The sequence below is a fragment of the Paraprevotella xylaniphila YIT 11841 genome (genome assembly GCF_900683745.1).
Lineage (GTDB): Bacteria > Bacteroidota > Bacteroidia > Bacteroidales > Bacteroidaceae > Paraprevotella > Paraprevotella xylaniphila.
Genome location: NZ_LR215980.1, coordinates 401,740 through 632,425, shown reverse-complemented (window position 1 = coordinate 632,425; position 230,686 = coordinate 401,740). Strand labels below are relative to the sequence as shown.

Annotated in this window: 183 protein-coding genes, 5 tRNA genes and 4 pseudogenes (2 of these 192 running past the window's edge); 75 read left to right on the top strand and 117 right to left on the bottom strand. The window is 47.2% G+C overall.

Annotation, left to right across the window (positions count from 1 at the left end; translation table 11 throughout):
* From E0E47_RS02550 to E0E47_RS02435, 24 genes are all read right to left on the bottom strand, one after another.
* A protein-coding gene (locus E0E47_RS02550) for a LamG-like jellyroll fold domain-containing protein (protein WP_232038306.1) crosses the window boundary here: on the bottom strand, positions 1 to 5,704 show its 5' portion. It extends 1,049 nt beyond the left edge of the window; the window shows 5,704 of its 6,753 coding nt (coding positions 1–5,704); it begins with the start codon at positions 5,702 to 5,704; its stop codon lies off the left edge, out of view.
* Positions 5,705 to 5,949: 245 nt separating this feature from the next.
* Positions 5,950 to 6,120, bottom strand: a complete 171-nt coding sequence (locus E0E47_RS02545; protein WP_232038305.1) for a hypothetical protein — start codon at positions 6,118 to 6,120, stop codon at positions 5,950 to 5,952.
* Positions 6,121 to 6,505: 385 nt separating this feature from the next.
* Positions 6,506 to 7,195 (bottom strand): phosphatase PAP2 family protein, encoded by a 690-nt coding sequence (locus E0E47_RS02540; RefSeq protein WP_008624004.1) that lies wholly within the window; start codon positions 7,193 to 7,195, stop codon positions 6,506 to 6,508.
* A 1-nt stretch (position 7,196) separates the two neighbouring features.
* Positions 7,197 to 7,949, bottom strand: coding sequence for a tetratricopeptide repeat protein (locus E0E47_RS02535; protein ID WP_008624005.1), 753 nt, complete (start codon positions 7,947 to 7,949; stop codon positions 7,197 to 7,199).
* A 3-nt stretch (positions 7,950 to 7,952) separates the two neighbouring features.
* On the bottom strand, positions 7,953 to 9,779 hold the full coding sequence (locus E0E47_RS02530; protein ID WP_130892782.1) for a BatD family protein: 1,827 nt from the start codon (positions 9,777 to 9,779) through the stop codon (positions 7,953 to 7,955).
* Positions 9,780 to 9,804: 25 nt separating this feature from the next.
* Positions 9,805 to 10,539, bottom strand: a complete 735-nt coding sequence (locus E0E47_RS02525; protein WP_008624007.1) for a tetratricopeptide repeat protein — start codon at positions 10,537 to 10,539, stop codon at positions 9,805 to 9,807.
* Positions 10,540 to 10,550: 11 nt separating this feature from the next.
* Entirely contained in the window at positions 10,551 to 11,573 is a 1,023-nt protein-coding gene (locus E0E47_RS02520) for a VWA domain-containing protein (protein WP_008624008.1), read from the bottom strand.
* Positions 11,574 to 11,585: 12 nt separating this feature from the next.
* Complete coding sequence (locus E0E47_RS02515; RefSeq protein ID WP_130892781.1) at positions 11,586 to 12,584, bottom strand: vWA domain-containing protein; 999 nt, start codon at positions 12,582 to 12,584, stop codon at positions 11,586 to 11,588.
* Between the two features lie 15 nt (positions 12,585 to 12,599).
* Entirely contained in the window at positions 12,600 to 13,703 is a 1,104-nt protein-coding gene (locus tag E0E47_RS02510) for a BatD family protein (protein ID WP_008624010.1), read from the bottom strand.
* Positions 13,704 to 13,705: 2 nt separating this feature from the next.
* Positions 13,706 to 14,575 (bottom strand): DUF58 domain-containing protein, encoded by an 870-nt coding sequence (locus E0E47_RS02505; protein WP_008621651.1) that lies wholly within the window; start codon positions 14,573 to 14,575, stop codon positions 13,706 to 13,708.
* A gap of 12 nt (positions 14,576 to 14,587) precedes the next feature.
* Positions 14,588 to 15,583, bottom strand: coding sequence for an AAA family ATPase (locus tag E0E47_RS02500; protein WP_008624013.1), 996 nt, complete (start codon positions 15,581 to 15,583; stop codon positions 14,588 to 14,590).
* A gap of 132 nt (positions 15,584 to 15,715) precedes the next feature.
* Positions 15,716 to 17,203, bottom strand: a complete 1,488-nt coding sequence (locus E0E47_RS02495) for an HU family DNA-binding protein (RefSeq protein ID WP_008624015.1) — start codon at positions 17,201 to 17,203, stop codon at positions 15,716 to 15,718.
* Positions 17,204 to 17,215: 12 nt separating this feature from the next.
* The gene (locus tag E0E47_RS02490; protein ID WP_130892780.1) at positions 17,216 to 17,488 is read right to left on the bottom strand and encodes an HU family DNA-binding protein; all 273 of its coding nucleotides are present in this window, start codon (positions 17,486 to 17,488) and stop codon (positions 17,216 to 17,218) included.
* Between the two features lie 14 nt (positions 17,489 to 17,502).
* On the bottom strand, positions 17,503 to 18,804 hold the full coding sequence (rimO, locus tag E0E47_RS02485) for a 30S ribosomal protein S12 methylthiotransferase RimO (RefSeq protein ID WP_130892779.1): 1,302 nt from the start codon (positions 18,802 to 18,804) through the stop codon (positions 17,503 to 17,505).
* 39 nt (positions 18,805 to 18,843) lie between these two features.
* Positions 18,844 to 19,800 (bottom strand): signal recognition particle-docking protein FtsY, encoded by a 957-nt coding sequence (ftsY, locus tag E0E47_RS02480; RefSeq protein ID WP_008624022.1) that lies wholly within the window; start codon positions 19,798 to 19,800, stop codon positions 18,844 to 18,846.
* A 219-nt stretch (positions 19,801 to 20,019) separates the two neighbouring features.
* Complete coding sequence (locus E0E47_RS02475) at positions 20,020 to 20,178, bottom strand: DUF4295 domain-containing protein (RefSeq protein WP_008624026.1); 159 nt, start codon at positions 20,176 to 20,178, stop codon at positions 20,020 to 20,022.
* A gap of 13 nt (positions 20,179 to 20,191) precedes the next feature.
* Complete coding sequence (rpmG, locus tag E0E47_RS02470; protein ID WP_008621659.1) at positions 20,192 to 20,380, bottom strand: 50S ribosomal protein L33; 189 nt, start codon at positions 20,378 to 20,380, stop codon at positions 20,192 to 20,194.
* 19 nt (positions 20,381 to 20,399) lie between these two features.
* Positions 20,400 to 20,660: a 50S ribosomal protein L28 gene (gene rpmB, locus E0E47_RS02465; protein WP_008624028.1), complete on the bottom strand. Its 261-nt coding sequence runs from the start codon at positions 20,658 to 20,660 to the stop codon at positions 20,400 to 20,402.
* A gap of 97 nt (positions 20,661 to 20,757) precedes the next feature.
* Positions 20,758 to 21,264, bottom strand: a complete 507-nt coding sequence (locus tag E0E47_RS02460; RefSeq protein WP_008624029.1) for a CinA family protein — start codon at positions 21,262 to 21,264, stop codon at positions 20,758 to 20,760.
* A gap of 9 nt (positions 21,265 to 21,273) precedes the next feature.
* Positions 21,274 to 22,305, bottom strand: a complete 1,032-nt coding sequence (gene tsaD, locus E0E47_RS02455) for a tRNA (adenosine(37)-N6)-threonylcarbamoyltransferase complex transferase subunit TsaD (RefSeq protein ID WP_008624030.1) — start codon at positions 22,303 to 22,305, stop codon at positions 21,274 to 21,276.
* A gap of 29 nt (positions 22,306 to 22,334) precedes the next feature.
* On the bottom strand, positions 22,335 to 23,192 hold the full coding sequence (gene map, locus E0E47_RS02450) for a type I methionyl aminopeptidase (RefSeq protein ID WP_130892778.1): 858 nt from the start codon (positions 23,190 to 23,192) through the stop codon (positions 22,335 to 22,337).
* 116 nt (positions 23,193 to 23,308) lie between these two features.
* On the bottom strand, positions 23,309 to 23,674 hold the full coding sequence (locus E0E47_RS02445; protein WP_130892777.1) for a hypothetical protein: 366 nt from the start codon (positions 23,672 to 23,674) through the stop codon (positions 23,309 to 23,311).
* 367 nt (positions 23,675 to 24,041) lie between these two features.
* Positions 24,042 to 24,767: a hypothetical protein gene (locus tag E0E47_RS02440; RefSeq protein WP_130892776.1), complete on the bottom strand. Its 726-nt coding sequence runs from the start codon at positions 24,765 to 24,767 to the stop codon at positions 24,042 to 24,044.
* A gap of 15 nt (positions 24,768 to 24,782) precedes the next feature.
* On the bottom strand, positions 24,783 to 25,703 hold the full coding sequence (locus E0E47_RS02435) for a glucosaminidase domain-containing protein (protein ID WP_130892775.1): 921 nt from the start codon (positions 25,701 to 25,703) through the stop codon (positions 24,783 to 24,785).
* A 251-nt stretch (positions 25,704 to 25,954) separates the two neighbouring features.
* Here E0E47_RS02435 and E0E47_RS17425 point away from each other — a divergent pair, with 251 nt between their 5' ends.
* The 19 genes from E0E47_RS17425 to E0E47_RS02325 all read left to right on the top strand — a co-directional run bounded on the left by E0E47_RS17425 (position 25,955) and on the right by E0E47_RS02325 (position 55,029).
* Positions 25,955 to 31,801 (top strand): glycoside hydrolase family 88 protein, encoded by a 5,847-nt coding sequence (locus E0E47_RS17425; RefSeq protein WP_197730271.1) that lies wholly within the window; start codon positions 25,955 to 25,957, stop codon positions 31,799 to 31,801.
* A 111-nt stretch (positions 31,802 to 31,912) separates the two neighbouring features.
* Entirely contained in the window at positions 31,913 to 32,395 is a 483-nt protein-coding gene (locus E0E47_RS02410) for a cytidine deaminase (RefSeq protein WP_130892774.1), read from the top strand.
* A 63-nt stretch (positions 32,396 to 32,458) separates the two neighbouring features.
* Positions 32,459 to 34,075 carry an ABC-F family ATP-binding cassette domain-containing protein gene (locus tag E0E47_RS02405; RefSeq protein WP_008624038.1) on the top strand — a complete coding sequence of 539 codons (1,617 nt, stop codon included), beginning with the start codon at positions 32,459 to 32,461 and terminating at the stop codon, positions 34,073 to 34,075.
* Positions 34,076 to 34,158: 83 nt separating this feature from the next.
* Entirely contained in the window at positions 34,159 to 34,743 is a 585-nt protein-coding gene (locus E0E47_RS02400; protein WP_008624041.1) for a nucleotide exchange factor GrpE, read from the top strand.
* Positions 34,744 to 34,756: 13 nt separating this feature from the next.
* Positions 34,757 to 35,902 (top strand): molecular chaperone DnaJ, encoded by a 1,146-nt coding sequence (gene dnaJ, locus E0E47_RS02395; RefSeq protein ID WP_130892773.1) that lies wholly within the window; start codon positions 34,757 to 34,759, stop codon positions 35,900 to 35,902.
* A gap of 17 nt (positions 35,903 to 35,919) precedes the next feature.
* Positions 35,920 to 37,215: a bifunctional folylpolyglutamate synthase/dihydrofolate synthase gene (locus tag E0E47_RS02390; RefSeq protein ID WP_130892772.1), complete on the top strand. Its 1,296-nt coding sequence runs from the start codon at positions 35,920 to 35,922 to the stop codon at positions 37,213 to 37,215.
* A gap of 110 nt (positions 37,216 to 37,325) precedes the next feature.
* Entirely contained in the window at positions 37,326 to 38,405 is a 1,080-nt protein-coding gene (locus tag E0E47_RS02385; protein WP_130892771.1) for an aldose epimerase family protein, read from the top strand.
* A 46-nt stretch (positions 38,406 to 38,451) separates the two neighbouring features.
* Entirely contained in the window at positions 38,452 to 39,681 is a 1,230-nt protein-coding gene (gene gluP / locus E0E47_RS02380; RefSeq protein ID WP_008624051.1) for a glucose/galactose MFS transporter, read from the top strand.
* Between the two features lie 46 nt (positions 39,682 to 39,727).
* Positions 39,728 to 40,882: a galactokinase gene (galK, locus tag E0E47_RS02375; RefSeq protein WP_172604745.1), complete on the top strand. Its 1,155-nt coding sequence runs from the start codon at positions 39,728 to 39,730 to the stop codon at positions 40,880 to 40,882.
* 276 nt (positions 40,883 to 41,158) lie between these two features.
* Positions 41,159 to 42,307, top strand: a complete 1,149-nt coding sequence (locus tag E0E47_RS02370; RefSeq protein WP_130892769.1) for an aldose epimerase family protein — start codon at positions 41,159 to 41,161, stop codon at positions 42,305 to 42,307.
* Between the two features lie 36 nt (positions 42,308 to 42,343).
* Positions 42,344 to 44,089: a sodium:solute symporter gene (locus E0E47_RS02365; protein ID WP_008624059.1), complete on the top strand. Its 1,746-nt coding sequence runs from the start codon at positions 42,344 to 42,346 to the stop codon at positions 44,087 to 44,089.
* A gap of 14 nt (positions 44,090 to 44,103) precedes the next feature.
* Complete coding sequence (locus E0E47_RS02360) at positions 44,104 to 44,781, top strand: NUDIX hydrolase (protein WP_008624061.1); 678 nt, start codon at positions 44,104 to 44,106, stop codon at positions 44,779 to 44,781.
* 3 nt (positions 44,782 to 44,784) lie between these two features.
* Complete coding sequence (locus tag E0E47_RS02355) at positions 44,785 to 45,480, top strand: L-ribulose-5-phosphate 4-epimerase (protein ID WP_008624062.1); 696 nt, start codon at positions 44,785 to 44,787, stop codon at positions 45,478 to 45,480.
* 47 nt (positions 45,481 to 45,527) lie between these two features.
* The gene (araA, locus tag E0E47_RS02350; protein ID WP_130892768.1) at positions 45,528 to 47,054 is read left to right on the top strand and encodes an L-arabinose isomerase; all 1,527 of its coding nucleotides are present in this window, start codon (positions 45,528 to 45,530) and stop codon (positions 47,052 to 47,054) included.
* A gap of 109 nt (positions 47,055 to 47,163) precedes the next feature.
* On the top strand, positions 47,164 to 48,762 hold the full coding sequence (locus tag E0E47_RS02345) for a xylulokinase (protein WP_130892767.1): 1,599 nt from the start codon (positions 47,164 to 47,166) through the stop codon (positions 48,760 to 48,762).
* A gap of 96 nt (positions 48,763 to 48,858) precedes the next feature.
* Positions 48,859 to 50,874 (top strand): transketolase family protein, encoded by a 2,016-nt coding sequence (locus E0E47_RS02340; RefSeq protein ID WP_008624065.1) that lies wholly within the window; start codon positions 48,859 to 48,861, stop codon positions 50,872 to 50,874.
* Positions 50,875 to 50,882: 8 nt separating this feature from the next.
* Positions 50,883 to 51,317 (top strand): ribose 5-phosphate isomerase B, encoded by a 435-nt coding sequence (rpiB, locus tag E0E47_RS02335; RefSeq protein ID WP_172604744.1) that lies wholly within the window; start codon positions 50,883 to 50,885, stop codon positions 51,315 to 51,317.
* 189 nt (positions 51,318 to 51,506) lie between these two features.
* Positions 51,507 to 54,239: a hypothetical protein gene (locus E0E47_RS02330; RefSeq protein ID WP_232038303.1), complete on the top strand. Its 2,733-nt coding sequence runs from the start codon at positions 51,507 to 51,509 to the stop codon at positions 54,237 to 54,239.
* Between the two features lie 94 nt (positions 54,240 to 54,333).
* On the top strand, positions 54,334 to 55,029 hold the full coding sequence (locus tag E0E47_RS02325; protein ID WP_130892764.1) for a CDP-alcohol phosphatidyltransferase family protein: 696 nt from the start codon (positions 54,334 to 54,336) through the stop codon (positions 55,027 to 55,029).
* Between the two features lie 94 nt (positions 55,030 to 55,123).
* On the opposite strand, the gene E0E47_RS02320 is transcribed toward E0E47_RS02325, so the two are convergent.
* Genes E0E47_RS02320 through E0E47_RS02275 form a run of 10 tightly spaced genes read right to left on the bottom strand, consistent with a single transcriptional unit; the run spans position 55,124 to position 64,917 of the window.
* Complete coding sequence (locus E0E47_RS02320) at positions 55,124 to 57,682, bottom strand: DUF5686 family protein (protein WP_130892763.1); 2,559 nt, start codon at positions 57,680 to 57,682, stop codon at positions 55,124 to 55,126.
* 55 nt (positions 57,683 to 57,737) lie between these two features.
* The gene (locus E0E47_RS02315) at positions 57,738 to 58,799 is read right to left on the bottom strand and encodes a lysylphosphatidylglycerol synthase transmembrane domain-containing protein (protein WP_130892762.1); all 1,062 of its coding nucleotides are present in this window, start codon (positions 58,797 to 58,799) and stop codon (positions 57,738 to 57,740) included.
* Between the two features lie 18 nt (positions 58,800 to 58,817).
* Complete coding sequence (locus tag E0E47_RS02310) at positions 58,818 to 59,261, bottom strand: acyl-CoA thioesterase (RefSeq protein WP_130892761.1); 444 nt, start codon at positions 59,259 to 59,261, stop codon at positions 58,818 to 58,820.
* Positions 59,262 to 59,279: 18 nt separating this feature from the next.
* On the bottom strand, positions 59,280 to 60,008 hold the full coding sequence (gene flxB, locus E0E47_RS02305) for a flexirubin biosynthesis SDR family reductase FlxB (protein ID WP_008624081.1): 729 nt from the start codon (positions 60,006 to 60,008) through the stop codon (positions 59,280 to 59,282).
* The gene (locus E0E47_RS02300; protein ID WP_130892760.1) at positions 60,005 to 61,498 is read right to left on the bottom strand and encodes a phytoene desaturase family protein; all 1,494 of its coding nucleotides are present in this window, start codon (positions 61,496 to 61,498) and stop codon (positions 60,005 to 60,007) included. The genes flxB and E0E47_RS02300 overlap by 4 nt, the downstream gene beginning before the upstream one ends.
* Positions 61,499 to 61,505: 7 nt before the next feature.
* Positions 61,506 to 61,874 carry an ApeI family dehydratase gene (locus E0E47_RS02295; RefSeq protein ID WP_130892759.1) on the bottom strand — a complete coding sequence of 123 codons (369 nt, stop codon included), beginning with the start codon at positions 61,872 to 61,874 and terminating at the stop codon, positions 61,506 to 61,508.
* Positions 61,858 to 62,280 carry a hotdog family protein gene (locus tag E0E47_RS02290; protein ID WP_130892758.1) on the bottom strand — a complete coding sequence of 141 codons (423 nt, stop codon included), beginning with the start codon at positions 62,278 to 62,280 and terminating at the stop codon, positions 61,858 to 61,860. Before E0E47_RS02290 ends, E0E47_RS02295 begins: the two co-directional genes overlap by 17 nt.
* Positions 62,277 to 62,525, bottom strand: coding sequence for an acyl carrier protein (locus tag E0E47_RS02285; protein ID WP_008624090.1), 249 nt, complete (start codon positions 62,523 to 62,525; stop codon positions 62,277 to 62,279). Before E0E47_RS02285 ends, E0E47_RS02290 begins: the two co-directional genes overlap by 4 nt.
* 24 nt (positions 62,526 to 62,549) lie before the next feature.
* A complete protein-coding gene (locus E0E47_RS02280; protein ID WP_008624091.1) occupies positions 62,550 to 63,770 on the bottom strand; it encodes a beta-ketoacyl-[acyl-carrier-protein] synthase family protein in 1,221 nt (406 codons plus the stop codon).
* Positions 63,771 to 63,780: 10 nt separating this feature from the next.
* Positions 63,781 to 64,917 carry a hypothetical protein gene (locus E0E47_RS02275; RefSeq protein ID WP_008624094.1) on the bottom strand — a complete coding sequence of 379 codons (1,137 nt, stop codon included), beginning with the start codon at positions 64,915 to 64,917 and terminating at the stop codon, positions 63,781 to 63,783.
* Between the two features lie 780 nt (positions 64,918 to 65,697).
* On the opposite strand from E0E47_RS02275, the gene E0E47_RS02270 reads away from it, so the two are divergent.
* The gene (locus E0E47_RS02270; protein WP_008624103.1) at positions 65,698 to 65,964 is read left to right on the top strand and encodes a hypothetical protein; all 267 of its coding nucleotides are present in this window, start codon (positions 65,698 to 65,700) and stop codon (positions 65,962 to 65,964) included.
* Positions 65,965 to 66,008: 44 nt separating this feature from the next.
* Here the strand turns inward: E0E47_RS02270 and E0E47_RS02265 are convergent, their stop codons facing one another.
* The 3 genes from E0E47_RS02265 to E0E47_RS02255 are packed head-to-tail and all read right to left on the bottom strand — an operon-like array spanning position 66,009 to position 68,460.
* On the bottom strand, positions 66,009 to 66,707 hold the full coding sequence (locus E0E47_RS02265) for a hypothetical protein (RefSeq protein ID WP_130892757.1): 699 nt from the start codon (positions 66,705 to 66,707) through the stop codon (positions 66,009 to 66,011).
* A gap of 14 nt (positions 66,708 to 66,721) precedes the next feature.
* On the bottom strand, positions 66,722 to 67,150 hold the full coding sequence (locus E0E47_RS02260; protein ID WP_172604634.1) for an amino acid-binding protein: 429 nt from the start codon (positions 67,148 to 67,150) through the stop codon (positions 66,722 to 66,724).
* A gap of 11 nt (positions 67,151 to 67,161) precedes the next feature.
* Positions 67,162 to 68,460: a phenylacetate--CoA ligase family protein gene (locus E0E47_RS02255; RefSeq protein WP_172604743.1), complete on the bottom strand. Its 1,299-nt coding sequence runs from the start codon at positions 68,458 to 68,460 to the stop codon at positions 67,162 to 67,164.
* Positions 68,461 to 68,804: 344 nt separating this feature from the next.
* Here E0E47_RS02255 and E0E47_RS02245 point away from each other — a divergent pair, with 344 nt between their 5' ends.
* Positions 68,805 to 70,820: a DUF2264 domain-containing protein gene (locus E0E47_RS02245; protein WP_008624107.1), complete on the top strand. Its 2,016-nt coding sequence runs from the start codon at positions 68,805 to 68,807 to the stop codon at positions 70,818 to 70,820.
* An 82-nt stretch (positions 70,821 to 70,902) separates the two neighbouring features.
* Here the strand turns inward: E0E47_RS02245 and E0E47_RS02240 are convergent, their stop codons facing one another.
* Positions 70,903 to 71,640, bottom strand: a complete 738-nt coding sequence (locus E0E47_RS02240; protein WP_008624108.1) for an SDR family NAD(P)-dependent oxidoreductase — start codon at positions 71,638 to 71,640, stop codon at positions 70,903 to 70,905.
* A gap of 177 nt (positions 71,641 to 71,817) precedes the next feature.
* Here E0E47_RS02240 and E0E47_RS02235 point away from each other — a divergent pair, with 177 nt between their 5' ends.
* Positions 71,818 to 72,687, top strand: coding sequence for a DUF3298 and DUF4163 domain-containing protein (locus tag E0E47_RS02235; protein ID WP_008624109.1), 870 nt, complete (start codon positions 71,818 to 71,820; stop codon positions 72,685 to 72,687).
* Positions 72,688 to 72,765: 78 nt separating this feature from the next.
* On the opposite strand, the gene E0E47_RS02230 is transcribed toward E0E47_RS02235, so the two are convergent.
* The 16 genes and pseudogenes from E0E47_RS02230 to E0E47_RS17205 all read right to left on the bottom strand — a co-directional run bounded on the left by E0E47_RS02230 (position 72,766) and on the right by E0E47_RS17205 (position 90,857).
* Complete coding sequence (locus E0E47_RS02230) at positions 72,766 to 74,346, bottom strand: glycoside hydrolase family 43 protein (RefSeq protein ID WP_040602407.1); 1,581 nt, start codon at positions 74,344 to 74,346, stop codon at positions 72,766 to 72,768.
* Positions 74,347 to 74,357: 11 nt separating this feature from the next.
* Positions 74,358 to 75,743 carry a family 43 glycosylhydrolase gene (locus tag E0E47_RS02225; protein WP_130892755.1) on the bottom strand — a complete coding sequence of 462 codons (1,386 nt, stop codon included), beginning with the start codon at positions 75,741 to 75,743 and terminating at the stop codon, positions 74,358 to 74,360.
* Between the two features lie 236 nt (positions 75,744 to 75,979).
* Positions 75,980 to 77,344, bottom strand: coding sequence for a PFL family protein (locus tag E0E47_RS02220; protein ID WP_130892754.1), 1,365 nt, complete (start codon positions 77,342 to 77,344; stop codon positions 75,980 to 75,982).
* Between the two features lie 15 nt (positions 77,345 to 77,359).
* Positions 77,360 to 77,632, bottom strand: coding sequence for an ACT domain-containing protein (locus E0E47_RS02215; protein WP_008621773.1), 273 nt, complete (start codon positions 77,630 to 77,632; stop codon positions 77,360 to 77,362).
* Between the two features lie 119 nt (positions 77,633 to 77,751).
* Entirely contained in the window at positions 77,752 to 78,612 is an 861-nt protein-coding gene (locus E0E47_RS02210; RefSeq protein WP_008624116.1) for an enoyl-ACP reductase FabI, read from the bottom strand.
* Between the two features lie 145 nt (positions 78,613 to 78,757).
* Positions 78,758 to 79,597 (bottom strand): annotated as a pseudogene (locus tag E0E47_RS02205) (IS3 family transposase); the annotation flags it as partial.
* Entirely contained in the window at positions 79,582 to 80,100 is a 519-nt protein-coding gene (locus E0E47_RS02200) for a helix-turn-helix domain-containing protein (RefSeq protein ID WP_130892752.1), read from the bottom strand. The gene E0E47_RS02200 and the pseudogene E0E47_RS02205, both read right to left, overlap by 16 nt.
* A 63-nt stretch (positions 80,101 to 80,163) precedes the next feature.
* A complete protein-coding gene (locus tag E0E47_RS02195) occupies positions 80,164 to 81,399 on the bottom strand; it encodes a clostripain-related cysteine peptidase (RefSeq protein ID WP_232038302.1) in 1,236 nt (411 codons plus the stop codon).
* A 171-nt stretch (positions 81,400 to 81,570) separates the two neighbouring features.
* Complete coding sequence (locus E0E47_RS02190; RefSeq protein ID WP_130892751.1) at positions 81,571 to 82,578, bottom strand: family 43 glycosylhydrolase; 1,008 nt, start codon at positions 82,576 to 82,578, stop codon at positions 81,571 to 81,573.
* Positions 82,579 to 82,608: 30 nt separating this feature from the next.
* On the bottom strand, positions 82,609 to 83,550 hold the full coding sequence (locus tag E0E47_RS02185; protein ID WP_130892750.1) for a tRNA-dihydrouridine synthase family protein: 942 nt from the start codon (positions 83,548 to 83,550) through the stop codon (positions 82,609 to 82,611).
* A 2-nt stretch (positions 83,551 to 83,552) separates the two neighbouring features.
* On the bottom strand, positions 83,553 to 84,830 hold the full coding sequence (locus E0E47_RS02180; RefSeq protein WP_232038301.1) for a tetratricopeptide repeat protein: 1,278 nt from the start codon (positions 84,828 to 84,830) through the stop codon (positions 83,553 to 83,555).
* A gap of 84 nt (positions 84,831 to 84,914) precedes the next feature.
* Positions 84,915 to 86,105 (bottom strand): tetratricopeptide repeat protein, encoded by a 1,191-nt coding sequence (locus E0E47_RS02175; protein ID WP_232038300.1) that lies wholly within the window; start codon positions 86,103 to 86,105, stop codon positions 84,915 to 84,917.
* A gap of 26 nt (positions 86,106 to 86,131) precedes the next feature.
* Complete coding sequence (gyrA, locus tag E0E47_RS02170; protein WP_008625036.1) at positions 86,132 to 88,699, bottom strand: DNA gyrase subunit A; 2,568 nt, start codon at positions 88,697 to 88,699, stop codon at positions 86,132 to 86,134.
* Between the two features lie 196 nt (positions 88,700 to 88,895).
* Entirely contained in the window at positions 88,896 to 89,855 is a 960-nt protein-coding gene (locus E0E47_RS02165) for a hypothetical protein (RefSeq protein ID WP_130892749.1), read from the bottom strand.
* A 22-nt stretch (positions 89,856 to 89,877) separates the two neighbouring features.
* On the bottom strand, positions 89,878 to 90,354 hold the full coding sequence (locus E0E47_RS02160) for a hypothetical protein (RefSeq protein WP_130892748.1): 477 nt from the start codon (positions 90,352 to 90,354) through the stop codon (positions 89,878 to 89,880).
* Between the two features lie 308 nt (positions 90,355 to 90,662).
* On the bottom strand, positions 90,663 to 90,857 hold the full coding sequence (locus E0E47_RS17205) for a hypothetical protein (RefSeq protein ID WP_172604633.1): 195 nt from the start codon (positions 90,855 to 90,857) through the stop codon (positions 90,663 to 90,665).
* Positions 90,858 to 90,996: 139 nt separating this feature from the next.
* On the opposite strand from E0E47_RS17205, the gene E0E47_RS17200 reads away from it, so the two are divergent.
* From E0E47_RS17200 to E0E47_RS02135, 6 genes are all read left to right on the top strand, one after another.
* On the top strand, positions 90,997 to 91,218 hold the full coding sequence (locus E0E47_RS17200; RefSeq protein WP_008625045.1) for a hypothetical protein: 222 nt from the start codon (positions 90,997 to 90,999) through the stop codon (positions 91,216 to 91,218).
* 106 nt (positions 91,219 to 91,324) lie between these two features.
* Positions 91,325 to 92,545 carry an MFS transporter gene (locus tag E0E47_RS02155; protein WP_172604632.1) on the top strand — a complete coding sequence of 407 codons (1,221 nt, stop codon included), beginning with the start codon at positions 91,325 to 91,327 and terminating at the stop codon, positions 92,543 to 92,545.
* A 7-nt stretch (positions 92,546 to 92,552) separates the two neighbouring features.
* Positions 92,553 to 93,098: a methylated-DNA--[protein]-cysteine S-methyltransferase gene (locus E0E47_RS02150; protein ID WP_040602529.1), complete on the top strand. Its 546-nt coding sequence runs from the start codon at positions 92,553 to 92,555 to the stop codon at positions 93,096 to 93,098.
* Positions 93,099 to 93,239: 141 nt separating this feature from the next.
* The gene (locus E0E47_RS02145) at positions 93,240 to 95,792 is read left to right on the top strand and encodes an ATP-dependent Clp protease ATP-binding subunit (protein ID WP_130892747.1); all 2,553 of its coding nucleotides are present in this window, start codon (positions 93,240 to 93,242) and stop codon (positions 95,790 to 95,792) included.
* Between the two features lie 121 nt (positions 95,793 to 95,913).
* Positions 95,914 to 97,968, top strand: coding sequence for a molecular chaperone HtpG (htpG, locus tag E0E47_RS02140; RefSeq protein WP_008625049.1), 2,055 nt, complete (start codon positions 95,914 to 95,916; stop codon positions 97,966 to 97,968).
* Between the two features lie 144 nt (positions 97,969 to 98,112).
* Positions 98,113 to 98,186 (top strand) — tRNA-Arg (locus E0E47_RS02135).
* Between the two features lie 69 nt (positions 98,187 to 98,255).
* On the opposite strand, the gene E0E47_RS02130 is transcribed toward E0E47_RS02135, so the two are convergent.
* The 9 genes from E0E47_RS02130 to E0E47_RS02090 form a co-directional block, all read right to left on the bottom strand.
* The gene (locus E0E47_RS02130) at positions 98,256 to 100,034 is read right to left on the bottom strand and encodes a sensor histidine kinase (RefSeq protein ID WP_130892746.1); all 1,779 of its coding nucleotides are present in this window, start codon (positions 100,032 to 100,034) and stop codon (positions 98,256 to 98,258) included.
* 1 nt (position 100,035) lies between these two features.
* A complete protein-coding gene (locus tag E0E47_RS02125) occupies positions 100,036 to 100,734 on the bottom strand; it encodes a response regulator transcription factor (RefSeq protein ID WP_008625051.1) in 699 nt (232 codons plus the stop codon).
* 76 nt (positions 100,735 to 100,810) lie between these two features.
* Positions 100,811 to 103,072: an inorganic phosphate transporter gene (locus E0E47_RS02120; RefSeq protein ID WP_130892745.1), complete on the bottom strand. Its 2,262-nt coding sequence runs from the start codon at positions 103,070 to 103,072 to the stop codon at positions 100,811 to 100,813.
* 120 nt (positions 103,073 to 103,192) lie between these two features.
* On the bottom strand, positions 103,193 to 104,437 hold the full coding sequence (locus E0E47_RS02115; RefSeq protein ID WP_130892744.1) for an ABC transporter permease: 1,245 nt from the start codon (positions 104,435 to 104,437) through the stop codon (positions 103,193 to 103,195).
* Positions 104,438 to 104,450: 13 nt separating this feature from the next.
* Positions 104,451 to 105,653, bottom strand: a complete 1,203-nt coding sequence (locus tag E0E47_RS02110) for a pyridoxal phosphate-dependent aminotransferase (RefSeq protein WP_008625064.1) — start codon at positions 105,651 to 105,653, stop codon at positions 104,451 to 104,453.
* Between the two features lie 139 nt (positions 105,654 to 105,792).
* Positions 105,793 to 105,865 (bottom strand) — tRNA-Lys (locus E0E47_RS02105).
* A gap of 15 nt (positions 105,866 to 105,880) precedes the next feature.
* Positions 105,881 to 105,953, bottom strand: a tRNA-Lys gene (locus E0E47_RS02100).
* Between the two features lie 72 nt (positions 105,954 to 106,025).
* Positions 106,026 to 106,835, bottom strand: coding sequence for an MBL fold metallo-hydrolase (locus tag E0E47_RS02095; protein ID WP_172604631.1), 810 nt, complete (start codon positions 106,833 to 106,835; stop codon positions 106,026 to 106,028).
* Positions 106,836 to 106,909: 74 nt separating this feature from the next.
* Positions 106,910 to 109,780, bottom strand: coding sequence for a glycoside hydrolase family 38 N-terminal domain-containing protein (locus E0E47_RS02090; protein ID WP_338045607.1), 2,871 nt, complete (start codon positions 109,778 to 109,780; stop codon positions 106,910 to 106,912).
* Between the two features lie 183 nt (positions 109,781 to 109,963).
* Here E0E47_RS02090 and E0E47_RS02085 point away from each other — a divergent pair, with 183 nt between their 5' ends.
* The gene (locus E0E47_RS02085; RefSeq protein ID WP_130892742.1) at positions 109,964 to 110,413 is read left to right on the top strand and encodes a hypothetical protein; all 450 of its coding nucleotides are present in this window, start codon (positions 109,964 to 109,966) and stop codon (positions 110,411 to 110,413) included.
* On the opposite strand, the gene tamL is transcribed toward E0E47_RS02085, so the two are convergent.
* Positions 110,379 to 112,703 (bottom strand): translocation and assembly module lipoprotein TamL, encoded by a 2,325-nt coding sequence (gene tamL / locus E0E47_RS02080; RefSeq protein WP_130892741.1) that lies wholly within the window; start codon positions 112,701 to 112,703, stop codon positions 110,379 to 110,381. The two genes, E0E47_RS02085 and tamL, sit on opposite strands and share 35 nt — an antisense overlap.
* Positions 112,704 to 112,822: 119 nt before the next feature.
* On the opposite strand from tamL, the gene E0E47_RS02075 reads away from it, so the two are divergent.
* Positions 112,823 to 113,614: a TrmH family RNA methyltransferase gene (locus E0E47_RS02075; protein WP_130892740.1), complete on the top strand. Its 792-nt coding sequence runs from the start codon at positions 112,823 to 112,825 to the stop codon at positions 113,612 to 113,614.
* On the opposite strand, the gene E0E47_RS02070 is transcribed toward E0E47_RS02075, so the two are convergent.
* The 15 genes from E0E47_RS02070 to E0E47_RS01995 form a co-directional block, all read right to left on the bottom strand.
* A complete protein-coding gene (locus tag E0E47_RS02070) occupies positions 113,580 to 113,900 on the bottom strand; it encodes a hypothetical protein (protein WP_130892739.1) in 321 nt (106 codons plus the stop codon). The genes E0E47_RS02075 and E0E47_RS02070 overlap by 35 nt on opposite strands.
* A gap of 22 nt (positions 113,901 to 113,922) precedes the next feature.
* A complete protein-coding gene (locus E0E47_RS02065; RefSeq protein WP_130892738.1) occupies positions 113,923 to 114,918 on the bottom strand; it encodes a DUF4296 domain-containing protein in 996 nt (331 codons plus the stop codon).
* A 14-nt stretch (positions 114,919 to 114,932) separates the two neighbouring features.
* On the bottom strand, positions 114,933 to 115,559 hold the full coding sequence (locus tag E0E47_RS02060) for a lipoprotein signal peptidase (RefSeq protein WP_130892737.1): 627 nt from the start codon (positions 115,557 to 115,559) through the stop codon (positions 114,933 to 114,935).
* Complete coding sequence (locus tag E0E47_RS02055; RefSeq protein WP_039865307.1) at positions 115,559 to 115,936, bottom strand: TraR/DksA family transcriptional regulator; 378 nt, start codon at positions 115,934 to 115,936, stop codon at positions 115,559 to 115,561. Before E0E47_RS02055 ends, E0E47_RS02060 begins: the two co-directional genes overlap by 1 nt.
* 33 nt (positions 115,937 to 115,969) lie before the next feature.
* On the bottom strand, positions 115,970 to 119,392 hold the full coding sequence (ileS, locus tag E0E47_RS02050) for an isoleucine--tRNA ligase (RefSeq protein ID WP_130892736.1): 3,423 nt from the start codon (positions 119,390 to 119,392) through the stop codon (positions 115,970 to 115,972).
* 310 nt (positions 119,393 to 119,702) lie between these two features.
* Complete coding sequence (locus E0E47_RS02045) at positions 119,703 to 121,631, bottom strand: RagB/SusD family nutrient uptake outer membrane protein (RefSeq protein ID WP_130892735.1); 1,929 nt, start codon at positions 121,629 to 121,631, stop codon at positions 119,703 to 119,705.
* 11 nt (positions 121,632 to 121,642) lie between these two features.
* Positions 121,643 to 124,858: a SusC/RagA family TonB-linked outer membrane protein gene (locus tag E0E47_RS02040; RefSeq protein WP_130894305.1), complete on the bottom strand. Its 3,216-nt coding sequence runs from the start codon at positions 124,856 to 124,858 to the stop codon at positions 121,643 to 121,645.
* Between the two features lie 63 nt (positions 124,859 to 124,921).
* A complete protein-coding gene (locus E0E47_RS02035) occupies positions 124,922 to 126,622 on the bottom strand; it encodes a fasciclin domain-containing protein (RefSeq protein WP_130892734.1) in 1,701 nt (566 codons plus the stop codon).
* Positions 126,623 to 126,649: 27 nt separating this feature from the next.
* The gene (locus E0E47_RS02030) at positions 126,650 to 128,851 is read right to left on the bottom strand and encodes a fasciclin (RefSeq protein ID WP_130892733.1); all 2,202 of its coding nucleotides are present in this window, start codon (positions 128,849 to 128,851) and stop codon (positions 126,650 to 126,652) included.
* 3 nt (positions 128,852 to 128,854) lie between these two features.
* Positions 128,855 to 130,573 carry a RagB/SusD family nutrient uptake outer membrane protein gene (locus E0E47_RS02025; RefSeq protein WP_130892732.1) on the bottom strand — a complete coding sequence of 573 codons (1,719 nt, stop codon included), beginning with the start codon at positions 130,571 to 130,573 and terminating at the stop codon, positions 128,855 to 128,857.
* Positions 130,574 to 130,584: 11 nt separating this feature from the next.
* Positions 130,585 to 133,947, bottom strand: coding sequence for a SusC/RagA family TonB-linked outer membrane protein (locus E0E47_RS02020; protein WP_130892731.1), 3,363 nt, complete (start codon positions 133,945 to 133,947; stop codon positions 130,585 to 130,587).
* Positions 133,948 to 133,952: 5 nt separating this feature from the next.
* Positions 133,953 to 136,769 carry a hypothetical protein gene (locus E0E47_RS02015; protein ID WP_232038297.1) on the bottom strand — a complete coding sequence of 939 codons (2,817 nt, stop codon included), beginning with the start codon at positions 136,767 to 136,769 and terminating at the stop codon, positions 133,953 to 133,955.
* Positions 136,770 to 137,137: 368 nt separating this feature from the next.
* Entirely contained in the window at positions 137,138 to 138,292 is a 1,155-nt protein-coding gene (locus tag E0E47_RS02005) for an MFS transporter (RefSeq protein ID WP_232038296.1), read from the bottom strand.
* A gap of 3 nt (positions 138,293 to 138,295) precedes the next feature.
* A complete protein-coding gene (panB, locus tag E0E47_RS02000; RefSeq protein WP_130892729.1) occupies positions 138,296 to 139,117 on the bottom strand; it encodes a 3-methyl-2-oxobutanoate hydroxymethyltransferase in 822 nt (273 codons plus the stop codon).
* 34 nt (positions 139,118 to 139,151) lie between these two features.
* A complete protein-coding gene (locus E0E47_RS01995) occupies positions 139,152 to 139,829 on the bottom strand; it encodes an HAD family hydrolase (protein WP_130892728.1) in 678 nt (225 codons plus the stop codon).
* Between the two features lie 109 nt (positions 139,830 to 139,938).
* On the opposite strand from E0E47_RS01995, the gene E0E47_RS01990 reads away from it, so the two are divergent.
* The 8 genes from E0E47_RS01990 to E0E47_RS01955 all read left to right on the top strand — a co-directional run bounded on the left by E0E47_RS01990 (position 139,939) and on the right by E0E47_RS01955 (position 150,210).
* On the top strand, positions 139,939 to 141,600 hold the full coding sequence (locus tag E0E47_RS01990; RefSeq protein ID WP_130892727.1) for an AMP-binding protein: 1,662 nt from the start codon (positions 139,939 to 139,941) through the stop codon (positions 141,598 to 141,600).
* A gap of 5 nt (positions 141,601 to 141,605) precedes the next feature.
* On the top strand, positions 141,606 to 144,854 hold the full coding sequence (locus E0E47_RS01985; RefSeq protein WP_130892726.1) for a UvrD-helicase domain-containing protein: 3,249 nt from the start codon (positions 141,606 to 141,608) through the stop codon (positions 144,852 to 144,854).
* Positions 144,855 to 144,867: 13 nt separating this feature from the next.
* Positions 144,868 to 147,681: a PD-(D/E)XK nuclease family protein gene (locus E0E47_RS01980; protein ID WP_130892725.1), complete on the top strand. Its 2,814-nt coding sequence runs from the start codon at positions 144,868 to 144,870 to the stop codon at positions 147,679 to 147,681.
* 74 nt (positions 147,682 to 147,755) lie between these two features.
* Positions 147,756 to 147,830, top strand: a tRNA-Arg gene (locus tag E0E47_RS01975).
* Between the two features lie 121 nt (positions 147,831 to 147,951).
* Entirely contained in the window at positions 147,952 to 148,434 is a 483-nt protein-coding gene (locus E0E47_RS01970; protein WP_008625127.1) for an RNA polymerase sigma factor, read from the top strand.
* Positions 148,427 to 149,014, top strand: coding sequence for a hypothetical protein (locus E0E47_RS01965; RefSeq protein ID WP_008625129.1), 588 nt, complete (start codon positions 148,427 to 148,429; stop codon positions 149,012 to 149,014). Before E0E47_RS01970 ends, E0E47_RS01965 begins: the two co-directional genes overlap by 8 nt.
* 21 nt (positions 149,015 to 149,035) lie before the next feature.
* Positions 149,036 to 149,422 carry a DUF5024 domain-containing protein gene (locus E0E47_RS01960; protein WP_008625131.1) on the top strand — a complete coding sequence of 129 codons (387 nt, stop codon included), beginning with the start codon at positions 149,036 to 149,038 and terminating at the stop codon, positions 149,420 to 149,422.
* A 17-nt stretch (positions 149,423 to 149,439) separates the two neighbouring features.
* The gene (locus tag E0E47_RS01955; protein WP_130892724.1) at positions 149,440 to 150,210 is read left to right on the top strand and encodes a GIN domain-containing protein; all 771 of its coding nucleotides are present in this window, start codon (positions 149,440 to 149,442) and stop codon (positions 150,208 to 150,210) included.
* A gap of 263 nt (positions 150,211 to 150,473) precedes the next feature.
* On the opposite strand, the gene E0E47_RS01950 is transcribed toward E0E47_RS01955, so the two are convergent.
* The 7 genes from E0E47_RS01950 to E0E47_RS01920 form a co-directional block, all read right to left on the bottom strand.
* Positions 150,474 to 151,883 carry a vWA domain-containing protein gene (locus E0E47_RS01950; protein WP_130892723.1) on the bottom strand — a complete coding sequence of 470 codons (1,410 nt, stop codon included), beginning with the start codon at positions 151,881 to 151,883 and terminating at the stop codon, positions 150,474 to 150,476.
* A complete protein-coding gene (locus E0E47_RS01945; RefSeq protein WP_130892722.1) occupies positions 151,858 to 153,426 on the bottom strand; it encodes an AAA family ATPase in 1,569 nt (522 codons plus the stop codon). Before E0E47_RS01945 ends, E0E47_RS01950 begins: the two co-directional genes overlap by 26 nt.
* 18 nt (positions 153,427 to 153,444) lie before the next feature.
* Positions 153,445 to 153,852: a hypothetical protein gene (locus E0E47_RS01940; RefSeq protein WP_008625152.1), complete on the bottom strand. Its 408-nt coding sequence runs from the start codon at positions 153,850 to 153,852 to the stop codon at positions 153,445 to 153,447.
* An 18-nt stretch (positions 153,853 to 153,870) separates the two neighbouring features.
* Positions 153,871 to 155,280 carry a sodium:proton antiporter NhaD gene (nhaD, locus tag E0E47_RS01935; protein WP_008625153.1) on the bottom strand — a complete coding sequence of 470 codons (1,410 nt, stop codon included), beginning with the start codon at positions 155,278 to 155,280 and terminating at the stop codon, positions 153,871 to 153,873.
* Between the two features lie 21 nt (positions 155,281 to 155,301).
* Positions 155,302 to 155,374 (bottom strand) — tRNA-Gly (locus tag E0E47_RS01930).
* A gap of 67 nt (positions 155,375 to 155,441) precedes the next feature.
* Positions 155,442 to 156,611 carry a formate-dependent phosphoribosylglycinamide formyltransferase gene (purT, locus tag E0E47_RS01925; protein WP_130892721.1) on the bottom strand — a complete coding sequence of 390 codons (1,170 nt, stop codon included), beginning with the start codon at positions 156,609 to 156,611 and terminating at the stop codon, positions 155,442 to 155,444.
* A 39-nt stretch (positions 156,612 to 156,650) separates the two neighbouring features.
* The gene (locus tag E0E47_RS01920; RefSeq protein WP_172604630.1) at positions 156,651 to 158,165 is read right to left on the bottom strand and encodes a DUF4301 family protein; all 1,515 of its coding nucleotides are present in this window, start codon (positions 158,163 to 158,165) and stop codon (positions 156,651 to 156,653) included.
* 113 nt (positions 158,166 to 158,278) lie between these two features.
* On the opposite strand from E0E47_RS01920, the gene E0E47_RS01915 reads away from it, so the two are divergent.
* Complete coding sequence (locus E0E47_RS01915) at positions 158,279 to 160,492, top strand: RelA/SpoT family protein (RefSeq protein ID WP_008625157.1); 2,214 nt, start codon at positions 158,279 to 158,281, stop codon at positions 160,490 to 160,492.
* Between the two features lie 27 nt (positions 160,493 to 160,519).
* Here the strand turns inward: E0E47_RS01915 and E0E47_RS17825 are convergent.
* Positions 160,520 to 160,738: pseudogene (locus E0E47_RS17825) on the bottom strand (ABC transporter C-terminal domain-containing protein); the annotation flags it as partial.
* A gap of 101 nt (positions 160,739 to 160,839) precedes the next feature.
* Positions 160,840 to 162,424, bottom strand: a pseudogene (locus E0E47_RS01910) (ABC-F family ATP-binding cassette domain-containing protein); the annotation flags it as partial.
* A 283-nt stretch (positions 162,425 to 162,707) separates the two neighbouring features.
* Here E0E47_RS01910 and rho point away from each other — a divergent pair.
* The gene (gene rho, locus E0E47_RS01905) at positions 162,708 to 164,726 is read left to right on the top strand and encodes a transcription termination factor Rho (protein ID WP_008625160.1); all 2,019 of its coding nucleotides are present in this window, start codon (positions 162,708 to 162,710) and stop codon (positions 164,724 to 164,726) included.
* Positions 164,727 to 164,856: 130 nt separating this feature from the next.
* Here the strand turns inward: rho and E0E47_RS01900 are convergent, their stop codons facing one another.
* Positions 164,857 to 165,696, bottom strand: coding sequence for a helix-turn-helix domain-containing protein (locus E0E47_RS01900; protein WP_008625161.1), 840 nt, complete (start codon positions 165,694 to 165,696; stop codon positions 164,857 to 164,859).
* Between the two features lie 165 nt (positions 165,697 to 165,861).
* Here E0E47_RS01900 and E0E47_RS01895 point away from each other — a divergent pair, with 165 nt between their 5' ends.
* Genes E0E47_RS01895 through E0E47_RS01885 form a run of 3 tightly spaced genes read left to right on the top strand, consistent with a single transcriptional unit; the run spans position 165,862 to position 171,604 of the window.
* On the top strand, positions 165,862 to 167,007 hold the full coding sequence (locus tag E0E47_RS01895) for an efflux RND transporter periplasmic adaptor subunit (RefSeq protein WP_130892718.1): 1,146 nt from the start codon (positions 165,862 to 165,864) through the stop codon (positions 167,005 to 167,007).
* Positions 167,008 to 167,033: 26 nt separating this feature from the next.
* Positions 167,034 to 170,237, top strand: a complete 3,204-nt coding sequence (locus E0E47_RS01890; protein ID WP_130892717.1) for an efflux RND transporter permease subunit — start codon at positions 167,034 to 167,036, stop codon at positions 170,235 to 170,237.
* Complete coding sequence (locus E0E47_RS01885; RefSeq protein WP_008625165.1) at positions 170,234 to 171,604, top strand: TolC family protein; 1,371 nt, start codon at positions 170,234 to 170,236, stop codon at positions 171,602 to 171,604. Before E0E47_RS01890 ends, E0E47_RS01885 begins: the two co-directional genes overlap by 4 nt.
* Positions 171,605 to 171,803: 199 nt before the next feature.
* On the opposite strand, the gene E0E47_RS01880 is transcribed toward E0E47_RS01885, so the two are convergent.
* Complete coding sequence (locus tag E0E47_RS01880) at positions 171,804 to 172,181, bottom strand: DUF3127 domain-containing protein (protein WP_008625166.1); 378 nt, start codon at positions 172,179 to 172,181, stop codon at positions 171,804 to 171,806.
* A gap of 133 nt (positions 172,182 to 172,314) precedes the next feature.
* On the opposite strand from E0E47_RS01880, the gene dnaN reads away from it, so the two are divergent.
* From dnaN to E0E47_RS01850, 6 genes are read left to right on the top strand one after another with little or no spacing between them, the layout of a single operon-like run.
* On the top strand, positions 172,315 to 173,439 hold the full coding sequence (gene dnaN / locus E0E47_RS01875; protein WP_008625167.1) for a DNA polymerase III subunit beta: 1,125 nt from the start codon (positions 172,315 to 172,317) through the stop codon (positions 173,437 to 173,439).
* A 10-nt stretch (positions 173,440 to 173,449) separates the two neighbouring features.
* Positions 173,450 to 174,220, top strand: a complete 771-nt coding sequence (locus tag E0E47_RS01870) for a 3'-5' exonuclease (protein ID WP_008625168.1) — start codon at positions 173,450 to 173,452, stop codon at positions 174,218 to 174,220.
* 6 nt (positions 174,221 to 174,226) lie between these two features.
* Positions 174,227 to 175,426: a bifunctional phosphopantothenoylcysteine decarboxylase/phosphopantothenate--cysteine ligase CoaBC gene (gene coaBC, locus E0E47_RS01865; RefSeq protein WP_130892716.1), complete on the top strand. Its 1,200-nt coding sequence runs from the start codon at positions 174,227 to 174,229 to the stop codon at positions 175,424 to 175,426.
* A gap of 6 nt (positions 175,427 to 175,432) precedes the next feature.
* Positions 175,433 to 176,368, top strand: a complete 936-nt coding sequence (gene porD, locus E0E47_RS01860) for a type IX secretion system protein PorD (RefSeq protein ID WP_456094721.1) — start codon at positions 175,433 to 175,435, stop codon at positions 176,366 to 176,368.
* Between the two features lie 4 nt (positions 176,369 to 176,372).
* Positions 176,373 to 178,046: a DNA repair protein RecN gene (gene recN, locus E0E47_RS01855; RefSeq protein ID WP_130892715.1), complete on the top strand. Its 1,674-nt coding sequence runs from the start codon at positions 176,373 to 176,375 to the stop codon at positions 178,044 to 178,046.
* Positions 178,043 to 179,731, top strand: coding sequence for a serine protease (locus E0E47_RS01850; protein WP_130892714.1), 1,689 nt, complete (start codon positions 178,043 to 178,045; stop codon positions 179,729 to 179,731). Before recN ends, E0E47_RS01850 begins: the two co-directional genes overlap by 4 nt.
* Before the next feature lie 132 nt (positions 179,732 to 179,863).
* Here E0E47_RS01850 and E0E47_RS01845 read toward each other — a convergent pair whose 3' ends face one another.
* Positions 179,864 to 180,100 (bottom strand): winged helix-turn-helix domain-containing protein, encoded by a 237-nt coding sequence (locus E0E47_RS01845; protein ID WP_008625173.1) that lies wholly within the window; start codon positions 180,098 to 180,100, stop codon positions 179,864 to 179,866.
* 262 nt (positions 180,101 to 180,362) lie between these two features.
* Between E0E47_RS01845 and E0E47_RS01840 the strand changes: the two genes are divergently transcribed.
* Genes E0E47_RS01840 through E0E47_RS01830 form a run of 3 tightly spaced genes read left to right on the top strand, consistent with a single transcriptional unit; the run spans position 180,363 to position 185,041 of the window.
* Positions 180,363 to 181,877, top strand: a complete 1,515-nt coding sequence (locus E0E47_RS01840; protein ID WP_008625174.1) for a GDSL-type esterase/lipase family protein — start codon at positions 180,363 to 180,365, stop codon at positions 181,875 to 181,877.
* A 28-nt stretch (positions 181,878 to 181,905) separates the two neighbouring features.
* Positions 181,906 to 183,183, top strand: coding sequence for a GDSL-type esterase/lipase family protein (locus E0E47_RS01835; protein ID WP_008625175.1), 1,278 nt, complete (start codon positions 181,906 to 181,908; stop codon positions 183,181 to 183,183).
* Complete coding sequence (locus E0E47_RS01830) at positions 183,173 to 185,041, top strand: MBOAT family O-acyltransferase (RefSeq protein WP_130892713.1); 1,869 nt, start codon at positions 183,173 to 183,175, stop codon at positions 185,039 to 185,041. Before E0E47_RS01835 ends, E0E47_RS01830 begins: the two co-directional genes overlap by 11 nt.
* Positions 185,042 to 185,787: 746 nt before the next feature.
* Here E0E47_RS01830 and nqrF read toward each other — a convergent pair.
* The 6 genes from nqrF to E0E47_RS01790 are packed head-to-tail and all read right to left on the bottom strand — an operon-like array spanning position 185,788 to position 191,806.
* Positions 185,788 to 187,056 carry an NADH:ubiquinone reductase (Na(+)-transporting) subunit F gene (nqrF, locus tag E0E47_RS01815; protein ID WP_008625179.1) on the bottom strand — a complete coding sequence of 423 codons (1,269 nt, stop codon included), beginning with the start codon at positions 187,054 to 187,056 and terminating at the stop codon, positions 185,788 to 185,790.
* Between the two features lie 18 nt (positions 187,057 to 187,074).
* Positions 187,075 to 187,701, bottom strand: a complete 627-nt coding sequence (gene nqrE, locus E0E47_RS01810) for an NADH:ubiquinone reductase (Na(+)-transporting) subunit E (RefSeq protein WP_008625183.1) — start codon at positions 187,699 to 187,701, stop codon at positions 187,075 to 187,077.
* A gap of 36 nt (positions 187,702 to 187,737) precedes the next feature.
* Positions 187,738 to 188,370 carry an NADH:ubiquinone reductase (Na(+)-transporting) subunit D gene (locus E0E47_RS01805; protein WP_008625185.1) on the bottom strand — a complete coding sequence of 211 codons (633 nt, stop codon included), beginning with the start codon at positions 188,368 to 188,370 and terminating at the stop codon, positions 187,738 to 187,740.
* 12 nt (positions 188,371 to 188,382) lie between these two features.
* A complete protein-coding gene (nqrC, locus tag E0E47_RS01800; protein WP_008625186.1) occupies positions 188,383 to 189,273 on the bottom strand; it encodes an NADH:ubiquinone reductase (Na(+)-transporting) subunit C in 891 nt (296 codons plus the stop codon).
* Positions 189,257 to 190,423, bottom strand: a complete 1,167-nt coding sequence (locus E0E47_RS01795) for an NADH:ubiquinone reductase (Na(+)-transporting) subunit B (protein WP_008625188.1) — start codon at positions 190,421 to 190,423, stop codon at positions 189,257 to 189,259. The genes nqrC and E0E47_RS01795 overlap by 17 nt, the downstream gene beginning before the upstream one ends.
* A 33-nt stretch (positions 190,424 to 190,456) precedes the next feature.
* On the bottom strand, positions 190,457 to 191,806 hold the full coding sequence (locus E0E47_RS01790; protein WP_130892711.1) for a Na(+)-translocating NADH-quinone reductase subunit A: 1,350 nt from the start codon (positions 191,804 to 191,806) through the stop codon (positions 190,457 to 190,459).
* Between the two features lie 244 nt (positions 191,807 to 192,050).
* Between E0E47_RS01790 and E0E47_RS01785 the strand changes: the two genes are divergently transcribed.
* The 11 genes from E0E47_RS01785 (at position 192,051) to E0E47_RS01730 (ending at position 207,637) form a co-directional block, all read left to right on the top strand.
* Complete coding sequence (locus E0E47_RS01785; protein ID WP_232038295.1) at positions 192,051 to 196,379, top strand: translocation/assembly module TamB domain-containing protein; 4,329 nt, start codon at positions 192,051 to 192,053, stop codon at positions 196,377 to 196,379.
* A gap of 47 nt (positions 196,380 to 196,426) precedes the next feature.
* Positions 196,427 to 196,894: a nucleoside deaminase gene (locus E0E47_RS01780; protein ID WP_130892709.1), complete on the top strand. Its 468-nt coding sequence runs from the start codon at positions 196,427 to 196,429 to the stop codon at positions 196,892 to 196,894.
* A 480-nt stretch (positions 196,895 to 197,374) separates the two neighbouring features.
* Positions 197,375 to 198,658 carry a leucine-rich repeat domain-containing protein gene (locus E0E47_RS01775; protein WP_172604629.1) on the top strand — a complete coding sequence of 428 codons (1,284 nt, stop codon included), beginning with the start codon at positions 197,375 to 197,377 and terminating at the stop codon, positions 198,656 to 198,658.
* 598 nt (positions 198,659 to 199,256) lie between these two features.
* On the top strand, positions 199,257 to 200,318 hold the full coding sequence (locus tag E0E47_RS01765; RefSeq protein ID WP_130892707.1) for a DUF1573 domain-containing protein: 1,062 nt from the start codon (positions 199,257 to 199,259) through the stop codon (positions 200,316 to 200,318).
* A gap of 54 nt (positions 200,319 to 200,372) precedes the next feature.
* Positions 200,373 to 200,894, top strand: a complete 522-nt coding sequence (locus E0E47_RS01760; RefSeq protein WP_130892706.1) for a hypothetical protein — start codon at positions 200,373 to 200,375, stop codon at positions 200,892 to 200,894.
* An 8-nt stretch (positions 200,895 to 200,902) separates the two neighbouring features.
* Complete coding sequence (locus E0E47_RS01755) at positions 200,903 to 201,421, top strand: hypothetical protein (protein ID WP_130892705.1); 519 nt, start codon at positions 200,903 to 200,905, stop codon at positions 201,419 to 201,421.
* 89 nt (positions 201,422 to 201,510) lie between these two features.
* Positions 201,511 to 202,203, top strand: a complete 693-nt coding sequence (locus E0E47_RS01750) for a TlpA family protein disulfide reductase (RefSeq protein ID WP_172604628.1) — start codon at positions 201,511 to 201,513, stop codon at positions 202,201 to 202,203.
* An 88-nt stretch (positions 202,204 to 202,291) separates the two neighbouring features.
* On the top strand, positions 202,292 to 202,960 hold the full coding sequence (gene nth, locus E0E47_RS01745; protein ID WP_008625199.1) for an endonuclease III: 669 nt from the start codon (positions 202,292 to 202,294) through the stop codon (positions 202,958 to 202,960).
* 173 nt (positions 202,961 to 203,133) lie between these two features.
* Entirely contained in the window at positions 203,134 to 204,381 is a 1,248-nt protein-coding gene (locus E0E47_RS01740) for a phosphoglycerate kinase (protein ID WP_130892703.1), read from the top strand.
* Positions 204,382 to 204,456: 75 nt separating this feature from the next.
* Positions 204,457 to 205,419, top strand: a complete 963-nt coding sequence (locus tag E0E47_RS01735) for an ABC transporter substrate-binding protein (RefSeq protein WP_130892702.1) — start codon at positions 204,457 to 204,459, stop codon at positions 205,417 to 205,419.
* Positions 205,420 to 205,423: 4 nt separating this feature from the next.
* A complete protein-coding gene (locus tag E0E47_RS01730; protein WP_008625209.1) occupies positions 205,424 to 207,637 on the top strand; it encodes a tetratricopeptide repeat protein in 2,214 nt (737 codons plus the stop codon).
* A gap of 9 nt (positions 207,638 to 207,646) precedes the next feature.
* Here E0E47_RS01730 and E0E47_RS01725 read toward each other — a convergent pair whose 3' ends face one another.
* The 3 genes from E0E47_RS01725 to kdsA all read right to left on the bottom strand — a co-directional run bounded on the left by E0E47_RS01725 (position 207,647) and on the right by kdsA (position 210,696).
* Entirely contained in the window at positions 207,647 to 208,924 is a 1,278-nt protein-coding gene (locus E0E47_RS01725; protein ID WP_130892701.1) for a phospholipase D-like domain-containing protein, read from the bottom strand.
* 72 nt (positions 208,925 to 208,996) lie between these two features.
* Positions 208,997 to 209,947 carry a KpsF/GutQ family sugar-phosphate isomerase gene (locus tag E0E47_RS01720; protein WP_008625211.1) on the bottom strand — a complete coding sequence of 317 codons (951 nt, stop codon included), beginning with the start codon at positions 209,945 to 209,947 and terminating at the stop codon, positions 208,997 to 208,999.
* Entirely contained in the window at positions 209,944 to 210,696 is a 753-nt protein-coding gene (gene kdsA, locus E0E47_RS01715; protein ID WP_130892700.1) for a 3-deoxy-8-phosphooctulonate synthase, read from the bottom strand. Before kdsA ends, E0E47_RS01720 begins: the two co-directional genes overlap by 4 nt.
* 209 nt (positions 210,697 to 210,905) lie before the next feature.
* On the opposite strand from kdsA, the gene E0E47_RS01710 reads away from it, so the two are divergent.
* Positions 210,906 to 211,082, top strand: a complete 177-nt coding sequence (locus E0E47_RS01710) for a restriction endonuclease subunit S domain-containing protein (protein WP_232038294.1) — start codon at positions 210,906 to 210,908, stop codon at positions 211,080 to 211,082.
* A gap of 40 nt (positions 211,083 to 211,122) precedes the next feature.
* On the opposite strand, the gene E0E47_RS01705 is transcribed toward E0E47_RS01710, so the two are convergent.
* Together E0E47_RS01705 and E0E47_RS01700 are read right to left on the bottom strand one after the other, a co-directional pair.
* Positions 211,123 to 211,476 (bottom strand): WG repeat-containing protein, encoded by a 354-nt coding sequence (locus E0E47_RS01705; protein WP_130892699.1) that lies wholly within the window; start codon positions 211,474 to 211,476, stop codon positions 211,123 to 211,125.
* Between the two features lie 51 nt (positions 211,477 to 211,527).
* Positions 211,528 to 211,917 (bottom strand): hypothetical protein, encoded by a 390-nt coding sequence (locus E0E47_RS01700; RefSeq protein WP_130892698.1) that lies wholly within the window; start codon positions 211,915 to 211,917, stop codon positions 211,528 to 211,530.
* 137 nt (positions 211,918 to 212,054) lie between these two features.
* On the opposite strand from E0E47_RS01700, the gene E0E47_RS01695 reads away from it, so the two are divergent.
* Together E0E47_RS01695 and E0E47_RS01690 are read left to right on the top strand one after the other, a co-directional pair.
* Positions 212,055 to 212,336: an Imm17 family immunity protein gene (locus E0E47_RS01695; protein ID WP_008625215.1), complete on the top strand. Its 282-nt coding sequence runs from the start codon at positions 212,055 to 212,057 to the stop codon at positions 212,334 to 212,336.
* 4 nt (positions 212,337 to 212,340) lie between these two features.
* Complete coding sequence (locus E0E47_RS01690; protein ID WP_008625216.1) at positions 212,341 to 212,736, top strand: hypothetical protein; 396 nt, start codon at positions 212,341 to 212,343, stop codon at positions 212,734 to 212,736.
* Here E0E47_RS01690 and E0E47_RS01685 read toward each other — a convergent pair.
* From E0E47_RS01685 to E0E47_RS01675, 3 genes are all read right to left on the bottom strand, one after another.
* Positions 212,720 to 213,052 carry a hypothetical protein gene (locus tag E0E47_RS01685; protein WP_232038293.1) on the bottom strand — a complete coding sequence of 111 codons (333 nt, stop codon included), beginning with the start codon at positions 213,050 to 213,052 and terminating at the stop codon, positions 212,720 to 212,722. The genes E0E47_RS01690 and E0E47_RS01685 overlap by 17 nt on opposite strands.
* Before the next feature lie 80 nt (positions 213,053 to 213,132).
* A complete protein-coding gene (locus E0E47_RS01680) occupies positions 213,133 to 213,546 on the bottom strand; it encodes a hypothetical protein (RefSeq protein WP_130892696.1) in 414 nt (137 codons plus the stop codon).
* Positions 213,547 to 213,879: 333 nt separating this feature from the next.
* Positions 213,880 to 214,179, bottom strand: a complete 300-nt coding sequence (locus tag E0E47_RS01675; protein WP_130892690.1) for a hypothetical protein — start codon at positions 214,177 to 214,179, stop codon at positions 213,880 to 213,882.
* Between the two features lie 141 nt (positions 214,180 to 214,320).
* Here E0E47_RS01675 and E0E47_RS01670 point away from each other — a divergent pair, with 141 nt between their 5' ends.
* From E0E47_RS01670 to E0E47_RS01645, 6 genes are all read left to right on the top strand, one after another.
* On the top strand, positions 214,321 to 215,253 hold the full coding sequence (locus E0E47_RS01670) for an IS1595 family transposase (protein WP_130892691.1): 933 nt from the start codon (positions 214,321 to 214,323) through the stop codon (positions 215,251 to 215,253).
* Positions 215,254 to 215,688: 435 nt separating this feature from the next.
* Entirely contained in the window at positions 215,689 to 216,558 is an 870-nt protein-coding gene (locus E0E47_RS01665; RefSeq protein ID WP_130892692.1) for an AbaSI family restriction endonuclease, read from the top strand.
* Positions 216,551 to 216,793 carry a hypothetical protein gene (locus tag E0E47_RS01660; RefSeq protein WP_130892693.1) on the top strand — a complete coding sequence of 81 codons (243 nt, stop codon included), beginning with the start codon at positions 216,551 to 216,553 and terminating at the stop codon, positions 216,791 to 216,793. The genes E0E47_RS01665 and E0E47_RS01660 overlap by 8 nt, the downstream gene beginning before the upstream one ends.
* A 68-nt stretch (positions 216,794 to 216,861) precedes the next feature.
* On the top strand, positions 216,862 to 217,674 hold the full coding sequence (locus tag E0E47_RS17420; RefSeq protein ID WP_197730270.1) for a hypothetical protein: 813 nt from the start codon (positions 216,862 to 216,864) through the stop codon (positions 217,672 to 217,674).
* A gap of 52 nt (positions 217,675 to 217,726) precedes the next feature.
* Positions 217,727 to 217,963 carry a hypothetical protein gene (locus E0E47_RS01650; RefSeq protein ID WP_232038292.1) on the top strand — a complete coding sequence of 79 codons (237 nt, stop codon included), beginning with the start codon at positions 217,727 to 217,729 and terminating at the stop codon, positions 217,961 to 217,963.
* 117 nt (positions 217,964 to 218,080) lie between these two features.
* Positions 218,081 to 218,704: a hypothetical protein gene (locus tag E0E47_RS01645; RefSeq protein ID WP_130892694.1), complete on the top strand. Its 624-nt coding sequence runs from the start codon at positions 218,081 to 218,083 to the stop codon at positions 218,702 to 218,704.
* A 230-nt stretch (positions 218,705 to 218,934) separates the two neighbouring features.
* Here E0E47_RS01645 and E0E47_RS01640 read toward each other — a convergent pair whose 3' ends face one another.
* From E0E47_RS01640 to E0E47_RS01610, 7 genes are all read right to left on the bottom strand, one after another.
* A complete protein-coding gene (locus E0E47_RS01640) occupies positions 218,935 to 219,675 on the bottom strand; it encodes a toxin-antitoxin system YwqK family antitoxin (RefSeq protein WP_130892695.1) in 741 nt (246 codons plus the stop codon).
* 199 nt (positions 219,676 to 219,874) lie between these two features.
* Positions 219,875 to 220,498: a hypothetical protein gene (locus E0E47_RS01635; RefSeq protein ID WP_130892694.1), complete on the bottom strand. Its 624-nt coding sequence runs from the start codon at positions 220,496 to 220,498 to the stop codon at positions 219,875 to 219,877.
* Positions 220,499 to 220,615: 117 nt separating this feature from the next.
* Complete coding sequence (locus E0E47_RS01630) at positions 220,616 to 220,852, bottom strand: hypothetical protein (RefSeq protein WP_232038292.1); 237 nt, start codon at positions 220,850 to 220,852, stop codon at positions 220,616 to 220,618.
* A gap of 52 nt (positions 220,853 to 220,904) precedes the next feature.
* The gene (locus tag E0E47_RS17415) at positions 220,905 to 221,717 is read right to left on the bottom strand and encodes a hypothetical protein (RefSeq protein ID WP_197730270.1); all 813 of its coding nucleotides are present in this window, start codon (positions 221,715 to 221,717) and stop codon (positions 220,905 to 220,907) included.
* A gap of 68 nt (positions 221,718 to 221,785) precedes the next feature.
* Positions 221,786 to 222,028 carry a hypothetical protein gene (locus E0E47_RS01620; RefSeq protein ID WP_130892693.1) on the bottom strand — a complete coding sequence of 81 codons (243 nt, stop codon included), beginning with the start codon at positions 222,026 to 222,028 and terminating at the stop codon, positions 221,786 to 221,788.
* Positions 222,021 to 222,890, bottom strand: coding sequence for an AbaSI family restriction endonuclease (locus E0E47_RS01615; RefSeq protein ID WP_130892692.1), 870 nt, complete (start codon positions 222,888 to 222,890; stop codon positions 222,021 to 222,023). Before E0E47_RS01615 ends, E0E47_RS01620 begins: the two co-directional genes overlap by 8 nt.
* A gap of 435 nt (positions 222,891 to 223,325) precedes the next feature.
* Positions 223,326 to 224,258, bottom strand: coding sequence for an IS1595 family transposase (locus E0E47_RS01610; RefSeq protein WP_130892691.1), 933 nt, complete (start codon positions 224,256 to 224,258; stop codon positions 223,326 to 223,328).
* Positions 224,259 to 224,399: 141 nt separating this feature from the next.
* Here E0E47_RS01610 and E0E47_RS01605 point away from each other — a divergent pair, with 141 nt between their 5' ends.
* A complete protein-coding gene (locus E0E47_RS01605; protein WP_130892690.1) occupies positions 224,400 to 224,699 on the top strand; it encodes a hypothetical protein in 300 nt (99 codons plus the stop codon).
* 363 nt (positions 224,700 to 225,062) lie between these two features.
* Here E0E47_RS01605 and E0E47_RS01600 read toward each other — a convergent pair whose 3' ends face one another.
* The 4 genes and pseudogenes from E0E47_RS01600 to E0E47_RS01585 form a co-directional block, all read right to left on the bottom strand.
* Positions 225,063 to 225,455, bottom strand: a complete 393-nt coding sequence (locus E0E47_RS01600; RefSeq protein WP_008620118.1) for an Imm51 family immunity protein — start codon at positions 225,453 to 225,455, stop codon at positions 225,063 to 225,065.
* Positions 225,456 to 225,548: 93 nt separating this feature from the next.
* The gene (locus E0E47_RS01595; protein WP_130892689.1) at positions 225,549 to 226,250 is read right to left on the bottom strand and encodes a DUF1963 domain-containing protein; all 702 of its coding nucleotides are present in this window, start codon (positions 226,248 to 226,250) and stop codon (positions 225,549 to 225,551) included.
* 279 nt (positions 226,251 to 226,529) lie between these two features.
* Positions 226,530 to 227,750 (bottom strand): IS91 family transposase, encoded by a 1,221-nt coding sequence (locus E0E47_RS01590; RefSeq protein WP_008620106.1) that lies wholly within the window; start codon positions 227,748 to 227,750, stop codon positions 226,530 to 226,532.
* 116 nt (positions 227,751 to 227,866) lie between these two features.
* A pseudogene (locus tag E0E47_RS01585) lies at positions 227,867 to 228,985 on the bottom strand (tyrosine-type recombinase/integrase).
* 298 nt (positions 228,986 to 229,283) lie between these two features.
* On the opposite strand from E0E47_RS01585, the gene E0E47_RS17490 reads away from it, so the two are divergent.
* Positions 229,284 to 230,000, top strand: a complete 717-nt coding sequence (locus E0E47_RS17490; RefSeq protein WP_232038291.1) for an AlbA family DNA-binding domain-containing protein — start codon at positions 229,284 to 229,286, stop codon at positions 229,998 to 230,000.
* Between the two features lie 160 nt (positions 230,001 to 230,160).
* The gene (locus E0E47_RS17485) at positions 230,161 to 230,331 is read left to right on the top strand and encodes a hypothetical protein (RefSeq protein ID WP_232038290.1); all 171 of its coding nucleotides are present in this window, start codon (positions 230,161 to 230,163) and stop codon (positions 230,329 to 230,331) included.
* A gap of 162 nt (positions 230,332 to 230,493) precedes the next feature.
* On the opposite strand, the gene E0E47_RS01575 is transcribed toward E0E47_RS17485, so the two are convergent.
* Positions 230,494 to 230,686 carry the final stretch of a VapE domain-containing protein gene (locus tag E0E47_RS01575; protein ID WP_130892688.1) on the bottom strand. The gene runs 1,127 nt beyond the window's last position, so only the last 193 of its 1,320 coding nucleotides appear in the window; the start codon falls outside the window, past its right edge; its stop codon occupies positions 230,494 to 230,496.

The window sequence follows — 230,686 nt, the reverse complement described above, 5'->3', positions numbered from 1 at the left end:
TGTCTACGTCAGCAATCGTTGCCAACTGAACTTCTTCTTCCAAGTAGCCTTGAAGCAGTTCGGCTTCCACTTCTAAGTCCGCCGTAGATGCAGTAGCTACAAAAGTATGTTCGTCCTTACCGTTTTTTAGTTTCAGCTCAACTTTAGGCTCAAGATAAACCTTGAACTCCAATGGAGCAGATTCCGCACCGACAGCCTGAACAGTTATCGGATTCAAAGCCATTTTATCCAACTTCGATTGGTCTATCATAATCGTAAAGCGATTATCAGCATTACGCATGTCTACGCTGTCTTTGTCCAAAGAGGCATAAGCCGTTTCTTTTACTTCCAACATCACCACATCATCAGCATTTCCACTTAGTACCTTCACTTGCAAAGGTACCCCCTGGGCGGTTTCCTCCAACATGATGTTTCTGTGCCCGGACATCCCATTGGCCAAAGCCAGTTCCACTTTTACCGGACGTTTACCGGATTCGGGAGATACAAAGAACATCACTTCAGAAGCACGGTTCAGCAACGTTCCCTCGACAACGAACTCTGCTTTGCCGTTTTCTACAGCCTGTGCTTCCACAAAATGTTCAAACGGACTTTCCGAACCCAAAGCGCGAATGGCCATCACCAAATGATCCTGTTCCATAATGCCAACATGACGGTAGCGCAAAGTAATCCGATCGGTTGCTGTCAACTGTGGATCGTTTGCATAAACCAACGTGTAGTGTGTTTTGCTCAGAGGTAAATCGTATTGTCTTCTTCCGGCTGCCACATAGTTATAAGAGGTTCCGTCGAATGTACTCCATTCTCCCTGTACGTTCTTTCCTTCCGGATAAATCAACTGTACGGCCGAAGTTTCGGACATTTGGTTCAGATGCAGGCGGCTTTCCGGATTAAATGGCACAGTAGAACGATAGTTTTGTGTCAAAGTACCGTAGTGCTTCAGCGACATGTTCTGTACGCTTTCACACAAATCTCCGTTTTCATCTCTTACATCCATCGTCAAATAAGCCACCAATGCCGAATCATTCAGCAACACCCTTTCCTGCATATATCTTAAGACTTCTTCCTGGGTCAGTGAACGGTTCCATACAGCAACCTGATCGAATGCTCCTGTAAACCAAGTATTCCCCATTTGGTTCTGTCCTAACATTAACATGGAATGTACGCGTCCTTTATTTATATTACGTTTTATAGAATATTTCATTCCGTTCAAATAATAGTCCATACCATCGGGACGGGCTACCAATGCCAAATGAATCCATTGCCCTACCTGTTCTTTCGTCACGTTGAGGGAAGTAGATTGGTTCCAACTCCAGGATTCTTCATTCCAATGACAGCGTACATTGCCGTTTTGCAAGTGTAGTCCTGTTGCTACAGAGGGATTTGAAGAGCGAAAAAACAAGAGTGGTTTGGTTCCGGACAATATGTCTACGTCACCAAGATATACCCACCCCATTATGGTCACGGTATTGGATTCATGCAAAGCAACATAGTTATCTGCCGAACCCACCAAAATTCCACCTTTCTCTACCCACATCGAGTTACCCAAATCTTTCGAGGTAATCCGGTTGACAAGCTCAATCGGCATTGGAATCATCTTTTCATCGTTCTTGCCTTTTAAGGTCACCAGATTTCGATCATTGAAGGCCCCCAAATTCTGTCTTATTTTAAGCTCGGAGGAAGCTTCACCCTTCGTAAAATAGAATCCAGTTTGAGGTTGCAACACGTCATTATCCGATACGATTTCATACTCACCATTCGGTTCTGCCAGGCCTTCCACAATAGAAGCATGAGCTTTGACTGTGTGTTGATCTTCGGAATATACGATAAGCTCTCCTCTGTTTGAAACTCCCTCAACGGTCATTTCGATAGCCGGCTTCAAAGACACGACCAACATTTTTTTGCCTTGTAGTTCCTGCATCGATAAATTCGTTGCCTGCAAAGTCTGTGTAGCTGCATTATAGGTCAAATCTCCCACCTGATTCCAATAATTCTTACGGCCGTCCTCCGAATAATACAGACGATAACGCTTGTTCGGATTAAACGGTTTACCTTCGACTGCATAGAAATCCAACGCCAAAGTATCTGCTTCGGCAACAGTAAAGTTTCGGAAAATATATCCAGTCGGTTCTACCTCGTAATACCGGGCATCCAAATTGGATTTATCTTCTAACCAATGTTCCGCTTTATAAGCATATACACCGATCTGATAATCCGATGTCGTATTTTTAACGGCTATCTTCAACAGATTGACTCCACGGTCTTCAAAGAGTTTCTCTCCATTGGTCAATACACCGTAAACAGCTCGTTGAGCACTAATGGGAAGCGACATTTTTTCGTGAGTAACCTCCGCACGCGTCATCACGCGTGGCTGATATCCAACAAATGTTTCCAAGTCTCCGGACAGATTATCCCCATTGAAAGCATAGTAAGCTACCAACCCGTCACGATTGTCAGTGTTTACGGAATACATTTCACGACGGATTTCCTCTTCATTCAATTCGTAGTTCCATATCTTCAATTCATCTACGGCAGCCTCAATAGGCGCATACTCAAAAGCATCTGCAAACAGCGACAGGTAAGTGGAATTGTTCAGCGTATGCTCTCTACGGTAACGCTCTCCCTCACCGGTCAAAATACCATTTACATACAGACGTATCGAACCGTCACGTTTCTCGGTTACCGCCACATGAGCCCACTCACCCATATTCAAATTACCCCCTTCGATAGTTTTCTGCTCGTCAGAAGCCGGTTCATAGGTCGGCTTGTTAAACTGGTTGCTTGGAGAATATCTGAATTTCAAAGTTCCGTTTTCTACAAAAAGCAACCAACCTTTTGCACCTTTATCATATTCCTTCTGACGGTTGGCCAACAAGACTCCGTTGCCCATCGGTTTTACCCAAAGGTCTACAGTAAAGTCATTGAAGAAATAATCTACATATCCTAAATCTATTCTACCCTTTCCATTTGAATACAACGCATTTCCGGCTTTCTTTTCCAGTTTTACATCCGATGTTTCCTTCACAATGTATTCAGCCGAGAAGGTAGACACATCGGGAGATTCTCTAAGCGTGAGTTTCAACCGTACTTTATCTCCAGGACGTAAGGCCCGAGTAAGATACTGATAGGGATTATCTACCTTCACTCCATTTACCGTCCATTCATAATAGTAATACAACGGAATGGTCCATTTCGTATCAATACCGATAGTACGGCGGCCGTCCACATGGGTGATTTCTTTTAAGGCAAATCCGTTTTTAAAGAAACGGTCGGAAGGATGCTCCAAATCGGCTACCCATACGCCACGACCATAATCAGCCAGTACCATCTCCTGTGTGGTATAATTCATGACTATATCACTGAATTTTCCACTATTATATCCCTTGGTCCAAAAACGCCAGGTATCTGAACCGTTTTCCAGAATATAGATTCCGGCACTAGCACGATTCACAAAATATAGATCGCCACTACCTTCGTGGAAAAATAAGTGATCGCAAGTTATATTGGGAAGCCCTTCTCCTACTTTTTCCCAACGACTTTCGTTGACATACAATCGCATAACCTGTCCTGTCTGTCCCAAATACAAGATGTCGCTGTTATCGGGATCTGCCGCTAATCTGGTATTGCTAAACTTTGCCGGCTCACCGTTATACAATATGTACTGAAAAGAATTTCCGCTGTCTATGGATTTCTTTAAGATATTGTCAGTCGTACGTACAAAAATAGTAGTGTATCCTTTATCGCGTGCAAATGTTACATCCGCAACATCAGCCCCGACATTATCGAAAAGATTGGTCAGGCTTCGGCCGATATCATCAATACGGTAAAATGTGTTTCCGGCTCCCGTCCCCGTACGCCTCATATACCAAGAACCGGTATGTACATCAGCGTAATTAGTGGTTGTACTCCATGAACTCAAAGGCATGTTTTCAATACCTCCACCACCACCTCCAGAAAAATAGCATGTGCTAGTATAAGGATTGGCACTGGATTCGGAACCTTCATAACCACGCCAGTTTCCCCATCGACCGTAGCGGTATGTCTGCACGTCGATATCCTGTGTATTACCCACCATCAACTGGTCACCGAATTCATTGACACGTATATTGTAATACAACATCTGTCCCATATTTCCTCCTATATTAGTCCATTGGTTATTGTTCACATCCAAATCTTTCATCAACATACCACCATCCGAGCCTCTGAATACCCGGCCACTCTTGTGAGAAAGAATGAAATGATTGTCCGCATTGTGACGCGAATTAGTTACCGCATAATATTTGCCGTCATCTTGCAATGACGTCAAACGGATTGACCATGCAAACTGATTGAAATTTTTTCCTCCATCAGAACTAATAGCAGAACTCATCGTACATCCGTATACCCAATTCGGTTCACGAAGGTTTACACCGAAACCTCCCAACCAGTTCCAAGGAGCCTCATTACCAAAAACAGTACCCCCACCGATACCAACACTGGGTTCCTGAAGCGTTATCCAAGTTTTTCCCTTGTCTTCGGTATAATAGAGTGCCGTAGCATTTCCGTTACGGATTGCTGCTGCAAACCACATCTGATTCGGATTTATGGTACTGATTACCATGTTGCCCGGCGAAGTGGCTCTTAAAGGAAATATGGTCTTGTTGTCTGGGTCGGAAGGATCATTACGCAGTTCCGTCCGGTTTTCATTATACACATCAAAACTCATCTTCTTGATGTTATATTTTCTCTTTCCATTTTCCATTGTACTTTTCGCCCCATCGTCAAAATAGAAAATAGACCGAGACCCCGGAATGTAAATCATATCCCGATTGGAGGGATCAAACTCCACAGATTGAAACCATACACCCTTTCCTACCCCATTGGGATGAACATCCTTTAATTCATCCGGAACAATTACTTCTGTCCAAGTTTTACAAGTATCTTCACTGATCCACAATTTGCTAGCCCAATGCTCAACACCACCTTGCTGCTGTGCGCCAATGAATTTCAGGTTTCCGGCCTTGTCACGGAATGCATAGCCACGTTTATACCCTTTATGGGTAGCACCTTCTATGCGATGCCAAGTCTCTCCTCCGTCCGTTGTTTCATACACCGTACTGTTATCGGAAAAAGCAAACAAGTGATTCCAATCATCAGGATCGACAGGAATAGCTGAGTGACGGACCGTACTGCGATGAGCCCTTACTGGAATATTATCTGTGATACACGACCAACTAAGTCCACCGTCATCGGTCTTAAATATACCGGCTCCGTCTGGGATGACATATAGTTTGTCATGGTCTTCGGGATGTACCACACCCCAATGCATACGTCCGGATGACGGTTTATGCTCCACTGTACGGAAATAAGCCGCATTACGAATGCCCTTTTTCCGGTCTTCCGGTGTATACACGATTTTGGGCCAAGTATGATTCAGTACATCAGTTGGAACAGTACGGGCTATACTGGCCTGCATCGCCTCGTTATAGGTTGTATCCACGAATTGGTAGAGCGTATCTCCTCCTGGCATGATACCGTAAGTAGGTAGCCATTGCTTGGCATACCATCCGTAACCGAATTTGTTTTTGGCAGCCTTACGGTCCTTTAAGGCCGTCTTCATGATAGTTACGATCTCTTGAGGACTCCATCCATCATGTGCCAACTTTATATACACCTCATCATCCAACAAGTCTTCCATCTTCACATACTCAAACACAGAATCCGGAAGCATAGCAGCCTCTTTTACCATTTTATTGCGTCGTTTCAGGTCCCTATCGGAATCCGAAACATACACACTTTTTGCATAGCTATGCAAAACAAAACAGCAAAATAAAAGTTGAGTGGTTAAAAAAAGTTTCTTTATCATCTAACTTCTGTTTTAAATTTAATACTGTATCCCAAAAACAACCTAATCTTAAAAAGTATATTGGAATTTATTTGTGCTTTTCCGCTATCCTTTCTAATCAACTGAAAACATCATCGCCACGCGTCCCAAAAATCATCCGGATTATGTCCCGAGTTATATCCCGGATTTGGAGGTTCCGGATTCATATCACTTCCGGCAATCATCATCTCTGTTTCGAATGACATGACCCGGACTTCAGGACTCACATAATTTTTACGCCCATAGTTAAGTGTTGTTCTCATCTCGGTTTCCGCTAATAGCATCATTTGATTCATTTTCGTTTAATTTTTAATTGATAGAATTAGTGCAAGCCAAGTCTATTCGGACTCTTCCGATAAATTGGGACACAAAGGTAATGGCAGTTCTGTGGTTTTACAAGAGGAATTTAGTTAAAGAAAAAAGATAAACAATAAAAATAGAGGCTTATATAAACGGAGTATTTACGGTCAAAAAGCCCTCTAAAACCAAACAGTCATAACCAAGAATAAATACAAAGGCTCCGATATTCACACTTTGCAATATAAAAGTCATCCAAACAACAATATTGTAACTACTACAAATCAGCCTATATTGTTAAAAATCATATATTCCATGAAAATGAGAAAAGGACATCAGACCATTCTAGCATCATAAAACCACCGCCCGTATGGCCAATACCAGATAAGTGAGGTAAAGCACACTTTGGAAAATATCCAAATCTTCCACGGCATAACCCGTGGAAGTATATTGAGTAGAAATGAAATTCCTATCCGGTGACATCTTACGTAAAATATAAGCACATACCGTATAAGTAGAAAAACCTACCAATACCCCCCAAAGCATTCCAAACAGAATATCTCCCGGATAATGTACCCCCAGATAAATACGGGAATAAGAACAGAGCGCAGCCCATAAAACCAAAGAAAAGGTCATCCAAACATTACGAACCAACAAAGCCAAAAAGATACATACGGCAAAAGTATTGGCGGCATGACTGGATATAAAGCCGTAGCGTCCACCCCGGTAGCCATCCACCACATCAACTAGATACATTAGCATGGGATCCTGAGCGGGGCGGAAACGGGCAAAGTAGGGCTTACAGAAAGAAGAAGAAAACTGATCGGCCAACAAGATGGACAAGGCTAGAAACAACACAATAAGCCCTACCTCACGCATGGAATTGTTCTTGACCAACACATAAAACAGTATGACAGCCACTGGTATCCAAGCTACTGTACTGGTAATTCCGCCCATCAGATGGTCGAAGAACAATGAATCACTCCCGTTCAGCAACAACAGCAACCGTTGGTCCAAGCCAAGCCAATCTTCCAACGCCATATCAAATCACCTCCATTGCTTCTGCCGGCATCCAACCTACCTTACCGTCTGCCAACCGTATTTCTTTCCATTCTTTCATTGAATCGTCTATGATTTCCACACGCGTACCTTCATGCAGTACAAAGAGATCTGTACCCGATTCGTTCGGGGTACTCTTCACGACTACCGAACTACTCATCACCACGGCCCCGCTACGAACATTCAGTTCCTGATGTTGCGTCCAGGCAAACACATTGGCCATCACGACGACCGCCAACATGACCAAAGCACCAAAGAAACCCAATTTCTTCCACACGACCTTATTGCCTAAGAAAAACACCAGAATCAGCACGCAGGCTAGCACAAAAGCCACAATCCCCGTACGCGCCCATCCGTCCATACTCATCATGTCAATGACGTTCTTATACCATGTCACAAAGAACATCTCGCTTTCGGGCGTGATTTTATCTATCGTTTTTGAACGGGCCAACTCCAGATTGAAACGGACATCCGAATTTCCGGGATCCAACAAAGCAGCACGCTCATAATTCAAAATGGCAAGGGCCAGACGGTCTGTCTTATAATAGCAGTTTCCTAAATTATAATATATGTCCGCATGCTCCCCTTTCTTCAGCAAAGCTGTGTATATAGGTATGGCTTCTTTGTACTTTTCCGCAGCGTACGCACTGTCAGCCTGCACCTTGTCTTGGGCGTGAAGCGAAAACATGCACATCACACCTACGCATATCAAAATCAACTTTCTCATCAGCTTCATCCTTTACTTACGTTTAATAGAACTTTCCATCTTGTTAATGGCCTCCGTAGCCGCTGCATATATCTTATCCATCGTTTGCGACGGGTCACCCGGTGCATAACGGGCAAATTCACAGTCGTTCATCGTCTCAACCAATTGCTGCACGATGGAGGTGTCCGCTCCCTTGGCCTGCAACTTTTCGCTGACATTCTCTTTGTTCAGCTCAGCAGCCGGAAGGTTCAGTTTGTCTCCCACATAACCCCACAATGCCTTTAAGACTTCATCATAAAACTCGGCCGGCTTGTTGGCTTTCAGCAATGCCGCCGCCTGTTTCAGACGCTTGGCTGCCGCCTTGTTCGCTTTCTTGTTGCGCATTTTGGCCACATTGGCATTCTCCATGGCTTGTTTGCGGAAGACCACCACAAGAACAATGAATGCCAACAAAGGAATGGCATAACTCCACCAATAGGCTGCCGTCGCAAAATAAGACTCGCCCTTTTGTTGCAAACGCACCTCCCCCCGATGGATGTACCGGATATCTGAAGCCAACAACTCCACATCCTCCTTGTTCGTATAGTTCCCTCCGCTGCTTCCACCTTTGCCTTTCGCCACGCTTAGGTCAAAACTTTCCGTTTTCACGGTCTTGTAAGCCTTCGCGTCCGTATCAAAATAACAGAATTCCACAGGTGGGACCGTATACTTCCCCGGATGGCGGGGCACAGCCAAATAATCAAATATTTTATTACCGGAAACCCCTCCACGACCTACTTTGGTCTGGTCTGTAATCTTGGCATCATACGTCTCGAAATCTTTCGGGAATTTCACCACAGGAGTTTTCATCAGCTTCATGTTGCCACTCCCGGAAACCGTGACCCTTAACGTCAAAGCATCATTCGTCTTCAATTCACTTGGAGTAAGGGAGGCACTGATATTGAATTTTCCCACCGCACCGGAGAAATTAGCAGGCCGTGGTGAAGGCAAAGGATCTACCTGTAAGGTCAAAGAAGGAGCCACAATGGTTTTCTTCACCTCGACCATGGTACTTCCCCCATTGAAAAACGCATCAATCGGGTCAATATTACGGTTTTGCTGCACCACTATCCCCTCAAACTTGATGGAAGGAATCGTCATTTTTCCGCTACGTTGGGGAAAAAGCACATATTGCCGCCACACCACCGTACCGTACCTTCGCCCGTTGTGCTCTTCCATTTTCAGGCTCTTCTGTTGAGGTAACTCTATTTCTTGTGTATGAAAGCCCTCCAAATCCGGCATGCCACCGGCCAACTGCGACAAGTTGACCAAGGAGTAGACTTTATAAGTCAACACTACCGCCTCTTGTTCATACAAGCGCTGCTTATCGGCTGTAACCGTAATGAAGAGGTCTTTTCCGGTAATCTTAGCCCCGGCATCTTGCATCTGCATCCTTCCATGCTGTCCACTCCCTTGTTGGCGAGACTGTGCTCCCCCGCCACTGCCGGGAACAACCTCTATGCTCACGGTATTAGAACGGTATTGCTTTCCGTTTACAGTGGCCGTAGCGGCCGGGATAGTATAAGTACCGGCCTTCAATGCACTTAATATATAAGTATAAGTCACCGAACTGCTTTGCGAAGTCTTTCCATTAATCATTTGGAAACTGGACTGTGAGGAACGGCTCGGTCCCATGTCCACACTAAACCCTTTCAGAGTAGGCAAATGGAAATTGCTGACATCCTGTGTGTTCACGGTGAAACTCAACCTAAACTGCTCACCTTCCTCCACCACATCTGGTGCTGCGGCCTTTATCTGTACGGCCGCCCGTATCCCAACCGTCAGACAACATAACCAAAGTAATGCGATATATTTCTTCATTCCTATTTCTTTTATTGTTTAGTCATTACCATTGTTTTTCCAATTTTCTCTGTCGCGGTTTGGCCATTGCCTTCCTGATGCGCTCCTGTGTATCTTTCTCATCTTGCATGGCTGCATTCAACAGTTGCTCGGCATTCTCCTTCGACATGTTCTCTTCATTCTGCTGTGCCTGCTTTTGCTGCTGCTTCTGTTGGTCTTCTTTTTTGTCTTTATTCTCCTGTTTGTCCTTTTTACTACTATTTTTGTCTTCTTCTTTGTTCTTGTCCTTTCCGTTCTTATTCTCTTTATTGTCGTTTTGCTGGTCCTGCTGCGGATTGTTTTTCAACTGATGTTGGCATAACACCAAATTGTAACGGCTTTCGTTGTCCGCAGGATTCCGTCGCAAGGCGTTCTTATAGCACTCGATGGCAGGTCCGAACTGCTTCTGGCTTTGCAAAATCACTCCCATGTTATGATATATGGAAGCCAACCGTCCCTTGTTCGTCTCTACTTTCACGGCCTGTTCGTATGCCTGCATGGCTTCCTTAGGCTTTTGCTGTCTCAACAGCGCATTTCCCAAATTGAAATATGCCTGAGGGAAACGACTATTGGCTTCAATGGCTTTACGGTAGTCCACCTCGGCTTTTGTGTACATACTGTCGCGATACAACCGGTTTCCGCTCCTCAAATAGTCGCGGTCCGTTTTCTTCTGCGCCCATAAAAGAGACACCGTCAGACACAAGCACAAAGCCAATCCATATTTATATATCCCACGTAACATGTCTTTCTTCCTTATTTACGAAACAATTTTATATTCTTAAACAACGGATTCTTGCGTTCCACAATCAACACATCCAGAACGAGTACAAGCAAAACCAACAAAGCTACGGCTTGGAACTGCTCATCGTATTCCGAATAGACCGCACTTTCCATCTCCTTCTTAGCCAACTTATCCACATAGCCCGATAATTGTTCCTGCGCGGATGAACTGTTATCCACATAAATATAGGCTCCTTGGCCGGCAGCCGCAATTTCCCGGCACATCGCCTCGTTCAACTTGGAAACCACCACATTCCCCGTATTGTCCGTGATGTACTGCGAACTTCCGGGCATGGGTATGGGTGCGCCTTGCGGAGAACCTACCCCCAAAACATAGACTTTTATACCCTTCTCTGCCGCAGCCTTGGCCATCTCCACAACCCCTCCTTCATTGTCCTCTCCATCGGTAATCACAAAAATAGCCTTGCTCACGTCCTGATTGGGCGTGAAACTTTTCATGGCCAAATCAATAGCCTGCTTGATATCCGTTCCTTGCGTGGTAATCATGGATGGATTTATCGTTTCCAGAAACATCTTGGCCGACACGTAATCACTTGTTATAGGCAACTGGGTATAGGCCTCTCCGGCATACACGATCAATCCAATCTTATCATCCGTCATTTTATCCACAATATTGCTTACCAACATTTTGGATTTTTCCAAACGGCTCGGCGTCACGTCTTCGGCCATCATCGAATTGGATATGTCCATGGCTATAATGGCCTCTATTCCCTGACGCTTACGGGTATCCATTTTCGTCCCGAACTGCGGACGGGCCAAAGTGAAAATCAACAACGCCAAAGCCGCAAGCATCAGCCACGTCTTCACCTCACGCCGGACTGTCGAAACATCCGGCATCAAGCCATTCAGGAGTTCGATATCGCCATAACGAAGCAGACGCTTCTTGCGGTAATAGTTTGTGGCATAATGCAGACCTGCCAATAAGGGTATCAGCAGAAGCAAGTACAAATATAATGGTTCTTCAAAACGAAACATAATCAGAATGAATTAAGGTATTTTCTTCAATATGGTCATACGTAACAGGATTTCAAGTAAAAGCGCAGCAGCTGCGAACCAGGCAAATAAGGCGTATGCTTCATAACGCTTGCTGTATTGTTTGACATTCAGCTTCGTTTTCTCTAACTTATCAATATCCTTATACACGTCCTCCAACTTCTTATTATCCGTAGCCCGATAAAACTCACCATCTGTCTTCCCGGCTATGGCTGCCAAAGTCTTGGTATCGATTTCTACCGGCACATTCAGATATTGTACACCGCCTGCTACCGGCATGGGATAAGGTGCTAAACCATTGGTACCCACACCAATCGTGTACACCCGTATTCCGAAACTCTTGGCAATCTCAGCCGCAGTCAACGGCGAAATATCTCCGGCATTATTCGTTCCGTCCGTCAACAAGATAATCACCTTGCTTTTGGCCTTACTGTCTTTCAAGCGGGAAACGGCATTGGCGATTCCCATTCCTACGGCTGTTCCGTCTTGAATCATGCCTCGCTGAGCCATATCAGTCTTGATGCCATGAAAGAGGTTCAGCAATACGGCGTGATCCGTGGTCATCGGACATTGGGTAAACGCCTCGGCCGCAAAAATAGTCAGACCGATATTGTCATTCGGCCTGCCCGCTATAAATTCGGAAGCCACCTGTTTGGCTGCCTCCAAACGGTTCGGCTTCAGGTCTTCGGCCAACATACTGGTCGAAACGTCGACTGCCAACATGATGTCTATACCCTCAACCTGAGTGTTTTTCCAACTGTTACTAGTCTGGGGACGAGCCAGTATGATAACAACCATCACAAACGTAAACAAACGCAGTATGAAAGGCGCATGAATCAGATGGTTCTTATAACTCTTAGGCGCATAACGGTATGCCGTCGTATCCGACACCAACAACGTAGGTTCTTTCTTCTTGTTCTTCAGCACATACCATAATATATAAGGAATTAGCAGAAGCAAGAGAAAAAAATATTCAATATTCGCAAACGTCATAATCACTTATAATTTTTAAACGACCAAGTCATACACCATCCAAAGAATCCAAGCCAACAAAGCTAATGCGGCCACCGTAAGCAATATCAATGCCAAACGCATACTTACCAATGTCCGGCGGGTACGTTTCTGTTCAATCGTTACTTTATCCGTCTCCGCTACGTCATTTTCATCTGCTTCTACCTTTGTCTGGTTGATAAATTCAATGGCATTCACCAGATTTGCATCGTTCTCATTAATCAATGTATTATATTTGGCAAATTTGACCAAATCGGCAGTCTGGAACAGCATGCGCAATTCGTCCAAACTTTCAGAAGTTTGCTCTTTCAGCAATCGGTCGATAATCTCGGTCGAGGTCATCTCCATGGCATTGAAACCATAACGCTTCTCAATATAAGTACGCAGAATAGCGGTCAGCCGGGTATAATATTCCTTAGAATCTTCTTTCGCCCAAACTTTCTCTGCCTTGATTTGGTCAATTTCCTCCATGGCCTTCGTATGCGGCAAAACCTTGGGAGCCAACTTGATTATCTTGATGATAGGCTTATTATCTCGATAACGTATATAAAAATAAGCCAAGCCGAGAACCCATACAAGCAAAAGTACGGACAAAGCGAATATCAAAGACCAATCCGTCCATGAAAAAGGTACGGCCATAATTTCTTTAGGGCCATAAAACCGGTCGACATGAACCGTATCGACAGGTATAGACAACACTCTCAATGCCAAGCTCTTCGATTGGTATTTTTTTCCATCTACTTTCACCACGAAGGGGGGCAAATAATACAAAGCCGAATCAAAAGAAGTCACGATATAGCTTTGGGAAACCAAACGACGGGCTCCTTCGTTTAATTGCTGTGTGTCTGCCTTGGCAACTTCTACCACCTCCACTCCTGGAGTCAGCATATCTCCGGCTTTCAACTGGGGCATTATCAGCTTGGACTTAGTATCCGTACTGACATCCAAAGTTATACGAGTCTGCTCCCCCACCCAAAGCTCCAATGAATCAATCCTGACATCCACCGTCACCTGGGCCTCTACAAGGCTTGACATCAGGAAAAACGGCAAAAGCAACCACTGCCGAAGGGGTATTCTCTTTTTATTATGGTAACTTTTCATCTTTAATTTCGTTTGGCAAATAAAGTCATCAACGAAGACACATAATCTTGATCCGTACGAATAGAAACCGAATCCACATTGCTCTTCGTAAACGTATCCTGCAACAAATTCTGCCTGTTCTTCCACCAATCATGATGGGCTTTCCGCACCTTGCGACTAGACGTATCGATATATTGTTCATGTCCGGTTTCCGCATCGCAAACCTTCATCAATCCGACATCCGGTAAGTCTGCCATCCGGCGGTCGAAAACCTGAATGGCCACCACATCATGCTTCCGGTTAGCAACGGTTAAAGCCGTACGATAGTCTTTTCTATCTATGAAATCGCTCAACAAGAATGCCGTACAACGCCGCTTAATGGCCTGAGTAAGATACTCTATCGCCTGACCGATATCCGTAGACTTGCTTTGAGGAGTAAAATCCAACAGTTCTCGTATGATGCGCAAAATGTGCTTGCGTCCCTTCTTCGGAGGAATGAACTTTTCTATCCTGTCCGAAAAAAAAATCACTCCGATTTTATCGTTGTTTTGTATGGCGGAAAAAGCCAACGTCGCAGCTATCTCCGCCACCATCTCTCGCTTGGTCTGAGAAACAGTTCCGAAACTCAAACTGCCCGAAACATCAATCACAAGCATGACCGTCAGCTCACGTTCCTCCTCGAACACTTTGACGAAAGGCCGGTTAAAACGTGCTGTCACATTCCAATCTATGTCGCGAATATCGTCTCCGTACTGGTATTCTCTCACTTCAGAGAAAGCCATACCACGCCCTTTGAAGGCCGAATGATATTCACCGGCAAAAATATTGTTGGACAGTCCTCTCGTTTTAATTTCGATTTGACGGACTCGCTTTAAAATCTCACTTGTATCCATTCACAACGATGATTAGGGTACTTCTACCTTATTCAATATCTGACTGATGATTTCTTCGCTGCTGACATTATTGGCTTCCGCCTCGTATGAAAGCCCGATACGGTGGCGCAAAACATCATGGGCAATAGCGCGTACATCTTCTGGTATCACATATCCCCGACGTTTAATAAAAGCATAGGCACGGGCAGCCAAAGCCAAATTAATAGAAGCACGCGGGGAACCGCCGAATTCCATATAATTTTTCAAGTCTTTCAAACCGTATTGCTCAGGATAACGCGTAGCAAAAACAATGTCGGCAATATATTGCTCTATCTTCTCGTCCAAATACACTTCCCTGACTACATTACGTGCTTCGATGATTTCATCAGTGGACAAAATAGGGCGCACGACGGCCCTTTCCCCTTTGATTTGCTGACGGATAATTTTCTTTTCCTCTTCCAATTTTGGATAATCAATTATCACCTTCAACATAAAACGGTCCACTTGGGCTTCCGGTAAAGGATAAGTTCCTTCCTGCTCTATCGGATTCTGCGTGGCCAATACCAAAAAAGGCTCCGGTAATTTATATGTTTCTTTACTGATGGTAACCTGACGCTCTTGCATCGCTTCCAACAGGGCACTCTGCACCTTGGCCGGAGCACGGTTAATTTCATCTGCCAACACGAAATTGGCAAAAATAGGACCACGTTGGGCAATGAACGTCTCGTCTTTTTGGCTATACATCATCGTGCCTATTACATCGGCAGGAAGCAAGTCCGGAGTAAACTGGACTCGACTGAATTTTCCATCTATCAACGATGCCAATGTCTTTATGGCCAACGTCTTCGCTAAACCGGGCACACCTTCCAACAATACATGCCCGTCACTCAACAATCCTATTAAAAGTGATTCCACCAAATGCTTCTGCCCTACAATCACCTGATCCATACCGGTTATTAAATTCGTTACAAAAGCACTTTGTTTCTCTATTCGCTCATTCAACTCGCGAATATCTATCGCTTCAGCCATATCTGTTTTATTTGTTTTAAATTATACTCTCGTTTTTCGTGACCCAAAATTAAGCTTTTTAGTACGCACTGACAATATTATATTATTAAAAAAAGTTTCCCAAATATCTATTTAAGAAACTTTTCATGGCAGTTAACGGCGTTTTAATCTTAACTTAGGTATTTTCAGCAACATGCCCTCAGGCACGAGGTCTGGATTAGCGATTTTATTATATGCCACCAGATAAACTGTAAAATCTTTCGAGCCGTAATACCTCAATGCCAAACCTCGCAAAGTCTCTCCGCCCCTCATACGGTGTTCTTCTTGTGTACCTATAATTTCATACGCCCCGTTTTTCACCTGAGGGTACTCTACGGATATTTTTCGCGTATCTTTCGGTTGTACTTCCACCTTATTTGTTTTTTCCGGCATACCTTCCGGCACTTGTACTTGCCGTATAGAATCGGTATCCCCCCCCAAAGAATCTTGCTCTTTCGAAATCTGAACCGTATCTTGTTTAAAAGGAACAGGATGCACTACAACCGGCTGCTTCACGACTTTTGTTTGATTTCCAGAAAAAAGATGATGATAACCGATATAATAACTGATAGCCATCAATAATAATACCAGTAGGACTACAAAAAACATCATCCAAGGCGTCAAATAGACTCGTCTACGACCATGATGTTCGGGTGCCATTTGAACAATATGCTGATTCTCCACAGTTTGATGTTCGACTTTCTGCACCTCTATTTGTTGAGTTGCCACATGCACCTTTTCCACATGGTGAACATCAGCATTGGTATTATTCTTATTGTGCGCCCCTTCTTCCTTTCCTTCCGGTAACACTCCCTCCTGAACGGCTGAAATCGATTCTGCCTTTATTTCGTCTTCCGTGTTTTGCCGCAGCAAAGAAGAAACTCTTTCATCCTCCGTCTCATCATCAACCGACGTATCTGATTTCTCATCTACATTTTCGGAGACAATCTCAGTCTTATTCCCAACCTCTTCCACTACATCGGAATATTCCTCTATAGAATTCACGGTAGTTTCAGTATCAGTATTTTCATTTTCACCATCTTGGATCTCTACCGCTCCGGTTTCGTCTATAGCCGCTGTTTCTATTGAGACTTCATCTATACCATGACGCCCTTTCGCCTGCATATCCTTCTCTCCAACCGAAAGGACATCTTCTGATTCGGACAACGCCACTTCATCTGCTTCATCCGGCCCTCCATTCGCATCATATACATTTTCCGCTTCATTATCTTCAGATAAGTCCGGAATATCCATCCGCTCCATATCGGCAATATCCGTACCTTCATACAAAACCACGGTTTCAAACTGTGCAAAAGGCTTATTGACAGCGTCTCGCAGAACGGGATCCGGTGTAAAATTAACCTTCGTATATTCTTTGATTACGATTCTCTCGCCGGTGTTCACATCCACACTCTCCCGGCTATCCACTGTCACTAATTTAAAGGTTCCAAGCCCCTTTACTTTAACAATCTTATCCGTTTGCAGATATTCTCCTATAATTTCAAAAACCGAACGCACAAAAACATCGGCATCCTTTTTAGGCAGCCCTCTCCGCAACACTAACCCGTCAGCTAAATCTTGTATCAAAACCTTTTTATCCATTACGACCGACGTTTATTGCATCCTCTCTTTAAAAGAAGTGCTAGGTTTGAAATTAATGACTAATTTGGGAGGCACCAACATGCGTTGCTGGGTAGCGGGATTCACGACCACCCGTTCTTGTTTTTTCCTCACCTCAAACGAGCCTATATTCTGAATGGCTATGACGTTTTCATCCTCCAATTCTTCCGTCATTTCAGCAACCAAGGTAACCATCAATGAAGACGTGTCCTTCACCGTATAACCTAAACGACGGGATAATTCCGCTATAAACTCCTTATTATTCATACATATACAGCTCCTTAAAACATTCGAGTACCATACAAATCAAAGTCATCAGCGTCTGTAATCTTCACCTCATAAAACGCTCCGAAAGACAAAGTCCCTTCGCATGCAGGAATCAGGACTTCCGGATCCACCTCAGGCGAATCAAACTCCGTACGTCCTATATAATATTCTCCTTCGCTACGGTCTATAATCACCTTGAAAACCTTTCCTATTTTCCGAGTTGCCAAATCCGCCGAAACCTCCTGCTGCAAAGCCATCAATTTATCCAACCGGGCCTGCTTGACCTCAAAAGGAATCTCATCTTCATAATGCTCTGCCGAATAAGTCCCTTCTTCCTCCGAATAAGAAAAAGCTCCCATACGGTCGAATTTAACCTTGCGGACGAAATCCAACAACTCATTGAAATCTTCTTCCGTTTCCCCAGGATGCCCTACCATCAAGGTCGTACGCAAATGAATCCCCGGTACTTCCTCCCTGAAACGTTCTATCAAATCATAGGTTTCCTTACGGGTCACATGTCGATGCATCCTCTGTAACATATTGTCACTAATATGCTGTAAAGCGATGTCCATGTATTTGCAAACATTCTTTTTCTCACGCATCACCCGGAATAAATCTACTGGAAAATTCGCGGGATAAGCATAATGGAGCCTAATCCACTCCACACCTGGAATATCAGCCATCCGTTCTATAAGTTCCGGCAACACCTGACGATGATAAAGGTCCAAACCATAGTAGGTCAACTCCTGGGCAATGACCTGAAATTCCTTCACGCCACGTGACACCAACATCCGTACTTCCTCCAAAATATCCTCTATCGGACGCGACACGTGCTTCCCCGTGATAATAGGTATGGCACAATAGGAGCACCTACGGTCGCATCCTTCTGAAATTTTCAGATAAGCATAATGGGAAGGAGTAGTCAACTCACGTTCCAAACTCAACTCCTGATGATATGCCTTTCCCAAATCGGCCAACAATTCATTCCAATCGAACTTACCATAAAACTTATCGACCTGTGGAATTTCTTCACCTAATTCTTTCAGATACCGCTCCGAGAGGCACCCCATGACAAATAGTTTCTTCAAACGCCCCTCTTCCTTAGCCTGGCAAAATTCCAATATCATATTGATGCTTTCCTCCTTGGCATCTCCGATAAATCCACAAGTATTAATCACAGCGATTTCCCCCAGGGGACGGTCTGCATCATGCGTTACTTTATACCCGTTGGCTTCCAACTGACGCATCAATTTTTCCGAATCGACCAGATTCTTTGAACACCCCAACGTTATGACATCAATCGTATTCTTTCGCAAAACAATATTCTTTTTTAATGAACCAATCAAAATCCTTCCTTACTCATTCCCAAAAAGAGACTTTACAAACTCTTTCCGGTTAAAAGGCTGTAAATCCTCGACACCTTCTCCCAAACCGATATAACGTACCGGAATCTTAAACTGGTCGGAAATACCGATAACGACTCCACCCTTTGCTGTTCCGTCGAGCTTTGTGATAGCCATGCTGGTCACTTCCGTAGCTAACGTGAATTGCTTGGCTTGTTCAAAGGCGTTCTGCCCCGTACTCCCGTCAAGCACCAACATGACATCGTGAGGGGCATCCGGCACCACTTTCTGCATGACACGTTTTATTTTGGATAATTCGTCCATCAACCCCTTTTTGTTATGCAAACGTCCGGCCGTATCAATCAAGACGACATCCGCACCATTCGCCGTCGCAGAACTCAACGTATCGAAGGCCACAGATGCCGGGTCACTTCCCATTTGCTGTTTCACAATAGGAACACCGACTCGCTCAGACCATATTTCCAACTGCTCCACTGCAGCCGCACGGAATGTATCCGACGCTCCGAGATACACTTTTTTTCCGGCTTTCTTAAACTGGTAGGCCAACTTGCCTATGGTAGTGGTCTTACCGACCCCGTTCACACCCACAACCATAATCACATACGGTTTTTTCCCTTCGGGTAAAACGAAACCCTCGGTATCTGCCGTATTGTTTTCAGTGAGCAGAGACGCTATCTCATCCCTTAATATATCATTCAGCTCATTTACCGTTACATATTTATCCCGGGCCACACGTTTTTCAATCCGGTCGATAATGTTTAACGTTGTATCTACTCCTACATCCGACGTTACCAAAACCTCCTCCAGACGATCCAGTACATCATCGTCCACTTTCGACTTACCGGCTACCGCCCGGGTCAGTTTCCCGAAAAAACTCTCTTTCGTCTTTTCCAGTCCTTTATCAAGTGTCTCTTTTTTTTCTTTTGAAAAAAAGCTGAAAATTCCCATACGCCTTTTATTTAATGTACATTACAAGCACAAAGATAGTGAAAGGTGAGCGCAGAAACAAACGAAAAACAAAGTTTTTCAAACTTGGCTATGTCGAACCGCGCCCTATATTTCATAAAGACAAAGACGGCACAAGTTTTCTAACGCCTGCCATGCCTACAAAAAATCCCCTCCACGATTTGTGGAAGGGACTATATTGAATCGTATTAAAATACGAGGTTAGTTCTTGAAGAAATCCTTCACGGCTTCATTCAGAACCATTTGCTCGTCAAAAACATAAGCACCGGTCTTAGGGCTCTTCACCATTTTGATTACCTTCGTATAAGAACGGCCATCTGTCTTTCCAGTACGGAGGGTGGCCACTACTTTTTTTGCCATAGTATCCTAAATATTATTTTATTTCTTTATGAACTGTCATTCTCCGCAAAATGGGATTGTATTTTTTCAATTCCAATCTTTCGGGAGTATTCTTACGATTCTTCGTCGTCACATAACGGGATGTTCCGGGAAGACCACTCTCTTTCATCTCAGTGCATTCCAAAATGACCTGCACTCTGTTACCTTTAGCCTTCTTTGCCATAAGTCCTACTCTCCTTTAATTAAGCAATTACTTTAATGGTTTTCCAATCACAATAGCCTTTCTCAACCGCATTGGCCAACGCTGCGTCGAGTCCAACTTTATTAATATATCGCAGACCAGCAGCACTAATTTTCAGGCTAATCCAACAATCCTGTTCTACATAGTAGAATTTCTTCGTAAACAAGTTCACATCAAACCGTCTCTTTGTACGACGCTTAGAATGAGAAACATTGTTGCCAACCATGGCTTTCTTCCCGGTAATTTGACAAATCTTAGACATTTCTATCTTCCTTTTTGTTTATTTCTATTAGCTTCTTTCAAACAGAGTGCAAAATTAGTGCTTAAAAACCGAATATACAAGTATTTTCGCAAAAAAATCACTCTTCTTCCTGCGGATGACGCTTTTTAAGCAAGTCGAGCAGAAGTTGGAGGGCCACCAGTGTCGCTTTGGCCAAATTCATGTCCCGGCCGTCATCACCTTCAAGTTTTTCCACCGCCACTTCGTTTTTATCGCCTACGGCAATCCAAATCGTACCGACCGGAGCTTCTTCACCTCCACCGGGACCGGCATAACCGGTAATAGCTATTGCGTACGTGGTTTCCATAGCTTTCAATGCCCCCTCGAACATGGCACGCACCACTTCCTCGCTTACAGCTCCTTTTTCTTCCAACAACTCTTGCGGAACACCAAGGAAACGAGTTTTTATCTCATTGGTGTAACAAACGATGCCTCCTTTGAAATAAGTAGAACTTCCCGGCACGCTGGTTATGGCTGCCGAAATCTGCCCCGAAGTACAACTTTCTGCCGTGCACACCGTCTCCCCTGCTTTCCATAACAGCGGGCTGATTTCACGACTTATGATTTTAGATTCTACATTCATCATATATCTTGATTATTTTAATGTTACTCTTGAATAAGCAGGCATATCTATCGTACAAAAATCCTTATCCTGGTACTTGAAATGCCCGGTAATGGCTATCATGGCTGCATTGTCGGTCGTATAACTGAATTTCGGAATAAAGATTCTCCAACCGTACCTGTCCGCATGTTCCCGGAACGCATTACGCAACCCATTATTGGCCGAAACCCCGCCTGCCACGGCTACCTGCCTGATTCCTGTGTCTTTTGCCGCCTGGCGTAGCTTCTTCATCAGGATATCCACTATCGTATGTTCTAAGGAGGCGGCCAAATCTTCTTTGTGATGCTCGACAAAATCCGGATCTTCCTTCATCCAATCCCGTAAAGAATAAAGAAATGAGGTCTTCAAGCCGCTAAAACTATAATCATATCCTCCGATGTGAGGTTTGGCAAAAGAATACGCCTGCGGATTCCCCTGGCGCGCCAACCTGTCTATTATCGGTCCTCCGGGATAGCCCAACCCCATCACTTTGGAACACTTGTCAATGGCTTCGCCTGCCGCGTCGTCTATCGTCTGCCCCAACACTTCCATGTCATTATAGGCTTTCACCAGAATGATTTGGGAATTGCCGCCGCTTACCAGCAAGCACAAGAACGGAAATTCCGGTTGGTCCCGGTCGCCCTCATCTTCTTTAATAAAATGCGCCAATACATGTCCTTGCAAATGATTGACCTCTATCATGGGAATATCGAGCGCACGTGCAAACCCTTTGGCAAAAGACACCCCCACCAACAAAGAACCCATCAGCCCGGGACCTCGTGTGAAAGCCACAGCCGAAAGTTCCTCCTTGGCCACCCCGGCACGTTTCAACGCTTGGTCCACTACCGGGACCACATTTTGCTGATGGGCACGGGAAGCCAGTTCCGGCACAACTCCACCATACGCCTCGTGCACAGCCTGGCTTGCCGTCACGTTACTTAACAACACTCCATTGCGAACCACCGCAGCCGAAGTATCATCGCAACTCGACTCTATACCTAATATAATGATATCTTTCTTTTCCATTTCCTTACGTCCTAATAAATTATGGCGTCTCAATAAGTAAGAATCTCCAAACCGTTTTCTGTCATCAGGAACGTGTGTTCCCATTGCGCACTGGGCAGTTCATCCTCCGTCACGACAGTCCATCCGTCTTCTTCATCCACAAACACACTCCAATCGCCCATGTTCACCATAGGTTCTATCGTAAACACCATGCCGGGCACCAAGAGCATCCCTGTTCCCTTCCGGCCGAAATGCTCCACATCCGGCTCTTCATGAAACTCCAGTCCCACCCCATGTCCGCACAAATCGCGCACGATGCTGAAACCGTTCTTCCTGGCATGCTTTTCGATGGCATTTCCTATATCCCCCACAAAGCCGAACGGACGGGCAGCTTTCATGCCTATCTCCAGGCATTCGCGCGCGACGTCTACCAATTTCTGCTTCTCGGGTGTGGTCTGCCCGATGACAAACATACGTGAAGCATCGCTGTAATACCCGTCCAATATGGTGGAAACGTCTACATTGACAATATCTCCTTCCTCCAATACATCGAATTCATTAGGAATGCCGTGACAGACCACCTCGTTGATAGAAGTACACACACTCTTAGGAAATCCTTCATAGTTCAGCGGAGCGGGAATGGCCCCATGGCTTACCGTATAATCATATACCATCTCGTCAATCTCAAGCGTAGTCATTCCGGCATGTATCTCTTGGGCCACGAGATCCAACACTCCGGTATTTACCACACCGCTCCTGCGAATCCCCTCTATTTGTTCAGGCGTCTTAATCAATTTACGCGAAGGCACCAAACAGCCTTCTTCCTGAAAAGCCAAAACCTTACGGTCCAAATCCGTCAGTTCGGCTCCTTCTGGGACAATCCAATTCCGTCTTATCTTTCTTCGCATTCTTTCTTTCACAGATTTATCATACAAAAGTACGATAAAAAAATCACTTTTCGACTGTAAAACCTTATAAATATCCCTATACCTTTATATTATTTAGACCAATCCTACGAAAGCCGTCAACACTCCCGCACTTGACATGCCAAGTCCCGAATGGCACCTGTCGATATTCCAAGTGTCAATATGACAATCCCACCCCCTCGCGGTTCGCTCATTTGCGCCCTTTCCCCGCTGCCGCCGCAAATACGCGATTCTCGCGCATCGGGGAAAGTACAGAATGCCAACCTGTCCCGCATTCCCGCTTCCATAATGCCGTATGAAAGTCCACGCCCGGCGCAAGGCGATACGGAACCCGTAAGCATCCGGGGCGTTCCGCCTCGCAAGAAGGCATTCCGGATCTGCGTCCCTTTCCGCCCCAAATAGCTTAAAAAAGGGGCATTTGCCGACCGCCGCGCCTCCGTCTGCGTAGAACTTTCCGACAACATGCAGACACCTCTCCCACGACATGCGGAGAAAAAAAATGTTTTTTCAGCCGAACGAAAAATCGTTCGGCTGAAAGTGTTTCCTAATTTTGCTTTAGATACGTAAAAAACAAGCCCCGAAACATAAAAAAATGTATCCAAAAACACCGTCAAGCCCCCTTAACAAAGCCTTTTCGTGAAAGGCAGGCGTAACAGGAACATCCTTTTTGCTTTCATTTTAATACTCCAAAACGGGATTCAAACAACATTTTGTCCAAACAAAACATCCGGACGCTCTCCTTAGCAGAAACCGCACGGATGTGTATGTTTTTCAGAAACCGGCAACACGTCCGACCGCCAAGCCCCATGGCTTCCTATCGACTTTTGCCCATCAACGTTTCCAACTGGTCTCTTCCACACTGAGCGAAACAGACACAGCATCGGAGACCTTGAAATGCACCATTCCTCCAAACCGACTGCTGAAATTGTTCATCCACGGCATCGGAGGAATCCACGGCTGACGACCTTGCATCGGGAAAAAAGCTTTGCTGCCGTATGCGTACAAACTCACCCTGTCGGTCAACTGGTAACCGGCCAACAAATTGATTCCGAAACGGTTCTCATTCAAGCCGTTCCAAGACAAGCGGTCGTAAAAGCCTCCCACAGACAGCACCAACCGGTCGGTAAGGCTACGCACATACATGGCAGAGATTCCGGTCCCGAATCCCACCCCGGGAAAACGGTTCTTGCCGAACGAGGCCGACACGCTCATGTCCAGGCAGGCATTGAAACCTTCATGCAGTTCCCATAAGCCCCAATATCCGCCATAATAACTTGTCGGGAAATATGCCACGGTACCGTCCCGGTACAATGGAGGCAGAGAAGGGCGAAAAGTCAATCGCGCCGTATCAGCCACCAACGTGTCCGACAAGGCCAACCGCGCACCGACTTTCTTCGGTGTCACATCCGATGCCGACGGCTGTACCTTCAGGCTCACCTTTCCGGCATCCATACCCGTCAGCGAATCCGAACGCAAGACCTCCTGCGCCTGCCCTGCAACCGTACAGGTTACAAACAAAATGAGCAATAAAGCCCGATAAAGACCTTTCTGTTTCATTCTGACCTCCTTATTTTAACGTACACGCAAACGGTCATTTACTTGAATGGCATAATCTGCCGGCAAATTATTCATGTCATACAGGCTCTCCAAACGTATCCCGTAGCGTTGCGCAATATCATACATCGACTCACCGGCCTTCACCACGTGAGGCACGTCCTTGTATTTTTTAGCCGCCTTTTTCCGCTTCCGTTCCAAATACAACACATCACCGGCTTGGATTCGATATCCCTTCGGCAATTCATTGAACTTCCGGATGTCGCGCGCCGACACACCGGTTTCTTCCGCCAACAAATCAAACGTATCCCCGGCACGCGCAATAATATAATAATTCTCATTATTGCGATAAACCAGATGGGACGGCAGCGACTCGCTGTTCAGCTGACGGTCTATGCTGCTGTAATCAAAATGAAGACGAGACGACTTATACTTATCATACTGGTCGAGGTCATACCGTTCTATCAAATCTATCAGCAAGGAAGCGTAACGGGGGTTCGTGGCATAACCACAGCGTTTCAAACCACGCGCCCAACCTTTATAATCTTTCGGGGAAAGTTCAAACAACGAAGAATAACGCGCTTGTTGCAGAAAACGCGAATGGTCTTCGTACGACTCTTCCACGCTGCGGTATTTACGGAACTTCTCATTCCGCGCATCATCGTCCTGCAAGATGTAGGGTCCCTTCCATGCACGCCCGCATTTAATGCCGAAATGATTGTTGGCCTTCCGGGCCAATGTGCTTGTCCCGGATCCACTTTCCAATAATCCTTGTGCCAACGTGATGCTAGCCGGAATTTTATAACGCAGCATCTGGTCCACGGCCATCCCCTTGTAACGTTCTATATAATTAAGGTATTGCTGGCTGACACCTTGTGCCTGTAGCAAAAAGCTCGTCACGCCGAACAATACGGATAAGAAAACGGTTTTCAATCGCATATCTCAAATATCATGAAGGATTTCTCACACACAAAGTTACCTCTTTTTTCTTCGTTAGTTTTCCCTTTACAAACAAAAAATGTATATTTGTGCATTATTAACCTATTTATTTTTATCACATGAAAAAAACAATTCTTCATTTTGCTGAAAGAATCCTGCCATTCATTTTCGCTTGGGTCACACTCCCGGCAAGTGCAGACAGTTACTCTTTCCGGTTAAAAAACCCTTCCGGATTCAAAAGGCATGAACTTGTGGAAATCCAGATGCCTCAAAGCTTTGAGCTAAACCGCAGTTCCTTAAAAGACGAAAAGGGCACCCCTGTCCCTTACGAGTCCTGTGGTAACAACCATATCCGTTTCTTGGCAGAAATAGACGTATGTTCCACCTTAGGCTACACCCTTTCCGAAGGCAACCCCACACAACCCCGGAAGTTGGCTTTTGTAGCCCAAATGCTCCCCGAAAGCCGGAATGACATCGCTTGGGAAAACAATTACAGTGCATACCGGATGTACAGCCATAAACTGCAGTCTTCGGAACCCGAGACTGCCAATGGCGTGGACTTATGGGGGAAAAAGACGGACGCGCCCATCATTGAGTCCATGTATTCACTTTCCAACTACCACAGCGAAAGCCAATTCGGGGTGGACGCTTATTCCGTGAACGGCAAGACATTGGGCGCAGGAGGGGTCGCAGCCTATGCAGATGGGAAACTTTGGCTCCACGATGCTTATGACGAATGTGAAATCATAGAAGACGGGCGACTTAAGTCTGAGTTCTTGCTCACATACAACCATGTGGAAGTCAACGGGAGGAGTTATAAAAAGACCCTGCGAATTACGACCTCGGCCAACGGTTTGCTCAACAAAGCCGTTGTCAAGTATGAAGGTGCCCCACAGGTTATGAAGTTGGCCGTAGGGATATTCACCCACCAAAACATGACGGGAGTAACCTCTGAAGGAAAGCGATTCACATCAATCCCCGGTGTAATCGGTTATGCTGAAAACCCGTCGGAAGGCACCGTGACATCTCCCAACGCACGCTTTTATGAAGGTGCCTATATACCCGGCACAACAGACCCGGCCTTCGAAACGGACGGCCACTTGGTGCAAACCATAGACTATACACCCGGTGATGAAGTCACCTTCTATTTCGGCGGAGGATGGAACATCTTCCCTGAAAACCTTTGGCCTACGGACGAAGATTGGTTCGAAGCCCTTGAGGAATTCAAGCAAAGCATCGAAAACCCGATAGTGGAAACCAGTATCACGCAACTGCCCCGCAAGGACGACGTGGCCGACATCATACACAAAGTGAACCAATACTGGATGACCACCAATCCCACACACGGCAATTATTTTTGGAACCGTGCCGTCTACCATATCGGCAACATGGAGGCCTACCGTACCACAGGAGAGCCGACCTATCTGGATTTCTCCACGGCATGGGCCGAACACAACAATTGGAGCGGGCCGACGGGGGATGACCCAAGCAAATGGACCTACACGTACGGTGAAAACAATGTGCTTTTCGGCGACTGCCAAGCATGCTTCCAAGTGTATTCCGAACTATACGGTCTCACTCCGGATGAAAAACGCATCGCACGGGCCAAACAAGTATTCGAATACCAAATGGGCACTGCTGCCAACGACTACCTATACTGGGTAGATGGCCTGTTCATGGTCATGCCGGCCATGAGCCACCTCTACCGCATCACCCAAGACGGGAAATACCTGGAAAAGATGCACGACTATTGGAGCTATGCCAACAGCATCATGTATGACGAAGAAACCGGTTTGTATTACCGGGATGCCAAATACGTCTATCCCGCGCATCAAACAAACTCCGGGAAAAAAGACTTCTGGGCACGGGGAGACGGATGGATATTCGCGGCCTTCGCCCGCGTTTTGGCCGACCTCCCCGAAAACCACCCACATAGGAACGAATACCTGTCTTATTATCAAAAGATGGCACGCACCTTGGCCCTATGCCAGGAAAAAGAAGGCTATTGGACCCGCAGCCTGCTCGACCCTGCTTTTGCGCCCGGATATGAAACAAGCGGCACATCGCTCATCCTATATGGATTTCTGTGGGGCATAAATAGCGGCAACCTGAACGAAAAGGAATATGGATTGACCATTGAAAAAGCCTGGAATTACCTGAGCAAGACCGCGCTACAAGCAAACGGGAGGGTAGGTTATGTCCAACCCATCGGTGAAAAGGCCGACCCCGACCAAACCGTAAGCGAAAACTCCACCGGAGATTTCGGCGTAGGTGCCTACCTGATGGCCGCCTGCGAAATGTACCGTTATGCAACGGACAACCCAAGCCCGCGACCTTTACGTCTGGCCAACGCCCACATCACATCGCCCATACAGATAATCCTCACATTCAACGAAGAAGTAGATGTGCAAATGGGAGCTTCCACCCAACATTACACCATCAACGGGAAACCGGCAGAAGCCTCTGTCAAAGTCAAAGGCAAAGAAGTCATCCTTTCGTTCACTACTCCCATACCATACGGACATCCGGAATTGAAAGTTTCCGGACTTCGCGGAACAAACGGAGGAGTAATGGAAGAAGATGCCACACGCATATTGGTTCTCCCCGTCCCCCTCTACCCCAACCAATATATCGTATCGGTATCGGCTAGCGGAAGCCAAACCGGCAACCCCCATACGCAAGCCGTGGATAACGACCTCTCCACCCGGTGGAGCCAGGACGGCATCGGGGAATGGATTTGTTTCGACTTGGGAAGCCAGATTAACGTTTCGGGTATAGACCTGGCTTATTACCAAGGAAATACCAGATACAACTTTTTCGACATACAAGCCTCTACGGACGGCATTACATTCCAAAATGTAATGGAGGACGTGCAAACAAGCGGACAAACCAACGAATTGGAACGCTATACGTTTACTCCCGTCAAAGCCCGGTACATACGCATTTGGTGCAAAGGGAACTCTGCCGGAGGAGACCAATGGAACAGTATCACGGAAGCCCGCGTCATATCGGAAGAGGCACCGACGCAAACATTCTACGAAGGAGATGAGATTACACCGGAAGGGGCATGGTGTTGGTTTGCCGACCCACGGGCTTTGCACTATGAAAACGCTGACGGCAGCATCAACGCCACTTACGTAGGATACATCGACGTACATGGAAACATCAAAGCCATGCAATACGACTTCATCCGGAATGAACGCAAAGAAATACTCATCCGTTCCTGCTTCCAACCGGACGACCATGACAACCCCACATTCCTTGTCCTTCCGGACGAAAGAATCATGGTGTTCTACTCGCGGCATACGGACGAACCGTGCTTCTATTACCGCGTGTCACAAAAGAAAGGCGACCTGGCTACGTTGGGAGAGGAAAAAACCATAGCGACAGAAGCCAACACGACTTACCCCTCCCCGTTCTTCCTCAGCGAAGACCCGGAGCATTTCTATTTGTGCTGGCGAGGCATTAACTGGCATCCCACTATAGCACGCCTGTCACTTCCGGACAAGAATGACAATGTAAAGACAGACTGGGGACCCTACCAGATTGTCCAGTCCACGGGAGCACGCCCCTATGCCAAATACCATTCAAATGGCAAGGATAGAATCATGTTGGCTTACACCACAGGACATCCGGATAACGAGTATCCAAACTTTGTCTATTTCAACACCATCAACATCCACACGCTGCAACTCGAAGACGCGGCAGGCAACGTACTATCGACCATCCAAGACGGCCCTTTCCATGTGGACAAGACAAAGCAATACATAGAAAAATACTCGTCCACACTTGTAGATTACCCTACTGACAAACGAGATTGGCTGTGGCAAATTTCAGAAACGGAGAATGGAATGCCCGCCATCCTCCTGACACAAATCAGTAACGACAAATCCTCACACGATTATTATCATGCCGAATGGAACGGAACGAAGTGGGCCAAGACATTACTCGCCAATGGCGGCGGAAAATTCCACCAGACCCCCAATCTGGAATTGTGCTACAGCGCGGGAATGACCATGAATCCCGAAAATCCGCATGAAATTTATGCCTCCCTACCCATCAATGGCATGAACGGACGTAAATATGAAATAGTCAAAATGGAAATCAGCAAGGACGGAAGCATATCCAAAGAACAGGTAACATCCAACTCGGGCTATAACAACGTTCGCCCCTACTTCATACCGGGTTCGGAGAAATCACCTTTGCAACTGGCTTGGATGCACGGCAACTACTACGACTGGATTGTCAGTGCCTCCCAACCAGAAGGATATGCCACGGCCATCCACTGCGACTTCAAATGGGAATATGCCCAAACGGATTTGTCAGATGGTCTTGTCACCTATGAGACATTCGATGAGGTGGCAGACGGGAATACCTATAACGGGCAAAGCACGGCAATCGTAAAGTCCGGTGTCTTGCTTACCCATAAAGGAGAATACGCCAACATCCCCATGCCTACTCGGGATTTCACCCTGTCGCTCTCCCTCCAAATCTCACAATACCAGTATTACGGAGACATCGTGGCTTTTGGAAACCTGAGATACGGATTGGACAGCCTTACCATGAAACCTTACTTACGCATAGGAACAGAAAGGTTCGACAGTCCAAACAAGTTAGCCACATCGGACGTATGGAGGGAACAAGGCAGAAGCACAAACGGAGTTTGGTATACCCCGTCAAAATTAGGTTTCTTCAACCTGACGCTCACTTATTCCGACGGTATCATCACCTCGTTCATCAACGGCCTGTTAGACCAACAGGTAGAAACTAACATCATTCCCACAGAGGAAATGCTCGTTGGAGGATTTGAAGGTTGGGTGGAAGACTACCATTATTACTCCCATGCCCTCAACTCGGACGAAATAAAATTACTGTCCGCCAACAGTCGCCAGTATACCCTTTCGGATGAAGCACAAGCCGAGGAAGCACTAAACCAACTTACAGTCTCCCAAAAAGTCCACACCGATATACCACTGGCCACCCAAACAAAGGAAGGACAAGGCATCCAATGGACTTCGAGTAACGAGGAGCTATTGTCATCCACCGGAATCGTGACACTACCGTCCGAACCCACAGAAGTGGCCCTGACGGCCAGAATCGGAAACTTAAACAAGGAATTCATCCTCACGGTTTATCCGCGCGACATCCTTGAAAACCTCATCCTGCATTACACATTTGCCCCACAGGACGTATACGAGGAAAACGGCACGAAGTTCCTAAAAGACCAAAGCGGGCGTTTACACGATGCAGAAATAAAAGGATCCGCCGTCATCAACGGAACGTTGGACTTGACCCGCAACACTCCAAAGGGATTCTCTTCCAACGGTTACCTGATAGTACCGTCAAACATATTGGGAAATATGCGTAGCTACACATTCTTCTTGCGTGCCATTCCGAAGACCCTGAATAGCCAACCACGTTTCTACGATTTTGGTTCGGATTCAGGTAACAGTATATTCGGACGCGCCAACAAACTTTCTGCCGGAGTCAAATACAATAACGGAACCACTGCAATGGTTAACGCAAACAAGCAATTACAAACGGGAACAGAAGCATACGTAGCCTTTACTTACGATGCAGGAACACGAACGACCCGGATTTATTGGAACGGTGAAATTGTCGGTAACGGAACCAACATCATCCGTGAGCCCTATGAAGTGGCCACCGTCGCATCCGATTTACGCAATTACATAGGACGTACGCAATGGTGGGATTCTTCTGTCGCAGCCGACAACGCTGACTTTTGCGGCCAAATAGACGATTTTTATACCTTTGACATCGCCCTGAATCCTGATGAGATTACAAAATTATACGAAAAAGTCACTTCTGTAGAAAGCATTTCCACAGAAGGACAGGACGTAAAGGCATGGAGACTATCCCAAAACGTATGCGACCCAGGGACGGCCTTGAATATTTATTCCACGAATACCTCTAAAATCCATCTGGAAATATTCAACAGTAACGGGCAACTCATCCGACATATCCCGAACCTGACATCCGGCTCTTATTTCAATGCCCCTATGGAAAAAGGTATGTATTTCGTCCATATTACTCCAAGTCCGGACAAGAAACAGACAGAAAAACTCATTATCAAATAACGTTATCTAAGAGGATGTGTAAAAGGCACATCCTCTTTTTTTCGCTTTAACCACCTCTTTCCATATAAAAAGCTTATATTTGTATGTTACTAACCAAAAGAGGAAAGTCCCATGAAAGAAAAAGAAATCATCAGCAAAGTCCGAATATACGACTACGAGGAACTAACGGATGCGGACCGAGAGTTAATAGACAAAGCCAAAAATGCCACACAAACTAGCTATGCACCTTTTTCAAAATTCTGTGTAGGAGCTGCGGCCCGGTTGTCCGATGGCACCATAGTCACAGGAAGCAACCAAGAAAACGCCGCCTTCCCATCAAGCCTGTGCGCGGAACGTACCGCACTATTCTACGCCAACGCACGCTACCCGGAGAAAAGCGTGGAAGAACTGGCCATTGCGGCATACGCCCACGGGACTTTCCTGAAATCCCCCATCCCTCCTTGCGGAGCTTGCCGGCAAGTCATCCTTGGAGTGGAAGAACGGTACGGTCGCCCCATACGCATCCTGCTGTTCGGAGAAGAGGGCACTTACGTGGTCGACTCCATCAAAGCCCTGCTCCCGTTGCAGTTTACGGGAGAAACCATGAACGAATAAAATATTTTTCGTACCTTTGCGCCGTATTACAAACCAAGACATATATAATAAGGTATATAGAGTATGATTAGCGTATCGAATCTTGCCATCCAGTTCGGGAAAAGAGTCCTGTACAAGGATGTAAACATGAAGTTCACCAATGGAAACATTTACGGGGTCATCGGGGCTAACGGAGCCGGAAAGTCCACGTTGCTGAAAGCCATCTCCGGAGAATTGGAACCGACAAAAGGCAGCGTGGAACTAGGACCGGGCGAAAGGCTCTCCGTACTTAGCCAGGACCACTTCCAATATGACGAATGTACCGTACTGAACACCGTGCTGATGGGACACACCATATTGTGGGACATCATGCAACAACGCGATGCGCTTTATTCCAAAGCTGATTTTTCGGACGAAGACGGCATCAAAGTGGCCGAACTGGAAGAAAAGTTCGCGGAAATGGGCGGATACAATGCCGAAAGCGATGCTGCGGCCTTGTTGAGCGGACTGGGTATCAAAGAAGACAAGCATTACGCACTGATGGGCGAACTGAGCGGTAAGGAAAAGGTACGTGTCATGTTGGCAAAAGCCCTCTTCGGCGAACCGGACAACCTGCTGTTGGACGAGCCGACCAACGACCTCGACCTCGACACGGTGCAATGGCTTGAATCCTATCTTTCCGATTTCGAACATACGGTATTGGTTGTAAGCCACGACCGCCATTTTCTGGATGCAGTTTGTACACATACAGTGGATATTGATTTCGGCAAAGTAACGATGTTTGCAGGCAATTATAGTTTCTGGTACGAATCCAGTCAGTTAGCTCTGCGGCAAGCTCAAAACCAAAAAGCCAAGGCCGAAGAAAAGAAACGGGAATTGGAAGAATTCATCCGGCGTTTTTCAGCCAACGTAGCTAAAAGCAAGCAGACCACCAGTCGGAAAAAGATGTTGGAAAAACTAAATGTAGAGGAAATCCGCCCCTCTACCCGCAAATACCCGGGCATCATTTTCCAGATGGAACGCGAGCCAGGCAACCAAATCCTTGAGGTGAAAGGGTTACGCGCCACGACGGATGACGGAACCGTGCTTTTCAACGACGTGAACTTTACCGTAGAGAAAGGAGATAAAATTGTCTTTCTGAGCCGTGACCCTCGTGCCATGACAGCTTTTTTTGAAATCATCAACGGTAACCGTAAAGCACAAGGAGGCGACTACAAGTGGGGAGTAACCATCACTACGGCATATTTGCCTCTCGACAACACCCGCTTCTTCGAAAGCGACTTGAACCTTGTGGATTGGCTGAGCCAGTTCGGTGAAGGCAACGAAGTTTATTTCAAGAGCTTCCTCGGAAGAATGCTGTTCTCGGGAGAGGAGGTCCTGAAGAAAGTCAACGTGCTTTCAGGAGGAGAGAAGATGCGCTGCATGATAGCCCGCATGCAGCTGAAAAACGCCAACTGCCTCGTTTTGGACACTCCGACAAACCATCTGGATTTGGAGAGCATCCAGGCTTTCAACAACAACCTGAAACTGTTCAAAGGCAACATCTTGTTCTCCAGCCATGACCACGAGTTCATCGAAACCGTAGCCAACCGCATCATCGAGCTCACCCCCAACGGCATTATCGACAAGATGATGGAATACGACGAGTACATTGCCAGCGACCACATCAAGGAGCTTAAAACAAGAATGTACGGGGATTAAAAATATTTTTGAGAAACAAAAGCCGAATGGCAAACTATTTGTAGGGTATTTAGCGACTAAATACCCTTTTAAAATATTGCATCATGGAAAAAAATAAAGATATGAACGAAGAAGAGCTGAAAGCCCAACAAGAGGAAACTTTGGATAATGTAGCAACCACACAACAAGACGAAGGCGACAAAACTGAAGAACAACCTGCAAAGGAAATGTCTGTGGAAGATAAATTGGCTGCTGCAGAAACCAAAGTGGCAGAACTGCAAGACAAATACCTGCGTCAGGTTGCCGAATTTGACAATTACCGCAAACGTACCATCAAAGAAAAAGCTGAATTGATTTTAAACGGGGCGGAAAAAACAATTACGGCCATACTGCCTGTATTGGACGACATGGAACGTGCATTGAAGAATATGGACAAGATGGAAGACGTGGCTGCCGTAAAAGAAGGGGTTGACCTGATATTCCAAAAATTCGTAAAAGTCTTAGGCGAACAAGGGGTCAAGAAAATAGAGACCGAAAATGCCGATTTCAACACGGATTTGCATGAGGCTATCGCCCAAGTACCGGCTCCTTCGGATGAAATGAAAGGTAAAATCATCGACTGTGTCAAAACAGGCTATACTTTAAATGAAAAGGTGATTCGCCACTCTCAAGTGGCCGTAGGACTTTAAACCTCAATAAAATATGGCGAAACGTGACTATTATGAAGTGCTAGGCGTTTCAAAAAACGCCTCGGACGACGAGATAAAAAGGGCTTATAAGAAAATGGCTATCAAATATCATCCCGATCGTAATCCGGATGATAAGGAAGCCGAAGCTAAATTTAAAGAAGCTGCAGAAGCATACGACGTGCTCCGCGACCCGCAAAAACGTGCCCGTTACGACCAGTTCGGGCCAGAAGGCGTAAATGGTGCCGGCGGATTTGGCGGTGGTGGTATGAACATGGATGATATCTTCTCTATGTTTGGTGACATATTCGGAGGCCATGGCGGATTTGGTGGCTTCGGTGGAGGCGGCAGAACCCGGAAACCCCAATACAGAGGAGGGGATCTTCGCCTCAAAGTAAGAATGACGCTCCAGGAAATATCCACAGGAGTAACCAAAAAATTCAAGGTCAAAAAGAAAGTGGCCTGCCCTCATTGCCACGGAAGCGGAGCCGAGGGTAGCGGCGCGACCGAGACATGCCCGACATGCCATGGTAACGGCTTTGTCGTGAAAACCCAACAAAGCATTTTCGGCATGATGCAAACACAAGCTGTTTGCCCTACATGTGGAGGAGAAGGAACTATTATAAAGAATAAATGCAAAGAATGTGGAGGGGAAGGCATCGTCAACGGCGAAGAAGTCATTGAAGTGAAAATTCCCGCAGGCGTAGGAGACGGCATGGTCGTCACCGTCACGGGAAAAGGCCATGCAGCCCGACGTAACGGAGTCCCGGGAGACATTCAGGTCTATATCGAAGAAGAGCCGCACAAGGAACTCTTGCGGGAAGACAATAATCTGATATACAATTTGCTTTTGGATGTCCCCACTGCGGCATTGGGCGGCGATGCGGAAATCCCTACCATCGACGGAAAGGTAAAAATCAAAATAGAACCGGGCACACAACCGGGCAAGGTGGTACGCTTGAGAGGCAAGGGGTTACCTGCCGTACAAGGTTACGGATACGGCACAGGAGACCTTATCGTAAATATCAGTGTGTATATTCCGGAAGCTTTGAGCAAAGACGAAAAGAAGACGTTGGAAGAGATGAAGAAGAGTGATAACTTCGCTCCGAATCCATCCATTAAAGAAAAGATATTCAGAAAGTTCAAAAGCTATTTTGAATAAAAGCTATAAATAAGGAGATGACGTATAAAGAAGCCACGACATATTTGTTTAACAGTGTACCCATGTTCCAAAATGTAGGAGGAACTGCTTACAAAGAAGGTCTAAGCAACACCTTGTTGCTAGATGAGCATTTTGGTCATCCCCACCGTAAATTCAAAACCATCCACGTGGGGGGCACTAACGGCAAGGGGTCGTGCAGCCATACATTGGCAGCCATACTCCAAACCGCAGGTTACAAAGTGGGGCTTTATACGTCACCTCACCTGACCGATTTCAGAGAGCGCATACGGGTAAACGGACAAATGATACCGGAATGCGAAGTGGTTTCTTTTGTCGAAGACGAACGCTCTTTCTTCGAACCTCTGCACCCTTCTTTCTTTGAATTGACAACGGCTTTGGCTTTTAAATATTTTGCAAAAGCCGAAGTGGATGTCGCCGTTATCGAAGTGGGCATGGGAGGACGCTTGGATTGCACCAACATCATAACTCCGGATTTGTCCGTCATTACCAATATCAGCTTTGACCATGTACAATTTTTGGGAAACACCCTTGCGAAAATTGCCGGGGAGAAAGCAGGAATCATCAAGCCCGGAGTTCCAGTGGTCATCGGAGAGACTACCGAGGAAACGAAAAAGGTTTTCAAGGATAAATCATTGGAGATGAATGCACCAATAAGATTTGCAGAAGAAGAGCATGAAATCATCTCCTCCCGTCCGGAAGGCAATACACGTGTTTACGAGACTCTTCATTACGGAAGTTTTATAGGCGAACTGGGAGGACTCTGCCAAGAAAAGAACACGGCAACCATACTTGCAGCTATTGACGAACTACGAAAAACCGGTTATATTATCGCGCAAGAACACATTGAACTCGGCTTCGGACACGTCTGCAAACTTACCGGTTTACGAGGTCGTTGGCAGCAACTCGGAACGCACCCCACTGTAATCTGTGACACTGGACATAATACAGGGGGGATAAGTTATATCGCCGAACAACTGGAATGCGTCCAAGCCGATAAACTCCACATTATAATAGGTATGGTGAATGACAAAGATATTCATTCTGTCCTACAACAACTTCCCAAATGTGCCATCTATTATTTCACAAAAGCAAGCGTCAAACGGGCACTTAACGAACACACACTCCAAACACTCGCCCAAGAAGCCGGATTAAGGGGAACTTCCTGGCCCGACGTACGGTCTGCCTTTCAGGCGGCACGGCAATCTTCTACGGAAAAGGATTTGATTTTCGTAGGAGGCAGCACGTTCGTTGTTGCCGACTTTTTAGCCTTTTATCACCCCGAACAAGCATAATCTGCAAATCTTCTCATTTCTGCATCATCTTTTTCCCCGAAATCTTTTGCAATAAGAAAGTTTTTTTCTTATTTTGCATAACGATAATTTAACTTTAAATCATTAGTCTGATGAGTTTAAAAAATATTAGTGGTCTTAAAAGAGAAGATTTTCAAGCAGAAGTTCAGGGCAAACAAACAGATTTGTTTATCCTGAGAAACAATAAGGGTTGTGAAGTAGCCATTACAAACTACGGAGGAGCATTGGTTGCCATCATGGTTCCTGACCGCGACGGAAAAATGGCAAATGTCATTCAAGGGCATGACAACATCCAGGAGGTTATCAGTAGCCCGGAGCCATTCCTCAGTACGCTGATAGGCCGTTATGGTAATCGTATCTGTAAGGGTAAATTCACGTTAGAAGGGAAAGAGTATTCATTGACGGTTAATAACGGGCCGAATAGCCTTCACGGCGGTCCGACCGGATGCCATGCCCGGGTTTGGGATGCCCGACAGGCGGACGAGCGTACCTTACTTTTACATTATACATTCGCAGATAATGAAGAAGGCTTTCCTGGAAAATTAGACATGGATGTCACTTATTCGTTCACCAACGACAATGAATTGATCATCGAATACAAAGGGACAACCGACAAAACAACCATCGTCAATATGACTAATCACGGGTTCTTCAGTTTGGCCGGTATTGCCAACCCCACTCCAACTATTGAAAAACTGCAATGTCAGATTAATGCTGATTATTTCATTCCTATTGACAACACCTCTATTCCTACGGGAGAAATCAAACCTGTAAAAGGCACTCCTTTTGATTTTACGACCTCGCGTGAAATCGGCGAACGCATAGATGCCGATGACGAACAGACGCAGAATGGCGCCGGTTACGACCATTGCTTCGTCCTCAACAAGAGAGAAGTAGGCGAACTGAGTTTTGCAGCTAAAATATACGAGCCTGTTTCCGGCCGTACAATGGAAGTTTATACCACCGAACCTGGAGTTCAAGTATACACGGATAATTGGGCTGACGGATACAAGGGACAATTGGGAGCAACATTCCCGCGTCGAAGCGCAATTTGCTTTGAAGCCCAACATTTCCCCGATTCTCCCAATCGCCCCTACTTTCCGTCTGTAGTTCTAAAACAGGGAGAAACTTATACCCAAACCACAATCTATAAATTCGGTACTGAAAAATAAGTGAAACTATAATAGAAAAACAAATCTTAAAAAAACAAATTATCAAATGACTCAAAAAACGCAACCGAACTACACGTTCGCCCTCACGGTGGTCATTATCGTTTGCTTCCTTATCGGTTTCGTAACGACAATGAACAATTCTATGATTGGATTCTGCAAGACCGTATTCAACCTGACAGAAGCACAGGGACAACTCGTTAATTCCGCATTTTATGGAGCTTATGCCTTGTCAATTCCCTTTGCTCTTATGATGAACAAGATTGGTTATAAGATGACATTGGTTCTTGGTTTGGCCGTTGTCGGATTGGGATTCGTAATCAATTACTTTGGTATCTCAACGAATTTGGATGCCGCCCAGACGACCATCTATAATATTTTCTTGGCTAGCATGTGTTGTGTGGCATTGGGTATCGTCATGTTGCAACTCGTTGCGAATCCGTACGTCATGGTGTTAGGCGCACCCGAGAAAGGGGCATTCCGCATGACGTTAAGCCAGGCCCTAAATTCTGTAGCCACGACATTGGCTCCGATGTTTATTACCTACTTTATTATTGCAGGCAAATCGGAAGATCAATTAAGCGGAAATGACGTGACCGTTCCGTTCTTGGGATTGGGTATTTTTACTTTCCTGCTTTGCATCATTCTTTACTTCTTGAAACTTCCGGAAATCAAAGAAGAAGAGCAAGCTGCCGACAATGGTGACACACGAGAATACAAATCGAGCGTGTTCAAGTACCCCCACGTATGGTTTGGTGCTTTTGCCATCTTTATGTATATGGGATTGGAAATCGGTATTCCCTCCATGTTGTCTGCTTATTTCGACAGCAAGCCTGATTTGGGCGGCAAAGCCGAAGATTTCCTGCCCTTGTACTGGGGTGGTATGATGGTTGGACGTTTCATCGGTGCCGGTGTGTTAAGCAAATACCAACCACGCCATTTGTTGACGGTTTGCCTTCTCGGAGGTGCGGCATGCGTCGGCATTTCATTCGTTCTTCCGGGGATGGCGGCCGTATACGCCATGTTGGCAGCCGGCTTGTTCCACTCTGTAATGTGGCCGCTCATCTTCAACCTCGGTTTGCAGGAATTGGGACCACATACAAAAGCAGCTAGCGGTATCATTAACATGGGTGTAATAGGTGCGGCCACACTGCCGTTGTTGATGGGTGTCGTAGTGGACCATACAGGTGTAGGAATGGCAATCTGCATGATGTTTATCTACTACCTCTATGTTATTTGGTTCTGTTGGAAAGGTTCTAAGGTAGGACTTAAAGGATAAGAAAAATCTCTTTTTATTAACCTCATAAAATAAATGGATTATGAAATTGACAATAGATGATGTAAGAAGCCGTTTCATTGAACATTTTGATGGAACAACCGGTTCTGTATATGCTTCTCCGGGTCGTATCAACCTCATCGGTGAACACACTGATTATAATGACGGATTTGTATTCCCCGGTGCTGTTCAACAAGGTATGATAGCTGAAATAAAAGTAAACGGGACAAGAAATGTACGTGCCTACTCTATCGACTTGAAAGATTACGTGGAGTTTTCTTTAGACGATGAAAAGGGACCAAAAGCAAGTTGGGCTCGCTACATTTTCGGCGTGTGCCGGGAAATGATGGCATTGGGTGTTCCTGTGGAAGGTTTTAACACAGCATTCGCTGGTGATGTTCCTCTCGGCGCAGGAATGTCTTCTTCTGCTGCATTGGAAAGCGTATATGCTTTTGCACTCAACGATATGTTCGGCGAAAACAAAATAGACAAAATGACATTGGCTAAAGTAGGACAGGCTACAGAACATAAATATTTGGGATGCAATTGCGGTATCATGGACCAATTCGCTTCTGTTCACGGTAAAGCAGGTAGTTTGATGCGTTTGGATTGCCGTAGCGGTGAGTTTGAATACTTCCCGTTCGACCCGAAAGGCTATAAATTGGTATTGGTAAACTCTTGCGTAAAGCACGAACTTGTAGGTTCCCCCTATAATGACCGCCGCAGAAGTTGCGAAAACGTAGCTGCCACCATCAACAAGCATCACCCAGAGGTAAAAAGTTTACGCGATGCAGACTATGCCATGTTGGACGAAGTGAAGAACGAAGTATCAGCTGAAGATTTCATGCGAGCTAAATATGTCATTGGCGAGAAAGAACGTGTCTTGGCTGTTTGTGACGCTTTGGAGAAAGGCGACTACGAAACCGTAGGACAGAAAATGTACGAAACCCATTACGGCCTGAGCAAAGAATACGAAGTTTCCTGCCCGGAATTGGACTTTCTGAATGATATAGCAAAAGAAGAAGGGGTAACTGGTTCTCGTATTATGGGAGGAGGGTTCGGAGGTTGTACTATCAACCTTGTAAGTGATGAACTTTATGACAACTTCGTAAAAGTAGCCAAATCGAAATTCAAAGAAAAATTCGGCAAAGAACCGGTCATTATTGATGTAGTCATCGGAGACGGATCCAGAAAACTCTGCTAAAAACAAAATCTTAGCATCTTATTTATGTAGAAAAAGGGAATCATTATAATGTAGTGGTTCCCTTTTTATTAACGCAACCCACAACTGAATAAAATGGTGTCTTATCTATCTTATTTTTCTACAGTTGTACGGTTTTTAATAAACTATAACATAGAAAAAAGAATAAAAAGAAGTGTAAGGCATACACCTTATGCCCAAAAACATCTATATTTGCAATAGAAATACGAGATAAAGTCGTAACTTTACATTCAATTTAAATCTTTTAATTCATTCACCATGAAAAAAGAAAGAAATGCAATCTTAGGTGTAGGACTTATCACAGTTCTTTTGGCTTCATGCAGCCAACAACCTCAAAGTAATTTAACCGTTTCAGGACTTGATCCGCAGAATTTCGTAGCCGACGTAAAAGGCAAACCGACAAGTTTGTACACTCTTAAAAATTCCAATGGAATGGAAGTTTGTATCACAAACTTTGGCGGGCGGATCGTATCTATTATGGTACCAGACAAAAATGATTCTTTACGCGATGTCGTGTTAGGTTTCGACAGTATAGCCGATTACATTAACAAGCCCAGTGATTTCGGGGCCGCAATAGGTCGCTATGCCAATCGAATAAACAAAGGCAGAATCGTTATTGATGGGGATTCTATTCAATTGCCCACCAATAATTTTGGCCATTGTCTGCATGGAGGGCCTCAAGGATGGCAATATCAAGTGTATGAGGGAAAGCAATTGAACGATACGACACTGGCTATGACGATGTATTCTCCTGACGGAGACCAAAACTTCCCAGGAGCTGTAACTGCAACGGTGACCTATACCCTAAGCGGTGATAATGCCTTGGACATTAAATACGATGCAACCACAGATAAGAAGACCGTCATCAATATGACCAACCATTCTTATTTCAACTTATCAGGCAATCCGTCTCAACTAGCTACCGATCATATTTTATATATCAATGCGGACAACTATACTCCTGTAGACAGTACATATATGACTACGGGCGAAATCGTTACGGTAAAAGAAACTCCAATGGATTTTACTACTCCGAAAGCCGTAGGACAGGATATAGACAAATTTGATTTTATCCAACTGAAAAACGGCAACGGTTATGACCATAATTGGGTATTGAACACCCAAGGAGATATCAACCAATTAGCAGCAAAACTAACTTCGCCGACAAGCGGCATCTCATTAGAAGTTTATACGAATGAACCAGGCATTCAAGTCTACAGCGGAAACTTCTTGGATGGTACATTAAGCGGAAAGAAAGGAATCGTATACAACCAGCGTGCTTCCGTTTGCCTCGAAACCCAGCACTACCCCGATAGCCCGAATAAACCGGAATGGCCTTCGGTAATATTGGAGCCGGGACAGGCTTATCACAGCGAATGTATTTTCAAATTCACCGTGGAGAAATAATCATCATTAACTATATCATCAAACAAAAACAAAGACATGAATTGGAATTCAAATGAATTTATATGGCTTGACTGGTTGGTTCTCGCCATCGGAGTCATAGCGATTGTATGGGCTGTCTACCGTTCCATCAAAAAAGACAAAGAGAAAATGCAAGGGGCCGACAGCCAAGATTACCTTTTCGGAAAGGGCGAACCTTGGTACATCATCGGTGCGGCTATTTTTGCAGCCAATATAGGTTCCGAACACCTTGTCGGTCTGGCCGGCACAGGAGCCAAAGACGGTGTAGGCATGGCCCATTGGGAAATGCAAGGATGGATGATTCTGATATTAGGTTGGTTGTTCGTTCCATTCTATCAATTGTTGAATAACAAAATGGGCAAGATTATCACGATGCCGGACTTCCTGAAATTCCGCTATACCCAACGTACAGGTTCGTGGCTGTCCATCATCACACTGATTGCCTACGTGTTGACCAAAGTCTCCGTCACTGCGTTTACCGGTGGTATCTTCTTTGAGTACCTCCTCGGCCTTCCGTTCTGGTACGGTGCCATTGGCCTTATCGCAATCACTGCCGTATTCACGGTATTTGGCGGAATGAAAGGAGTAATGACTTTATCCGCCATCCAGACGCCGATTCTCATTATCGGTTCTTTCTTGGTTCTGTTCCTCGGTTTGAACATGTTGGGTGACGGTAGCATCACTGAAGGATGGTCTCAAATGATGGCCGTATGCAATGCAGCCCATGATGGGTTCGGAACAACCCACATGTTCCACACCGATCCCGCTGACCCCATGTATCCGCAATTCCCCGGTTATGTGGTCTTCCTCGGTGCGTCAATCATCGGTTTTTGGTATTGGTGTACAGACCAGCATATTGTACAACGTGTACTCGGACAAACCAAAGGTGAAGATAACGGCAAAGTCATGGCACGTGCGCGCCGTGGTACAATTGCGGCCGGTTATTTCAAACTCCTTCCGGTTTTCATGTTCCTCATTCCCGGCATGGTGGCTTTTGCACTTTCCCAAAAAGCCGGCAGTGGTATTGTCATGGATATCACTAACACCCATGACACCGATGGTGCTTTTGCCATGATGGTAAAAAACATTCTCCCGGCTGGAATTAAAGGTATTGTGACTATCGGTTTTATCTGTGCACTCGTAGCTTCCTTGGCCGCATTCTTCAATAGCTGTGCCACTTTGTTTACAGAGGATTTCTACAAGCCTATGAAAAAAGGAAAGAGTGAAAGTCATTATGTATTGGTAGGACGTGTGGCTACAGTTGTGGTCGTATTGCTCGGATTGGCATGGATGCCCATCATGATGAACATGGGTAACTTATACTCATACCTTCAAGATATCCAATCCTTGATTGCCCCAGCCATGGTTGCCGTATTCACCCTTGGTATATTCTCCAAGAGAATCACTCCGAAAGCGGGTGAATGGGGTCTGATTGGCGGTTTCCTGATTGGTATGGTACGTTTGCTCACCAACGTCATTACCGACTCTGGAAAAGCTGTCATGGACGGCGCATTTTGGGAATATACCAGTTGGTTCTGGCAGACCAATTGGCTCATCTTCGAGGTCTGGCTGCTCGTATTCATCATCATTCTGATGTACATTGTATCAATGTTCACAGCGAAACCATCTGCCGAGCAGATTGCTGCAATCACCTTTACAGGCAATTATAAGAAGACCATCCGTGAAAGTTGGAACGTTTGGGATGTCATAGCCTCTTTAGGTGTCATCATACTCTGTGCCTTATTCTATGCATATTTCTGGTAACACAAATATAGATAATGACCACCTATTATAATATAAACCCTCGATTCTACGTTTCCGTAGATTGCATCATATTCGGCTTTGACAAGGGCAGTTTAAAACTGCTCTTGCTCAAGCGGAATTTCGAACCGGCAAAGGGTAGTTGGTCCTTAATGGGTGGATTCGTGCAAGACGGAGAAAGCGTAGACGATGCAGCCAAAAGAGTCTTGGCAGAACTGACAGGACTTGAAAACGTATATATGGAACAGGTCGGAACTTTTGGAGAAGTAGACCGTGACCCGGGAGAAAGAGTAATATCCGTGGCATATTATGCATTAATCAACATCAATGAATATGACCGGAATCTGGTACAGCAGCATAATGCGCATTGGGCGGAAATCAACGAAATTCCACCACTAGTTTTCGACCATTCCCAAATGGTAAATCAAGCCAGAATCATGTTGCAAAAGAAAGCCTCTTCCGAACCTATCGGTTTCAACCTTTTGCCAAGTATGTTCACTCTGTTCCAATTGCAAAGTTTGTACGAAGCTATCTATGGGGAGCCTTTTGATAAACGGAATTTCCGCAAACGGGTTGCAGACTTGAACTATATCGAAAAAACAGATAAAATTGATAAAACAGGGTCGAAACGGGGAGCTGCTTTATATAAGTTCAACGAAAACGCTTACCGTAAAGCCCCTAAATTTAAATTATGAACTATGTTAGAAGAACTCAAAGAAAAGGTATATCAAGCCAATCTTGATTTAGTAAAACAAGGTTTGGTTATCTTCACATGGGGAAATGTATCAGGCATCGACCGTGAAAAGGGACTCGTAGTCATCAAACCGAGCGGCGTGGACTACGATACAATGAAGGCCTCGGACATGGTTGTGGTAGATTTGGAAAGCGGCAAGGTGGTAGAAGGAGAATTGAATCCTTCATCCGACACACCGACACATCTTGTCCTCTACAAAGCTTTCCCGAACATTCAAGGAGTAGTCCACACCCACTCCACTTATGCTACCGCATGGGCTCAGGCCGGCAAAGACATTCCTAATATCGGGACGACACATGCCGACTATTTCCACGAAGCTATCCCCTGCACCTCCGACATGACAAAGGCAGAAGTAGAAGGACAATACGAATTGGAAACCGGCAATGTTATCGTTAAACGGTTTGAAGGAATCAACCCCGACCACACACCAGGTGTATTGGTAAAGAATCACGGTCCGTTCAGTTGGGGTACGAGTCCGGCCAATGCCGTTTACAATGCCAAGGTGATGGAGCAGTGTGCCAAAATGGCTTTCGTATCCTTTATGGTAAACCCCGAAACCACAATGAATCCACTGCTCATCGAGAAGCATTATAACCGTAAACACGGACCGAACGCCTACTACGGACAGAAAAAGAAATAAACAAAGTATATTAACTAACAAATCTCTAACAATTTAAAATTTTTATCATGAACGCATTTGATCAATATGAAGTATGGTTTGTTACGGGAGCACAGCTTCTGTACGGTGGTGACGCAGTAGTGGCAGTCGACGGTCACTCCACTCAAATGGTTAACGGTTTGAATGCCTCCGGCAAACTTCCCGTTAAAGTAGTCTATAAAGGAACGGCCAATTCTTCCAAAGAAGTGGAAGCCGTATTCAAAGCAGCCAACAATGACGAGAAGTGCATTGGCGTAATCACCTGGATGCACACATTCTCACCGGCTAAGATGTGGATACACGGTTTGCAGCAGTTAAAGAAACCGTTGCTCCATCTCCACACGCAGTTCAACAAAGAGATACCTTGGGATACCATGGATATGGACTTTATGAACCTGAACCAATCTGCCCACGGTGACCGCGAATTCGGGCATATCTGTACCCGTATGCGTATCCGCCGTAAAGTAGTCGTAGGTTATTGGCAAGACGAGGATACCCAACACAAGATTGCCGTATGGATGCGTGTTTGTGCCGCATGGGCTGATGCACAAGACATGTTGATTATCCGTTTCGGCGACCAGATGAACAATGTAGCCGTAACAGACGGGGATAAAGTCGAGGCAGAACAACGCATGGGCTATCATGTAGACTACTGTCCGGTTAGCGAACTGATGCAATACCATGCTGAAGTAAAAGATGCCGATGTGGAAGCTTTAGTGAAAACCTATTTTAATGAATACGATCACGATGCCACATTGGAAGACAAGACCACTGAAGCTTATCAAAAGGTGTGGAACTCAGCTAAGGCTGAACTCGCACTGCGTGCCATCCTGAAAGCCAAAGGAGCCAAAGGTTTCACAACAAACTTCGATGACTTGGGACAAACAGACGGCAGTCATTTCGACCAGATTCCCGGCTTGGCTTCACAACGTTTGATGGCCGATGGTTATGGTTTCGGTGCCGAAGGCGACTGGAAATCTGCCGCCCTCTACCGTACGGTATGGGTAATGAACCAAGGTCTACCTACAGGTTGCTCATTCTTGGAAGACTACACATTGAATTTCGATGGGGAAAACAGTTCCATCCTGCAAGCTCACATGTTGGAAGTTTGCCCGCTCATCGCAGCAAAGAAACCGCGTCTGGAAGTACATTTCCTTGGTATCGGTATCCGTAAGAGCCAGACAGCCCGTTTGGTCTTCACTTCAAAAGTAGGCAAAGGCTGCACTGCCACGGTCGTTGATTTGGGCAACCGTTTCCGCCTCATTGTAAACGACGTAGAATGTATCGAACCGAAACCTCTGCCCAAACTTCCTGTAGCTTCCGCATTGTGGAAACCCATGCCGAACTTCGAAATCGGTGCAGGTGCCTGGATTTTGGCCGGTGGTACACACCATTCTTGCTTCTCATACGACTTGACAGCCGAATATTGGGAAGACTATGCCGAAATTTCCGGTATCGAAATGGTACACATCAACAAAGACACGACTATCAGCGAGTTCAAGAAGGAGCTCCGCATGAACGAAGTGTATTATATGCTGAACAAAGCACTTTGCTAATAGCATACCGGCAAAGGATTTAAAATTAAAAGTGCTCGGCGAGCAATCGTTTGCAGCACTTTTAATTTATTCATTTATTATTGTTATACTTTAATTTATAGGGTTAAATATGAAAACAGATGCTAAGTCAACCATCGAAAGCGGAAAAGCTATCTTGGGGATAGAATTCGGTTCTACGCGAATCAAGGCGGTCCTGATCGACCCTGAGAACCACCCCATCGCCCAAGGAAGTCATACTTGGGAAAACCAGTTGGTAGATGGCCTTTGGACATACAGTATAGAAGAAATATGGTATGGACTGCAAGATTGTTATGCCGATCTCCGTGCCAATGTAAAAAAGCAATATGACACAGAGATTGAGACCTTGGCAGCCATTGGTGTCAGCGCTATGATGCACGGCTACATGGCATTTGATAAGAATGAAGAGATTCTGGTTCCTTTCCGTACTTGGAGAAACACCAACACCGGACAAGCCGCTGCAGCTCTATCCGAGCTTTTTGTCTACAACATCCCTCTCAGATGGAGCATCTCTCATTTATATCAGGCCATACTGAACAACGAAAAACATGTCAACGAGATAGATTTCCTGACTACACTTGCAGGTTACGTACACTGGCAACTTACGGGTGAAAAGGTATTGGGTATTGGCGATGCATCCGGCATGCTTCCCATCGACCCGGCCACCAAGAACTATTCGGCTGAAATGGTAGCCAAATTCGACAAACTGGTTGCCCCCAAAGGATATTCATGGAAACTGGAAGACATTCTTCCAAAAGTATTGAATGCCGGAGAAAATGCAGGTTGCCTTACTCCTGAAGGGGTCAAAAGACTGGACGTATCCGGCAATTTGAAAGCAGGCATACCGCTTTGTCCCCCAGAGGGTGACGCGGGAACCGGTATGGTGGCCACTAATGCCGTCAAACAACGTACCGGAAATGTTTCGGCCGGAACTTCTTCGTTCTCCATGATCGTATTGGAAAAGGAATTGTCCAAACCTTACGAGATGATAGACATGGTCACCACGCCGGACGGAAGCCTCGTCGCCATGGTACACTGCAACAACTGTACTTCCGACCTCAACGCATGGGTCAACCTTTTCAAGGAGTTCCAAGAACTTCAGGGCCAGCCCGTCGATATGGACGACATATACGGCAAGCTTTACAACCACGCACTTACTGGTCATGCGGATTGCGGAGGACTCGTATCATACAATTATTTCTCCGGAGAACCCGTCACTGGACTTGCCGAAGGCAGACCTTTGTTCGTGCGTTCAGCCAATGACAAGTTCAATCTGGCCAACTTCATGAGAGCACATTTGTATGCTTCTGTCGGTGTTCTTAAAATAGGTAACGATATTCTTTTCAACGAAGAAAAAATCAGAGTGGACCGGATTACCGGCCACGGGGGCTTGTTCCGTACCAAGGGAGTAGGCCAACGGGTTTTGGCAGCAGCCATAAATTCTCCGATATCTGTCATGGAAACAGCCGGAGAAGGCGGTGCATGGGGTATCGCCCTATTGGGTTCCTACCTTGTAAACAACGAAAAGAAACAATCACTGGCTGACTTCTTGGACGAACATGTCTTTGCCGGTGATGCAGGCATAGAGGTTTCACCCACAGCAGAGGACGTGGAAGGCTTCAACAAATATATTGAAAACTATAAGGCCGGACTGCCCATTGAAGAAGCAGCCGTCCGGTTCAAAAGATAAATATTCGGAAGAAAACCATTATCTTTGTCCTTATAAAATACAAAAGACAGGCTTTAAGACTGTTTAAGTATGGATTCAATTTAAAATTTAGTGAATATGAATAGCAAACAAGTAATGAACCACGCAGCCGACAACATCCGTATCTTGGCTGCGTCCATGGTTGAAAAAGCCAAATCCGGTCACCCGGGCGGTGCAATGGGTGGTGCCGATTTCATCAATGTATTGTACTCTGAATTTTTGCAATACGACCCGGCTAATCCGAAATGGGAAGGACGAGACCGTTTCTTCCTCGACCCCGGCCACATGGCTCCCATGCTCTATTCCCAGTTGGCGCTTATCGGTAAGTTCACATTGGACGAGCTGAAACAGTTGCGCCAGTGGGGCTCCCCCACCCCGGGCCATCCCGAAGTAGACGTAATGCGTGGCATCGAAAACACTTCCGGCCCGTTGGGACAGGGGCACGTGTTTGCCGTAGGTGCCGCCATCGCTGCCAAGTTCTTGGCCGCACGTACCGGCAATCCGACTTTTGCCAAAGAGACCATCTACGCATATATTTCCGACGGGGGCATCCAGGAAGAAATCTCCCAAGGTGCCGGACGTATTGCAGGCTGCCTCGGCCTGGACAACCTGATCATGTTCTACGACTCCAACGACATCCAACTTTCTACCGAGACCAAGGATGTAACAACCGAGGACACAGCCATGAAATACCGTGCATGGAACTGGAACGTCATTGAAATCAACGGTAATGACTGCGAACAGATTCGCGAGGCGTTAAACGCTGCAAAAGCAGAAAACCAACGTCCTACATTGATTATCGGTAAGTGTATCATGGGCAAGGGTGCCCGTAAGGATGACAACTCTTCCTACGAACATAACTGCAAGACGCACGGTGCCCCTCTCGGTGGAGACGCTTATAAGAACACCATGGTGAACCTCGGTGCAGACCCGGAAAATCCGTTCGTGATTTTCGACGACGTGAAGGAACTTTATGCCAAACGTGCCGAAGAACTGAAAGGTATCGTAGCCGCTCGCGTGGAAGAAGAAAAAGCATGGGCTTCTGCCAATCCCGAAAAGGCCGCACAACAGGCCGAATGGTTCAGCGGAGCAGCACCCAAGGTGGACTGGACTGCCATCAAACAGAAAGCAGGTGACGCCACCCGTAACGCCTCTGCTGCCGTACTGGGCGCATTGGCAGAACAAGTGCCCAACATGATTTGCGCTTCAGCCGACCTTTCCAATTCCGATAAGACCGACGGCTTCCTGAAGAAGACCCACGCTTTCACCTCCGGTGATTTCAGCGGTGCGTTCTTCCAAGCCGGCGTAGCCGAGTTGACCATGGCTTGCTGCTGCATCGGTATGATGCTCCACGGCGGTGTCATCGCTGCGTGCGGTACGTTCTTCGTATTCTCCGATTACATGAAACCGGCCGTACGTATGGCAGCCTTGATGCAGGTACCAGTGAAGTTCATTTGGACACACGACGCATTCCGTGTAGGCGAAGACGGCCCGACCCATGAACCGGTTGAACAAGAGGCGCAAATCCGCCTGATGGAAAAGCTGAAGAACCATCATGGCCAGAATTCTTTGCTCGTGCTCCGTCCTGCTGACGCAGAAGAGACTACAGCATGTTGGAAACTCGCCATGGAGAATACCGACACGCCGTCCGCGCTTATCCTTTCCCGCCAAAACATTGAGATGTTGCCGGAAGGAAATGATTACAGCCAAGCCGCCAAGGGTGCTTATATCGTAGCCGGTTCCGATGAGAATCCGGATGTCATCCTCGTGGCTTCCGGTTCCGAAGTATCTACGCTCGTGGCGGGTGCAGCCTTGTTACGGGCAGACGGTGTGAAAGTACGCATCGTGAGCTGCCCCTCAGAAGGCTTGTTCCGCAGCCAGTGCCCGTGCTATCAGGAAGAGATTCTGCCTGCCGGTGCCAAGATATTCGGCCTCACCGCCGGTCTGCCCGTCAACCTCCAAGGTCTGGTAGGTGCCAACGGCAAGGTGTTCGGCCTGGAAAGCTTCGGTTTCTCGGCTCCCTACAAGGTGCTCGATGAGAAACTTGGCTTCACGGCACTGAACGTGTACAACCAAGTCAAAGAAATGCTCTGATGATGGAAGTGAAGACTGTCGGTCTGGCCTCAGACCACGCAGGGTATGCACTCAAGCAATTCGTGAAGGAATACCTGGCCGAAAAAGGCTATGCCTACAAGGACTTTGGTACGGATTCCGAAGCCAGTTGCGACTACGCCGATTATGCCCATCCTTTGGCACGAGCCGTAGAAGACGGCGAATGCTATCCGGGCATAGCTATATGCGGCAGTGGCGAAGGTATCAGCATGACGCTGAACAAGCACCAAGGCATACGCGCAGGCTTGAGTTGGATTCCGGAAATCGCCCATTTGTGCCGTCAGCACAACGATGCCAATGTGTTGGTCATGCCGGGACGTTTCATCGATACGGAAATGGCACGCAAAATCATGGACGAATTCTTCGCCACGGATTTCGAGGGCGGTCGTCATCAAAAACGGATAGACAAAATGCCGGTAAAATAATCCGCGTCTTTCCTTTTTTCATATCATACAGCCGCAATCCTTCATAAAGGATTGCGGCTGTATTTCTAATATGGGGGATTTACTCGGGAAAATCCCTGTTCTATCTTTCTTAATCACCGGAAAATCATTACATTTGCACATAAGCTTGAACCAAGGGGTTTGCAAGATAAAATCCAAAAAGAATACATCATGAAAAAAATTCTACTTTGGCTGAATGCCATCTTCATTCTGTGCTCATCCACCTCGGCACAAAACCCAACTGATGTACCGGGCATAGACACCCTAGCCTCCCATGTAAAACTTTTCGGAGAAACCCTGCCACAAGAGAAAGTGTACCTGCACATAGACAATACTTGCTATTTCGTGGGCGACACCATTTGGTACAAAGGTTACGTAACCCGCAGCGACAAAGGAACCCTCACGGATTTGAGCCGTATCCTATACGTGGAGTTACTCACGCCGGACGGTTATCTGGTGGAACGCCAGCAACTGGAAATGCCGGACGGCACGGCACACGGTGCTTTCCTGCTTACCGATTCCCTGTACGCCGGGTATTACGAACTACGCGCCTATACACGTTGGATGCTGAACTTCGGCCGTTATGAACATCCTCACTCCCCCTACACAGAAGAGATGTTTTACAACAAACAGATGGCAAAAGATTACTTCCGCGACTACGACAAGCTCTACTCACGTGTGTTTCCCGTATTCGATCGTCCGTCCTCTCCCGGCACTTACCCAAAAGACATGACGCTTCGCCCTCTGCGACGATACTTCCGCACACGGAAAGGGAAACCGGACATGGACTTGAAATTCTATCCGGAAGGGGGCACACTCGTGGCCGGACTACCCGGACACGTGGCCTTCGAACTGAACGATGAGAACGGACAGCATGTCGATGCAGAACTCACAATATACGATTGTCATGAGCAGATTGTTGCACGTACGCATACCGTCCATCGCGGACGCGGCACGTTCTACATCCCCCAAGTCTCAGCCGAAGAAAGATACAAAGCCGTATTCCGATACGGGAAATATGAATATGAAGTGGAATTACCAGAAGTTGAGGATACAGGATGCACGTTGCGCATCACACAAAATGACAGCCTGGTCCATACCCGGATAGAAAGTCATGGACTGTCCGACGAGAAAATCGGCTTACAAATCCTACACGGTGGAGCCACACAGGCTTTCTTGGCCTTAGGGCTGGACAGTCAAGGAAAAGCCTCAGCAGATATTCCGGCCGACAGCTTGGCTGAAGGAGTGAACCAAATGACCCTCTTCGACGGACGTGGACACATCTTGGCCGAACGCCTTTTCTTCGTCAACCACCATACCCCTTCACGTACATTACTGACCGTAGACGGAGTAAAAAGAGAATATGCACCGTTCGAGCCTATAGAAATACGTCTGAAACTCCATGCCTCCCTACCTGACTCTGCCCGGTTGTCCATTTCCGTACGTGACCACAGTACGGATGAATCAACCTATGACAACGGCACAATACTTACCGAAATGCTGCTTTGCAGTGACCTGAAAGGCTTCGTGGAGGACCCGGGATATTATTTCGAAGCAGACGACAGTATACACCGCCGCAATCTCGACCTGCTCATGCTCGTACAGGGATGGCGGCGCTACGAATGGCACGAGATGGCAGGCGTGGAACCGTTCCGCCTGTCTTTCTATCCCGAACGGATGCAAACCCTGACAGGCAGCGTGCATCCCACCTACTCACTCTTGCCAGAAGCCGACTATGGCGATACTATCTACATCCCGGGGATGGGAAAAGAGCTTCCCCTCTACACTACGGCCGGCACGCCGTTTTCGTTGGACGACCTTTACGGCACGACTTACAGCGGCAAGATGAAAAAGGAAGTGACCGTGACAGCCACTTTCGCCCAAGGCACTGACATCGTGGAAGCCTCACAGGACACCAAAGGAGGGCGTTTCACCATGCTCTCCCCCATCCTGCACGGTGATTGCAGCCTCTTCCTGACGGCTACGGACTCCACCAAATTCAGCAAGCGGAAGGAGAAACGGAATTACAAGGAGTTCCACGACGAAGAAGCCTACCCGGACTATTACGTGAAGCAAGACCGCTTCTATCCCGTCTTCCCCAAGCCATACAGCTATTATCATGATGCCGTATTCGAAAACATGGAAAACACGTCACTTCTGCCGGACAGTCTGGTTTCGGGCACGCACCTTATGTCTGCCGTGACCGTACGCAACAAGCGCGGCGGTTTGCGCAAACTCAACCTGAAGAAACCCACGCTCGTGGTGGATGCCTACGAGGCGTTCAACCTGGCAGCAGATTACGGACTGAACTCTGGCATGTATGACTGGCGCACTTTTACCAAACAAGTCTGCACAGCCTACATCGGCGACATGAACCAGTCCCGCCATTACTTCATACAGGAACGTTACGACAGCCTGCCGCTCAACCACAAGGACAAGACATTACCTGTGGGAGTGGCCATCACCAACCAAACGGAAGCCGTACGCCGCAAATACCACAAGCTCTACAATCTGGACAAACTTTACATCTACACCGACTATTCCCCCCGCGAGGAAAACAGTTGGAAGTACAGCGGTACAGACCAACCCGACGTGGTGGTAGACTACCGCCTTTTCCCGGGTGAAGCACGACAATACACCTTCCGTGACCGCCGTTACCTCGTGAGAGGCTACTCCGTGTGCAAGGACTTCTATCACCCGGACTATAGCCGGCGTCCCCTGCCTGGCACTGCAGACTATCGCCGCACGCTGTATTGGAATCCCGAAGTGAAGTTCAATGCACAAGGAGAGGCACAGCTACGTTTTTACAATAACAACAAAAGAACCACCTTATCCATAGAGGCGGAAGGAATAACCCGAACAGGACTTCCTGTAACCACAACTCTTTCCCTTTCATCCAAATAGACCATTTCTGTCTCATATAAGAACACTTCCGCCCTAAAATTAAGTCCTACCTTTGTAGGACATTCATATTTTTTACACAGATAAAAATACAACAATGGGAAAAGAATCAGCAGAAAGAATTCAAACTTCCCTTCTCAGCAAAGCCGAGAAGAAAGCACTGGTATGGTTAGCCCAAAAACAACCCGGATGGATGACTTCGGACACATTGACTTATATCGGCGTATTGGGTACAGTAATTTATGCCATAGGGGGATGGCTGTCGAATACAGACATCAAATATTTGTGGCTTTCATCGTTCGGGTTGGTACTTCATTGGTACGGCGACAGTCTGGACGGCACACTGGCACGTTTCCGTAATACCCAACGGCCGGTATACGGTTTCTTCATCGACCATACATTGGATGCCGTCACCACCTGCCTCATCTTTCTTGGTGCCGGACTTTCTCCAATGTTCCGCATGGATGTGGCATTGGCTGCCTTGGCAGGCTATTTGAGCCTTTCCATTTACACTTACGTATGTACTATCGTCAAGGAAGAATTCTGCCTGACGTACGGCAAACTCGGTCCTACAGAATTCCGTTTGCTGCTTATCCTTTTAAACATACTCTACATGTACACGTCATGGTCCGAATGGCATGTCGACTGGCGGGGCATCGAATGGGGAATATTCGACATTTTGGGCATCCTCATTACTATTATCCTTTTCTGTATCTTCTTGGTACAGTTCATGAAAGACCGTGCCGCATTTGCCAAACAAGACCCACTCAAGCCCTACAGCAAACAAAAATAAGAAGGACTACTGAAAATAACATACACACATTTCTTAAATGGCAAGTTTCTGCACATGCAAAAACTTGCCATTTCCCATCCTTGATGCCTGATGTCTAAAACGACACGCTCATCGTACAGCGCACGCCTCGCTTTTGTATCCCTGGATTATCGCGATAGTTCAAACGCCAGACATAATCAAGGCGCATGAACTTGAATATATTTTCGATGCCTACACTGGCTTCCATATAAGGCGCACGGCCCATCACGCCCGATCCGGCAGGAAAAACATACAACCCATTGCCCTCTTTCATGGGATTGTTCTTATTTGTCAAATGCCCCCACAGCCCCCTGAAGCAAAGCACTTCCCTCCATTTTAATTTTTTGATGAGAGGAAGGCGGTTCAATATCAACCCATTCATATAATACGTCACATCCCACGATATGTATTCATCATTAATGAACTCTATGGCATTCATATTCGTATAAGCTTCCGGCTGAATCGTATAAGTCAGGTTGGCATTAGGCAAAATCAACAAGGGATAAGGCACTTTGTTCCACACCTTCCCGGCTTTGCCTATCACATCCACAAAACCGAAAGCCGAAAACCACAAACGTTTCTGCACGCCCAATTCCGTACGTTGGTAATCATACGAAGAACCTAAGAAACCTTGTTTCGACATGGTATGTTCCAAATTAAAAACCAACGCATCATACGTAATCGGTATTCGTTCATCATGGGTTTGATAAAACTTCTCATTCTTACCATAACGGAATTTCAGTTCCAATTCCGTCATGTCATACTTTCTCACAGGCGTCACGGCTCCATCGGCACCTATACGGTCGAACCGGGCATAATCCGTGGCATACTCACGGAAGTTACGAATGACGGCGTTGTACGATATACCGTTATAATGCTCGCGGCTGTACGTCAATTCGGCATTACGCAAATACGTTGCCCGCGTGTCTTTCTTCCGCTTGATGGCCAAGAGCACATTATCTTTACTGGTGTACATGTACTGCTGCCCCAACTTGTTGATGTCATACATGTATTCAAAACGGAGCGAGTGCATAGGAAATTCCTTACGGTACGTCTTTCGGTCGTTGAACGAATATTCCACCAAGGCATCATACTTCATCTTGTTGTCCTTCGTTCCGTATGCCGCATATCCCTCTACGAACCAATTCTTACTCAACTGAGGGGTCGTAGCCCCTCCCACGCGGAAACGGGCACCTTCGATGGCATTACCATTGATAGTGGAATTCATCGGACCAAACTCAAACTTGTTCTTATCCGGCACCTTACTCGTAGGAACATAGCCCGACACCAAGACAGAAACCACTTTCTCCGTCACGGCAAAGAGCGGGACAGAACGCAATTTCGCCATCAGCTTCTCCATAGAGTTCGGATTTCTCTTGACTGCTTCTTGCGGACGAACTTCTTCCCAAAAATCCTCCGTACGGCTATAAGCCTCTTTTTGTGTAATAACCGGTGCGCTTTCCTTGAATATTTGTTCTTGCCCGCCTTCCGGTGCCTCAAACGACTGATGGGTATATACATTCAAACGTCTCGCATAAAAGCCTTTCGACTTCTCACTCAGCTTAAAATCCACACTGATGTCATCTTTCGTAATGACACGGGTACCATCCGGCTCGCGTTCGAAGTTTTGCGCGATAGTCATTCTGGAAATGAAATTCAGATTGATATCCTGTGCCACATTGAGTATCGCTTTACGGACAAAATAAGTGGAGTCCAACGTCACATATAAGTGCCCTGTAAACCCAAACGACTCGGACGCAAAAGGAACGAAAGCCAAGTCCGCACACCTGTCACCCTCCACATCCAACGTGTCAAGCAGGTAATATTTATAAAAAGTCGGCCCGATGGAAGAAAGCGGACTCACGAAACGTTGCAAGAACAAAGGCACGTTATTCTGGTAAATGTCAACCTCACGAAAGACTTCACCCAGAAACTGCTGTATCCCGTCACGCGAAAAGACCTCGTCTACTCCGGACGACTTGTCGCCCTTCACCACTGTCTTCTCAGCCCTCGGGTCGCGACGGTAATACACCGTCTGTACTTTTTCTTTCTCCGAAATCGGAAGGATTGTCGTACCGACCTCCAACGTATCTACAAACTCCGACAGGAAATCGAATTTCCCTGTTTTTCCATCCTTCTTAGGTTTCGGTTTATAATCGTTTTTCGCTATCACAATCTTTTCATACTGATCGTAACAGAAGTAATCGTGGTTGCGTGGGTCGTTGCTGTCCCTCCGTGCAATAACCTGCTTTACGAAAGCCACAGCCGGGTTTTCTTTCCTCCTATACTTCTCCCTTTTCGGCTTTACCGTTACTTCGTGTAAAGCAATCTCGCTTTCCCGCATTCGGATCTTAAAATGATTGGTTCGTCCCGGTACCACTTTCAGACGTTGGGTGTCATACCCCATATAAACTACTTCCAACACTTTTCCCGGCGTACGGGTAGAAAGAGAAAAGTGCCCGTCGATATCGGTCGTAGTACCGATATTCGTCCCTTTAAACACAATCGTGACAGAAGGCAGGGCTTCTCCCGTAACCGAATCGGTAACAATGCCTTTTACTATCGTATGCTGGCCGAATGCCATGCCGACTCCTACCGTCAGGCACAGCCACATGAAAATAATTCTTTTTCCCATAAACCTAATACCTTATCTTAAACCTTATCTCTTTGCCCGACTATACCTATCCTGGTCATCCGGTATGCTCCTCACTCCCGTCCGGCACAGACACTCCGGTACCCACCTTCATCAGCAACAGCCCGACAGAAGCCCAGAACAATTCCCGCACCCGGCTGATAATACTTACAAACATACCGATGCCTCCCCCCATTCCCATTTGGGCCACGGACAGGGCAAAGCCCCCCTCGCGCCCTCCTAACTGCAACGGAAGGAATCCTAATACATTGGCAAAGAGCGAAGTAAAAGCCAAAATCAGAAAGGAATGGAAAAACGTCAACGTATATCCGTTCACTCCACCTCCACCGTCGATGCCAAACAAGACCAACATGAAAAAAATCTCAAAGCTCTGGCAAAAGCGCCCGACATATTCCAAAGCGAAACTTCCGAAGAAAAAACGTTTGTTCTGATTCTGTAATTCAGCGATTTGCCGGTCTATCTTTTGCAAGTCCTCCAAATGGTGCTCCATAAAACGTCCTCCCCAACTCCGTAAACCGGGCACTTTACTCAGCAAGCGAACCAATTTGACCGTCATCCCATTCTTGTATCCTTTGATGAAAAGATAGATACCGCACCAACAGAAGGCTGTAATGAGCCCCAATACAATCCCCATTACGCTATTCATCGGCACATCCCCTGTCAAAGCCAAGACCCAATAGGCCACGACCCCCGTCACCCAAAACCAGAAATGGGCAAAAATGTGCATCATGGCAAAAAGTATCACGGAGGAAGTAGCCCGTTGCACACCGATGTATTTTGAAAGTTCCATAATACGGTAAGCCTCCCCGCCCAACAGCCCTACCGGAGTGGCATAGTTCAATGCAAAACCGGAAACAGTCAATTTCAACAACTGCATGAAGCCCACCGTGCAAGGCCCTCCTCCCTGGATAATGACCCTCCACGCCCATGCGTTCATGAGATAAAGCACACACCACAGCCCCAATATGGCCGCCAACCAGTAACCGGCCTTTGTAATGTATTCCCACAATTCGGCAAGGCTTACGTCGAAAGAGAAAAACATTACGATGACGGCTATCATGCCCACTCCGAAAAACAAGTTATTCAATCGTTTTCTCATACCTGCCAGTTTTTCGTTTTAGGGATGGTTATCACCCCGTTCCACATAGCGTTCCTGCCATTCCTTATAATAATCGGGCAGGTCTACCATAAGCATACCTTCCACATCAATGAACAACTGCACCGTACTTCCTTCCGCACACAAGACCCCGTCCGCCTCACGGTAAACTTTATACTCGAAATCCAACCGTGCACCGGGATGGTACACATAACGTGTATGCACCACCGCCACATCGTCCAGTGCCAACGGAGCATAGAACCTCTGGTGCAGGTCGTAAATCGGAGCGTAGATACCGGACCGCTGCATGTCTGCATATCCTATGCCCGGATAATGCCGGCCGAAAGACTCCCGTCCATCCTCAAAATAAGCAACGTAAGCCCCATGCCAGACCCTCCGCATCGAATCAATTTCACTGAACTTCACCCTTACGCGGCAAACATCCTCAAGCCCGTCCATCAGCATAAGAAACCCATCAATCCGTTACGTATAAAGACCTCCGTTAACGGCTATCACTTCACCGGTAATATAACCGGCATCCGGAGAAACGAGAAATCCCACGGCACCCGCCACCTCTTCCGGTGTCCCGAAACGGCCCGCCGGAATGGTTTTCTTCAGGGCAGCCTCGTCCAACCCTTCCACCATGTCAGTCCGGATGAAACCTGGTGCCACGGCATTCACCGTCACATTCTTCCGTGCCACTTCCTGTGCCAAAGCCTTTGTAGCCGCAATGATTCCTCCCTTTGCAGCAGAATAATTCGCCTGCCCCGGCATGCCTTTCAATCCGCTTACGCTCGCCATGTTTACGATACGCCCGAACTTATGTACTAACATCGGTTGCAGCAAAGGTTGCGTCACGTTGTAGAATCCACCCAAACCGGTACCCAACACACAGTCCCAATCTTCTCCGGGCATGAACACCATCAGATTGTCACGGCGCACCCCCGCATTGTTCACCAACACTTCTATGTATTCTTCCGGATGCTTCTCCATCCAAGCCTCAAGCACGGCAGATACCTGCACACGGTTTCCCACGTCAAATTTCAGAACTTCACCATCCTGCCCCTCTTGACGTACCAACTCCAACGTGTGCTCCGCCTCGTCAGTCCGGCTCATGCAGTTGACCAACACGTGGTAGCCCATGCGGGCCAGTCTCACACAGACAGCCCGCCCTATTCCCCGGCTGCCCCCTGTCACTAAAGCATATTTCATATTTCCACTCCTTTCTTATTTGTTACAATATTCCATATCCGCTCACGTCCCAACACTTCCGCACACGTGAACAGAGCGGTCATCGTCACGCCGTGCACCCCGTGCAACATCAGGTTCTGTCCGGTGAGGAACAGGTTCGGCACTGGTGTACGGACGGACAGCAAGGCAGCCAACGGATTCCTATAATCCTTGCGCAAACCGTAGGCCGTCCCCTCCGGAGCACCGGTATAATCGCGATAAGTTAGCGGGGTACTGGTATAGCATTCAGACACCCAACCACGCAGCCCGGGCATCACCCGTTCCGCCAACCGGATACACTCATCAGCCACACGCCCTTTCATGGCCTCATAATCCCCGCCACGCCTTCCTACTTCTGTTCCGCTCCAGACCGCACATTTCTCCCACGTCATAGGAGTCAGCAAGTCCACTTGTGAGGCAAATCGGTTCCCGTCTTCGGGCACACGGCAAGAAGCCATCAGTCCGGATACAGGCCCGCCGTCTTCATAAAACGTCCAAACACCGGAATGCCCGTAAATGTACCGGTTATAATTAAAATACTCCAATGACTGAGGTTTCATCCGGAGCGACACGGTGAACATGCCGAACGTGTTCGGCAACGCGGCCATACGATGACGGTAAGCATTCTTCATCCTTTCGCTCCTCTTCACCAACTTGCAGGTCTGCTCCGGATGTATGTCGCTGATAAAAACCGCTCCTTCATACACTTCACCGTCCCGGCAGACCGCCGCAGACAACCTTCCGCACTTTTCTACCAGTTCGACCACCTCAGCTCCACACACTACCCGGCCACCTTGCTGCCCGACTCCCCTCACCAACCGGTCCGTTATCAAAGCCCCGTCACCCTTCAACCTCCAACTGCTTTCAATGAAACTGCTTTGGCCATGCAGGAAAGTGAAAAGCGGAAGCGAATCGCGCCGAAGCTCCATCTTCAAGGAAGTCCCACTAAGCACGTCCACCAACAAAGGATTGCGAAATGTTTCATTCAAATATTGCCAAGCACCCGTTTCAACGAGACGTGAAGGCCATACGGTCTCCCCGGCACGTGGGTTCAGCAAATCCAATTCCTGTTCCGACGTACGCCTCAATAAGGCGGCATACCGTTCCAAAGCCTGACGTTCGGCAGGAAATTCAGCAGCCAACGTAGCGGCAAAATCTCCATACCCTTGCGCAAAAGCAAAGGTACGCTGTCCTATCGTCACCTTGTCGAACTCATGGTCAAGGCGTTGCCAAGGAAGTCCCGTCAAACCCAAATAAGTGAAAACGGAATGCAGAGGTTGTCCTTCGTCCAGCCCCCCCACATAATGGAAACCGGTATCGTAAGCCAGTCCCCGCCTCCGGTAAGACTGGAGGCATCCGCCGGGCTGCCGGCCTTGTTCGAGGACGAGCACCCTCAAACCGGCACGCGAAAGGATATAGGCGCACTCCAATCCTCCCAATCCACTGCCTATGACCACTACATCGTACTTCATTGCCCATTCAAATGACCGTCATCAATCCCTTGTATTCCATATACACCCGTTCCCCTCCGGATATCCGTGCCGTGACTTCCAAACCGTCTTCCACGGGAGAGAGGCTCACCGCCACGTCCAACTCCGTGCAGGTGACGGGTGAAACTACAGCTGTCAGACGGCATTGCTTGATTGTACGGATACACAAAGCCTTGCCGGACACTTCCATGGCACACTCCTTCACCACTTGGATGTTGAATGCCCCGGGGCATACCGGTTCCTCCGGAAAATGTCCGCGATAGACCTCGCAATCCGGCAGGAGCGCGATGCGGAACACCGTACAGCCTTCCGAAACATGCCGTGCCAACACCTTATAATACTTATCCTTCAGCCACATAAATCTTCATTTGCGTACAAGCCACCGTTTCTTCCCCTACGCAGGTCTCGCCCGTCAGTACGGACACACCGCCCACTTCCGGGCCGAAAGTCACCGTGGTCTGTAGTTCCTCTCCCACCCGGGGGCAACGATAACACCGAAACTTCCTCACTTCGCCGATATAGCCTACCGGCGGTTCCGAAGCCCCAGCCTCCATGGCCTTGTAACCGGCAAAGGCAGAAGCCGACTGGGCGATATGCTCGACAAGCCCCGGTTCGGCCAACAGCCCGTCTTCGCCCACAAAACAATTGTCACGACGCACCGTAAGTCGCGTCCGGACCGCATCGCCCTCCACGCCGACCAATGCGTCTACGAGCAAAATCGGCTCACGTTGGGGTATCAGGCTTTTAATGTCGTAACTTGTCATTCTTGCCCGGCGTGCGATTCGATGTAATCGTAAAGGTTGTCAAACGTCTTGATTTCCCGCAAGTCCGCCACGGGAATTTTCACCTTGTAGGTCTGTTGGATAATGGCGACAAGGTCCACCAGGCTGAGGCTGTCCAAGGAAAGCGTGTCCCTTACGTTCGCATCGGGGGCAAACTCCTCTGCGTCTACTTCAAACTCTTCTGCCAATAAGGCATTTACTTTCTCTACGATGTCTTCACGCGTCATAACTGTTTGTTTTTATCGTGTTTATTATATGTTTCTTACAATAAGGGTGGAGTTCGTACCTCCGAAACCGAAAGAATTGGAAAGGAACATGTCGAAATGCGCTTCCCGTGTCTGCGGTATGATGTTAAGGCAAGCCGTATCTTCGTCGGGATGCTCGAAGTTGATGTTGCCGGCAATGAAGCCGTTCTTCATCATCAGCATCGAATAAATCAACTCGCTTGCTCCGGCCATCCACATTTCGTGTCCGGTCTGGCTCTTGGTGGAAGTGACTGGCACCTTGTAGTCCCCGAACACCTGTGCTATAGCCTGTGCCTCACGGCTGTCGCCAATGCGGGTTGACGTGGCGTGCGCGTTGATGTAACCGATTTGCGACGGTGTCACACCGGCATGTCGCAGACATAGCTCCAACGACCTCGCCGGCCCTGTCACATTGGGTGTGGAAATATGGTCCCCGTTTCCGGAAAATCCCCATCCCACAATCTCAGCCAAGATAGGCGCGCCGCGCTTTACGGCATGTTCGTAGCTCTCGACCACCACTGTAGCCGCACCTCCCCCCGGCACCAGCCCGTCGCGGTCGCGGTCGAACGGGCGACTGGCTTTTTCCGGCTCTTCCTCACGCACGGAGAAAGACTGGATACCGTCGAAAGACGCCACACCATAGAGGTTTGCTTCTTGCGCACCGCCACACACGACACAATCCTGCATCCCGTTGCGGACCAAAAGGTAGGCCAACCCCACGGCATGTGAACTTGAAGCACACGCAGCCGAAGCCGTCAGGTTGATGCCGCGCAAATGGAACAGGCAAGCCAGATTCATCGTCACGGTGGAATTCATCGACTGGAAAATGGCCCCGCTACCGCAAGCCGACGTATCCTTGAACTCACGGAACTTGTCGAGCGCACGCATGGTGGCTTCGGCCACGGAGTCGTTTCCATAAATAATCCCGACTTCGTGCCGGTAGATATAATCTTGATCCAAACGGGCATGCTCAAGGGCTGCACGCGTAGCCATATAAGCATACTGGGCTTCCTCCGGCATGAACTGGCGCAAGTTCCGAGACACAAAGGGTTTCAGGTCAGGCCGTTCCACAGAAGCACACAAAGCGGAACGGAAACCCGCATCCTTGCGCTCCCGGCTGAATACGATGCCGCTTTTTCCGGCATGGAGCGCATCACGCACCTCATCCAATGTCTTTCCGAGGCACGACCATATCCCCATACCTGTTATTACAACTCTATTTTCCATAATCCTGTTTCTATAATTTCTTCTTGTAACATCTCCTGCGTTTGGTGAAAGTGGGATGCAAGGGCTTCCATTGGTTCAGTTCCTTCATGTTGTCTTCCAACTGCGGGCCGGTCTCGGCATATCGGAATCCCAACCGGTTATACACTGGAATCAAGTCGTTGAAAAATAATGCATTGACTCCCAAACCTTGGTAATCCGGACGCACGGCCACCAAAAACATCTCGGCTTTCTCTTCCCTCCTCCATTTCAACGCACGGAGCAGGTAAAACCACCCCAACGGCCACAAACGACCTTTCGACTTACGCAAGGCATGCGACAGGCTAGGCATCGTAATGGCCACTCCCACCAATTCTCCTTTTTCATCCTCTACGACCGACAGCATCCGTAAATCCAACAAAGGCAGATAACGTTTCAGATAGGTTTCTATCTGCCTGTCAGACATTTCCGTGTAACCAAACAATGGGGAATAAGCCTCGTTCAGCAAACCAAATACCTTTTTGCCATAGCCACAGCGGGAAATATCAAACTTAGTCAGTTTCCGAGTATGCAGGCCGAACATTTCCTTGGAAAGTGCCGCCACCCTGGCATATTTGGCTGGCACATCCTTTGGCACCTCAATGCTCACCTGCAGCCAATCCACCTCTTTCTCATACCCCAATGCCTCCAAATGTTCCGGATAGTAAGGGGGATTGTATATCGTCACCATCGAGCCCATACGGTCAAAGTCCTCCACGAGCATCCCTTCCTTGTCGAAATCGAATATCCCCATAGGCCCTTGGATACAATCCATCCCCCGTTCGCGGCCCCAATGCTCCACTGCCTCCAACAAAGCCGCAGACACGTCCTTGTCGTCAATGAACTCGATAAAACCGAAGCGGACATTCTTCGTGTGCCATTTTTCATTGGCACGGTGGTTGACAATGCCGGCTATGCGCCCCACCACATTCCCGTTTTCATCGTATGCAATGAAAGGCTGGATTTCCGAAAAGTCCAACCCTGCATTTTTACGGAGGTCGAATGTATCACGGATATCCGTATCCATATCGGGGACATAATAAGGGCAGCCGGCATATAACCTTTCCGTCAGCCTCACGAAATCATCCATTTCTCGCTTCGTTTTTACTTCCTTTACATTTACTTTCCTCATGACAGGGCACAAATTTATGAATATTTTTCCCTTTCAACAAGGTCGGAAAAATTCAAAACCACCATATAGAACAAAAGTAGGGATTTTAAGAACACTGTTACGACAAAAGACATCCGATAAGCCCAAGTTACGACAAAACGGCCTTTGGCCTGAAAAGAAATAAAAGTATGCCAAAATGGCAGTCTGCAACCTCCGAGAATCGCTCATTTCGAGCTGCTTCCGGCAAGGATGCAAAATAATCCACCCACAGAAAACGACCCAAAAACAAAGTGCAAGGTGTTCCCGTCTTTTTGCTAGCACGGTGAAAGCCTGTCGTGTCCTACCTGCTGATGGAAAAGCTTTTTTCGTTATCTTTTCAGACTTTATCCTATCGTTGCGTTCGTCAAATCTTGTACACGAAAACAGCTCTAAAAAATGAAAAAACGGTCTCTAACTATACGTATTTTTCTCCGAAAAGCCGATTTTAAGGGTAACATGAGGAACATTTCGTTTTTTTATGCGGAGAATAAAAAATCATTTGGCTGCAAAACATTTTTCGTTCGGCTGAGATTAAACCTTCATTTTACCCTATTTTCCCTTCTTTATTCATATAAATATACATTTATTTGCATTTACACACTCTTTTCTGCTTCTTTCATTCGCTTGAATACTTCAAGGAAAAACTCTTTTTCTGCCATTTTGGCAGTCTTTCCACGGCATTAATTCCACAGAAAACACTACTTTTGTATTGTGAAAGAAAACATCCTAAAAAAACACATACACACATTATCCCATACGACTATGCAAGAAGAAATCAACGAATTCGTAGAGGCACTTTACCGTTTCGTAGCCGACGAAATCAAACGGGTGGCTGACCCTATATACAGCCAAGAGGGCATCAAAATCGTGGATGCACGAAACCACATCTTCCGCCTCACCGATGCGGTACGCACTGATGAGGCGGAAGACACATACGCCCTATCCGACCTTTGCATGGTAGACGAAAGCATGCAAACCGTCCCTAACCGGCAACGCATGTACCGCATTGCGCGGAACCACTGGTTATAAGTCCCTTATCGAAAAGACCTACCGAAACGGAGATAATAAGCCCCTCAGAAAGTCCACCCCAACCGTACCATTGGCTTAATTGCATTACAGATGACAGCACGGTAAGTATCAGTGCCTTTTATCACCTTGTCTGAATATTTAAGTTCAGTTTGGTTTGTTTTGGTCGACATGGCATAGATGCCTACCTCCGTACCAAGATACAACCCCTTATATACGTAAAAGTCCAAACCTGTAAATACGCTTGCAGCCACACCTACATGAGCTCGTTCTCCCACGTTTCCTTCAGATGTTGGCACACAATTCTTATAAACAACCTGATAGGTATGGCTTCCATTTCCCAAATCTTCTGTATACTCCACCTTGGCTGAAGCAAAATGTTTATATACCCCGACCTGTACACCTGCATACAGAGACAACCGCTTAGCTACCTTAAAATGACGTTCATATCCTAAATCCACGCTTAGGTCTCCTAACCGGCCTTTCTCAAGATTACCACCAAATTCATCATCCTCGTATTTTAAAGACTCAACACCAAAACCTATTTTCAAACGTAAAGCATCCTTGTCTGTCATAAAATAACGGAACTTCAAGCTATTAAGACTGTAATCATCATCATCGTGCCCGAAAGGGGTGAATTGTACCTCCGTACCGAATATACCGACCTTTTGCCTTCTTGATTCAGCTGAAGTATTGCCCACAAACAGAATCAATCCGGCAACCAACAGACATTTCACATTTTTCATATTGCCTCTACTTATCAAACCAACGCCACCAAAGCCTCATCATCAAGCACTCCCAACTGGTACTTCTGGATGATTTCTTCCGTCCGCGCGGCATCATCCGTGCGGAAAACCAAAATACCCTTTCCGCTCAAAAGGAAAGAATAAAGATAGGATATACCTATCCCCTCATCCGTAATCACGCGTACGGCATCGGCCGCACGCCCTGGACAGTTGTCCAACGTAATGGCAAATACTTCCGACATACTGGCCGAAATGCCTGCTGCCCGCAACACTTCGCACGCCCTCGCAGGTTCAGAACAAATAATACGGTAGATACCGTATTCCACGGTGTCGGATATGGTAGAAGCAATCAACTGGACACCGGCTTCTTTGAACAAGTCCAACACGCGCAACAATGTACCCGACTTGTTTTCTACAAAAATAGATATTTGATGTACTGTCATATTTTTTATTTTTAAATCAACGTCCTTCGTAAATCCCTTACCCTTACGGCCTTTCCTTCCTGTTGGGGCAAACTCCCCTTAGGCACCAATCTCACCATAGGGGTCAAAAGGATCTCATCCTTCAGTTGCCGCGTGATTTCACGGGTCAACGCCTGCAGGCGCGGATAGTCGTCACTGAAATCCTTCAGCTCCACTTCCACCGTCATCAAGTCGTTGGCCTCCTCGTTGGTCAGGGTTATCAAATAGTCCGTCCCAAGTTCTTCAAACTGCATCAATACCGTTTCAATCTGGATGGGGAAGATGTTGACTCCTTTCAGAATCATCATGTCGTCGCTCCGCCCCTTCATGCGGTCGAGCCGCTTGTGGTGGCGTCCGCACGGGCAGTCGTCCGGCAAAATACGGGTCAAATCGCGAGTGCGGTAGCGTAACAACGGCATGGCCTCACGGTTGATAGTCGTCAGTACCAACTCACCCACCTCGCCGTCGGGCACGGGTTCCAACGTCTGCGGATCTACGATCTCCACGATATAATAATCTTCCCAAATATGCATCCCGTTCTGCTCCGTACACTCGAAGGCCACACCTGGCCCGCACATCTCGGACATACCGAATGAGTTGTAAGCCTTCACGCCCAACATCTTCTCAATTTTACGTCTCTGTTCCTCCGAATGCGGCTCAGCCCCGATGACCAAAGTACGGAGCTTCGTGTCGCGCACAGGGTCTATCCCCATATCCTCCATCACCTCATGGATACGGCTAGCGTAACTGGGAATGGCATGCAAGGCCGTCGTACCGAAATCCGTAATGAACTTAATCTGCCGCTTGGTATTGCCCGCAGCCGCCGGCACCGTCAGCATGCCGAGACGTTCGGCACCGTATTGGAAGCCCAATCCGCCCGTAAACATGCCGTACCCCGACGAGTTCTGAAAGACATCGCCCCGCCTCAGGCCGACCATATACAAGCAACGCGCCACGGCATTGGCCCACTCGTCCAAATCCTTCTGCGTGTGCAGGATGACCGTAGGGGTGCCCGTCGTGCCACTGGAAGAATGCAGGCGCACCACTTCGCTCATTGGAACGGCGGCAAACCCGAAGGGGTAATTATCGCGCAAATCCTGTTTCGTAGTAAAAGGAATCTTACGCAAGTCATCCAACGAACGTATGTCTTCAGGAGACAGATGAGCCTCGGCAAACCGTTTCTGGTAAAAAGGAGATTTCATACAACGACGGACCGTACGGAGCAAACGCTCGAATTGCAACGCCTCAATTTCTGTCCGCGTCAAAGTTTCTAATTCTTCATGCAAATACATTTTCATTTGTGTTTTAATCATGACGGGGACAAAGTTATAAAAAACTATCGCAAAACGAGGGCATTTCCTTATGTTTTTTCACTGCTGTATATACGTCTTCCTCCCGACAGGACATAAAAAAAGGGCTCCGCTGAGCCCAACCTTTGTTAACCTTAAATCTAATACTATGAAAAACACAGTACAAAGTTACAACCTTTTGGCGGTTCTGCAAATTTCCTGTTCCAAAAAACATGTTATATAACATATTTTATCTTTTCAAGAAACATTTTCAATCTTCATGGGAATCAAAAGCAAAGTTTTTTGTACCTTTGGCCGGACAGAAAAACCAATCAAACAAAACCTGAATGAAAAAGCAGTATTTAAAAACCGTGATTCTGGCTGCTGCATTGGCAGGGCCGTTCAACACCATGGGGCAGGTCGCTACTCCGACACATGCCATTGAGCAAACGTTTACCATTCCCAACCCCGACTACAAACTTAGCCCTTACACCGGCATGACCCGCCAAAGCTGGTTGGATGCCGCTGAATACTTGCTAAGCGGGGCTTTCACTTACATCCGCACATTGGACGACCCGATGTATTTCCCCAAACAGCTCGACAAGGCTTATCCTAATAATGAAGGACAAGTGCCAACGGCCAAACTGGAAGGATTCTGCCGCACGCTGTTTGTAGCCGCTCCCTTGCTCCGGGAAAAACCGGAACTTACCTTGAACGGGATAAAAGTGGCTGACTACTACCGCCACCAACTCCTGAACCTCATCAATCCGGACAGTCCGAGCTTCATTCCCCACCGTAAAGGAGGGCCGAGCCAGATACTGGTGGAATTCGGAGCCTTAGCCATTTCATTATCTGTGGCCAAGGACATACTGTGGGAACCTCTCACACAAGAACAGAAAGACCAACTGGCCGCCACGATGCTTAGTTACGGCAACGGCCCGACCATAGGGTCGAACTGGATGTTCTTCAACGTTTTCGTCATCAGTTTCTTCAAGGAACAAGGTTATGCCGTCAACGACCAACGCATGAAAGAAAACTTGGAAAAGATCCTCAAGCTCTATCGTGGGGAAGGTTGGTATAACGATGCGCCGGCATACGACTATTACAGCATGTGGGCATTCCAGATGTACGGCCCCATTTGGGCACAAATGTACGGGAACTTCTATCCGGAATATGCCGCGCAGTTCATGAAAAACCAACATGACTTGGTGGACAATTATCCTTATATGTTCAGTGCCGATGGCAAGATGAACATGTGGGGACGGAGCATCCCTTACCGCTTCGGTGCCGTCGTACCGCTCGCGTTATTAGGATATGAAAAAGACCCGGCCATCAATTACGGATGGATGCGCCGCATCGCGTCCTCCACCCTGCTGCAATTTTTGCAAAACCCCGATTTCTTAGAAGACAACGTGCCGACGTTGGGTTTCTACGGCACCTTTGCACCGGCCGTGCAGATTTACAGTTGCCGAGGCAGCGTATATTGGTGCGGAAAGGCGTTCCTGAGCCTGCTCCTCCCTGCCGACAATCCGTTCTGGACCGCTGTGGAAAATAACGGCCCTTGGGAAAAGGAATTCAAAAAAGACCATGTGTACAACAAATTCCAACCCGCCACGAACCTGCTCATCACCGACTACCCGAATTGCGGAGGGGCGGAAATGCGTTCGTGGTGCCATGAAACGGTAGCCAACGACTGGCAAAAGTTCCGCAGTTCAGAAAACTACAACAAGTTGGCTTACCACACGGAATTCCCTTGGATGGCCGACGGGACGAACGGAGAGGTTTCCATGAACTACGCCACCCTGAACGGCAAGAACCAATGGGAGGTACTCCGTCTCTACACGTTCCAAAGTTTTGACGACGGCATCTACCGACGCGATGCCGAATTGGAAACCAACCATGACATCCGGTACAAACTGGCGGATATCCCCCTGCCTAACGGTGTCTTGCGGGTAGACAAGGTCGTCACTCCGGCAGCCACAAAAGTCCGTTTGGGACATTACACCTTGCCGGAAATCAACGGCAGTCCCGTCGAGGAAGAGAAGTCTTCCAAAGTAAAAGATGCCGTAATACTGCACAACGGGGCTTACCATCTGGCTTTGATTCCGCTCCAAGGATGGGAAACAGTTACAGCTAGCTATCCGGAAGGCCTACATCCGGTGAGCCACAAATGCGGACTCATCATGGCTGAAAGCAACGTGGAAAAAGAAAAGATATTCGTCACCTTGATGCTTTGGAAGAAAGGCAAAAAAGGATTCACGAAGAAAGAACTGTCCCCCGTAAAGGACATAAAGGTATCTGAAGACCTGAATGCCGTAGACATCACATTTGCTGATAAAAGTGTAAAACGGGTATCTTTCTAATACATCCCCAAAAGATAAGGGCAAAAGCATTTCCCGGTCGGCTCCAAACCAGTTTCGACCGGGATTTTTTTATCCGGAAGACTCAGGCTTTTCCTAATATCTTCGCCACCAACCACTCCGGTGCAATCCGCATCCAAGGGACAAGAAATGCCCAACGTCGGGTAATCACGGCTTTCTTTTTCCGTGCGCTTATGGCCCTGTAGATAGCCTTCACAGCCTTTTCCGGTTCATCCACCCAAAACAACATTTCGGGATGAGAAAGCAAAGGAGTACGGACAAACCCTGGACGAACATCCGTCACGCAAACCTTCTTGCGGAAAATACGTGCACGTTGCCGTAACGCTTCCAAATAGTGAATCTGATATGCCTTGGAAGCGGAATAAGCAGGAGCCGGAGCCAAACCACGGATGCCGGCTACCGACGAAATGGCGGCCAAGTGCCCATATCCCTGTCGCATAAAAAACGAAAAAGCCCAGTCTGCCACTGCCGTCCAACCACGCACGTTGGTATCGACTGTGGGTAACTCCAGTCCGTAATCCAAATCCGGATTCATCCGTCCCACTCCGGAACATAAGACCAGTAAATCCAAACCTCCCATCTCACTGGCCAAAGCGGCCAAAAGCATGGCTATCTGGCCGACATCCGTCACATCCGCCTTTAAACAATACACTTCAGGATGACCTTCGGCCACTTCGGCCAACTTATCTCCACGACGGCCGACAATACCTACCACATGTCCGTCACGAATATAACATTCAGCCAACATACGTCCCAAACCGGAAGTTGCCCCTACCACTATAATCTTATGTTGTTGATTCATACGCCTCCCATTTTGATTCTTATACAAAGGTAAAGGAAAAACAGGCAGGAACCACCCGGCTGTTTGTATGGAAACAGGGGAAAGGCAACAGATTAACAGTTTTTATTAGGAAAAACTGCTTAGGTCTGAAATAAAGGCGTAACTTTGATACATAATCATTGATAAAATAGGAACAATATGAAAAAGCGTAGTTTATGTTTTAAATACGGCAACTTTAGTGCCGTTCTCTTTGCTCTTGCCTTAGGATTGGCCTCCTGCCATCTGGAGAAGAAAACGGGAACCGCCCCAAACAGCGCAATAAAAACGGAAGATATATCATGGGAAGAAAAGTCTTCGGCTGAAGGATGCAAGGTTGCAGCCGCTTATCCGACGGACAACTCCAGTGCCGTGACACAGAACATACGGGAATGGATGAATGAACAGCTTGGCGGAACCTACGCCGGAAGCTTGGATGACGGTAAGAAATTACTGGAATACTACGGCACGGAACGTGCGGAAAAGATAAAAAAGGCCATTGCCGAAATTGGGGAAAACACGTCGATGGATGCATCCGCCTATTACGTACAATTCAAAAAGGCTTTTGAAACAGAGAAGTTCATCACATATACTGCTGAGATATATGAATATTCGGGTGGAGCACACGGTGGAGAAAGCCTGAGTGGCGGCGTATTCCGCAAATCGGACGGTCGTAAATTCGGTTGGGACATGTTTACGGCAAGCGGAAAAGAAAAGTTGCGCGGCATGATAAAGAATGGATTGAAAAATAAATTCTTCAAAGTAAACAGCGATGAAGAACTTTACGAAATGCTATTGGACGAGAATGCACGTTATACTTTCCCCCTTCCGGAGACTGCCCCGGTATGCAGGCCCAACGGTGTAGAATTCATCTACCAACAGTACGAGATTGCTCCATACGCAGCCGGCATCCCTACATGCACTCTCCCTTATGACGCTTTGGAGAACCTGTTCACGGTCACGATGAAGCCTCTGATAGAAAGCACTACGGACTCTTTAGCCCTCACCTACAACCCGATAGTCAAACGATAACATTACACGCTCAATGCAAGCCATAACGAAAAAGCCCTGCGTCCTCATTGGATGCAGAGCTTTTTCGCTCTATCCATTCTATCGGTAATGGAAATAATCCACATCTACAAAACCGTTCTCGCCATTATCGTTAAAACAATAAATACCGATACGGTCACCCCGGTAGTTCCCCCACACCATTTGATAGGGCGTACCAAAAGACGTGAAATTATCCCCGTCTATACTATAAGCATAATAGGATTTCCCGTCTAACCCCCATTGGCTTCGGAACCAAATGTATCGCGAATGGATTTGCGCCCCCTTTGTCATTTTACCGTTCTCCCTATATTCCAAATAACGATTTCCTCCTTCTTTCACCACCCCGATAGCTGAATGTTGGGATGAAAAATGACAAAGTCCTGCTTTCTGTCCGTTTTCCATGTGAGAAATATCCATCCGAATTACCACATCGTTTTCCGACTTCCTGAACGTCCTTTGCGTAAGCGTATTACCGGCTTTCAACAAGTCGTTGGGTTTCAAAGGACGATATGCCTTCAGGCGTAACCATCCCGGACGCTCAGACAAGGAAAAAAACTCTTTTCGCGGTTGGTAGTTCCACTGCCACTGAGATGCCAAGCTGCTGCCATCAAAATCATCACTACGCCGGATGCTTAACTTCTCATCGGCATTAAAGGGCATATCCGAGCTCCATTTCATCGTACCGATTTTGGAATCCAACACTTTACCCAATAAAGGCCAACCGTCTACCCATGTCACAGGCAAAAGGCTGACGATACGCCCGCTCCAATCGCCGGTGCCATGATGAGTCAGAAAGTACCAGTTATTATCCCGCCCCAGGACTATGCCTCCTTGGTTAGGTTCCATCGCCTCCACGGAAGGCAAGGCCAGTTGCTTTTCCTCTTTATATGGTCCCGTCACTTTCCGTGAACGTTTCGCCAGGACGTAACGGCCTATGCCCGGCTTATGTTCACTGAAAACCAAATAGTACCATCCATCCACTTTTATCAACTTACTGGCCTCACGCCCACTTCCTTCATTAATAAGGACAGCCGATTTACGGTCTATGCTTTTCCCGTCTTCTGCCATCTTGAAAAGATAAGTCTTGTACCCGTCCGCGAAATGGGTCCCCACAAAATACCCATTCCCCTTCTCGTCCCAAATCGCAGTACAATCGTCCCAACCGGCTTCGGAAAGAAGCGGAGTCAGTGGCTCCCACGGTCCTTCGGGACGTACAGCCGTAGTCATGAAATACCCTTCGTCCGGAGTCCCGAAAAAAAGGTAAAACCGTCCGTTGTGATAACGCAATGTACCGGCCCAAATCCCACGGGCATAACGGTCCATAACGTTCCAGTTCAATGCGTTTCCGATTTGTGTCAGGTCTTCAACAGCATTCCCACAGATTTCCCAGTTCACCAGGTCCTTGGAATGCAAGACCGTCATTCCCGGAGAGAACTGGAAAGTAGAAGATATGGCATAATAATCGTCCCCCACCCTGATACAGTCTATATCGCTGTAATCAGACGGGATAACCGGATTCATGTACATTCCTCCGGCCTGTTCTCCCCAAACAGTCCAATCCCCCCAAACTTTTTGCTGCTGCGCTTTCAGCCCTGCAGACAAGCAAAAACTAAAAATCATCGGATACAAATATCTTTTCATAATTTTCATTTTTAATAAATATTCCATTCCCAAATCCCTGCAATGCCTTCTTTGATTCTGACTCTCAGGAAACGATATTTCCCCTTCGGTTCATCGACATGCGGAGATTGCACCCGCAAGTCATCATGTCCTCCGCACTTCCTCCATGTAGTCCCGTCCACCGAACCTTCAAGTTGGTAAGCATGTCCGGCCGTAGGACGTACAAAATAAATTTCACTGCACCGTATTTTCCGGATTCTTCCCAAATCTGCGACAAGCCATTTGTCCTTATCCCCTTCCGCAGCCATCCATCTGGAACCGTTCGCCCCATCTGCGGCAAAGGCCGGAACAAAATACTCCGTACGACGACATGCCTCATCTTTCATTGGCTTGATAAACATAGGAGCCGCAGTACTGGACGCATAAACCGTATCCGCCTTAATTTCTTTCCTTCCCTTCACCTTACGCAAAGCCCCAACTCCATCCAGGCTCAATTTCACCGGACGAATCGTACCGTCTTCATTGAACTCCAAGCGATTTACATAGGTTTGCCGGTTGGTACTGCGGCGACCGAACTCCAAGTATGCAAAATAATAATGGTCTTCGTCCGTATTGAAAACACAACCATGTCCCGGCCCGAAGACACCTTGTTCGTAATCTGTAGTCGACACAATGTCCTGCTCCGGGTATTCGTAAGGCCCGAGAGGAGAAACCTTGCTCATCACATAAGCATACTGGTATTTCTCATCCCCTCCGATAGTATACAAATAATAATAGATGCCTTTCCGTTTGAAGAATATAGGGCCTTCCGAATATTCTTTACGAGGAGTAGAAATCACATGGACAACGGAATCCACCGTAATCATATCTTTTGCCAGTTTAGCCACATGCCGACGTCCCCAAAACACATAGGCTTGCCCGTCGTCATCTATAAACACTTCCGCGTCGATACCGCCCGGATCTTTTGTCTGCAACAAGGTAGAAGCCGTGTAAGGTTTGTAAAACCGGTCTTCCCCGCGAGCCAACTTAAACGGACCCTCCGGATGGTCGGCAACTGCCGGATACATATAACCGTTCACCGTAGGGTAAATGTAATACTTTCCATTAGCTTGGACAACTTTACTGGGAGCCCAGTACTTCTCAGTTGCAGCCGACGGGAAATATGTCCCGTCGAAACTCCAATGCACGAAATCCCTGGACTTCCATACCACCGGAGGCCCGGACGTTTCCAACCCCCTTCCATATCCGTCTGTTGTGGCATAACAATAAAACATACCATCGATTTCCTGTATGCTGGCGTCTGCAATCATATCCGGAACCAAAGCATTTCCGAACGGATTCACAACCTGGGCGTCCATAATGGCAACTACAGAAAAGGCTTGTCCTAAAGCCATTATTCTTTTCCACTTCATTTTCATGATACTATCATAATATATAATGTGCAAAGATATGAAACAGTGTTTATTTTCTTATTGGACTTTATAGCCTTTGACAAGAACAATATCTACCAATTCACATGAAGCGCATGTTCCATAAAGCACAACCATCCTTTGTTTCCCTTCGCACCATAAACAACCGTTATGGCAAGCCGACTGCAAAAATCACAGTCACGGAAACAAAGGATGGATTCAATCCGTCAAAGTACGAAAACCTGTTAATTCTTGAAACTGTGTATCGGAGCCGGAATACGACCTATCCGGTTCACGAAATCACCGCAACCGAAAGAGTTGACCGGCATCACGGGAGCATAGCCCAAAAGTCCTCCGAACTCTACCGTATCCCCTACCGTTTTCCCCACTACGGGAATGATGCGCACGGCCGTCGTTTTCTGGTTCACCATGCCTATTGCGGCTTCGTCTGCAATGATGCCCGAAATCGTCGTGGCGGGCGTATCGCCCGGAATGGCAATCATGTCCAACCCGACCGAGCAAACGCAAGTCATGGCCTCCAACTTTTCCAAAGTCAACGCGCCACACTCCACGGCATCAATCATGCCTTGGTCTTCACTCACCGGAATAAAGGCTCCGCTCAGCCCTCCCACGTATGATGAAGCCATCACGCCTCCCTTCTTCACCTGGTCGTTCAGCAAAGCCAATGCTGCCGTGGTTCCCGGAGCACCGGCGCGTTCCAAGCCGACTTCTTCCAATATTTCGGCCACACTGTCCCCCACGGCCGGAGTCGGGGCCAACGACAAGTCGATGATGCCGAAGGGCACTCCCAAACGCCGCGAAGCTTCTTGCGCCACTAATTGCCCCACACGGGTGATTTTAAAAGCCGTACGTTTGATTGTCTCACAGAGCACCTCGAAACTGGCTCCCCTGATTTGGCTCAACGCATGTTTCACCACGCCCGGACCGCTCACCCCCACATTGATGATGGCATCCGCCTCGGACACGCCGTGGAAAGCACCGGCCATGAACGGATTATCATCCGGAGCATTGCACAAGACCACCAGTTTAGCACATCCCAAAGAATCCTTATCTTTCGTCCGCTCGGCCGTCTGCAAGATAATCTCGCCCATCAACCTTACGGCATCCATATTGATACCGGTCTTCGTTGATCCCACATTCACCGAACTGCAAATGCGTTCCGTTTCTGCCAAAGCCTGAGGTATGGAACGGATAAGCAGTTCGTCGCTATGGGTCATCCCCTTGGACACGACAGCCGAATAGCCGCCCAAGAAATTAATACCGACATCTTTCGCTGCCCGGTCTAAGGCATGAGCCACCTTTACATAATCTTCCGGCGTGCGGCAAGCTGCTCCTCCCACCAACGAAACAGGCGTAATGGAAACGCGTTTGTTCACTATGGGAATTCCATACTCCTTAGAAATATCCTCTCCGGTTTTCACCAAGTCTTTCGCCAGACATGTGATTTTATCATAAATCTTCCGGCAAAGCGCGTCCACATCCGAATCCACGCAATCCAACAAGTTGATACCCATCGTAATGGTACGCACATCAAGATTCTCCTGCTCGATCATCTTGTTGGTTTCCAATACCTCATATATATTAATCATATCTTAGCCACAGGATTAAATACGATGCATCTTATCAAAAATCTCTTCGCGTTGGCATTTCACCTGAACCCCCATCGACAAGCCTATCTCGGCCAACTCGTTCGCCAACACTTCAAAAGGCTTTTCCACCTTAGACAAGTCTGCTATCATCATCATATTAAAATACTCTTGTACAATGGTTTGGGATATATCCAAAATGTTTGCCTTGTTCTCTGCCAAATACGTGCAAACCTTTGCAATGATGCCTACCGCATCTTTTCCTACTACTGTAATAATCGTTTTACTCATAATCTTTAATTCGGGATAATTGCTCCGTAAAAGAAACAGTCTGTTATTCAAAGGCGCAAATATAAGAAAATTTGCTGAATAACAGACTGTATTTCTATCAATAATATATGCTATACCACTTATCCGTAGATAATCTTGCCGTTTTCGTCACGGTTTTCATCAATAAACGATTTCTCGTATTGCGTCATGCCTCGCAGAGACATACCCATACTGGAGAAGCCTCCGTCGTGATAAAGATTCTGCATCGTAACCTTTTTCGTCAAATCGGAGAACATCACCACGCAATAGTCCGCACATTCGTCCGCACTGGCATTGCCCAAAGGAGACATGCGGTCGCTGAAATCATACAAACCGTCGAAACCCTTGATGCCACCGCCAGCGGTCGTAAAGGTCGGAGACTGGGAAATCGTATTGACACGGACTCCTTTCTCGCGCCCATAAATGTAACCGAAGCTGCGGGCGATGGATTCCAACAACGACTTTGCATCTGCCATATCGTTATAGCCGAAGAAAGTACGTTGTGCCGCCACATAACTCAACGCCAAAATAGAACCGTTTTCATTGATGGCATCCAATTTTTTGGCCGTCTGAATCATTTTATGGAACGAAATGGCGGAAATATCCAACGTCTTGTTCAGGAAGCCGTAATCCAAATCGTCATACGTACGCTTCTTGCGCATGTTCACGCTCATAGCCACGGAATGAAGCACGAAGTCGATTTTGCCTCCCATCACCTCTTGTGCCTGCGCAAAGAGCTTCTCCAAATCGTCCACTGAAGTTGCATCGGCAGGAATTATCGTTGCATTGGTCTTTTTCGCCAATTCGTCAATCGTACCCATACGGCAGGCCACCGGGGTATTGGTCAACACAATCTGCGCCCCTTCTTCCGAAGCACGCTCTGCCACTTTCCAAGCAATAGAAGCGTCATTCAACGCACCGAAAATAATACCACGCTTGCCTTTTAACAAGTTATAAGCCATAATAGTAATCTAATAAAAATTATATTCTTCGTTATCGGGAGCAAAGATACAACTAATTTTGCACTTAAACCGCATATTTGTGCAAAACATTGAAAAATCCCCATCGGACATTGAACTGCCCCCAAAAAGTTGGACGGGTTAAATATTATCCGTATTGAGAAAGGGTTCGGTATTGTACCGGACTCTTTCCTTTTAAGCGGGATTTGATTCTTTTATTGTTATAGTAGTTTATATATTCTTCTAAAGCCTTTATAAAGTCTTGCGACGAATCGAATTTTTCAGCATACAACAGTTCCGACTTCATAATTCCAAAGAAGTTTTCCATCATGGAGTTGTCAAGACAGTTGCCCTTCCTTGACATGCTTTGGATTATATGATGCTCTTCCAAGCGCTTGCGGTATCCGTAATGTTGATATTGCCATCCTTGGTCAGAATGTAGTATAAGGCCGTCAAGGCTCTCGAACCTGGCAAAGGCTTTGTCAAGCATGTCATACACCTGCTCCAGATTCGGGCTTGTTGAGATGTTATAGGAGATTATCTCTCCATTGAACATGTCAAGTATGGGTGATAAGTAAAGCTTTGTGAAGCCTATGTTTATCTGTGTCACATCGGTTGCCCACTTGCGATTGGGAGCAACGGTTGCAAATTCTCGTCCTATTATGTTTGGAGCTACCTTGCCAACTTCTCCTTTATAGGAGCGGTAACGCACCTTGCGAATCTGACATTTAAGCCCCATCTCTATCATGATGCGCCGCACGGTCTTATGGTTTATGGTATAGCCGCGATTGCGCATCTCCGCAGTTATCCGCCTGTATCCATAGCGTCCTTTATGCTCATGGAAAATATCTCTAATCTCTTTCTTTTCCGCGGCATATTTATCTGCGATTTTCAGGCGTTTAAGATGGTAATAGAACACAGGGCGAGCCATCTGCCTTAACTTCAGAAGCAAGTCAAGGGGATATTCCGACCTTAGTTCGTCGATGGCTTTTGCCCATTGAGCAGTGCCCGGGCTTTCTGTTCCTCGACTAAGGCCTTCACTTTTTTTAGTAACGCATTCTCAGCCCGTAAGCGGAGGTTTTCCGCCTGAAGCTTTTCGAGCTCAGTCTGTGGTTCTTTCTTCTTAGGTCTTGCCATAGAGTCTTTAGGAGGTCGCCCCCGTTTTCTGTTTTCAAGTGTTTTCCCCGCACGATACTTGCGAAGCCACTCTTGAATCGTTGTCCTGTTTAAGTCGTATCGAAGGCATATCTCTTGCAAAGGTATTCCTTTTTCTTCAACTTCCATTACTATTGACAGCTTTTCTACGGCTGAATAATGATATGACCTTGTTCCTCGAAGACCTTCATCTCCATATTTCTCATAGCGAAGAAGCCATTGGCGAACCATCTTTTTGTCGAGTTTCCCCTCTCTGCAAATAGCTTCAAGGGACTCTCCCCATATTAAACGGCTAATTATTAAAAGTCGTTCTTCAAAGGTGTGGCGTCTATACATAATGCACCCCAAAAGTTTTGTGTCTAACTTTTGGGGGGCAGTTCACATCTGGCGGGGATTGGCTTATTCTTCAGCCTCCGGTTCAAATATATTGTAAAGCGGCACGCGCCAGAAACCTGCATCGCGGTACCATTTCAAAGAAGTGAAAAACCGCATCATCAACATATCATAACCCGGTTGCAAAAGCTGAGATACCTTCGGGGGCACATAGGTACTCAAACCGCTAAACGCGCCATCCTTTATCGGGATTTCCGGCATCGCGGTATAATCGTTTACCGTACTGTAATCACCATGATCTTTATAAACCACCGCCTCGTCCAAAATATTCCTGATTTTCGGGACGTAAGGACTCGAAAGCCCTACACTGTCCACCCATTCTCCATAATCATATAATGGAAAGCCCGTCTCGAACATCTGTAAACCGTCACGGTCCACCTTCATCAAATGATACTGCACTGCCTCATCCTGAAACAAAGAATCCATATACAAGGCCAAGGCATCCATCTGCGAAAGATCTGAAACACTGATGGATACGAAATCATCCCACTCCACATCGTTATTCTGGAAATGTTTCATATAAGTCTGGGCAGCACGTGCCAACCCGGCCGCATCCATCTTCAGCAGATAGGGTAAAGCCTTGTCATAAGGGAATCCCTCTGCCGGAATGGAGTTGGGAGCCGCAAGGAAATAATGCGCCCGGTCTTTCAGCTCATACGCCGTCTCCATATTGGCCATCAAACAAGCGTCGAACATGACCATATCCATATACGGACACCCCTCAAGAGCCTCACGTATATCCGTAATATTCATGCTGTAGCCATTTTCTTCATCTCCGAAAGCACGCTTTCTTACCGTATCCGGCGTATAAAGGCTGCCGTTGGCATGAGAAGAGAACGCAACGCCTTTTCGTTGGGCCGGATACAACGTAAAGACATCATTGATGACTTCCTTCATCACTTCCGGGTCCACCGAATACTGGTCGGGATAAGTCTTCACAGTCGTCTGCTGCACTTTTCCGCTATTGTCTTTCCCTATCAGGTATAATGTCGGCACCGAACTGATGTCGGCATACACCAACACATTGGCATTGATGTCGGATTTACCGTATCCGATTTTCATATCACTGATGTTGGCATTCAAATACTGTTTCAAATCGTTCTGCCCTACCATATATAAAAGGTATGTGGCTTCTTTGGGTTGGTCCGCGTCAGGACCTCCCTTGTCCGTATCGTCCTCGCAGGCTGCGCACACACACACCATCATTAACGCTCCAATATACCCTTTTATCCTAAGCTTCATAGCTATACGTTTTTTTCATCTATTTCGCAAAGGTACTAAAAATGGAATACAATCCAAATCTTTTAAGCAAAAAAAGTGACACGGCAAACTGACGAAAAAACAAGAGGAAGACGGAAAATCAATCTCAGCCGAACGATTTCTCATTCTCCTGAGATTGACCCAAGGCTTTTTTCACTCTGCAGAAACAAGCGGCCAGCCCTCTTCATCCCATGTCATTTCCCGAAAAAATAATTTACTGGCTCCATCATCCGAACGGCTGTAACCATGGGCCATGAAATAATCTTTTCCATCGAAATGATAAGCCGCACTATGCCCGATGGCCACAAATTCATCACTGTAGTCTACGACCAGGCTTCCTCCGCCTCGCGTCAGTTCCCTTCCGTCTTTATCCACATAAGGGCCGGTCACCCGGGCGGAACGGCCCACCACAACCTTATAATCGCTCTTCAGCCCCCGGCAACAGAAATCATAGGACACAAACAAATAATAATAACCGCCATGCTTAAAGATGAACGGGGCCTCGACGGAATTTACGGGACGCGAAGGTATGTCGGAAGCCCCCTCGAACTGGCGTGTGCATATTGTGTACAATTTTTCCGGTTTCAAAGTAGAAGTCAAATCCTCGGTCAACCGTACCAATTGGATACCTCCCCAAAAGGAGCCGAATGCCATCCAAGGGTCTCCCTTTTCGTCTACGACGATGTTCGGGTCGATGGCATTAAAGTTGTCATGGGAATGCGACACGATAACCGCGCCGGTATCCGTCCACGGTTCGTCAGATGCCGGACTCAAAGTACTGCGATAGGCATGGCCAATGGCAGAAGTGTTCTTTCCGAAAGCGGAACAAGAATAAAAGAGATGATAATTCCCCTTATAATAAATGATATCCGGTGCCCACGTATGCCCTTTATACTCTGGGATACTGTCCATTGCCCACTGCGGGGGAGCCGGAAAAACACCGTGCCGGATTGTCCATTCGGATAAGTCTTTCGACGAGAAAGACGAAACGTTATGTCCAGTGGAATAAAGATAATATGTATCCCCTTCTTTCGCCATGACAGGGTCATGTACCAACGGTTCGCGCACTACGCGCCCTTTACGGGCACCCTCGCCTTGTTGGGCATAACCACTCATCAGCGCAAAAAAACCCAACATGCCTATAAACAAAGTTCTTTTCATGAAATAAGATTAATGATTTCGATAACAATTTTAATATCCGCTCAAAAGTTGGAAAACGGCTTGTGTATAATCCGCCACTTTCTGTGCCTTATGAATCTTCTTGCGGCATTTACGGTCGCCTCCGGGATACATATATTCCCAAAAGGATTTCATCTTCGTCAGCAGTTGCTTCTCGCCTCCTTCGAGCGTGCGGGCATAATGGTCCAACAAATCCGCATGCAATGCCCTCAAAGAGGACATCCTTCGCTCCATGCTCCATGCCGCGCCCTCACGGTATTCGATAGCTACCCAAGGAGCTGCCAACAACCCGCGTCCCATCATGACGCCTTCCAGAAAAGGCATTCCCTGCTGTAATTCATCAAGTTCTTCCACCGTCGTGACATCACCATTATAAACTACCGGATGGCGGCATTCACGGGCAAAACGAAGAAAAGCCTCACGGTCGCATACCCCCTTATATTGCTGCCGCCCTGTTCTTGCATGCACCACCACCCGGGACAAATGAGTCTCATTCAACACAGGAAGAAGCTCCATGCACTCTCCCGCATTCTCATATCCCAAACGCATTTTTACGGAAAAAGAGATGTCCGGATAGCGTTCCACGACCTGTAACAATCCTCTCACCCGTTCAGGTTCAGGCAGGAGACCGCACCCCTTTCCCTTTTTCACCAACATGGGAAAAGCGCACCCCATATTTAAATCCACCTCCTGATACCCATAGGAGACTACCTGATCCAGAATCAGCTCTGCCTCTTCGGCCGAAGCCGCTATGATTTGAGGAACAAGATGCCCCACTTTGTTTGCATCCGGATGCAAATCACGTACATCCTTTCTTCTCAGGCCACCGTGCTCCCAACGGATGAAAGGTGTGTAATACACATCCACTCCACCGAAGTGTTTCTCAAAAGCATTGCGGTAAGGAGCCTCCGTAAGCCCCTGCAAAGGAGCCATATATATCTTTAATCTTCCCATATCTATTTTTCCGGTTTCTTTATATCCCGTATAATACGTTCCATTTCATCGAATTCCGCTCCCTTGTTCTGATTCAGGTAAACTTGATACAACAAAGGCGCCCAACGGGAAGCCTTGTCCGGAGACAACCGACGCACCTGTTCCAAAGGCTCCTCTGCCAATGCGTAATACGTCATCATTTCCTTTCTGTATTTCCGATATGCGACACTTTTCAACTCTGATTTTTTCATCGCATCGGAAGAAGCCTTGGCCATATTGCAATAAGCCAGCCCCTTAAAATAATTGGCCTCAATATTCATGCTGTCCAAAGTCAGAACCACATCACAATTAGCTATACAATTCTTATAGTCATCTTTACGCATGTACACCAATGCCTTTGCATACCAGAACAAAGCATTCTTCGGGTCGTATTGTATCATCCGGTCTGCAAACAACAACGCTTCGTCGTATTTCCCCTTACGGTTCAGAAACTCCTGCAAACTGGTGAAAAAATATGTATGGTCAGGGAAGTTCACAATCCCCCTTTTCAATTCCTTCACCCAAGCTGCAGTATCATTCAAAGCCAAGTGCGACCTACAAAGATACTCCTGCACATACTGTTGGTTCTTGGAGTAACGCAAAGCCGTCGGAGCATAACGTATCACGCCGTCGTAGGCCCCGATATGGTATCCCGTGGCTATAATCCAATAGGCCACACGAGAATACATCGTATCCGTCTGATTCAAGAAGTCACTCTTCAATGCCGGATATTCGGCCGAAGACAAATATAAATCCAAGAACCGGAATGCTTCCGTATAATTCTTCTTTCTCAAATAGAAGCGTCCGCCATTCAATAAATTGGCACGATGTTCCAACAGCCTCTTACGAACAGACGAACGGAACTTGAAACGCCCTTTGTACTCTGAAGACAACTCTACGGAATCACATTTCTCGAAATATTTATAGGCATTGTAGATACTATTATAATAAAGCACCGTATCGTACGCACGTTTCAAATAGATTTTTTCATTTTCAATGTCATTCAACCTGCACTGCACCAATGCCGCCGTATAATAAAGTTCTGCACGCTTCACCACTTTTTTCTCGCCGGACAGCGCATCCATCAGGCTCTTCTCTGCGGCATCCAACCGCTCCCTTACCTTCTTGGCCTCATCTCCGTTCTCCTCGTATCTGGCGTTCTTAATGGTTTTACGCGCTTCACGAACCACATTGGCACCGTCCGACGTCTGACAACAAACCCCGAACATACAAACCGTTGCCCAAAAACTCAATCTACTCATCCTATATAAAACAAAAGGGTGATGCCCACACTTTCATTGAACACCACCCCAATTCTTTCTTACTTTGTCATTATCTCCTACCGATTACTTGAGATAAGTATCCATCTCTGCTTCTTTAGCCTTCTCCCCGGTAATGTAATACACCGTCTTCAGACGCGAAGCCCACCTTTGCGGATTGTCAGGCTCAAGTTCCTTGACTTTCAGGAAGAACGGTTCTGCTTTCTTATACCAATCTTTCACTTGCGCGATTTTAGCATCGTATTCAGCTTTCTTCAGATTTTTAGTTTTACCGATTGCTTCATTGATGCCATATCCTGTATTACAGCAACATACACCGGCATTGTAATAAGCATCCGTAAAAGTAGGATCTATCTCCGTACTCTTCTCAAAGAACGGAAGGGCTTCCTCGAATTTCTCCTGACCAAACAATACTACACCTTTTGAATAATTGGCAATCTTGTTGTTAGGGTCGGCAGCCAAAAGACTGTTGGCAAACTCCAACGAAGCCGCATCATTCTTCTTTTCGGTGTAATAAGCCAACAAATTCTGGGCTATCACTTCATCTGCTGCTGCATACTTCTTCGAAGCGTCAATCCATTGGGCCGTATCACCCTTTTCCAGAAGTGTCATCAAATGTAACTGCTTTACCGTCTTGGCTTCCTTGTCATACTTCAATGCCTCTTCCAAATGAGTAGCGACCTTATCGAAATCCTTACCCTGGTAAGCTGCCAGACAGGCATAATAAGCTACCTGATTTTTGTCAAACACACTATCGTTCAACACCTTCGGTTCATCAGCCACCAGTTTATGATTCTGCGGATAAGTCAACCATGCATCGTATGCTTTATAAGCTCCCGCAAAATTCTGATTTTGGAAGTCAAACTGACCGACGTACATCAAGAAAGTACGGAACTTCATCAAGTTGCCTTTGTTCTTTTCCGCATATTCCTTTTTCTCGTCATACTCGTTGCATTTTTCGTATGCGTCCAGACAAGCATACAGGTTTTTAGCAAACTTTGCCGTATCCAAAGGCTGGTGAGCAGCCGCTTTGTTCAGTTCATCTGCAAAAAGCCTTTGGTACAAATCTCCCTGAACATCCCAAGCCAAAGCCATGTCTTTGGTTTCTCCGCTGTTCAAAGCTTCGGTCAACAACGTCTGGGCTTCCTCTATTTGATTGTTGTTAATCAATCCCTGAGCTTTTTTCACCAGTCTGTTCTGCGCGAAAGCACCGGTTGAAGCAACCAGCAATGCAATTGATAATACGTATTTATTCATAACTTTATAAATTAAAAGTTTTAAACTCATTCATTCGTTTCAGTCTCTTCGTCACGGGACTCTGAAACCGATGCATCAGAACTGCCTTCCAACTCATCCATTACCGGAGCCACACCGTCACTCAACATTTCCGTCTCTTCTTCTTCGTCCTCCGTCTGTACCTTGCATACGCTACTGATTTGGTCATTGCGCTTCTCAAGATTAATCAAACGGACACCTTGCGTGGCACGTCCCATAATACGGACATCAGCCACTTTCAAACGTATCGTTATACCGCTCTTGTTAATAATCATCAGGTCGTTCTCGTCCGTCACGACTTTGATAGCCACCAACTTACCGGTTTTCTCCGTGATGTTCAGTGTCTTCACACCCTTCGCCCCCCGGTTCGTCACACGATAATCCTCTATGTCCGAACGTTTGCCATAGCCTTGCTCGCTGACCACCATAATGGTTTCCGTCTGCGGGTCGTTCACACATACCATGCCTACCACTTCGTCGCTACCGTCCTCGTCGATAGTCATACCTCTCACACCAGTAGCCGTACGTCCCATGGCACGCACTTTGCTTTCGTGGAAACGAATGGCACGACCGTTCCGGTTGGCGATGATGATTTCATTCTCGCCATTGGTCAGGCGCACACCGATGACACGGTCGTCTTCACGAATCGTAATGGCATTGACACCATTCGCACGCGGACGGGAATACTCCTGCAAACAGGTTTTCTTGATGATACCGTTCTTCGTGCAGAACACCACATAATGCGAACGGCAAAATTCCGCATCGTTCAGGTTCTTGATACGCAAACAAACATTGATAGCGTCATCCGGGTCTATATTCAACATATTTTGGATGGCACGTCCCTTAGAGTTCTTGGCACCTTCCGGTATTTCATATACTTTCATCCAGAAACAGCGCCCTTTCTGCGTGAAGAAGAGCATCGTGTTGTGCATCGTGGCAGGATAGATGTATTCCACGAAGTCCGTATCACGCGTGCTCGTTCCCTTGCTGCCCACGCCGCCACGGGCCTGTGCCCGGAACTCAGCCAAAGGCGTACGCTTGATGTATCCCATGTGGCTGATGGTAATGACCATCTCGTCGTCAGCATAAAAATCTTCAGGATTGAATTCTTCGCTCGAATATACGATTTCCGAACGCCGCTCGTCACCGAACTGTTCTTTGACCTCAATCAATTCATCCTTGATTACTTTCATGCAAAGGTCTTCATCACTCAGTATCTGTTTGAAATATTCGATTTGTTTCAACAGTTCATCGTATTCGTTGCGCAACTGTTCCTGCATCAAGTTGGTCAACTGACGCAGACGCATCTCCACGATGGCCTTGGCCTGCACCTCGTCCAACTCGAAACGGCTCATCAAACCTTCGATGGCGGCCTGCGGATTCTGGGCGCTGCGGATAATATGCACGACCTCGTCGATGTTGTCACTCGCAATAATCAAACCTTGCAAAATATGGGCACGTTCTTCCGCCTTGCGCAAATCATACTGCGTCCGACGGATGACCACATCATGACGATGGTTCACAAAGTTAGAGATACAATCCTTCAGGGACAACAAACGCGGACGCCCTTTCACCAAAGCGATGCAATTCACGCTGAAGCTCGTCTGCAACGGGGTCATCTTGAACAATTTGTTCAACACGACATTTGCGTTGGCGTCGCGTTTCACGTCCACCACGATACGCATGCCTTCGCGGTCGGATTCGTCATTGGCATTGCTGATGCCTTCAATCTTCTTTTCGTTTACCAAATCGGCAATCTGTTTGATCAGCTCCGCTTTGTTTACCCCGTAAGGAATCTCCGTAATGACAATCTTGTCATGATTCTCTCCCGGCTCTATCTCAGCCCGTGCGCGCATGACCACACGTCCGCGTCCCGTCTCGTAGGCTTCGCGCACGCCCTGCATGCCGTAAATAAAGCCCCCGGTAGGGAAATCAGGAGCCTTGACATGCTCCATCAGCCCGTCAATGTCGATGTCGCGGTTGTCTATATAAGCCACACAGGCATCAATGACTTCTCCTAAATTATGCGTGGGGATGTTAGTGGCCATTCCCACTGCGATACCACTGGCACCGTTTACCAACAAGTTCGGTATTTTTGTCGGCATAACCGTGGGTTCCCTCAACGTGTCGTCGAAGTTGTTCATCATGTCCACGGTTTCCTTTTCCAAGTCATCCATCATCGCTTCGCCCATCAACTGCAGGCGAGCCTCTGTATAACGCATGGCAGCAGCACTATCCCCATCGACGGAACCGAAGTTTCCCTGACCGTCCACCAACGTATAACGCATGCTCCATTCTTGTGCCATACGCACTAATGCGCCATAAACGGAAGAATCTCCATGCGGATGATACTTACCCAACACTTCTCCTACAATACGGGCGCATTTCTTATATGGTTTGTCGTGCGTGTTACCCAATTCCCTCATTCCATAGAGAATGCGGCGATGCACAGGTTTAAATCCGTCGCGCACATCAGGCAAAGCACGGGATACGATTACGGACATTGAATAGTCGATATACGATTTACGCATCTCGGTTTCAATGTTCACCTTTATTATTCTGTCTTGGTCTAACATTATTTATATCTGTTACTATTATAAATACCACTTGCCAAAAAGCATGTAAAATTACTACTTTTTGAGAGAATACGAAAGAAAACAGCCAAAAATTAATGGTTTACCCAGAAAAGACAAAGCCAGAAAAAGCAAAGAAAAAGTAAAAAGGCCGCAGGCATACTGAACACCCACGGCCTCTCATCCCAGCCACGCCGGCCTATTTCTCAAACACCAAATCTTCAGAAACGAAGCATTCTGCCATGCCTTCTTCCCGAACTATCCGTATTTCGCTGAAACTGATTGTCCCGTCCGACGGAGCATAAGTCATCACAGCCTGATAGGTATTGCCGTCACGACCGCCGACAAACTCCACCGTAGCCTTGTTTCCTTCTCCCTTCCACGAGATGATGGAACATTCGTCGACTTGCAGCGACGCACCGCTACCGTAGCCCACATACACCGTGCCGTAGCATTTGATGCCGTTGCTCAAGGCATCCATCCCGTCTACCGACTTGCCGGGGAAGTCCAAGATAAGCTTGCCCTCCAGGTTCGTGCCACCCAATGTCCAGACACCTTTAAAAGGCGTAGATACCGTCGCGGGCCTGGGCGGAAGAGGCACGTTGCGGAACTCCACGAAGCTGTCGTGGTAACCGTTGTCGAACGTGGTGAGCCTCAACTGGAACAGGCTCATCTTCGTGCCTTGTCCCGGCACGTCGAAAAGGGCGTAAACGCACTTCACCGGCACGCCGGGTTCGAAATCGAAATCCCCGTTGCCCAACGAGGTCACGGCATTGCCCACGATGCTACGGCCGGCATATTCCGCCCCGTCCGCACCGAACGCCTTCATCTTGTCGAACGAATAGACGCGCACGGTCTTATCACCTTTGTTCGTAATGACAAAATCCAACCCGCAGAAATCTTCCTGCCACGTCACGCCCTTGTAGTCTACTGCAAAACCTTTCAGGTTGTTGGACACGGTCGTCCCGTCGGGAGCCACCGTCCCCGCCGCGTCTCCTTCCGCCGTGCCTGCCTCTGCGCCTGTGCCCAAAACCTTGTCCACTTTCTTTTCTACCTGTTCCAAGGCCTTCCCCAACTTCTTAAAGAATTGCGCCTCGGCAGGCTCCGGAAAGCATGCGATCACCACGGCCAAAGCCGATATGAAAACCTTACTTTTCATCGCTGTCCGATTCTGATTTTGATTACCTGTCCGGCCCCACATGATCCACCAACCATCTGCCGTCCTGTTGTTCGAGCAATACTTTCATGTCATACTTCGAAGGATTGCTGGAATACTTCATAAGCTTGCCCGTGCTGCCCATGTCGCTCACTTGGGAACAAGTATAACTTGTAGACAGCAACCGTTCACGCATCTCCCTGATGCCCCTGTCGTCCTTCATTTGTGCCTCGATTGCCATGTCTTCATTCAGACGGCCTTTGTATCTTTCCGTCGCGTATGGCAGCAATTTCTCACGCTCGTTGGTCCTGAAACATTCCACGGCAAAGTCCGCCAATTTCTGCGGGTCGTCCGTCAAGTCCGTTTCTTGCTTTTCCACTACGTTTTCCACCAGCACGGAATCCTTCGCCCCAGCATCATTTCCGGGGTTGTTTTTTGATGGCCCGCAAGCCAACACGGGCAGTCCCAAAAGGCAATACGCCCACATTCTTAAATCTCTCATGTTTTTTTATTTTCAACGCCTATAAGCTTCCGAATTCAGCTTGTTTTTATCAAATTTCCTTATTTATACGGGAAAGGCTTGAAGCTTGTTGCCATGCGCCCTGCCGGTCAGGACGCTGCAAAAGCCTTCCCTATGTCCGGTGTTTTCCCAGTTCTGCCGGACTTTGCAAATATAGCTTTTTTCACTATCTATAACCTTTTGAAGCATTGTAATTTAGGTAAAAAAGTATTATCTTCATTTCTTTTAAACGCAAACCGGATTTCACCCGAAACGTAACATGAAGACGGGAACTGCCATTTTGCAATTTGTCAATCCACCCCTTGCAGGATGGCCGAATTTGGACGTACGGACAGGCGTGGGCCGGAAAAAACGATTCTCGCGCATTCCACAGGAACTTTTTTGTCAGCCACAAAGCCTCTTCCGGTTACTTTTTGCACGACAAAAAAGCAGACCTTGCGCACAGGCACACCACGCATGTAAGCCGCAAACAGCACTTTCCACACGCCGTGTCATCCGGATTTTGACCACGCACGACCACCAAATAGAAGAAAAAAAGGCGTTTTTCCCTCTTCCGCACACCGCTTGCAGCCCGATTCCGCACCGCCTTGCGGACATTTACGAAAAGCTTTGCGGAGAAAAAAAATGTTTCTTGCAGAGAACGGAAAAAAGTTTGGCTTAGAGCGATTCTTAATTTTGCTTCAAAAAGGCAAAAAGCAAGGCCATAATGCTAATAAAAGTAAAAACACCAAAGAAAAAAACGGCTGCAACGGACTTTTCCGTTTCTCATTCGCATCCCCATACGGTCCGGAATGCTTACTTTTTGCCACATCAATCCCCATTTCACCTTTCAAACTTCCAAAATAGAAAAAAGCTACGGACAGGAAAACGGAAAAGCCCCGGTCAAAAACATCCTCCCGTTGGCTGTTTGAAAAGAAAAGCATAACTTTGCGGCATTCAAACCGTCATATCAATGAAACAAATTTTAGACAAAGTAAAAGGCCACCCCGACATCAAAGAAGGTACGGCCTACATGATACTGTTCTCCATCGGTTTCTGCCATTTGCTGAACGACATGATACAGTCGGTCATCCCGGCCATGTATCCGCTGCTGAAGGACAACTTCGGCTTCACGTTCGCCCAAATCGGGCTTATCACGCTCGTCTTCCAACTGACCTCCTCCGTGCTGCAACCCTTTGTGGGACGTTATGCCGACAGCCACCCACAACCCTACTCCTTATCCACCGGAATGTGCTTCACGCTAGCAGGATTGCTCTTGTTGGCCGTGGCTTCCGGTTTCGCGGCCATCCTGTTGGCCGTGGCCGTCATCGGCTGCGGCTCCTCGGTGTTCCACCCCGAAGCCTCGCGTGTGGCGCAGACGGCTTCTGGAGGCAGGAAAAGCCTGGCGCAATCCATATTCCAAGTGGGCGGGAACGGCGGAAGTGCCATCGGGCCGCTGCTTGCCGCACTCATCCTCATCCCCTACGGCCAGCACGCCGTGGGATGGTTCGCCGCAGCCGCACTGCTCGCCGCCACGCTGCTCGTAAGGATAGGATACTGGTACAGCCTGAAGCTAAGCCGGATGCGGTCGTCCGCCCGCACAAGCCGTACCACATCCTGCAACTTGCCGGAAACCACCGTGCGCAAGGCATTGGCCATCCTGGTCGTCATGATTTTCTCGAAATACTTCTTCATCTCGTGCATGACCAGTTACTTCACGTTCTTCCTCATCGAGAAATTCGGCATCACGGTACAGGAATCGCAGTTCAGCCTGTTCGCCTTCCTTGCCGCATTGGCCGTCGGCACGTTGTTGGGCGGCTTCCTCGGCGACCGCTACGGGCGGAAATATGTCATACTTTTCTCCATCCTCGGCGCGGCTCCTTTCACGCTCGCGCTGCCATACCTCAACCTGTACTGGACCATCGCCATGGCCATCATCGTAGGTCTGGTCATCGCTTCGGCCTTCTCTGCCATATTGGTGTACGCCACCGACCTGAAACCGGACAAAGTCGGCATGATTTCAGGCCTCTTCTTCGGGCTGATGTTCGGTCTGGGCGGCATCGGTTCCGCATTCTTCGGTTGGCTAGCCGACCGTACGAGCATCGAATTCATCTTCAGGACCAGTACGCTCCTGCCCCTATTGGGCATCATCGCCACGTTCCTGCCCAACATACGACCCGCAAACCACAAATAAAAAATACATGAATACAAGCCATTCGATTCTGGTACAACGCTATCACTCCCCGTGTGGAGAGCTGATGCTCGGCTCATGGAGAAACCACCTGTGCCTCTGCAACTGGGTGGAAGAGAAACATCCGGGACGGGTAGACCGGAGACTGCAAACATTACTGGAAGCCCGATATGAAGAACGGACATCCGACATCATCCAGGAAGCCTCCCGGCAGTTGGATGAATATTTCGGACGGAAACGCACGGCGTTCGACCTTCCGCTGTTATTCACAGGCACGGACTTTCAAAAAAAAGTGTGGCAGAAGTTATTGGAAATCCCCTACGGGGAAACCCTGTCTTACGGCGACATGGCAACGCAGCTCGGGATGCCCAAGTCCGTACGCGCCGTAGCCAACGCCAACGGGGCGAACGCCATCTCCATCATCGTCCCTTGCCATCGGGTGGTCGGCAGAGGCCACACGCTTACAGGATATGGCGGCGGGCTCGCAGCCAAAAGTTTCCTGTTAGAGCTTGAAAAATCATCCCTGTCCACCTCTTTCCTTTCACTCGCACAATAAATACTAAAGCCACTCCCCCTCTCCGCTTTTTAGAAAAACTTAATGTGTTCTGAGCATTTTTGGCATGCGTTTTGTATTGTAGTTCCAATAATATAGTTAATTTTGCCATCAGAGTCATTAATCAGAAGGAATTTGCATAGCATGAACAATCAATTTTCACCCAAGATTTCAGAAGTACTCATCTACAGCAAGGAGGAGGCGCAGCGGCTGCACAATGAATGTGTGGCTCCGGAACACCTTTTACTCGGACTGATCAGGGACGGGGAAGGCAAGGCCATCCAAATCCTCCGCTTGCTCAATCTGGACTTCCGTTCGGTGAAACTGCGCGCAGAGCAATCCATACAAGGTTCCGCCATGCAGGAAATGCCGGACGAGGACCATGAAATCATTTTGAACGAAAAGGCTTCCAAAATCATGCGCCTTTGCCTGCTCGAAGCACGCATGCTGAAAGCCCAGGTGGCCGACACCGAACACATACTTTTAGCCATTATGAAAGAAAAAGACAACAATGCATGCCGTATCTTAGAGGAAAACAGCATCCATTATACAGACATCCTGAACCTGCTCACACAGAAAACGGAAAAATCGGACATCCAGTCCGGTTTCGGTTTTCCGGACGAGGAAGAGGAAGACGAATATGAAAACAAATCCTCAACGGGAAACCCGATGAACGAACAGGGCAGCACGGCCACGCAGACGGCGCAACCGCAGAGGAAATCGGCCAACAACACGCCGGTTTTGGACAATTTCGGTACCGACCTGACACGCGCCGCCCAAGACGGAATCCTGGACCCGGTGGTGGGTCGCGAAAAAGAAATAGAACGCGTGTCGCAAATCCTGAGCCGGCGGAAAAAGAACAACCCTATATTAATAGGTGAACCGGGCGTGGGCAAATCGGCCATCGTGGAAGGACTGGCCTTGCGTATCGTACAGAAAAAGGTGTCGCGCATCCTGTTCGACAAACGCGTGATAGCCTTGGACATGGCGGCCGTAGTGGCCGGCACGAAGTATCGCGGGCAGTTTGAAGAACGCATCCGCAGCATCCTCACCGAACTGCAAAAGAATCCGGACGTGATTCTTTTCATCGACGAGATTCACACGATTATCGGTGCCGGTTCGGCACCGGGCAGCATGGACGCGGCCAATATGCTGAAACCCGCACTGGCACGGGGAGAGATACAGTGCATCGGAGCTACGACCACGGACGAATTCCGGAAAAGCATCGAAAAAGACGGTGCTTTGGAACGCCGTTTCCAGAAAGTCATGGTGGAACCGACCACTCCGGAGGAAACCGTACAGATACTGGATAATATCAAGGAACGTTACGAAGACCACCACAATGTGCGCTATACGCCCGAGGCTATCCGTGCCTGCGTGCGGCTCACGGAGCGTTACGTTTCCGACCGTTGCTTCCCGGACAAAGCCATCGACGCGTTGGACGAAGCCGGGTCGCGCATACACATCACCCACTCTCCCGTATCGAAAGAGATGGAGGAACAGGAAAAGCGCATCGATGCCGTACATGCCTTGAAGAACGAGGCGGTAAAGAACCAAAATTTTGAACTGGCTGCCGATTATCGTGACCAGGAAGCCAACTTGCAGGAGGAACTGAACCGCATGAAAGCGGCATGGGAGGAGAAACTCAGCCGCGAGCGGGTCATTGTGGATGAAGACCAGATAGCCGAAGTGGTATCCATGATGACAGGCATCCCTGTACAGCGCATGGGTGAGGCCGAAGGGCACAAGCTGAAGGACATGGCCATCAACCTGAAACGGGAAGTCATCGGACAGGACGAGGCCATCGACAAGTTGGTGCGCTCCATCCAACGCGGCCGCGTGGGACTGAAAGACCCGAACAAACCCATCGGGGCGTTCATGTTCCTCGGGCCTACGGGAGTAGGCAAGACGTACTTGGCCAAAAAGTTGGCCGAATACATGTTCGGCAGTGCCGACGCCCTGATACGCATCGATATGAGCGAATACATGGAGAAGCACACCGTGAGCCGTATGGTGGGGGCTCCTCCGGGATATGTGGGACATGAAGAAGGTGGACAGTTGACGGAAAAAGTGCGCCGCAAGCCCTACTCCATCCTACTCCTCGACGAGTTGGAAAAAGCACATAGCGACGTGTTCAACATCTTGTTGCAGGTGATGGACGAAGGACGACTGACGGACAGCAACGGCACGACGGTGGATTTCAGGAACACGGTCATCATCATGACATCGAACTGCGGGACACGCCAGTTGAAGGATTTCGGCAAGGGCATCGGGTTCAGCCGTCCGGACACATCGGTTGCCGACAAGAAATATGGCCGCGAGGTCATTCAGAAGGCGTTGCACAAACAGTTTGCACCGGAGTTCCTGAACCGCCTGGACGACATTATCAATTTCGACCAACTGGACTTGGAGGCCATCAAACGTATCGTAGACATCGAGCTTAAACCCATCGTAAAGCGCGTGAAGGAAATGGGCTATACGTTGGAAACGGCAGAGGATGCCAAGGAGTTCCTTGCCCGCAAAGGATACGACGTACAATATGGGGCGCGTCCGTTGAAACGCGCCTTGCAGACTTATCTGGAGGATGCCATCTGCGAACTGGTCATCAACGACGAACTGCGGGATGGCGAAATCCTGACCGTACGTGCCGCCGAGGGAGACAAACTCCAGATTACGCATGGCCTTGCCCAAGAATAACAATAAATATATGTTAAAGTGCCGGACGATGTTTTCGTCTGGCACTTTTTTTGTTTCTTCATCAGTGGCTTTCAAAAAGCCGAACAGAAGATAATTTCATACAATAAAAGCAATAAATATCATGCAAAAAGGAAACATTGGGGTAACGACCGAGAACATATTCCCCGTCATCAAAAAGTTCTTGTACAGCGATCATGAAATCTTTATCCGTGAAATCGTGTCGAACGCCGTAGACGCCACGCAGAAGTTGAAAACATTGGCCAACAAAGGAGACTTCAAGGGCGAAACGGGCGAACTGAAAGTCAGTGTCAAAGTGGACAAGGACAATGGCACCATCACGGTGAGCGACAGGGGTTTGGGTATGACAGAAGAAGAAATAGACAAATACATCAACCAAATCGCGTTTTCCGGTGCCAACGACTTCTTGGATAAATACAAAGAGGATGCCAACGCCATCATCGGCCACTTCGGTCTGGGCTTCTACTCTTCTTTCATGGTGAGCAAGAAAGTGGAAATCGTGACCAAGAGTTATCAAGAAGGGGCAAAGGCCGTGAAATGGAGCTGTGACGGAAGCCCTTCCTATGAAATAGAAGAAACAGAAAAAGCCGACCGCGGAACGGACATCATCATGTACATCGACGACGACTGCAAAGAGTTCCTGGAAAAGAACAAGATTGAGGAGTTGCTTCGCAAGTACTGCCGTTTCTTGCCCGTACCTGTAGCCTTCGGCAAAAAAACGGAATGGAAAGACGGCAAACAGGTGGACACGGAAGAAGACAACGTCATCAACAACACTACCCCGATATGGACCAAGAAACCGTCGGATTTGAAAGACGAGGACTACAAGGAGTTCTATCGCGAATTGTACCCGATGAGCGACGAGCCTCTGTTCTGGATTCATCTGAACGTGGACTATCCGTTCAACCTGACGGGCGTGCTCTATTTCCCCAAAATCAAGAACAACATCGAACTGCAACGTAACAAGATCCAGTTGTACTGCAACCAGGTGTACGTAACGGACAGCGTGGAAGGCATCGTGCCTGACTTCCTCACTTTGCTCCACGGGGTCATCGACTCACCGGACATCCCGTTGAACGTCAGCCGCAGCTACCTGCAAAGCGACAGCAACGTGAAGAAGATTTCCAGCTACATCACAAAGAAAGTGAGCGACCGCCTGCAAAGCCTCTTCAAGAACGACCGCAAGGAATTCGAGCAGAAATGGGACGACATCAAGATCTTCATCAACTACGGCATGCTGACACAGGACGACTTCTACGACAAGGCCAAGAATTTCGCCCTCTTTAAGGATTGTGACGGCAAATACTTCACGTTCGAAGAATACCAACAACTGATTAAAGACAACCAGACGGACAAGGAAGGTAACCTGATTTACCTGTATGCCCAAAACAAGGAAGCACAGTACAGCTACATCGAAGCAGCCAAGAACAAAGGCTACAGCGTATTGCTGCTCGATGGACAACTGGACACTCCCATCGTCTCCATGTTGGAACGCAAGTTTGAAAAGAGCCGTTTCACCCGCGTGGATGCCGACATCATCGACCGCCTTATCGTGAAAGAGGATGCCAACAAGACAGAACTGGACTCCGAAAAGGGTGCCAACCTTTCGGCCATCTTCAATTTCCAGATGCCGAAGTTGGACAAAACGGAATTCCACGTAGAGGCACAAGGCATGGGAGAAAACGGTATGCCTGTCATGATTACGCAAAGTGAATACATGCGTCGTATGAAAGACATGGCGCATATCCAGCCGGGCATGTCGTTCTATGGTGAAATGCCAGATATGTACACACTGGTACTGAATACGGACCACCGCCTGATTAAGGAAGTATTGGCCGACAGCGAAACCTCTACAGCTGAGCAACTAAAGCCGATTGAAGCAGAACTGAAAGGGCTGCATGCCCGCGAGGCCGTACTCCATCAGCAGCAGGAAGGCAAAAAGCCCGAAGAGATCGACCAGGCACAAAAGGATGAATTGGACAAATGCCATCAGGACATCAGTGCGGAAGAACAAAAGAAAAACGACGTACTGGCCGGTTATGGCAAGAACAACAAGAAGGTACATCAGCTTATCGACTTGGCATTGCTGCAAAACGGTATGCTGACAGGCGAAGCCTTAAGCAACTTCGTAAAACGCAGCATCGACTTGATTCAATAACTAACATGCTTGCCACTGCAAGAATAAGCAAGATAAAATCGCTATCCCCGAAAAGGATAGCGATTTTCATATAAAAAATATCCTTCAACATTTGGACATTTAAATAAAAAGCCATACCTTTGCACACGAAATCAAAACAAGAACGGCTCCGTAGCTCAACTGAATAGAGCATCTGACTACGGATCAGAAGGTTACAGGTTTGAATCCTGTCGGAGTCACAAAACGGTTTGCAAACTCAATGAATTTGCAAACCGTTTTTCTTATCCTCCACTCAATACAATTTCTCCTTAGAGTTTCTTTTTCTTCAACGTGAAAAGGAATTCCAAACCATGCCCGCCGCCCGAAGGCTTTGCATTGATATTCCCCCCATGGAAAAGCACGGCATTCTTTACGATGGCCAACCCAAGGCCCGTACCTCCTAATTTCCGGCTACGCCCCTTGTCTACACGGTAGAAACGTTCGAAGATGCGTCCCAAATGTTCGGAGGGCACTCCTACTCCATTATCGCTCACACTGAAATAATAACCATCCTCGTCTTCCGAATAACACACGATGTTCACATGCGTACCGTTTCCGGCGTATGCAATGGCATTATCCATCAAATTACGGAAAATAGAGTACAACAAAGAAGAATTCCCTTGAAGCACCAACTTGTCCGGAACATTTATCCCCACAGTCATTTGCTTCTCCTCCAGTTTCAAGGCCAGTTCCGCCACGATATTATGAATCATGGAAGCCAAATCCACATCCGTCACCTCTATCATCTGACCGGCCTCCGTCATACGGGTCAGAGTAGATATGTCCTGCAACAGGTTCGTCAGCCGGTTGCTTTGCGCAAAGCTACGCTCCAAAAACTTCTTAAGCATATCCGGCGAAAGTCCCGGATTATTCAGAATCGTTTCCAGATAACCTTGGATACTGCTCACGGGAGTCTTCAACTCATGGGCAATATTTTGTGTAATCTGCTGCTTCATGCGGGCTTGTTCCTCCTGTTTCGTAATGTCAGAAATGGAAATCTCAAAGCTGTTATCCACAAAAAGAGCCACAGACAAGTTGAACACATAACCGTTTTTATCCACGACCAACAACTTCTGCCTAAGATCTCCCTGCGTAAAACTTTTGCGGGACATCGTTATAAAATCAAACAATGGCTGCAATTCCTTCACTTGAAAGACATCCTCCACTCTTCCGATGTTCTTGTCGGATATCAGATTCACATATTGCATGAAAAGCCCGTTAGCTAGAACCACATCCTTGCCCGGATTGAAAACGGCCAGTCCTTCATTGGAAATCTGCAAATGTGTGATAAGCTTCTCACGCTCGCGGAAAAGATCGTCCTTCGCCTTGCGTAACCGTGTATAAATATCGACGATATGCCGTGAAATCTGCCCCAAATCGGTATTTCCCAATCCCTTCAAGTCATTCGTATCCACAGCCTCGTCCTGATCGGCACGACGTGCAAAAAGGCGAAGCTGAGTAATCATAGCCCCTAAACGAGCCGTCAAGTTATAAAAGACGAGGAACAAAATGGCAGATAACAAAAATGAAAACCATAAATACCCCTTGTCGGCATTCAACATGGCAATCAAATCCGTATCGTAAGGCAATGCGCTACGCACGAACAACTCTTTCTCCGGAAAATAATTCGCCGAATAAAAGAATTCCTCTCCAAGGGTCTCTGAGGTTCTTTTGATGGAATATCCGCTCCCTGCGACCAATGCCTCACGTATTTCCTCACGGTCCAAGTGATTATCCTTCACATGTTCGGAGGAAATATCATTATCGAAAATCACTTTTCCATGGCGGTCTACGAGCGTGACACGCAGTTTCTGAAGATGGTGCCGTGTACGATAGCGCGCCACATAATCTTTCACTGAAAAGGCCGTATCAGCCATGTGATCATACAAATCCACGTTGAACATGGTCAGCGTAGAATTCAACAACTCCACTTTATGCGTCTTCTCGCGGTGATACTGATAATACAAGAAACTTGCTACGAAAACACAATAAATAGCGATAACGGAAAAAAACAGATATTGGCTGAATGACAATGACTTTCTTTTCATCTCAATCTTTCACAGAGGTATCGAAACAATATCCGTAACCCAAACGGGTGACGACAAACTTTCCGTATCCGTCGAGTTTTTTACGCAAACGGGTTATGTTCACATCTACCGTCCGGTCCAGCACCTCGGCATCGTTGTTCCATATCCTACGCAGTATCTCAGCCCGCGAAAACACACGGCCCTCATTTTCCAACAACAAGCGCAAAATCTCAAATTCGGTCTTAGTCAACTGCAACGCCTCGCCGCACAGCACGGCCTCTTTTTTGTTAAGATCCAATTTCAACTCCTTAAAACCGATATAAGCAGCCGGTACCGCCTGTTGCGGCGCCGTACGACGAAGCACAGCCTTGATTCTCATCTGCACTTCGCGCAGGGAAAAGGGCTTGGAAATATAGTCGTCCGCCCCCAAAGTGAATCCGGTGACAGCGTCGTTCTCCGTATCACGTGCCGTAAGAAAGATAATAGGTATATCACGAGTCTCACGCACTTGCTTGAGCATCTTGGCCATCTTAAAACCAGAGATTTCTCCCATCATGACGTCCAACAGCAAAAGGTGGAACTTGGCCAAATCCATCTTTAGTGCTTCTTCGGCCGAATTGGCCGTTTCTACTTCGTACCCCTCATTCTCCAGATTGAACTTTAGGATGTCGCACAAATCTTCTTCATCGTCCACCACGAGAATCCTGTAATTTGTATTCATCAGACTTACCGCTTTAGATTATTATTTTCCGATTGCAAAATTACAAGTTAGTTGTTGCACGAATATGAAACCCGTGTTACAATACCGTTACAACACCTTTTTCTTGTTGGAACCTGCGGCATGCACGAACCCAATGACGCATGTGGCCGATTATTTCCTGTGTTTCTTGCAAAGTACTCATATAAAGATATTCAATCTTCAGATTGTCCATATCTCCCTTGCGTATACGGTCTTGCTGAATCTTGCGGAGTTGGGACAACTGGGCTTTCATCTCATCTCCAAACTGCCGAACCTGCAACGCATTATCATAATTATTCGTCTCTATCATGCCGGCAATGACATTCATCAATTTTTCCACCCCTTCCCGAATCGGCATGAATTCTTTCACGTATTCCTCAGGCATGGGATTGAAATTGTTGTCCACGTGTTCTAATGAAGGTTCACACATACGCTTCAGGCAGTATAAACTCTGTTCGCAACTGTTACATGCCAAATGGAACCATGTATCTTTCTCCACAGCCTGCAACTGATCTATCTTGCGTAATCCAACTAATTCTTTCCGACGGATTACCTTCCAATTCTTCCGTTCATCTTCCAAATGGTTCAAAGTCCGCCGCAACACTTTCACATCTTCGGCAATCAAACCGGAAGTCGTCTGCATGTAAGCTCCCGATATATATTTTACCATCTTCGATTGATAAGCACTGATATGCCGGTTCAACAGCACCCAAGCCTCATCCTTATCATTGGTTTGCGCCAACTCCGTGAAAATCTCATCCCGCTGTACTGCCGCCATTTTCTTCTTATAGCTGCGGTTATTCTGAACAAGCATGAACACGACCACGACAATGAGCAATACCATGGCCACCACTCCACCGAAATGCACAAGCAACGTCACGATGAAACACAAGAAGAAAGCCGCACCGGCCGTCATAAACCATCCGCCAATCACAGATATCACACCGGTCACGCGGAACACGGCGCTCTCGCGTCCCCATGCACGGTCGGCCAACGACGAACCCATACCCACCATAAACGCCACGTAGGTGGTAGACAACGGAAGTTTCAGAGACGTACCCACTACGATCAACAAGCCGGCCAACACCAAGTTCACGGAAGCGCGTACCAAATCAAACGCCGCACCATTCGGAATAATAGCCTCATCCTGATTGAAACGTGAATTGATCCATTTCCTCATCCATGCAGGAATATGGTCCACTACATACTCGTTGCTGTTAATCACGCTCCTCACCAACCGACGGGCAAAACGGGAAGAGCCGAACATTTCGTCGCCTGCTGTCTGACGGGACAAGTCGACGGAAGTCTTTACGACATTCTGTGCTTTCTTCGACGTCATCAAAGCTATCGTCATAATAACTCCTGCCCCGATAAGGAAAAAGACAGACGTACCGGCCGGTTCGTTCAGCACGCCCATCATATGGGTGGCAGGATTTGCCCCTGGAGTTGCCAAGAAATCCTGATAAGAAGAAAAACCGGCTAAAGTCACACCGATGAAATTCACCAAATCGTTCCCGGCAAAAGCCATAGCCAAAGAGAACGTACCAAAGAGCACTATAATCTTGAAAACATTGACCTTACACCAATGCAGGACTTGCATCAGCACCGTAAATCCGATAATGAAAGAAATCAATATCGTATGTGTGTTCTCAGCAATCCAAACTTTAATATCGGAAGTCATGAACGAAGCACTGCCGAAACCTTTTACCAACAAGAAATAAGCAATGGAAGTAATAGAAAGTCCTCCAAACAAACCTATGGTATACTTAAGATGCTTGGTATAGTGAAAAGTAAAAATGAGACGGGAAATCCATTGCACCAACATTCCGAAAACAAAAGCAATGGCGACAGAAAGAAAAATGGCTAAAATAACCGTAAAAGCTTTTTCTGTATTTATCAAACTGGCGTAGGTAAGCGAAGAATCATGGAGCATCTTGACTAACGCCAATGCCGTACTGCCTCCTAATAACTCGAAAACCATCGACACCGTGGTGGAAGTGGGCATTCCCAATGTATTGAATATGTCGAGCAAAATCACATCTGAAGCAACCACTGCCAAAAAGACGCACATCAACTCTTCGAAAGTGAAGAACTCTGGATGAAAAATGCCGTGCCTTGCAATGTCCATCATACCGTCGCTCGTCGTGGCTCCCACAAAAATACCTACTGCGGCAATTATCAATATGGTCTTGAAACGCGCTACTTTTGAACCGATGGCCGAACCCAAGAAATTCACGGCATCATTACTGACCCCCACGAACAAATCAAAAGTGGAAAGGGCAAACAGGAATATGACTATCCCCAAATAAACAAATTCCATACGATTACTTCATATTTGATTTTGGGACAAAGATAAGCATTTTCCCCTTTGCGACCATTATATTCCTATAACATTTTTCACAAAAATGCAACACAAACGAACCACTCCCATAATGTACGTTTATTCAAAACGAATAGACCGGGCCGGATGGATACGGGAAACCAAGAAGCTCGGAACGATAAGCGAAAACACGCATATCACCAAAGTAGCCACGTTGATAGCCAACACATAACAGAAATTGAACAAAACCGGTACCGAATCCACGTAGTATATCGACGCATCCAAACGGAATATTCCTGCATAATGCTGAAGAAGCACTATGCCTATACCTATTATATTTCCCAAAAGCAATCCTTTCCCCATGACGAACACGGCAAAATACAAGAAAATATGGCGGATGCCACGGTTGGTCGCTCCTAATGCTTTCATGATCCCGATAAAATTCGTGCGTTCCAATATAATAATAAGCAAACCGGAAATCATCGTAAACCCTGCTACTGATACCATCAAAGCCAAAATGACCCACACATTGACATCCAAAAGACTGAGCCATGCAAATATCTGAGGATAAAGTTCCTGTATCGTCATGGCCACATACGAACCACCATAAGCGTCCGTTTCCCGATTCATACGCTTAACCAACACACTGGCAACTTCGTCCACACGGTCCAAGTCCTTCACGGCGATTTCCATTCCACTATATTGGTCCGGAGCCCACGCATTCAAACGGTTGCAAGTATAAATGTCCGTAAAAACCAAAGCCTTATCGAACTCCGTCAAATGCGTACAATAAATACCCGACACCGTAAAACGACGGGTACGCACGGAGTTCTCGAAGAAATAGGCAAACACTTTAGAGCCAACTTCCAAATGCAATTCATCGGCTATCTGCCGGGATATGACAATCCGGTTGGAAGCCACCGTATCAGAAAAAGACGGTAGTTCCCCCTCTTCCATGTGGGCTTTCAGGAAAGATGTATCGAATTCCACCCCCACACCGTGCAAAAGGATACCTTTAAAATCGGCATCCGTCTTGAGTATTCCCTCCTTATTGCAAAAACGCTGCACATGCGCCACCCCTTCCACGTCCCCGACCTCCTTCATCAAAGCAGAAGGTATCGCAATAGGCTGAGGGGAATTCGTCGTGACCGACGCATAGTTTTGAATCTGTATATGAGAACCGAATCCAACGACTTTCGAACTGATTTCCTGTTTGAAGCCCAACACCACGCACACCGAAATAATCATCACGGCCAAACCGACAGCCACTCCGGACGTAGCTATCAATATGGCCGGACGCGATACTTTTTTCACATCACCGTGCTCACGGAACAGCTTTCGGGCTATAAACAAATTGAAATTCATCCCTCTTGCCGTCTTATTCCGCTACACGGCCGGGATATGCCTCCAATGCCTTGCGCAATACAAAAAGGGCACGCGTCAAATCTTCTTTCTTCAACACGTAAGCTATGCGCACCTCGTTCTTACCCGAACCGGGCGTAGTATAGAATCCTGCCGCCGGAGCCATCATCACAGTCTCCCCCTCATAATCAAAGTCTTTCAAACACCATGCACAAAACTCCTCGGCATCGTCTACGGGAAGCTTGGCCACCGTATAGAAAGCCCCCATGGGGATGGGAGAATACACTCCAGGGATACGGTTCAGCCCGTCAATCAAGCACTTACGCCGCTCCACATATTCGTCATACACTTCCCGTCCGTATTCTTCAGGCTCGTCGAGCGAAGCCTCCGCCGCAATCTGTCCGATTAAGGGAGGGCTTAAACGGGCCTGGCAAAATTTCATCACGGCCTTACGAACCTCCACATTCTTCGTTATCAACGCACCGATACGTATGCCGCACTCGCTATACCGCTTGGATACGGAATCTATCAACACCACATTGTTTTCTATCCCCTCCAAGTGGCAAGCCGAGATATAGGGAGAACCGGTATAGATAAACTCACGGTACACTTCATCCGAAAAAAGATACAAATCGTACTTCTTCACCAAGTCGCGAATCTGGTTCATCTCACGGCGCGTATAGAGGTATCCCGTGGGGTTGTTCGGATTGCAAATCAGAATGGCCCGCGTACGTTCGTTAATCAGCTCCTCGAACTTCTCGACCTTCGGCAACGAAAAGCCTTCTTCTATCGTAGTGGATATCGTACGGATGACCGCCCCCGCCGAAATGGCAAATGCCATGTAATTAGCGTATGCCGGTTCGGGAACGATGATTTCGTCGCCCGGATTCAGGCAAGAGAGGAATGCGAACAATACAGCCTCCGAACCTCCCGACGTGATGATGATGTCGTCCGCCGTAAGATTGATATTGTATTTGGCATAATATCCGACCAACTTTTCCCGGTAACTCAAATATCCCTGGCTCGGGCTATATTCCAAAACCGTCCGGTCTATGTGTCGGATAGCATCTATGGCCGCTCGCGGAGTCGGCAAATCAGGCTGGCCGATATTCAAATGGTACACATGTATCCCTCTACTTTTAGCCTCAAAGGCCAACGGAGCCAATTTGCGAATCGGTGACTCCGGCATTTCCTGACCGCGAACGGATATTTTAGGCATGTCTTTTCTTTTTTGTTTTTATTGGTTCGAAATTCATGCAAAGATAGCATTTCAACATAAAACAAGCAACAAATCAGCCTACAAAATCCATAAACCGCTCACCTGTCAACAAAAAAGGCAACCCTAAGGCTGCCTTCTGTACGCCCTCAGGGATTCGAACCCTGGACCCATTGATTAAGAGTCAATTGCTCTACCAACTGAGCTAAGGACGCAAACAATTTTTGAAGTACGCCCTCAGGGATTCGAACCCTGGACCCATTGATTAAGAGTCAATTGCTCTACCAACTGAGCTAAGGACGCATCATCTTTGATTTTGCGAGTGCAAAGGTAGGGCTTTTTATTTAACCCTCCAAACTTTCGCCCCTCTTTTTCTTATTTTTTTTCCAATTCGTAAATTTCGGAAGGTATACGGCGCTTCAACACTTCCAGTTCAAAGTCCCTTCCTGAGACAATCCCTGCGGAACGGAGACAAGTATCAACCGTTTTTCGCGCCAGTTCCGGATGATTGTTCTCCTCGCTGATATGGCACAACCATACATGCCGAAGCCTGTCCGTAACATGCTCCGCCAACAGCTGCGCCGCAACCTTATTACTCAAATGTCCGTAATCACCGCTAATCCGTCCTTTCAGATAAGCCGGATACGGCCCCATCATCAACATGTCTTCGTCATGATTGGCCTCCAATACCAGATAATTCGCTTGGGCGATATAGCCACCGAATTGTTCGGTCACATGTCCGGCATCGGTAATGAGGCAAAAATTGACATCTCCGTATTGCACGCTGTAGCCCACATTGTCCGCACTGTCATGAGGCACATCGAAAGGCGTGATTACAAAATGGTCTAGCTCCAAGGTCTGTCCTTTCTGCAAGAAACGTATGTTTTCTTCCTTCAACTTAGGATGTACGCAATAATTACGCTTGATTCCGCCGTGCACAAGTTCGGTGGCATAGACCGGAATCCCGTATTCATTCGCCAAGCTCCCGACAGCTTTGACGTGGTCTGCATGGTCGTGCGTAATCAATACGGCCTTTATTTGTTTCAAAGAAAGCCCGCAAGTATTAAAATGTTTTTTCAGTGTTCGTATCCCAATTCCGGCATCAATCAATATCCCATAATTTTCTGAGAAGAGGAAGTAGCTGTTTCCGCTACTGCCGCTCCCCAGACAAATAAACTTCAGCATATCCGTATTTTTGTTTATGCAAATATACGAAAACATGAAAGAACGGACAAATATTTCTTTCCCGCCCTCCTGCCTTACCAGCTCAATTTAATAAATTTACTCTCCCACGGCCTGAACTCCGCTTTCCCCTTCTCGTCGATTGGTTTTCCTGTCACGTCACAAACCGTGGCTTTCCGTATCTTCACACAATCGGAAGTAACGGCAAAGACTGCCGGCCGACCATCCGTTTCACGTAAATGCAGCATCACGGCATGTTCCCCCTCCACCGGTGACATGTTGACCAACAAGAGGTTATCCGGGCGAAGCGTGAGAAAAGTTCCGCAAGAGGGCGCAGCCTTACCTTCACGGCCGCCGGCCTGAAGTACCCGGGTCAGGAAAGGAATCCGGTTTTCCCAAGCAAAACGCGTGGCAAATCCGGCTGTCGTGTCCGCCGACGAAGTGATGAAATAACTCCACTGCAAACCTCCGGTCTGGTCTGCGTTAAAATTGGTAGTCCAATAGTTATTCATCGGCCAGGAATACATATTAGTAGTCTGGGGTACGGCACCAGACTGATAACGTCCGGTATTGATGGCACCGAATTGCATCAGGGGTATTTCAGGGCTTCCCATTACAACCTGAACGCCCGGACTGCGTGCCGCCGCAAAATTCTGCACGGTATACCAATCGTTCGACGAACCGGGAATCTGGTCTATCCCGGCTTCGATATTTCCGCCGGGCACGTCCAGAAAGATTCTGCCGCCCTCTATCTGGTACGGAAAAGACACATATACGGCTTCCGGCTCTGCCTCTGCTTTTTTACGCAAACTGTAAACCACTTCTATCTTTTTCTCTACCTTATATATATGGTACTCCACCGTCAGATTATCATGCCCTATCCCGGCTGCCGTCTCTCCTTTGAAACGGTAAGTATCCCATATAGCCCCTTCCTCGTACGCCTCGAAGCGCATTTTCTCCGGATGCCTGCGTGTAAAGCGTGGGTACGTATATCGCTCCAAAGCGCCCCGGTCGTCTATCGTCTCATAAATGAATTCTCCCAACTCCCATTCCGCATCCTCCGTCAACAACTGCCGTTGCAGGTCTTTATCGTAAAGTCGGGAAATGGTGCCCCGTTGCAGATTGAAATCAAGACCATACCACTCATTCTCTACATGCGTACCGGACAAACTCCCTGCGGATGCTTCGGACGGCAATGGCTCGTCTTTCACGTCTATGCGACACCGGATGAAGCCCAAAGCCGGTACATCCCGGACATAAATATACCAATACGTTCCGTCCGAACGGCTCTCACCGGCCTGAGCAGGAACGCTACGTCCCGACGCATCCGTAATCTCAAAAGCTTTGTCGCGCGGCAAAAGTTGATGGTCTACATACACCTTGGCTATTCCGCTATAGCTCCAGTTCAATGTATTGAAAACCAATACGGAAGGCTCATCCGTTTTCGGAATAAAAGACTGCAAAAGCCCCATTACCGCCTCGCCCAACAATCCGGCATGCCGGTAAGCCTCCCACGCATACGACTGTTTCAGCGAGCGTTGCTCCCACGTCTCCCGGCCATACGGGTCACGCACACTCTCGCAATACCCGAACGTATGCTCATCATAGAAAAGCAGGGCTTCGTTCATGCCACTCACCTTCCCCATCACCCCGTGGGGCAACTCGGCTCCGGCCAGTTTTGCCAAAGCCAAACCGCCTTGCCCGGCAATCGCATGGGAATGGGTAGTACGGGAAACAGCCGCTTCGCGTGCTCCGGAAGCAAACCCATCCGTCCACCAGTCCGGCCACGCTCCCCGAATGACGGGTATCTGCCCGGCATAATCACGCTCCACGGTCTTGATAAAGTCCGTAGCGACTGCCGAACGTAATTTAGGCCATTCGTACTTTTCATTCCAACGTTTCACCATCTCGCAACTCCGGGTGGAAGGAGGAGCATTATCGGTCAGATACCCGGAATGCTGAATGGCACAAATGTCATACGGGTATCCCTTAGCTTCCAGTTGCCCCAGATAATCCCACACGCATTGCTCGAACTTTGTGAAATCATCAGGGTTGTGCACACCCCAATAGTTCCCCTGATGGTAATGTTCCGCACGGTAAGCCAGGATTTTTTTCCCCGATGGCGACTCCCACCAAAATACCGTGGGCTTATCGAAGCATATCAATGCCCGATGCCCATGCGTCCCCATATTCAGGTACTTCACTCCTGCGTCGGCAAAATATTCACTGAAACACCAGGCTATTCCGTTTACATCATCTTGCATGGCCAAGTCCGTCCGTAACCCTTCCTCCCGGAACAACTTCAACGGAGCCAAGGATGCAGCCAAGGTCTGTTCGTCCGGCAACTCATCAAAATTCAGGTACATGGCACCCAACTCAATTCGCCCTTCTTTCACCCTGCGTTTCAAACGTTCGACCTGGGAAGCCGGACGATTTTTCAAATACTCTTTCACGGGCCAAGACACCTCGCAAGTCCATCGGAACCGCTCGGCATCTGGATAATGATCCGTGGCATCACAATAATCCAAAGCATAATCTATGTAACGCAAATGTTCTGCCAAAATCTCCATCTGCGAACGAGTATAGCCGATGTCCGTATGTGTATGCTGCACCAGATTCATCTGCCAATGCCGGGCTACCGGTACTTTTATTTCATCCGAAGCCAAAGACACCTGCCCGGTGCGTAAAGACAACGGCAATGTACGGTCCACGCCAACGTCAGGAATATCAAATACAAAATGATTTTCCCCCTTTTCCAAACGGACATGCTGCACCAACCTGCCCAACGCCAATTCCGCCTCTGTGACCTGTCCGTCATAGCCTACCGTCACAGCCACCCGGCGGACCGGACCTGAAGAAGATTTATACACAGCCGGATACAGCTTCGCCTGAAGCACCGGAGACGCTGCGGAACAAACCGAATGAAAAGCCGCCCCCCAAAAGAGCATCCCCAAAAACAAATTCTGTAATCTCATAGTGATTTATTGTGATTAAATAGTTAGGATTCGTCAAAAATGTTTCTCCTTTTCATTGGCCATCGCCGGAAAAGACATATATTTGCGTTGTAAAATTACGAAATCAGACGGTGAGGCCAAACGGTACTTCACTGAAAGACGTAAAAGCATTAAAAAATGACGAAAAGGAAAAGGTGGCCTCTGGTTTTATGCCTGCTTACAGGATTAGGAGCAGCCGGATGCACCAACAAAGAAGAGGAACAAGTAAACAGCAGGGCTAAGGAATTTGCGGAAAATTATTTCAACCTGCGTTTCGACAAAGCATACGGGAATTGTACCAAGGATTCCCGTAAATGGATGGCTTTCCGCGCGTCGAACATCACCGAACACGACCTCGAAGCCGTACGGTCTGCCCCGGAAGAAGCATACGTAAGTTCAACAGAATGCCAACAAATCAACGACAGCACGGCACTCGTACGTTGCATCGTTTGCCAAGCACTTGCCGCCGATTCGTTGGAACAGCAAAAAGGCCGTATTGTTCCGGAAGCCGCATATCTCATCCCTTTACGGAAAGAAGGCCGCCGATGGCTTGTCAGAATGGAAGGCCCACTGCAAAATGCAAAGTGAAATCCCGCTTAAAGTCCGGATGAATAATCGGGTAATGATGACGGACATCATCATACGCCGGATGAATGGCTTTCATACCTCCGTCCAGACGTAAGATGAAATAATCGAAATTCAAACGGAATCCCAATCCGTAAGACACGGCTATCTCCCGCCAGAAACTCCGCATGCGGAACTGTCCGCCGGGCTGCTCGGCATAGTCGCGGATAGTCCAGATATTGCCGGCGTCTACAAAAAATGCCCCATGCAATTTCCAGAACAGATAGGTACGGTATTCCGCATTGAGGTCCAATTTGATGTCACCGGTCTGATTGATAAAGTCTATACGTCCGTCTCCCCCGGTAAAACGTCCGGGTCCCAATTCCCTGACCGACCACCCTCGCACACTGTTGGCTCCTCCGCTGAAATACCTTTTCTCGTAAGGCAGGATGGTAGAGTTTCCGTATGGATAGGCTACCCCTACGCCAAAATGCAAAGCCAACGAGTTACGGTCGTCGAAACGGAAGCTCTTGCTGATGTCGAAATCTCCTTTCAAATACTGTGCATACGCTATATTGAACAATGTATATTGCCCTTGGTCGTTCCGGTTGGCCCCAAAGAGATTAGAGAAACCATACAGTACATTGCCGGCCGACTCCACATTAAAACGGATGCCCAAGGCATTGCTACCGTAATCCACAATACTCGTTGCATTGCGTTGCGAATTATAGGTAAAACTATAGCCTAACCTCATGATAAAAAGATTTTCGTAATTGTAACGCAGGATAGCATTCCGGTCGGTTTCGTCTTCCAGGTAATCCTTACGGAAAGTTTCGGAAATCCAAGGCATGAACACGTAGTTCAAGTCTATCAGGTCGATACGGTGGCGGAGCAAACCATTCGGGCTTTGCCAACGGTAACGCAGAGCTGAAGTCAAAACACGCCGATGAAACTCAGGACGGTTTTGGGAATCATATAATAATGAGATCTCCGAAGTGGCACGCATCAACCCACGGTCGCGGCCATTGAAGCGAAACAACCTGAAATTAGGGAATGTCAGGCCGGCTTCCACACTGATTTCCATATAATTCTGGTCACTGTACCCTTCCAGACCGGTAATGGCTTCAAATGCCCCACGAAGTTTCAGGGACAGCAATTCAGAGCCTCGAAACAGATTCCGGTTCTGGTAAGTCAGAAGCAAGGCCGCCCCCAAATCACCTGCCGAATTGGTACCTTCCAATTCCGCTCCCAACGAACGCGGTTTATTCTCGTGCACGGTCACGAATCCGTCCAGCATATTCGGCAAGGAATCGTTCTCCACCATCTTGATATTGGAAAACATCACGGCTCCCAACTGGCCGAAGTTACTATAAGTCCGTTGTACGTTGCGCTCCCGGTACAGATGCCCCGGCTCGATTGCATTGTTATTGGTAAAGACAGAAGGCCGAAAAGCCAGTTTATGCTTGTAATAAATAGGAAAACCCCGATAGACCATACTGTCCAATCGGGAAGTATCACGGCTCGTGTCAAAAGCCGCCGCATCGCCGGAAAAGGAAACAGAGTGAATTTTATAACGCCGGTGAAGTTCCGGATTGCTTTCCGCTGATGCCCGGTACAAAGGTATCACCACATCCAGATCCACCTTTTGGTTCCCCACGCACGTATCCGCTTCAAACCGGACATATTCCTTGTTGAATTTATAATATCCGCTGTTTTGCAAACGACTGCTGATGCGGCTGCGCTCTCCGTCCAACACATTCAAATCGAAAGGCATTCCGGGTTGCAAGGATGACAATGAAGCTTGTTCGCGGACAATACGTTCCACCACAGAATCCTCTATAAGGTAACGGATGTTTCTCACCCTATAACGCTCTCCCGGCACAATCTCGTATGCCAACCTTACCTTCTTCCCTTTCACCGCACGCTTCTGATTCACCCGGGCATGAAGATACCCCAAATTGTTCACAGCCGCCAACATGTTTTCTCCCGAACGGTTAGCCTGTACCGTATCGAAAATTACCGGCGCCTCTCCTACCCGTTGCAAGAAACGGTTGATTCGCTTAGTAGTGTCCCGCCCGGACAGGGCATACGGCCCCATAGGGACTTTCAGCAGGCTGAACCACTTGGAATTAGGATGCTGACGAATGTATCCTTTCAACGACGTGGCATCGAGCGATTTATCCGTCGACTTCACAGAAACGCTTTCCAACATATATTCGCCTTCGGGTACGAATTTCGTAGCTGAGCAAGCGCCCAGCAACGCCATGATGATTCCCCCGGCCATACTGTATAAAAGTTTCCGCATAAGTGCCATTTCAAGTACAAAAATACATCATTTTTCCCAATAAAACGGTTTAGGCGGACACAAAAACAAAAGCCGGTACACGCTATTCGAAAATAACTTCTTAGATTTGCAGTATAATTGGAATCGAAATGATCAGCAAAAACAAAATCAAGCTCATCCGCTCCCTTGAGCAGAAAAAATTCCGCAAGGAACAGCAACTCTTCGTGGCCGAAGGACATAAACTGGTAGACGACTTGCTACCGGCTTTCGACTGTACCTTTCTCGCAGCCCTGAAGGAATGGTTGGACACACGGCGGGAAGTTGTGGAAACACTCGCCCGTAAAGGATGTGAAATCCAAGAAGTATCGGCCGAGGAGCTTCAAAAAGCCAGCCTGCAAAAGAATCCGCAGGACGTGTTGGCCGTATTCCACCAACGTCAGGCCGAAGGGGCACCGGAACACATACTGAAAGAGCAACTCTGCCTTGGGCTCGACGGCGTGCAGGACCCGGGCAATCTGGGCACGATTATCCGTATAGCCGACTGGTTCGGTATCGAACATATATTCTGCTCTCCCGACACGGCCGACCTTTATAATCCCAAAACCGTACAGGCCACCATGGGAGCCATGGCACGTGTCTGCGTACACTACCTTTCACTGACGGATTTGCTGCGGGCAGCCGACACCGACACACCGGTCTACGGAACGTTTCTGGACGGGAAAGACATGTATGGTACGGAACTAAGTTCCAACGGACTGATTGTCATGGGAAACGAAGGCAAAGGCATCAGCCGGGACATCACGTCGCTCATCAACCGGAAACTGTACATCCCCAACTATCCTCTCGAACGAAACACATCGGAAAGCCTGAACGTAGCCGTAGCCACAGCCATCGTTTGCGCCGAGTTCAGAAGACGGGATACCATCGGAAGACAGGAGTAAGAATATCCGCATCGGCAGGCAATCCATCGGCACTCCAAAGCCGCAAAGCATGCGGACTTACATCTGGATTTGTTTCCCGCAACAACGCGTCAATACTGTCCCCGGGTTGCGGAACGGCCTCGGGAGGCAATAACAAACCGACGCCTCCATTCCATATCACAGCCGGCATTTCTTCCGTCAAGATATAATGGAATTGATAAAAGCCTTTCTCATCGACCGTTATCACCGGCATGACCTCAAAACACCCCGATGGCCAATACACTCTATGGAAAGCAATATGTTTCAAGGCCGCTTGTTTCCTTATTGTTTCAATGTCCTCTTCGTCCCGTTCTCGTAGCCCCCGGTTTACGAATCACACGATAGGGCTTTTCCTTCACCACATGAATGGAACGTTCCACCGGACGACTATCCCTCAATTCGGTTGGAGAAAGACGGCGGGAAACCGTATCAGCCGGTATCACCCGCAACACCGAATCTTTCAACGATGCGTCCATACTATCCGGCTTCGCCACAGCTGCCGCAGTATCCACAACCACCGGCTGCAGATGGAAACGAACCAACATGATGTCGCGAAGCAACAACAGGCGGGATTCTTTGTCTTCGTCCGAAGGTTTATAATACACGAATCCGCCCACTTCCCGAATCGCATGAGCCGTGTCTCCTTCCAAACGAAGCTGCATCAGGTTATTGGAATAAATTCTTTGCGTAATACCTGCCGTGGAATCATTGTCGTATTTCACATAAAAACCGGCGTATGCCTCATTTTGCCGTCCGTGGGATATATAACGGGCATCGAAGCGCCAAAGCAGGGCATCCCCTTTACGGAAAGTCGTATCGGCTGTCATGGTAAACAGCAAACGGTCTTCCATAAAACTCGGTTTCAGGATTCTGAACGCACGCTCCTGCCAAATATTGGCCGTGTCCCCCCGTGCATCCAAATGGGCAAAGATGTCGTTCTCCCCGGTAGAAGCTCCCAACGCCGAAACATGCGCGCTGTAACGCTCCTGCAACTTTTTATAAATGTCATTCAAGTAAGTGGCATGCGACGCATACCACACCATCGTGGAGTCGAATTCGGCCTCGCTCACCCCATGCTTCTCAAACACGGCCTGCACGTAACTGTAACGTTTAAAGTTCATGCTGTCCCCTCCCGTCTCTGCCATGGCCTGTGCGACGTGGTAATCATAAAGCAAATCTTCCAGTTCCTCTGGCTGAATCAGACCGGACGGTACGCCGGGCTTACAGGCCGACAATAAAAGGACGGCCGCCACAGCACCACATACTTTACGCAACGACTTTGACATGAAACGGTTAAGGGCTATTGGGAAATACGTTTATGATAGAAAATCAACAAGGCAATGATACCGCAACTGATGGCTGCATCCGCAAAATTGAATATGGGACTGAAAAAGATGAAATGCTCCCCTCCCACCCATGGCATCCAATCCGGCCAATAAGTGTCGATGATGGGAAAATAAAACATGTCCACCACGCGCCCGTGGAACACATTTTCGTACCCCGTCCCGAAAGGTACGAAATGAGCAGTGAACGGTGCGGGAGGATTATTGAAGATTAATCCGTAGAACACGCAATCTATGATGTTCCCGGCAGCACCGGCCAAGACCAATGACAAACAGACTACAAAACCCGTCGGCACGCCTTTGCGTATCGCCCTGTAAAGGAGATACGCAATGACGGCCACGGCGATAATACGAAAAGACGTCAAGAAAAGCTTGTCGAAAAACTCCCACCCGAATGCCATGCCGGGGTTTTCAGTGAAGAGAATGTAGAACCAATCGGTCACATGAATCTTCTCATGCATATACATCTGAGTCTTGACCGCAATCTTAATCCATTGGTCTATGACCAACACCAATAAGATAATCAGTCCGGCCAAACGTCCTTGGGTGAGCCATCCCCGACCGCTACTTCCTTCTGTCCTCATTACTTTTTCATGTTTTTAGCCTCTATGCTCAATGTCGCATGGGGAACCAAACGTAAACGTTCCTTGGGAATCAATTTACCGGTCTCACGGCAAATCCCATAGGTCTTGTTTTCGATACGTATCAGGGCAGCCTCAAGCCCCTTGATGAACTTCTGTTGGCGAGCCGCCAACATAGACAGTTCCTCTTTGGTCTGAGTATTGGCACCTTCTTCCAACGCCTTATAAGTAGGCGACGTATCATCCACTCCGTTATTGTCCGTGTTCATCAATGTCCCCATCATGGTTTCATATTCTTCACGCGCCACTGCCAGCTTACTCAGGATCAACTCCTTGAATTCTGCTAATTCCTCATCACTATAACGTGTTTTCTCTGTCATAATACTTCTTATTTTAGGGTTAATAATGCTCACTTACTCTTTATCTATCTTTATCTCCACGGTGTAATCGTCTAAGTCTATGGCCACGCCACCGTCCACCTTGTCCGCCACCGTAAGCGAATTGGCCAGGACCTGGCCACAGATGTAGTCTCTGTATTCCGCCACGGCCTTGTCCGTTTGTTCCGCATGGGAAAGCGTCACGGCAATGCGGTCGGTAATCTCGAAATCCTTTTCCTTACGCAAGTTCTGTATACGCTTCACTAATTCACGGGCCGTTCCCTCCACACGAAGCGCATCCGTCACGGTAATATCGAGTGCCACCGTCAGGCAGCCTTCATTGGCCACCGTCCAACCGGGAATGTCCTCACTGAAAATCTCCACATCGGCAACTTCGATGGTTACCTCCTCGCCGCCCTCCAAAACCACGCCGAGCATGCCTTCTCGTTCCAATCCGGCAATCTGTTCTTGCGTCAGGTTTTCCACCGCAGCGGCCACGTTCTTCATCAACTTGCCGAACTTCTTGCCCATCGTACGGAAGTTGCACTTCACTTTCTTCACCAACATGCCATCGCCTTCCACAAACTGCAATTCCTTGACGTTCACTTCGTCCAGAATCAACTGCTTCACGGCTTCTATGCTTTCACGACGTTCCGTGTCGCCCGACGGTATGGAAATGCACTGCAAGGGTTGGCGCACGATAATCCGTTCTTTCTTGCGCAAGGACAAGACCATGGACGTAATCTGTTGCGCCAATTCCATACGGTACTCCAATGCCTTGTCCACCTTTGCGTCGTCGCAAACCGGGAATGTAGCCAAATGCACGCTCTTCGCTTCTGCACGGCCCGTTGCAGCCGTCAAGTCATGATACAAACGGTCGGCATAATACGGAGCGATGGGTGCCATCAGTTTGGCCACCGTCTCCAAGCACGTGTACAACGTCTGGTAAGCCGAAAGCTTGTCCGTGCCCATCGCACTGCCCCAGAAACGTTTGCGGCTCAGGCGGACGAACCAGTTGCTCACGTTGTCTATCACGAAATCCTGAATCAGGCGTCCGGCCTTCGTCGGTTCATAATCCTCATAGCAGGCATCCACGTTCTTCACCAACGTATTCAACTCGGACAAAATCCAACGGTCTATTTCCGGACGCTCGCCCATGGGCACATCGGCTTCGGCATAATGCCAACCGTCCACGTTGGCATACATCGTCAGGAAAGAATAAGTCTGGAACAATTTGCCGAAGAACGTGCGACTGACTTCCTGTACGCCGGCCTCGTCGAACTTCAGGTTGTCCCACGGCGAAGAATTGGTTATCATATACCAACGTACGGCATCCGAACCGTACTGCTCTATCGCGCCGAAAGGATCCACTGCATTGCCCAAACGCTTGGACATCTTGTTCCCGTTCTTGTCGAGCACGAGACCGTTGGATATGACAGCCTTATAAGCCACACTGTCGAATACCATCGTGGAGATGGCATGCAACGTGAAGAACCATCCACGGGTCTGGTCCACACCTTCCGCAATGAAATCGGCCGGATAAACCGTACGGCCATCCAACTCTGCCTTATGTTCGAACGGATAATGAATCTGGGCGTAAGGCATGGCACCGGAATCGAACCACACGTCGATGAGGTCTGCTTCACGCTTCATCGGCTTGCCCGTGGGGCTTACCAAAACGACCTCGTCCACAAACGGGCGGTGCAAATCTATTTTGTCATAATTGTCCTGACTGTAATCGCCGGGGACGAAGCCACGGTCTTTCAGCGGATTGGAAGCCATCAGTCCGGACGCTACCGCTTTCTCGATTTCGGCATACAACTCCTCTACCGAACCAATACAGGTTTCCTCGCCGTCGTCCGACCGCCAGATCGGCAACGGCGTACCCCAATAGCGGCTGCGGCTCAAGTTCCAGTCATTCAGGTTCTCTAACCATTTACCAAAACGCCCGGTTCCTGTGGATGCCGGTTTCCAGTTGATGGTACGGTTCAATTCTATCATCCGCTCCTTGGCAGCCGTACTACGGATGAACCAACTGTCGAGCGGATAATAAAGGATTGGCTTGTCTGTCCGCCAACAATGCGGATAGTTATGCACGTGTTTCTCGATCTTGAACGCCATGCCGCGCTGCTTCAGTTCCATGCAGAGTGCCACGTCGAGGGTCTCGTCTTTGTCGGTCTTCTTCGGGTCGTAGGCGTTTTTCACGAACTGGCCTTCCCACTTCTTGTATTCATCCACGTTTACCTTATGTTGCACGAAATCTTCATCCAACTCGTCCAACAGGTAAAACTTACCGGTCAAATCCACCATCGGACGGTATTCGCCCTTGCGGTTGACCAACTGCATGGGAGGAATGCCGGCAGCCTTGGCCACCTGCGCGTCGTCCGCACCGAAAGTCGGGGCGATATGCACGATACCCGTACCGTCTTCCGTAGTCACGTAATCTCCTGGGATGACACGGAAAGCCCCTTCTCCGGGATTTACCCAAGGGAACAACTGTTCGTAGGCCATGCCGACCAAATCCGCCCCGAGGTACTCACCCACAATCTGGTAAGGTATCACTTTGTCCCCCGGCTTGTAACCGTCCAACGGCATATTCTCGCCTTCCGGGTTAAGATAAGCTCCCAAACGCGCCTTAGCCAGTACCACTGTTACGGGTTCGCCACTGTACATGTTATAAGTACGCACGCATACATACTCTATTTTCGGTCCTACGCACAATGCCGTGTTGGACGAAAGCGTCCAAGGCGTAGTAGTCCATGCCAAGAAATAAGGCGTGCCCCACCCCGTCATTTCAGGGCGCGGATCGAGCATCCGGAACTGTGCCGTCACCGTCGTGTCTTTCACGTCGCGGTAACAACCGGGTTGGTTCAACTCGTGCGAACTCAGCCCCGTACCGGCGGCGGGCGAATAAGGCTGTATCGTATATCCCTTATACAACAAGCCTTTCCGGTAGAGCTGCTGCAACAGCCACCAGAGCGTTTCGATATATTTGTTGTCGTAAGTGATATACGGATGCTCCATGTCCACCCAATAGCCCATCTTATGGCTCAGGTCGGTCCATTCCTCCGTATATTTCATCACGTTCGTGCGGCACTTGCGGTTATATTCCTCGATGGAAATCGTCTTGCCTATGTCTTCCTTCGTGATGCCCAATTCTTTTTCCACGCCCAATTCCACGGGAAGCCCGTGGGTATCCCATCCGGCCTTGCGCTTCACCAAGAAACCTTTCATGGTCTTGAAACGACAGAACGTATCCTTGATAGAACGTGCCAGGACATGGTGGATACCCGGATGCCCGTTGGCTGAAGGAGGACCTTCGAAGAAGATAAACGAAGGACAGCCTTCACGTTCTGTCATACTCTTATGGAAGACATCTGCGTCATCCCACATCTTCAACACCTCTTTGTTCACCTCAGAGAGGTTTAGCTGTGTACGTTCTGCGAATTGGTTTGCCATATATCGTAGTTTACTTTCGCGTTACTTTAAAATTTTGGCAAAAATACGATTTCTTTTTCAGAATAGGAAAAATTTCAATAAAAAACAGAAACGGAAATCATAGTCCTTATCTTTGGGAATCATCTGCCTTAGAACGGGAAATCAATCTAAGCCAAACGAAAATTCAATCTAAGCCGAATGATTTTTCATTCTCCGCACAAAAAACAAGCATTTATATACATTTGTAATTCAGTAGGTTATAATATAAAAAAAAGAGGGCAGGGAATCCCAAACATTCCCTGCCCCGACATTAAGTCACGAACAAAAACAATTACATTCCTATCTGTCCTTTCCAATTCAGGAACCAGTTGCTCTCTACCATCAACTTGTTGTAAAGCGAACCGTCACGATTCTCTTTGCCTTCGCGCTTGCTGACCGGGTCGGCCACCCACGCATTATTACGGTAACGTTTGGCAAAACGGATCAAATCATAAAAACGCTTGCCCTCGAAACAGGATTCCAACGCATTTTCATTGATAATCATGCTGTCCACGCGGGCTTGCTCCTCAGCCAGGTTCAGGTAAGCCCAGTCCTTGCGGCTCTGCCCCACGTAACCGTTGACACGGTTACCGTCCTTGTCCAAAGAATCCACCATCGGATAAGCATAATCCGGATCCAACTCGGCATAACCGCAACCACGTGAATGTACGCCCACCGTATTGAAAGCATCGGTAGCACTACCGCCTTCCTCACCGAGACGTCCGTTACGCGTCTTGAATGTATTGAAATAATTGTTGGCCGTATTCAACTCGTTGAGGAATGCCAAATCGGCATCGTTGCAATATACGGACACACTGTCATCTACCACGTCCTTACTGATTCCCGTGGCCAAAATGGCGTATGCCATGCGCGGGAACCCGCCATTGTTAAGGGCTTCGGCCAAACGCAGCCAGACATCGCTTTCACGATAAATCCCGATGTTACGTTGGTTTACTTTGTAGATGTTCTGCATCATAAACTTATCAGCCGTTCCTCCCGTCGTAGTGTTGAAGGTTCTCGACCGCCATTGGGCTGCCAGTCGCAAATCCCCTTCTAACAACCGATTCTCCTCAATCATGTCCGGAACAGCGTCTATCGGGCGGTTATTCTTGTCCAAGAATGAATAAGATTGCGCCCGGCTGATTTCCTGCATGTGCAAAGACGGCGTGATGCTGTAGTTCGTCGAAGTAATATAGTTTCCGTTGTCATCGGTCGACGAATTGTACAAAGTCTGCACTTCGCTATAATATCCTTGGCTAGCAGCCGAGTCCATCGGAATGATGGTGAAGGTTTCCGTCCCATATATCGAAGGACTCTGCCCCGGAATCATATAAGACCACCCATAAGAAGTTCCCGTGCTTGAAGAATACTCTTGCCAATAAGCAGAATACATGTTGGAGAAATAGTAAATAGGCTTCGAGAACCCGTCCCCAACGTTACGTGTGTCCATAATCCAACGGAAATAGCATTTGGCAGCCTCGCGGTAATATGCACGTCCGGCATCCGTCCCCTGGCAAGAAGCTTTCCAGAGATACAAATCGCCCAACACCATGTCTACCGGGAAATAGCAGTTGGCCATAAAAAGACTACCCACCTTATGCAAAACGGGCCATTCCGTGTTGCTGTATGGTTTCAGGTCGTTGATGAAAAAATCGCAAATGGCTTCAATGTCCTTACGGTCTTTCACGTCAAGACTGACATCATCGGCATCCTGCTCCGTCAACAACGGCTCGGTGTAGAAAGGCACCTTGCCATAGTTCAAAGCCAGTTGCAGATAGGCCCATGCGCGGATGGACCTTACCTGTGCCATTTCCTTGGCAAAAATTTGGTTGCCGCGATTGTCGTATGCGTTAGTATCAGCGTATGCAAGATAATAATTACAGTTGTTAATCACCGCATAATAATCACGCGGACTGTTATACCTGTTCTCGTCCGTCACCTCGAAGTTGGCCAACGCGCGCAAATCGGCATTGGCTTGGGTGGTCAAAGTAACGAGGTCGCCCCGCACTTCGCCCAACAGGTTGGTACGGTCACCGATGGCCTGCAGCTTATAGATAATACCTATCAGGGAAGTGGCTGTATCGGCCGGTGTTGTCAGATGGCTGCCGTTTTCGTATATCACATAATCCGAAGTCGGTTCAAGCATATCTTCGCAGGATCCTAAGATTCCTGCTCCGACAGCCGCCAACGCAATCTGAAAAATATAAGATTTGAGTTTCATAAGAGACTGAATTAAAGGTTGATTTTAATACCGAGCATAAAGTTACGGCTGTTAGCCAACAGGCCGCGGTCTATGCCTTGTTCCAAAACACTGTTGCTCATGGAGAAGTCCGGATCGGCTCCTAAGTACTTAGACACGGTAAAGACGTTGTTTGCCTGTCCCCAGAACGTCAGGCCGTGGATGAAAGTGCTGTTGAGCGGAAGTTCATAGCTCAACGTGATAGACTTCAGGCGCAGGTAACTGGCATCCTCAATCCAACGGTCGCTGAAGCGGGCATTACCCATAGGATCTTCCCACATCACCGTCGGCATGTCGGTCACCTGTCCTTCATAGCTCCAACGGTTCACCATCGCTACCGACTGGTTCATGAAACGGTTTCCGCTTTCCAACTGCGAACGCAAGTAGTTGTAGGCATCGTTGCCCAGGCTGTAATTGAAGTTTACATCCAAACGGATACGCTTGTAACTCAAAGAGGTGAAGATGTTACCGTAAATATCCGGGTTCGGATCTCCGATGACCTGCATATCGGCCTTGTTGATTTCCTTGTCACCATTGTCAGCAAACTTCACGTCGCCGGCTCCGAAGTAAGTCTTGTCGATACCGTTCTCACCCAAGATATACAATCCGTCGGCTTTGGCCTCTTCCGAAGTGGCATATACGTGCGTACCGGATGCGGTGGCCTCGGTCTTGTAACCATAGAACAAATTCACCGGTTGGCCGATCTGCGAACGGATGGTAGCACCGTAAACCTCGGTTTCCACATAATCTTGTCCGTCGGGCAAAGCCGTCAGCTTGTTCTTGTAATGGCCGACGCTGGCACCCAGTTCCCAGTTCCAGTTGCGGGTGGCAATGATATGGCCGTTCACCGTAATATTATAGCCCTTGTTCTCCAAAGAACCACCGTTCACCCAGTTGTTTTCCAAACCAGTAATGAAGTTCAGCTCATGGTAAGTCAACAGATTGTCTGTCCAACTCTTGAACACGTTTACTTTCAAGTTCAAACGGTTCTTCAGGAAATTCAACTCCGTACCGAAACTGAAGCGACGGGTGGTTTCCCACTGTACTTCCGTATTGCCCAAATTACCCAAAACCAAACCATTGGCCTTATTCTGGAACAAGATACTCTTGAAATAAGTACGGGTGGCATCAAAATCGATACCGTCGTTACCGCTCACATCGTACCCCATCGTAAATTTGGCATAGTCTATTCCCGGCACATCGAACCAACTTTCATTGGACAACACCCAACCGGCCTGGATTCCGGGGAAAACGCCCCAACGCACACCGGCCAGTTTGAAACCGTCTTTCGCTTCTTTACCAAATCGTGAAGAACTTTCGATGGCCAGATTACCTTCCACGAAATAACGCTTTCTGTAATCGTAACGGGCCTGTCCGTACCAACTCATCGAAGTCCATTCGTTGGTGCTACCGGTAGTCACCTTGTTTTGCGTATCATTGATAAACGGCGTTTTGTCGCTACCCGTATTATAACCCAACTGCGTGTCTACCTTGTAACGGTCGTTCATATAACGGAACCCTCCCAACAAATCAATGCTGTGTGCCCCATACTGGTTGCCCCACTCTATTTTCGTATCGCTCGTGATAGAGTTCTGCGAAGAATAAAGCGAACGGATTTCATTCTCCACAGTAAGGCCGATAGAAGACACATAGTAATCAGGCACGCCATTGATGGGCACATAATACTTGTCGTTCGTATTTGTCAACGTATAGCTGAACAAAGAACTGAGGGACAAATGCTTGTTGAACTGCCATCTCGGTGTAATGGCGATGTTCAAATAAGAGTTCTCAAAGTAATTCTTGTTCTGGGCCGTACCGTATTCATTGATAGAAGCCGGGTTGGCCAAACGGTAATTCACATTACCAATCGAAGCCAAAGCCTGGTCCAGATAATCCTCGTCGTTATTGTCGAATGCCACGTCGGAAATCTTACCATTAGAATAAGCATACGGGCTCAGCATCGGGCTTTTCACCAAACCGAGATAATTGACGGAAGTCACCGTTCCTTCATTGTACCCTTCCGGCGCACCCTGGTCTTTCAAGTTACGCGTCACATTGCTGTAAGAAGCGTCGAAGCGGATGAACAGATGCTTGAACATGTTGATGTCCGTATTGAAGCGGATATTCAAACGGTTCACGTCATTGTCTTCCAACACACTCTGCGCACCATTATACCCCAATGCGAGGAAATAGCTGGCTACCTCATCACCTCCTTGTACCGAAATACCATAATTCTGCGAGAAAGCCTCACGGTAGATGACATCGTTCCAATCCGTATTATTATTATATTTATTGTAATAGTAATTATTCGGATCGGAAGTCAGGAACTGGAATTCAGACAAGTTCGTACCCGTCGTCTTCAACAAGTCCGAAGCGTATGTCTTGAACTGCGAACCGCTCATCACCGGAAGCGACTTAGGCAATAAGGTAATACCGGCCGACACGGTAGCATCGATTTTCGTAGCCAGACTCGTGTTGCGCTTCGTCTCAATGAGAATCACGCCATTGGCACCTTTGGCTCCGTAGATGGCCGTACCATTGGCCATCACCTTCACGCTCTTGATTTCATTGACGTTGAAAGATGTCAGGATATCATTGTAGAAACCGTCATGGATCATCGTACGGTCATATTGTTGGTCCACGATAACCCCGTCAATCACGACCAACGGTTGACCGTTGCTGTGCAAGGAGTTGATACCGTTCATCATCATGAAATTTCCGATACCGGGCGTACCTCCACGGGAAATCGTACGGACATTGGCTCCTAACTGGTCACCAATTTCGGACGTGATATTCAATGACGGACTATAATCGAACTTGTCTGCCACCACCGTGTTCAGGATATTGTCGTCCGCACCGTATGCCGAACGCATGGCACTCGAATACATCGTCACGTCACGCAACTTACCTGATTGGTTAATACCCACACGAACCGTATTATAGTCCGGTGCCGTGATTTTTAATGCCGTGGCGTACTCCGGCACGTCGAGCTTATACGTACCGTCTTCTTCGGTCAACGCACTGTAACCGTCGTAACCGCTCACACTGACCAACGCCCCACCCAAAGGAGTGCCGGATGTCACTGCGAACACTCGTCCGCTGACCGGACGTGTCTTTACATTTTTCTTGATCGGACTGGCAGGTCTGGCCGCAGTCACGGTGTCGGTAGCGGCCTCTTCCTGGGCATAGCCCCCCAAAGTGCCTGCCATCAACAATGCTAAACAATAGAATCTATATCTTTTCATTACTCATGCTCTAATATTGTTCTACAATCAATTTTCATCGCTTCCGGAACCGGATGTAGGACGTGGCTCGAAAATCACACAGTCTATCGCCAAATCCTTACTGTAACCGTCCGGTACCGTACGTCCCTTGATAGATTGTATGGTCAGCAACACTCTGGAGTCTTCCTCTCCGTAGTTACAAACCGGAGATACGAAGCCTTCCTTCACCGTTATGGTGTCCATCCTTGTGGCATCGACATCTACGTCCGTGCACAAAGTCACCGCATTGCTTCCTTCAATCATATCGCCGGTCCTCGACGAATAATATCTGATTTTCGCAGTAAACTGACGCTTCAACTGCGCATCCTCCTTGGCCAAAGAGTCTCCGGCCAAAGGAGAGGCAAACACGACCTTGATGTCATACGGGCAGTTGGAAAGCGTGCTAGGAATCTTAAAGGTAATTTCCGGTTGGTTGGTACGCCCCGAACGGGCATCCTTTACCACTAAGTAACCACCCGCTGACACCTTGAAATTCTCATTGGTTGCCTCTACTGCATTTACCTGGATTGAAGTCGAGTCGCCCGAAAGCGTCACTGTCGAATAATTATTAGCATATTCCGCTTCAACCTGAACTGGAGTCATGTAAATCAATTTGGTAGGAGGAATACGCCAATCCGTAGCCTTATACAACCGACCGTTGCTACAGTCCTGAGGAGTCAGGCCATGCAGCAAACCACCTGCCCGCATCGGCCATTCAAACTTGGAGCAATCCGGATAAAAAGAAGTATAAGTCGTGGCAACGATGGAATCCGGATTCGCTTCGTTGAAAGGCAATTCTTGCGACCTTACATTGAAGAACGAACTGTATAGGAACATAAATTTGGAATAGAGGTTCTGTAAAGAGTCGCCGTCTTCTCCCAAACTCTTATGGTACTCGAAATAAGAACGGTACAAGTCTATGTTTTCCTTCCAAATCTTATTGGTAGGAGCTACGAACCAATACAAACTGTCTTCAGAATCAATCCGGCCCAACTGATTGAAAATAGGATTGTAATTGTACATCACGGAATCCAAATAAACAGTTTCGCCATCCACAATACCACCCGGCACACTGGCCTCTTCGTCAAGCTCTATACGATTCCATGAAAGGAAGAAGTTAGCCACGCTGTCCAGACCGTTGTCTCCTTCCAAATCCATACGGACACGTTCCCAAATATTAGGAAAGAAAGTAGCGGGTCCGTCCACTTTATAAAGCATGCCATTGGAAGACGGGACACCGTTACCCACCATATTCACTTCCCCATTGAGCATGGAGCCGGTCAAGCTCAAACGTTTGCCGTTCATCATCTTGACAGTCTCGTCCTTTGTCAACGACGAAACTTGCTGATTGTACATGGCGATATGATTCTTGATAAACTGGTTCAAGGTAGAATTATCGTCATCAATGATCCCCTGGCTTTTCTCTCTCTTATAGGTGTCAATCCACTCCTGGGCTTCTTCCTCCGTAATTTCCGGAGCCCAAACGGTAAACACCTGATTGGCATTCAAAATGTCTTTGTAGCCACAAGAATCAAGAACCTTCACGAAAGGACGTATGCTCTCGTCGAGTTGCATATTTTCCCACAGCGTAGCACCGGGCACCGAGCCATTCACACTGTAATGGTCGTCCCATGTATCCGTACAGGACACACCGGTGGTTGCGGCGATTAACGCCACAACTCCTGTCTGCATATAATATTTCAATTTCATTTTTTCTTTAGTGTTTTAATGTGAATATTAGTAAAGATCTTCACCGATACCTCCGGCACCGCAAATGCTTACGGGTACCAATTCCATATAATCGAGCACAAAACACCCTTTGTTTCCTTGGGTGAATACGGAACGGATACGAATTTCGTGAGCCGTATGGGGTTTCACCTCTACATTGCAAATCTTACGACGGAAAGTATAGGCATTATTGTACATCATAGTACAACTATTCGGACTGTATCTCGGAGCATCCGTTCCGTCATTCCCCGTAAAGCAACTCTTCGGCCCACTATAATAACCGTTGTTCTTCATCGTCCGGGCATTCTCTTCCAACTGTTCAGTGGTGTAAATACCGGAAGTACTTTCTTCCGAATTCCGGAAACCGGTAGTCCCATTATATAACCCACCGACTCGTGCATCGTCAGCACGATAACGCATGTCAATAGGAATCCCCTGCGGTATACCGTCCACATAAATCTGGGCAATACCGCGATCCAACATACCCGGATATCCCAAACGAAGTTCATACATGCCGGGAGGGACATTAGGCAACGGGAAAGTCACGTCGTAACTCGTTCCCAAAATGTTAATCTCATCCCCGCCCCAATTCCACCAAGGCACTTTAGGACGTTGCACGAAGAAAATGGTATTCTCGCTGAATGTACAATTCTTCATATACCCTACCGGAATATAGTAATTGAATCCACCATTTTCGCCCCCATTCTCATCATTGTCATGAGAACCATAAGCCTGCGTCGGATTTCCACACAAACGAATGTCGTTATTGGTCAACTCCGGCCACAAAGTGGAAAAATCCATTCTGATTCTCGTATTCATTACGTTGTTCCGCATCGTCTGGTCGTAAGCTACCACGTCATCGAGATAGAAATAGGAGACATTCAATGAGAAGTTTTCCGCATTGGGCCGAGTCAAATAGGCACCCCGGATCCTGTCATAAGAATTGTACTCCGTAGCCGTACTATGGTTGACATAATAACCGGCCGGATGTTCTACCTGCTTGTCCACAGTGGCATACACTCTCTCCAACTTTATCGTGGAATAATCCAACAAGGTGGAAATCCACTCCGTAGGGTTGGCGTATGCCGTATTGGTGCCCCAACAGTTTATCAACTTGGCCGTACTGGCAAACAAACGGTCCAGAATGTGATACGACAAGAACATGTTCAACGGATTGTAACGACTGGTCAAGGACTCCCTGTTCCAATACCGTTCCTTATACGTACGCCCTTCCGAATCGTCAGGATCCACATCATTCAAACCGAATATGTTGGCAGCTGCATTATCTTTATATTTTTCCACAGCCAAATCGTACAACGCATCAACCTTCTGGTCCAAAGTCATATTGGCGTTGAAGCGATTGCTGTATTTTTCATACAACACCTCATCGGGAACGATAAGCAACGTAAAACCTTGGTAACGGTGGTCCGGACGCTTGGCATGGTAGGCATAACCTTGATCATTTTCATTGAAAATACCTCCGGAATGAATATCTTTCTTGAATTCAGGGTAATTCTCTTTCCAGATTTCATAACTGTCATCACGATAATGAATCAACGAATCCAATAACCCCGTACGTTTGAGCGCTTCATAATAAATCGTGAATTCGTCATGCTTTTCATCCAACAGACTGGAACCCAAACTGGTATTCGGAATCAATACGCGATCCACCGGATGAACAACTCCGTTGTCTACAGAGTCATTCTTCAACTCATTGATAATGGCGGAACGACGGTTGATGACACTTAACGTCATCCCATTCGCGTCCACCGTATCTCCGTCCGTCACGATAATCAAAGGCAAGTCGAGCTCATTATTGATTTGCTCCGTTTCGGCAAAGTTATAAGTGTACTTGATGCTATTATCCACCAAACAAGCTTTCACTAACGTATCGCACAATTCCACAGGCATGTCCTCGACAGAAGCGTAGCCACGTTCCTTCAAAAAGGCTTCCACTCCGGAATTGATAGCCGGATAAAACGTTCGGGAACCACGGCTCGACAGGAAATCCATCTCGCCGGCACGCTCGACAATGCGCTTGAACAGGCTGAAATCTTCGCGATTCTTCAAAAAATCACTCATCATCTCCCCCGTAAAAGTGTAGTAGCTGTCGGACGCCAAGTCGTCATTGCAACTGGTGAACAGATTCATCTGCACCGTCAAGAATAAAACGGTGCAAATGGATATTAATATTTTAAACAAGCCCTTCATATTTTATTTATTTGTAGATTCGTATGAATCACCGGCCTCCGGATAAGCAGGATTCTGCTTCAAGTTGGAGTTAACCTGCAATTCGTCGTAATTATAAGGCCAATACATAGCCATTATATTCTTCAGCTTACCGGTGGCAGTCGCCGCATTCTCCGTAAACTTGTTTTGCACGGCTTCCACCAAATATTCCGTATTACCGTCACGACGACTGTGGCGTACCAAATCAAACCAACGTTTGCCCTCGAACAAGAACTCACGTCTACGTTCGTCGAACACCAAATCCATCAATTGTGATTTCGTAGAATAATTGCTATAAACCAAAGAGGAAGAAGTATTCGGTGCCGAACGGTCGGCAATCGCCTTGATCAAATCGAAAGCAGCCTGTCCTAAGCTGTCATTTCGCTCCGATTCTTCTTCTCCCATCATGCAAATCAAAGCTTCTGCCTTAATCAGCATCATGTCACTCACCCGGTAGAACACCCAGTTGGCATCGTTTTTCGTCATACGTTCAACATAAGCCAAAGAACTACCGGAAGAAAGGCCCGGATTAATGCTCGTATAAGCATATTTGGCAATGGTCACGATTTCCGGATTCGACTCGTTGTCCACATGGATGGACTCCTTGATACGCGTGTCTTTGTTCGACAAGAATATCTGCGGAGAAGATAACTCTTTCCAAAGATCTTCTGCCGGTGCGAACTGTCCATAATTCGGGTCTTTATCATTAGATTTGAAAAAACGGTTGAAAAACTCGGCCGGTACATCGTTCGACTTTGAACCATCCGTCGTACTTTCAGAAAAATCCAACTCAAAAATACTCTCTGGGCCACCACCTTCGCCGAAGTTATATTCATAAGCCAAACCTGCCGACAAGATGGTATTGTCATTATCCGGAATCAAAGGATAATCATCCACCATGTAATAGGAAGAATAATTACTCTTGAAATATTCCGTCTTGGAATCGATAACCATTTGGGCATACTTCTCTGCATTAGAGTAATCCCCTATCCACAGGTACATATCAGCCAACATGGCAAAGATAGCATTCTGTGTGATACGTCCGTAACTGATATCCTTACCGGACTGTTTCGGCCATGCCTTCAACGCATCCGGCCACACAGCCACCAAATCATTAATCAGGTTCCGGACGATGACATCCCCATCCGTAGCCGGTAAGTTCAGCTCTTGTTCGTCATTGGTAATGGCCTCCGTATAATACGGCACATCCTTAAACGTACGTACCAAATAGAAATAACAAAGCGCACGCAAAGCTGTTACCTCGGCAATCGTTGCCTGAACGTCGCTCGGCAAATAATTCGGATCTTTTTCTGCCACCTCCGGTGCTTTTTGGATAACCAGATTACAGCGGTCTATGACAGAATAGAAACTCGACCAATCGGTATAGGCATTATTCGACAGGATATTTTCCGACAAAATATACCCTTCCGCCGAGGTTGCGCTGAATTTAGGATGAAACCCTTTGCGCGTATTGTCCGAACGGCTCTCGCCCCAAATGAACAGGCGGCGGACAAAATCATCATCCTGCATACGGGTGTAGCAACCTGTCACAATCTGGTCCACGTCGTTCTTTTCATTCCAGTAATTATCTTCATACACCATGGTCAACGGATAAATATCCAGAAAGTCTCCACAAGATGTCATAGACATTCCGACCATGGCCAGAAAAGCTGATTTAAACCATATTTTCTTCATCTTATTCATAGCATTATCAATTAGAAATCTACTGTGACACCAAAAGTATATGACTTGGCACGCGGAGTCTGCGCGTTGTCTTGCGTCACGCTATATCCTCCGTAACCCAACTCCGGATCTACGCCGGAATACTTCGTCAAGCAGAAAAGGTTATTACCACTCAAATAGAAACGCAAACCGCTCAAACCGATTTTCTTTACCATCTTCTGCGGCATATTATAAGAAATCTGCAAATAGTTCAGACGCAGGAACGTTCCGTCTTCCACAAAGCGGTCGCTGATCATTGTATTATAGTTCGCGAAGTTGCCGCTTGCGCTCAAAGCACGCGGGATAGAAGTGATGTCCCCTTCTTTACGCCAACGGTAGTTCACAGCCTGGCTCTGGTTGTTGTTGGAACTCATACTCTCCATGTTCAAACGGGCAAGGTTCACAATGTCGTAGTCCACACGGTAGTTGAACTGTGCATTCAAAGCCCAGTCGCCATAATTGAACTTGAGTCCGAAACCGCCGGTCAACTTCGGCAATGAGTTACCCAAGTAAACCACGTCGAGTTGGTTGATGTTACCGTCATGGTTCACATCTTCATAGATGGCATCTCCACCCTTAAATTCATATCCGGTCCCGCCTGAAACATAATTGAACATCATCTGCAACGGATCACCCTTCATGTCACGTACGATTTCTCCGTTCGCATTGTACACCAAAGGTGCCGTCCATCCCCCATTGTTATTGAAGTTGGCGATGAAAGCCTTAGCCTCCGCATCACCGTCGGCCGCCAAGCGTTCCTTCTGCAAATATGTATCATAATTATACATATAGACACCTTTGCAACGGTAACCGTAAATGGCACCGAAAGGATTGTCCACCTGCACACGTTGCAGGAGCTTTGCGTTTTCTGCCACCCAGTCATTGTTCAAAGTTTCCAATACACGGGGATCCATGCGGGTTATCTCATTCTTGTTGTTGGCAAACGTGAAATTCAAGTCCATCCAGAACTTACCCTTCTGAATCAGTTTGTTGGTGTTCAAGTTGATTTCCCAACCTTTATTGTTCATGTCACCTACGTTCTGGTAAGGATAATTCGTGAAACCAGAGATACTGGATATCCTCACGTTCTCCATCAACATGTCCTTGGTGGTCTGAGTATACAGGTTAATGTCAGCCTTGATACGGTCATCCCAAAAACCCAAGTCGAAACCTACGTTCCACGTGTACTTCATCTCCCACTGCAAGGTATTCAACTTCAAGTTATTCGGAGCCATACCGGTAGCACCGAAATAGTTACTGGCGGCACTATATTGGTTGACATACAGATAGTCTTTATTTGGTTGATTACCAGTCATACCCCATCCCGGACGGATAGAAAGCATAGACAACCACTTGCGCGTACCCTCCATCCAAGGCTCATCTATTATGTTCCAACGGCCTGAGAATGCAGGAAAAACACCCCAACGCTTACCCGGACCGAACTTGGTTGTACCGTCTACGCGGGCAGATACGTCAAAAATGTATCTTTCTTTATAAGCATAGTGGGCAGAGAACGTATAATAAAGACTTCTCCAACGGTTAAAATTACTAGACATCCCCGGGGTAATACCACCGGCACTCGGAGCCTCTATCCCGTTTGGCAAACCGGCCACCTCCGTCTTTTGGTCACTCGACGTACCTGAAACTAATTGGAAACGTCCCATCGTCATAAATGAATGGTCTTCATTCAGGAAATGAGGCACGAAAGTCAACGTATGCGTAGTGGTAAAGGCCAGACTCTTGGAGCTATAGCTTGTAGCCTTGCTCACTCCGTCGGCATTCCAGTTGTCCGTAGACAATTCACGCGGATAATAGGTGTCTTCGTATGCATTGAACACATTCATGATTACCTTTCCGTTATAAGTCAAACGGTGCTTGGTTTCATCTATACCCAAGAAGTCATATTGCAACTCCAATTTCGGGTCGATGGCGTATGTCGTATAAGAATTCTTGGCATACTTGGCACTCGCAATCGGGTTCACCAACCCACGTTGGTCTTCCAATGCGTCTTTGGCCTTCAACATCTCGTAATAACGCCCCAAAGAATTACCTTGCTCATCTTCTTCAAATATGGCCAAGTTAGGCATTTTCTTATAAGCAATGTTCAACAAGTCATCAGAGTTTCTCTGGTTGTCCGTATAAGTCAAAGCAAAGTCACTGATAATCTTGATACGGTCACTCACGTAATAATCTAACATCATACGGGTCGTAAAACGATCCAACTTCTGCTCGATGATAGAACCCGTTTCATGGTCGTAACCACCGGATATACGGAAAGTCGCCTTCTCACCACCACCGGTTATGGAAACGAAATGATTCTGACGCAAACCGACTTGCTTCACTTCTTTCACCCAATCCGTGTTGTTGTTGAACATCTGCCATTCAGAGAACACACGCTTATCCGTGATATAATTAAGCTCAGGGATATTAGCGGCCTCATCGCTCAAACGAGGATTGAAATATGCTTCTTTCAATAACATGGTATACTGGTCACCCGTCAACAAATCCACCCCATCCGGCTGGTATGTACCCGTCAAACGAAGAGAATAAGTCAATCTCGGTTTTCCACGTTTACCACGTTTCGTCTTAATTTCAATCACACCGTTTGCACCTTGAGAGCCCCAGATAGCCGTAGCAGCAGCATCCTTCAAGACGCTGATACTCTCGATGTCTTCAGGATTGATGTTCAATAATTGCGCGAACTGCTCATCATTTGCATTTTGTACATCAAAATTACTCTGATCCACGTTCCAAACATCACCGTTCACCACAATCAAAGGTTCGGAACTTGTCAACGTACTGATGGTGGACGCACCACGCAAACGCATCGTCGTACCGGCACCCAAGTTACCAGAATTCATCACGATATCCAAACCTGCGATACGCCCTTGCAAAGCTTCATCTACGGAAGTCAAACCCAAACCTTCAAATTCCTTGGCATTGATAGTCTGTGAAGCGAAAGAAACTTCACGCTCGGGAATAGCCAGACCGGAAGACTCCACACGTTTCTTAGCTTTTACTTCCACCTGTTTCAATACCATAGCATCTTCCAACGTCACATGGTACACCTTTTTATTGATAGGAAGAATCTGGGTCTTCATACCCACATAGCTAATCTTCAAACGGTTTTTAGGATTCTTGATTTTCAGGGTAAAGTTACCGTTAAAGTCTGTCACGGTGGCAGATATGTTACGGTTAGAAGCGTCCATTTCCACAATAGCAGCCCCTACGACAGGCCCGAAGGAGTCGGAAATCGTTCCACTCACACTCGTTATTCCCTGAGCATTCACTACCGAGGCAATAGCCAGGCAGCAAATTAAGAAATAATATTTTAATTGTTTCATTGTCTTTATCATTAAGGTTAATTACCTGAAATCTTATTGTAAGCATTAGACAATTCTTCTGTATAAAGCAACGGTTTGTCTATCAAATGTACAACAGCCGTAGAAGAGTTGAAAATACGGGTTGCCGATTCAATATCCGTACATGCAATAGGACCACTCGAAGAACCGTCACTTGAACTTACACCGGAACGGAAGCGATATTCACGTGCAAAGTAATTGCCTTCCAAAACCTTCCGGGGAGCTTCCCCTTCAATTTCCATTTTATTGGCATCATTGCAAGTGATGACTATACTTCCCGAACCGGCCTGGCCGCTGTTCGACACGGTAAGCGTGGCAAAACGGCTTCCTCCCATATAAGAAGTCTCGTAAGTACCCGATGAGGCTGGAGCTGTAAGATAAATCGAACTATTCTGAATGTGATAACGTATAAAATTGTTAATCAATGTATTCATGCTATCAATCTGGACCTCCAATCGCTCAGCCTCCTGCGGATTACTGTTCTCGATTTCATCCAACTTGTCTTCCAACTCAATCACGTCTCTCCAATCCGGAAGCAATTTATGCTCATACATTTTCTCAATCTCGGCTGTAGGCGGAGCATACACTGTATAATTATAATTCTCCATGACCGAGAGGGTCAAACCATTGGAAATGGTCTTGGCTACACCTGTAGAAGAAGACCCGCTTGTAGTAATGTTATAGAACTGAGATACTAACGTACTATTTTCCACCATTTTAGAGAACTCGCTATAACGGTTATCCTTTGTAGCCAACTCCTTTAATAAAACAGGAACAGATTTTGAAGCAGACATCACCGGCTCCATGTCTACAATAAAAGTTTCACCATTGCCGTCTGGATTTGATCCCATATTATAATAACCTTCCACCTCACGGACTTTCAGTTCAAAGGGGCTATTGCTACTATTCTGGTCGGCAAGCTCTTTACGATAAGGAGTGGTAATACGGATGTTTGCGCCCGTACCTTCAAGTATGACCGGACAACCGCCCTTTGTAACCCATACACTCTTACCCGTTGAAGTAGTGGCAGACTTATCCTGTACGATGATGGAATTCTCCAGAATATCTTTCAGACGATTCGTTACGTAATCAGATTCCGTACTACCGTTTTTCCAAGGGTTAGTGATTTCTGCACCGCGTGTCAACGTACCGTCAGCATTCTTCGTTGCATTGTAACGTTTACATTTGATGCGGCTACCGGTCAGCGAAGGACTGTAATCATAATAAAACTCCGTAATGGTAGGTTGGTTCTTGTGATAATCCACCGGGTCTACATAGTTTTTCAACGCTTCATCGGTAGGAAGAATGAACAAGAACATACTTTCCATGGAATTCAGGTAAGCCTGATAGTCCAATTCATTGATGATAAAACGCATGATATCAGTCTTGGTATTACGGTCGTTGTCGTTCAAAGACGCAGGGAAAGCCACAGACTGGTATTCCGGAATATTATAAACTTCGTTAGACTTGTATACCACACCATTGTTGGCCATAAGACAAGAACCGATACCCGTCTGTCCACCCGGTTCGCCCACAGAAAGTCCCATTTCCAGTTGGGCCGTATTCATCACCGAACTGAACTTGCTAGGCACTGTAGCCACCAGAGAATACTTCATGAAGTTATCCAACATATTCACGATGATGTGGTTCGGGATGCTGTCTACATATTTATAACGGTCAATCAAAGCAGCACCACCACCCGATTTGAAGTAACGCTCGAAAGCGGCATCCGTAGGAGCGACAATGACTGCCATGTCTTCGCTCATGGGGGTATTGGAAGAACCGTTCTCATACTGGTTCCACCCTGGATCGTAGGACAAGACATCCGCTGGATCGTAATCCACATTCTTATAGGTCAACAATGCATTTTTGCCTCCCTCGGTTCCCAAATCGAAACCGTTATTCAGATAACGCCATACGAACGCAGAGTCCACACCGACCGTATTCGACAATCCTTCATTATATACCGGTACGGCAAAACGATCCAACATCTTACTGAATGTCGAAAGTTCTCCGTCGTTATGAATAGCTTCGGCCATATTGGTCAAAGGATTCATTACGTTTTCCAAAACCTGAATGTAACCGTTCTGGCACGTGATATCTCTTTCCACCAAACGCTGCCCGTTGATATACGACTCTGAAGTGTTGTCGCAAGCCCCATTGGTCAAGAACTTCAAGTCATCGTTCGTAATCGACTTATTCGACATATAAGCGGAAAGGAAATGCACCATCGGGGATGTCGTATTGTCCCGAAACACCGTCATTCCTCCCATCGCCGCATCCGAATATTTAGTACGGTAATACTGCCAATATTCGTTGTCCGGCATGTCCGAAACGCGCAACTGCGGAATCGTATCATACAGGTTCAACGAAGAAGAACGGCGTATCACAGTGCCGGGTGCCGGATTATCGCCAGGCGTACTTGACATCAACTCTATCAGATAAGCACTGTTTATCATCGAAGAATTAAACAATAACTTTTTCTGTGAAGGTGTCAAATCACTATAAGACTTGGCCCCCCACACATTGTTCTGAAAGAATCGGGTAAAAGCATCGTCATTTGCAACGAACAACGTCTTACTACCGGTCAAACGTAAAGTTCTGGCATACTCTGTCTCGCCGTTTGCATCCACGGTCGAAACATCCTTGTCATTGATAAGTTCCAACATCGTTTTATAATTCCCACGCTTCTCCAACTCTTCGTAGATGCTGCTACCCAACCACGAAGGCATTCCGGTCAAAAGCTCGTCCTCACAAGAGACTAACAAACCACCGGCGAAGAACAGCGCACATGCAGAATAGGTAAAACGACCCATTTTACTTTTAATGTTACTGCCTTTCATATTTCCATTAGGTTAATATTTTAATAGATTATTATTCACTCAATATATAAACATCGTTATGACGCCATACACCGAACCTGTCACCGGCTCTTGGCCGGGAATTGACAAGCAGTGTGCCCACACAACATTTTTGGCACTTTTTCACTGGGAGCCCTAACTCCTCTAAAGTGCTGAATCCGTGTCCTCTAATATAGCCTACTTTACATTCCATTAGGTTAATTATTCAATATTTTTTTAATCAGGTGTACAAAACGCCCTCATTTGGGTATCAAAGATATGACATTTCTGTAAAAACACATAATAAAATCTAAACAAATATCGAAAACATGTTTAAAAACATATTATTTCCGTTTATTTCTCATATACCACAGCCTGGTCCAAAACAAATGAAACATTCCCATTCCCACGAATATAGCCCCCATTATATAAGTATATATCGTTTCCCCAACTTCCGTTCTCAACCCGAAAGAAACAGAATACCCGGCCCAAAGTCCGGCATCCCATCCCAAAAGGTAAGAAGTCTGTGCCGTTCCTCTCTCGCAATGCTCGCAAATACGAATATAAGAAAGCAAGTACCGGCTGGTCACAAAACCGAGGCCACTTCCCAAGCATAAAGCAATGCTCCATTCCATTCCTTCCATATCGCCACCCAATCCCCATAACAACGCACTTGCCGAGAGAACAACGAATCCTACTGCCAATTCCGTTTGCAACTTTCCCCTAAAAAAGAAGTGATGCCCCCATAAAGCCAACCAAAAACCGACAGCCAAAAACAAGTAGAATTCGACATTCCGGTATTGCCCCAACATCAGCCCGGCAGAAAAAGCAACTCCCATCAAAGGAACAAAAAGCCGAAATCCCCGAGGCAACCAAAAACGGTCGAATGTACACCATGACGGCTCCAAAGGAGCCCGGAAAGGAACGCGCATCGTCACAATCAACACCCCGGCACAAAGCAGTAAAGCCACGGATACTCCGGCAAAAAGACGTACACCGTAATGCACCGGCAAGACTATACCCGACAAGGGACCGAAGACCAAAGCTAAACGGGTGAACCAATAGTAAACATGTGCGGCTTCCGTCCGCTTTTTCGTATCGGACAAATCCAACAACAAAGTACTCCCCAATGCTATTTGGAACACACAATACGAAGCTCCCTGCATCATCCTCGCCACCCCTCTCACCCACTGCGGACCATCGAAAAGAAACGCCATCGTAGCGCATACAATGCCGGCTAACGCCCACAAGGCCACATTTTTCCGCCGATAAGCATCCAACCAGTAATTACAGAAAGGTGCAGGTAAACATATGCCCACCCAAAAGAGCAACACGGAAGCACATATACCTCCCATTTCTCCCCCCAATATCCGTCCCATACACACGGGAACGACAGGCAAAAACATATATAAAGAGGTACATACACAAAAGTTGGCTAAGATGATTTTCAGGAAATCAGCATGCCATAAAGCCTTATGCCCGACAGAGATTTGTGCCACGCCTTAATACTGCTCGTTTTCATCCGGAAACGTCCGGGCTTTTACGTCGCTCACATATTGCCCGATGGCATCCGTCATTACCGTATGCAAATCGGCATAACGTCGGAGGAATTTCGGAGAAAAACCCTTATTCATACCCAACATGTCGTTGACCACCAATACCTGCCCGTCTACTTGCGGTCCCGCCCCGATACCGATGATGGGGATATGTAATTCAGAGGCCACACGACTAGCCAACGATGCCGGTATCTTTTCCAATACGATGGCAAAACAGCCGGCTTCTTCCAGTAAATGCGCATCGGCCACCAGTTTCTCCGCCTCGGCCTCATCTTTAGCACGCACGGCGTATGTGCCGAACTTATTGATACTCTGCGGTGTCAGCCCTAAATGTCCCATAACGGGAATACCGGCTGCCAATATAGCCTTCACCGTATCGATAATATCCGCCCCGCCTTCCAGTTTCAGAGCGTCGCAACCACTTTCCTTCATGATACGGATGGCATTGGTCACTCCTTCTGTGGGATTAACCTGATAAGAACCAAAAGGCATGTCGCAAACGACCAAGGCTCGTTCCACACCGTGCATCACCGAAGTCGCATGGTATATCATTTGATTCAACGTAATCGGAAGCGTGGTCGTATTGCCCGCCATCACGTTCGACGCGGAATCGCCAACCAAAATCACATCCACTCCGGCACCGTCTACGATACGGGCCATCGTATAGTCGTATGAAGTCAGCATGGCTATTTTCTTTCCCTGCTGTTTCATTTCAATCAGACGATGCGTCGTCACTTTGCGCGTATCCTCCACTAAATATCCTGCCATAATCCTGTTTTTTTTAATAAAATCGGCCGCAAAATTAATCATTATTATCCGTCCAGGCGAGCATTTCAAACAATTTTTCCACATAGAAATCCCGGAAATCCGGAATCACACTGTCGCACAAAGCCTGAATCTGGTCCGGTGCATTCGTCGTGGAAAGCCCAACCACCTTCATTCCTGCAGCCCGTCCGGCCTTCAGTCCGTTGAAAGAATCTTCAAACACGATGCAGCGCGTCACCGGAAGACCGAACACTTCGGCTCCCAACAGATAACAGTCCGGTTCCGGTTTGGAACGGGAGAAAAATTCTGCCGTCAGGATACGGTCGAAATATGACTTGAATTCCGGATGTGCCTGGTACACGTTCTGCATCTTATCGTCGTTCGAACTGGTTACGACAGCCGTACGGATACCGGCCCGCCGCAGGTCGCGAAGGAAATCTTCCACTCCGGGCACGTAGTCGTAGGCCATGTTCCGTTCAAAGTCCTCCAACTCATCGGCTATCTTGCGCTGCACGTCACCGCACCCGGCAAACCACCGGTCGAAAATCTGCACAAGCGTCTGTCCCTTTATCACGTTCTCAAAATGCTCCACTTCGGGATGGTACATCTTTCCTTTCATGCCCCAAAAGATTGAATACTGAGACTCGGTATCGAAGACCACTCCGTCCAAATCAAACAAAGCCGCCACCTCTTGGCCTTTACTTAATTCCATCATTTTCTTTCGCCGTCTTTATCATTCAGGAAGCAAAATTACGGATTTTAGTTGGAATATGCCTTGTTTTTTGTACTTTTGTCTTCAATACCAAGATATATGTCCAAGCGATATGGAAGACAAATTGATAGAACTTATCGAAAACAGCATAAAAAAGAATTGGGACCGGAAAGCGTTCACGGATTTCAATGGAGAGAGCTTGCAATACAAGGACGTGGCTCGTAAAATAGCCAAGATGCACCTGCTCTTCGAAGCGGCCGATATCCGTCCTGGCGACAAAATCGCTTTGTGTGGACGTAACAGCGGAAACTGGTGCGTGGCGTTCCTGGCCACCATTACCTACGGTGCCGTCATCGTGCCCATCCTGCACGAGTTCAAACCAGATAATGTACACCACATCGTCAACCACAGCGAAGCACGTTTGTTGTTCGTGGGCGATCAGGTGTGGGAGAACTTGAACGAAAACCGCATGCTAGCCTTGCAAGGCATCATTTGTGTGAAGGACTTCACACTCGTGAACAGCCGCTCTGAAAAACTTTCTTTCGCCCGCAAACATCTCAACGCCCTATTCGGACAGCGTTTTCCCATGATGTTCCTTCGCGAACACGTACATTTCGTGCCCGAAAGCTCACCCGAACAGCTCGCCGTCATCAATTATACTTCGGGCACCACAGGATTCTCCAAAGGAGTCATGCTTCCCTACCGTAGTTTAATGTCCAACGTGTTGTTCTGCAACCGTACCATCGGCATCGCACCGGGAGACAATATCGTATCCATGCTTCCCATGGGACATGTGTTCGGTTTGGTCTACGACTTCCTCTATGGCGTATGTTTCGGTGCCCACCTGTATTTCCTCACACGCATGCCGTCGCCCAAGGTCATCATGACCACCGTAGCGGCCATCCATCCCCGTATCCTTTCTTGCGTGCCATTAGTTATCGAAAAGATTTTCAAAAAGGAGGTCCTCCCGAAAATCGACAGCAAATTGGGCAAACTGCTCCTGCACATCCCCATCATCAACGAGAAAATCAAGGAAAGGGCACGCACGGAAAGCCTGCGCCTTTTCGGGGGGAACATCAAGGAAGTCATCATCGGCGGCGCACCGTTCAACGCCGAGGTGGAGGCGTTCGTACGCTCTATCAATTTCCCCTATTCCATCGCCTACGGCATGACGGAATGCGGCCCCATCATCTGCCACAGCCCGTGGTACGAAACAGCTTATATGTCGTGCGGAAGGGCGGCCGACGGTATGGAACTGAAAGTGCTGAGTTCCGACCCCGAACGGATTCCTGGTGAATTGGTATGCCGAGGACGCAACACCATGTTAGGTTACTATAAAAACCAAGAAGCCACGGAACAAATATTCGATGCCGACGGTTGGCTGCACACGGGCGACATGGCCGTCATCAACCCGGAAGGCGATGTGTACATCAAAGGACGCTGCAAGAACATGCTGCTCAGCGCAAGCGGACAAAACATTTATCCGGAAGAAATAGAATCGCGGTTGAACAATCTTCCTTACGTCAACGAATCATTGGTTATCATGTGCAATGAAAAATTAGTGGCTCTCGTTTACCCCGATTTGGGCGAAAGCTTGAAAGACGGGTTGGACGACCATGCCTTGTGGCGGCAAATTGACATCTCACGACAGGAACTGAACAAGGAGCTGCCTCCCTATTCGCAAATCACCAAAGTGGTGTTACAAAACGAAGAATTTGAAAAGACCGCCAAAAAGAGCATCAAACGTTATCTTTACCAAAACATGAATCCCTGAACGACATGAAATCTAGCCTGACTGTTTACAAGGCATCGGCAGGCTCGGGCAAGACGTTCACCTTGGCCATACAGTACATCAAGACGCTGATCGAACAGGAAAGCCGCCATGCCTATAGCCACATCTTAGCCGTCACTTTCACCAATAAGGCTACGGCCGAAATGAAAGACCGTATCCTCCAACAACTTTATGGCATTTGGAAAGGACTTCCATCCTCCGCCAATTATCTGGAATCTCTCCAAAAAGAACTCCGGGCGGACAGTATCGAGTTGCCTGAGGAAGAAATCCGCAGCCGTGCCGGCGCGGCCCTCTGCCATATCCTGCACGACTATAACCGTTTCCGTGTGGAAACCATCGACTCTTTCTTCCAGTCGGTCCTGAAAAACTTAGCACACGAACTAAGCCTCACAGCCAACCTCAAAATAGACCTAAACGACAAGGAAGTACTCCATGCGGCTGTAGACCGTATCATGGAACGCCTTCACCTTACCCCCACCGTCCTGAACTGGATTTTGGAATATGTGAACGACCGTATCTCGAACAACGAGCGGTGGGACATCGCCCGCGAGGTGAAAAGCTTCGCCGCATGGATTTTCAAAGAAGCTTATTTGGCCCGGGAACACGAAATGCACGAAGTGCTGCGCGAGAACAAACGCATCGGCGAACTCCGCACCGCGCTCAACTACGAGCTGCACGCCTCTTTGGACATCGTGCAGAGCGCGGCGGCCAACTTCCGCGCCGAAATGGAAGCATGGGGACTCGGCTTCGACCAATTCAGCCGGGGCAGCACGATAGACACCTATCTCCGGCGCATCGAAGACGGCAACATGAAGGCCGAGTTCGGCAGCACGCTCCAAGGCTACACTGAGGATGCGGAAAAAATGCTTCGCAAGGCCGACCGCTCCGTGGCGGACTTGGTTGAAGCCGCCGCCCACTTCAGCAAACTGTTGGCAGAACTGCGCGGCTTCCAAACCGAACAACTCGTACGCCACACCAGTGCGTCGTTGGCACTGAAACACCTCAACCCTTTGCGGCTGTTGGGCGTCATCGACGAGGAGGTCACGGCCTTAAACCACGAGAACAACCGTTTTCTGTTGGCCAAGACCCCTATCCTGCTCCACGAACTGATAGAAGAAAACGATGCCCCGTTCATTTTCGAAAAAATGGGCGCGTTTTTCCATCATGTGATGATAGACGAGTTCCAGGACACTTCCACCATGCAGTGGAAGAACTTTAAAATCCTGCTGTTGGAGAGCATGTCCTCCGGCTTCGGCAACCTGATTGTGGGCGACGTGAAACAAAGTATCTACCGTTGGCGGAACGGAGACTGGACCATCCTGAAAAACATAGAGAAAGAAATGGCCGTGCACCGCCCCGACATAAGGAACCTTGCCATCAACTACCGGAGCGAACGCCGCATCATCGCGTTCAACAACGCCTTGTTCACGGCTGCCGCCGAAGAACTGGACCGGCTCACGCCGGACGCTCCCATCCGAATGGCGGAGGCCTACGGAGACGTGGCCCAACAATGCCGTCCGGACAAAGGAAACGACGGATACGTGCAAATCCGCTTCTTTGATGAAAAAGACAAAGAAGACGACTGGGAAACCCTGATGTTGGATGAACTTTGCGAACAGGTCCGTACCCTGCACGAAGCCGGACTGCCTTACGGGGAGATGGCCATCCTGCTGCGTTACCGTCGGCATGCCGACCCCATCATCCGTCATTTTGCCGAACGCTTCGGCGACCGGGTCAAACTGGTATCGGACGAGGCATTCCTCTTGTCCAGTTCATTGGGCGTGAACCTGCTCATCGCCGCCATGCGTTACATGGTGGACACGGAAGACCGCGTGTCATTGGCCTTTTTGGCCCTGCACAGCGGGAAACAGACAGAAGCCGATACCAACCTGTTGGCTTCCCGTTCCCTCGAAACGTTCCTGCCCGAAACGTATTTGAGCCGCATGGAGGAACTGAAAACCCTGCCGCTCTATGAGCTTCAGGAAGAGCTTTACAAAATATTCAGCTTGGGACGTATTCCTGATGAAGACGCCTATCTGTTCGCTTATTTCGACCAGGTGACCGCCTACCTGCAAGACAACCCTTCTGACCTCCGTTCGTTCCTGACCTATTGGGACGAGACGCTCTCCGGTGCTTCCATTCCGTCCGGTGAAGTGGACGGAATCCGGATTTTCACCGTACACCAGTCCAAGGGATTGCAGTTCCACACGGTATTCGTCCCTTATTGCGACTGGAACATCGAACAAGACATGCGGGGATTCAACCGCCGCAACGACCTGCTGTGGTGCGAAACGCACAAACCGCCTTACGACAGCCTGCCGGTCATCCCCATCACCATCGAAGCCGCCATGCGCGACTCCGTTTTCAGCAAAGAATATGAAGAGGAGCACCTACAACGCCGGGTAGACGCGCTTAACACGCTCTACGTGACTTTCACCCGTGCCGAAAAGAACCTGTTTGCCTGGTGCCGCACGCGCTACGCCATGGATGAACGCAGCACGACGGGTGACCTGATTTACCGCGCCTTGCCGCGCACGTTGGACGGCACAGAAGAAACGGACGGGGAAAACGGGGAGACCTCGCTCTTCACTTACGGCGAACCGTCCACGTCCTGCCTTTCCGGCCGCAAAACCTCCGACAACCGCATGGAAACCGATTACCGTCCGGTACCGGTCGTCATGCATTCTTATGAGGCCCGTATCGACTTCTGCCAGTCTAACCGCGCAGAAGAATTCTTAGACGCTTTTTCGGATACGGACAAGTCCCGGCATTCCCGCAACGACAAAAGGCGCATGGGTATCCTCATGCACAAAATATTCTCTACAATCTATACCCGTGATGACGTGGAAAAGGCACTCCGCACCTTGGAAACCGAAGGCCTGATCGGTACACAACTCGAAATGGAGTCACTCAAGCAGCAGGTGGAAAAAGCATTTGCCTTGCCCGAAGTGGCCCGTTGGTTCGACGGCACGATGCAGCTTTACAATGAGTGCCCTATCCTGACACAGGAATATTACGAAGATACAGGAAAATACGGCACTTACCGCCCCGACCGGGTCATGTTCGGCAAAGATGAAATTACTGTGGTAGACTTCAAATTCGGCCGTCCACACGACGAATACCGCGATCAGGTGGGAGGCTATATGAAGCAGATCCGCCTGATGGAACCGGACCGCCGCGTGAAAGGTTACCTGTGGTACATTCTTAACAACCGGCTTGAAGAAGTTCAAGCCTAATCCGTCTGTTTTTATGGAAACATTCATCCGACTTATCGCCCAAGACCTCATACACCGTTTCGGCACCAACCTGCGCAACGTTACGGTGGTATTCCCCAACAAACGCGCCGGACTTTTCATGAACCAACAACTGGCCGCCGTATCCGGACGGCCGGTGTGGGCACCGCGTTACCGTACCATCAGCGAACTGTTCGATACTTTGTCGGACTTCACCCGTTGTGACGACATTCTCTCGGTGTGCGAGCTCCACCGTGTCTATGCCGCGCTCGTACCCAACCCGGAATCGCTCGACCGTTTTTACGGTTGGGGCGAAATCATGTTGTCCGACTTCGACGACATCGACAAGCATCTGGCCGACCCTCATAAACTGTTCAGCAACATACAATCCATCAAGGAACTGGACCACAGCGACTTCCTGACACCCCGCCAAGAAGAGGCCCTGAAACATTTTTTCGAGGACTTTTCCATTGAAGGCAACAGCCGGTTGAAAGAGAAGTTCCTTGCCCTGTGGAACCGGATGGATGACATATATGCCACGTTCAACGCAGGGCTGAAAGAAAAAGGGATGCTGTACGAAGGCGCGTTGTATAAAGACGTGGCGGAGCATCTTTCCGAACGCGCCGACCGCATCCCTGCGGACATGACGTATGTCTTTGTGGGCTTCAACGTACTCAATGATGTGGAAAAACGGCTGTTCAGTTACTTACAGGAACGCGGACAAGCCCTTTTTTACTGGGACTATGACGTGATGTACGTTGGCGAGAAAAGCCGTTTCGAGGCCGGAACCTTCATCCGTCAGAACCTGAAAGAGTTTCCCAACGCACTGGAAGAATGGTGTTTCGACAACTTCGGAAACCCGCCCCACATCGAGTTCATCGCCACGACTTCGGAGAATGCGCAGGCACGCTATATCCCCCAATGGTTGGACTCTGCCCTCACGGAACCGGAGCAGGACACGGCCATCGTACTTTGTAACGAATCCTTGCTCCAACCGGTGCTCCATTCGTTGCCCGATGCCACATCGCCGCATCCTGTGAAACGCACCAACATCACCATGGGATTCCCCATGACCGACACACCGGTGTACAGTTTCATCAACGCTTTGCTCTCCTTGCAGACCAACGGTTACGACCGCGACCGCCGCTGCTTCCGGTCGGAAGAGGAAAAAATCGTGCGCAGCCATCCCTACGCCGCCTTGCTGGAAGAACAGGAAATCTTCCGTCCGCATGCGGACAACCATGCCTTGCTGGCCTATGTCCGTTCCTTGCTCGAGGGGTTGGCCGCAGCGTTCGGACAACAAGAAGGCCGGAAAGACGACGTGTACAACCAGTTGTACCACGAAGCGCTCTATCGCGCCCATCAGGTCGTCAGCCGCTTCATCCGTCTGACGGAAGACCGTACGCTCGACGTACAGCCCTCCACTCTGCGCCGCTTGCTGCGCACCGTGCTGGGCACGACCACCATTCCCTTCCACGGCGAACCGGCCGTAGGTTTGCAAGTCATGGGCGTGTTGGAGACGCGCAACCTGAATTTCAGGCATATCCTGATGCTCTCCGTCAACGAAGGGATGTTGCCCAAAGCCGTGAACGACACTTCGTTCATCCCCTATCACCTGCGGGAGGTGTTCGGACTGACCACCATACAACATAAAATAGCCGTGTACGCGTTCTATTTTTACCGTCTTGTGCAGCGTACGGAACGTATCACATTCATGTACAACATCGCTACCGACGGACTGAACAAAAACGAAATGTCGCGCTTCTTGCGCCAACTGTTGGCCGAAACGGATTTTCCCGTAGAGCTGAAGATCTTGCAATCCGGCCAGGCCGTACCGGCCGACAACGGCATGGAAGCAGCCAAGACACCGGAAGTCATGGACATCCTGCGCCGCAACTATGGTAGCGGACAACCCGGTTCGCGCCCCCTATCCCCTTCGGCACTCAACGCTTACATCGACTGTCCGCTCAAATTTTATTACCAACAGGTGGCACGCATAAGAACACCCAAAGACCCGCAAAACGGTTTGGACAACGCGCTGTTCGGCACCATCTTCCACGAAGCGGCGGAACTCGTCTACCAGAAACTGGCCGAACGCAACCCCGTCATTCGTCGCCAGGACATCGAGCGACTGTTGGAGGGTGGGGAAACAGCCTTACTTCCTTATATAGAGGCTTCGTTCCTGAAAAACTTCTTTGAAGGACGTGAAGACACGGTGTTCTACAACGGGCAACTGCTCGTAGCACGCAAGGTCATGGCCAGTTACCTGCGCCAACTGCTCGCCCACGACAGCCGCATGGAACAATTCGTATTGGAGGAAATGGAACAGGAACACCACCGAAGCGTGGACATCATATCGGACGGACACCCTCTGTCCATCGACATCGGAGGAAAAATAGACCGCATGGACACGGTCAGGATGCCGGACGAAACCACGGGCCAGAAAGTGGAAACCCTACGTATCGTGGACTATAAAACGGGCGGCACACCGGAAAAAGCCATTTCGATGGAACAACTGATACAGCCCGCCGAGCACCGTCCCTCATACATCTTCCAGATATTCCTGTATGCCTGGGTCATGACAGGCGAACAAAAGCGTCCCGTATCCCCGGCCCTGTTCTTCGTACACAAATCCAATGCTGAAGATTATGATCCTACCATCGTGTTCAACCGCGAACGGGTGACGGATTTCAGCCGCTTCAAAGAGGAGTTCCAAAAGATGTTACAAGGCGTGTTGGAGGAACTGTTCAATCCGGAAATTCCCTTTCGGCAGACTTCCGTACCTAAAATTTGTGCCTACTGCGACTATAAGCTGCTTTGCGGACGATAGAAAAGTTAAAAAAATCACGCATCCGGCTTGCAGAAATGAAAATAAACCTCTATCTTTGCACCCGATTTAAGGTCGGTTCCGTAGCTCAGTTGGATTAGAGCAACGCCCTTCTAAGGCGTGGGTCTTGGGTTCGAGTCCCAACGGAATCACAGGAAAATGCAATCATCTACCGGATGGTTGCATTTTTATTTTAATCTTCTCCAAAAAACATTCTTTTTACCTGTCACAAAACGCCTTTCCCCACGTATTATATATAGAAAGTCACAAAGGATGAATATAGATACATACAAACAGGAGGCCGCACGGCTACGTCCCCGGCTCCTCCTCATCGCTCGCAGGTATACCGGAAGCGATGAGGAGGGAGAGGACATTGTACAAGACTGCCTTTTGAAAATTTGGATGATGAGGGAAGATTTATCGATTCCGCTTGATGCTCTGGCTGTGACCATCACCCGGAATCTCTGTATCGACCATTTACGCCAACAGCACCTGACATCCTTGCCCGAGAATCAGATAACAGGCATCTCGGACATAAAAGACTGTGACGAAGAGCGTATTGAAAGAATGATGAATATCGTCCATACGTTACCCGACATGCAGCAAACCGTACTCCGGCTTCGCCATATAGAGGGGAGGGAAATGGCTGAAATCGCCCAACTAACGGGAAGCACGGAAACGGCCGTACGGAAAGCCTTAAGCCGGGCACGATTGGCCGTAAAGAAACAATATTCAAGGAGGAAAAACGATGACTGAAAGCGAAAACAACAGAATCAAGGAACTTACCGACCGTTTCTTCGAAGGAGAGACCACCGTGGAAGAAGAGCGCGAACTCTATGTACTCTATCTCAAGGAGGACATTCCCGAAGAAATGGAAGAACATAGGGAGATGTTCCGGGACTTTTCGGCCATCATAATGACCGAAGAAGAGAAAAGCCTGTGTCCGTACACCGTCCATCCGGTACAAGTGACCTTGCAAACGAACACTCACCGCCCCACTACGGTAAAAGGAAAAACAAGGAATAGAGTTTTATGGCCATTCATTAGCGGAGCAGCAGCCGTCTTAATTGCCACCATCGGCATAAGCCTGAGTCTCAACAGACAAGAGGAAGTCCGGTTGGCAAAGTTATATGGCGGAAGCTACATGATTGTAAATGGAACAAAAATCAATAAATTGACGCGAATACATACAGACATCGAACAAGTCCTCTCGGAAGCTGACGAAATGAAAGATATGCTATCAACCAAAACCGTCATACAAAAGGCAGAACAGGACGTACTGGACGGCATAGACGATGAAGCGGAACGCGAACGCATCCGCAAATTAATGGAATAAAACAAATTGAAAGGAAAAGAGATGAAGAAACTATTGTTCACATTACTGTTCATGACAGGATTCAGCTTGGCAGGACAGTCCCAAAACAGTATCGACCGCCTGGTAGAGAAACATTCTACCACGGGGGAATCTGTCTTTACTTCGGCCATAGAACGGGAACCTGCATCTCAAAAGGTCATCAAAGTGGTGAAGATGTTGAAATCCAAACACATGAATGCCTCGCCATTCATAGCTGCCTTTGAAAATGAATCCCGACACGCAAACAGCAAACTGACCCATTCAAAGGATAAGACCACCCTTGTACTCACGACGGAAAGCAAGGACAACGTCAGGATTTATATGCTTAAATATGACCCAAAAAGCAAAATCGGCATAGAAGTAACCATTATCGTAAAACCTAACAAATAACATAAGACACATTAAAGATGAAAAAGTTAATGACTATTTTGCTCGTTATCGCCACAGTTCTCACCGCAAGCGCACGGAATCAAACGGTGAAAAAGACATTCCGGATAGAGGGCTTCAACGCCATCCGCTGTGAATTCGTTGCGGATATTTACTACACGCAAGGCAAACCCTACTCCGTAGAAGCCCAAGCTTCGGAAAAAATCATGAACATGGTAAGTATCAATAAAAGAGGCAATACCCTCGTCATTACCCAAAAGAAAGGTAACAAGGAAAAAATCAAAGGCAAAGAAAGACTGCAACTCTACGTCACAGCACCAGAAATCAATGATTTGCAAATACCCGGTGTGGCAGATTTCCATGCCAAAGAAATGGATGTGGAAGACTTTAGCCTGAACGTCAAGGGAGTATCACGTTTTGAATGCGAAAACCTGACTTGTAAATCTTTCGTTTCTTCCACCCCGGGAGTGAACAAAAGCCATGCCACGATCCATGCACAAACGGCACGCTTCGATTGCAGCGGAGTAGACAAATCCACACTCCGTATCTATGCGGACAACTTGCATCTGCAAAGCAGCGGCGTAAGCAATCAAACAGTGGATTTTAAAGGTAAAAAGGTTGATATTCAGAACTCCGGGGTAGGAACCATTCATATTACTATGGAATGTACTTCGTTGAAAGCCCGCAACAGCGGAGTGGGCAAACTTATCCTATCTGGAACAGCAGACCAAACAGAAATAAACTCGGACGGAGTAAACAAAATAGATGCCACTGAATTAAACAAATTCTGATCCTCGAAACCGGTTTTCTTCTATTTCAGCATCAAACCTGAAGATTTAGAAAATGACATTAGAAGTTAAAAGCATGTGATTTTAGTTTCAACAAGACTAATCCCCACATGCTTTTCTTTTATATTTGTCATACAGAATCAAGTTAATACTTTCATTGTGAAAAATCAAAACGCCACGAGAATCGTTCAAAAACATCCATTCGAGGGATTGCCCGCAAATATGAAAATCTCGCAGTATTTAGAAATACTCACAAAAGGTGTTAGTCAATCGGCGGCCCAAATACGGTCGGCCAACCTGAGGTAAGATGCCGATGACCGATGACCGAAAGACACGGCATAGAGGCGCATGCCCCGTTGCTTCAGTTCCTCTACATATTGCACCCACACCGGAGTAAGCGGATCCATCTCAAAATCCGAAAGCCAAAGCAAATCGGCATAGTAAAAGTCTTCACGCATCAAAACTTCTACGGATTCTTTCATCGCACAAGTCATATCGGAACCTCCATGAAAGGAGTTGCACAGAAAGGTCTCCAATAAAGCCAAGTCGGAATAAAGGTTATTCAACTCAATGGCTTCCGTTTGGTCGGAAAAGAGTATCACGCGACAGGGGCGACGCAATTTGTCAGCTATCAAGGCCAAACTCAACACGACCGCTTTGGACAACAACTCACGTTCCCCTTTCATCGAAGCGGACGTATCCACACAAACCACAAAAGGGCCATGTTTGGCCCATTTCTGCAAGTCACGTCCGCTGTGTGAAGAAGCCTCGGCATATTCCATTTGTCGGGACATGGCATCGAAAACCGCCAGTTTCTTTTCGGTATAACGGCGGTAGAAAACCGGTTCCAAAGCGGCATCCGACAAGAAACAATATTCCATTGGGAGCAGGGCATTCAGATTGTTCCCTTCCGTAATGCCCACAATGTCGGAATGCGTAGCAGAACGTAATAAAGTAACCGGAGTCCTTCCGATCATGGCCTGATACAGACGCTGTTCATCTGCTTTCTTACGCCCTAAAACATGATTCAGTTCCTTAATCAACTGGCTTTTACGGATTATTTGCGAAAGTTGTTTGAGCTTCACACGAAGTTCCGGAGACTGCGTCAACTGAAGCCAGGCCAATCGTGGCGAAGGACCTTCCCCCTTTCCTCCCACATTCTGCAACATACCGACATTGGCCGATACCATACGGTAATAATCTTCACAGAGCCGTTCTATGTGCTGCTTCTGATACGTACGCTCCCGCCCTTCCAACAGGTTCCTCCATTTCTTCATGAAATGTTGGCGGAGAGTCAGCCAACGGCTATCTGTACGAGGATAACGCACCAACTGTTCCATATAATATAGTACATCCAATTCGGCCGGAACATATAAACGGGCAAAAACGGAACGAGCCTGTTGCAACATGGGCAAAAAGTCGGCATCCGAAGCCACAACGACCTGATAATAATAATCCCACTGTTCCCCATAATAGGAATATACGTCTTGCAAACCTGATTTTTTTTTTGCAAAATAACGCTGTATTTCTTCCTCCATCTCTTCGGGACGGATGACACCAGATGACAAGACCTCTGCATAAACCTCACTAGCTATTTCATGCAAACGCCTCAAAAAAAGAGCGGACAACTGGCGCACGCGCTCATGCCCCTCATGATAATTTCCTGCCGGTTGCATGACTCAATTCCTGACTTTCGATTTCCAAAGAGGTTATGTCGGAACGTACACGACGTAAAGCGTTTTTCAATATATCCCTTTGCCTGTCTTGTAAAAACAAATGTGTCTGTACATATTCTGCTTCTTCCTTTTGCCATTGTTCCAGACGGGCTGACACCTCGCCCAATTCGGCCACGATACGTTCAGCCATCGCTGATGAAAAAGTCTTCCGGGAAGAAACTTCAGTCTGGGGCACTGCGTTTTCACCACCCTCCCCTACCTCACGAAGCAATTCATATTTCCGTCCATTCACCTGCAAACCAGTAGTAGTACGAACCACTTGAAGCAGATCCTTTAGAAAAACATCCGGATGGCGGCTTTTCTCATACTTGCGCAGTATTTGCGCTCCGGTTTTGCGACGGTCGGCAACCAACACAAAAGGTATCGGTTGGTCCGGACTTAACGCTTCGTATTCATTCGTATAAATCAGCACTGTACGCCCGGGATACATGGATTGTATTTGATAGAAAAAAGCCTTGACCACCTTAAAAGACACATGCATTTCCGAAACATCTAGCCCCTCTTCTTTCAAGGCAGCCAAACGATCTGACAACAGGGGGACACCGACATGTTCTTCAGTGGCTGCCACAAGAGCGTCGGTCAAGAGCCACTCCAAAACAGTCTCCTGGGCCGGAGTATCCCATACACAGGCCTGCAACAGAAGCAAATCTGCCAAATGGACGACGGAACAACCGTTCAAAAAGGCAGAAGTCCGCCACAGATGTACCATCTTCTTCCAACGGCGGTCGGACACATAAAACAGGGACTCTCCTTTTTCTTCTGCCGATACATTGTAAGTCGTCAGAAGCCTGCGGAATATATGGACAAATGAAAATACAAAAACCGGTATCTCCACCGCATCTATCCCTTCAGCCCACATGTGTAGCTCATCAGCAGACAAGCGTATGGCATCCGGCACTTCTACCTCTGACTGAACCGTAGAAGAAATCATCAAATTAAAAAGTTCTTTATCGGCAATGCCTCCCACCACACAACGGACAAGGAAACGGTCCCATAACGCATCCAGATTTTCCCCCTCGGCAGGAAGTTCATTGGAGGCAGCGACCACCAACTTCAGCGGAAGCCTCATTTCTTCTTTGCCATTCAGATACACTTTTTCATTCAACACCGTAAGCAGAGCATTCTGAATGCTAGGTCCGGCTTTCCATATCTCATCCAAGAAAACCACATCTGCCGTGGGCAAATACCCTTCGGTCATTCTCACATACCTGTCTTCGTCCTTCAGGGCAGAAATGGACACCGGCCCGAATATCTCATCCGGCGTACTGAAACGAGACATCAGATATTCAAAAGAACGGCCTTTCCGGAAAGCCGATTTCAGTCTTCTGGCTACCATGCTCTTTGCTGTTCCGGGAGGACCGAGCAGGAAAATACTCTCGCCGGCAACTGCCGCCAAAAGGGACAGGGAAAGTACATGTTCTTTCTCAAAAATCCCCTTCCCTAAAACTTCCAACAACTGAACAATACGCTTCTTATCCATCATCCGGGCGGCTCTTTCTTTCTATTCTTTCAGAAAACGGCGATAAAATATCATATCGAAAATACACTCTGCTATCAAAAACATCAAAAAGAGCAAAGCTGTAAACAGGGGTTGTGCAGACAAGAAAAAACTAATACCCCCTCCGGCAAGCAATGATATGCCGACACGCCACAGGATTCCATGGCGATAATACCGTAATATATTCCGGCTATCTTCCAAAGCTTCCTTTGAAACTAAAAAAAATTGCAGCATTTCCCACAAAAAGAAGAACCCCACAATAAAATAAAGGGGCAAGGATTCAAGATAGCTGAGAGGATAAAGCACAAGACGCATCGCCACGGAAAGAATCAGCAAAAAGCTTAACAGAGCGACTTGTATCAACGTAAAAGACAGTATTTTCCTCTTAAATAACGTATTGTTTATCTGCATATTATTTTGTCCTATCTCTTATCTGATAAACGAATCTATAAAGAAGTAAACCCCAAGGCCGGCAAGCCATCCCACCATAACCTTGCCGGATATGTGGCGGAAATACCACCAAATGGAAACGTTCTCACTTTTCATCAACGCATATCCGGCAGTAGAACCGATGGAAAGCAAACAGCCGCCGATTCCTCCGCTATAAGCGACTAATTGCCAATACTGACCATTCAGCGCAAACGAACGAAAGTATTCCGGATCCATACCGGGAATGCTTTCCGTCATCCCTACCACATCATACATGGATATGCTAGTCAGCACAAGTGCCACGTTATCCAAAAAGGCGGAAATTCCTCCTAATATCAAACTGTATACGTAGATATTATGAATATATTGGTCGCACCATACGGCAACCGTATAGAGCGCCCCCGTCTCTTGAATGGCGGAAATAGCCATGCTTACGCCTATAAAAAATAAAATAGTCTGGATACTCTCTGCCTGCATGAAGCGTGGCGTAGGACGGAAAAAAGGTTGGTCGGATTTAATCAACCTCCGATTGCACAACTCGTTTACGACACTGAAAAGTGCCAATACACACAACGCTCCGACAAAAGGAGGCAACTTGGTCAGATTGTGAAACGTTGGAATAAACCACAGCCCTCCAATCCCCACGAACAGCATCAGAATACGCTGCCAACGCGTCAAGGTCGTATCATCCCCGCGATAGCGGATACGAGGCGTATTAATATCCATCTGTTCCGGCAACTTGCGGGAAATCAAATAAGTGGGAATAGCCACGGCTACAATGGACGGCAAGAACATGGCACCCGAAAAACTGGACGGTGTGACCGCTCCCTTGACCCACAGCATCAAAGTAGACACATCGCCGATTACCGTAAGACAACCTCCGGCATTGGCCGCAATTACAATGACCGCCCCATAATACATGCGGAAACGACTCCCCGGCAACAACTGACGCACGATGGCAAACATCATCAAAGCCGTGGTCAGATTGTCGAGGTTGGCCGACAAGACATAGGTTATGAAAGCGACCATCCACAAAAGACGCTTGCTATTACGGGTCGTAATCCACTCGCTGATGAAATCGAAACAACCGTTCGTATTCAACAAATCGACAATGGACATCGTAGCCAAAAGATAAAGCACAATCTGACAAATATCCGCTACGTGGCCGATAAAAATATAATTGGCAATAAAATTCTTAAGAGAAGTGACATTAGAAGCATTTCCACCTAAGAAATCAGCATATTCCTCAGCGTACATCATTTCTACATACTGTTTACCCGCCACCATGTAGAGTGTCCAAACAATAACTCCGAGAAACATTGCCACAGCGGCTTTATTGATATTGGTGATATGCTCAGTTGCAATAGCACAATATCCCAAGAGCAAAACAATGGCAATTATTACGGTCATGGAAGATAACTGATAAAAGAGAGCGACAAACGGGACTCGAACCCGCGACCCTCGGCTTGGGAAGCCAATGCTCTACCAACTGAGCTATTGTCGCAAATCGGATACAAAGGTATATCTTTTCTTGAAAAAAACACTCCGTATCCGGATTTCTTATTTATACATTAATATACTTTAACTTTTCTCGCCAAGGCTTTGCATTTATTCCTTAATGATTCCTGATCGGCATCCAACTTATCCCAACAAACCACCACTCCCATACGGCGCCCTACATGCGCTTCGGGCTTCCCGAAAATACGCAGATAAGTGTTCGTTGCCGCACAGACCTCCTCCTCGCCGCAATACTCCGGTGCTCCATGGCTTTCCACTTCCGAGAGGATGACCGCACTGGCTCCCATGCGTTCCTGTGTGATTTCCGGTATCGGCAAGCCTAAAACCGCACGGCAATGCAATTCGAATTCCGAAAGATTTTGTGTGCCCGCCAAAGTCACCATCCCCGTATCGTGCGGACGAGGACTCAACTCGGAGAATATCACACCTTCTTTATGGCTCAGGAAGAATTCTACTCCCCAAATCCCGGCTCCGGTCAGGGCACGCGTAATTTTCTCCGCCATATCCTGCGCATCTTTCAGCATTTCGGGAGAAATAGCAGCCGGTTGGAAACTTTCACGGTAATCTCCTCCTTTTTGCACGTGACCGATAGGCTGACAGAACAAAGTAGGCCCGTTCTGTTGGGTCACCGTCAGCAGCGTAATTTCACTGTCGAAAGGAATAAACTGCTCTACGATGACTTCTTTCACATCACCACGTGCCCCCGCGCATGCATACTCCCAGGCGTGTGCCAAATCCGCAGGACTGTCCACCTTGCTCTGCCCGTGTCCAGAAGAACTCATCAAAGGCTTGATGATACAGGGGAATCCTATCACATCGGCCGCAGCCTTCAACTCATCATAAGTTTTGGCATAACGATAATCCGCCGTTTTCAATCCAAGTTCCGTATGAGCCAGTTCTCGGATTTCCTTTCGGTTCATGGTGAAATTCACAGCACGGGCACTCGGTACGACCTGAATACCCATCTTTTCGCAATCATACAACTTCTCCGTACGGATGGCTTCTATTTCGGGGACGATAATGTCCGGTTTATGCTTTTCCACTACGGCCATCAACGCATCCCCATCGAGCATGTGGAAGACCTCGCACTCGTCGGCCACCTGCATAGCCGGTGCATGTGCATACGAATCGCAAGCAATCACATACTGCCCCTTGCGTTGGCACGCAATGACAAACTCTTTTCCTAATTCTCCAGAGCCTAATAATAAAATTTTTTTCGTCATAAGAATATCTTAATTTATGCACAGACAATCATATCCCCGTTACTGGTGTTGCTCACGCAGAAGGTCGTTCACCGTTTTCACCGGATTAAACGTACTCAGCGGCACTTCCACAAACACCGTATTCCAATCACTCATAGCACCGTTCCACAAACCAGGCAACTCCAAAGCCTTGAGTTCTTTCCCGTTTTTGCTTTTATAAGAGATGAATCCTGTATTGCGGTCCACATAATCAGGCAAGTTAAACTTGTTTCCTTTATAATCCTTTACTGCACAAACCAAATCTACGGGATTGAAATGCGTCCCGTTCTTGAACATGGCCACATATTCTGGATTCCGGGTATCAATCTGACTGCTTTCGAGAATTTGCAACGAAACCGTCCCGTCGCTATTGTAAGCCAAGAAAGGACCGCCGCCAGGCTCTCCCACATTTTTCACCACGCCACAAACGCGCATCGGACGGTTCAATTTTTTACGCAAATAAATCACAAGCTCCGCATCTTCCAGTTCTTTCACATCCTCACGACGGCAGAAGAGCGTCTGCTGAACGAACCGGATGATTTCCTCTATATCCGCATGGCTATAGTCCCCACTGTCCAACTTACGCAAATAAGCAAAAGCTTTCTGTTGCAATTCTACCAGAATACCGGCCAACACCTGCTTGTAAGTAACCGTATCCCCTTTCAAACGATCCGGCACCACATTATCTATATTCTTCACGAAAACGACATCGGCCTGCAAATCATTCAAATTCTCGATAAGCGCCCCATGTCCGCCTGGACGGAACAAAAGTGTGCCGTCCACACGGAACGGTTCATTGTCCATCGTGGCAGCTAAAGTATCCGTCGCCGGCTTCTGTTCGGAAAATGTGACATGAAACGTCACCCCGTATGTTTTTTCATATATCGGGAGCTTCTCCTCCACCAATGCCTTGAACAAAACTTTGTGCTCTGCACTCACCGTAAAATGAACTTCAGCTTTTCCCTTGCTGGCAGCATACAAAGCCGCTTCTACCAGATGTTCTTCCAACGGAGTACGCGAACCGTTCTCATACCGGTGGAACTTAAGCAATCCTTTAGGCAACTGACCGTAATTCAATCCTTCCGGACGAAGCATGTTAGCCACAACCTTTTTATATTGGCCGGATGCCACCAAACCGTCAATCCCGCAACCTTCATTTTTCATGCAGGCTGCATCCAATTCATCATAGAATGCAAAATCACGAATCGCCGCAAAAAAGTTTTTTTCGAAATCTGTGGTCGGCACATCATATTCCGCATCCAGAAATTCGAACATATTCTTAAACATACGACTGGCCGCACCTGAAGCCGGAACAAACTTGCTTATTGCTTTTCCTTCTTCTTTATAAGCCTTCCATACCTCCTCATAATGCTTGCACTCTTCTGTCGAAGGAGCCAAAATACCATGAGCCAACGAAGCGGCCGCTTTCAACTTCAAAAATGGAAATCCTTTCTTAAAAATCTGCAATTGAGCCTCTATTTGCTCTTCGGTAATCCCCTTTCCGGCCAATAAGGCCTTGTCTTCTGCTGTCAACATATTATATAATCGTTTTAAACCTTCCCTAAAAAACATTCAAATATAGGCTTTTTTAAGCAAACAGGTAAACGTTTCAGCAAAAAAGTACTACCTTTGAAGAAAAATAGCGGATTATGGAACAGAATGCTTTTTTCTCCGCACAAGAAAAAGTGCGACTTGCACAGTTATACAGGGAACTTCTCAAACTTTCCGGCAATATACTTTATCCTGATGATTGCAAAAAGCTGAAGACTTATTTGCTTGAAGCGGTACGCCGTAACCTTATCCAAAGGAACGTGTTCGGCATGAACCCCATCCTCAACGACATGGAAACAGCCTTGATTGTGGCCTCTGAAATCGGACTGACGCGCGGAGCCATCCTCGGCATCATGGTGCACACCTGCGTACGTTGCGGCTATTGCACGACGGAAGACGTGGAAAGAGAATTTGGGGTAGATGTGGCCGGTATCATCAAGGGCCTGAACCGTATTTTGGAATTATACGATAAAAATCCAAGCGTAGAAAGCGAAAACTTCAGAAGCTTATTGCTGTCTTTTGCCGAAGACATGCGTGTGGTCCTCATCATGATAGCCAATCGTGTGAATATCATGCGCAAAATCAAAGACACGGAGAACAAGGAAGCCCAACGCAAGGTGTCGGAAGAGGCAGCTTACCTGTACGCTCCTCTGGCTCACAAATTGGGGTTATACCGCCTGAAAAGCGAACTGGAAGATTTGTCACTGAAATACTTAGAACACGATGCCTATTATTTAATAAAAGAAAAGCTGAACGCCACAAAAAAATCACGTGACGAATATATAGAGAAGTTCATCCGGCCAATCGACGAAAAGCTGAAAAAGGCCGGTCTAAGATTCCACATGAAAGGGCGCACCAAAAGCATACATTCCATCTGGCAGAAGATGAAGAAGCAGCATTGCGGAGTGGAAGGCATATACGACTTGTTTGCCATCCGCATCATTCTGGATTCCGCCCTCGAAAAAGAAAAGATGGAATGCTGGCAGGTTTATTCCATCATCACAGACATGTATCAGCCCAACCCCAAACGGTTGAGGGATTGGTTGTCCATCCCCAAAAGCAACGGTTACGAAAGCTTGCATATCACGGTTCTCGGACCGGAGAACAAATGGGTGGAAGTGCAAATCCGAACCGAACGGATGGACGAAATAGCAGAACGAGGATTGGCCGCACATTGGAGATACAAAGGCATTAAAAGCGGAGAAAGCGGAGTTGACGAATGGCTCAACAACATACGCAGCGCATTGGAGAATAACGACGACCTCCAACTCATGGACCAGTTCAAAATGGACCTCTATGAAGACGAAGTCTTCGTGTTCACCCCGAAGGGGGACCTGTTCAAGTTTCCCAAAGGTGCCACTGTTCTGGATTTCGCCTACGCCATCCACACCAATGTGGGCGACCATTGTATCGGTGCCAAAATCAACGAAAAAAATGCCCCACTCCGTCAAAAACTAAACAGCGGCGACCAAGTGGAAATCCTGACCGCCAACAACCAGTCGCCCAAACAAGACTGGCTGAATTTCGTCGTAACCGGAAAGGCACGGGCCAAAATCCGTCAGGCCCTCAAAGAAATGCAAGCCAAGCAAGGAGCCTTTGCCAAAGAATTACTGGAACGCAAATTCAAAAACCGAAAAATAGAATACGATGAGCCGACCATGATGCACGTCATCAAAAAACTCGGGTTTAAAGTCGTAACGGACTTTTATAAAAGCCTGGCCAATGAAACGACGGACATCAACGAAGTGCTCGACTTATACACTGAACAACAAAAAATAGAAGCCGGACTGGCAGAACACACTCCGGCTCCCAGTGCAGAAAGCTATAATATCCCGTCGGAAGCCGAACTCAAAGCTAAAACAAACGACGATGTTTTGGTCATAGACCAAAACTTAAAGGGACTGGATTTCTCTTTGGCCAAATGTTGCCAACCGATATACGGGGACGATGTGTTCGGCTTCGTCACAGTGAACGGCGGCATTAAAATACACCGCCAAGATTGCCCTAACGCACAAGAACTCCGCAAGCGGTTCGGCTACCGTATCGTCAAGGCACGATGGGCCGGCAAGCGAGGCAGCCAATACCCTATCACGCTCAAAGTCATCGGGAACGATGATTTAGGCATCGTGAACAACATCACGTCCATCATCAGCAAAGAGGAAAAGATTTCATTACGGAGTATCAGCATCGACTCCCATGACGGCTTGTTCTCCGGCACACTGACCGTCATGCTTGACGATACAAGCAAACTACAACTTTTAGAAAAGAAATTGAAAACCATAAAAGGCGTGAAACAAGTGTCCCGCAACTAAAGCGGACACTTGTTTCGCACCTTATTCTTACCCTTCAATCTCACTTAATTCCAACCAACGCATGGACTTTTCGTCCAATTCGTCGTTGAGAAGAGGCAGTCGTTTGGATTTATCCGTCAATTCTTCCACAGACAGCATCCCGCTACACAAGGCTTCCTCTATATTTTTCTTCTCCGATTCGAGTGCCGCGATATCTTGCTCCAACATCTCCATCTCCCGACGTTCTTTAAACGTCATTTTACGCCTTTGTTCCCTCTGTCCTGTTCGGGAAGCTTTTTGCACCGGCGGCTCTTTTGTTTTTGAAAGCAGGTCTTTTTGTTGTTCGCGTTCAAACTTTTGTTTTTCTCCTTGCCATTCCCGATATTGCGTGTAATTGCCAGGGAAGTCACGCACATCGCCCTGCCCCTGAAATACCAAAAGATGGTCCACCACCTTGTCCATAAAATAACGGTCGTGGCTCACCACAATCACACAACCTTTGAAATTCCGCAAATATTCCTCCAATACCTGCAACGTGACAATGTCCAAATCGTTGGTAGGCTCGTCCAACACCAGAAAATTCGGATTCCGCATCAATACGGTGCAAAGATACAGGCGACGACGTTCTCCTCCGCTCAACTTATACACATAGTTTTGTTGGTCTTTGGGCGAAAACATGAAATGCTGCAAAAATTGCATGGCCGACAGATGTCGTCCTCCCCCAAGGTCGATATATTCGGCAATGCTCCTCACCGCATCGATGACTTTCATTTGTTCGTCGAAAGCTATCCCGTCTTGTGAATAATACCCGAACTTCACCGTCTCGCCCACGACGACCCGTCCGCAGTCCGGCTTCACCAAACCTAACAGAATCTTGATAAAGGTAGACTTGCCGGTACCGTTATTCCCCACGATGCCCATTTTCTCATACCGCGAGAAAGTATAAAAGAAATCTTTCAGGATGACTTTGTCCGCTCCGTAACTTTTGCTGATATAGTCGGCTTCGAAGATTTTACTGCCGATATAAGACGATTTCACCTCCAATGCCACACTCTGTTCCGTCGTTTTACGTTTAGCCACTTTCTCCAGTTCGTAAAACGCTTCCTTGCGATAACGCGCCTTATGCCCTCGGGCACAAGGCATGCGGCGCATCCAGTCCAATTCCGTACGATAAAGGTTGTTGGCACGCGCCACCTCGGCATTCGATGCGTCGATACGTTCCTGCCGTTTCTGCAAATAATAGCTATAGTTCCCTTTGTAAGTATACATGGTATGGTCGTCCAGTTCCAATATGACGGAGCAGACCCGATCCAGGAAATAACGGTCGTGCGTCACCATCAGCAGGCTCAACTTAGAACGTTTCAGATAACCTTCAAGCCATTCTATCATTTCCAAATCGAGATGATTGGTCGGCTCATCCAGAATCAGCAAATCCGGTTCGGTAATCAATACATTAGCCAAGGCCACCCGTTTAAGTTGCCCGCCCGACAGTGTGGAAATCTTTTGATTGAAAGAATGGATTTTCAACTGCGACAGGATTTGCTTCGCCCGGTTCTCGTAATCCCAGGCTTTTTCCTTCTCCATTCGGTCGAGAATCTCTTCCAAGCGAGAGTTCCCAGGCGTGTTCATACAATTTTCATATTCCCGTATCAAATTGGTCACGGCATTGCCATGGCTAAAACAAGCCTCGATGACCGTCAAATCGGGCGGATAAGAAGGACCTTGTTCTAGATAGCCCACATTCAAGTCGCGGCGAAACACCACGCTTCCTTCGTCATATCCGTCTTTTCCTCCTATTATATTTAATAAAGTCGACTTACCAGTTCCGTTCTTAGCAATCAAGCCTACCCGTTGCCCTTCGGCAATGCCGAAAGAAATATGTTCGAACAACACACGGTCACCAATACGCTTGGTCAAACCGTCCACCTGTAAATAAGGATTCACTAAAGCCATATTCCATCCATATAAATTGCCCGCGAATATAACGATTAATTATGAAACCCACAAAAAGAAACTTTAAAGTGGAAAACTTTCTGTTTTCAGTGAAAAAAAACGGGGAAGATGCGTGTTTTTTAGAAATTATTCATTACTTTTGCACCAACAAAATGCAAGATGACTGTAACCACACAGTTTTCTTTCTTTAATTACAACAAAGAAAATCCAATCAAAAGAATCCTACTTTTATTCTACAGATGAACTCTGTACAATACAAGAAAAGTACAACACATACTTACATATGCATAAGAAAAGTGAATTAGAAGCCATGTCTCAGGAAGAACTGATAGACATAGCAAAGAATTTGGGAATCCCCTCACCCAATGAAGACGACCGTATGGGGCTGATTTATCAAATCATAGACGAAGAGTCCATATTGTCCGCCTCACAAAAAGCCACTACAACGAAAACACCGCGCAAACGCGTCAGAGTGAGCAAGAAAGAAACCGACCGCGTATATAGTGCCTCGCAAGGCAACGGCGAGAACTTCGATATGAAGAAAAAGGAAGCTGCCCGCGACAACAAAGAAGAGGCAACGGAACTGAAAAATGAAAAAACGACTCCTGTAATCAGTCCCGAATTGGCAGACCTGCCGGTGGAAGCCATTGTGGAAAAAGAAATGTCTGACAACACGATAGAACAAAATGCAGAAGTTCTTGCCGCCCCTCTCCCCAAAAAGAGAGGACGGAAATCAAAAGCAGAAAAAGCGGCACTGGAAGCTGCTGCAAAATTAGCAGAGGAACAAGCCTCTGTTTTGTCGGACGATACAAATCAGCTTCCGGTTATGGATGAACCTATCACCGAAGTCCCGTTGGAAATCTTGCAGGATATTCCGGAGCAGCCTGTGGAAACAATTGACGATGCGACAGAAACTGAAGTTCCGGAAATCACAGAAAAAACAGAAACTGAAGCACCTTCTACAGAAAACTTCTTCGCAACAGACGAAAACGATTTCGTCGTGGTAGAAGACATACCCGTTATCCCGACAGAACCAACCATGGACGAGACGTATATGACCTACCCAAGCCAACAACCGGACATTACGTCGCACGGGCTTGCCGATACATATTCGTACGAAGCGTCAGAAAGTACCCCTGAAAAGGAAATCGCATTCCCTAAAATTTCCGAACCAACATACGATTTCGGAGACATCCTGACGGGCGAAGGGGTTTTGGAAATCATGCAGGACGGTTATGGCTTCTTGCGTTCCAGCGACTATAATTATCTGTCTTCTCCTGACGACATCTACGTAAGTACCTCACAAATCAAATTGTTCGGCCTTAAAACCGGTGATGTCGTAGAGGGGCCCGTACGCCCTCCGAAGCCCGGTGAAAAGTATTTCCCGCTCATCCGAGTGACGAAAATCAACGGTTGTGCTCCTAGCGACGTGAGAGACCGAGTGCCTTTTGAACATCTCACTCCGCTTTTCCCCGATGAAAAGTTCAAACTTTGTAAAGGCCATAACGACAACCTTTCTACACGCATCGTAGACCTGTTTGCCCCCATCGGCAAAGGACAGCGTGCCTTGTTGGTGGCACAGCCCAAAACGGGTAAGACCATCCTGATGAAGGATATTGCCAACGCTATCGCCGCCAACCATCCGGAAGCTTACCTCATCATGCTATTGATTGACGAACGTCCGGAAGAAGTAACAGACATGGCACGCACGGTCAACGCCGAAGTCATTGCTTCCACGTTCGACGAGCCGGCAGAACGCCACGTGAAAATAGCCGGCATCGTACTGGAAAAGGCCAAGAGGATGGTAGAGTGCGGACACGACGTGGTCATATTCCTCGACTCCATCACGCGACTGGCACGCGCCTACAACACGGTTTCTCCCGCCAGTGGAAAAGTTCTCTCCGGAGGTGTGGACGCCAATGCACTGCACAAACCGAAACGTTTCTTCGGAGCTGCCCGTAACATTGAGAACGGCGGTTCACTGACCATTATAGCCACTGCACTGATAGACACTGGCAGCAAAATGGACGAAGTCATCTTTGAGGAATTCAAGGGTACAGGGAACATGGAACTCCAACTCGACCGCTCACTGAGCAACAAGCGTATCTTCCCTGCTGTCAACATCGTGGCTTCGAGTACACGTCGCGATGACCTGCTGCATGACAAACAGACTCTGGATCGCATGTGGGTATTGCGTAAGATTTTGGCCGACATGAATCCGATAGAAGCCATGACGTTCTTGAAAGACCGGATTGAGCCAACCAAGAACAATGAAGAGTTCCTGATGAGCATGAATTCATAAAGCCCTCCGCACGAGGTCTATACTGGCTTACACAGATACAAGCGTTCCATCGTTTCCTCCCTTTCTGAAAACGATGGAACGCTTCTTATAGAATCCCAACCTGCATGTTCTGAGATTTTGAAAGGGGCTGTCAACGTTTCGACCTCAAGCGGTATTGTTGGGGAGACATGTGCTTCAAACGTTTGAAAAAACGTCCGAAATAAGACTGGTCTGGAAACCCAAGGCTCACACTAATCTCCTGTATACTTGAATTATTTTTATCCAACAATTTCATGGCTTCGTACATAAGGGTCTCGTCGATAATCTGTTTAGGCGTGCGCCCTATCATCCCCTTCGATATTTGAGTTAGGTATTTAGAAGAGATGCAAAGTTTACCGGCATAAAACTGTACTTCATGCTCACGCATCAGATGCTTATGAAGCAATTCCATAAAATTCCGAAACAGCTCCCGAGAACGAGAAGAATCCAACGACAACTTTGCCAGACGCACCGCCCCACACATCTCGTATGCCCCGTACACCAATCCGTTCACCAAACTCAGGACTAATTCACGGGTATACCCCCGACCATAGTCCCTTACCGCAAAACGAAATAACTCCCGGAAGTGTTCCACTAATTTACGATTCTCCGCATTCAGGGTCCAAACTACCTGTGTAAATAAAAGCAATAAAAAACGAGGCTCCATCCGTTCTGTACTTTCACGAATCATGGAAGGAGGAAAGACCATCAAAGAAACGGAAAAATCGGATGTAGAACGCAACTTTTTCAACGGTAATTCTGGACGCATGAAAAGCATCTGATGCCGATCCAAGACATATTCATTTTCACCTATAACCACGTTGGCTTTTCCCTTCTCCACCATCATGAGCACACACTTGTCTACAACCAATCCATTCTCTACAGTCCAACCCAACGAAGTTCTATAATAGAAACACTCCTGAAGCAACAATGTACGTACTTTATCTCCCATAAACAGAAATCTTTCGTTAATAGAAACCAAAATTAAGTAGAATATTCCTAAAATGCAAGGTTACTTCCCAAAATGAACAAAACAAACGTGTTTTTAATACACATAAACTCGTTCAGTTTATGTACTTTTGCACCGTTTTTGAGATTATTATTTTATTAATTAGTTATGAATATTAAGACTGTTGCAACGACAGCATTTTGCTGCTTGGTTGCATTAACGGGTTGCAACAAGCAACAACAAACAATGGACATGGGATCATCTTACAAGACCATGACCGTAAAAACAGATTCCAGAGTTTTAAAATCGCTTTACAGTGCCACTATCCAAGGACGCCAAGACGTGGAAATTTACCCCCAAGTCGGTGGTACGCTCCAAAAACTTTGTGTACAGGAAGGCGACCGTGTAAAAAAAGGGCAGACGTTGTTCATCATCGACCAAGTACCATATCAGGCAGCCTTGAATACGGCCGAAGCCAACCTGAAAGCAGCGGAAGCAGCTGAGGCTACAGCCAATTTGACTTTTAAGAGCACGCAAAAGCTATTCGAGCAAAAAGTCGTATCGGATTTTGACTTGCAGAAATCAGAAAACAGCCTACTGAGTGCCAAAGCAGCCGTGGCCCAAGCCAAAGCCCAAGTTGTGAACGCAAGAAACAACTTGTCATATACCGTAGTAAAGAGTCCCGCTGACGGAGTTGTAGGCCAACTTCCCTACCGTCAAGGTACATTAGTGGGCAGCTCAATGCCACAACCGCTCACCACAGTGTCTGACAATAGCGAGTTATATGTGTACTTTTCTGTCAATGAGAATGACTTACTCAACATGACACGCCAATACGGTTCACTCGAAGAAGCAGCCAAAAAGATGCCGCCCGTGAAACTGATTCTCAATGACGGCAGTGTATTGCCCGACAGTGGGCACGTAGAGTCCATCAGTGGAGTCATCAACACCAGTACGGGTACGGCACAGGTGCGCGCAGCATTCCCCAACACTTCCAACATGCTGCACAGCGGAGCCAACGGTAACGTAGAAGTTCCGGTATTCTACAAGGATGTAATTGTCATCCCTCAGGCTGCCACATTTGAGTTGCAAGACAAAGTTTTGGTTTACAAAGTCGTGGACGGAAAGGCACAAAGTGCCAACATCGAAGTGGCTCCCAACAACAACGGCACGGAATATATCGTGACCAACGGACTGAGTGTAGGTGATGTCATCATTGCTGAAGGTGCAGGATTAGTACGCGAAGGTACACCGGTCGGCACAGCCACTCAAGCAAATGCAACACAAGGTGAAACACAGAAACAAGATAAATAAGAGAGTATTACTAATTAAGCAAAACAATGAAAGGTAACATATTTATTAAACGCCCGGTGATGGCATTCTCCATCTCCATTCTTATCCTTATCGTAGGATTTATTTCACTGGGCACCCTGCCGGTTGAGCAGTATCCCGATATTGCTCCCCCGACAGTACGAGTATCAGCCTCCTATACGGGTGCCAGTGCCGATGCCGTGATGAAAAGCGTCATCCAACCGTTGGAAGAAGCCATCAACGGTGTGGAAAACATGACCTACATGGAATCGACCGCCACCAACTCAGGCTCGGCCGATATCTCCATATATTTTAAACAAGGCACTGACCCCGACATGGCTGCCGTCAATGTGCAGAACCGCGTGAGCAAGGCGCAAGGCTTACTGCCGGCGGAAGTGACCCGTATCGGTGTGACTACCACAAAACGCCAAACAAGTTTCTTGCAAATTGGTGCTTTGTACAGCCCGAGCGGGCGCTACGACAAGACTTTTATTGCCAACTACCTCGACATCAACGTCGTGCCACAGATTAAACGTATCGAAGGAGTAGGAGACGTGATGGCCTTGGGTGACACATACAGTATGCGTATTTGGTTGAAACCGGATGTCATGGCTCAATATGGCTTAGTTCCATCCGATGTGACAGCCGTGTTGGGTGAACAGAACCTGGAAGCCCCTACCGGCTCGTTGGGTGAAAATTCCCAAAACACATTCCAGTTCACCATGAAATACAAAGGTCGTCTGAAAAGCATCGAAGAATTCCAAAACATAGTTGTACGCTCCATGCCCGATGGTAATGTATTGCGTCTTAAGGACGTAGCCCGTGTGGAATTGGGTACACAATCCTATGCTTTCGACAGTAATGTAGACGGCCATCCGAGTTGTACGTTCATGGTATTCCAAGTAGCCGGCTCTAACGCCACGGAAGTAAACGAAAACATCGCTAAACTGTTGGAAGACATCGAAAAAGACCTTCCCGAAGGTTTGGAATTCATGACGATGATGAGTTCTAACGACTTCCTTTTCGCTTCTATCCATGAAGTGGTAGAAACCTTGGTTGTGGCCATCATCCTTGTAATCCTCGTGGTTTACTTCTTCCTACAGGATTTCAAGAGTACGTTGATTCCCTCCATCTCCATTATCGTATCTCTCGTGGGTACGTTCGCAGCCATGCAAATGGCCGGATTCAGTATCAACATCCTGACCTTGTTTGCCTTGGTGTTGGTCATCGGTACGGTAGTGGACGACTCCATCGTGGTGGTCGAGGCTGTGCAAGCTAAATTTGACGTGGGCTACACGTCCCCCTATTTGGCCACCAAAGACGCCCTTGCCGACGTGACGATGGCCGTTATCACCTGTACCCTCGTGTTTATGGCCGTATTTATCCCTGTGACTTTCATGGGTGGGACCTCAGGTATCTTTTACACTCAGTTCGGTGTGACCATGGCTGTAGCCGTAGGTATTTCCTGTTTGAACGCCTTGACCCTGTGTCCTGCACTTTGCGCCATGTGGATGCGTCCCGCTAGCGGCAAAAAAGGGAAAATGAGCATCAATGGTATCGTGAAAGCTGCTTATAATGCCTCTTTCAATGCCATGATGGCTAAATATAAAAAGGGAGTCATGTTCTTCATCCACCAACGTTGGCTCTCGTGGAGCACGTTGGTAGTGTCTTGCGTGCTGTTGGTCTACTTCATGAAAACCACAAAGACAGCCTTGGTTCCGCAAGAAGACCAGGGAACCATGATGGTAAACGTCAGCATGTCTCCGGGAAGCAGCTTGGCCACTACCAACAAAACCATGGCGAAGATTGAAAATATCATCAAGCAAATCCCAGAGATAGACCATTATTCAAAAATTTCCGGTTACGGTTTCATTGCCGGACAAGGAACGTCTTATGGTTCATTCATCATCCGTCTGAAAGATTGGAACGAACGTACAGGAGAAGGACAAGACGCTAATTCGGTCATGAACAAACTGAACTTCATGCTGCAAAGCATTAAGGAAGCCCAATCCTTTACTTTCCAACCGGGTATGATTCCGGGTTACGGTATGGGTAACAGTATAGAAATGCACTTGCAAGACCGCGTGGGTGGCGACCTCGATGCTTTCTACCAAAACACAATGAAGTTTATTGCAGCTGCCAACCAATGTCCGGAAGTGGCCATGGCTTACACGACTTTCAACCCGAAGTTCCCACAATATGAAGTCAATGTAGATGCAGCCAAATGTAAACGTGCAGGCATTTCCCCGTCCGAAGTATTGAGCGTATTGGGAGGTTATTGCGGTGGTATTTACGCATCCAACTTCAACTTGTTCTCTAAAGTATACCGTATCATGATCCAAGCCGACCCCAAATACCGCTTGGACGAGCAGTCGCTAAACAACATCTTTGTACGAATCAACGGCGAGATGGCCCCCATCAGCCAGTTCCTGAGCGTCAAGAAAATGATGGGGCCGGAAATCACAAACCGTTTCAACTTGTTTGATGCCATCACTTGTAACATCAACCCGGCACCGGGATACTCTTCCGGTGAAGCCATGAAAGCCATAGAAAAAGTGTTTGAAGAGACTATGCCAAACCGCTACCACTATGAATACGGTGGTATATCGCGTGAGGAAAAGCAAACCGCAGGCTCAAACGACACGGTATTCATCTATGTGCTCTGCGTCGTGCTCATCTTCTTGATTCTGTCATGTCTTTATGAAAGCTTCTTGGTTCCTTTGGCCGTTATCCTTTCCGTGCCGTGCGGTTTGATGGGTTCGTTCCTCTTTGCATGGCTCTTCGGCTTGGAAAACAACATCTACCTGCAAACAGGTGTGATCATGTTGATTGGACTTTTGGCTAAGACCGCCATCCTTATCACGGAATTTGCATCGGAACGCCGCCGCCAAGGCATGGGTATCGTAGAAGCCGCTTACGCTGCGGCACAAGAACGCCTCCGCCCGATTTTGATGACGGTATTGACCATGATATTCGGTATGTTGCCCCTGATGTTCGCTTCGGGTGCCGGAGCCAACGGTAACAGTTCTCTGGGTACGGGTGTTGTCGGCGGTATGTTGATTGGTACGCTCGCGTTGCTTTTCATCACCCCGGTATTCTTCATCGTATTCCAGTATTTGCAGGAAAAGGTTCGTCCGCCTATGCATAAGGAAGGTAACATCCAAATCATGGCAGAACGCCAAAAGAGTTTGGAAGAACGTAGTGCATTTAATAGCGAAAAAGATAAAAAATGAAAAAGATAATTATGACCATGACCACAGCTGCTCTGTTGAGCAGTTGCGGTCTATACAAGAGCTACGAACGCCCGGCCGACATCCAGACGGACGGCTTGTACCGCAGCGACAACACTCAAAGCGGCGACTCATTGGGCTTAGCCTCATTCGCATGGAGAGAAATCTTCACGGATCCCCAACTGCAGACCCTGATTGAAAGAGGGTTGGCACAAAACACGAACTTACGTAGCGCCCAACTGCAAATCGAACAGTCCGAAGCCTCGCTGAAGGCTGCCAAATGGGCTTATATCCCTAGCCTCGCTTTCGCTCCGCAAGGGTCATTGGCCGGTGTGGATTGGGGAAAAGCCACACAGACATACACGATTCCTGTGTCGGCTTCTTGGCAAATAGACATCTTCGGAAGCCTGCACAATGCCAAAAAGCGTGCAAAAGCCCAACTTGAAAACAGCCATGCCTACAAGCAGGCCGTACAGTCGCAACTGATTGCGGCAATCGCCAACTATTACTACTCGTTGGCCATGCTGAAAGACCAGTTGGCCATCAGCCAGGAAACGGAAAAGCTGTGGAAGGAGAACGTCGAAACCACCCGCGCTTTGATGAATGCCGGCCAAAGCAACATGGCAGCCGTGTCGCAAACGGAAGCCAACTACTACAGCATCTGCACCCAAATCACAGACTTAAAACAACAAATCAGCGATTTGGAAGATGAATTTTCTGCCCTGTTAGGCGAGGCTCCGCAAAAATATGCCATCGGCTCCATGGACAACTGGAAAGTCCCGACCCGCATGTCTGCCGGTATCCCGGCTGCCGCATTAGCCAACCGTCCGGATGTGAAACTGGCCGAAACCCAGTTGGCCGTAGCCTACTACGCCACCAATGAGTCGCGTGCTGCTTTTTATCCTGGTTTGAACCTGAGCGGCGCAATCGGTTGGACGAACGACCTCGGTACCATACCGGTCAATCCGGGCAAATGGATATGGAATGCCATGGCTTCGTTGACACAACCTATTTTCCAGAACGGAAAGTTGCGTGCGCAATATAAAATCTCAAAAGCACAGCAGGAACAAGCCAAACTCTCATTCCAACAGACCTTATTAGATGCGGGAACTGAAGTGAACGCAGCTCTTACCAAAATACAGGCTACCGGAGAGAAAGACGGCTTGTACACCAAACAAATAGCCTCTTTGGAAACGGCCGTAAAAAGCACGCAGGCGTTAATGATGAACTCATCGACCAACTACCTGCAGGTGTTGACTGCCCAACAGACCTTGCTGACGGCCCAGATGTCGCAAATCAGCAACAAGTTCAGCCAGATACAGGCAGCCATCGAATTGTATCAGGCTTTGGGCGGAGGTTACGACGAATAAAGCAACTACCTCTTTTTATAAATCAAGCGAAGACGGCTTCCGGCCAATGAATCCGGAAGCCGTCTTCGTTTCTACATGCATCCCACCCCATCCAAGACATACGGCAGAATCCATATCTCCGATCCGACACAACTAACGCACAAAAAATCCCGATAGCCACTCGCTACCGGGATTCACCATATGCATTCCGACGCTCCTATCAGAAAGGCAGGTCATCCTTGGAATCTCCTGCCGAGAAATCGACAGGTGCCGCATCCGGAACCGGCGGAAAAGGAACCTGTCCAACGGGAGCGTCTGCCGCAGTTGCCGCACGCTCTACCTTCCATGCACGGATACTGTTGTACCAACGCCCTTGATACTCTCGCGCATCAATATCAAACGATACGGTAAGCTGGTCGCCAATCTTAATGGCAAACTGCGCTATCTTGTCTGCTCCGAAAACGTCAAAACACATCTTTCTGGGATATTGTTCTTGGGTTTCCAACACATACTCCTGCACTTTCCACTCCGAACCGGTACGTTGGGAAACACCGCCCCGCTCAGGCAACACGGCAATAATTTTTCCTGTAATTTCCATATTTCTACATTAACTGTTTAGTGATGCGAAATTACAACTTATTTTCTACTTTCTCGAATTTTAATTTATTTTTTTTGTTCCGTTCTACTTAAATCCGTAAATTTGCTGAATATAATTCTAAAAATACCACATCATGAAATTTATCGTATCAAGTTCTGCCCTTTTCAACCGTTTGCAGACTATTGGACGTGTCATAAATTCAAAGAATACGCTCCCCATCTTGGATTGCTTCTTATTTGAAATCCAAGATAATATACTCACCATTACGGCATCAGACAGCGAAACGACGCTGATTACCAGTTTGGAACTCGTGGAAAGCGATGCCAATACCCGTTTCTGCATCAACGCCAAAACCATCCAGGACTCCATGAAAGAAATTGCGGAACAACCCCTTTCTTTCGACATCAACCCAGACAACATGGAAATCACGGCCAACTACCAGAACGGACGTTTCAATATCGTGGGACAAAGTGCCGACGAATATCCGGAAATGAATCTCCCGCAGGAAGATATGAAGGGCCTCGTCATACCGGCCGAAACGATGCTCAACGGCATAAACCGTTGCCTGTTTGCCACAGCCGATGACGAATTGCGCCCGGTGATGAACGGGGTATATTTCGACATCCAGGCAGACAACCTGACATTTGTCTCTACCGACGGTCACAAATTGGTGCGCAACAGAAACTACACCATCAAAGGCGACCAACCCGCCGCCTTCATCCTTCCCAAGAAACCGGCTACGATTCTGAAGAACCTCCTCCCGAAAGAGTCGGACGATGTCACGTTAAGGTTCAATGAGCGTAATGCTTACATTACCATGGAATCTTCCCGGATCATCTGCCGCCTTATCGAAGGACGTTATCCGAACTATAACTCCGTCATTCCGCAAAACAACCCCTATCGGGTCACAGTGGACCGCCTTACTCTGTTGAGCGCACTGAAACGCGTATTGATATTCTCCAACCAGAGCAGTGCTTTGATCAAGTTGCATTTGGAAAGTAACCAGTTGGTAGTTTCCGGACAAGACATCGACTACTCCACCTCAGCCGAGGAACGCGTGCCCTGCGAATACGGAGATTCTCCGATGAATATCGGTTTCAAGGGCACGTTCCTCATCGACATACTGAACAATATGGGGGGAGAAAACGTCATCATCGAACTGGCCGACCCGAGCCGGGCGGGAGTCATCGTGCCGGCTGAACAGGAAGAAAATGAAGATCTGTTGATGCTGCTGATGCCTATGATGCTGAACGACTAAAAGAATAAAAATGAAATTAAATCTGAACAACCCCGTCGTTTTCTTCGACTTGGAAACGACGGGCATCAATATCACAAACGACCGTATCGTAGAATTGTGCTACATCAAAGTATACCCTAATGGCAATGAAGAATCCAAAAGCATGCGAATTAATCCGGAGATGCACATTCCGGAAAGTTCTTCGGCCATACACGGTATCTATGATGAAGACGTGGCAGATTGCCCCACCTTCAAACAGGTAGCCAAAGACTTGGCCAACACCATCAAAGGTTGCGATTTCGCCGGGTTCAATTCCAACCGTTTCGACGTACCGATGTTGGTCGAAGAATTTCTTCGGGCGGGCATAGACATAGACATCCGCAAGCGTAAGTTCATCGACGTACAAAACATTTACCATAAGCTCGAACGCCGGACGTTGAGCGCCGCATACAAATTCTATTGCGGAAAGGATTTGGAAAACGCCCATTCTGCGTTGGCCGACACACGAGCAACATACGAAGTCCTGATGGCACAACTGGACCATTATCCTGAAGACTTGAAAAATGACGTGGCATTCCTGTCCGACTTTTCCAAGATGACGGATAATGTGGATTTTGCCGGACGAATGGTTTATGACGAGAATCATGATATCGTGTTCAACTTCGGCAAATACAAAGGAAAAAAAGTCGCCGACGTATTACGTACGGATCCCGGATATTACAGTTGGATTCTGCAAGGTGACTTCGCACGTAACACCAAGCAGATTTTAACCCAGATTCGTCTGGACATGAACAAGGCATAAACCGGCATGGAAACATTAAGAGGTAAGAAAATCGTATTGGGAATCACGGGAAGCATCGCGGCCTACAAAGCCTGCTACCTCATCCGGGGATTGATTAAAAGAGGAGCCGAAGTACAAGTGGTTATCACTCCGGCAGGCAAGGAATTCATCACGCCCGTCACCCTCTCCGCACTGACTAGCAAACCCGTGGTCAGCGAATTCTTTTCCGGACGCGACGGGAGTTGGCACAGCCATGTAGCACTCGGGCTTTGGGCCGATGCCATGGTGATTGCACCGGCTACGGCCTCGTCTATCGGCAAGATGGCTCACGGAATAGCCGACAATATGCTCATCACGACCTACTTGTCCATGAAAGCTCCCGTTTTCGTGGCTCCGGCAATGGATTTGGACATGTTCGCCCATCCTTCCACGCAGCAGAACCTCGAACGCCTCCGTAGTTACGGCAACCACATCATTGAGCCTGCCTGCGGGGAATTGGCCAGCCACTTGGAAGGCAAAGGACGCATGGAGGAACCTGAAAATATTATCAAGGTCCTGGAAGGCTACTTTTCTGACAGACAAGACTTGCAGGGGAAAAGAATCCTGATTACAGCAGGCCCCACGTATGAAAAAATAGACCCCGTAAGGTTTATCGGCAACTATTCATCGGGCAAGATGGGAATCGCCTTAGCCGAGGCTTGTGCCCGACGCGGCGCAGAAGTCACGTTGGTTTGCGGCCCGACACCCCTCGGCACCACGCAGGCGGGCATCCGGCGAATCGACGTAGAGTCGGCCGAAGACATGTTCCGCGAAGCCACGGCGCACTTCCCGGAATCGGATGCAGCTATCTTATGTGCAGCCGTGGCCGACTTCACGCCTGCACAAACTTCCGACCGCAAAATCAAACGTGAGTCAGAAGACCTCGTCCTGCATCTGAAGCCGACACGCGACATAGCCCAAGCGCTCGGCCAGATGAAACGTAAAGAGCAGAGACTCATAGGCTTTGCCCTCGAAACCCATGACGAGACGGCACACGCGCACGAAAAACTGGAACGGAAGAACCTTGACTTCATCGTGCTCAATTCGTTGAATGACCCAGGAGCGGGCTTCCGTCATGACACGAATAAAATAACCATCATCAGCCGGACTGATTCCGTGGTCTATCCTCTGAAAAGCAAAAAAGAAGTGGCGGCCGACATTGTCGACCGGCTCGTGTCCTCTTTCTAACTTCGGATGAATATGCATGACGTACGCAGACACATAGCCTCCAATCTTAAAATCATGGCCCTGACGGCATGTTTCCACATTGCAGCCCCTACTGCGGCACAGGAACTCAATGCCAAAGTGACCATCAACCGTTCCCAAATCTCCAACACGACGGAAGCCGTATTCGAGGCGTTGCAGAACTCCCTGACGGCTTTCATCAACGAAAGGCAATGGACCGGGATGACATACGAAGAAAAAGAACGTATCAACTGCACTTTCAGCATCACGCTGAAAACTTACAGTGAAACAGACAATTCATTCACGGGTTCGATACAGGTGCAGAGTACACGTCCGGTGTACGACTCCAACTATTCGACGACGGTGTTTAATTTTCAGGATGAGAATTTCAACTTTACTTTTCAACAGTTCGACCAATTGGAATTCCGGCCGGAACAAGTGGACAACAACCTTACGGCTGTCATCGCCTACTACGCCTACCTCATCATCGGATTGGACATGGATACGATGGCTCCGCTCGGCGGTTCCGACATCCTGCAAATGGCCATGGACGTAGCCAACAATTCGCAAAACTTGGGCTATGCCGGATGGAAAGCTTTTGAAAACGACCGCAACCGCTTTGCCATTATCAATGACTATCTGGACGGAGCCATGGAACCGCTCCGGCAACTGGAATACAAATACCACCGCCTGGGGTTGGACCGCATGACGGAAAATACCGATACGGCACGCATGGCCATCACGGAATCCATGGAAATGCTCAAACAAGCCCGCGACCAAAAAAGCATGAGCGCGCTCCCCGTCATATTCACCGACATCAAACGGGATGAGTTGGTCAGCATCTACAGCGGAAAGGGCACTGCGGAAGAACGTGAGAAAGTATATAATATCGTGTTCGCCATCAACGCTTCACAAAGCAATTATTGGGAAAAACTCAGAAAATAAGGATATGCTGAAATCTTTATTCATTCAGAATTACGCATTAATAGACACATTAGACATCCGGTTCGAGCCGGGATTTTCCGTCATTACCGGGGAAACCGGTGCCGGAAAGTCCATTATCCTCGGTGCCATCGGCCTGCTGCTCGGTCAGCGCGCAGACAGTAAATCCATTAAAAACGGCATGTCGAAATGTATCATCGAAGCCGTTTTCGACCTGAGTGCCTACGGCATGCAGGGGTTCTTCGAACGCAATGATTTGGAGTTCGACGGAAAAGAATGTATCGTCCGCCGTGAAATCACGGCATCCGGCAAGAGCCGGGCGTTCATCAACGATACACCCGCTCCCGTGAGCCAACTCAAGGAATTGGGAGAAATGCTCATCGACGTGCATTCCCAACATCAAAACTTGTTGCTGAACAAAGAGAACTTCCAACTGAATGTCATCGACATCCTGGCCGGAGACAAAGATGAACTGCAACAATACAAAAGACTGTACACGGCTTACAAGCAGACGGAAAAGTCGTTGCAGCAGGCTCGGCAAGCCGCAGAACAAGCCCGTACGGAAGAAGACTATATCACATTCCAACTGGAACAATTAGAGAACGCCGCATTGAAAACCGGAGAACAAGAGGAACTGGAACAAGAGGCCGAAACGTTGGCACATGCTGAAGAAATCAAACAAGCCTTATATCAAGCGGAAAACCTTTTGGACAATGAACAAAACGGTATCGTCAACGTTTTGAAGGAAACGACCCATCTTTTGGATAATATAGGAAAAGTTTATCCCGATGGCAATGAATTGGCATCACGCATGGAGTCCTGTTACATCGAACTGAAAGACCTTGCCGGCGAGATTGCCGGACGCACGGAACAGGTCGAGTTCAATCCGGAACGTCTGGAATACGTCAACGAACGGCTCAACACCATCTATGACTTGCAACAGAAACATCGTGTGGACACGTTGGACGACCTTCTGCGAATAGAGGAGGAATACCGCGAAAAGCTCAACGCCATTACACATAGCGACGAACATATACAGGCCTTGCAACAACAATGCGACCAAGCCCTTGAGGCGATGAAGAAACAAGCAGGCAGACTGACCTCGCTACGGCAAAAGGCAGCTTTGGTCGTGGAAAGGCAGATGAAAGAAAAACTCATCCCGTTGGGCATCCCGAACGTCCAATTCAAAGTGGAACTCACTTCCAAAGAAGTACCGGACGAGACAGGAACCGACAAAATAAACTTCCTTTTCAGTGCCAACAAAAACGGCCAGTTGCAACCTATCTCCCAAGTGGCATCGGGGGGTGAAATCGCACGCGTCATGCTTTCGCTGAAAGCCATGATTTCCGGGGCGGTCAAACTGCCTACCATCATTTTCGACGAAATAGATACCGGCGTCTCCGGCAGCATCGCCGAGAAGATGGCACATATCATGCAGGAAATGGGGGCACTCAACCGGCAAGTCATCAGCATCACCCATCTGCCCCAAATCGCGGCTCTCGGCAGCACGCATTACAAAGTTTACAAGGAAGACCACGCGGAAGGTACCAGCAGTCATATCGTCCAACTGGACGAAAAAGGACGCGTGGAAGAAATCGCCCACATGTTGAGCGGTACCACACTGACCGATGCGGCCATCAATAACGCTAAAGAATTGCTTAACCAATCCTATAGAAAATGAAAAAGATCATATTTATATTGACCTGCCTGTCTACCTTGGGTAGCCATCTGGTTGCCCAAAATCCCAAATGGTTCAAAAAGGCGGCAAAAGCACAAATCAGCATCGTGACCATGAATGAAAAAGGAGACATGCTGCAATCCGGCAGCGGCTTTTTCATCGGCAAGGATGGAACCGCCTTAGCCGATTACCAACTGTTCAAACAAGCCAGTAAGGCCAAAGTCGTCAGTGGAGAAGGAAAGGAATACGAGGTGGAAGCCATCATCGGGGCTAGCTCATTATACGATTTGGTGAAATTCCGGGTAAAAACCGACAAGGATACTCCGGCACTGACCATTTCAGACCGTATGGGCGTGAAACATGAACACGTCTACGTCCTTCCCTACCCGACAAAAGAAAACAAAATGTGTGTGAACGACACTTTGCACGACATTCAGAAATTCAACGAGAAATACGGTTATTACACCTTAGGCCGGCCATTGGACGAAAAGTACTTGAACAGTCCGGTCATGGATGAAGAAGGCGAAGTTTTGGGAATGATACAAAGGAAAGCCGACGCCTCTGCCACAACTTCCTACGCTGTCAGTGTCGCATACGGTAACACTCTTTGCACCGATGGCATGTCTTCGGCCGACAACGACTTAAATGCCATCCACATCCGTAAGGCATTACCGGCCGATGAGGCGGACATACGCACGTTCCTGTTCATGACGGCCTCCCGTTCGGACTCTGCCACCTATAGCCAATACCTGAACGATTATATACTGCAATTTCCTAAAAGCAGCGAGGCTTACACGCAACGGGCTGATTTCTACATGGCACACGGCAACTATGCAGCCGCCGAAGAAGACATGAAAAGTGCCCTTGAAGTAACGGAAAAAAAGGATGAAACCTACTATGCGTTCAGCAAACTGCTTTACGAATTGAACCTGAAACCAGGCTATCAGGTTTATAAGGACTGGAATTTAAACCATTCGCTCACTCTTGCAGAAGAAGCTTATAAGGCCAATCCTTTACCCCTTTATATCCTTCAGGAAGGTAACACACTCTACGCTTTGAAAGAATATGAGAAAGCCTGCGAAAAATACCTCTCCTTACGGGAAACAAACATGCGTTCGGCCCAAATCTTTCTCTATGCCGCACAGTGCAAAAGAATGGCAAAAACAGACACGCTGCAAATACTGGCCCTTCAAGACAGTGCTGTGGCTTGCTTCAAGAAGCCTTATCCCAAAGATGCCGCTCCGTCCCTATTGGAACGCTCTAATACCTTGCTTGAATTGGGACGTTACCGTGAAGCCATTGCCGACCTGAATGAATATGAGCACTTAATGAGTAATGAGCTGACAGCTTATTTCTATTATAGACGCGAACAGGCGGAAATGCAGTGCCGCATGTTCCAACAAGCAGTAGATGACATCGACCGGGCCATCCGCATGGAACCCAAGGAACCGCTCTACCATGCAGAACGCGCAGTTGTCTACTACAGGCTCGGGGAATTCGAGGAAGCACTCAAGTCGGCTCAAAAGAGTGCAGAACTAAATCCCAAGTTCGGAGACGCCTATCGTTTAGCGGGAATTTGCCAACTCAGATTAAACCAACGTGAAAAAGGCCTGTCCAATTTGAAAAAAGCAATCGAATTGGGCGACGAATCCGCACAAGCCATTTTAGCCGAAGAAACCCAACCATAAACTTATCCTTCTTTCCTCCTACCCATATAAGGCCATGTTTTTGACGAAGCATGGCCTTATACTTTTTAAGTATAGTTCACACCATACTTAATCCGAAAACGGTTAAAAACATCCGGAAAGTTTTCCAAATAGTCAAAAATATACATTCGGTGTGAGATACAAATAAGCTATCTCATCTTTACTATCATGGTGTTCCAATTCAAACTGTATTTTATCTTCGCACGCCAACCAACCAATGACACTGCCCAATTCCGCATCATCGAATCCCATCATTTGCTTTATCTCGGAATATTCCCACCTGCGTTGCTCGTTACTGTTTAGCAAATGCAATACCTTGAGGGCGTTTTCTCCAATAATATGTTTATCCATACTCTTAATTTATTTGACGATTTAAACTTACATACAAATATAACAAATCGTTGACAAATTATTTACCCCCCCCATTTATTAACCTACATTAACACTTTGTGCTGAAATATTCAGAAAAGGCACCCTACATCATGCTTTTAAAATCAGCTAAGCCCAAAATATAGAAAACAACTATGCCCCTGTCTCAATCTGACGATTTTATTCGGTTATTCCAACGATATTCCGTAACTTTGCAAGGTTTTTCACAAACACCGCAAACAGGATGAAAATCAGGATTATTATTTGTTTTATCTTTTCTATCTTAGGATTGTTGGCACTCGTTGCGTACTTTTTCCCGGAGGATGGCATTGCCGTAGGCAGTGTGCGGATGCAGTTTCCCTCCCTGGCAGAAGTCCTTCAAACGGAAGAGGAAAAGGAAACACTCCCGACCGACACTGTAGCAACCGATACACTCAGCACAGAAGAACTGCTGCAAATGCGCATGGACGCACTCAAAGCGGAAAAAGAAAGCGAGTTCATGACCTATTGCGAGACGAATGCCGCACGTATTTATATGCCGGGAGACAATATCGATTATTTGGACCCGTTTTTTGACGCACTCGAAGCTGCACGCGAACGCCCCGTCCGCATCATGCACTACGGTGATTCGCAGTTGGAAGGCGACCGCATCTCATCCGTCTTGCGCGAAGCGTTCCAAGAACGGTTTGGTGGAAGCGGCGTGGGATTGGCACCGGCCGTACAAACCGTCCCGACCTACACGTTGTCACAATCCGTATCACCGGAAGGGCTATCCCGACACATCGTCTATGGACCCAAGGATATGCGGCTCGAAAGCAAGGCATACGGTGTCATGGGACAAACGGCCACACTTGACAGGCCGGCCACATTCCGGTTTTCCACGCGCGACCGCCAGCATTTTCCGCACGCTTCCCGTTTCAGCCAAATCACACTCCTGACCAGTGCGCCGGTAGAAGCGGCGGTAGTGGCCGGAACCGATACCCTCACCCTGAACGAGACACGGCTCAACGACCAATTTTACTGCTACTCACGTAATTTCAACACTCCCCGCACTACGGTCAGCCTCACGGTCGACGGACAAGCGGACGTGTACGGAGTGATGCTCGACGGGCAAACTGGCGTTTCGCTCGACAACATCCCCATGCGCGGCTGTTCCGGTACGATATTCACTGGCATCCATTCATCTACGCTCTCCCCGTTCTTCGGACGCGAAAACGTCCGGCTCATCATCCTGCAATATGGTGGAAACTCCGTCCCTTACCTGAAAGGAAAAGAGGGCATCGCAGGCTACATGTCCGGGCTGAAACGACAAATCGAATACCTCCGGAAACTGGCACCCGACGCTTGTTTCCTCTTCATCGGCCCGTCGGACATGTCCACTTCGATTGACGGCGAAATGCAGACTTACCCCGTGCTGCCCCGTTTGGTGGAAGCCATGAAAGCCATGGCAGACAGCTGCGGCATAGCATATTGGGACCTTTATGCCGCCATGGGCGGACGCGGCTCCATGATGAAGTGGGTGGATGCCTATCTGGCCGGACCGGACTACGTGCATTTCACTCCCAAAGGTGCACGCCATGTAGGCAACATCCTCTATGAAACGCTCGAATTTTACCATAAGTTTTATCGTTTCCGCACAGGAAAAGACAAACTGAAACTCAGTGCAGACAGTACGGAACTGGTGGTAGATACCACACTGGCCCCGTCCCCACAGGCAACCGGCACCGACACGGTTCCCCACGATTCACTGAACCCTTAATTTTATCTTCAATATTCCTCCGAAAGACATGAAGAAATACAGGATATTATCCGGACTTTTAGCAGTCTTTGCCCTGTTGGCAGGCTGCCGCGCCCATGAGAGGAAGGACTCCGTACGCCGGGAAGCCGCATTACGCCCTCTTCCCGATTACCCGTTCATCCGATACGAAGACAACACGTTGCAATTCCCATCCGGACGAGCCGACTTCGACACACTCTATCACAAAATGGATAGCTTGCTGTCCACCGGAAAAGGCAAAATAAACATCCTCCACATCGGGGGCAGCCACGTGCAGGCCGGATACCTGAGCCACCGGTTGCGGATGAATTTTTCCACCTTAGGCGATTCGGTAATGACCGCCCGAGGCGTGATATTCCCTTTCCGTATCCTGCGAACGAACGCCCCCCAAAACTACCGTATCGGTTTCACCGGAACATGGGAAAGTTGCCGGTGCACCAAACCCAACGGTACAGATACCCTCGGACTGACCGGAGCCGCAGTCAGCACTGGTGCCCCTTCCGCCAGCCTGACGCTCCGGCTCAATCCGAGCGGTACGTCCGTCTGGCATTTCACACGACTGCGCATACTGGGCTATGCCAACGACACAACGGCATATCCCTACGCCATACATCGCGGAGACACCTTGCTCCCACAGCATGACGCTGCCACGCACAGCTACCTGATACACTACCCCGAAGCCTGTGACACGGCACACATACGCATCCACACCGGAGAGGGAGGACGTTTCACGCTGACGGGCATCTTGCCGGAAAACGACCGGGACGGAATGACTTATCATGCCGTGGGCATTAACGGTGCAGACGTACCGGCCTGGCTGCGTTGCCACCACCTGCCCGGAGACCTGAAACTTATCCGGCCGGACCTTGCTGTTTTCGGCATCGGTATCAACGACGCCAATGTCCCTCCACAAAAATTCGATCCGGAACAGTTCAAAGCGCGTTATCGCGAACTTATCGCCCTGTTCAAATCTGCAAATCCGCATTGCGCCTTGCTTTTCGTGACCAACAACGACTGCCTGCTCAACCTCGGAAGAAGGCACGGCAAGCGCACCAATCCCAACACGGCACGCGTGGCCAAGGCATTCAAAGAACTGGCAGCCGAGACTGGCGGTGCCGTATGGGACCAATACCATATCATGGGCGGTTCGCGCTCTTCCGCCTTGTGGCGCGGCAAGAGGTTGATGCGCCCCGACCGTATACACTTCACCGCCGAAGGATACCACCTCATAGGCGATATGCTCTACAATGCAATCATAACCGACTATTTACAAGCTGATGGAAATTAAAGAAAACCTGCTCGTGCTGTGGCATTACATAGAAAGTGTGTTCTCGTTCGACCCGAACAGTCCGCTGTTGTTCACGCAATTCCAATTTTGGGCCTTTTTTGCCATTGTCTTCGCCGTTTTTGCGCTTTTCCGCAACAAGCGGCTGCTGCGTAACACTTACCTGTTCTTCGTCAGCGTTTTGTTCTACTACAAAACGAGCGGGCTGTTTTTCGGCCTGCTCCTGTTCGTGACGTGCAGCGACTTCATCATCGCCCAACTCATATACCGCGTGCAGAGGCGTTGGCAAAAGCGGGCCTTTCTCATCCTGAGTGTCGCCATCGACCTGTCCATCTTGTGCTACTTCAAGTATGCTTACTTCTTCGCGGACTTGGTGAACACCGTATGCGGCACCTCCTTCCAAGTGACCAACCTGTTGGCTGCCGAGGGCAACCGGTTGCTTGGCCAACCGTTCTTCAGCGTAGACCGCATCATCCTGCCTGTGGGAATCTCCTTCTACACTTTCCAAATCATCAGCTATACGGCCGACGTGTACCGTGGGTTGGTAAAACCGGTACGCAACCTGTTCGATTTCGGTTTTTACGTCACGTTCTTCCCCCAATTAGTGGCCGGCCCTATCGTGAAAGCTAGCGACTTCATCCCGCAGCTCTACCGCAAGTACTGCCTGAGCCGCCTGCAATTCGGCATGGCCGTGTTCTGGATACTCAACGGCCTGCTTAAGAAAATCATCCTGAGCGACTACCTCGCGGTGAACTTCATCGACCGTGTGTTCGACAACCCCATGCTTTTCTCCGGTTTCGAGAATCTCATGGCCCTCTTTGCCTACAGCCTGCAAGTATATGCCGATTTTTCGGGCTATACGGACATTGCCATCGGCCTCTCGCTGCTCATGGGATTCTATCTGCCACGTAATTTCAACTCACCGTATAAGGCACCGAATTGCAGCAATTTCTGGAAACGCTGGCACATCTCGTTGTCGCGTTGGTTGCAGAACTACCTGTACATTCCCTTAGGCGGAAACCGCAACGCCACCTTCGGCACGTATTTCTGGATTCTGACCATCACGTTCGTAGCCCTTGTCCTCTCGGGGAATCTTTACGTAGCTGCCGCCGTACTGGTATTGGCAGCCATCGTGGTGACTGTGGGCCTGCGCTGTCCGGATCGCCGCAAAAAGATATGGGCCAACCTGAACTCGATGATCACCATGCTGCTCGGCGGATTATGGCATGGCGCGAGCTGCAACTTCATGATTTGGGGCGGACTAAACGGAGTAGGCATGATTGTCTACAAGTTCTGGAGGGACTTCCGGCCGGCAGTCCGCACGCTCTGGTCGTTGCTCATCTTGTCCGTAACGGGAGCCTTATATGTCTTTGCCCCCGCGCCTATATGGAACCTGCTGCTCGTCTTCATGCTGTTCATCACAGCCAGTGCGATTATCAAATGGTTGTATTCACTGAGCGGCTTGCGATGGCGCTTTGCATGGTTGGGGCACGCATGGGCCGTGGGTGTCACCTTCGTATTCATCACCTTCACGCGCCTGTTCTTCCGTTCGGGCTCCAATCTCGACCCGGCCATTGCCAACGAGACGTCATGGCGCATCGCCACGGAAATGGTAAACCAAATGGGGACGGCATGGAACGCCAATGTGGGCGACATCATCCTGGCCTACGACAAGGTGTTTGCCCTCTTCGCCTTAGGCATGGTCATACATTGGTTGCCCGACAACTGGAAACGCCGTTATCGCATTTGGTTTGCACGCATGCCGTTGCCGTTGATGGCTGTTGCCGTCGTGTTGGCCGTTTTCATCGTCTACCAATTCGTCACAGCAGAAATGCAACCGTTCATCTATTTCCAATTTTAAGAAGAGCCACTTTAACTTTTCCCATAGTCCTATGACGTGCAGCCCCGTAGCCATACCGATTTGCAATAGTGTCAAAATGACAATCCTCCCCCCGGCAAGATTCCTCCATTTGTACCCCGAAGCGGAACCTTTTGGAAATATACGATTCTCACCACGTAAGGAGAAAACGGTTTGTTACCTATTTAGGGCCTCTACTTTCAAAAAGCCAGACGGAAAGCCATGGCTTGCGCATGCGTTTCAGTATGAGGCAAGCCATCACTAAATTTTCATAACGATTTGATAGTCGAATCCTGTAAGCCAAAAGGAACGAAATAGAGAAAAAAGAGGCCATATTGGCATCCCGTCTTGGCGTTTTCTGGTCTGTCATCAGCCGACATGAGGAAACCGGTCACACAACATGCGGAGAAAAAAAGTGTTTTTTCAGCCAAACGATTTTTCGTTTGGCTGAGATTGATGCCCCATCTTGCTGAACAAACATAAAAATCAAGTCCGATTTGCAAAAATATGTATTCAAAACTTCCCTTTGAGCTGCACAGATGAAGAGAAAAAGAAGATTTGCTTGTTCAATCAACAACTGTTTTCCTATCTTTTTGAAATCAGAATACAGGATTTATCAAACAAAACATCAACGTAGAAATCAAAATGGCATCCCTCCCCGATTGGATATAAAAATTTGCGGCAAACCCATCGTATACCAATGGGACCTGCCGCAAACCACTATGAAAAAGAATATATCCTTTACCTTACTATCCGCCGAAGTTATCGTACATGATAGATTCCGGATCTACACCGAGACCGTCGAGCATGCCGACCACAGCCTTCGACATCGGGCCGGGACCGCACATGTAATATTCGATATCCTCAGGCGCATCGTGGTCTTTCAGATAAGTCTCATACATCACGTTATGCACAAAGCCCGGAGTGTACTTCACGCCTGCTGCGTCTGCGGCAGGATCCGGACGGTCCAAAGCCAAATGGAAATGGAAATTCGGGAAATCCTTTTCCAATCCTAAGAAATCCTCCAGATAGAACACTTCGTTCAATGCGCGCGCACCATAGAAATAGTGCATCTCGCGGTCGGTCGTATGCAACGTCTTTGTCATGTGCATGATTTGCGCACGCAACGGAGCCATGCCGGCACCACCACCGACCCAAATCATTTCTTTCTTGCTGTCGAAATGCGGATGGAAGTCACCGTAAGGACCACTCATAATCACCTTGTCACCCGGTTTCAGCGTGAAGATGTAAGATGAAGCGATACCCGGGTTCACATCCATGAAACCGCTGCGGTCAGCCTTGAAAGGAGGTGTGGCGATACGTACAGTCAACATGAACACGTCGCCTTCTGCCGGATAGTTGGCCATAGAGTAGGCACGCACGGTCGGTTCCGGATTGACGCACTTCAACGGGAAGAGACCGAACTTCTGCCATGCCGGCAGGTACTCATCACCGATGAGGCTCTTGTCGATATCCTTATCGTAATCCATCGTAAATGCAGGTATCTTGATTTGGGCGTATGAACCGGGGATAAAGTCCATGTGCGCTCCTGCCGGAAGCTGCACCTTGAACTCTTTAATGAAGGTAGCCACATTCTTGTTGCTGATCACCGTACATTCGTACTCCTTCACACCCATTACAGACTCGGGCACCTTAATCTTCAAATCGCCTTTCACCTTGCACTGGCAACCCAAGCGCCAATGGTCTTTGATTTGCTTGCGGGTAAACTGTCCCTTTTCAGAGTCCAGTATTTCACCGCCCCCTTCTACCACCTGGCATTTGCACTGCCCGCAAGAACCTTTACCACCGCAAGCCGAAGACAGGTAAATCCCTTCGGAAGCCAAGGTAGAAAGCAAGCTTCCTCCCTGCGCTACGGAGATAGTCTTGTCGCCATTGATAGTAAGGTTCACGTTTCCGCTCGGAGACAGATATTTCTTAGCCACCAACAAAATAATCACCAACAGGAGTATTGTAACGAGGAATACGCCAATGCTCGCTAAAATAAAATTCATATCCATTGTTCTATTCCTTTCCTTTTAAATACTTAAACCTGAGAAACACATAAAGGCCATGGCCATCAGCCCCACCGTGATGAAGGTGATACCCAATCCCTGCAAGGGCTTGGGCACGTCAGTATAAGCCATCTTCTCGCGGATGGCGGCCAAGGACACAATGGCCAACAGCCAACCGATACCTGAACCCAAAGCGTATGCCAAAGAATCCCATACGCTAGAGATAGCCTGCGTGCTCGTGGCCGGATCCATGGAGATTCTCTGCTGCATGAACAGTGAGGCACCCATGATGGCGCAGTTCACGGCAATCAAAGGGAGGAATATACCCAACGCGGCATAAAGCGAAGGAGAAAAACGTTCCACCACCATCTCTACCAACTGCACGATACCGGCAATCACGGCTATGAAAAGGATAAACGCCAAATAAGTCAAATCCATGCCGAGGACGCCGTCTTCAGCCAATACTTTGGTCTGCAACAGATAGTCCACCGGCACCGTCACACAAAGCACGAAGGTCACGGCAACGCCCAACCCCAATGCAGTCTTTACATTCTTAGATACGGCCAAGTAAGAACACATACCCAAGAAGAAAGCGAAAATCATGTTGTCCACAAAAATAGAACGGACAAACAAACTTAACATATGTTCCATATTCTTTTTTCTTTCTGTTTCTGGTTATGATTCCGATTACTTTTTCTCTTTCCTTTCATTGTAAGCCCGGTGAGCCCAAATGAAACATCCCAAAAGAATCAATGCCATGGCCGGCATGGTCATCATACCATTGTTCATATAGCCCATGTCGTAGAAGCTCTGTGGAATAATCTGAAAGCCCATCAGGGAACCGTTTCCGAAGAACTCACGGACGGCACCGACCAAAACCAACACGTATGCATAGCCCAAACCGTTACCGATACCATCGAGGAAACTTTCCCACGGACCGTTCATCATGGCAAAAGCCTCCAAACGTCCCATCAGGATACAGTTGGTGATAATCAGGCCGACATACACGGACAACTGTACGCTCACATCATAAGCAAAAGCCTTCAGCACCATACTTACGATGGTTACCAATGCAGCCACGACGACCAACTGGACGATAATGCGGATACGGTTGGGAATCGTCTTACGTATCAAAGATATAATCAGATTGGAAAAAGCCGTAATCACTGTTACCGAAAGCCCCATGACAATGGCCGGCTCCATTTGCGAAGTGACAGCCAAGGCGGAACAGATACCGAGCACCTGAACCGCAATCGGGTTGTTGAGGTTAAGGGGAGACGAGAATACTTCTCCATTCTCTTTAGAAAATAACTTACTCATATCTTACCTCCTTTATTCATTAGTATTTAAAAAAGTCATATAACGTGAAATACAGTCATGAAGCATGTTGTTCACACCGTCCGAAGTCAAGGTAGCACCGGTGATGGCATCGCAACGGCTGTCATCAGAAAGTCCGTTCACGACTTTACCTTTCTTCACCACGCTGATAGCTACGGCGGACTTGTCGTCATTCATCAGCTTCTTGCCCTCGAACTGCTTCTGGAACTTATCGTATTCCGTAATAATGGCACCCAAACCGGCCGTTTCGCCCTTATGGGTAAAATATACGCCGTAAATGGTGTTCTTGTCGGCATTTAAAGCCACATATCCCCAAATCGCATCCCACAAACCTTTACCCGTCACGGGAATGACATATTTGGTTTCTCCGTTCACCTTACATACATACAACGGGAGGTTGCTGTCCGAGATGTTTTTGTCTTCTACGGCAAAACCGTCTGCATCTTTGGAGGTACCGTCTTTCACCACGTTACCGTCCTTGTCGATGATTTCATCAGCCACTACGACTTCATCGTATGTTTTTTCCACTTCGGTTTTCTCCACATCACGAAGATTCAAAGCGGCCAGAATCTGACTTTTCTTGTCGATACGTACGTTAGCCATTGACTGCGGTTCCAAAGCCTTGGAAACGAAAGCCAACAAGAAAGCCACGATAACGACCACAACACATGAGTATATAATGGTATAAGTATTACCGTCGGTGTTCAGCCCTTTCTTCGCTGGTTTATCCGTTTCTCCGGCCTCCACGATTTCTTCGAACTCAGAAGCGGGAGCCTGACACACCGGGCATTTTTCAGGCGCAGCGTCACCCTCATGGACGTAACCGCACACTTTACATTTGAATTTCTTTGTTGCCATAGTTCCTTTATTATTTTTTAATTGCACGTTTAGCCCGCTTGTCGATATTACTCTGGATGACATAATAGTCGATCAGCGGAGCAAACAAGTTCATCAACAAGATGGCAAGCATCATACCTTCGGGATAACCCGGATTCAACACACGAATAATAACAGCCATGGCACCGATGAGGAAACCGTAAATGTATTTACCGGTCTCAGTGCGTGCCGAAGTCACGGGGTCGGTAGCCATGAACACGGCACCGAAACAGAAGCCGCCCAATACCAGATGCTGGTACCAAGGCATGGCTGCACCGGCATTTCCTTCCGGTCCCCATACATTGAAGACCCATGCCAGAAGCGCACCTCCGGCAAACACGCTGAACATCGTCTTCCAACTGGCAATACCTGTCCACAGAAGAATCACAGCACCGATAGCAATAGCTATCACGCTGGTCTCACCGATAGAACCGGGAATGAAACCGAAAACCTGGTCCCATGAAAAAGCGGGCACAGTCCCTACTGCCGCTTCTCCTAAAGGAGTGGCCATCGTAAACGTATCAGGCAGGTCGTTTCCCAAACCGCAAATGCTTTCCTTGGCCACCCAACAAGCATCGCCACTCATTGCCGTAGGATAGGCAAAGAACAAGAATGCACGGGTAATCAAAGCCACATTGAAAATGTTCATACCCGTACCTCCGAAAATTTCCTTGGCGAAAATGACGGCAAAAGCACAAGCTATCGCAATAATCCACAACGGACAATCAACCGGTACGATCATCGGAACCAAGATACCCGTTACCAAATAACCTTCCTGAATCTCCTCATGCTTCCATTGGGCCACGATGAACTCGATACCCAAACCCACCACGTAGGACACGATGATCTTAGGCAACACGGCCAACAGGCCGAAACCGAACATTTCCCAGAATGTCCCGTCCACTCCGGCGGCCGCATAGTTCTGATACCCGATGTTGTACATACCGAACAACAAAGCCGGTAACAACGCTATAACCACAAAAATCATGATACGCTTGCTGTCTATCGCATCATGTACGTTCACTCCCGACTTCGACGTGGTATTCGGCACGAAGAGAAAAGTCTCGAAACCGTCAAACACAGAACGAAATGCGTGAAGCTTGCCGCCCTCTTCAAAGTTCGGCTTTATCTTATCAAGATATTTTCTTAACGCGTTCATTATCTAAATCATTTAAACCTGTGATGAAATTAATTAAGCCATCTCCTTGCGAAGCATATCCAACCCTTCACGGACGATGCGTTGCACCTCCAGTTTGGAAGAATCCACGAACTCACACAAGGCAAAGTCCTCCGGGGCCACCTCATAGATGCCCAAAGCTTCCATGCGGTCTATGTCGCCGGTGATAATGGCTTTTACCAACTGTTCGGGGAAGATGTCCATCGGGAACACGCGGTCGTATTCGCCCGACATGATCATGTGGCGTTCGCCGCCTTTTACACGAGCATCAAGCGCATACTCTTTCTTGCCCATCAACCAACTCATGTAAGCGCGACTGGAAGAATAGTCGTTCAGCCGAGGCATAATCCAACCGAAAATTTCGTGTACGTCGTCTCCTTCCGGAATCACGTTCACCTCCGTCACGTGGGCACCCAAGAAGCCGTCTGCCGAAGTTTTCACACCGGTCATCACATTGCCGTTTATCACACGCAGGCTCTTGCCCGTCACCACATTGCCTTCGATTAAAGTGCCCAGTTGCTGTCCTACCGTCATTTTGCAATAGGCCGGCTTCTTCACTTCCGAACCGGCAAATGCAATTACGCGGGTAAAGTCCAAACGTCCCGTATTCAGCAAGTGCCCGATGAAAATCACCTCTTCCGCACCGAGCGTCCAAACGACTTCACCTTTGTTTATAGGAGAAATGTGATTGATTTGCACGCCTACGTTTCCCGCCGGTGCCGGCCCGTCGAAAAAGTTTATTTCCACGTTCTTGGCTGCAGTCAACGCCGTAGCCGTCTGCTTCGAGCTTACGCCCAAGTAAGTTTTCGCCATTTTGGCCAAAGCATCGAGTCCTGCCTGGAAATCAGCCTCACGCCCCCGCAACACATATTCAAAATCGGCTGCAAGCGGCATGGAATTGAAGGCGGAAACAAAGATAGCCTTCGGAGTATCCGTCGGATTTGCCGTCACGTCGTAGGGACGTTGCTTAAAGAAAGCGAACAGACCCGATTCCAAAAGGAGAGCTTTCACTTCCTGAGCCGTCATCTGCCCCGCACTCTTCTTGCCGAAATCCACATACTGCAACTCTGCATCGGCTTCCACGCGAACGCTCAATACTTTGCGACGATCGCCGCGCTCCACCATGGTTACCCGTCCGCTCACGGGAGAGACAAACTTGATTTCAGGATGGTTCTTGTCCACAAACAAAGCATCCCCGACCTTCACCACGTCGTTCTCTTTGACTACTACCTTGGGCTTCATTCCCGTAAAGTCATCCGGCATCAATGCATAGACAGCCGGTTTCTTCACCTGAAATTCCTCCTTGGCAGCTTTGCCCTTGAGATTCACGTCAAGGCCCTTACGTAATTTAATTACATTTGCCATTATTATAGGATTAAATAAACTGGTTTTAATTAAAACGTCGCAAAATTACATTAAAAATATGACAAAGTGAAGGATTCTAAAAAGAAAATAGTAATTTTGTCGTATAAATAAGGGTCATATTAAAAGATTAAGAAAAATATTCAGAGTACTCGCAGGTATAGCCGTGGGCTTCTACCTGTTGTCGGTTGCGCTACTCCACGTTCCGGCCGTGCAAAGAGGTGTCACGTTGCTCATCTCTGGAGCCTTGAAAGATATTTTACACACAGAGCTTTCCATCAGCCGGGTGGATTTGGGATATTTCAACCGTATCATTCTCGATGACGTGGTCATTAAAGACCAAAAGAACAAGGATTTGCTAAAGGCAGCCCGCCTGTCGGCCAAAATAGAATGGGCTTCATTGCTACACGGCAAAATATCCATTTCAAATGTCCAGTTCTACGGATTCGACATCCACCTCTACCAACGTACACAGAAGGAAAAGCCGAACTTCCAGTTTCTCATAGACACTTTCGCGAAAAAAGACAGTCTGCCTTCCAACCCGAACCTCCGCATCAATTCCGTGCTTGTCCGGCGGGGCAAACTGTCGTGGCACCGTTATGACAAGCCTCCTACTCCCGGCCGTTTTAATCCGAACCACATCGTGTTGGACAAAATCAGTGCCACGCTTTCATTGAAAAGTTATACGGCAGATTCCTTGAACCTGAACGTCAAGAAATTTTCCTTTGAAGAACACTCCGGCCTACAGCTTAAACAACTGTCTTTCAAGATTACGGCCAACCGGGAAAAAGCACTGCTTGACCACTTCACCATCGAACTGCCCCATTCCCGATTAGCCCTCCATCCGGTCACCATGAGCTACCGTCATATAAAAGAAGGAAGCGGAAAAGGGCGGTATCAGGATTTCACATTCCAAGGCAGCATTGAAGAGGGGGCATTCTCTTTCGCCGACTTCATTCCCCTCTACCACAAACCAACTCAAAGCCATACTCTTGAGGAGTTTCCGACATTAACTGTCGAAGCGCGGTTCAACGGAAACCTCAAACAAGTCCTGATAGACCAATTCACACTTTACACTCCCGACCGGAGCATGGTACTCGAAGCCCCATTGGCTATCAGTCACCTCGAAAATCCGGCCCAACGAACGATAAAAGCCGACATCCGGAAACTGCAAATCACCCCGACCGGCCTCAAGCAACTGTCTGAATGGGTTCCAAACGGCAAGATTTCCATTTCACCTTATTTACAGGCTATCGGCACATTAGAAGCCACAGGAGCCCTGTCCTATCGTCCCCAATATCTCAAAAGCCATCTCAATTTACATACCGATTTAGGCACCCTGGCCGTATCCGGCTCTTTCGCCAAAGGAAACGAAATCGAGGCGGAAGTGCATACTCCCGGATTCCAGCTCGGCAAGCTAGCAGGACGGGAAGAGCAATTCGGCGAGACGGCCTTCGACTTATCGGGCAAAGGACTCCTGCGCTCCGGTGCCTATCCTGCCCTTTCATTGCAAGGAACCATCGGCCGTTTTTCTTATAACCATTACGACTACCACGATATCACAGTCGACGTAGATTACCGAAAAGGAGGATTCGCCGGCAACGTAAGCATCAATGACCCTCACCTCGCTCTTACTACGAAAGGAGAGTTCAACTTACATTCATCCACGCCTTACATTAAGGCGGAAGCTTCTGTCCGACATTTCGCACCACATGCCCTCGCCCTAACATCCAAGTATGCCGGAACAGTGTTCCAAGGTAACCTGCAAGCTGATTTCCAAGGGCACAACATTGAAAACATGGAAGGACTTATCAGCCTGAACGATTTTTGCATGTCTACATCGGAAGAAAACTATACCCTCGGACCGATATGTTTTAAAGCCACCAATGAACCCGGCAAACGCAACCTCTCGCTGCACAGCGACTTCCTACATGCAGAAATGGAGGGAGATTTCAGGCTCGGCACGTTAATCGCCCACAGCCGGAAACTGCTCCATGCCTATATCCCGTCTTTCGTCAAAACACCCCAACTTAAAAAAGACACTCCGGACGAAGTAGCCTTGTACGTGCACATCGACCACACGGAACCTATTGAAAAGATTTTCGACATCCCTTTGCAAATCCCGAAAGCCGGACACATCAACGGTTATTTCAACAGCCGTACCGAGGAACTGGACTTCAATGCCTCCATCCCGTCGTTCAACTACAACGGGCAGCAATTGGACGACATACGGATTCTGGCCGGCCGTGTCAACGATTCCCTCACCTGCACTCTCGATTTCAAAAAGCAAATCGGCAAAGCTCCCGTAGATTTCAGGTTGTTGGCCCGCGCCGCCCATGACAATGTCTACACAGGACTGAATTGGACCAACCATGCCGAAAAAATCTATCAAGGTTCCATATCGGCAGACACCCGGTTTACCCGAAACGAAGAAAAAAAGATGCTGACTGACATCAAATTCCATCCCTCACAAATCATCGTCAACGACTCGGCTTGGAACGTACACGCATCCAGCGTACATGCCGCGCCGGGCTTAGTCAACATCAATGGATTCACCATCGAACAAAGTGACCGCCACCTGATTCTCAACGGTAACGTATCGGGCAACCCGGGCGATTCATTGACGGTTGACCTGAAAGACATCAATCTGGAATACATTTTCAACATCATCAATTTCCACGCCGTAGATTTTGCCGGACAAGCCACCGGACGGATCTACGCAGCCAACTTGATGAAAAGCCCCGAAGTGGATGCCCATCTCCATGTCCGGAACTTCACTTTCAACCAAGCTTATTTGGGCGAAATGAACCTGCACGGCGGTTGGGAGAAGGAGAAAAATGCAATTTTCCTGCACGCACGCATGGCAGACCCGGCCCACAGAAGCATGACCAGTGTAGACGGAGACATCCGAATAGGCGCTGCCCCCAAGGGAGGCCTCGACCTGATGATTCGTACCGAAAACATAGACCTGGCTTTTCTGAACCACTACACAGACGGCATATTCACCGGCTTGCACGGACGAGCTTCGGGATGGACCCGCGTATTCGGCCCGTTCAAAGGTATCAATCTGGAAGGCGACATGCTAGTCAGCGAAGGAGGAATGAAAGTCAACGCAACCGAAGTGGACTACCGCCTCGTCAACGATTCCGTCATCCTGCGCCCGGACAACATTTATTTCCGTAATGCCATGGTTTACGACCGGCAAGGCTCTCCCGGCAAAGACGAACACTATGCCGTAGTCAACGGTGTGCTCCAACATTCCAACCTCTCCCACATGCGTTTCGATTTCGACATCGATGCTTATAACATTCTGGGTTATGACGTCAAGGATTTCGGGGACGAAGTGTTCTGCGGGACAGCATACGCCACCGGAAAAATCGGGTTCAACGGACAGCCGGGCAACCTGAACATCAACATCGATGCCCGCCCCGAAGAAAACACCATGTTCGTCTACAACCTGTCCTCTCCAACGACTTTGACAGACAACCAGTTTATCACCTACAAGACACATGAGGACAGTATCGAAGGACATTCCCATTCCCCAAGTCTTCCCTCTCTCCCGGAACCGGAATCGGACATGCGCATCAATTTCCGCCTTAACCTGACACCGGAAGCTACCATGAAGATTCTTATGGACCCGAAGGCCGGTGACTACATCGCCCTGAACGGACACGGGAATATCCGTGCCAACTATTATAATAAAGGAGACTTTACGATGTATGGCACGTACACCATAGACCATGGCATTTATAAGCTCTCGTTGCAGGACGTCATCCGCAAGGACTTCATTTTCAACCCCGGCGGCACCATCGTATTCGGCGGTCCGCCCATTCAGGCCGACCTCAACCTGCAAGCCGTCTACACCGTACCCTCCGTATCGCTGAACGACCTGAGCGCACGCTCTACCTTCAGCCAGAACAACGTACGCGTGAACTGCCTGATGAACCTTGGCGGAAAGGCCCAGTCTCCTCAAATCAGTTTCGACTTCGACCTGCCCAACGTCAATGAAGACGAGAAACAGATGGTGCGCAGCCTCATCAGCACGGAAGAAGAAAAAAACATGCAGGTGATTTACCTCCTCGGCATCGGGCGTTTCTACACTTACGATTACAGCAACACGGAACAAAGCCAATCCTCCGTGGCCATGAAGTCATTGTTGTCCTCTACTCTGAGCGGGCAACTCAACCAAATGTTTTCCACGCTGCTCGGCAACAACAGCAACTGGAACATCGGGACGAACCTCAGCACGGGCGAAACGGGATGGAGCGACATGGACGTAGAAGGACTGCTCTCCGGACGGCTGCTCAACAACCGCCTGCTCATTAACGGAAATTTCGGTTATCGGGACAACAGCACCAACCCGAACGGTAACTTCATCGGCGACTTCGACCTGCAGTGGCTGTTGACCCCGAGCGGAAACGTAAGCCTGAAGGCATACAGCAAAACCAACGACCGCTACTTCACCAAATCGTCGCTGACCACTCAAGGTGTCGGAATCGGACTGAAACGGGACTTCAACACGTGGCGGGACGTATTTCGGGTATTCATTCCCAAAAAGCGGAGGAAGAACCCGTAAATACCGTTCCTCTCTTTTTCACTCACAACATACTAAAAACAAAGCGTATGGGAAACAAAGAATTTATGCGCAAAGCCATTGAGCTTTCAGTAGAGAACGTAAAAAACGGCGGCGGCCCGTTCGGTGCCGTCATCGTAAAAGGAGATGAAATCGTCGCAACCGGAGTAAACCGGGTGACTGCCCACAACGATCCGACGGCCCATGCGGAAGTCAGCGCAATCCGCGAAGCTTGCCGCCGACTGGGCACCTTCGACCTTAGCGGTTGCGAAATATACACATCTTGCGAGCCTTGCCCGATGTGCCTCGGTGCTATATACTGGGCCCATCTCGACAAAATATACTACGGTAATAATAAGGACGATGCAGCCGATATCGGATTTGACGATTCCTTTATCTACGAAGAACTGGCTCTCCCCCGTCAAGACCGCAAGAAAGCTATGGAAGAACTGCTGCCCGAAGAAGCCATCGCGGCTTTCGACCTATGGCGGTACACGACGGACAAAACAGAGTATTAGCCCTCTGCCATTCCGGATTATCACCATTACGTCGTATCTCTTTAATGAAAAATCCAAAGTCCGTTGTAGGTAGCTTTGGATTTTTCATTGTTCACATTTATACAAAAAAATATTCATAAATTCTTTTCATTAGAGAAAAAATGTTTAATTTTGCCGATGCGATGTAGAACGAAGCGTCGGGACACATCCTCTTTGTGGGAACAAAATTGCATTTACTGCATATTCTTGTCAATGTTGAAACCTGAGAAATTTCAAAAACAAGTCTGATGAGAAAGTGTGGGTGGATGCCTGTGTCATGCGCAGGCTTCCATTCCCGTCTTTCCAGACTTAGGGTTTTCTCAGGACCTCAACATTAGAAAAACGGGATGGAGGCTGCGCTATATTTATATCAAATATTGCCCCCACTTTTAATCCCTTTTTCTCCACCAATCTGCTACGGGCAATAAAATGATGGAATATAAATCAAATCAGCATAGACAAATGGCTACAGTCAAAAACATCCTATCACAAATATTCTTTCCCAAAAGGCAAGAATTATCCTCCCACGAACCGTATTCCGGTTCATGCGGAACTCGTGCTCAATGGAACCTGAATCCTGAAAACGAAGAACTCCGTATCACTGGTACGGGACCACTTTTCGATTTTTTCGGTGAAAAAGAAGTTCCCTGGGAAAGCCATCTGGACCACATCCGAAAAGTGGTCGTCGCCCACGGTATCACTTACATAGGATTCCAGGCCTTCAGTTACTGCACGTCCTTATCAAGCGTAGAACTTCCGGACACACTGACTGGCATAGGACAGCACGCCTTTGCCTATTGCAAAAGCCTGACCTCCGTCTTTCTGCCCGAAGGAGTGAAACACATCAAGGATTACGCTTTTGCGCACTGCTACCACTTGCAGGAACTCACCCTGCCCGCCACACTCAAAAGTATAGGCAAAGCCGCTTTCTGTTCTTGCCACGGCCTTACCCGCATATCCATACCCGACAATGCCATCCTGTTGGGAAGCGAAGTGTTCGCCGATTGCAAAAACCTGACGGAAATAAAGCTCCCCGAAGGACTGTTGCAACTCAAAAGCAATAGTTTTGCGGGCTGTATCTCCCTCGCTTCTGTATCACTGCCCCCCACCGTGGCCTATCTCGGAAATTCCGCATTCGAAGGATGCAACAGTTTTACACGAATCGACATTCCGGACAAAATCGTTCATATCGGCGACCGCGTTTTCGCTGACTGCCATGCGTTGGAACAAATAACCATTCCTCCCTCCGTACATCATTTAGGCAAACACATATTCTCAGGTTGCCGCTCGCTAAAGACCCTAACCGTCCCCTTTCCGGCCTGTGGCACTCCGGCCACCTATTCTAACTTCGGCGAACTCTTCGGTACTACCCCCGACACCGAGATGCGGAAAATAAGCCAGGATAACGAAACGGGAAAGGAAACAAACTATTACCTTCCCCGCAACCTTTCCGTCCTTCGCATATTGGAGGGATGCGAAGTCATTCCGTCCAAATGCCTCATGAATTGCTTTGTGCTGAAAGAACTCCACCTTCCGGCTTCACTTTATATGATGGGCGAAAAAGCCATTTACGGCTGTGCCGGCCTGAAAAACATTTATTGCCAAGCTGCGGAACCGGCCTCTATCCATGCCGACACCTTCGAAAGCATCAGGTTCAACGTTTGCCGGCTCCACGTCCCGCAAGGTTCTACAGAGAAATACAAACAAGACAAGCACTGGAAACCTTTCTCACTGATAGAAGAATAAGGAACAACCTTACAGGTGATGAACCGGAGTTGAATCTGTGTCTATCTTTTTCCTTTCGTCCCAACCCGTAAAAAGAAGAGACACAGACTATCTCACATAGTTCTGACTTCCAACCAAATAACAATATAAAAATCACCTCTGCAGAACAGAAAAAATTTCTGCGCCGAATGAAAAATCACTTGGCTGAGATTGATTTTTCATTTGGCGCAGATTGGAAAACCATTCTCCACCGAACGTTTTTCCCACCTTTTACCACCCACCTTCAAACCGGTGGTCACACTGCCTCTCTGCCCTTCTACAGCATCCCCCCCACACCCAATTTCCGGCCTTCCGCAACTAACACCCGACGAGGTTTGTTCCTCCCACTCTATGAACACGCAAAAGGACGGAATAAGCCACTGAAAGGCTAAAACTGGAGTGTTAACGAATATTAATCAAACAAAACCATGGATTCAAAAAAAATAGTTCCTTGATTATCAATAATATAAAAATCAAGCAATCAAACTAAATGCAAACTAAAATATTTGGTTTTATGCTCCACACCTCCTAACTTTGCCCTCACAGACATCCATCATTCTATGGCAGAAAGGAGCAAAAAATGAAAAAACAAAAATGCAACACCCTTGCCTTCACCGTGGCAATCATGCTGATGTTCCTCACCGCCTGCACGCGACAGGAAAAGAGGATAGTAAACGGGCCGGATTTCCAAAGCACGATGGAAATGTGCCAAACTCATGGACAAAGATTCTGCATCGTCTTGTTAGACACGACTCAAACCACGTCGCAAATCTACCTCCAACGTTTACAAGAGACCGCGTCCCAGGCTCTATTCAACATCATCTTCACCGACTTCACAAAAAGCAACGTTTATGAACAATGGCTCTATTCCGATGCCACGCCAGTCACGTGCATCTTCTCTCCCGACGGCCACTTGACGGACATCATCCCGGGCGCATCGCGTAAATGCTTCAGATGCATAGACGAAGTCTTACAAACCGGAAAAATGACCACAGAATTAGAATACTACAATAATTTTACAATGGACAAGGCCAAAATCATCCCTTTGCTCGATGAAATATGGCAATGTAACCTCCTTCTGGAAAAAGGTTCAGATTTAACACTACGATTGGAACAAATCGCTCAAAACATAGAGTATCCTTTCCTTACCTACCTTGAAATGGAAAATGCCATCCGGAATGGTGACAAGGAAAAAACGGATTCCCTGGCCTTACGGTTATGCAGCTACGAAGGTGATTTGGACTTGGAACTATATCCCGACCTGTTCATCACGGCCCGGGAAAATACCATACCCGGCTTTGATGCCACAGAGGAAGCTAACCTGAATGCTCCTTCCGTCGTCAACCTACACGGATGCATGACAGGAAAGCCCAAGGTGTTCCATATCCCGGTCAATAATTCCGGAAAAAAGCCATTGGACGTAGAAGGAATAGAAATGAGCTGCTCGTGCTTGGAACTTTTTGATGACACGGACTTCACCCTCATGCCGGGCGAAACAAGAAACCTGGAATTCGAGTTCACCGCCGACCGCAACGGCCAAATAGAACGGGAAATCATCATACGTAACAACGGGATTTATCCCATAAAAAGAATAAGAATCATAGCTGAAAGGCAAGCCCAAACAAGAAAGGAGGATATATAACGGGATGCCCGATGAGAGTAACACTTAAACTACCAACAAAAAAACATGAAAAAAATGAAGCAAAAAAGAATTATCATCGGATGGGTACTTGCAACCGCAACGTTCGCCTTATTCGGTTGCAATCAAGAGAATCCGTACGGACTGGACCCCACGGCTCACGAAGAAGCACTCAACTTGTGTGCCCCAAGTGGAGAATACATCGCGAAAAATGTCCAAGAACTGAAAAAGCTCATGGAACCTCACGTGGAATCGAACCAACGGGAAAGCAAGGATTTCGAAATTGACGAAATCAAATACTACCCACAAGAGAAAGGCTATCTGGCAGAAGTCATTTACACAACGGAAGACGGATACTCTAGCAATGTGGTAATTGAAAAGGGACCTATCAGGCACAGAATCCGAAAAAGAGGCGAAAGCGGAGGAGGCACTGGCACATCTTTTTATTCCTGCAAAGAAAACGATTCGGGGAAATGTTCAAGTTGCCGCCTGGTTGTTGACCAACGAGCCAAACAAAGATACTGTGTTTGTGACAAAGGAATATCAGAAGGATGCTCATTATATAAAACAACTTATTAAAAAAGCTTATGAGATACAAAACATTGCTATTTATTTTGATTTGTGTTCTTGGAGAAAGTTGCAATACCGATGATACGGTAACAGACACTAAAACTCAAGTCTTTATTAACCTGACAGCTCCTAACGGACAGAGAATCGCCTCTAACATAGAGACTCTTACATGGAAAATCAATAAGGCAGCCGAAAAGACTTTCCGAGAATACAAAGACATCAAAATCACGGAAGTCACTTACCACGATGTCCCGGTAGGGTTCATGGCAGAAATCAAGTATGAAACATTTGATGGAATACACACCAACGCCATCATGACCAACATTCCACAAAAAGGAAAAAAGCACTTCAAACGGATCATGCGACGATCTGAATCACCGGGAGGAAATACAGGAACTGTCATCTACAGTTGTAGTAGCACAGACTCAAAAAAATGCCCGAACTGCTCTGTCGTAGAAAAATCCGACGGAAATGTTGAATGTTTTTGCCCTGAAGGGCAAAGGAAATATTGCGAGTTAACGGAAACGAGCGTCTAAACTCTCCACGTCAGCCTCAACCGTGCGGCATGCCCCGTACGGCTGAGATTTTCAAAACCGATTCTATACCATTATTAAAGAAAGAAACGATGAACCGCTTAACATACCTGATATTACTCATGGGGATTTTCTCCTTCTCCGCCCATGCCCAAGGAGTAAAAACGTGGCGTGTGGACGAATCCACCATCATGGTGGAAGCCGACACCATACTACATTTCACGGCAGACGGTATCCCCATCACCCTGAAAGCTTTCAACGACTCCCTTGCCACTGGAAAATACATCATTACTTCCAAAGAAGTGGGGAGCACGTTGGAAGACTACCTGACCTACAAGCACCCCACTGCTGAGACCCTGTTAGGACTACCTCTCCCACGCAAGACATTCACGGATCTCAACGGGAAACAAGTAGACGTAAACGCCGCGAACTTCACCATTGTCAGTTCGTGGAACAAATACTGCGGCATTTGCATTGCCGAACTGACCGTATTGGATTTACTTGCCGAAGACTTTCCCGGTGTGCAGTTCGTGGCTTTAACAGGTGACCCCGAGGACGAGGTACGAACGTTTTTGGAAAACGCATGTTGGAAATGGCGCGATGTCTCCGTGGTCATTGATACAGGACGTTCTCTGATGCACTCGTTCCATATCATCACCGACCCGTCCAACCTGATTGTAGACGGAAATGGCATCATACGTGCCGTTGTGTTCGGAGGAGACATACGCGAACTTGTGACCACGCTCGACCGCCTTTGCCGTGAATCAATCGGAAGTAGCCGATAATCAGATACGAAATTAAATTTTCCACCCCAATAGGAACTTAACTTCAGGACTTTTCATTATTTTTGCTTATAAAATGACATAAAAGCAAATGAAAAAGCAAGAACTCTATGACCGTGTCATTGCTTATTTTGAACAAGCAATGCCCGTGGCTGAAACCGAGCTGCACTACCACGACCCGTTCCAACTGTTGGTAGCAGTCATACTTTCCGCCCAATGTACGGACAAACGGGTCAACATGATTACCCCTCCGCTCTTCCGCGACTACCCCACTCCGGAGGCCATGGCCGCCGCCACGCCGGAAACCATTTATGAATACGTCCGTAGCGTGAGTTATCCCAACAACAAAGCCAAGCACCTGGTAGGGATGGCACGCATGTTGGTGGAAAACTACCACAGCGAGGTTCCTTCCGATTTGGACGAGTTGGTCAAGCTTCCCGGCGTAGGACGTAAGACGGCCAACGTCATCCAAGCCGTCGTTTTTGAAAAAGCCGCCATGGCCGTAGACACCCATGTGTTCCGCGTGAGCCACCGCATCGGGCTCGTCCCTGCCACCTGCACCACGCCTTACAGCGTGGAAAAACAACTGGTACGTTATTTCCCAGCTCCCATTATCCCCAAAGCCCATCACTGGCTCATCCTGCACGGACGCTATACCTGCACGGCACGTACGCCCAAATGCGAGGCCTGCGGACTGAAAATGATATGCCGGCATTACCTGCGTACCCACGGAGCGGCACGCCCTTCCGCCCAACCGTAAACAACCCGTGGCACGACGAGCGGAAACACCGCACGAAAACGTAGCCCGTCCTCCGCAAATAAAGGGTCTGCTTTCTTGCAAATATGAGCGGAAAAGTATAATTTTGCAGTGCTGTAAAAGCATCATATTAAAGAAAGAAACGACAGAAAACCTTTAAATAAAGATTTAAAATTATGACTATTGACAATTACAAGTTTGCCGGCAAGAAGGCAATCGTACGTGTGGACTTCAATGTCCCCTTGGATGAGAACGGTAAGATTACAGACGACACCCGTATTCGCGGAGCATTGCCGACGCTGAAGAAAATCCTGGCCGAAGGCGGTGCGCTCATCATCATGAGCCACATGGGCAAGCCGAAAGGCAAAGTGAACCCGAAGTTTTCTTTGAGCCAGATTGTAGACGCCGTTTCAGAGAAATTGGGCGTAGCCGTAAAATTCGCTCCCGATTGCGCCAAGGCCGCTGACGCTGCCGCTGCTTTGCAACCGGGTGAAGTTCTGTTGTTGGAAAACCTCCGCTTCTATCCTGAAGAAGAAGGCAAACCTGTAGGCATCGACAAGGAAGACCCCGCTTACGAAGATGCCAAAAAGGCCATGAAGGCTTCCCAGAAAGAGTTTGCCAAGACATTGGCTTCATACGCAGACTGCTACGTAAACGACGCGTTCGGAACGGCTCACCGCAAACATGCCTCTACGGCTGTCATTGCCGACTATTTCGATGCCGACAACAAGATGCTCGGCTATCTGATGGAGAAAGAAGTGAACGCTGTAGACAACGTATTGAGCAACATCAAACGTCCGTTCACGGCCATCATGGGCGGCTCTAAGGTTTCTACCAAAATCGGTATCATCGAAAACCTGATGGACAAGGTGGACAACCTGATTCTGTGCGGCGGTATGACTTATACTTTTGCCAAAGCCCAGGGCGGCAAGATCGGTAACTCTATCTGCGAAGACGACAAATTGCAGTTGGCTCTCGATATCATCGAAAAGGCGAAGGCCAAAGGCGTAAACCTCGTATTGGGTACGGACTGCGTGGCTGCCGACGCTTTTGCCAATGACGCACACACACAAGTGGTTCCGGCTAACGACATTCCCGAAGGCTGGGAAGGTCTGGACGCAGGTCCGGCTACTCAGAAAGCTTTTGCCGAAGCCATCAAGGGAGCCAAGACGATTCTGTGGAACGGTCCTGCCGGTGTATTCGAATTCGATAACTTCACAGCCGGTTCGCGTGCCATTGCCGAAGCTATTGCCGAAGCTACCAAAAACGGCGCGTTCTCACTCATCGGCGGTGGTGATTCCGTAGCATGTATCAACAAGTTCGGCATGGCCGACCAAGTTTCTTACATTTCTACGGGCGGTGGTGCCCTGCTCGAAGCCATCGAAGGCAAGATTCTTCCGGGTATCGCAGCCATTAAAGGTTAATCCGTCCCGGCGGACATTCTGAAATACGAAGGGCGACTTGTGCATACGGGTTGCCCTTCTTCATTCCAAAACCCCATGAAGAAGTTAATTCCCCTACTCCTCTTATTGGCTATCGTGTGCGGATGCCACTCCGGACAGAACGATACGGCTACCTCGCAGACCGAAAAAACGCGTCAAGATTCCTTAGCCCTTAAGGTGGCCTTGATGCCGACCTTGGACTGCCTGCCATTCTACTATGCCCAACGATGCGGACTGTTCAAAGAATTAGGTCTGGACATCCGCCTGCAAACTTTCAATGCCCAAATGGACTGTGATACAGCTTTCGCCCGCAGGCACGTGGACGTGTCCTACACAGACCTGATTCGTGCCGCATGGATGCAAAGCAAAGGTACGGGGTTGTATGTATTCATGCAGGCGGACGGACACCATGAATTGTTGACAGCCAAAAGCAGACGCATACGACAGACCAAACATTTAAAGGAACGGATGGTGGCCATGGCCCGCCACTCGGTGACAGACCTCTTGTTAGACACGGTCATCGGACAGGCACGTCTGGAACCGTCTACGGTCTACCATCCCCAAATCAACGACATCCGGCTCCGGTACGACATGCTGAACAATGCCACGATAGACGCAGCTTTCCTTCCCGAACCGTATGCCACGCAAGCCAAGCTGAAAGGCCATAGGAGCATCTACGACAGCCGGAAGCCACACATGCGGCTCATGGCCTTCATGGTATCGGCCGACGTTGTGGCCGACAAAAGGAAATCGGAACAAATGCGCTTGCTGCTGCAAGGCTACAACAAAGCCGTGGAACAAATCAACCGTAAGGAACAAACGGACAGCATACGGAACATACTGCTCGGCTACCCAGTGGAACCGGAAACGATAGATTCCCTGAAAATACCGGCTTACCCTCAAGCCCAAAAAGCGGAAAAAGACAACGTGGCCACAGCCCTCCGTTTCCTGACTTACCGACATTTGATTACGCCTGAATATACGGGCGACACGCTCATCCACACACCATTCATCCCTTAAACTTATGGATAGGAAAAGTTTTGAACTTCTTTATCACGATGCCGTAGAGGCTCTCATCTCACGCCACATGCACGATGCCCTGAACTGTATCCGGGGGATTTTGTTCAATACAGAGAATCCGGAACTGAACCGTGAACTGGAATCTGTACAACAGGACTATGGCATGATGCTCACTTTCATGGCGCAGGGCGGCACGGATCCCCAACAAGCCCTCGTCCATCGTAACCTGACCCATCGGACTTTCGCACTACTCGACAAGTCCGCACGGCTCTACCACGTCCGTTACGAAAACGACCTGTATACGGAAACGTTCAATCGCTGTTATACAGAGCAATCCTCCCCATTTGACCAATGGATGGAAACAGCTGATTTATTACGGGATAAATTATCAGAGGACTGCAGAAAGGCCTATACGGAAGAGGCAGAGGAGAACAATTTCTATAATGTGTACGACAAGCTGTTCGAATACATTTGGACCGCTCCTCTTTTCCATGCGTCCGACGCTGAAAAACTGAAAAGTTTCATAGAACGGCAGGAAGCCGATGAACAAGCCTTGCTCATCAGTGCCGTCATGCTGAACATACAACGATATTTCGACCCGCAAAAATATCGCCTGTTGCTTCATTTCTGCCGGACGGAGCATACGAAAGTCCGCGCACGGGCCATGACAGCTGCCGTGTGGACCTACATGCAATACGAAAAACGATTTGTCTACTATCCCGACCTCTCGGACGGACTATCATTGTTAGCGCAAGACGAACGCCTAAAAGGGGAACTCATCCTCCTGCAACAGCAATTCCTGCTCAGCCTGGAAACGGCTAAGGCTGAAAGGAAATTGCAAAATGAAATTTTCCCCGATTTGCTCAGAAGCAGGAACTACCAACGCAATAAAATGGGATTCGAGCAAATGGAGGAAGATTTGGCAAAAGCCTTACGCGGCGAACCGAATGCGGAATGGGAAAAGTTACGGGGCAACAAACAGTTGGCCGACAACATGAAAGCCATCATCGCCATGGGTAAGGAAGGGATAGACATCAACTTGGGTACTTTTTCCTCGCTCAAAGGCTTCTCATTTTTCCAATCCGTCGCACATTGGTTCGCGCCATTCAACAAACGGAGACCTGAAGTGAAAGGCATCTTTCCCCCAAACGTACGGCACAATCCGATACAGATGCTTATGGAAGCCGGCAACTTCTGCGAATCGGACAAATATTCGCTTTGCATGATGCTCAACCAAATAGCCCCTTCGCAACGGGACATGATGATTTCCCAAATCGGCTCACAGATAGAAGGCAACGAAGAAGGTCTACGGGATGTAGCCAAGGAAAGCATGAACATCGGCTCTGTCTACCGTAGCTATTTGCAGGACTTGTACCGTTTCTTTAAACTTCATCCGCGTAAGTCACAGTTTGACGACCCGTTCAAGGGAGACCAGTTATTCACCCGTTATACAGTATTGGAAAGTATGCTGAAAACACCGGCTTATTTGCGCGAGACGGCCTCGTTCCTTATGAAAAGGGAATGTTACCAGGATGCCATTGCCTATATGGAAGAAGCGCTCAAACACGAAACGGCAAACGCTGAAATGCTACAAAAGGTGGCCTTTTGCTATCAACATACAGACCGGCCGAGCAAGGCCATATACTATTACCAACAAGCCGACCTGTTGAGCCCGAATAACGAATGGATTCTGAAACAAATGTACTTGTGTTATTCCGCTTTGGGACGCTATGAACAGGAACTCGACTGCCTGAAGAGTCTGGAAGAAATGAACCCGGGCGATACCCGCCTGATTTCGGAAATCGGATTATGCCTGATGCAACTCGGACGCTACGAAGAGGCCGCCCAACGTTTTTATGAATTGGAATACAACGGGGAAAGAGTAGTACCGTCATGGCGGGCCATCGCCTGGTGCAACTTCAAGATGGGACGTCTGGAACAGGCAGACAGGTACTACCGGAAAATACTGCAACAGGACAAGGTGACATGGGAAGATTATCTCAATGCCGGACATACGGCATGGTGCCTGAAGCAAACAACGGAAGCCATCACCCAATACCAAAACTACCTCAGACTCTACCGCAGCAAAAGGAAGGATACGGCACAGCCTTTGCTATCCCCCTTTGATGAAGACCGGAAAGAATTGCTCCTACACGGATTGAACGATTTGGACATCAGCCTGATGCGGGACATTCTCCAACCAGAACCGGAAAGCTGAATGTCAAAATCAAATCAAGGGAATGAGAAGATGGTAGAACCATCCCATAAAGCGGCGTCCGAAAGAGCGCCGCTTTTTCCAATTCTCCGGAGTGAGTAAAGTAGAATGGTGTTTGTCTGCCTCGAAAATGTTCTGTAACTCACGGGTCGTACAGGAATCGATGATAAAAGCGTTCACTTCATAGTCGAACTTCAGGCTCCTGCTATTCAGATTAGCAGACCCGACCGTACAAAACGTACTGTCTACCATCATGACTTTCGAGTGATGGAACCCGTCCTCATAATAGTAAATATCGGCTCCGCGTTTCATCAATCTTTTGGCATGGTAGGCCGCCACATCGGGCATGACAGGAACGTCACACTTGGTAGACAACATGACCTCAAGCTTCACTCCGCGCTTCAACGCACGATATAAGGCCTTTTTCACACTGGGCACCAAAGTAAAATAGGGGTTCACAATCTGTATCCGTTTTTGCGCATTGTCAATAGCGTCTATATAGCTCCTGCGGATTATCGCCGGACTTCTCTTCGGTTCACGGTTGGCCACGCCTAAAAGAATGCCGGAAGAATCCGCGCAGGCTGTTTCTTTCAGCCCCCGGAAGTCAATCTGGATAGCCAGGCTATCCGGCTGATATTCCAAACTGTCGATCTTATGGTCGGTACAACGTTCCCACATTTCACAGAATATACGCCGGTAAAGGGGGACGCAATCTCCTTCCAAACGCATATGCATATCCCTCCATTTACCGAACTCCGGACGGCCATGGATATAATAGTCGGCCACATTCATTCCTCCGGTGTACACCACCTTATCGTCAATAACCACAATTTTGCGATGATCGCGGTGCAAGGCGTGGTTCACCCATGGAAACACGATGGGGTCGAATACGACCACCTCAAAATGCCGGCTCTTTAATTGCCTGAGATGTCTTTTCCGCAAGGGGCGGTCGTTACTGACATTACCAAAATCATCGTAAATCACCCTGACCTTTACCCCTTCGCGCACCTTTTTATCCAATAAGGTAAACAAAGCTTTCCCGATAGAATCATTGCGAAAATTAAAATACTCCAGATAGATATAATGACGGGCCTGCTCTATCGCTTTGAACATGTCTTCAAACTTTTCCGCACCGCTCGGTAACAACGTCACCCGGTTACGGGGCGTAAACAGTACACCGTTCTCTTTCAAGTCCTCTACCGTGAGAGAATCACTCGGGCTTGCCTGTGCCATAGACACAAGCCGCAACGACAACAAAACGCCACAGAATATGACACGCCATTTACTCATAATTGTTCCCACACCTCGACCTGAGCCGAAGCCTTCAATCCTTTTTTATAAATTTTATATTGAATACATTGGTCAGAACATACAACTGAAGTGGTCTACCACGCCCAACAAATGTCGGTCATCGTCCACCACCAAAACCGTATGTATCTTGTTATTGTGCATGATATCTTGAATCTTGGCAATCTTGGTATCCGGCGACACGCATTTCGGCGTACGTGTCATCACCTGCTCCACCGGGACGTTGAAGAACTTGTCCTGCAGACTTTCCATGGCGCGCCGCACATCGCCGTCCGTTATCAACCCGACTACCTTATCATTTACCATCGCCACACACAGACCTAACTTGCCTTTGCTCACATGGATAATGGCCTCGCCCAACTTCATTCCGGGAGGTATGACCGGCAAGTCGTTGCTACGCATCACATCATGCGCCGTGGTCAAGAGACGCTTGCCCAACGTCCCGCCGGGATGGAACTGTGCAAAATCCTTAGCCTGAAAATGACGCATCTCGATGAGCGCACAGGCCAAAGCATCGCCCATAGCCAAAGTGGCCGTAGTGGAAGAGGTAGGTGCCAAATTCAAAGGACACGCCTCATGGCTGACCTTGACCACCAAATGGCACGTGGAATACTTGGCCAACAAAGAATCGGGATTCCCGGAAATGCCAATCAAAGGAATATGATGTTCCAATAAATAAGGTATGAAACGAAGGAGTTCGTCAGTCTGGCCGGAGTTGGAAATGGCAATGACGACATCATCAGGTGTCATCACCCCCAAGTCGCCATGGAAGACATCCAACGGATTGATGAAAAAAGCCGGTGTCCCCGTACTTGCCAACGTAGCGGCCATCTTGGCACCGATATGCCCGCTCTTGCCCACTCCCGTAATAATTACCTTTCCGGTACAACGGAGCATCAAATCCACCGCTGCATCGAAATGCTCATCCAACTGAGGTATCAAATCCAAAATGGCCTGGGCTTCGTCGCGGAAGCACTTGACGGCAATATCTTTCACTTGGCTCATAGCAATGATGCGATTACGGTTTCCAAATCTTTCAGATACAACATATTCGGGCCATCGCTCATGGCTTTCTCCGGATCGGGATGCGTTTCGAAGAAATATCCGTTCGCACCGAACGCTTTCGCCGCCAAGGCCATGGCCGGCACGAACTCACGGTTTCCACCGGTCTTTCCGCCTGCCGCACCGGGACGCTGCACGGAATGCGTACAGTCCATGACCACACGGGGCACAAAGGCTTTCATATCCGGAATATTACGGAAATCCACCACCAGGTTATTGTAACCGTAAATATTGCCGCGCTCGGTCAGCCAAATCTCCTTTGCTCCGCTCTCCTGCGCTTTTTCCACGGGGTATTTCATGTCAAGTCCCGACAGGAATTGAGCTTTCTTGATGTTGACAATCTTACCGGTACGGGCTGCCGCTACCAACAAATCGGTCTGACGGCACAAAAAGGCCGGTATCTGCAGGACATCCACCACTTCGCCCACCGGAGCGGCCTGAAAACTTTCATGAATATCCGTCAGGAGCTTAAGACCGTACTTCTCACGCACGTCACCCAACATCTGCAAACCCTTCTCCAGTCCGGGGCCACGATAAGAATGCACAGAAGTACGGTTGGCTTTATCAAAAGAAGCCTTAAAGTAAATCTCTATATTAAATTTCTGCTTTATCCGAACCAGCTCGCACGCCACCTCGTCCAACAAATCAGCGGATTCAATCACACACGGACCGGCTATAAATATAGGGGTCATCACAATCTGTTTTAATAATACAATATGCAAAGATAGCGAAAGGCAAGCGCAGAGACAAACGAAAAACAAAGTTTTTCAAGTTTGGCATTCCATTACGCATCCGCAAAGATGACTTACTACACATACGCCCCATTATGAGAACGTGCCGTTTGAGGTGCCTAACAATTAGGTGTGGACGGCATTGGATGAAGTAGGCACTTGGCAATCAAGTGGAACTCCTAGTCGTTCAAACAAAAACATATTATGGTGGAAATATACCTTGGCTTAAAACAGGAGATTTAAATGATGGATTGATTTCGGATATTCCAGAAAGTATAACAGAGGAAGCTGTCGCAAACTCTTCTGCTAAAATCAATCCTACTGGGAGTGTGTTAATTGCGATGTAAGCCCCATTGTTAGCAATCAGACAACTGACGGGTACTAGTACTACATATTTGGAGTACTTTCTTCACTTTTCTGCCCTTTCTTGTCGATATAATACCATTCGTCGCTTTCCCAATAGTGGTATTCTCCACCAGAACCCGGCACTTCTTTCATCTCTCCCTTGTCCGTTACTTTAGCCTTGCCGTTCTCGAATGGGAAGCCGAAGGCGAAGCGGGGCTTGATGACTGTCCTGCCGCTTTCGTCCGCGTACCCGATACGCCCTCGCTTGTCCACGATACGGTACAGTCCCTCGCTGACATAATCGTTGCCGTTGTCACATTGAAACACGCCGTAGTGTTTCATGAAACTGCAACCGCATAATAACATTATCGCAATTATCGTTGGAATTTTGCCCATTGTGTAAATCTTAAAATTATCAGAACCATGAACTATTATCCTTCTTCCTGCTCATACTAAGAAAAGCCAAAGACTTATGCCTAAAACTATCGAATACAGGCAGAGGGGTAACAGCAACTGCAACCAGAAGTAGTTTTTATCTTTCCTTTCAGGATACCGGCGGTAATAGGCTCGTTCCCTCGCTTTGGTAAAGTACTTCTTTTCAATCTTTGAATACACCTCTACTGTTGCCCAGACCCAACCGACAGACAAAGCCGACAACAGCCACGACGGTATCACCAAATATAGGAATCTCATTATAAGAAGCGAAGGGAAAACACTGAAGACACAAAAAAAGATGGCTTCCAACGGCATAAACCACCTGTTGTGGATACGTCGTATGCTACCCGTATAATACAGGTGGTCTATTATACTGAACTTATATTTCCGTCTGAAACCCATCTCTGCTTTTCGTTTTCGCAAAAATACTGTTTTTGCGGCAGACAAAGGACATCCGGCACATTGTTTTTCGGCATAACGTGATGATTAAGTGAGCGGAAAACATTATTTTTGTGTTCGGAATCCTTTTAATCATAAGTATGACGATTACCGATATATACGAAACTATGAACAGCAAGGCAGAATCTTTTTTCGAGTGGGCGCAGGCTCATCCGAAATACGGACTGCTGTTTGCAGCCGCACTGCTTGCCCTTTGGCTTGCAGGATTGCTGCTCCGTTGGAAATGGGCGTGTCATTGGCAATTCAACAGCACGCTATGGTTCTTTGACGGTTGTAAGCCTGAAACACGCCGCAAGGTTCAGATGGTATTGGTTGGCATGGCGATAATTGCCTGCCTGACGATATTTTTTGCATGGAAATAACGGTATGGGAAAGAACAATCGGAAATACCGGTTCTGCTTCATCGACTATATGTGGTATGTCGCCGAAAAATGGAGCGAGCGAGAACATAGCAATCTCAATGGGAGAATGTTGCTTTTCCTATGTTGGCTGTTCGCCATAACCATACCGCTTGGAATACCGTTGATGTTTCGCTTTTTCAGTTGGATTGTCGCCCTTGTCATCGTAATGTTGTTCTGCCTTCTGCCCTCCATATTCTGCAAGCTCCGTTACACAGCCGGACATCGGAAAGTGATCAGTGAACATTACCGGAATATGAAACATATTGGCAGGAGACTTGCTGAAATTCTTCTTATCTCCATCGCACTGGCTGTGGGGAATGCCGTACTGATGTTTTACCTCGGATTTATATATAGGGCATGACAAAGCCTGCCGCTACCGCCACTGCAATGACAACGGCATAGTACACCGCTATCGCCTTTTTCCAGTACAAGTAACGCAAATCAAGTTCTTCCCGGACTTCCATTCTCCAATCAGAAGTTTTGAACTGAAATCCGGAAGTGCACCATGCAGCGACAACCGCCCATCCAATCAGTATGCCGGTAACGATTTTATGACCGGTACTCGGTTCGTCTTTTAATGTAAGTAATGCCACCAAAATTAAAGAGAGGTAGGGAAGCCCGATTATCCCGCCAGCCCGACGCTCCACCCAATCATGCACGCCTTTCTTTCGCAGCATATCGTAAGCGAGGATATATGCGGTTTTATGTATCATCGCAATCATACGGAAAAATCGGCTAAAAATGTTTCTTTTATTTGTCATTTAAGTATTTCAGTTATCCATTTCAGAGCAGTTCCTAATAAAACCATTGCGGGAATAAGAAGCAAATAGAGAGTGAAAAAGAACAGGTTGCGCCGGAAGGGACTGAACTTGCGCCCCGCATAATGCTGCACGACCGCTTTCCGCCGGGAAGGCGGGTATATTTTGCCGAACAGACGGTCTGTCATGAAGACAGAAACGGAGTACACGATTAGAAGAACGGCTCCAAACACCTCGAATGCCAAGTCATCCAGAAAATGACCGGCGATGGTCAGAACCGGCATGAATATAAAAAGCGTGATACAGGCCCACAGCATGTCACTTCCTCGGGGTTGTTTGAAATTGACCTTGTGATAGTTTTCCCATGTTATTTCTCCCAACCAGAACAGATAGTCGAAGAAATAATAACGCAACTATATACTTTATTGTACCAACGGTTTTGTATAATTAAAGTTTATGCTTCTCCAAACAAAAATAGGTTGCCTGTATGAACAAACAACCTATTTTATTACAAAGAATTTGCTTTCTTGATAAAATACGCATATCTTTGTAAACAAACAATGGAACAACCAAGAAACGAAGAATTTTCTTTTAGCATATCGTACAGCCCTGAGTGAACGGCATAGACCCCTTATTAACTTCGGCTCGATACATAGCAATATGGTTCTTCGGATGTCCGAGATAGCATCGGCATTTTGAGTTGTTCCATTTGTTTTTGTTTAATCAATTATACTACTATTGTTTATCTATTTTCTCCAAAACAAGAAGTTCTTTCCTCCTTTGTCCAACTCAAACCTTACAAGAAACTCATTCACTACATCCGTTTCGTAGATAGTTACGATTCCCGATGACAATTCTCTGTCTTTAATCAGCTTGCAATCTTTTTCAAGATATGTCAAAATCTCACTCCATATCTTACTATCAAAATCCGCAGTATATGAAATTTCGTTGTTGCCATAGTATTCTTTGAGAATTTCACGAAGTTCAGAGTTTCCTATCTTGTCGAAAGTCGTTGTATCAATCTGCTGTAATACAAATGATTCCATATAACCTAATTGTTTGATAGAATATGTATTGAAACGTATCAGGAAAAAAATTCATCCTAAGATGATTTTTTAACATTTAAAATGAAATTTCCGTGATGTTGCGGGTATAATTCCATTGTAAATAAAACGACAACGAATTATATGGCAACATTCCACTCACTACTCCAAATGATGGATACGCTGCATACCGAAGATGATTGCAGGGTATATCTGGAGAATATGCGTTGGAATGGAAAGCCTATTTGTCCGCATTGCGGCTCAATATCCGAACATCACTATAAACTGACCAAAGACGGCAAGTTTGAAGGACTTTATAAATGCAAGGATTGTCGTTGTCGATTCACCGTGAGACAAGGAACTATGTTTGAAGGCTCAAATCTTCCGTTGAAGAAATGGTTTTATGCAATCTATCTGTTCTTGTCGCACAAGAAAGGGATAAGCAGTTGTCAGTTGGCTCGTGATATTCAAGTTACACAGAAAACCGCATGGTTTATGTTGCATCGTATTCGTCATAATGTGAAAGACGATGACGCAAACTTTGATGATATGACACAAATGGATGAGACCTACATGGGCGGCAAAACCCGTCATCACGGAAAAGGATTGCAAGGACGTTCATTAAAAGAGAAAACTCCAATATTCGGTATGATTTCGGACGGGCTTGTATATGCGAAAGTAGTACCAAACGTTAGACAGGAAACATTGTTTCCGATTATTGATAAACTTGTCCGTAAAGGTTCAACTGTGATTACAGATGAATTGAACGTCTATAATCCGTTATACAAGGAATATGAACACAAGACTATTCCTCATAAGAAACATATTTATGCGGTAAACGGTTATCATACCAATTCGATAGAGGGATTTTGGAGTCATATCAAACGTGGTGTAAAAGGTATCTACCATCTTGCGAGCAAGAAACATTTACAGAAATATTGCAAGGAGTTTGTTTTCCGATACAACACACGCAAGCAAACAGATTCTGACAGATTTAATGATTTCTTGAGAAGTTTTACGGAACGTTTGTACTATGGTGAACTTTTGGAGAAACCGGGATGGGTATATAACTATTAAACTAAAAATAAAAATCCAATCACGGCAACGTGGTTGGATTTTTTATGCTTATAACATAAGAATTATCTATAAATTTGTATAGCAGTCTGCGATATGTCTTGAAAATCTTTTGTTTATCTCAAAAAATATCCGTTACTTTGTAATCGAACAAAAGTAAAAAGGAGATTTAAAGAAACAGACATAAGAATTTAAAGACATATTACAAGCAACTTGTAGACAAGTTATTTGGCTTTAGTAAATCTGGTAAATTGAACATAGTCCCAAGTAATAAGTCGAAAGGTCAGTTTGTACCCTGCAAAGGGCGCAGACTGCTTTTCCTTATTTGGACTAAGGGTTTTACCAGAACCTACTAAAGCAAAGAAGTGAAAAGTTTAGGCTGTGTCCTTTTCTTTTTGCCTAAAAGTGAAATATGGTACAAACTCAAAGTTCAAGAATATGGATTATAAATTAGACTACATGGAACGTCTTTTTGCCAAGATAAGCAAGAAAAAGACAGAGTCCTATGTCATAAGTAGAATATGGCATCAGTTGGATGACGACCGTGTGAAGTTTGTCGTCCAACAATATATCAGAAGAACACAAGACAAGTATGCGCTTGCTGACTTGTATCTCCCTCAACTCAATATCTTTATTGAAATCAACGAGCCTTTCCATAAGAATAATACGGAAGTTGATAAAATCCGTAATGAAGAAATTCTAAACATTACCAATTCCAAACCTATCATCATTGATTGTGATAACAACATTCAAGAAATCCACCGCCAAGTTACGGATGTGGTTGCGTTGATAAAACAGCGCGTTCATGAAATGGGTGATAACTTTCAACCGTGGGATGATGTAAGTACATTATCTGTAGAATATCATCGGAATAAAGGCTATCTAAAAGTTGATAATAACGAATGCTTGCGTACTACGGAGGATATTGCAGAAGTATTCGGGACAAAAGCTAAACATCGTGGTTTCCTACGTGCTTCGGGTGCTGCTGTTCCGAATAAGAAGAACGAAATAATTTGGTGGCCGAATACGGAACACCATCTTTGGTACAATAAACTTTCGGAGGACGGAATGTTCATTTACGAATATCCGAAAGCAGAGAATAAACGAACAGCACATCTAAAGCAATGGCTTTCCGCACCCGAAGAGACAAGAATTACATTCTTGCGTTACAAGGATGATTTGGGATTTTGTTTTTATCGCTTCGTGGGTGTGTTTAATCTCAATAAAGAGAAATCAATTAAAGAGAATAAATGTGTCTGGGAACGCGTCTCGGATACATATCAACTTAATATCCAATCTCATGAGTAAAGAATACTACAAGAAACGGATTATAGACCTTCGGGCTTCAATCGCCAAGGAGCGTGAGGCTAAGAAAAAGGACAATGCTTATTATGCAGGCTTGATAAAAAGAGCTTCCACTCCATCGAGCAAAGCTAACTATCGTAAATCAAAGATTGATAGAGCAGCTTCTCACGATAGACGTATAGAAAGCCTTAAACGAGATATTGAGAATGCAAAAGCCTCTCTAAAAAGAATTAAGTAACGGTATAAACATAAAAGTAAATGGGAATCATAAACAATTTAATCAACTCACTAAAAGATAATTTTACGATGGCTGAATTTAGTATTAATGGCCGTATGACGGTTAAGAGTCTGAGAAAACAATTCAAAGACGCATTTGGTGCAAGTTTACGTGTGTACAAGGGAGCCAAATTTGCTCCAGAAGATGCAACCCTTGCATCTATCCGTAGTGGAGAAAATGTAAAAGGGGGAGAACTTGTATGTAAAGGCAATCTTCAAGTCGGCAATTTTGAAGCCAAGATGAAAGAGATGTTTGGAATAACCGTGAAAGTAGCAAATCCCGATAACACTAAGTTGGCAAGTAGTAACATGACTATTGCAGCAGCGGGTCGCGAAGCTGTGGCTACCGATGATTGGAACAATGAGCAACTGCAATGCTATTTCTGGGATTCATTACAAGATTTGCTCATTGCCAAAGGGTATAGCATTGAAAAGAAAGACTTTGCCCAAGACGTAGAAGACTACTATAAAAGTAACCGATACAAACGCTACGGTATCACGTTTAACATCTACCGAACCAAGGGCGAAAAAGACATTACCTTTACAATCTATATGTTAGAAACATATTGTTATGGTATAAAGTATAGTGGCAATGTTGCTAAAGACAAAATATTGGAAGAAGCAATAGATGGAGTTGACCCTTCTATCCGTCTTGATAAGAATTGGGCAGGTTTTGGTACTCCGTCACCACGCCATGAATTGAACTTTAAGAAAATGGATTCGGAAGGAATTGGCAAATTGAAGAATCCAACAGCAAGAGCTGGATTTATGAACGGTGTAGCCAATGAAATAGACACACTAATAAAGAAATTGGTGGAATCATTCAAAAAGAAAGGTTTGTAGTGTAGCCTATGGGAAATGGAAAGTGGGGTTTAATAGCCCTTATTCTTTATTTATGCAGAAACATTATTTATGTTCTGTTTTGGGGATTGGTAGCTGTTGTATGTTATTTAATTTTGCAGATATTATGAAGATACCCGGATTAAGTTTTTCACTTAAAAGAGCACTTGGTATTACTGCTACCAAACAAAAGATAAGCAGAAAAACGGGTGTACCAATGACTAAACAAGGCTTGGAAAGGAAAGTTGGACGATTTGTTATTGATGCTATTTTCGGAACTAAAAAGAAATAGTTTGTCAATAAAAAAAACTTGTAAATGCGGATAGGTTTTCCTTTCCGCATTTTTTGTGTCCTATGTAATCGGATATCTATTGTTCTGTATAATTCAAAAACTCAAAATTACAACAATATGGGAAGGATAGCTACGGAACAAGAAGCAAAAGACAAACTCAAATATCAAGGAACAGTTATAAGTAATATAAAATGCTGTACAAAAGATAGAGCCATTGAAATGAAAGCTGATATAACCAAACTGGGAAAGTATAAAGACAATCAATCGGTACAACTATCAGATATAGATAAAGGTGAAGCCAAATACATTTATTTCAATATATGGGGTGATGTTCCTTATAGGGGCTCTATTAATGGTGGAGGTGCTATGGTATTTACAAGTAGTGTTGATTTGAATGTAACCACTCCAAATATTGCTTCCAAATTTATGCCTAAGGAAGCCCGTGCAAATGTCGTTTTTAGGTCACCAAAAGGAATGTGCCCGCCACCATATACTAATATTACTATTGATACAGATTTATTGGTTCTTTCTATTGAACTAACAGATAACTATCGTGAATTTAGTGCATTTGATTCTGATGGAGTATTGCAAGAAAGACAAGTATGGCCGCTAATGGGAAAAATTGGGTTTACTGAATATAGTTTGGATTCATATCCACCTAATAGGTGGGACTATACATTCAATATACAAGATAACAATGGCTATACTACAAACGGTAACATTGATTTTGACCACAAATAACAGTTCATATTATGACATACATTTAAAAGCGCATCTGTTGGATGCGCTTTTTATATGCTTGGAAAAATCAAGTATTATACAAAACCGTTGGTACAATAAAGTATATAGTTGCGAATAATAATGTCGTTCTTGCTCTTTATAGTCCTGTTTCTTCATTTAAGATTATCGTGAATGGTCTAACTCGATGTACAAGTCAAAAGTAGTGTTATGATGACTGTCTTCATTTCAGTTTAAGCCCCACCTTCACCATGCCATGTGCAGGTTTGGGTATTATCTTGGTGGTTATGCTGTATCCATTGCCCCGATTTCTCACCGTTGGTGTATTGTCCCTCAATGGTTATATAAGGTTTGCCCTCCCATGTTGATTCCACACGGTACGAACCATCGAGTTTTCCGTTACAGTAGTGACGTGTAGTCTTGCTGCGTATTGCGCGGCCGTCCTCGAAGATTTCCCATTCCTCGCCATCTTTTTTCCCGTCGATATAATGAGATTCAAAAATCTGCTCACCCGTCTTGTTGGCAAAGCGGCGTTCCCGTCCGTTCTCCACACTCTGTTTGTACTCCTTTTCAATCTCTATTTTTCCGTTACGGAAATAGGTCTTTACAGTCCCGTCTATTTTGCCTTGCAGCATGGGTGTTTCCTTTCGGGGAGTAACGCCGTCTTGGTAGTATTCCGTGAATGTTCCGTTACGCTTGCCCTTGACATATATGCCCGACTCACGCAATACCCCGTCACGGTAGCGGCGATAGTCTCCGTTTATCATGCCGTCTGAAAGTTTCACGTGTTCCTCGTCAAGTCCTCGTATAATGCGATATTTTCCCTGCAACGGCCGTTTACTGTCTTTTTTATAATATACCGTGCGCCGTGCGTCATCCGTTAGGGTCTGCAAATCATTCCATTCTACTGTTCGTTGTGCGGAAGCCGTGCCACACAATAGCAAAAAAAGGTATAGTGTTAATATTCTATTCATTGTATTTTTGCTTTTTGAGGTTGATAATGGGATGCAGATAGCAACCTGTTACGGTTGCTTATCTGCGTGTTATCCGCATAATTATTCGCAACTATATACTTTATTGTACCAACGGTTTTGTATAATACTTGATTTTTCCAAGCATATAAAAAGCGCATCCAACAGATGCGCTTTTAAATGTATGTCATAATATGAACTGTTATTTGTGGTCAAAATCAATGTTACCGTTTGTAGTATAGCCATTGTTATCTTGTATATTGAATGTATAGTCCCACCTATTAGGTGGATATGAATCCAAACTATATTCAGTAAACCCAATTTTTCCCATTAGCGGCCATACTTGTCTTTCTTGCAATACTCCATCAGAATCAAATGCACTAAATTCACGATAGTTATCTGTTAGTTCAATAGAAAGAACCAATAAATCTGTATCAATAGTAATATTAGTATATGGTGGCGGGCACATTCCTTTTGGTGACCTAAAAACGACATTTGCACGGGCTTCCTTAGGCATAAATTTGGAAGCAATATTTGGAGTGGTTACATTCAAATCAACACTACTTGTAAATACCATAGCACCTCCACCATTAATAGAGCCCCTATAAGGAACATCACCCCATATATTGAAATAAATGTATTTGGCTTCACCTTTATCTATATCTGATAGTTGTACCGATTGATTGTCTTTATACTTTCCCAGTTTGGTTATATCAGCTTTCATTTCAATGGCTCTATCTTTTGTACAGCATTTTATATTACTTATAACTGTTCCTTGATATTTGAGTTTGTCTTTTGCTTCTTGTTCCGTAGCTATCCTTCCCATATTGTTGTAATTTTGAGTTTTTGAATTATACAGAACAATAGATATCCGATTACATAGGACACAAAAAATGCGGAAAGGAAAACCTATCCGCATTTACAAGTTTTTTTTATTGACAAACTATTTCTTTTTAGTTCCGAAAATAGCATCAATAACAAATCGTCCAACTTTCCTTTCCAAGCCTTGTTTAGTCATTGGTACACCCGTTTTTCTGCTTATCTTTTGTTTGGTAGCAGTAATACCAAGTGCTCTTTTAAGTGAAAAACTTAATCCGGGTATCTTCATAATATCTGCAAAATTAAATAACATACAACAGCTACCAATCCCCAAAACAGAACATAAATAATGTTTCTGCATAAATAAAGAATAAGGGCTATTAAACCCCACTTTCCATTTCCCATAGGCTACACTACAAACCTTTCTTTTTGAATGATTCCACCAATTTCTTTATTAGTGTGTCTATTTCATTGGCTACACCGTTCATAAATCCAGCTCTTGCTGTTGGATTCTTCAATTTGCCAATTCCTTCCGAATCCATTTTCTTAAAGTTCAATTCATGGCGTGGTGACGGAGTACCAAAACCTGCCCAATTCTTATCAAGACGGATAGAAGGGTCAACTCCATCTATTGCTTCTTCCAATATTTTGTCTTTAGCAACATTGCCACTATACTTTATACCATAACAATATGTTTCTAACATATAGATTGTAAAGGTAATGTCTTTTTCGCCCTTGGTTCGGTAGATGTTAAACGTGATACCGTAGCGTTTGTATCGGTTACTTTTATAGTAGTCTTCTACGTCTTGGGCAAAGTCTTTCTTTTCAATGCTATACCCTTTGGCAATGAGCAAATCTTGTAATGAATCCCAGAAATAGCATTGCAGTTGCTCATTGTTCCAATCATCGGTAGCCACAGCTTCGCGACCCGCTGCTGCAATAGTCATGTTACTACTTGCCAACTTAGTGTTATCGGGATTTGCTACTTTCACGGTTATTCCAAACATCTCTTTCATCTTGGCTTCAAAATTGCCGACTTGAAGATTGCCTTTACATACAAGTTCTCCCCCTTTTACATTTTCTCCACTACGGATAGATGCAAGGGTTGCATCTTCTGGAGCAAATTTGGCTCCCTTGTACACACGTAAACTTGCACCAAATGCGTCTTTGAATTGTTTTCTCAGACTCTTAACCGTCATACGGCCATTAATACTAAATTCAGCCATCGTAAAATTATCTTTTAGTGAGTTGATTAAATTGTTTATGATTCCCATTTACTTTTATGTTTATACCGTTACTTAATTCTTTTTAGAGAGGCTTTTGCATTCTCAATATCTCGTTTAAGGCTTTCTATACGTCTATCGTGAGAAGCTGCTCTATCAATCTTTGATTTACGATAGTTAGCTTTGCTCGATGGAGTGGAAGCTCTTTTTATCAAGCCTGCATAATAAGCATTGTCCTTTTTCTTAGCCTCACGCTCCTTGGCGATTGAAGCCCGAAGGTCTATAATCCGTTTCTTGTAGTATTCTTTACTCATGAGATTGGATATTAAGTTGATATGTATCCGAGACGCGTTCCCAGACACATTTATTCTCTTTAATTGATTTCTCTTTATTGAGATTAAACACACCCACGAAGCGATAAAAACAAAATCCCAAATCATCCTTGTAACGCAAGAATGTAATTCTTGTCTCTTCGGGTGCGGAAAGCCATTGCTTTAGATGTGCTGTTCGTTTATTCTCTGCTTTCGGATATTCGTAAATGAACATTCCGTCCTCCGAAAGTTTATTGTACCAAAGATGGTGTTCCGTATTCGGCCACCAAATTATTTCGTTCTTCTTATTCGGAACAGCAGCACCCGAAGCACGTAGGAAACCACGATGTTTAGCTTTTGTCCCGAATACTTCTGCAATATCCTCCGTAGTACGCAAGCATTCGTTATTATCAACTTTTAGATAGCCTTTATTCCGATGATATTCTACAGATAATGTACTTACATCATCCCACGGTTGAAAGTTATCACCCATTTCATGAACGCGCTGTTTTATCAACGCAACCACATCCGTAACTTGGCGGTGGATTTCTTGAATGTTGTTATCACAATCAATGATGATAGGTTTGGAATTGGTAATGTTTAGAATTTCTTCATTACGGATTTTATCAACTTCCGTATTATTCTTATGGAAAGGCTCGTTGATTTCAATAAAGATATTGAGTTGAGGGAGATACAAGTCAGCAAGCGCATACTTGTCTTGTGTTCTTCTGATATATTGTTGGACGACAAACTTCACACGGTCGTCATCCAACTGATGCCATATTCTACTTATGACATAGGACTCTGTCTTTTTCTTGCTTATCTTGGCAAAAAGACGTTCCATGTAGTCTAATTTATAATCCATATTCTTGAACTTTGAGTTTGTACCATATTTCACTTTTAGGCAAAAAGAAAAGGACACAGCCTAAACTTTTCACTTCTTTGCTTTAGTAGGTTCTGGTAAAACCCTTAGTCCAAATAAGGAAAAGCAGTCTGCGCCCTTTGCAGGGTACAAACTGACCTTTCGACTTATTACTTGGGACTATGTTCAATTTACCAGATTTACTAAAGCCAAATAACTTGTCTACAAGTTGCTTGTAATATGTCTTTAAATTCTTATGTCTGTTTCTTTAAATCTCCTTTTTACTTTTGTTCGATTACAAAGTAACGGATATTTTTTGAGATAAACAAAAGATTTTCAAGACATATCGCAGACTGCTATACAAATTTATAGATAATTCTTATGTTATAAGCATAAAAAATCCAACCACGTTGCCGTGATTGGATTTTTATTTTTAGTTTAATAGTTATATACCCATCCCGGTTTCTCCAAAAGTTCACCATAGTACAAACGTTCCGTAAAACTTCTCAAGAAATCATTAAATCTGTCAGAATCTGTTTGCTTGCGTGTGTTGTATCGGAAAACAAACTCCTTGCAATATTTCTGTAAATGTTTCTTGCTCGCAAGATGGTAGATACCTTTTACACCACGTTTGATATGACTCCAAAATCCCTCTATCGAATTGGTATGATAACCGTTTACCGCATAAATATGTTTCTTATGAGGAATAGTCTTGTGTTCATATTCCTTGTATAACGGATTATAGACGTTCAATTCATCTGTAATCACAGTTGAACCTTTACGGACAAGTTTATCAATAATCGGAAACAATGTTTCCTGTCTAACGTTTGGTACTACTTTCGCATATACAAGCCCGTCCGAAATCATACCGAATATTGGAGTTTTCTCTTTTAATGAACGTCCTTGCAATCCTTTTCCGTGATGACGGGTTTTGCCGCCCATGTAGGTCTCATCCATTTGTGTCATATCATCAAAGTTTGCGTCATCGTCTTTCACATTATGACGAATACGATGCAACATAAACCATGCGGTTTTCTGTGTAACTTGAATATCACGAGCCAACTGACAACTGCTTATCCCTTTCTTGTGCGACAAGAACAGATAGATTGCATAAAACCATTTCTTCAACGGAAGATTTGAGCCTTCAAACATAGTTCCTTGTCTCACGGTGAATCGACAACGACAATCCTTGCATTTATAAAGTCCTTCAAACTTGCCGTCTTTGGTCAGTTTATAGTGATGTTCGGATATTGAGCCGCAATGCGGACAAATAGGCTTTCCATTCCAACGCATATTCTCCAGATATACCCTGCAATCATCTTCGGTATGCAGCGTATCCATCATTTGGAGTAGTGAGTGGAATGTTGCCATATAATTCGTTGTCGTTTTATTTACAATGGAATTATACCCGCAACATCACGGAAATTTCATTTTAAATGTTAAAAAATCATCTTAGGATGAATTTTTTTCCTGATACGTTTCAATACATATTCTATCAAACAATTAGGTTATATGGAATCATTTGTATTACAGCAGATTGATACAACGACTTTCGACAAGATAGGAAACTCTGAACTTCGTGAAATTCTCAAAGAATACTATGGCAACAACGAAATTTCATATACTGCGGATTTTGATAGTAAGATATGGAGTGAGATTTTGACATATCTTGAAAAAGATTGCAAGCTGATTAAAGACAGAGAATTGTCATCGGGAATCGTAACTATCTACGAAACGGATGTAGTGAATGAGTTTCTTGTAAGGTTTGAGTTGGACAAAGGAGGAAAGAACTTCTTGTTTTGGAGAAAATAGATAAACAATAGTAGTATAATTGATTAAACAAAAACAAATGGAACAACTCAAAATGCCGATGCTATCTCGGACATCCGAAGAACCATATTGCTATGTATCGAGCCGAAGTTAATAAGGGGTCTATGCCGTTCACTCAGGGCTGTACGATATGCTAAAAGAAAATTCTTCGTTTCTTGGTTGTTCCATTGTTTGTTTACAAAGATATGCGTATTTTATCAAGAAAGCAAATTCTTTGTAATAAAATAGGTTGTTTGTTCATACAGGCAACCTATTTTTGTTTGGAGAAGCATAAACTTTAATTATACAAAACCGTTGGTACAATAAAGTATATAGTTGCGTTATTATTTCTATTTATACAAATGGTTAATCCCATTCGATTTCATCTCCTTTCTCTCGAAGAATTTTATATATTTCTTCTTCGTTTTCTATTAAAGAGATGATAATGTCGGCAAAGCGTTTTGCTTTTTGCTCGTTTTCTGCGGTGTCCTCAAAATAAGCTGCGTAAGAACCAGCTTCAGGGTCGCTTTCCATACTTTCCAAAATGTCTGGTGCATTTTCTTCCAGATAGTAGTTGAAGAAGGCATCCCAGTTGTAACCGTTCATGTACGCCTCTTCGTTTATCTCATTCATTTGCTCTCCTATTGCCAATGTTTTTTCAACCTCATTTTGGAAGAGCAGAACGATGTTACCAGAACCATTTGTGTAAATTTGAACATACTCATTATTAAAGATGTCTCTTTCTTCTGTTGTTGCCATAATCTTTTAATTTTTAATTGTTTTACTATTGCGAATAATGTTCAGTGAATAATCGACCTTTTGGGAGATTGATTCGCTTGTTATCTGCATTTACTAATAAAAATCACAATAAAGCCTCCAATCTCCAGTTTGACTGTTTTTTGCCAAATAGAAATTTCCGCTATCTATGATATTAAGGTTCGCTTTTTCATCTGAAGCTATCTGAATCATAAATTCATATCCATCACCGAAATCTATACCTGACTGTATATAATTAGGATAACCGCCTATTTTATGCCCGGCAAAACAATCCGTATAGTCATAATAGTCGGTGATTTCCCCGGAATCTTCCATTTCCACCAACTCATCTTCTATATCCATTGGAATGTCGCCACTATCCCATACAGGATAATCTTCAGTAATTAGTTGGCTTTTCAGCGGATAGGGCTTTATGCGTAACGATGATTGCATGTATATATCCTTAACAACCAACACATCTTCTTCTTTGTATTCACGAATAACCCAATCATCTCCGTTATATGCCAGTCTGCCGGGCATATTTTCAGACACAAAAACAGTCAATACTTTCGACCCTTTAAGTGCATCAGGAATATAGGGCAACCCTTCAAGACATATTTGTAACAATGGCAACATTGCTTTACCATTGCTATCTATCGGTATATCTTCACTTTCTCTATATAGATACACTTGACCAATCCAACTTTCAGTATTGGAATTTGTAGGTCTAAATCCCCCGGTTATAAAACCAGTTGCCATTTTAACCAATTGTTTTTTTATTTCTTCTATTTTTTTCATTTTTTTCTATGCAGATAATGTTTAGAGGATAGCCGACCGTTTAGGGCGGTTCATCCTCATGTTCGAGACAATTTTTATTTCCTTTATTACATACTATATAGAACTTCAATTTTTGACTGCTGTTTCCGGCAGAAAGAGGTGTGAAGTTCATGCCCGCACCCCGTTCGTTTCATTACTGCTCTTATCCGTATTTCATTCATTTTTCAGTTCTCCTTTCTTTCTTTTCATGGGATTTCACTGTTCTTGTTCACGGCAGGACATAGCTATCCCATGTTGCTGTCATGCCGCTTTTTTCCGGTGTATGTCGCAATGCTCCAGTATTACCGTGTATGTCATGCCGCCACCCGTTACCGTAGTGTGGCTGTAAACTCTCGTCCGTCCGCAACGCTCGCAGAAATACGGGTTTTCATATCCGCTTTCTGCCTGTTGCAACTCGGCTTCCTCTATCTCGCTTTCATCCTGCCCGAAGTATTCTTCCGGCAGGCTGCCTTTATTGGAATAGAAGCCGTAGTACCTCACGATGCGGAAATAGCGCAGTGGAACGTGTTGCAGCAGCCGGGGGAAGAACTCCCGGTAATGCAGCGTCAGTTCCTTTTCAACCGGGTTCCTCCTGTCGGGTGAGTTTTTGTAATCACGGTAACGGAATGAAATGTTTTCGCCGTCCATTGCCGTAATCTTGTATTCACTCAGGCACGCCCGTTTGGAATATCTGCCCACATATTGTATCACCTGTTCCGGCATCTGTATGGGTGGTTCCAAATGCACTATCCAGTCCTTTTTGTTTGCCACTTTTTTGATGAAGCCCATAAACTCCATGCGGTCACGGAAGTCATGCTCCAGCCTGCCCGCATCGAACAACTCTATCAGGGCGTGTTCAAACTTGTAGCGGAATACCTTACAGATAGAGGGGATATGCACGTAGTCATGTTCGGGGATGACTATCTTACCGTCGTTATCTATGCCGCCCCATGACATAATCATGTGCGTATGTACATGGAGCTGTTTCGTTTCCCCGTAGGTATGTAGTACGGCAATTACCCCGGTTTTCAAGCCGAACTTGTGCATCATCCAGTCTTTCAGCGTTTCAGCCGAAGTACGCATCAGTATATTCAGCATTTCTTTCCTGTTGCGCTTCACCAAGTCCAGCAGGATATGCGGCAAGGTCATCACCACATGGCGGTGTGGCACCCGCAGCATCTTTTCTTTCATGCGTGCCGCCCATTTCAGCGTGTCACGCCAGCCGCATGACGGGCAAAAACGGTGTTTGCAACTATGGCTGATTTCCCGTACTTCCCCACAATCGGGACAAACGTATGTATCTATCCCCAAAGTGGTTGTGCGACATACACGGATAGCGTTCACCGCCTTGTACTGTTCGGGGGTGATGTACTCCGCCGGGTGCTGTGCGTATTCGTCCCACCACCGATTGAAGAAATCGGACAAGCGGTACTTCTTTTCTTTGCAACCGTCTGTATATATGTCGTTTAGCACTTCTTTCATAGCTCGCACACAAATCCTTTTTTACTCCATTTTAATATCTAATCATTTGATTATTAGTTGTTTATTGTCTTGAATGTTATGCTATCAGCCGATTTGGCTGTTATTTTCTTTAAGTATCAGACCTCGTCTTCCTCCATCAACAGATCGTCCAACGGGCTTTTGATATTGCTTTTGAAAGTACCGGCTATGTGGACATACCTTTCCGTTGTCTTGATGTTGTTATGTCCCATAAGCTCTTTCACTATCTTGATGTCGGTTCCTTGCTCCAGCAAGTGGGTGGCGAACGAATGGCGCAGCAGGTGCGGATAAATCCGCTTCATGATTCCCGCTTCCCGGGCTGCCGCCTTCAGCCGTTTCGACACGATGCTCTCGGTGAAAGGTTCTCACGGTCTGTGTTCAAAGAACCACACTTTCGGTTTGTACAACCTGTTATATTCCGTCAGTTTTTTCATCAACGGTTTTGACAGCAGGGTGTAGCGGTCTTTTTTCCCTTTACCCTGCCGCACCCGTATCAGGGAGCGGGATTCGTTGATGTCGCCGGGTTTCAGTTCCAGCAGTTCGCTGATGCGCAACCCTGCGGAATAGAGTATGGAGAACATACAGAAGAAACGCAGGTCTGTCACCGTCACATCGAGTATCTTCTTTATTTCCTCCTTGCTCAACACGTCGGGTAGCGTCTTCTCCCGTTTGGCACGGTTCACCTTGTAACACCGACGTTCCTGACCGAGAACTTTCTCGTAATAGAACTTGATGGCGTTGATACGATAGTTTTGCTGACAGGAGGATATGTTTTTCTCGTGGATGAGATACAGCAGGTAGTCGTTTATCTCGCCGGGGGTAACCGTTTCAATCTTACGCCCCTCGAAATGCTGTTGGAAATCGCGGAAATAGGAGGTATATACCCTTACGGTATGGTCACTGTAACGCACTTGCTGAAGTTTTTCCAGATAGCCTTCCGGCAGTGGCGGCCGTTTGTCTTCCTCTTTCCGAAGTGCGGTTTCCTTGATGGCGGAATAGTCTATAAACGCCATTTTTACATAGCGGTCGAAGAACTCGGCAAGCACGAAATCCTCTGCCGACAGATAGGCGGTATCGCCTGTTACGATTGCACTGGGTTCGCACGACAAACTTTGCCGCAAAGCCTCATCGCCACCATAGGCGGCCGCTATGCAGTTGCGCCCATTCCGCTTGGCGAAAGAGAGCGTGATGCGCTGCTTGGGTCGATATGCGTCCATAATACTTTTGATTTGGAAGAACAATACCCTCCAACAGCAAAAGTACAGAATTTCCGCCATACCGTCTGCATTTTTAGTCTGATTTTTTACCTCGCAACCAGCATTTTACAAAAAACACAAATTCCATCTCTGCCATCTCTTTTGTCGGTGTTCTCCTCTTACCTTTATTCCCCTCATATCGAGATGGTTCGGCTTCGTCATTTCCAACATTCCTGCGGCAATATTAGATAGCAAAACATAGCCTCTGTCTCCTACATTTTTGTACCTTTGTACTTTATTTTAGACCGAGACTACATTTATGGAAATGACAATTGAGGATTTGAAGCAACTGCGCGAAAGCGAAGACCATATAGAATTTAAGGAGGCAAAGCATAACTATCCGTTCACCGGAGGAAAACACACCGACCCTAAAGACAGGCGGCGGTGTGTCTTGGGGTATATTGTCTCTTTGGCGAATGAAAGAGGCGGACGGTTGGTGTTGGGTATGGCAGACCATATACCCCATGCAGTGGTCGGCTCTGATTTTGCGCAAAATGAAGTCGGGCAACTCGTGGATGAAATCTACAAACGGTTGGGCATAAGGGTGGAAACAACAGAATTGTACGAAGAGGATAAGCGTGTGCTTGTCATTACCGTTCCGTCACGCCCTGTAGGTCGGTTGTTGCGTTTTGAGGGTGTGCCCCTTATGCGTACCGGAGAGAGCCTGCGTGAAATGTCCGATACCGAGATATTCAATGTGCTGTCCGAACAGGAATCGGATTTCTCGGCGAAGATATGCGAAGGACTTGCCATTGAGGATTTGGATAAGGAAGCCATAGTGGAAATGAAAACCCAATATGCCCGGAAACAGGAAAATCCGCTGTTCCGCAACTGTCCCGATGAACAGGTCTTGTCGGATTTGGACTTGCTCAAAGACGGCAAGCTGAATTATGCGGCTCTTATACTGCTCGGCAAATCCGAAGCCATACGGAAATGTCTGCCGCAGAACAATATTGTGGTGGAGTTCAGAATGTAATACAATACACCGCACGCAAGGAATTCCAACTTCCGTTGTTCATAGTGATTGACAAGGTGTGGGATTATATCAACTAGCCGACGAGCAATCCGCTTCTGCATTACAATGACGGCCCTTACATCTTCGATATACCTTCGTTCAATAAGGAGGCGGTCAGGGAGTGGATAAAATGTTCTACAACTGCATCATGGAGGGAAAGGCTCTGCCGGACTATTCGGAAACAGACCCATATCAGGTAAACCTCACGTTCAAAGCTCCGATATTGGATGCAGCTTTTGTCATATTCATCCGAAACGAGCAGAACCGCAGCCCCCCCCGGCCGGACAGTTGAACGTCTTTGAATTGCTGACCTTGTACAAAGTCGCAATGAGGGATTACGAGGGACTTGAAAGGCATCTATATCAATCCTATATTCTATCTTACGCAAAGATACGAAATTACCGCTTGAATCCTTATTTTTTACTGGAAGAAATCAAAAAGTCTTTTTCCTCATTCATTCGGAGAGGATTGCGGGCTTACTATCTTCACGCTCCAACGGCACGATCCGGTAACGGTTGCCCTTTTCCGTGTGCCGCCGTTCCACGCCTGCGGCCACGAGGGCGCGGCTGAACTCCTGCATCCCGATGCCCGTGAGCGTGCCCGGCTGACGCTTGCGCAACAGGGCGATGAGTTCGGGAAGGGAAACG

Coding starts and splice junctions, on each gene's coding strand:
- E0E47_RS02545 (WP_232038305.1), bottom strand. CDS start 6,120: ATGAGAACAACACTTAACTATGGGCGTAAAAATTATGTGAGTCCTGAA.
- E0E47_RS02540 (WP_008624004.1), bottom strand. CDS start 7,195: ATGGCGTTGGAAGATTGGCTTGGCTTGGACCAACGGTTGCTGTTGTTG.
- E0E47_RS02535 (WP_008624005.1), bottom strand. CDS start 7,949: ATGAAGCTGATGAGAAAGTTGATTTTGATATGCGTAGGTGTGATGTGC.
- E0E47_RS02530 (WP_130892782.1), bottom strand. CDS start 9,779: ATGAAGAAATATATCGCATTACTTTGGTTATGTTGTCTGACGGTTGGG.
- E0E47_RS02525 (WP_008624007.1), bottom strand. CDS start 10,539: ATGTTACGTGGGATATATAAATATGGATTGGCTTTGTGCTTGTGTCTG.
- E0E47_RS02520 (WP_008624008.1), bottom strand. CDS start 11,573: ATGTTTCGTTTTGAAGAACCATTATATTTGTACTTGCTTCTGCTGATA.
- E0E47_RS02515 (WP_130892781.1), bottom strand. CDS start 12,584: ATGACGTTTGCGAATATTGAATATTTTTTTCTCTTGCTTCTGCTAATT.
- E0E47_RS02510 (WP_008624010.1), bottom strand. CDS start 13,703: ATGAAAAGTTACCATAATAAAAAGAGAATACCCCTTCGGCAGTGGTTG.
- E0E47_RS02505 (WP_008621651.1), bottom strand. CDS start 14,575: ATGGATACAAGTGAGATTTTAAAGCGAGTCCGTCAAATCGAAATTAAA.
- E0E47_RS02500 (WP_008624013.1), bottom strand. CDS start 15,583: ATGGCTGAAGCGATAGATATTCGCGAGTTGAATGAGCGAATAGAGAAA.
- E0E47_RS02495 (WP_008624015.1), bottom strand. CDS start 17,203: ATGGATAAAAAGGTTTTGATACAAGATTTAGCTGACGGGTTAGTGTTG.
- E0E47_RS02490 (WP_130892780.1), bottom strand. CDS start 17,488: ATGAATAATAAGGAGTTTATAGCGGAATTATCCCGTCGTTTAGGTTAT.
- ftsY (WP_008624022.1), bottom strand. CDS start 19,800: ATGGGAATTTTCAGCTTTTTTTCAAAAGAAAAAAAAGAGACACTTGAT.
- E0E47_RS02475 (WP_008624026.1), bottom strand. CDS start 20,178: ATGGCAAAAAAAGTAGTGGCCACCCTCCGTACTGGAAAGACAGATGGC.
- rpmG (WP_008621659.1), bottom strand. CDS start 20,380: ATGGCAAAGAAGGCTAAAGGTAACAGAGTGCAGGTCATTTTGGAATGC.
- rpmB (WP_008624028.1), bottom strand. CDS start 20,660: ATGTCTAAGATTTGTCAAATTACCGGGAAGAAAGCCATGGTTGGCAAC.
- E0E47_RS02460 (WP_008624029.1), bottom strand. CDS start 21,264: ATGATGAATGTAGAATCTAAAATCATAAGTCGTGAAATCAGCCCGCTG.
- tsaD (WP_008624030.1), bottom strand. CDS start 22,305: ATGGAAAAGAAAGATATCATTATATTAGGTATAGAGTCGAGTTGCGAT.
- map (WP_130892778.1), bottom strand. CDS start 23,192: ATGCGAAGAAAGATAAGACGGAATTGGATTGTCCCAGAAGGAGCCGAA.
- E0E47_RS02445 (WP_130892777.1), bottom strand. CDS start 23,674: ATGTTGTCGGAAAGTTCTACGCAGACGGAGGCGCGGCGGTCGGCAAAT.
- E0E47_RS02440 (WP_130892776.1), bottom strand. CDS start 24,767: ATGAAACAGAAAGGTCTTTATCGGGCTTTATTGCTCATTTTGTTTGTA.
- E0E47_RS02435 (WP_130892775.1), bottom strand. CDS start 25,703: ATGCGATTGAAAACCGTTTTCTTATCCGTATTGTTCGGCGTGACGAGC.
- E0E47_RS02410 (WP_130892774.1), top strand. CDS start 31,913: ATGAAAGAAAAAGAAATCATCAGCAAAGTCCGAATATACGACTACGAG.
- E0E47_RS02405 (WP_008624038.1), top strand. CDS start 32,459: ATGATTAGCGTATCGAATCTTGCCATCCAGTTCGGGAAAAGAGTCCTG.
- E0E47_RS02400 (WP_008624041.1), top strand. CDS start 34,159: ATGGAAAAAAATAAAGATATGAACGAAGAAGAGCTGAAAGCCCAACAA.
- dnaJ (WP_130892773.1), top strand. CDS start 34,757: ATGGCGAAACGTGACTATTATGAAGTGCTAGGCGTTTCAAAAAACGCC.
- E0E47_RS02390 (WP_130892772.1), top strand. CDS start 35,920: ATGACGTATAAAGAAGCCACGACATATTTGTTTAACAGTGTACCCATG.
- E0E47_RS02385 (WP_130892771.1), top strand. CDS start 37,326: ATGAGTTTAAAAAATATTAGTGGTCTTAAAAGAGAAGATTTTCAAGCA.
- gluP (WP_008624051.1), top strand. CDS start 38,452: ATGACTCAAAAAACGCAACCGAACTACACGTTCGCCCTCACGGTGGTC.
- E0E47_RS02370 (WP_130892769.1), top strand. CDS start 41,159: ATGAAAAAAGAAAGAAATGCAATCTTAGGTGTAGGACTTATCACAGTT.
- E0E47_RS02365 (WP_008624059.1), top strand. CDS start 42,344: ATGAATTGGAATTCAAATGAATTTATATGGCTTGACTGGTTGGTTCTC.
- E0E47_RS02360 (WP_008624061.1), top strand. CDS start 44,104: ATGACCACCTATTATAATATAAACCCTCGATTCTACGTTTCCGTAGAT.
- E0E47_RS02355 (WP_008624062.1), top strand. CDS start 44,785: ATGTTAGAAGAACTCAAAGAAAAGGTATATCAAGCCAATCTTGATTTA.
- araA (WP_130892768.1), top strand. CDS start 45,528: ATGAACGCATTTGATCAATATGAAGTATGGTTTGTTACGGGAGCACAG.
- E0E47_RS02345 (WP_130892767.1), top strand. CDS start 47,164: ATGAAAACAGATGCTAAGTCAACCATCGAAAGCGGAAAAGCTATCTTG.
- E0E47_RS02340 (WP_008624065.1), top strand. CDS start 48,859: ATGAATAGCAAACAAGTAATGAACCACGCAGCCGACAACATCCGTATC.
- E0E47_RS02330 (WP_232038303.1), top strand. CDS start 51,507: ATGAAAAAAATTCTACTTTGGCTGAATGCCATCTTCATTCTGTGCTCA.
- E0E47_RS02325 (WP_130892764.1), top strand. CDS start 54,334: ATGGGAAAAGAATCAGCAGAAAGAATTCAAACTTCCCTTCTCAGCAAA.
- E0E47_RS02320 (WP_130892763.1), bottom strand. CDS start 57,682: ATGGGAAAAAGAATTATTTTCATGTGGCTGTGCCTGACGGTAGGAGTC.
- E0E47_RS02315 (WP_130892762.1), bottom strand. CDS start 58,799: ATGAGAAAACGATTGAATAACTTGTTTTTCGGAGTGGGCATGATAGCC.
- E0E47_RS02310 (WP_130892761.1), bottom strand. CDS start 59,261: ATGCTGATGGACGGGCTTGAGGATGTTTGCCGCGTAAGGGTGAAGTTC.
- flxB (WP_008624081.1), bottom strand. CDS start 60,008: ATGAAATATGCTTTAGTGACAGGGGGCAGCCGGGGAATAGGGCGGGCT.
- E0E47_RS02300 (WP_130892760.1), bottom strand. CDS start 61,498: ATGAAGTACGATGTAGTGGTCATAGGCAGTGGATTGGGAGGATTGGAG.
- E0E47_RS02295 (WP_130892759.1), bottom strand. CDS start 61,874: ATGTGGCTGAAGGATAAGTATTATAAGGTGTTGGCACGGCATGTTTCG.
- E0E47_RS02290 (WP_130892758.1), bottom strand. CDS start 62,280: ATGACAAGTTACGACATTAAAAGCCTGATACCCCAACGTGAGCCGATT.
- E0E47_RS02285 (WP_008624090.1), bottom strand. CDS start 62,525: ATGACGCGTGAAGACATCGTAGAGAAAGTAAATGCCTTATTGGCAGAA.
- E0E47_RS02280 (WP_008624091.1), bottom strand. CDS start 63,770: ATGGAAAATAGAGTTGTAATAACAGGTATGGGGATATGGTCGTGCCTC.
- E0E47_RS02275 (WP_008624094.1), bottom strand. CDS start 64,917: ATGAGGAAAGTAAATGTAAAGGAAGTAAAAACGAAGCGAGAAATGGAT.
- E0E47_RS02270 (WP_008624103.1), top strand. CDS start 65,698: ATGCAAGAAGAAATCAACGAATTCGTAGAGGCACTTTACCGTTTCGTA.
- E0E47_RS02265 (WP_130892757.1), bottom strand. CDS start 66,707: ATGAAAAATGTGAAATGTCTGTTGGTTGCCGGATTGATTCTGTTTGTG.
- E0E47_RS02260 (WP_172604634.1), bottom strand. CDS start 67,150: ATGACAGTACATCAAATATCTATTTTTGTAGAAAACAAGTCGGGTACA.
- E0E47_RS02255 (WP_172604743.1), bottom strand. CDS start 68,460: ATGTATTTGCATGAAGAATTAGAAACTTTGACGCGGACAGAAATTGAG.
- E0E47_RS02245 (WP_008624107.1), top strand. CDS start 68,805: ATGAAAAAGCAGTATTTAAAAACCGTGATTCTGGCTGCTGCATTGGCA.
- E0E47_RS02240 (WP_008624108.1), bottom strand. CDS start 71,640: ATGAATCAACAACATAAGATTATAGTGGTAGGGGCAACTTCCGGTTTG.
- E0E47_RS02235 (WP_008624109.1), top strand. CDS start 71,818: ATGAAAAAGCGTAGTTTATGTTTTAAATACGGCAACTTTAGTGCCGTT.
- E0E47_RS02230 (WP_040602407.1), bottom strand. CDS start 74,346: ATGAAAAGATATTTGTATCCGATGATTTTTAGTTTTTGCTTGTCTGCA.
- E0E47_RS02225 (WP_130892755.1), bottom strand. CDS start 75,743: ATGAAAATGAAGTGGAAAAGAATAATGGCTTTAGGACAAGCCTTTTCT.
- E0E47_RS02220 (WP_130892754.1), bottom strand. CDS start 77,344: ATGATTAATATATATGAGGTATTGGAAACCAACAAGATGATCGAGCAG.
- E0E47_RS02215 (WP_008621773.1), bottom strand. CDS start 77,632: ATGAGTAAAACGATTATTACAGTAGTAGGAAAAGATGCGGTAGGCATC.
- E0E47_RS02210 (WP_008624116.1), bottom strand. CDS start 78,612: ATGGCTTATAACTTGTTAAAAGGCAAGCGTGGTATTATTTTCGGTGCG.
- E0E47_RS02200 (WP_130892752.1), bottom strand. CDS start 80,100: ATGTATAGACGCCACACCTTTGAAGAACGACTTTTAATAATTAGCCGT.
- E0E47_RS02195 (WP_232038302.1), bottom strand. CDS start 81,399: ATGAAGCTTAGGATAAAAGGGTATATTGGAGCGTTAATGATGGTGTGT.
- E0E47_RS02190 (WP_130892751.1), bottom strand. CDS start 82,578: ATGAAAAGAACTTTGTTTATAGGCATGTTGGGTTTTTTTGCGCTGATG.
- E0E47_RS02185 (WP_130892750.1), bottom strand. CDS start 83,550: ATGGGAAGATTAAAGATATATATGGCTCCTTTGCAGGGGCTTACGGAG.
- E0E47_RS02180 (WP_232038301.1), bottom strand. CDS start 84,830: ATGAGTAGATTGAGTTTTTGGGCAACGGTTTGTATGTTCGGGGTTTGT.
- E0E47_RS02175 (WP_232038300.1), bottom strand. CDS start 86,105: ATGAATAAATACGTATTATCAATTGCATTGCTGGTTGCTTCAACCGGT.
- gyrA (WP_008625036.1), bottom strand. CDS start 88,699: ATGTTAGACCAAGACAGAATAATAAAGGTGAACATTGAAACCGAGATG.
- E0E47_RS02165 (WP_130892749.1), bottom strand. CDS start 89,855: ATGAAAAGTAAGGTTTTCATATCGGCTTTGGCCGTGGTGATCGCATGC.
- E0E47_RS02160 (WP_130892748.1), bottom strand. CDS start 90,354: ATGAGAGATTTAAGAATGTGGGCGTATTGCCTTTTGGGACTGCCCGTG.
- E0E47_RS17200 (WP_008625045.1), top strand. CDS start 90,997: ATGTTTCTTGCAGAGAACGGAAAAAAGTTTGGCTTAGAGCGATTCTTA.
- E0E47_RS02155 (WP_172604632.1), top strand. CDS start 91,325: ATGAAACAAATTTTAGACAAAGTAAAAGGCCACCCCGACATCAAAGAA.
- E0E47_RS02150 (WP_040602529.1), top strand. CDS start 92,553: ATGAATACAAGCCATTCGATTCTGGTACAACGCTATCACTCCCCGTGT.
- E0E47_RS02145 (WP_130892747.1), top strand. CDS start 93,240: ATGAACAATCAATTTTCACCCAAGATTTCAGAAGTACTCATCTACAGC.
- htpG (WP_008625049.1), top strand. CDS start 95,914: ATGCAAAAAGGAAACATTGGGGTAACGACCGAGAACATATTCCCCGTC.
- E0E47_RS02130 (WP_130892746.1), bottom strand. CDS start 100,034: ATGAAAAGAAAGTCATTGTCATTCAGCCAATATCTGTTTTTTTCCGTT.
- E0E47_RS02125 (WP_008625051.1), bottom strand. CDS start 100,734: ATGAATACAAATTACAGGATTCTCGTGGTGGACGATGAAGAAGATTTG.
- E0E47_RS02120 (WP_130892745.1), bottom strand. CDS start 103,072: ATGGAATTTGTTTATTTGGGGATAGTCATATTCCTGTTTGCCCTTTCC.
- E0E47_RS02115 (WP_130892744.1), bottom strand. CDS start 104,437: ATGAATTTCAATTTGTTTATAGCCCGAAAGCTGTTCCGTGAGCACGGT.
- E0E47_RS02110 (WP_008625064.1), bottom strand. CDS start 105,653: ATGCCTAAAATATCCGTTCGCGGTCAGGAAATGCCGGAGTCACCGATT.
- E0E47_RS02095 (WP_172604631.1), bottom strand. CDS start 106,835: ATGCTGAAGTTTATTTGTCTGGGGAGCGGCAGTAGCGGAAACAGCTAC.
- E0E47_RS02090 (WP_338045607.1), bottom strand. CDS start 109,780: ATGCTCTTTTGGGGGGCGGCTTTTCATTCGGTTTGTTCCGCAGCGTCT.
- E0E47_RS02085 (WP_130892742.1), top strand. CDS start 109,964: ATGACGAAAAGGAAAAGGTGGCCTCTGGTTTTATGCCTGCTTACAGGA.
- tamL (WP_130892741.1), bottom strand. CDS start 112,703: ATGGCACTTATGCGGAAACTTTTATACAGTATGGCCGGGGGAATCATC.
- E0E47_RS02075 (WP_130892740.1), top strand. CDS start 112,823: ATGATCAGCAAAAACAAAATCAAGCTCATCCGCTCCCTTGAGCAGAAA.
- E0E47_RS02065 (WP_130892738.1), bottom strand. CDS start 114,918: ATGTCAAAGTCGTTGCGTAAAGTATGTGGTGCTGTGGCGGCCGTCCTT.
- E0E47_RS02060 (WP_130892737.1), bottom strand. CDS start 115,559: ATGAGGACAGAAGGAAGTAGCGGTCGGGGATGGCTCACCCAAGGACGT.
- E0E47_RS02055 (WP_039865307.1), bottom strand. CDS start 115,936: ATGACAGAGAAAACACGTTATAGTGATGAGGAATTAGCAGAATTCAAG.
- ileS (WP_130892736.1), bottom strand. CDS start 119,392: ATGGCAAACCAATTCGCAGAACGTACACAGCTAAACCTCTCTGAGGTG.
- E0E47_RS02045 (WP_130892735.1), bottom strand. CDS start 121,631: ATGAAACTCAAATCTTATATTTTTCAGATTGCGTTGGCGGCTGTCGGA.
- E0E47_RS02040 (WP_130894305.1), bottom strand. CDS start 124,858: ATGGCAGGCACTTTGGGGGGCTATGCCCAGGAAGAGGCCGCTACCGAC.
- E0E47_RS02035 (WP_130892734.1), bottom strand. CDS start 126,622: ATGAAATTGAAATATTATATGCAGACAGGAGTTGTGGCGTTAATCGCC.
- E0E47_RS02030 (WP_130892733.1), bottom strand. CDS start 128,851: ATGAAGGGCTTGTTTAAAATATTAATATCCATTTGCACCGTTTTATTC.
- E0E47_RS02025 (WP_130892732.1), bottom strand. CDS start 130,573: ATGAATAAGATGAAGAAAATATGGTTTAAATCAGCTTTTCTGGCCATG.
- E0E47_RS02020 (WP_130892731.1), bottom strand. CDS start 133,947: ATGATAAAGACAATGAAACAATTAAAATATTATTTCTTAATTTGCTGC.
- E0E47_RS02015 (WP_232038297.1), bottom strand. CDS start 136,769: ATGGGTCGTTTTACCTATTCTGCATGTGCGCTGTTCTTCGCCGGTGGT.
- panB (WP_130892729.1), bottom strand. CDS start 139,117: ATGGCAGGATATTTAGTGGAGGATACGCGCAAAGTGACGACGCATCGT.
- E0E47_RS01995 (WP_130892728.1), bottom strand. CDS start 139,829: ATGATGGAATTAAGTAAAGGCCAAGAGGTGGCGGCTTTGTTTGATTTG.
- E0E47_RS01990 (WP_130892727.1), top strand. CDS start 139,939: ATGGAAGACAAATTGATAGAACTTATCGAAAACAGCATAAAAAAGAAT.
- E0E47_RS01985 (WP_130892726.1), top strand. CDS start 141,606: ATGAAATCTAGCCTGACTGTTTACAAGGCATCGGCAGGCTCGGGCAAG.
- E0E47_RS01980 (WP_130892725.1), top strand. CDS start 144,868: ATGGAAACATTCATCCGACTTATCGCCCAAGACCTCATACACCGTTTC.
- E0E47_RS01970 (WP_008625127.1), top strand. CDS start 147,952: ATGAATATAGATACATACAAACAGGAGGCCGCACGGCTACGTCCCCGG.
- E0E47_RS01965 (WP_008625129.1), top strand. CDS start 148,427: ATGACTGAAAGCGAAAACAACAGAATCAAGGAACTTACCGACCGTTTC.
- E0E47_RS01960 (WP_008625131.1), top strand. CDS start 149,036: ATGAAGAAACTATTGTTCACATTACTGTTCATGACAGGATTCAGCTTG.
- E0E47_RS01955 (WP_130892724.1), top strand. CDS start 149,440: ATGAAAAAGTTAATGACTATTTTGCTCGTTATCGCCACAGTTCTCACC.
- E0E47_RS01950 (WP_130892723.1), bottom strand. CDS start 151,883: ATGCAACCGGCAGGAAATTATCATGAGGGGCATGAGCGCGTGCGCCAG.
- E0E47_RS01945 (WP_130892722.1), bottom strand. CDS start 153,426: ATGATGGATAAGAAGCGTATTGTTCAGTTGTTGGAAGTTTTAGGGAAG.
- E0E47_RS01940 (WP_008625152.1), bottom strand. CDS start 153,852: ATGCAGATAAACAATACGTTATTTAAGAGGAAAATACTGTCTTTTACG.
- nhaD (WP_008625153.1), bottom strand. CDS start 155,280: ATGACCGTAATAATTGCCATTGTTTTGCTCTTGGGATATTGTGCTATT.
- purT (WP_130892721.1), bottom strand. CDS start 156,611: ATGACGAAAAAAATTTTATTATTAGGCTCTGGAGAATTAGGAAAAGAG.
- E0E47_RS01920 (WP_172604630.1), bottom strand. CDS start 158,165: ATGTTGACAGCAGAAGACAAGGCCTTATTGGCCGGAAAGGGGATTACC.
- E0E47_RS01915 (WP_008625157.1), top strand. CDS start 158,279: ATGGAACAGAATGCTTTTTTCTCCGCACAAGAAAAAGTGCGACTTGCA.
- rho (WP_008625160.1), top strand. CDS start 162,708: ATGCATAAGAAAAGTGAATTAGAAGCCATGTCTCAGGAAGAACTGATA.
- E0E47_RS01900 (WP_008625161.1), bottom strand. CDS start 165,696: ATGGGAGATAAAGTACGTACATTGTTGCTTCAGGAGTGTTTCTATTAT.
- E0E47_RS01895 (WP_130892718.1), top strand. CDS start 165,862: ATGAATATTAAGACTGTTGCAACGACAGCATTTTGCTGCTTGGTTGCA.
- E0E47_RS01890 (WP_130892717.1), top strand. CDS start 167,034: ATGAAAGGTAACATATTTATTAAACGCCCGGTGATGGCATTCTCCATC.
- E0E47_RS01885 (WP_008625165.1), top strand. CDS start 170,234: ATGAAAAAGATAATTATGACCATGACCACAGCTGCTCTGTTGAGCAGT.
- E0E47_RS01880 (WP_008625166.1), bottom strand. CDS start 172,181: ATGGAAATTACAGGAAAAATTATTGCCGTGTTGCCTGAGCGGGGCGGT.
- dnaN (WP_008625167.1), top strand. CDS start 172,315: ATGAAATTTATCGTATCAAGTTCTGCCCTTTTCAACCGTTTGCAGACT.
- E0E47_RS01870 (WP_008625168.1), top strand. CDS start 173,450: ATGAAATTAAATCTGAACAACCCCGTCGTTTTCTTCGACTTGGAAACG.
- coaBC (WP_130892716.1), top strand. CDS start 174,227: ATGGAAACATTAAGAGGTAAGAAAATCGTATTGGGAATCACGGGAAGC.
- porD (WP_456094721.1), top strand. CDS start 175,433: ATGAATATGCATGACGTACGCAGACACATAGCCTCCAATCTTAAAATC.
- recN (WP_130892715.1), top strand. CDS start 176,373: ATGCTGAAATCTTTATTCATTCAGAATTACGCATTAATAGACACATTA.
- E0E47_RS01850 (WP_130892714.1), top strand. CDS start 178,043: ATGAAAAAGATCATATTTATATTGACCTGCCTGTCTACCTTGGGTAGC.
- E0E47_RS01845 (WP_008625173.1), bottom strand. CDS start 180,100: ATGGATAAACATATTATTGGAGAAAACGCCCTCAAGGTATTGCATTTG.
- E0E47_RS01840 (WP_008625174.1), top strand. CDS start 180,363: ATGAAAATCAGGATTATTATTTGTTTTATCTTTTCTATCTTAGGATTG.
- E0E47_RS01835 (WP_008625175.1), top strand. CDS start 181,906: ATGAAGAAATACAGGATATTATCCGGACTTTTAGCAGTCTTTGCCCTG.
- E0E47_RS01830 (WP_130892713.1), top strand. CDS start 183,173: ATGGAAATTAAAGAAAACCTGCTCGTGCTGTGGCATTACATAGAAAGT.
- nqrF (WP_008625179.1), bottom strand. CDS start 187,056: ATGGATATGAATTTTATTTTAGCGAGCATTGGCGTATTCCTCGTTACA.
- nqrE (WP_008625183.1), bottom strand. CDS start 187,701: ATGGAACATATGTTAAGTTTGTTTGTCCGTTCTATTTTTGTGGACAAC.
- E0E47_RS01805 (WP_008625185.1), bottom strand. CDS start 188,370: ATGAGTAAGTTATTTTCTAAAGAGAATGGAGAAGTATTCTCGTCTCCC.
- E0E47_RS01795 (WP_008625188.1), bottom strand. CDS start 190,423: ATGAACGCGTTAAGAAAATATCTTGATAAGATAAAGCCGAACTTTGAA.
- E0E47_RS01790 (WP_130892711.1), bottom strand. CDS start 191,806: ATGGCAAATGTAATTAAATTACGTAAGGGCCTTGACGTGAATCTCAAG.
- E0E47_RS01780 (WP_130892709.1), top strand. CDS start 196,427: ATGGGAAACAAAGAATTTATGCGCAAAGCCATTGAGCTTTCAGTAGAG.
- E0E47_RS01775 (WP_172604629.1), top strand. CDS start 197,375: ATGGCTACAGTCAAAAACATCCTATCACAAATATTCTTTCCCAAAAGG.
- E0E47_RS01765 (WP_130892707.1), top strand. CDS start 199,257: ATGAAAAAACAAAAATGCAACACCCTTGCCTTCACCGTGGCAATCATG.
- E0E47_RS01760 (WP_130892706.1), top strand. CDS start 200,373: ATGAAGCAAAAAAGAATTATCATCGGATGGGTACTTGCAACCGCAACG.
- E0E47_RS01755 (WP_130892705.1), top strand. CDS start 200,903: ATGAGATACAAAACATTGCTATTTATTTTGATTTGTGTTCTTGGAGAA.
- E0E47_RS01750 (WP_172604628.1), top strand. CDS start 201,511: ATGAACCGCTTAACATACCTGATATTACTCATGGGGATTTTCTCCTTC.
- nth (WP_008625199.1), top strand. CDS start 202,292: ATGAAAAAGCAAGAACTCTATGACCGTGTCATTGCTTATTTTGAACAA.
- E0E47_RS01740 (WP_130892703.1), top strand. CDS start 203,134: ATGACTATTGACAATTACAAGTTTGCCGGCAAGAAGGCAATCGTACGT.
- E0E47_RS01735 (WP_130892702.1), top strand. CDS start 204,457: ATGAAGAAGTTAATTCCCCTACTCCTCTTATTGGCTATCGTGTGCGGA.
- E0E47_RS01730 (WP_008625209.1), top strand. CDS start 205,424: ATGGATAGGAAAAGTTTTGAACTTCTTTATCACGATGCCGTAGAGGCT.
- E0E47_RS01725 (WP_130892701.1), bottom strand. CDS start 208,924: ATGAGTAAATGGCGTGTCATATTCTGTGGCGTTTTGTTGTCGTTGCGG.
- E0E47_RS01720 (WP_008625211.1), bottom strand. CDS start 209,947: ATGAGCCAAGTGAAAGATATTGCCGTCAAGTGCTTCCGCGACGAAGCC.
- kdsA (WP_130892700.1), bottom strand. CDS start 210,696: ATGACCCCTATATTTATAGCCGGTCCGTGTGTGATTGAATCCGCTGAT.
- E0E47_RS01705 (WP_130892699.1), bottom strand. CDS start 211,476: ATGGGCAAAATTCCAACGATAATTGCGATAATGTTATTATGCGGTTGC.
- E0E47_RS01700 (WP_130892698.1), bottom strand. CDS start 211,917: ATGGGTTTCAGACGGAAATATAAGTTCAGTATAATAGACCACCTGTAT.
- E0E47_RS01695 (WP_008625215.1), top strand. CDS start 212,055: ATGACGATTACCGATATATACGAAACTATGAACAGCAAGGCAGAATCT.
- E0E47_RS01690 (WP_008625216.1), top strand. CDS start 212,341: ATGGGAAAGAACAATCGGAAATACCGGTTCTGCTTCATCGACTATATG.
- E0E47_RS01685 (WP_232038293.1), bottom strand. CDS start 213,052: ATGCTGCGAAAGAAAGGCGTGCATGATTGGGTGGAGCGTCGGGCTGGC.
- E0E47_RS01675 (WP_130892690.1), bottom strand. CDS start 214,179: ATGGAATCATTTGTATTACAGCAGATTGATACAACGACTTTCGACAAG.
- E0E47_RS01670 (WP_130892691.1), top strand. CDS start 214,321: ATGGCAACATTCCACTCACTACTCCAAATGATGGATACGCTGCATACC.
- E0E47_RS01665 (WP_130892692.1), top strand. CDS start 215,689: ATGGATTATAAATTAGACTACATGGAACGTCTTTTTGCCAAGATAAGC.
- E0E47_RS01660 (WP_130892693.1), top strand. CDS start 216,551: ATGAGTAAAGAATACTACAAGAAACGGATTATAGACCTTCGGGCTTCA.
- E0E47_RS17420 (WP_197730270.1), top strand. CDS start 216,862: ATGGCTGAATTTAGTATTAATGGCCGTATGACGGTTAAGAGTCTGAGA.
- E0E47_RS01650 (WP_232038292.1), top strand. CDS start 217,727: ATGCAGAAACATTATTTATGTTCTGTTTTGGGGATTGGTAGCTGTTGT.
- E0E47_RS01645 (WP_130892694.1), top strand. CDS start 218,081: ATGGGAAGGATAGCTACGGAACAAGAAGCAAAAGACAAACTCAAATAT.
- E0E47_RS01640 (WP_130892695.1), bottom strand. CDS start 219,675: ATGAATAGAATATTAACACTATACCTTTTTTTGCTATTGTGTGGCACG.
- E0E47_RS01635 (WP_130892694.1), bottom strand. CDS start 220,498: ATGGGAAGGATAGCTACGGAACAAGAAGCAAAAGACAAACTCAAATAT.
- E0E47_RS01630 (WP_232038292.1), bottom strand. CDS start 220,852: ATGCAGAAACATTATTTATGTTCTGTTTTGGGGATTGGTAGCTGTTGT.
- E0E47_RS17415 (WP_197730270.1), bottom strand. CDS start 221,717: ATGGCTGAATTTAGTATTAATGGCCGTATGACGGTTAAGAGTCTGAGA.
- E0E47_RS01620 (WP_130892693.1), bottom strand. CDS start 222,028: ATGAGTAAAGAATACTACAAGAAACGGATTATAGACCTTCGGGCTTCA.
- E0E47_RS01615 (WP_130892692.1), bottom strand. CDS start 222,890: ATGGATTATAAATTAGACTACATGGAACGTCTTTTTGCCAAGATAAGC.
- E0E47_RS01610 (WP_130892691.1), bottom strand. CDS start 224,258: ATGGCAACATTCCACTCACTACTCCAAATGATGGATACGCTGCATACC.
- E0E47_RS01605 (WP_130892690.1), top strand. CDS start 224,400: ATGGAATCATTTGTATTACAGCAGATTGATACAACGACTTTCGACAAG.
- E0E47_RS01600 (WP_008620118.1), bottom strand. CDS start 225,455: ATGGCAACAACAGAAGAAAGAGACATCTTTAATAATGAGTATGTTCAA.
- E0E47_RS01595 (WP_130892689.1), bottom strand. CDS start 226,250: ATGAAAAAAATAGAAGAAATAAAAAAACAATTGGTTAAAATGGCAACT.
- E0E47_RS01590 (WP_008620106.1), bottom strand. CDS start 227,750: ATGAAAGAAGTGCTAAACGACATATATACAGACGGTTGCAAAGAAAAG.
- E0E47_RS17490 (WP_232038291.1), top strand. CDS start 229,284: ATGGAAATGACAATTGAGGATTTGAAGCAACTGCGCGAAAGCGAAGAC.